Source organism: Corallococcus sp. AS-1-6, from assembly GCF_020037015.1.
Lineage (GTDB): Bacteria > Myxococcota > Myxococcia > Myxococcales > Myxococcaceae > Corallococcus.
In genome coordinates this window covers 402,062-629,792 of sequence record NZ_JAIQDE010000002.1, presented here as the reverse complement: position 1 = coordinate 629,792, position 227,731 = coordinate 402,062, and the positions used below count along the sequence as shown (strand labels likewise).

Here is a 227,731-nt window from a genome sequence, read left to right as displayed (position 1 = left end):
CGCCAGCAGCGCCGAGAGCGCGAACGACGGAAGCGTGAGGCTTCTCTCGGGAGCGGCGGCTAAACCGGAAGCGGATGCTCGAACGACAGAGACATCCATTCAATGGGTGCCTGTGTCGTGAATCTGGACTGCGATAATGGTCTGAAGCTTTCGTGCTCCAGTGCTGCCGGCAATTGCTCTTCGACAACGAGCAGCGTTACCTGTGACGGAGTGACGACACAATGCAATGGGGGCGGGAGTAGCTGCGCCCCCAAGATGACAGGCATACTCCAAACGATTCCTGCCTGCTATCCAGCGCATTGGCCGTATGGGCGTTATCTGGTCGCAGGAAGAGAGAGCGGAGTCACGTACACTTGGTCTGCCTACTCCGCTGACCTGATCTCGACGTATACGGACCCCTCTAACTGGGTAGCTGCGACGGGGGTAGGCTGGTTCACGCTGACGGTTACTGCTTCGCGGCCTGGATGTCCGGTCACAACGACAGTCTCGCAAGACTTCTGGGCCTATGATTACGAAACGGATGCAGGGATCTGTTACTGATTTGGGTCTTTCAAGAGGGGGCGTTCAGATAACCTATGGACGCCCCTAAGTACTTGTTTTTTTACTTGGGACACATATGAAGGATTGTGTAAGCCAAGGCAGGATGAATAAAGACCCTGTAGGTCACCCCGAGTCGGCGACGGTGCCATCCCGCTTGAGCGCCACGGAGTGAAATGCGCCGGCAGCAACGGCCGCCACACTGTCGAGTCCCGGGACACGATCGGGCGGACCTTCGCCCTCTTGGGTGCCATTCCCGAGGGGCCCATCGAAGTTTCGCCCCCAAGCCAGAACCGTTCCATCCTGCCGCAGTGCTAGAACATGGCTGTCGCCCACGGCTATCGTGGTCACGTTCTGGAGTTCTGATGCGTAGATACGTTTCGGCTGGACGTGAGAGGCGTCACCACCAAGTTGGTGACCGCCGTTGTATCCCCATCCCCAAACCGTTCCGGCCGGGGTCACGGCATAATTGATCTGCCACATGGAATACATCCGTGGGCCTGGGTAGAGCCCTTCGTCAATGGCGCCATTGCAGTTGTTGTCCTTGAGGTCTTTGGTTTCAGCGACTTCGGGCCGGATGGCTGCGTTCGTGTCATCGCAGTCCGTGGCGATGGCCACGTAGCCAGAGGGGGCCGCGCAACCAGACACGGCCTGCGTTACGTCGCCATATCCATCTCCATCCGCATCCCGGTACCAGGTCAGGATGGGCAGCCCTTCGTCCTTCGCGCCATCGCAATTGTCGTCACGGCCGTCACAGCGCAGTTCGCTCTGACCGGGATGGAAGGAACGGTCCGTGTCGTCACAGTCGCCGCCCTGGTCCGCCAGGCGTCCGGTGGGTTGTACGCACTCCGTCATGGCCACGCCGTAGCCATCGCCATCCTCATCGAGGAACCACGTCCGCATGCACGGGGCATCCGCCCAGCATCCACATCCCCAGCGTCAACGCGAGCCGCATCCTCACGGAGTCCCCACCGACGCAGTGGGCTCACCGCTCAGGAAGTACGTGGTGATGGCACCCACGGCCGCGGCCGCCGCCGTGCCGAACAGCACGTTCGCCACCACGGCCTGCCCCCGCGCATCGTCCAGATGCCCGCTCACGTCCGAGGACAGGTCCGCCTCGCGCGCGGAGCTCACGTTGCCGCGCGACTGGAGCCCGATGAAGGACCCCACGCCGCCCGCCACCACCCCCGTGCCCAAGAGCACCCACGACACCGTCGGCACCCGGCGCATCCCGCGCTCACGGGCATCCGCCTTCAAATCCACGCCCGGAGCCGGCGCCGCCGCGACCTGGGCCGGGCTCAACGCCTTCGGAGTCTCCACCACAGGCGCATCCGCCGGCTTCGCCGCCGCCGCGCGCTCCTGCCGCACCGCGCTCCGCACCGACTCGAAGTCCCCCTCCACCTTGGGTGACACCTTCGCCGGAAGCCGGGCCTCCGGCGCCAGCAGCAACCCCGCCCGGAACGACGCCAGCGCCTCCTCCCGCCGCCCCATGTCCGCCAACACCAGGCCCTCGTAGATGGCCGCCGCGCTGCGCTCCGCGTCCGTCCGCGCCAGCCGCCGCGCCCGGGTCACCGCAGCCAGGGCCTGCTCGGACTCCAGGTCCTCATAGAGCCGGGCGGCCTCCGCCATCGCCGCGTCGAAGTACGTGCCCGCCGGCCGGGACGCCGCCGTTCCCGTCCCCGCCGCCTGTCCGAAGGCCGGCCCCACCCCCGACAGGCAGGTCCCGAGCAGCCCGCCGAGCACCCGGAAGGAGGGACACCCATGAGGAGTTTTCATGGAAGACCCCTCTGGCCGGGCTCCTGTCCCCTCATGAACCGTTCAACCCCTCCAGACGACCGCCCACCCGTGGAGGGGGACCGGGCGGCCACGCGCCCGTGGACGCGACGCGGCGCCGCCGCTAGGGTGCGCGGCTTCATGGATCGCCCTCTTACCGTGTTGCCCACCGCCCTCGAGGCCCAGGTCAAGGCCCGGCCGCTCCCGCGCCACGTGGGCATCATCATGGACGGCAACGGCCGCTGGGCGGAGCTTCGCGGCCAGCCCCGGCTGGAGGGCCACCGCGAGGGCAGCGTGAGCGTCCGCGAGGTCACCCGCACCGCGCGCCGCCTGGGCGTCCAGGCCCTCACCCTCTACGCGTTCTCCTCCCAGAACTGGGCCCGCCCGGCGGAAGAGGTCGCCGGGTTGATGGACCTCCTGCGCGAGTACCTGGAGTCCGAGCGCGCCGAGATTTTGGACAACGGCATCCGCCTCAACGCCATCGGCGAGGTGGACAAGCTGCCCCGCTACGTCCGCGAGCCCCTGGAGCGCCTGAGGGCGGACTCCGCCCACAACACGGGCATGGTGCTCACCCTGGCGCTCTCCTACGGCGGCCGCGAGGAGCTGCTGCGCGCCGCCCGCGACCTGGCGCAGGCGGCGGCCCGCGGCGAGCTGGACCCCGCGCGCCTGGACGCCGACGACCTGGAGTCCCGGCTGTGGACCGCGGGGCTGCCGCCCGTGGACCTCATCGTCCGCACCAGCGGCGAGCAGCGCATCTCCAACTTCCTGCTCTGGCAACTGGCGTACGCCGAGCTGTGCTTCACCGACGCCCTGTGGCCTGACTTCCGCACCGAGGAGTTCCTGCGCTGCCTGTCGCAGTACCAGGGCCGCGAAAGGCGCTTCGGGCTGACGTCCGCCCAGGTCAACCGGGACGACACCCCCCAGCGGGCCAAGGCGTGAACGAGAAGAACAAGAACCTCCTCATCCGCGTTGTCACAGGCGTCACCCTCCTGCCGCTGGTGCTCCTGCTCCTGTTCCTGGGCGGGTATTACAGCGCCATCCTCCTGGGCGCCGCCGCGGCCGTGTGCGCCGGCGAGTACTACCTCATCACCCAGAAGCGCCTGGGCGCCGCCGCGTGGGTGGGCATGGCCTTCGCCTTCGTGATGCCGCTGTTGCCGCTGCGGGACGCCGCGCGCACCGGCGAGACGGCCTTCTGGCTGACGTCCGTCTTCTTCTTCTTCGCGTGGATCTACAACCTGTTCCGGGGCGTGCTCGCGGAGGCCCCCACCCGGGCCGCGCACCTCGTCACGGGCTTCCTCTACGGCTCCATCGGCCTCACCGCGCTGTCCGCGCTGCGGCTGTTGCCGGGGGAGGGGCTCGCGTGGGTCATCTGCGCGCTCACCATCACCTGGGCCAACGACACGCTGGCGTACTTCGCGGGCCGCTTCCTGGGGAAGCACAAGCTCTACCCCGCGGTGAGCCCGAACAAGACGTGGGAGGGCTTCTTCGGCGGCATGGTCGGCTCCGTGCTGGGCATGTTCATCGCCAAGCTCGGCTTCTTCCCCATCTTCACCGTCTGGGACTGTGTGGTGCTGGGCATCGCGGGGGGCCTGCTGGGCCCCGTGGGTGACCTGTGCGAGTCCATGCTCAAGCGCGCCTACGGCGTGAAGGACTCCGGAAAGCTCATTCCCGGACACGGCGGCGTGCTGGATCGCATCGACGCGCTCATCTTCAACGCGCCGCTGGTGTTCGTCTATGTGCAGTTCGTGAGGCACCTGCTGCCGTAAGTGCCTGATTTCGCGCCTGGCCGCCCGCCTTGCGGCTTGTGTTGTGCGTTGTCCGTGCCGGGGGGCGCGATTACTCTTCCGGCCATGCTCCAGAACCTCGGGTTCTTCATCCTCCTGCTGGGCGTGCTCGTGACGGTGCATGAGCTCGGCCACTTCCTCGTGGCCAAGGCCTGCGGGGTGAAGGTCCTCAAGTTCTCCATCGGGTTCGGGCCGAAGATCATCGGCTTCACCAAGGGTGAGACGGAGTACCAGGTGGCGCTGCTGCCCCTGGGCGGCTTCGTGAAGATGGCCGGGGACCTGCCGCACGAGGAGCTGCCGCCGGAAGAGGCCGCGCGCGGCTTCCTGGCGCAGCCGCCGTGGAAGCGCGGGCTCATCGTCCTGGCGGGCCCGGCCTTCAACCTGCTGTTCCCCATCTTCGTCTACTTCTTCGTCTTCCTGGGCCCCCAGGAGACGCTGTCCACGCGCGTGGGCATGGTGTCGCCGGACATGGCCGCCGCGGCCGCGGGCATCCGCCCTGGGGACCGCATCCTGACCGTGGAGGGCGAGCCGGTCCGCACCTTCGACGACATGCGGGACGCGTTCGTCGGCAAGTTCAACCGCCCCGTCCCCATCACCCTGGAGCGCGACGGGCAGCAGCGCGTGGTGGAGGTGACGCCGGAGAAGAGCTCGGAGGTGTCCCCGGTGGACACCGTCGAGCGCGGGATGATCGGCGTGAGCCCCTACCCGCAGCCGCCGGTGGTGGGCGTGCCGGCGACGTCCCCCGCGGCCGCCGCGGGCCTGAAGAGCTTCGACCGCGTGCTGTCCGTCAACGGCGTGCACGTGCAGGACGAGGCCGCCCTCTACCGCGAGGTGGCCAAGGTGCCGGAGGGCACCCCCATGGAGCTGAGCGTGGCGCGCCTGGCCCCCGTGGCCGTGGGCGCCGTCACCGGACGGCTGCCGGAGGTGGTGAAGGTGTCCCTGCCGCGCCAGCCCGGCGAGGGCGCGGCGGCGCTGGGCGCGGAGGCCGTGGACCTCTACGTGGCGAGCGTGGCGACGGGCAGCGTGGCGGAGGGCGCGGGCATCGTCCCGGGCGACCGCATCGTGGCCATCAACGGCACGCCGCTGAAGTCCTTCAACAAGCTGGCGACGGTGCTCAACGGCCTGCAGGCCCAGCCCTTCACGCTCACCTGGCGCGGTGCCCAGGGCGAGCGCACGGAGAAGCTGGCGCAGGCGCCGCTCAAGACGCGCGACGACTACGGCCAGACGAGCGCCCCGCTGGTGTTCGGCGTGCGGCCGTGGAGCTACAGCAGCGCGGACCTGCCGCCGGTGGAGAAGGTGACCATCGACCTGGGCCCGGCCGCCGCCTTCAAGGAGGCCGCGCTCATCGTCCCCAAGATTGTCGGGCAGATGGTGCAGGTGCTGGGCGGGCTGTTCGTGGGCAAGGTGTCGCCCAGCACGATTGGCGGCCCCATCATGATGTACCAACTGGCCGCCAAGAGCGCCGAGCAGGGCCTGGACAGCTTCCTCAACCTGATGGCCATCATCTCCATCAACCTGGGCGTGATGAACCTGCTGCCCATCCCGGTGCTGGACGGCTTCCACCTCCTGTCCGCGGCGTGGGAGGGCATCCGCCGCCGCCCCATCCCCGTGCGCGTGCGCGAGGTGGCGAACATGGTGGGCCTGGCGCTGCTCATCCTGCTCATGCTGCTGGCCGTGACCAACGACGTGACCCGCTGACGAGGTGATGATGCGAGGACGGACCGCGCTCCTGCTGCTGGGGATGGGATTGTGTGCTGGCTGCGCGTCGCGCGCGGCGAAGCCCCAGCCGCCAGAGGGCTCCTCCGGCGGTGAAGGCACGAAGGTGACGCGCCGGGAGAAGATGCCTCGCAACTACCTGGGCGAGGGGCTCGCGTCCTTCTACGGCCCCGGCCTCCACGGCCGGCCCACCGCCAGCGGGGAGAAGTTCAACCAGAACGCCCTCACCGCCGCGCACCGCACGGAGCGCTTCGGGTCGTGCGTGAAGGTGATGAACATGGAGAACGGCCGCCACGTGGAGGTGCGCGTCAACGACCGCGGCCCCTTCGTGGACGGCCGCATCATCGACCTGTCGAAGGCCGCGGCGAAGCAACTGGGCATGCTGGACAAGGGCCTGGCGCGCGTGCGGCTGTACCGGTGCGGCAGCGACCGCGTGTCGCACGTGCCGGTGGAGTTCTGGGCCGTTCCGGCCTGAGTGCCTTGAAACGAAAGAAGGGATGTCGCCTGTGCTGCTCGCGCTGGACACCTCCACGCTGACGCTGTCGCTCGCCCTGGTGGAACGCCAGGGGGCGGACGTGCGCGCCGTGGAGCACGTGGTGGTGCCTCCTCCGGACAAGCAGAGCGAGGTGCTGCCCGGCGTCGTCGGGGACCTGCTTTCGCGCCACGGCCTGAAGCTCAAGGACCTGGAGGGGCTGGCGGTGGGCCTGGGGCCCGGCTCGTTCACGGGCCTGAGGATCGGCCTGGCCACGGTGAAGGCGCTGGCGTACGCCACGGGCCTGAAGGTCGCCGGCGCGTCGTCGCTGGCGGCGGTGGCGCTGGAGGGGCCGGAGGGCGTGCCGCTGTTCTGCCTCGCCGTGGCGCGCAAGGACGACCTCTACCTGGGCGCCTACCGCCGCGTGGGGTCCACGGTGGAGGCGCTGGAGCCGGAGACGGCCATGTCGCCAGAAGAGGTGGCGCAGCGCATGGCCGCGGCACCGGAGGCCGTGGCGCTGGGCCCGGCGCTCGCGGACTACCGCCAGGCGCTGGAGCGGCACGGGGTCGCGCCGCACCGGCTGTTGTCCGGCCCGGCCTTCCCGTCCGCGGTGGAGGTGGGGCGGCTGGCGAGGCTGCCGGAGGCGTACTCCCAGGAGGCGCTCTTCGCCCTGGAGCCGCACTACGTCCGCGCGTCCGAACCGGAGCGCAACCCGAAGTTCCCGCCGCTGCCGGGCCCCGCGCCCACGGCGCGCCTGAAGGAAGACTGAAGCCTCCGCCTCCAGGGCGCTTCGTCGTGCTCGCGCGGGCGGAGGCGCTGACGTAAAGGAGCCCGTCATGAGAGAGAACCTTCGGATTGGCGTGGTGGGCGCCACGGGCGTGGTGGGCCGCGAGGTGCTGGCGAACCTGTACGCGCGCGACGTGCCGGTGGAGCAGGTGCAGGCCTTCGGCTCGGAGCGCTCCAAGGGCCTGGAGGTGGAGTACGGCGAGGACACGCTGGAGGTGGAGCGGGCCTCCGCGGACGCCTTCCGGGGCATCCACGTCGTGCTGCTGGCCACCCCCGCGGAGGCGTCCCGCACGCTGGCCCCGGCCGCGCAGTCCGCGGGCGCGTGGGTGGTGGACGCGAGCAGCGCCTTCCGGAGCGACGGCAACGTGCCGCTCATCCTCCCGGGCTTCAACACGGAGGCCCTGGGGCCGGGCTTCAGCTTCAAGGGCCGGGTGGTGAGCCTGCCGGGCATCGTCACCAGCGCCGCGGTGCACCTGGTGGAGCCGCTGCGCCGCGCGTTCGGCGTGGTGCGCGCGCAGGTGACGGCGCTGATGGGCGCCTCCAGCGCGGGCGTGCGCGGCATCTCCGAACTGGAGAAGCAGACCGCGGACCTGCTCTCCGGCCGCGAGCCGGAGCCGCAGGCCTTCCCGCACCGCGTGGGCTTCAACCTGGTGCCCCAGGTGGGCGGCTTCATGGTGAACAGCCCGTGGACGGAGGAGGAGGGCGGCTGGACGCTGGAGGCCGCGCGCCTCTTCGCCGCCCTGGGCGAGACGCCCGTCCTGGCCGGCACCGCCGTGCAGGTGCCCACCTTCCACGGCCACGGCCTCACCGTGAACGTGCAGCTCAAGAAGCCGGGCCCCGTGGAGCAGGTGCGCGCCGCCCTGAAGACGTCCCCGTCCCTCAAGGTGCTGGATGTCCCCGGCGAGCGCGTCTACCCCATGCCCATGCTGGTGATGAGCGACCCGGCCGTCCACGTGGGCCGGGTGCGCGCCTTCCCCCAGGCCCCGGAGTGGGTGACGCTCTTCGCGTCCGTGGACAACGCCGGCCGGGCCGCCGCCCACCTGGTGGACGCGGGCCTCAAGCTGGCGGAACGCCCCGCCTGACATTTTGGCAAAGCCCCCGGGGACCCCTTGCCTGTTTGGCGCGCGAACCCGGGGTTTTCCTTGGGAAACAGGCCGTCCGGACGGGGCTTGAGGGTGGCCCCGCCCTTGCTAGCTTCCGGCCCATCCATGCGCCTTCCATTCATTGGCCTCCTGCTCTTCGCGTCCACGGCCGTGGCCCAGGTGGGGCCAGCGGTGAGCTTCACGAGCGCGACCACCACCACGAGCAACAACACCGTCACGGTGCCCAAGAGTGAGTGTGGCAATGCGCGCCGGTTCACCTGGACGCGCACGGGCAACATCTGCGGCGGTTCGCTCTTCATCTACGCGACGACGGGGACCTGCGGCGGGGAGCCCACCGCCACGGACCTGAAGCTGGTGAGCCTCGGCTCGAGCGACTCCACGACCACCGGCACCGTGAACTTCAGCGTGCAGCAGTTGCTCGCGGCGCGCGGCGGGGGGACGGACGGGGGGAGCGCGGCGACGTGCGACTCTCAGACCTCCGAGATCTCCTTCAACCTGTGTGCGTCCGCGCGGCAGGTGGGCGGCTACCTGGGCACCGAGTGCCAGACGGCCTACGCCAACGTGGGCTCCCCGACCTTCGTGTTGAAGTACGACCCGCAGCCGCCCGCGACGCCCACCATCGCCGCCGTCATCCCCCGGGACTCGGCGCTGTCGGTGCAGGTGGACGGCGCGGAGGCGGACTCCACCGTCATCGTGGAGGTGGCGATGGTCGCGTCCGCGGACACCGACGCCGGCACGGACGGGGACGCGGGCACGGACGCCGACGCCGGCACGGACACCGACGCGGGCACGGACGACGGCGGGATGGGGCTGGTGGGGTCGCTGGCGCTGGAGGGGACCACGGGGCCGGTGACGCGCGTGGACAAGGCGGCCGGCGAGGGGAACGTCGTCATCACCGGCCTTACGAATGGCGTGACGTACCGGCTCCAGGCCATCATCCGGGACGCTGCGGGCAATGAGAGCCCCGCGTCCGCCTCGGTGGACGCGACGCCCGTGAAGAGCAATGGCTTGTTCGATGCGTATGTGGACGCTGGCGGTCAGGAGCGCGGCGGGTGTGCCGCGGCCGGCGGCGGCCTCGCGGGTGGCGCGGTGCTGGCCGCGCTGGGCATCTGGTTGTCGTCTCGGAGGAAGGTGTCATGAGCAGCACGGCTGTGGGCCTGGGAGTCGCGGCGCTTCTCTTGGCGGTACCGGCGGTGGCGCAGGAGGTGACCATCCCCACGCGCTCTCCGCGCACGGGCGCGGTCATCTTCCGCGGGGGCGGCTACAAGCCGCGCATCGACACGGAGAAGGCCCTCAACGGCGCGACGCCGTACAAGGACACCTTCGGTGACGCGTCGCTGCTGCTCATTGAAGGAGAGCTCCAGCGCTTCTTCTACCAGGGCATCGGCACGGCGGGCCTGGGCCTGGGCCTGGGGTACGCGGAGAAGTACGCGGACGCGAAGCTCGATGACGGCTCGGCGGCGGCGGACAAGGCGGCGCTGAAGGTGCTGCCCATCCAGCTCAACGCCTTCTACAAGTTCGACTACGCGGCCTTCCGCTGGGGCATCCCGCTGGTGCCGTACGCCAAGCTGGGGCTCATCTACTCCCCCTGGTGGATGACCAAGGGCAGCACCACGGAGGTGGTGGAGGGCAGCAAGGCCAGCGGCGGCAAGTGGGGCTGGGGCGGCACCGCCGGCGTGTCGTTCCTCCTGGACGTGCTGGAGCCGCGCTTCGCGCGCGACTTCGACTCGGACCTGGGGGTGAACCACTCGTACCTCTTCGCCGAGTACACCCATGCGGATGTGAACAACTTCGGCGGCAAGGGCCTGAACCTGGGCAGCCGGCGCTGGATGTTCGGTCTGGCGTTGGACTACTAACCGAAAGGCCCATGGCCTCCCGACCGCGCGCGAACCCGTCCCCGCTTCCGTTCCTCTTCCTCCTGGCCGCCGTGGGCCTGGGGGTCTCCGGTTGCCGGGGGCTGAGGCCGGACCTGGGGCCGGAGCGCACGCTGGAGGCGGGGGTTCCGGAGGCCTTCGGCTCCACCGCCCCGAAGGCGCCCTCCATCACCTGGGACTTCGGGGACGGCACGCCGCCCCAGACGGTGCCGGGCGTCAAGCACGCGTGGGCCACCGCCGGCCGCTACACCGTGCGGGCGCTGGACGGGGACAAGGAGCTGGCCCGGGTGGTGCTCACCGTGGTGCCGCGTCCGGTGCTCCGCGCGGTGCCCGAGGACGCGCAGACGGTGCTGTGGGTGCCCCGCGTGCGCGGCAACGTCGAAGGGCTGGTGGACTTCTACGGGCGGCTGGTGGGCCGGGGCAACGTGCGCCAGACGCTGGCGGACACGCCGCTCGTGCCGCTGCTGCTGCGCGGCCTGGGGCCCGGCCCCTCGGAGGTGGACCCCGAGGAGGGCTTCGGCTTCTTCCTCCTGCCGGACTTCGACGGCGTGGTGGCGCTGCTGGGCGTGACGGACCCGCGCGCGGCGCTCTCGGCCGTGGCGCGGGAGCTGCGCGGCGCCGGCCACCGGGTGCTGTCCCGCGAGGACGGCAGCGCGCGCGTGGAGCCGGTGGACGGCGGCAACGCCATGCTGCTCTTCGCGGACCGGGGCTACGTGTACCTCGCGGTGCCGGACTCGCCGGACGCGCCCGCGCCCGGGGAGACGGTGAAGGCGCTGGCGGTGGAGGAGTCCCCGGACGTGGAGCAGGTGCGCCGCAGGGTGGAGGCGCTGTCCGGGCCGGGCATCTCCGAGAACGCGCTCCTGGCGGAGCTGCGCGGCAAGGTGCGCGACGGCAGCGTGTTCCTCTTCTCCGCGCCGCCGGTGCCGGAGGCGGAGAAGGAGGACATGCCGGTGCGCGGCTTCTTCGCAGCGCTCGCGGTGCAGGCAGACCAGGCGGAGCTGGACGGCTTCCTGTCCTCGTCCCGGCCGCTGCTGGGCGGCGCGCGGGGCCCGGCGTCGCGGCTGCTGGGGCGCGCGGCGGAGGGGCCGGTGGCGGCGGCGCAGGTGTCCGTGCCTCCGGAGGAGCTGGCGCGGCTGGTGTTCGGCTCGCCGGAGTCGCCCCGGCGGCAGCGGACGCTGGAGCGCTGGCGCGCGCAGGGGCTGGACGCGGAGCCGCTCCTGAAGGCGCTGCGCGGGGACGTGGCGATGCTCGTCTACTTCGACGCGGCGGCCTTCTTCCGGAGCTTCATCCGGGACCGGCGCCCCGCGCCCAAGGGCACGGTGGTGATGGAGGCGGGGCTCGCGTCCGTGCAGCCGGTGCTGCGGCTCATCCAGAAGCAACTGGAGGACAACGGGCTCGTCTTCCAGAAGGAGGCGCAGGGCGGCACCACGCGCTTCCGCACGCGGCTGCTGGAGCAGCCGGTGTCGCTCACGCTCGACCCGGAGCGCGCCACGCTGGAGGCCGGCGAGGTGCTCACCGGCCGCGAGCTGGGGGACGTGGGCGCGACGCTGCGCACGCGCTTCGGCGCGGAGGCGTTCGGGCCGGGCCACCTGTCGCTGATGGTGGACATGGGGCGGCTTCGGGCGGACCTCGCCGGGGTGCGCTCGGTGCCGGGGGTCGGCTCGACGGAGCTCCTGGCGAGCCAGGTCTTCGTGACGGCGCTCCTGGAGAAGTTCACCCCCTTCGAGTACGGGTTCCTCGACTTCTCCCCGGTGGACGGCGGCGGGCGGCTCCAGGGCCGCGTCGTGCTGCGCGAGCGCTAGGGACACGCCAGCAGGAGGCAGGTCATGTCCGTCACGGTGCTGTACTTCGCCGCGGCCCGCGAGCGCGCGGGCCTGTCCCGCGAGTCGTTGGACGTGCCGCCCGGCGCGCGCGTCTCGGACGTGCTCTCGCTGCTGGCCGCGAAGCACCCGCCGCTGGCGCCGCTGCTGCCGCACCTGCGCGTGGCGGTGCAGCAGCAGTTCGTGGGGCTGGACTCACCGGTGGCGCCGGACGCGGAGCTGGCGTTGATTCCGCCCGTGGCCGGCGGGGCGCCGCGCCTCTTCTCCGTGGTGGGCCGGCCGCTCGCGCTCTCGGAGGTCGTGGACGCGGTGGCGTCCCAGGGGGCGGGCGGGCTGGTGACGTTCTCCGGCGCCGTGCGCGACCAGACGAAGGGCCGGCGCGTGCTGCGGCTGGAGTACGAAGCCTACGCGCCCATGGCGGAGGCGAAGCTGGCGGAGATTGGCGACGAGGTGGCGCGCACGTGGCCGGGGACGCGGCTGGCCATCGTGCACCGCGTGGGCACCCTGGTGCCGGGCGAGCTGGCCGTCGTCATCGCCGCGGCCTCCGCGCACCGCAAGGAGGCCTTCCTGGGCTGCGAGTACGCCATCGAGCGGCTCAAGCAGGACGTGCCCATCTGGAAGAAGGAGTTCTTCGAGGACGGCGAGGTCTGGGTGGGCCTGGGGCCCTGAAGCCCTGGGCCTAGCGCACGCCGAAGCTCGCCGGGACGGTGACGCGCGCGCCGCCGTCCTGCTGCTGGGTGGCGCGCTCGGCTTCCGTCATGGGCTTGAGCGGCTGGTCCAACCCCATGGCCTTGCGGCGCGCCTCCTCCTTGTCGTGGGCCGCCTGCAGCGCTCGCGCGTTGTTCGCGGCCATGCGCGCCGGATCCGGCCCCATGACGAGGAAGGCGACGGGGGCGCTCAGGAAGAGGATGGCCACCGTGATGATCCAGGCCACGTCCTTCACGAGGAAGCGGCCCGCGCGCTCCTTCACCACCGACGGCTGCACCAGCAGGTTCAGCTCGCCCTCCACGAGGCGCAGCGTCATGCCCTCGTGCAGCTCCACCGCCGTGCGGCCCGGCGCGCCCGTCAGCTCGTCGGGGCCCACCGGCTGGAAGGCGTCGCCCTTGAGGCGCTTCTCCACGCGGGCGGACGGCGGCACGTGGATGCGCCAGCCCTTCGGGGTGCGCTCGGCCAGGAGGAAGGGCTCCTCCGGCAGCGTGAAGCCGTAGAGGGGCAGGGGGGCCGTCTCGTCGGGCGCGGCGTGGACCTGGCCCAGCTCCGGGCCATAGCTCCAGGCCTCCGCCAGGGAGGTGCCCCAGTACAGCTCGCAGAAGAGTCCACCGTCCGCCACGGAGGCGGAGGGCGCGGAAGGCGTGGGCATGTCGGGCCGGAGCATAAGGCCTTCGCGGACGCCCGGCCCCTGCTTCGTGGGCCGGACGTCCCCTGGACGACGGGCGGCCTGCCCCTCAGGCGCCCGTCAGGTCCTTGAGCAGCGCCTCCAGCGTCTCGAAGTGCAGCGGCTTCACCAGGTGCGCGTCGAAGCCCGCGGCCTTGGAGCGCTGGCGGTCCGACTCCTGGCCGTACCCCGTCACCGCCACCAGCTTGAGGGCGCGGGGCTCCTCCTGCTGGCGCAGCAGCCGGGCCAGCTCGTAGCCGTCCATCACCGGCAGGCCGATGTCCAGGAGCGCGATTTCGGGGCGGAACGCCTTCGCCGCCTCCAGGCCGCTGGGGCCGTCGTAGGCCACGCGCGTCGTGCAGCCCAGGAACTCCAGCGACTCGGACAGCACGTCCGCCGCGTCGCGGTTGTCATCCACGATGAGCACGCGCGCGCTCATGGAGACGGGCTCCTGGGGGACGAGCGCGCCGGGCTGCGGCGTGGGCAGCGCGGCGGGGGCCTCCGCCTCCAGCGCGGGCAGGCGCACGGTGAAGGTGCTGCCGCGGCCCCGGCCCGCGCTGTGCGCGCTGATGGCGCCTTCGTGCAGCGTCACCAGGCTGCGCGCGATGGCGAGCCCCAGCCCCAGCCCGCCCTGGGAGCGGTCCAGCGCCTGGTGCTCCTGCACGAAGAGGTCGAACACGCGCGGCAGCATCTCCGGCGCGATGCCCACGCCGGTGTCGCGCACGCTGACGACGAGCTCCCGGCCCTCGCGCGTGCCCGTCACGGCCAAAAAGCCGCCGGGCTCCGTGTACTTGGCGGCGTTGGTGAGCAGGTTGGCGAACACCTGCGCCAGGCGCGTGGGGTCGCCGTTCAGGTCCATGCCTCGGTCGGGCAGGTCCACCTCCAGCGTGTGCTGGCGCTCGTCGATGACGGGGCTGGTCTGCTCGATGGCCTTGGCCACCACGTCGGTGAGCGTGACGCGCTCGCGCTTGAGGGTGACCTTGCCCCGGGTGACGCGGCTGACGTCCAGCAGGTCGTCCACCATGCGCACCAGGTGCGTCACCTGCCGCTCGATGAGCGTCCGCTCGCGCTCCGCGGCCGTCTCCCCCCGCAGGCGCATCAGTTGGAGCGCGGTGAGGATGGGGGCCAGCGGGTTGCGCAGCTCGTGGCCGAGCATCGCGAGGAACTCGTCCTTGGCGCGGTTGGCGGCCTCCGCCTCGCGCCGCGCGGTGGCCAGCTCCGTCACGTCGAAGACGACCACGATGATGGACTCCACCTGGCCCATCGCGTCGCTCATGGGCTGGTAGACGAAGTCGAAGAACACCTCGCGCGTGGACTGCTCCGGGCCGTCGTTGAAGACGACGCGCAGGGAGCGGCCGATGTGCGGCTCGCCCGTGGTGTAGACGCCGTCCAGCAGCTCGTAGATGCCCTGGTGCGCCAGCTCCGGCAGGGCTTCGCGGATGGCCTTGCCCGTCACGTCGCGGTGCGCGATGAGCTTGAGGTAGTTCTCGTTGGCGAACTCGTAGACGTGCTCCGGGCCCCGCAGGATGGCGATGCCCACGGGCGCGTGCTGGAAGATGCGCGCCAGCCGCTCGCCGTGCGCGGCCTCCAGCTTGCGCAGGCGGGAGCGGGTGAGCTGCGCGGTGACGCGCGCGAGCAGGTCCCTGGTGGAGAAGGGCTTCACCAGGTAGTCATCCGCGCCCGCCGCCAGGCCCTCTTCCTGGGCCTCCTCGCCCGCGCGGGCGGACAGCAGGATGACGGGCACCGTGCGGGTGCGCTCGTCGGCGCGCAGGGCCTGGAGCAGCGCGAAGCCGTCCATCCCCGGCATCATCACGTCGGACAGGATGAGGTCCGGGGGCCGGGCGAGCGCGGCCTGGAGCGCGGCCTGTCCGTCCGCCACCGCCTCCACCGTCCAGTGCGCGCCCAGCAGCCGGCCCACGTACTCGCGCATGTCCGCGTTGTCGTCCGCGAGCAGCACGCGCCCGCGCTCCTGCATCCCCAGCGAGGCCGGCTCGAGGGCCGGGGGCGTCCCGGCGTCCTCCTCCGGCGGGGGCGGCGCGTTCGTGAGCCACCCCAGGGCGTCGCGCACGTACGGGGCCGTGCCCGCGGGCAGCGAGCGCTGGCTCTTCGTGGACGTCACGTGCTCCGGCGGCAGGTGCGCGAAGCCCGTGGGGATGCGCACGGTGAAGGTGGTGCCGCGCTCCAGCTCGCTCTGGACGGTGAGCGTGCCGCCGTGCAGCCGCACCAGCTCGTGCACCAGCGCCAGGCCGATGCCGGAGCCTTCGTGGGAGCGCGCGCGGGCGCCGTGGACGCGGTGGAAGCGCTCGAAGAGGCGGGGCAGTTCGTGCGCGGGGATGCCGGTGCCGGTGTCGGTGACGCGCAGCTCGACGTGCCCGTCCCGCTGCGCCTGCGCCACGGTGATGGTGCCGGTGAAGGTGAACTTCAGCGCGTTGGAGACGAGGTTGAGGACGATCTTCTCCCACATCTCATGGTCCACCCAGGCCGGCTCTGGCAGGGACGGACAGTCCACGTCGAGCACCAGCCCCGCGCGCTCGATGGCGGAGCGGAAGGCGCTGGCGAGCCCGGCGGTGAGGGCGGCCAGGTCGGTGGGTTCGTAGGTGGCGCGCACGCGCCCGGCCTCGATGCGCGCGAAGTCCAGGAGCGTGTTGACCAGCTTGCGCAGGCGCTCGGCGTTGCGGTGCACCGTCTCCAGCGCGTCGCCCTGGAGCGCTCGCGCGGGGCTGGCGAGCGCGTCCTCGGTGGGGCCCAGCAGCAGCGTGAGCGGCGTGCGCAGCTCGTGGCTGATGTTGCTGAAGAAGGCCGTCTTCGCGCGGTCCAGCGCCGCGAGCTCCTCCGCGCGCTGGCGCTCCTCCTGGTAGGCGCGCGCGTTGGCGACCCCGGCGGCGACCTGCTCGGCGGTGGCCTGGAAGAAGGCGTGGTAGGGCGCGTCCAGCAGCCGCCGGGGGCTGACGCCGCCCACGAGGAAGCCATAGGGCCGCGTCTGTCCGGGCCGCGTGAGCGCGCGCACCACCGCGAGCGACGGCGGCGTGTTCCACCGGCCTGGGGGCAGGGCGCGCAGGCGCTGCCCCAGGTCCTTCACGACGATGGCCTCGCCGGTGCGCATGGCCTCGGCGAAGGGCCAGTCCGCGCCGGACCCGGCGGAGAGGGACTGCTGCGCGGGCAGCGCTTCCAGGACGCTGTCGGGCAACCGGCTGCCGCCCGCGAGCCGCGCGGTGTCGCCGCTCGCGTCGAGCAGGTAGAGCAGGCAGAACGGCAGGTCCAGGTCGTTGCCCGCGAGCACCTCCAGGCTGGTGCGGCAGGCCTGCTCGGGGGACTTCGCGTCGGCGGAGCGCGCCGCCAGGTCGCGCAGCATGCGCAGTTGCCGGTCGTGCTGCACCTCCTGCGTCGTCTCCCGCACGGTGACGAGCACGCCGCCCACGCCGCCCTGTTCGTCGGGGATGGGGCTGTACGAGAACGTGTGGAACGTCTCCTCGAGGAACCCGCGGCTGTTGATGAACAGCGCCAGGTTCTCGCTCCAGGTGGCGGGGCCGCCGTTGAGCACGCCCCGGGCCATGGGGCCGACGACGTCCCAGATTTCGGGCCAGACCTGCTCGCCCCGCGCGCCCATGGAGCCCGGGTGCTTGCGGCCCAGCACCGGGCGGTACGCGTCGTTGTAGAGCTGGATCATCTCCGGGCCCCACCACATGAGCATGGGGAAGCGGTTGTGGAGCACGACGCCCGCCATCGTCTTCAGGCTGACGGGCCAGTCGCGTGACGGGCCCAGCGGCGTGCGGGACCAGTCCATCGAGCGCACCAGCTCGCCCATCTCACCGCCGCCCGCGAACTGGCGCTCCTCGGGAGGGGGGACGGCGGGGGATGGGGACTGGGGCATGCGGAGCTCTGGAGGGGGCGCGAGGTGGATGGAGCCCAGGGCTTCTATTGGCCGACACGCGGCCATGCAATCAACGAGGTGGATTGCAACCGTGCGGCACCCGCCATCCAACAGGAGCTCCGCTCCCTGGAAGCAGGCCGGTGGAGCAGCCGGGCGGACGCCTCAGGGGGGCGAGGGCGTGACGACGGGCGCCGCAATCCCCGCGTCCGGTGCCGGAGCCACGGCGGCGGACACGGCCGTGCCCGCGTCCTGCGCCCGGGGGACGACCGCGGTCGCGGGCGTCCCGGCATCCACGGCACCGGAAGGCACGGCCGCCGGTTTCGCCGCCACCGGCGCGGGGCTGGGCACCGCGAGGACGCCCGCGTCCAGGACGGCGGGGGCCGGCGTGGCGACGGGGGCCTTCACGCCCGGGGACGGCGCCTCCGCCGACGGCAGCGCGCGGCGGATCTCCGCGCCCGCCGTGGCCACGATGCCAATGGACAGGAAGAGGAACCCGGCCGTCTGCGCCACCGTCTCCACGCGCGGCGGGATGCGCCGCCCGCTCACCGCCTCGATGGCGAGCAGCAGCACCCGGCCGCCATCCAGTCCCGGCACCGGCACCAGCGTCAGCATCGCCAGCGCCACGGAGGCCGCCACGAACGCGCGCACCAGCGCGTCCGCCCCGGACGCCGTGGACGACGCGACGTCGGACGACTCCTGGCGCATCAGCGCGCCCGGCCCGGCCTTGTTGCCCGCGGCCTGGGGCCCGCGCACCATCGCCACCACCGTGGACAGCGCCTCGGACGCCACGCGCCCGGTGTGCACCAGCGACTGGGTGAAGGCCTCTCCAGGGGCGTGCGTGCGGAACACGTACTGCTGGCTCACGCCGATGCGCCCCGCGCCGCGCTCGTCCGCCCGGGGCCGCACCGTCACCTTGCGCGGCTCGCCGTGGCGCTCCACCGAAAGCTCCAACGACCCCCCCACGCCGTCCGCCACCCGGGTGACGAAGTCCGACCAGCTCTCCAGCGGCTTGCCGTCCACGCCCACCAGCCGGTCTCCCGGCAGGAGCTGCGCCCGCGCCGCCTCCGAGCCCGGCAGCACCGTGCCCACCGTCAGCGGCACCACCACGTGCGTGCCCGACGAATACAGCGCGAACAGCAGCCCCATGGCGACCGCGTAGTTCGCCAGCGGCCCCGCGAGGATGATGGCCATCCGCTTGAGCGGCCCCAGCGTGCCGAACCCGGTCGTGTCCTCCTCCGCGGAGCGGTGCGGGTTCATCCCCTGCAAATTCGCGGACGCGCCCAGCGGCACCGCGCCCAGCACGAACTGCGTCCCGCCCAGCCGGAACGACAGGAGCGGTGGCCCGAAGCCCACGGTGAAGCGCGGCACCCGCACGCCCAACAGGCGCGCGGCCACCAGGTGCCCCAGCTCATGGACGATGAGCAGCGCGCCGAGCGCCAGGAGGACGAAGAGGTAGTGCATCCAGGGAGGCCCGTCCTGCCGCCTACAGCTTGCGGCGCTTCCCGGTGCGCTTGTACGTCAGGTAGTCGGACAGGATGGTGCCGTGGTCGAAGCACAGGTCCTGGGGCAGCGCGTCCACGGAGAACGTCTTCGCCTCCGCCGCGTCGTCCGCGCCCACCGGCTCGCCCGTCGCCTTCGCGATGAACACCGTCGAAATCGTGTGCAGGCGCGGGTCGCGCTTCGGATCCGAGTAGCTGAAGAACTGCTCCGTCAGCTCCACGTCCAGCCCCGTCTCCTCCTTGGCCTCGCGGATGGCCGCCTTGTCCAGGGGCTCGCCCTCGTCCACGAAGCCGCCCGGCAGCGCCCAGCCCACCGGCGGGTTCGCGCGGCGGATGAGCACGATGCGCTCTCCGGCCAGTTCGATGATGCAGTCCACGGTGGGTTTGGGGTTGCGGTATTCAGGCATGGCGTCGCACTCTACCCAAAGCCCCCAGGCGAGCGCCCGTTCCGGATGCCTCCCGTGGGCGATGGTGCGTGCCGTGTCTACCCTGCGACGCCTCAGCCTCACCGCCCTCGTGGTCTCCACCCTGGCGGGCTGCCTGCCCTACAGCCAGAACGAGGGCGTGTACGAGCTCATCCCCACGGAGACGCTGCGCGACGACTGCGACCTCCTGGAGAAGTTCCAGGGCAACCTCCAGTTGAACCTTCAAATCGCCGGGCGCGTGGTGCGCGCGGACTTCGGCGTGCAGAACATGCAGCTCCTGGGCTACGTGCTGGAGGACGGCGAGGCCTTCACCGCCGACGGCAGCGTGGCCAACGTCAGCACCACCGTCGACGGGACGAATGAGTGCCTGCTCGACCAGGTCCGGGTGCACCTGGACGCGACCACCCTGTGCGCCACGGAGTTCACCGGGCAACTGCGGCTGGCCTACGACGCCAACAACAACACCGGCTGCACCTGCGAGCTGTGGATCCGCTTCGACGGCGTTCAGGGGAACACCCGCTGTGAAGGGAACCCTTGAGATAGCGCGAGGGGCTTCCTACAACAGGAGGGCTGTTCCCACGCCCAAGCTGGAGGAACGCCCATGGCAGACCCTCACGCAATCGTCTCGGTGCTGACCGAGTCCCGCGTCTTCCCCCCGCCCGAGGACTTCTCCCGGCGGGCCCACATCCGCGGCATGCAGGACTATCAGCGGCTGTGGGACGAAGCCGCGAAGGATCCGGACAAGTACTGGGGCGACCGCGCCCGCGAGGAGCTCTACTGGAAGGAGCCCTTCCAGACGGTGCTGGACTGGAAGCCGCCCCACGCGCGCTGGTTCGTCGAGGGGAAGACCAACCTCGCCTACAACTGCCTGGACCGGCACCTGCCGGAGTTGAAGGACAAGCCCGCCATCCTCTTCGAGGGCGAGCCGGGCGACCGCCGCGCCATCACCTACGGGGATCTGTCCCAGCAGGTGAACCGGCTGGCCAACGGCCTCAAGTCGCTGGGCGTGAAGAAGGGCGACCGCGTGGGCATCTACCTGCCCATGGTGCCGGAGGCCGCCGTCGCGATGCTCGCGTGCGCGCGCGTGGGCGCGGTGCACTCGGTGGTGTTCGGCGGCTTCTCCGCGGAGGCGCTCCAGGACCGCATGAAGGACGCGGGCGCCAAGGTGCTGCTCACCGCGGACGGCGGCTGGCGCAAGGGCGCGGTGGTGCCGCTGATGAAGAACGTGGAGGCCGCGCTCCCCAACGCCCCCAGCATCGAGAAGGTCGTCGTCCTCACCCGCACCGGTGACGGCAAGCTGCCCGAAGGCCCCAGGTTCCTGGCCTGGGACGCGCTGGTGAAGGGCCAGTCCGACGTCTGCGAGCCGGAGTGGGTGGAGAGCGAGCACCCGCTGTTCATCCTCTACACGTCCGGCTCCACCGGGAAGCCCAAGGGCGTGCTGCACACCACGGCGGGCTACGCGGTGAACGCGTCGCTCACCACGCGCTGGGTGTTCGACCTGCGCGAGGACGACGTCTACTGGTGCACTGCGGACGTGGGCTGGGTGACGGGCCACACGTACGTCGTCTACGGCCCGCTGATGAACGGCGTCACCACCATCATCTACGAGGGGGCGCCCACGCAGCCGGGGCCGGACCGCTTCTGGGACATCATCGAGCGCTACAAGGCCACCATCCTCTACACCGCGCCCACCGCCATCCGCGCCTTCATGCGCCTGGGCGACGGGCCGGTGAAGCAGCACAATCTGTCCTCGCTGCGCCTGTTGGGCAGCGTGGGCGAGCCCATCAACCCCGAGGCGTGGATGTGGTACCGCGACGTCATCGGCGGGGGGCGGTGCCCCGTCGTGGACACGTGGTGGCAGACGGAGACGGGCTGCATCATGGTCTCACCGCTGCCTGGCGCCACGCCCACCAAGCCCGGCTCCGCCACCTTCCCGCTGCCCGGCATCCACGCCGAAATCCTCGACCGCGACGGCAACCGCGTGCCCAGGGGGCAGGGCGGGCTGCTCTTCGTGACGAAGCCCTGGCCGTCCATGCTGCGCACCGTGTACGGGGACCCGGACCGGTACGTGAACACGTACTTCAGCGAGCTGCCCGGCATGTACTTCACCGGCGACGGCGCGCGCACGGACGCGGACGGCTACGTGTGGCTGATGGGGCGCGTGGACGACGTGGTGAACGTGGCGGGCCACCGCCTGGGCACCGCGGAGGTGGAGAGCGCGCTGGTGGCGCACCCGAAGGTCTCCGAGGCCGCCGTGGTGGGCCGCCCGGACGACCTGAAGGGCACGGCGCTGGTGGCCTTCGTGACGCTCAAGCACGGCAACGCGCCCTCGGACGCGCTCAAGAAGGAGCTGGCCGTGCACGTGGGCAAGGAGATTGGCGCCATCGCGCGGCCGGATGAGATCCGCTTCGCGGAAGGGCTGCCCAAGACGCGCTCCGGGAAGATCATGCGCCGGCTCTTGCGCGACGTGGCCGCGGGCAAGCAGTCCTCGCAGGACACCACCACGCTGGAGGACCTCCACGTGCTGGCGGCGCTGCGCCAGAACGACGAGTAGCGCGCGCCCGCCAGCGCGAGCGGCCGCCTCCTCAAGCGTCCTTCGGGTCCTTCTGGGGGCGGCCGTACTTGTCCTTCACCTGCTCGCGGTCCGCCTTGCTCCACCAGATGCGGGAGCTCCACAGGGCGGGGCCCAGCACCACCGTGAGGACGAAGAACACCACCAGGCCCACCACGATCTCCGTCACGCCGTCCTCCAAGGGAAGCCCGGGGTTGGGAAGGCCCCGGGCGGGAAAAGCCAACCCTAGCGTCCCCCCGTGACGGGTGCCATCCAACGTCGGGGCCGGGAAGTAGCGCGGCGCTCGGCGGCCATCGGCTTCTCGCATGGCGTCGTGCGGCAGGGGGCCCGGATGCCCGGGTGCCGGGCAACCTGTATGGGCGGGCAGCGGGCGGCGGTCCTGCTAGATTGCGCCGCCATGAACCGATTCCCTTCGACCCTCTTCACCGCGCTGCCGCTGACGGCGGTGCTCGTCGCCCCCGTTGTCGCGGACGCCTGCACCAGCATGCTGGTGACGAAGGGCGCCACGACGGACGGCTCCACGTTCATCACCTACGCGGCGGACGCGCACGAGCTGTACGGCGAGCTGTACTACACGCCCGCCCGCCGCCACGCGGCCGGTGCCATGCGCGACGTCGTGGAGTGGGACACCGGCAAGTTCCTGGGCCGCATCAAGCAGCCGGCCGCCACCTATTCGGTGGTGGGCAACATGAACGAGCACCAGTTGTCCATCAGCGAGTCCACCTTCACGGGCCGCAAGGAGCTGGAGGGGCCCGCGGGCATCATCGACTACGGCTCGCTCATCTACATCGCGCTGGAGCGCGCGAAGACGGCGCGCGAGGCCATCCAGGTGATGACGGACCTGGTCGCCGAGTACGGCTACGCGTCCACCGGCGAGACGTTCTCCATCGCCGACCCGAAGGAGGCGTGGATCCTGGAGATGATCGGCAAGGGCGAGGGGCAGAAGGGCGCGGTGTGGGTGGCCCGCAAGCTGCCGGACGGCTACCTCTCCGCGCACGCCAACCAGTCGCGCATCCGCCAGTTCCCGCTCAACGACAGCGCCACCACGCTGTACTCGCCGGACGTCATCTCCTTCGCGCGCGCGAAGGGCTGGTACACGGGCGCGGACAAGGACTTCAGCTTCGCGGACACGTACCACCCGCTGGACTTCGGCGGGCAGCGCTTCAGCGAGTCGCGCGTGTGGAGCATCTTCCGCCGCGCGGCCCCGTCCCTGAAGCTGGGCGTGGAGTACGCGGACGGCGCGGACACCACCAAGCGGCTGCCCCTGTGGGTGAAGCCGGACAAGAAGGTGTCCGTGCAGGACGCCATGGCGCTCATGCGCGACCACTTCGAGGGCACCCCGCTGGACATGTCCAGGGACGTGGGCGCGGGGCCCTACGCGGTGCCCTACCGCTGGCGCCCCATGACGTGGGACGTGGACGGCAAGAGCTACGTGCACGAGCGCGCCATCTCCACGCAGCAGACGGGCTTCTCCTTCGTCGCGCAGATGCGCTCCACGCTGCCGGACGCCATCGGCGGGGTGCTCTGGTTCGGCGTGGATGACACCTTCACCACCGTCTACACGCCCATGTACGCGGGCATCCGGCAGGTGCCGAAGAACTTCGCGCAAGGCGTGGCCAGCCGCGGCGAGTTCTCCTGGGACTCGTCCTTCTGGGTCTTCAACTGGGTGTCGAACCAGGCCTACGGGCGCTGGAGCGACATGATCGTGGACGTGCAGAAGGCCCAGGGGGACCTGGAGGGCCAGTTCCTGGCGGACCAGGCCAACATCGAGAGCATCGCGCAGGTGCTCTACAAGCGGACGCCGGAGCAGGCCCGCCAGTACCTCACCGAGTACTCCCTGCAGCAGGGCGACAAGGTGCACGCGCGCTGGCGCAAGCTGGGGGAGCAGTTGCTCGTGAAGTACATCGACGGCAACGTGCGCGACAACACGGGCAAGGTGGGCCACCCGCGCTACCCGGACGCGTGGTACCGCCGCATCGCCGCGGACAACGGCAAGATGCTCCAGTCCCACGAGAAGCCGGAGCCGAAGCCCCAGGCCGCGCCCGTGGCCGCGCCGGCCCCCGCGCCCGCCGCCCCCGCGCAGCCAGCCCCGAAGCCCACGGTCGCTCCGGCGCCCTGAGGCCTCCCGCCTGAAAGCCCGTGCGCCGGTGTCCTCGCTGACGCGGGCACCCGGCGGCGCCCGGGCTGGGGCTTGAGCGAGAATTTCCCGGCAACCGGGTGCCCGTGGCGGGACCCGCACGCCGGGCCTGCACGTTCTCGCGTGTGTCGGTGGATGGCTTGTGGCAGTGAGGGCGCGGGCGGCAGGCGCGCCCGTGCCCGGAGGACGGTTCCCTTGAGTGACGCCCCCACCGCGACGGCCCTTCCGTTCCGGGATGACGAGCTGGCGGACTTCCTCGTGCGGACCAGCCGCACGTTCGCGCTCGCCATCCCGCTGCTCGACGAGCCGCTGCGCCGGGAGGTGGGCCTGGGCTACCTGCTGTTGCGCGTCGCCGACACCCTGGAGGACGCCGCCCCCTGGACGCGCGACGAGCGGCGGGAGGCGCTGGCCGCCTTCGAGGCCCTGCTCCAGGAGAAGCCGGGCGTGGACGCCGGGGCGCTGTCGCGCGAGTGGCTGGCGCGCCGCCCCAGCGAAAACGCGGGCTACCTGGACCTGCTCGCGCGCACGCCCACGCTGCTGGCCAGCCTGGACGCGGTGCGCCCGGAGGCCGGCGCCATCCTGCGCCACTTCGTGCTGAAGACGGTGCAGGGCATGGGGCAGGTGCTGGGCGGCGCGTCCGAAGGCGGGATGTTGAAGCTCGGGTCGCTCCAGTCCCTGCGTGACTATTGCTACATCGTGGCGGGACTGGTGGGCGAGCTGCTCACGGAGCTGTTCGTCCTGGAGCCGCGGCTCGCGCCGTACGCGCCGAACCTGCGCTCGCTGGCGCCGCTGTTCGGCGAGGGGCTCCAACTGGTCAACATCCTCAAGGACGCGCGCCAGGACCGGAAGGAGGGCCGCGTGTGGCTGCCGGACGGCGTGCAGCTCCAGGACGTGGAGCGGCTCGCGGGCGAGGACCTGATCGCCGCGGCGCGCTACGTGCGCTCGCTGTTCCTGGCGGGGGCGCCCCGGGACGTGCTCGCCTTCACCTCGCTGCCGCTGCTGCTGGCCCAGACCACGCTGGAGCTGCTCGTGCGGGACGGCGCGGGCTCCAAGGTGTCGCGCGCGGTCGTCACCGCCCAGATGGACACCCTCCAGGCCGCGCTCGAGCGGGGCACGCTCCCCGAGGCCGTGGAGGCCCTGGCCGGCCCCATGCCCGGCGGCGTCTGAAAACGTTGCCCGGCAAGCAACTCCAGGGCAACGGCGCGGGATAATTCCGGTGCAGGTGTTCCCCCTCTGGAGTCGTGTCTCCCATGAACTGCGCCCGCTCCGCACCGGCGGTCATCGTCTACTTCCCCGCGCGTTCGGAGCGCTCGCCCCTGCGGGTGCAGCGGCGGGCGGCCCCGGGGGAGCGGCGGGGTGGGGGGCTCCCGTTCGCCGCCACGCGTCAACGCGGCCTGTGGACGTTCCAGACGCCGGCGGGGCCGGAGCGGTGGCTGCCCGGCCGGGTGCGCGGGAAGGACCGGATGCAGGCGTTCCTGGTGGACGTGCTGGGCTTCGGCGCGCTCATCCAGGCGTATGACGTGACGGCGGACACGCGCAGCGACTCGCTCCCCGGGCACCCGGACTTCGCGAAGAACTTCGACCTGTTCCTGCACCACTACGCGGGCGCGCTGCTCAAGAAGGCGGCGCCGGAGGTGGCCTTCGGCCGCGCGCTGGGCCAGGTGGTGATGCTCAACGGCCAGCAGTGGGCCGGGCTGGGCTTCACGCTGACGGACGCCGGCCAGCGGCTGGTGGACGCGTGGCTGGCGGAGCAGGGCGTGGTGCTCAGCCCCCTGCCTTGAGCCACACCCGCAGCGGCCCCCCGGACTCGAAGCCCAGCGCCCGCCACGCGTCGAGCGCCTCGCCGTGCTCGTAGCCGACCATGGGCCGACCCGGGAAATGGACGCGGACGTGCGCGAGCAGCTCCGCGTCCAGCTCGGCGGGCGCGCCTTCGACGCGGAACGTGTTCGACAGTCCGACCGCTTTCGCGCCGAGGAAGGCGATGCCTCCGGCCAGCAAGCGCTTCCCATCTCCCGCGGCGAGGAAGACGACGCCCTCCTCCTGGAGCAGCGCGGGAGGGAACACGCGCGCTTCCGGGGAGCGGCCGCTCCATGCGGCCTCCCACGCCTCCAACTCCTCCGGTGTCCGCGCCTGGCGCCACGCCAGGCCCGAAGCCACTGCCGGCACGGGCGCGGTGGCCGCCAGGTGGATCCACCGGGCCTCGAACAGCAGGTCGAAGCCGTGCGCGGCGAGGTCGAGCGTCGCGAAGCTGTCCTTCACGCCCCAGCGGCCCGGCAGCTCCAGCCGGGACAGGGCCTGGAGGGTGGCCTCCTGTCCGTCCGCCGTCAGCGTGACGGCATTGGGATAGAGGGCCGGCACCGGCGCGGGGTTGAACCACAATCCGTCCTCGAACTGGCCTTGGCGGCCGTGGGCGCGGCACACGGCGTCGCACCACTCCGCGTTGTTCCGGACGGCGGGAAGAAGCCAGGGCGGGGCAGGGGACATGGCCCGCGAGCATAGGGCCGGTGGGGCCCGCCCGGCCCGCTATGCCCGCCTGCCTTCGGAGGGAGCGCCGGGAGACCCTGGGCGGACGGCGGGAGTCCGGATATGGGTAGGGCGATGACTGCCCTGGCCTACCCCATGCCGCTGTGTGTCGCGCCGATGATGGACTGGACGGACCGGCACTGCCGGTACTTCTTCCGGCTCATCTCCCGCCACACGCTGCTCTACACGGAGATGGTGACCACGGGGGCGGTGCTGCACGGCAAGCGCGACCGCCTGCTGGGCTTCACGCCCGCCGAGCACCCGGTGGCCCTCCAACTGGGCGGCTCGGAGCCCGCGGACCTGGCCGCCTCCGCGCGCATCGGCGAGGAGTGGGGCTACGACGAGATCAACCTCAACGTGGGCTGCCCCAGCGACCGCGTGCAGTCCGGCCGCTTCGGCGCGTGCCTGATGGCGGAGCCGGACCTCGTCGCGCGCGGTGTCGCCGCCATGCGTGAGGCGGTGCGCATCCCCGTGACGGTGAAGTCGCGCATCGCCATCGACGACATGGAGGAGTGGCCCACGCTGGAGGACTTCGTGCGGCGCGTCTCCGCGGCGGGCTGCACGCGCTTCATCGTGCACGCGCGCAAGGCGTGGCTGCAGGGCCTGTCCCCCAAGGAGAACCGGGACGTGCCGCCCCTGCGCTACGAGCTGGTGCACCGGCTCAAGGCCGAGTACCCGCACCTGGACATCACCCTCAACGGCGGCATCAAGACGCTGGACGCGGCGGCGGAGCACCTGGGCCGCGTGGACGGCGTGATGATGGGCCGCGCGCCCTACGAGTCCCCCTACCTCCTGGCGGACGCGGACCGGCGCTTCTTCGGAAGCACGCAGGCGCCCCTCACCCGGCACGAGGTGGTGGACGCGATGCTGCCGTACATCGAAGCGCAGATGAGCCAGGGGGCGCCGCTGGGCGCCATCACCCGGCACATGCTGGGCCTCTTCCAGGGCCTGCCCGGCGCGCGCGCCTGGCGCCGCCACCTGAGCGAGAACGCCCACAAGGACGGCGCGAGCCCGGAGCTGGTGCGCGCCGCCGCCGCGAAGGTGCCGCGCGACACGGGCCTCCAGGCCGTGGCCTGACGCGCACCCGCCGGGCCCGGGCCTTCAGCGCTTGGGCACGGTGGTGCAGCACCCGGAGCGCGCGCACCGCGCCCAGCCCTGGTCCTGGCAGAGCTGATCACTCGTGCACGCGGGGCCCTGGCCCGGCTGTCCGCAGGTGGAGGACGGGCCGCCCCCGCCTCCGCCGCCGTGGAAGGGCACCGCGGCCTGGATCTTCACCATGGGGCAGCGGGGCTGGGGGCCGGTGCCCACGCAGTTGTTGGAGGCGCCGCCGGTGACGTTCCTCGGGCACGTCATGGGCTCCGAGGGGCGCCGCTGCGCGTCCACGGAGAAGCAGACGCCGACCTCCGTGAGGTTGCAGTCCGCGTCGCAGGCGAAGGCGACGCTGTCGCTCTGCCCGAACGCGGCGCGCAGGTTCTCCAGCGCCACGCTCCCGCCGATGTTGTTGGCGAGCGCGGCCGGCGTCCCCTGGTCGCCCGGCAGGGACTGCAGCGCGTCGATGGTGCTCTGGAAGTAGGACCGGGCGTCCATCCCCGTGCAGCTCCCGTGCTTGGGCCACTCGTGGTTCGCGAGGAAGTAGTTGTCCGTGACGAAGCCCGGGCCGTAGGTGCCCATCGCCTGCGGGAGGGTGGCGGGGTCGGGGAAGCAGCGCGCGGGGGCGTCGCTGCCCTGGCATTCGCACATCCCGCCACAGAACGCGGGATAGGTGCAGTGGAGCTGCTGCGCCTCCTCGTCGTTGAACTGGGGCCACAGGCCGTGGATGGTGAGGTGCGTCGCGCCGAAGGTGCCCTCCAGGTGCTCGCACTCCTCCTTGTCCGGGTGCGTCCGGCAGAAGGTGGGGGCCCACGTCAGCGCGAGCAGGTACGTGCCGAAGCGCGGCGTGGCGCACGCGCCCCCCTCCTGCGCGCTGGCGTCGGCCTTGAAGCAGTTGCAGGCGGTGGCCTGGGGCCGGCCGAACTCGAACTCCAGGGCCTCCGGCTTCGCCAGGTGGAGCGGCCGCGCGGTGGCCGTGGGCGGGGTGGGCGGAGGCGCGGGAGGCGGCTCGTGGTGCGTGCGGCATCCCTGCGCGATGACCAGACATGCCCACAGGGCAAGGCGCGACATTGGGCGCATGACTTGATTCCCCCGGGACCGGATTGCGGCACGAAGGTACGGAGGTGGGGACGGGCGCTACACCCCGTGCTCCGGTCCACCGCCCGCGTCCGGGCCCGAACCCTTTCCTCCGGCGCGCGGCGCCCCCAGCTTTCCCGCGGGACCCATTCACCGCGAGGGATTGCACCATGGCACGCGCCATCATCAAGAAGGCCAGCGAGGCGGACGAGCGCCGGCCCTTCGTGTCGCACGGAGAGGCCTCCGTCCTGAACCTGGGAGCGCTCAGCATCGGCAGGGGCTACTTCGAGCCCGGCTGGCGATGGTCGGAGCACGTGAGGCCCATCGCGGGCACGGCGGACTGCGAGGTGGTCCACACCCTCAGCATCCTGTCCGGACGCATGCACGTCCGGATGAGGGACGGTCAGGAGCTGGACCTGGAGCCGGGCGACGTCGCCTTCATCCCCTCGGGCCATGACGCCTGGGTCGTGGGGGACGAGCCCTGCCGCGTCGTCGACTTCACCGGCGCGGAGGACTACGCCGTGGCGAGGCCCGGGAGGCAGGAGCCGCGGGAGCCGTCCGTGCTCCAGTGAGCGGCGCGTGAAGGGCGCGCCGCTTCAGCGGATGCCCAGCCGCTCCATCAGCGCGTCGACCATGCGGGAGACGCGGAACTGATCCAACCAGTCATCGACCTCGGAGAGCCCCGTGAGCGCGGAGAACCGCCGCAGCACGTCCGAGGCCTGGACGGCGGTGCGCAGGCCCAGCAGCTCGAAGAGGTGCGGGCGCCCGCGCCGGTACAGCGCCGCGTCCAGGCGCTTCCACGGCTCCACCCACGCCGGCTCCTCCAGGGGCCAGATGATGGCGCGGCTGGACTGGGACTGCGTCCGGTCGAGGATGGCGTTGACGGCGCGGCGGCCCGCCTCGCACGCCCCCTCCATGGAGGCCAGGTCCGTGTGCGTGCGGACGTAGTCCCCCGCGAAGCAGAGGTTGGGGATGGCGCTCGCGGCCTCCGGGCGCACGTCCCAGGAGCCGGGCGGATGTACCAGCAGGCCGGACGTGTTGCGCGGCGGCAGCCCGCCGCCGTAGTCCAGGTCCGCGTCCAGGTGGAAGGAGTGCAGCAGCGCGTCGGTCAGCACCTGCTCGTCCGGGTCCAGCCCGTTGAGCGCGGCCTTGAGCTGTCCCCAGACCTCCGTCTTGATCTCCTCGGGCGTGCAGTCCTTCGCGCGCTTCGGGACGAACGTGCCGGGCGTGTTCCAATCCGACACATCGACGGACAACAGCCCGCCCACCTGCCCATCCCCGAACACGCGCCGGAACAGCCCCAGCTCGCGCCAGAACTGCGGCTGCGAGATGGACGTCAGCGCCCACGGCGAGTCCGGATAGAAGGTGTGGCCGCGCACCAGCGGCACGTCCTCGTAGAGGAAGAACTGGATGCCCACCATCCACGACACCAGTTGCTCCACGTCCGCCGCGCGCAGCCGGGCCAGCGCGGGGTCCAACGCGGCCAGCTCCGGGGTAATCAACGCGTGCGCCGCCTCCAGCGGCACCGCGAGCACGTAGTGGTCGGCCGCGTGGGACTCGCCGTTGGCGAAGCGGACCCGGGAGATGCGGCCGCCCGCCACGTCGAGCCCGGTGCACGGGACGCCCGCGTGGAGATTCACGCCCAGGCCGCGCAGGTGGGAGATCCACGGGTCGAGCCACATCTGGCTCGTGGGGCCGCCCAGCGTCCGGTCGTTGTTCACCCCGCTCTGGGCGAAGTCGAGGATGAGCTGCATGGAGATGGCGCCAATCGTCCGCGCGGATCCGCGCTTGGGATCCATGGCCACCATCGTGCGCGGCACGGCCCGCAACTGCCGCTGGAGCTTCGGCGAGTACAGGTCCCCCTGCGCGAAGTCCCACCAGGACATCCGCTCGTACTGGCCGAAGCGGCGGGCTTCACTGGATGAGAGGAATTGGAGGATCTTCAGGCTGTAGAGGCTGACGTCGGCCTCGTCGAAGTCCAGCTTCTGGAAGAACAGCTCCAGCGCCTCCAGGACGTCGTAGGGCTTGTCCAGCTTGCGGCGGGAGAAGCGGTACCACGTGTCCTCGTCGATGAGCGCGATGGCGCTCTCCGTCGTCGCCTTGAGGCGCTCGTCCACGGTGGGCGTGGCCGCGCCGGGCACGGCGGGCGTGCGCCGCATCATGTCGATGACGTGGCGGTAGAAGCGCGGGTAGAAGCGGAAGCCGTGCTCGCCCGGCAGGTCCCGCCGCCCCTCGGTCCCCGTGCCCGCCACCGGCTGCGAGCGGGCCTTGCCGCCCCACGCCGTGCGCGTGTCGAAGACGTGGACCTCGAAGCCGCGCTCCACCAGCTCGTGCGCGGCCGTCAGTCCCGCCACGCCCCCTCCCACCACGATGACGCTGGGCATGCGGCTCCTCCGCCTGGGCTTCGTGTGCGAAGGGGAGCGTCGCGCATGCCCCAGCGAGTCCGCATCACCCCGCAGCACGAGTGCGATGTCTTGTACGAACGGATGAGACGCAATGTGTTGGATGTGGATGGGATTGAAACATGTAATTCAAGACAGGTGGGGCGCGGCTCCGGGCGATGTGGCCGACACACGACCTGGGACGTCTTGTCTCCTGGGAGGGCCTCGCTCTCCCGCTGATACAAACCCTGTGTGAAATCAACGCCGTGGTTGTTCATGTTGGATGGGTTTGATACTGTTGATTTCTAGAAACTTTCCTCGGCGTGGAGGTCGGCCCACCTTCATGGCAATGCCTTGCATCGCGAGGAAGGGGGGCGCCAGTCCGTGTTCTTGAGAATCCCTCCACCCATCCCCCTGCGTGCGCCGGTCTCCCTTCGCCTCCGGGGCGGGAGGTGACGACAGGCCCGGGGGACATCCCGTCGGAGACCGCCGCGGAGTGGCAGAAGGTGCTGGCCGTCTTCGCGGACGAGGCGGAGGGGTTGGTCTCCTCCATGGAAGAGAACCTCATCGCGCTGGAGGTGTCTCCGGCGGACGGGTTGCTCCCGGCCATCCTTCGCGGGGCCCACACGCTCAAGGGCGCGGCGGCGTCGCTCGGCTTCCAGGCCGTGACGGACTACACGCACGGCGTCGAGGACCTGCTCCAGGCCCTGCTCGACGGGCGCCTCACGCCGGATGAGACGCGGGTGTCGCTGCTGCTCGGCGCGGTGGATCACCTTCGCGAGCTGTGCCAGGCGTCGCTCGCGGGCGTGGACTCGCTGGGCGCGGTGCACCAGGCCCACCTGTCCCGCCTGCGCGAGGGCCTCGTCGCGGGGGCTCCCACGGCGGCGCTGCCGCTGCCCACCGCGCTGCCGCGCCTGCCGGAGGCGCGGAGCACGGCGCGGACCCGCGTGCGCATGGACATGGATCGCCTGGACCGCATCGTCACGCTCACCGCGGAGCTGTCCGTGGCGCGCGGGCGGATGGCGCAGTTCCTGGCGCGGGCGGAGGACTCCGGCGCGAGCTGGGAGGAGGCGCTCAACCAGCAGCGGGAGATGGATCCGCTCTTCGAAGCGCTCCAGGAAGAGGTGATGAAGGTGCGGATGGTCCCGGTGGGACCGCTGTTCCGCCAGCACCTGCGCACCGTGCGCGACCTGGCCCGCTCCCAGCAGAAGCTGGCCCAACTGGAGCTGGAGGGCGAGGACGCCACGCTGGACACCGCGGTGCTGGACGCGCTGCGCGACCCGCTGCTCCACCTCCTGCGCAACGCGCTGGACCACGGGCTCGAGACGCCGGACGAGCGGCGCGCCGCGGGCAAGGACCCCCGGGGCCGCCTGCGGCTCAAGGCCTGGCATGACGCCGGCAGCGTCGTGGTGGAGCTGTCCGACGACGGCCGGGGCATCCAGCGCGAGCGGGTGCGCGAGCGCGCGCGGCAGCGGGGGCTGGTGGCGGCGCCCGAGCGGCTGCGCGACGACGAGCTCCTGCGCCTCATCTTCGAGCCCGGCTTCTCCACGGCCACCGAGGTGACGGAGCTGTCCGGCCGCGGCGTGGGCATGGACGTGGTGCGCCGGGACATCGAGGCCCTGCGCGGCACCGTGTCCATCCAGAGCCAGGAGGGGCAGGGCACCACGTTGACGCTGCGGCTGCCGCTCACGCTCGCCGTCATCCAGGGCTTCGCCATGGGCGTGGGGGACCAGGTGTACGTGGTCCCCATCGAGGGCGTGCAGGAGTGCATGGAGGTCCCCGCCCACGAGCGCACGGAGGAGGCGTCCGGCGTGCTGTCCCTGCGCGGGCAGCCGCTGCCGTACCTGCGGCTGCGCCAGGTGTTCTCCCTGGGCGGGAGCACGCCGGCCCGGGAGAACGTGGTCGTCCTCAAGCACCCGGACGGCGTCATCGGGCTGGCGGTGGATGAGCTCCAGGGCGACGGCCAGCGGGTCATCCGGCCCCTGGGGCGCCTCTTCCAGGGCATCCCCGGCATCTCCGGCTCCACCATCCTGGGCGACGGCCGGGTGGGGCTGCTCCTGGACACGCCCGCGCTGGTGCGCAGGGCCATCCTCCACGCCTCCGAGGCCGCGCTCGGTCCTCCCGCTCCCCTGGAAACCCCTTCCTCCGCCGCCCCCCGGGCGCCGTAGTCATCCGTCGCAGCACCGGAGTCACCATGTTCAACAACCTGAGCATCACGGCGAAGCTGACGCTCGCCTTCAGCGCGATGGTCGCCATCATCATCGGCCTGGTGGTGGTGGTGTACACGACCATCCTCAAGGTCGCCGCGTCCGCCGAGGGCGACACCGAGAGCCACAAGGTGATGATCGCCGTGCGCACCCTGGAGGGTGACCTGGCCGACCTGGAGACGGGTCAGCGCGGCTTCATCATCACCGGCGACGACAAGTTCCTGGAGCCCTACAACCTGGCCCGGCTGAGCGTGTCGCAGAACCTGGACAGCATCCGCCAGCTCACCCAGAGCGACCACCGCCAGCAGGAGCGTCAGCAGGAGGTCCGCGACCTGATGCAGCAGTGGGTTTCCCAGCACCTGGAGCCCCTCATCAACCAGCGCCGCGAGGTCAGCGCGGGCCGCGGTGACATGGCGCAGCTCATCGCGGTGGAGCAGTCCGCGCGCGGCAAGCAGACGGCGGACCGCATCCGGATGCTGCTCACCAAGCTGGGTGACGACGAGGCGGCCCTGCTGCAGGAGCGCACGGCCCGCACCGCCGTCATGGCGGAGAACCTGTACGATCTGATCATCATGGGGGGCGTGCTGGGCGTGGTGCTCGCGGCCCTGCTGTCCTACTTCCTCACCCGCAGCATCGTGCAGCCCCTGACGGAGGCCGTGCAGGTGACGGCGCAGGTGACCGCCGGCGACCTCACGGCGAACGTCACCGCCCGGGGCACGGACGAGACGGGCCGGATGATGGGCAGCATGCGCGACATGATCCACCGGCTGTCGGGCGTCATCAGCGAGGTGCGCGGCGCCGCGGGCTCGCTGTCCTCCGCGTCCCTCCAGGTGGCGTCCGCCGCGCAGGGGCTGTCGCAGGGCACCAGCTCCCAGGCGGCCTCCGTGGAGGAGACCACCGCCAGCCTGGAGCAGCTCAACGTCAGCATCCGCCAGAACTCGGAGAACAGCCGGGAGATGGAGCAGACGGCCATCAAGGGCGCCCGGGACGCGGAGGAGAGCGGCCGCGCGGTGAAGGAGACCGTGGATGCGATGAACGCCATCGCGGAGCGCATCTCCATCGTGGAGGAGATCGCCTACCAGACGAACCTGCTCGCGCTGAACGCCGCCGTGGAGGCCGCGCGCGCGGGCGAGCACGGCCGGGGCTTCTCCGTGGTGGCCACGGAGGTGCGCAAGCTGGCGGAGCGCAGCCAGAAGGCCGCGAAGGAGATTGGCGGCCTGGCCACCTCCAGCGTGAAGGTGGCCGAGCGCAGCGGCCAACTGCTGACGGAGCTGGTGCCCGCCATCCGCCGCACGGCGGAGCTGGTGCAGCAGGTGGCCAACGCCTCGCGCGAGCAGTCCATCGGCGTGTCGCAGATGAACCGCGCCATGACGCAGGTGGATCAGGTCACCCAGCGCAACGCGTCCGCCGCGGAGGAGCTGTCCTCCACCGCGGAGGAGATGGCGACCCAGGCGGAGTCCCTGCTCCAGATGATGAACTTCTTCCGGCTGGTGGAGGGCTTCAGCTTCAACGGCCCCGCCGCGCCGCGCGCCCCGGCCCACCGGCTGCCGGTGTCGCCGCTCCGGGGGCTCCAGGCCGCGGCGCAGGGGCCGCTCGCCGCGTCCACGCCGAACGGGGCGCTGTCCCGGCTCCAGAACGGCGCGGAGGCGCCGGCTCCCCATGACTTCCAGCGGTTCTAGGGAGGCGCGCGCACCATGAGTGAGTCCACCGAACCGGGCGGCGGCAGGTCCAGCTACCTGAGCTTCATGCTCGCGGGCGAGGAGTACGCCGTGGGCCTCCTGCGCGTGCGGGAGATCATCGAACACCGCCCCGTCACGCGCGTGCCGGGGATGCCCGCTGCCGTGCAGGGCGTCATCAACCTGCGCGGCAGCGTGGTGCCCGTCGTGGACCTGGCGGTGAAGTTCGGGCTGCCGCCCCGGCCCATCACCCGCTGGTCCTGCTTCGTCATCGTGGAGGTGGCGCTGGACGGCCAGCAGACGGTGCTGGGCCTGCTCACGGACACCGTGCGCGAGGTGCTGGAGCTGGGCCCCGCGGACATCGAACCGCCCCCCGCCTTCGGCACGCGCGTGCGGCTGGAGTTCCTGCGGGGCATGGGCCGCCACAACGACGCGTTCATCCTGCTGCTGGACCTGGACCGGCTCCTGTCGCTGGAGGAGCTGCTGAAGCTGACGGCCGCCGCCGACGAGGCCGCGGCCCCGGCGGCCCCGGCCCCGGCGCCGGAAGCCCCGGGCAACGGGTGAGGGGATGAGCGGCGACGAGCCCTGGCCGTCCGCGCTGCCTCCGGCGCTGTCGCGCTCGGAGCTGGCGCTGTTCCAGCACCTGGTGGAGGCGGAGGCCGGCATCCACCTGTCCTCGGCCAAGAACGCGCTGGTGGCGAACCGGCTGGCGCGGCGGCTGCGGGAGCTGGGGCTGACGTCCTACGCCGCGTACCACGCGTACGTCACCGCGCGGGGGAACGAGGCGGAGAAGGTGCGGATGCTCGACAGCCTCTGCACCCACGAGACGTCCTTCTTCCGCGAGCCCCGCCACTTCGACCTGCTGCGCGAGCACGTCTTCCCGGAGTGGGCGGCCCAGGCGGCGCAGGGCCGGCGGCCCCGGAGCATCCGCGTCTGGAGCGCCGGGTGCTCCACGGGGGAGGAGCCCTACTCGCTGGCGATGGAGCTGCTGGAGGCGTTCCCCAAGGGCTCCGGGTGGAGCCTGGAGCTCGTCGCCACGGACCTGTCCACCTGGGCGGTGAAGCGCGCGGAGGAGGGCGTCTGGAGCCTGGAGCGGGCCCGGAGCATCCCGCAGTTGCTCTTGCGCAAGTACATGCTGAAGGGCGTGCGCACGCAGGAGGGGCTGATGACGGCGGGCCCGGAGCTGCGGGCCGTCATGCGCTTCGCCCGGGCCAACCTGCACGCGCCCGCCACCTGGCCGGTGGGGACGTTCGACATCATCTTCTGCCGCAACGTGCTCATCTACTTCGGCGCGGAGGCGCGGGCGCGCGTCATCCAGGGGCTGCTGTCCCGGCTGCCGGAGACGGGCTACTTCTTCCTGGGGCACGCGGAGAGCCTGATTGGCATCACCACGGCTGCGCGCTCCGTGAGCGCCAACGTGTACACGCCGCGCCCGGGACCGCCGCTGCCGTCGCGCGAGTAGCGCCGCTTTTCATTCCTGGAGCGCCGGAGCTTCGCCAGGGTGGGGCAGGGCCTCCGGCTCCGGCGCGGCGGAACCCTTCCAGCGCGTCAGGGCGGCAATCGCCACGCCCAGGACGACGACGCAGAAGAGGGACGCCTCCAGGCCATAGGCGCCGCCCGTGAGCCACTCCGGGCGGCCCTGGAAGACGGGCGTCCACCAGCCGCGCGCCTCCTTGCCGCTCACGCCGAAGCCCATCGTGCCCAGGAACCAGTTCCAGCCCATGTGCACGCCGACCGGCAACGCCAGGTGCCGCGTGCGCAGGTAGCACAGGCCCAGCATCCAACCCGCGAGGAAGGTCGTCACCATCGCCACGACGCGCGTGGGGACCTCCATGTCCGTGCTGAAGGGGTGGGCCAGACAGAAGAGGAGCGAGATGACGACCTGCGCCCAGCGCGTGCCCAGGCCCCGGATGGCGCGCTGGAAGAGGTAGCCGTGGAACAGCGCCTCCTCGAAGAGGCCCACGCCCAGCATCAGCCAGGCCAGCTTCACGACCGAGGCCACCTGGGCGTTCGCGGCGCGCTCCAGGTGGTAGCCCCCCGCCACCCAGCCGCACAGGGCCACGAGCCCCACCAGGACCACTCCGGCCACGGCCCCCACGCCCAGGTCACGTCCCGCGCGCCGGTCCAGCGACATGCCGAGCGACGTCAACGTCACGGGCTGCTTTTCGAGGTACAGGAAGTCGAGGCTCACGAGCAGCACGCCCAGGAAGCCGAAGAACGAGTGCGGCAGGAACGGCTTCACCCCGTCAGGCAGCAGCGTCCAGAGCCCCATCAGGATGCCCGCCAGGAGGGCGGACGTCACGAGGAAGCCGGCGCCCTTCCAGCCGTTGCGCAAGTGCCCTTCGCCATCCCGGAACACGGCCTTCATGATGATCGACCTCTCGGCGTGATTGCCTTCCCTGCCTACAACCAACGCGCGGCCCTGGGAAGGATTGCCCCGGTTCGACACGGCGTGGCACAACCCGGCCCATGAGCACGGGCCCGAAGACGATTTGCCGGGGCGACCTGTACTGGTGCGAGCCGGACGAGGCCCGGGGCTCCGTGCCGCCCATCGCCCACCCGTACCTCGTCATCCAGGACGACGTCTTCAACCGCTCCCGCGTCCACACCGTCATCGTCTGCGCGCTCACCTCCAACCTGAAGAAGGCGGGCGAGCCCGGCAACGTGCTGCTCGACGTGGGAGAGGGGAACCTGGCGAAGCAGAGCGTCGTGGTCGTGTCGCAGGTGTCCTCGGTGGAGAAGTCGCGGCTGGGCGAGCGCATCGGGGCGCTCTCCGACGCACGGGTCGAACAGGTCCTCGCGGGCCTGCGCTTCCAGCAGGCGTCCTTCTTCCGCGAGTGAGCTCCCGTCCTCACGGAGGCGGAACGGGATTGCCCCAGGCCGCGGCGGAGATGCGCCACTGGCCGCCGGTTCGCACCAGGAGGAGATGGTCGATGAAGCGCACGCCGCCCACGCGGACCTCCAGCTTCGCGGCGGCCACATTCCCCCGGACCTCCACCTTCAGGACGTTCCAGGGGCTCTCCCGGTCCTGGACGCCCGCCTCCGCGTTCGCCGCGTAGCGGGCCGCGGCCTCCGACAGCGTCCCCCACGCGAAGGGCACGCCTTCGACGTTCACGCGGTAGTAGAGGCAGTCCGGCGTATGTGATTGGTACAGCAGCGCGTGGCTGTAGCGCGCGTGCGCTTCGATCTTCGCGTCCAGCACCGCGCGGACCTCCTCCCGCGCGGAAGCAGACCCGGTGGCGCGCTCTCCTGGCGCGAGCCGCTGGAACACCTTGCCCACGATGCGCCAGCCCACCGGCGTCTCCACCACGAGCAGCAGGTCATCGTACGTGCGGTCCGGCCAGTGGGAGACCGCCTCCATCAGGGCGAAGGGGCCTTCCCGGTCGAGCACCGTCATCCCGCGCCGGGTCGCGGGCTGGGGCGCTTGCGCATCCGCGTCCAGCCGCTGCCACCACTCCAACTGCGTCCGCGTCCGCAACGCTCCCTCCGTCCCATCCACCCAGTGCATGACCACGTCCGGGTGGAACGCGGTCCGCAGCAGCCGGCTGGAGCCGGTGTCGGAGGCCTGGAAGTACGCCTGCACCGCCTCCTCGGGACTGGCGTGCAGGCGCGAAAACGGGCCGGGCGAGGGAAGGGGCGCGCTGTGGGCACAGGCCGTGAGCAACGCGAGCGTCACCAGCGAAAGGGTCTTCGGCATGCCCTGCAAGCTGCGCGTTCAAACGCCAGGACACCAATTGATAGTAGCGCGGCCCATCCATAGAAAGCCTCAATGGACTTCCCAGACCTCCCCTTCCTGCGCACGTTCGTGACCGTCTATGAATGCCGGGGCGTGACGGAGGCTTCCGCGCGCCTGCACCGCACCCAGCCCACGGTGAGCTACCAGTTGCGCCGGCTGGAGGAGACGCTCGGCGCGCCCCTGTTCGAGCGCCGGTCCGCGCGGCTCATGCCCACGCCCCTGGCGGACCGGCTCTCCCGGTTCCTGGGAGGCTTCGCCCGGGACGTGCAGGCGGTGTTGCAGGGGAGCGAGGAGGACCGCCCGCTGGAGATCGCCGCGGTGTCTGGCTTTGGCCGCTACGTGCTCTTCCCGCTGCTGCGGGAGTCGGAGGCGCTTCACCGGAGGCTGACGCTGCGCTACCCGCCAGCGGAGGAAGTGTTTCGGCAGGTGCTGGAGGGCCAGGTGGACGTGGGCTTCTCCTTCCGGAGCACGGTGCACCCCCGGCTCACGCTGACGCCCGTCCACGAGGAGCAGCTCGTGCTCGTCGCGGGGCGGGCCTGGGCGCGGCGCCTGCGCGTGCAGGAGCACTTCCAGGACGTGCCGCTGGTGACCTACGACGAGGGGGACTACGTGGTGGGCCGGTGGCTGGGCCACCACTTCGGCCGGCGCCATCCCCACTGGTACAGCACCGCGCACTTCGAGGAGCTGGAGGAGGTGCTGGAGTGGGTGGCGCGAGGACACGGCGTCGCCGTCGTCCCCAGCTTCTGCATCCCGAAGGGGCGCGGCCTGGGCGTGGTCCACTGGGGCCAGCCCGCGCTCACCAACACGGTGCACGCCGTGCAACGCGCCCAGGCCCCCGTGCGCCCGGCCGTCGCGGAGCTGCTGGAGCGGCTGCGCGACGGGCGGCAGGCGCTCCCCGAACTCAGACGGGCCGGGCGCCCGCCACGGAGTCCAGCTCCTTGAGCGCGTCCTCCGGCAACGTGAGCTCGGCCGCGGCCAGGTTCTCCTTCAGGTGCGCGACGGACGACGTGCCGGGGATGAGGAGGATGTTGGGCGAGCGGTGCAGCAGCCACGCCAGCGCGGTCTGCATGGGCGTCGCGTTCAGGCGGGCCGCGACGGCGGAGAGCGTGGACGACTGGAGCGGGCTGAAGCCTCCCAGCGGGAAGAACGGCACGTAGGCGATTCTGTCCTTCGCGAGCGAATCGATGAGCGCGTCATCCTCGCGGTGCGCCAGGTTGTAGTGGTTCTGCACGCAGACGATGTCCGCGATGCGCCGTCCCTCCGCGACCTGCGTGGGCGTGACGTTGCTCAGCCCGATGTGGCGCACCAGTCCCTTGCGCTGGAGCTCGGCGAGCGCGGTGAGGGGGGCTTCGATGGACCCTTCCGCGGGGCCATGCACGCTCAACATGATGCGCAGGTTGACCACCTCCAGCACGTCCAGGCCCAGGTTGCGCAGGTTGTCGTGCACCGCCTGGGTCAGCTCCTCCTTCGAGTAGGCCGGGAGCCAGGACGCGTCACTGCCGCGCCGGGCGCCAATCTTGGTGACGATGGCGAGTCCGTCGGGGTAGGGCGCGAGCGCCTCGCGGATGAGCTGGTTGGTGACATGCGGGCCATAGAAGTCGCTGGTGTCGATGTGGTCCACCCCGCGGGCCACGGCCTCGCGCAACACGGCCCGGGCGGCGTCCGGGTCCTTCGGCGGGCCGAAGACGCCGGGCCCCGCGAGCTGCATGGCGCCATAACCCAGGCGCTTCACGGGGCGGCCCCCGAGGGGGAAGGTGCTGGCTGAATCGATACCGGGCATGCTCCATCTCCTTTTTGGGATGGGGCATTCATAGCCACCGTGGACTCTCTGCATAACGGGGCACGACCCGTACAGGTCGTGCGGAGCGGCGAACAGTGAAGGTCGACCTGGGTGATTTGAACGCCTTCGTGGTGGTGGCGCGGGCCCGCAGCTTCCGCGAGGGGGCGCGCCTGAGCGGAAGCAGCGCGTCCTCGCTGAGCGACGCGGTCCGACGGCTGGAGGAGCGCCTGGGCGTCCGCCTGCTCAACCGCACCACGCGCAGCGTCGTCCCGACCGAGGCCGGGGAGGGCCTCCTGGAGCGCCTGTCGCCCGTGCTGACGGAGATGGAGGCCGCGCTCGACGTGGTGAATGGCTTCCGGGGCAGGCCCGCGGGCGCGCTGCGCCTCAACGTGCCCATCAGCGCGTCCCGGCTGGTGCTGCCGCGCATCGTCCCGCCGTTCCTCGCCGCCTACCCCGACATCCACCTGGAGGTCATCACCGAGGACAGCTTCGTGGACGTCATCGCGGCCGGGTGTGACGCGGGCATCCGCTACGACGAACGGCTGGAGCAGGACATGATCGCGGTGCCCATCGGGCCGCGCGTCCAGCGCCACGCCACGGCGGCGGCCCCGGCGTACCTGGAGCGGCATGGGAAGCCGGAGCACCCCCGGGACCTGCTGCGGCATGCATGCCTGCGCGGCCGCTTCGCGAGCGGCGCGATGACGCTCTGGGAGTTCGAGCGCGACGGCGAGGTGGTGACGGTCGAGCCCACGGGACCGCTCATCGTGCGCGCGGGAGGGGCCACGGACCTCGCCGTCGACGCCGCGATCGCGGGCACCGGCATCGTGCACCTCTTCGAGGACTGGCTGCGCCCGCACCTGGACAGCGGCGCCCTGGTGCCCGTGCTCGAACCCTGGTGGCAGTCCTTCCCGGGGCCGTTCCTCTACTACCCCGGGCGGCGCCACGTGCCCGCGCCGCTCCGGGCGTTCATCGACTTCATCAAGGCCCAGGAGCCGGGGCCTTGAGGCCGGGGGGCGTCAGGGCTCGGAGACGCTCACGGTGAAGCCCTTGGGCGCGCTGGAGTCATCCAGCACGTGCATGAAGGCCTGGGCGGTCCACTCCACGTCGACCGTGCCGGGGGCGGTGAGCGTGCCGGAGTCCGAGTTGGCCTGGACGTCGAAGACGACCTGCAGGGTCCACTCGCAGCCTTGAACGGTCGGGCAGTTCTCGCCGAGGTACGTCACGCTCTCCACCGTCACGGCGACGTTGGGCTCCAGGATGCCGCTCTGGCTCCTGGAGGTGAGCTCCCCTTCGAGGTAGCCGATCGCCAGCGACGGCGGCGGCGTCTGGATGGGGTCTCCCGGCGTCCACTTCGCCCTGGCCTGGATGTGCACCTCGCCTTCCACCGGATCCGACGACTTCTCCTGCGCGGAGGTCCGGACGACCAGCGTGCGCGTGACCTTGAAGGTCTCCGCCGTCAGGCGGAAGGGCGCGCCGGTGTGGACCTGGGACGCCACGTCGTCCGACTGGGCTCGCGAGGTGGCCACGACGCTGGCGCAGGCCAGCAGCAGCACCAGTCGTGAGGCCCAGGCGCGGGCCGCGGTGGGGATTCGCTCGAAGACGGAGGGACGGGCGCGACGCATGAGTTCCTCGGGCAGGCGTGAAGGCTCCGGGCGTACGGGGACGCCGGGCGGCGCGAGGCAGAGCAAGCTCAATGCCACGCACTCCCAGAGGGACGCGGGGCTTGAGCGTCATGCGTCCGCGTCACAATCACGACATGTGTGTCATATGACAGCGTGAGTCATACTCGGAGTGTGTGACAGATGTTGACGCCCAGTGTTTCTGTTTTTTAGGTTTGTTCCTGGAGGGCGGTTATTGCGCGCTGCATCTCGCGGCGGTCGCGGCCCCGAACTCCAGGAGTGAGCGACGTGAAGCCTCTTCGCCAGAATCCCACCCTCGTGGCGGCCCTGACGTCACTGCTGGCCGCGGGCTCCGCCTCGGCGGCGAGCCGTGTCGACCTGCACCAGGAGGAGCTGGGAGTGATCCGCCAGCGGCACGCGGCCACCTTCCTCACCGGTGGCGCGGACCGTGAGCCTGCCCGCCACGCGCAGGCGCTGGGGCTCGACGCGAACTCGGGCCTGAAGCTGCTGGGCAGCGTCAGCGACCACGGTGTCCGCAACCACCGTTACCAGCAGACCTTCCGGGGCCTGCCCATCTTCGGTGAGCACGTCATCGTCAACGAGGACGCCAACGGAGAGCTGCGCGCGCTGTTCGGGCGCAAGGTCACCGGCCTGGAGCGGGACATCCCGGCGGGGGCGCCCCGGCTGTCGTCCGCGGAGGCGCTGGACATCGCCAAGGGGGCCAGCCTGGGGAACCGCGTGCGCGCCATGTCCTTCGAGAACGAGCGCTCCGAGCTGATGATCTACGTCGATGACGACGGCCGGGCCCGCAAGGTCTACGTCGTCAGCTACTTCGCGGACCTCGTCGGCGGAGGGGCGCCCACGCGCCCGCTGGTCATCGTCGACGCGGAGGACGGCCGGGTGCTCAAGCAGTGGGAGAACCTGCAGCACGTGCTCATCGGCACGGGCCCTGGCGGCAACGTCAAGACGGGCCAGTACGAGTACGGCACGAACTACGGCTACATGGACGTGGCCCAGTCCGGCACCACGTGCACGATGAGCAACGCCAACGTGCAGACCGTCAACCTCAACGGCGGCACGAGCGGCTCCACCCCGTTCTCCTATACGTGTCCTCGCAACACGGTGAAGACCATCAACGGGGCGTATTCACCGCTCAATGACGCGCACTTCTTCGGCAGCGTCATCTTCAACATGTATCAGGCCTACGTGGGCAAGGCCCCGCTGACCTTCCAGCTCACGATGCGGGTGCACTACGGCACCAACTACGAGAACGCGTTCTGGAACGGCTCGGCGATGACGTTCGGCGACGGGTACACGACGTTCTATCCGCTGGTCAGCCTGGACGTCGGCGCGCACGAGGTGTCCCACGGCTTCACCGAGCAGAACTCCGGGCTGATTTATTCAGGCCAGTCCGGCGGCATCAACGAGGCCTACTCGGACATCGCTGGCGAGGCCGCCGAGTACTACATGCGCGGCACCAATGACTTCCTCGTCGGGGCGGAGATCTTCAAGAGCAGCGGGGCGCTGCGCTACATGGCCAACCCGCCGCAGGACGGCCGCTCCATCGGCCACGCCTCCAACTATTACAACGGCCTGGACGTGCACTACTCGTCCGGCGTCTACAACAAGGCCTTCTACCTGCTGGCCACGAAGCCGGGCTGGAACACGCCGAGGGCCTTCCAGGTCTTCGCCCGCGCCAATGACCTGTACTGGAGCCCGAGCACGGACTTCAACCAGGGCGCCTGCGGCGTGCAGACCGCGGCGCAGGACTATGGCTACAGCGTCTCCGACGTCGCGTCGGCCTTCGCCTCGGTGGGCGTGAGCTGCGGCGGCGCCATCGAGTTGTTCCGTCAGACGGACACCAGCGGCAAGCTCACCATCGCGGTGTTCGAGCGCTATGCGACGACCGCCGCGGGCATCAACACGAACTTCACGGTGACCGTCCCCAGCGACTTCGTGGTGATTGGCGGTGGCGGCGAGGGCAAGGAGGGCGGGGCCGGCAACATGCTGACCGCTTCGTATCCGGACACCGGGCTGACCTCCTGGCTCGTCTCCACCAAGGACCACCTCATCTCGGACCCGGTGCAGGTGCGCGCGTGGGCCATTGGCCTGAAGGTCGCGGGGCTGACCCCGGCGCAACTGCGCACCTACCTGGCCGTCAGCACGGCGACGAGCGGGATTGTGTCGCACCCTGACGTCACCGCGTCCCTGCCGGCGGGCTACGTGCTGGCGGGTGGCGGCATCCGGGTGAACTGGAGCGGCGCGGGCAACCTGGCCACCGCCTCGGCGCCCTCCACCACGACCTCCTGGCGCGTGCGCTCGAAGGACCACACCTCCGCGTCGCCCGCCTCGGCGACGGCGTATGCCATTGGCATCAACAGCACCATCCCGGGCGTTGGCACCATTGGCAACGTCATCAACTCGGGCACCTCGTCGGTGGTCGCGCACCCCAGCTACACCGTGGGCCTGAGCAGTGGTTATGCGCTCAGCGGCTGCGGTGCGTTCGTCAACTGGAGCGGCGCGGGCAACATGCTGTGGCGCATCCGGCCGGTGAACTCGGGCTGCTCGGCCGCGTCGAAGGACCATGAGGTCTCTTCCCCGGCGTCCATCTCCACGTACGCGCTCGGCCTGCGCGCGTTCTGACGCGGAGCGGTTCCGCCATGGTTCCCGGGCCGTGTCACGCGGCCCGGGGCCTGGCGGCTCCTCCGCACCGCCCGCGTGTGGTACGGAGCCCAGGGCATGCCGAGCGCAATCGAAGCCATCCACGCCTTGAAGGATCGACTGTCGCGCGAGCAGGGGCTTCCCCTCCGCGCCGTGAGCGTGACCCCGGTCCGCGAGGAGGAGCTGCGCCTGCTGGAAGCCGCGCTGGGCTCCCTGCTCCCCAAGGCCTATCTCCAATTCATCACCCAACACGGCCTGTTCGCCGCGACGGATTCATCCGGCCATGAGCGGGCACGGATGCTGAGCCCCGCCGAAGTGCTGGAGCAGCACGCGGGATATCAGGAGTTCCTGGAGGAGGACTCCTTTGGGGAAGAGGAGGACGAGCGGGAAGCCGCGCTGCGCGAGCTGGAGGTGCGCAGGCGGCTCATTCCCTTTCAGTACATCGCCGACTCGTTCGTCCATGACTTCTACAGCTTCGACACGGGCTGGCGCCGCGACGAGGGGGCGCTCATCCTCAAGGCCTGCCACGACGATTACGACCTCGCGCCGTGGTTGCTGGATGACGCCCCGGATACCTCCGGATGCACGTTCGACTTCGACGAGCACCTGAAACAGGTCCTTCGCGAGCTCCTATAGGCCTCAGCCGCGCAGGCGGTCCGCCAGGTCCTGCGCCAGGCCGCACATGGTGAGCGTGGGGTTCCACGAGCCTGAAGTGGGGAAGAGCGCGCCGCCCGTCACGTAGACGTTGTGGACGCCGTGCGGCCGGTAGTCCAGTCCCACCACCGACGTCGCCGGGTCCCTGCCCATCCACAGCGGCGAGGCCTCGTGCACGATGATGTTCAGGCGGATCTGCTTCCGGTCGGGCCGCTCCGACTGCCAACGGCCGCCGGTGCCGCTCGCGTCGTCGACCCAGTATTCGACCGGCGGTCCCTCGCAGCCCGCGCACCCGGCCATGACGTCGATGGCCTGGTACGTCGCCTCGTCGAGCACGTCCCACAGGTGGTGGTCCTGCACGCCGGGCTGGAGCTGGAGGGTGATGTTGGTGGCGGGGTCGGTGCCGCCGTTCATGCGGATCCAGTTGTCGGGGTTCTTCTCGCTCACCTCGCCCAGGGTGGCGCAGACGAACACGACGTAATCCTCGGAGCCCTTGAGCTGCGCCATCGACGCGACGGCCGCCGCGTCCGGGGCCTCGTGGGCGATGGTGCTCTCGTCGGCCTCCGGGTTCGCGGAGGCGAAGGCGCTGGTCTGCACGTGGTACTGCAAGCCATTGGGCGCCTTGCCGTCCAGGTAGGTGGCGCCAATCTCCAGCGCGGACAGGTCCTTGAACGCCGAGCGCTTCACGCGCGCCGTGATGTGAGACATGAAGTGGCCGGTGTAACGCTTGCCGATGTTCGGCAGGGCCTCCTTGAAGGAGTTCATCAGCAGCGTCGCGGGCGGGATGGTGCCCATCGCCAGCACGACCTTCGCCGAGCTCACCGCCAGCGGGCCGCGGCTCGTCTCCAGCGCGGTGACCGTCCCGTGGCCGTCATGCACCAGGCGGTCCACGACGCAGTGGTCGACGATGGTCAGGGGCTGCCCCTGGCCCTGGGCCGCCAGCGCCTTCTGTGATTGCTGCAAGTCCAGCAGCGTGCCGACGGTGGAGTACTTGTAGAACCTGCCCCCCTTCCAGGGGGGATTGCCCACGGCGATGGGCGCCGGGAACGCGCTCTCCGCGGAGGGCACGTAGCGCTTGAAGTTCTCCCGGAGGTTCACATCGATTTGATGCTGGAGGCTGCCGTAGACGCCGTCGTGGACCTTGTCCATCGTGGTGACGTGCAGGAACGCGCGGGCGCGGTCCCAGAAGCCCGGCTGGAGCGTGACGTCGATCAGCTCCTGCGGCCAGTCGCGCATCAGGTCGGGCGTCGGGGCGGGGCACCAGGCGCTCCAGTAGGTGGAGCGTCCGCCCAGCACGGGGATGTAGCCGGCCTGGAAGAACTCCAGCTCCGTGGTCGCCATCCGCGTCGTGCGCGTCCACGGGTAGGTGGTGGGCGGTGAGCCGGTCGCGGCCTGGAAGGCGAGCGGGAGCATCTGGTAGTGCGTGGGCAACCAGAAGCCGCCTCGCTCCAGCACGAGGATGCGCGCGTTCGGGTTGTGCTTCAGCGTCTGCTCGATGAAGGCCACGCCGGTGGGGCCGGTGCCAATCACGATGAAGTCATACGCCGAGCCCTGGATGGCGCTCCAGTCGTTCGGCGTGGCGAAGAACGCCTGTCCGGCGATCTGATCCGCGCTGGCCTCCTGCGGACCGGGGACGGGGTAGCCGAGCGAGATGCCCTTCGGGAGGTTGCGGGAGCCAGCGAAGAACTTCTTGTAATTGGCGGCCATGGGACCTCGACAAGCAATGGTGGCTGGAGGTGCTTGCCCCGGGATGTGCAGGGGCCATGCCGTGACAACCCGGGAGGAAGGACGCACGGACGAGACGGGGGCCCGCGTCGCTTCAGGAAGCGCTGGCGTCTTCCGGGAACGCAGGGCGGCGCCGGGCGCTTGTGGGACGGGGGGCCTTCAGCGACGCTCCCCGCGTCTCTTCTCCCCCCGAGGCTCCATGAAGGCCCTGCGAACCCCGAGCGTCCTCGCCGCGTTGCTGCTGCTGTCCCCTGGATGCACCGCGTCCCGGCCCTCGGCCCGAGCGGAAGCGCCGGCCACCGCGCCCGAGGCGTCCTCCGCGCAGGTGGCGCTGCGCGGCTTCGTGGACGCGTACTTCGAGGAGCACTTCCGCCGCTCGCCCATGTCCGCCACGTCCGCGGGCGTGCACACGTATGACGGCGAGCTGCGCGGCTTCCGGCCCGAGGAGCGGGCGTCGCACCTGGCGTTCCTGAAGGACCGGCTCGCGGCGCTGCCCCAGGCGGTGGACCGGGCGGCGCTGCCTCCGGGGGAGCGGGCGGACTACGACATCCTGGAGAAACACTTCCGCGCGCGCATCCTGGACCTGGAGACGGTGCGCTCGTGGGAGCGCAACCCGAACGCCTACCTGGGCTTCGCGTCCAACGCCGTGTACCAGCTCATCAACCGCGACTTCGCGCCGCTGGAGGAGCGGATGCGCTCCGCGGTGAAGCGCATGGCGGTGGTGCCGGAGGTCTTCGCGGCGGCCCCGGCCAACTTGAAGAACCCGCCGAAGTTGTGGACGGAGATCGCCCTGGAGCAGGTGAAGGGCACGCGCTCGCTCTATGCGCAGACGCTGCCGCAGGCCTTCGCGCCGGTGCGGGACGCGGCGCTCCAGGAGGACTTCAAGCAGGCGCAGACGCGGTGCCTGGAGGCCATCGATGGCTACATCCGCTTCCTGAAGGACGACCTGCTGGCCCGCTCGAACGGGGACTTCGCCATCGGCGAGGAGACGTACCGCCAGAAGCTCCAGTACGAGGAGGGCGTCACGGACAGCATCGACTCGCTGCTGGCCTGGGGGCGCGCGGAGATGAAGCGCACGCAGGACCAGTTCGCGGAGGTGGCCGCGCGGATCGCCCCGGGGAGGGCGCCCATGGACGTGTACCGGGAGCTGGGCAGGGAGCACCCGGCCGCCGCGGAGCTGGTGCCCACCACGACGGCGACGCTGGAGGACATCCGCCAGTTCCTCATCGACCGCCGCATCATCACCGTGCCCAGCGAGGTGCGCGCGAAGGTGGCGGAGACGCCGGTGTTCAGCCGCGCGCTGTCCTTCGCGAGCATGAGCACTCCCGGCCCGTTCGAGCTGAAGGCGACGGAGGCGTACTACTACGTGACGCCGCCGGACCCGGCCTGGAGCGCGGAGCAGGCCGAGCAGCACATGAGCTTCTACAACCGCTACGCGCTGCCCATCGTCTCCATCCACGAGGCGTACCCGGGGCACTACGTGCAGTTCCTCTGGACGAACCGCATCCAGTCCAAGGTGCGCCGGCTCTTGGGCTCCGGCTCCTTCAGCGAGGGCTGGGGCCTTTACACCGAGCAGATGATGCTGGACGAGGGCTACGGCGGCACGGGCCCGCAGGCGGACCGGCTGCGGCTGAACCAACTGGCGCTCTACCTCCAGCGGCTGGCGCGCTACGTGGCGGGCCTGTCCCTGCACACGCGCGGGATGACGTACGACCAGGCCGTGAGCCTCTTCGAGAAGGAGGCCTACATGACGCGGGTCAACGCGGAGCGCGAGGCCCGCCGTGGCACCTCCGACCCGACGTACCTGGTGTACGCGCTGGGCAAGAAGATGCTGATGGAGCTGCGCGAGGACGCGAAGGTGAAGTGGGGCAGGGACTTCACCCTCCAGCGCTTCCACGACGCCGTGGTCTCCCACGGCTACCCGCCCGTGCCCATCGTGCGGCAGTTGTTGCTCGGTGAGGACGCGGCGCCTTCCGCGTCCCGCTGAGCGCCGCCCGTGCCCGCTTCCGTGACGAAGCGGGCGCGGGGGGGAACGGCTACTTCTCCTGCGTGACCTTGTTGTCCGTGCCGGTGCGGCTGATCTTCGGCTTCGACTTGCCGAGGCCGCGCTTCCAGGTGACGGCGTTGGAGTTGCCCGTCACGGAGATGGCACCGGTGGCCTCCACCTTCACCTTGTTGTCGGTGCCGTTCACGGTGACGCTCTTGCACTCGCCGGTCAGCGTCACGGTGTTGTCCGTGCCGGTGATCTCCACCGTGCTGCCCGGCTTGCAGGCGTGGGTCGCCGTCTCTTCATTGCCGGTGATGTCGATGTTGCCCGAGGCATCCTGCGCGACGGCCGTCATCGGTCCGAAGGCACACGCCACCATCATGAACACCGCCGCGCCGAACTTGCTGCTCATCCGTTGTCCCCCTGGAGAGGTGCGGACCTGACGCCGCACGGCCGCATCTACGTGCGGGGAGCCGGAAGATTCAACCCACATGGCGCTCTTCGCGCACTCAGATGAGCCCTTCCTCCGCGGGAGGATCTCCGCGCGCCTCGTCCTCGCGGCGGAGCGTCCTCCGCGCGCCCGCCTCTGCCCCCTGGGGAGAGGTCAGCCAGAGGAGGCGCGTCCCCTCCGGGTACCACTTCATCTGTACCGAGGTCCGGATTTCATAAGGGCCGGCTTCCGAGCCGTGGGAGATGAGCAGGGGATCCGCGCCACTCTGGATGACCAACGACACATGCTTGCCCTGCCAGAGGCAGAGGTCCCCTGGCTGGACCTGCGACAACGGGATGTGACGCATGTGGGCTTCGAGCGTGCCGGTGTACCCCTCGCCGCTGTAGTGGTTGCCATTGGGGTCGGGGGCGCCCGCCCACTGGTAGCAAAGCGTCACGAAGCCCGAGCAGTCGATGTCGAGCGGCAGCTTGTGGCGCAGCCGGATGCCGTCGATTGGACGGCTCTGCGAGTAGTGGATCTGCTCCTGGTGGGCCACCCCCCACAGCCCCTCCGCGACGATCTTCTCGCGGAGCCCTTCTGGCGTCGGGGTGGAGGGCGTCTCCGTGTCATCCAGGGCCGCGCCCAAGGCCTTGAACGCTGCGCGCGTCTTCGGGCCATAGACGCCAATCGCATCCACGCCGTGCGCCTGCTGGAACTTCTTGAGCGAGCCTTCCGTCAGGGCCCCGAACATGCCGGGGCCCGTGTTCATCTGCGCCTGGGTCATGTCGCCCAGCTTCACCAGCGCGCCCTGGAGTTGTCTCACTCCCGTGCCACTCGAGCCGCGCTTCAGGTCCGCCGCGGGCAGCGTGTAGCCCTTCAGCGGGAGGCTCGCCACCTGTGCCCGGCTGTAGCCGGCGGCGGCCCTCCGCCTGCGGACCTTGCCTGTCCGTGGCCGGGATGTCTGTGTTTTGCTTCGCATGCGGCCTCCTGCCGGCAACATGCGAATCCGCTCGGGGAGGCGCCAGAAGCGGGGGCCTCCTTCCAAGGCGCGCCTTGCTCCCTAGCGCGCCCGCTGCAGATGGATCATCGCCTCATCCAGCAGCGCGGCCACGCCCCGGCGCACCACGTGCACCACCTTGCGGTGGTGCGAGGACGCCAGGTGCGTGTAGTGGGTGGACACCTTGTGGTGCAGCTCCGTGGCGCCCCACACCAGCACCAGGTCCGCCCACTCCAGGTCGCTCTTCGCGCGGTCCGCCGTGCGGCGCTCCGTGCCGTCCACCATGCGCAGGGAGATGTGGCCGCCCAGCTTCGCCTCCAGCTCCTCGCGCACCGCGGGCGAGCCGCCCACCACCACCACGCGCTGCACGCCGCGCTGGTGGCACATCTCCACGAACGCGACCTCCGCGCGCCGGTTGGCGGAGCCGCCGCACCGCGCGCAGTGGCTCCGGGGCTCGACACGCAAGGGCTCCCGGCCGCTCGCCGTCGCCACCTGGAGGCAGCCGGGATCCGCGCACACCTGGAAGAAGCGCTCGGCCAGCACCTCGGCCGCTCGCAGGAGCTTGGGCTCGCTCATCCGCGCCTTGCCCGGCCGCGTGAGCCCTGCCTCCTCCAGCACGCCCCTGGCTCGCACACGCGCGTCCATCAGCGTGACGCCCCGCTCCGCCAACCACCCGTCGATGTCCCTGTCCGCGCTCATCGCTTCGCCATCGGGGCAGGAGTAGCGGCGAACAGCTCCGATTGCATCGGGACGGGCCCGGAGGGCTGCGTCAGCCCGAGCGCCTCGCGCACCGGACCGAAGCTCCGGCGGTGGATGGGCAGCACGCCCAGGGCCTGGATGGCCTGCACATGCTGCGCGGTGGGGTAGCCCTTGTGGGCCGCCAGGCCGTAGCCGGGATAGCGCGCGTCCAGCTCGGCCATCAGCCGGTCGCGCGTCGTCTTCGCCAGCACGGACGCCGCCGCGATGCTCAGGGACAGCGAGTCCCCCTTGATGATGCCGCGCTGCGGAGCCGGGCACTGGGGAATCGTGCGCGCGTCCACCAGCACGTAGTCCGGCGTCAGCCCCAACCCCTCCACCGCGCGCCGCATGGCCAGCAGGCCCGCGTGGTAGATGTTGAGCTGATCAATCTCCTCCACCTCCGCCCGGCCCACCGCCCACGCCACCACGTCGCGCTTGAGCGCCTCCGCCAGCGCCTCGCGCTTGTCCGGGTCCAATATCTTCTTCGAGTCGTCCAGCCCCTTGAGCTTGTAGCCCCGGGGCAGGATGGCCGCCGCCGCGACGACGGGGCCCGCGAGCGGCGCCATGCCGGCCTCGTCCACGCCCGCCACCTTCAAGAGGCCCTGCTCCCACAGCTCCGTCTCGAACTTCAGCAGGTGCCGCAGCCGCTGCCCCTCCGCCCGGTTCTTCTCCTGACGTGAGCGCAGCTTGCGCGCGAGCGCCTGCGCACCCTGACGGGGGTCGGCCTCCAGCGCTTCCAGCAGCCCCTGGGGGAGGGGCTGCGCCTGGGTGACGAACCGCGCGGTCAGCTCGGTGACCGAGCATTCGAGCAGCGCCTGCACACTCTCTGCGGACATGGGGGACCTTCGGGATGGCCTACCCGGCGGGTAGCGCGGTTGCACGGCTTACTGGAGTGGGGGAACACCAGTGCCGCGACAACACGCCCGCTCGCACGCCGTCAGGCCAGACGGGCGTGCGGCGAGGCTGCGGGAGAGCCAGACCGACACGGACGCGTGCATGCGGATTTGACGCATGGCGTAAGTGGTATCGCGCACCGGTGGGTGTGCACAACCGCCCCACGGCCCGGGGCGGCGGATTTTTCGCGTCCGCCGGCCCTCACTGGCCGGTCTTCCGGCTCAATCCTGGAGCTGGAGCGTCACCGTGGCGGGAACGGGCGTGCAGTGGCATTCGTCACAGGTCCACTCCACGCGCTCCGCGCGCGTCACGTGCGAGCCCGCCGTGGCCACCACGCGGATGGGGCTGGGCGCGAGCGTTTCGTTGATGGCCGTGGTGACGCCCCGGTCGTCCGTCACGCCGGTGATGCTGACGTTGCTCTCCAGGTTGGTGGCCGTCACGGAGGCGCCCTGGATGTACGCGCCGTCGGACGACATCACCTCCACGCGCAGCGTCCTCGGCTCCGCGCAGGTGTCCTCGTGGCGGTTCGCGCTGGGGGCGTCATCACAGCCCGTCATCAGCACGCTCGCGAGGAGCCCCAACCAACCCCACCGCTTCCACTGCTTGCCCATCCCCACGCCCCCAACCCGTCCCATGCGAGGAATCTGATACCGGAGGACGGGTGCTGCAATGCGTGTGTCAGGCCGCGGGCGGCAGCCGCGCGTGGGCAAAACGTGCGGCATCTGTGTCCGGATAACGATGCACGATGTACCGGTAGAGCTCCTCCGCGCGCACCGTGTTTCCCAACTTCTCCCCCTGCACGCGCGCCAGCAGCACCAGCGCGCGGGGCGCGGTGGGCTCTTCCGGCGCCGTGTCCGCCGCGGCTTCCAACGCTTTGACCGACAGTGGGAAATCTCCTTCCACTGCCGCGGCCTGTCCAATGAACAGATGGTGTGACGGCAAGAGCTTCAGGCGGGGCAGAACGTGGAGCGCGCCGTACAGCGCCAGCGCCTTCGCCACGTCGCGCGCCTCCACGGCCGCGCCCAGCTCGGCCACCTGCGCTTCGACTCCGGCGGCGTCGGGCGCCGGGGCTTCGGGCTCCGCCTGGGACTCGCGCAGGGCCACGGGCCCGCGCTGGGGCGCGGTGTCGCCCAGCGTGGGCTCCAGGTGGTCGCGCGCGGGCAGGTAGCCCAGCGCATCGCCGTGCACGAAGAGGACGAGCCCCAGGACGTTCGCCGCCGCGAAGGGGACCAGGCACGTGAGCGCCTCCGCGATGAGGCGGGGCACGATGACGATGGGCAGGCCGAGCACCGCCTCCGCTACCTGGTGCAGCCCTCCCTGCAGCAGGGCCAGCAGGAGGAACACCGCCGTCACGACGCGGGCATCGCGCCCCACCGCGCGGATGCACGCGAGCGCGCGCAAGGGGTTGAGCGCGGCGAACACCGAGCGCGACATCGCGGCCACCAGGAGCGCCCACGGCAGCCACAAGAGCCCCAGGACCGCGAGCCCCCAGAAGAGCGGATCCGCCCAGAAGACGGGCGCGCTCAACGTGTCCACCGGATGGGTGACGCGCTTCAGGACCTCGTCCGGGGACGCGGACTCGAGCAGCCCCCACGCACGCACGAGCGCGGGCAGGAAGACGCCCCCGCTGACGCACAGGCCCATCAGCCCGGGCACGAGGTTGTCCCTGACGAGGTCGGTGAAGCCCGGGCCCTCCGGCTCCGCGTCTCCCCGGGCGGCGCTCCGCACGAGTGCGAAGAAGGCCGCCCAGAAGACGCCCAGCGCGAGCGTGAGCGGCAGCACCGCGATGACCACGATGCCGACCACGGCCATGCGCAACACGGTCAGCACGATGACGACGGCCGCCAGCGCCTGGAGCCCCGGGGCCGTGAACGGGAAGCGCAGGGCCCCCGGCAGGCGCGCCGCCAGCGAGCGGTGCGAGCGGTGGCGCAGGAGCACGTTCGCCGTGCCTTGGCACCGGACGCAGACGGTGTACTCCACCGTGCCCGCGCGCCGGGTCTCCACGCACGCGGGACACAGCAGGGCCTCGCAGTGTTCGCAGCGCCAGCCGGCGGCGGCGCCCGGATGTCCCGCGCAGGAGGGAGGGGCAGGGAGGGAAGGGGCCATGCGGCCCGCGAGCCTACGCCGGGCCGGGAGTCTCGTCCCAGGGGGAGCCCAGCCACGCCTGGAACGCGGCCTTCTGCGCGTCCGTGGGGCGCTCCACGCGCTGGAGCCACGCGGCGTCCGCGGGCTTCTGGCCCAGGACGACGGGCACCTCCAGCAGGCGGTCGCGGCGGAACAGCGTCACCCGCACGGTGTCGCCGGGGCGCTTGTCCTCGCAGCGGGCGATGAGCCCCGCGCCGTCCACGCGCCAGCCGTCCAGCGCCACCACCTCGTCCTCCGGGTACAGGCCCGCGTCCAGCGCGGGCGTGCCCTCCGGGACGGTGGACAGCGTCGAGGAGCCTCGAACGGTGACGCCCAGCCAGCCCCTGGGCTTGGGTTCGCCCTTGAGGCGCGGCGGCGTGCCCCCTTTGTCGTTGGGCGCCTCCCGCACGCGGAAGGACACCTCCAGCCCCACGTGCGCGAAGACGCCGTAGTCCAGGTCCTCCGTGGAGCGCACCGCCCGGTCGAAGAAGGGCGTCAGGTCCACGCCCGCGACCTCGCTGGCGGCCTGCTCCACGCCGTCCTCCGGGACGCCGGAGCCGTCGCCATGGCGCCGCCACAAGAGCCGCATGACGTCATCCAGGCACTTCGCGTCACCGGTGGCGCGGCGCACCTCCAGGTCCAGCAGCGCGCACACCACCTCGCCCTTCAGGTAGTAGGAGATGGCGCTGTTGGTGGAGTGCTCATCCGGGCGGTAGTGCTTCACCCAACTGACGAGCGACGCCTCCGTGAGCGTCTGCACGCGGCGGCCCGGCGTGGAGTGCAGCAGCGAGAAGGTCTCGCCCAGCCGGGCGAGGTAGCGCGTGGGGGACATCAGGCCCGCGCGGCGCACGAAGAGGTTGTCGTAGTAGGCGGTGCCGCCCTCGAAGGCCCACAGGAGCGTGGTGTAGTTCTCCTGCGAGTAGTCGAACGGAACCAGCGCGCGCGGCTTCACCCGCTTGATGTTCCACAGGTGGAAGTACTCGTGCGCCACCAGCGTGAGGAAGTCCTCCCAGCCCCGGTACGAGGCCAGGCCCGTGCGCGGGAAGAGCAGCGCGGTGGAGGCCTGGTGCTCCAGGCCCCCGCGGCCCTTGTCGGTGAGGTAGACGAGGAACAGGTAGCGCTTGAGCGGCAGGCCTTCGTACATGCGCGCCTGGGCCTCGCAGATGCGCTGCATGTCCGCGCACAGCCGCTCCGCGTCCGGCACGCTGTCGCCCCACACCACCACTTCGTGCGGCACGCCCGCGACGGTGAAGGTGAGCGGCGTGTGGGGGCCGACCTCGAAGGGGCTGTCCACGAGCGCGTCGTAGTCCGGCGCGTGGAAGGTGGCCCCTTCCGAGTCCAGCGCGCAGAACGTGCGCCAGCCCTGCGGCGCGTCCACGGTGACGTGGTGGGGCAGGGCGCGCGTGGCCTCCGTGTAGAGGAACACGGTGGCGCCGTTGAAGTAGGCGTGGCTGCCGTCCAGGTGGCTGGTGCGCACGGTCAGCTCGTTCGCGTAGACGCGGTAGCGCAGGGTGACGGCCTGCCCCCTCGCGTCCACGCGCCAGGTGCGCTTGTCCACGCGGCGCACCGGCAGGGGCTGGCCGTCCGGGCCCCGCGCGGTGACGTCCTGCACCTGGCGGGCGTACTCGCGCACCAGGTAGCTGCCCGGCGTCCACACCGGCATCACCGCGTCGAGCGCGTCAGGCCCGGCGGGGAAGGTCGCCTCCACCTCGAACAGGTGCGCATGCGGGCGGGGCATGGCGACGCGGTAGTGGACGGCGAGCGACATGGACGGAGGGCCTTTCTGCCTGGGGGACGGCGGGGTTACTTCGCCTTGACGAGCACGGCGCCGAAGAAGCCGTCGGTGCCGTGGGTGTGCGGGGCGAGCCGCAGGTAAGGGCCGGGGCCGAGCTTCCCGCCCAGCTCCGCGCCCAGCACCTCCGCCACGGGGCGCACGCTGAAGTCGGGGTGCTTGGCGAGGAAGTCCTCCACCACGTCCTCGTTCTCCTCGCGCAGCACGCTGCACGTGCCGTAGATGAGCCGGCCGCCGGGCTTCACCAGCATGGCGAAGCGCGCGAGCAGGGCCTTCTGCCGGCCCACGTGCATCTCCAGGTCCTCCGGCGTGAGGCGGTATCTCGCGTCCGGCTTGCGGCGGAAGGTGCCGGTGCCGCTGCACGGCGCGTCCACCAGCACGCGGTCCGCCTGGCCCTTGAGCGGCGTGAGCGCGGCGTCCGCCTCCGGGCCCTCGTGGGGGATGAGCTGCGTGCGCACGTTGTGCACGCCGGCGCGGCGCGCGCGCTTGCGCAGGTCCTCCATGCGGCCCTCGTCCACGTCCAGGGCGTGCAGGTCGCCGCGGTTCTTCATCTGCGCGGCCAACTGCAACGTCTTGCCGCCCGCGCCCGCGCACGCGTCCACCACGCGGGTGGGCGGCGCGTCCACGAGCATGCCCAGCAACTGGCTGCCCTCGTCCTGGATCTCGAACCCGCCGTCCTTGAAGTCCTGGAGGGAGAAGAGGTTGAGCCGCGTCTCCATGACGAGGCCGAGGGGGGACAGGGCGGTGGGCTTCGTGGACTCCACGTCCTCCGCGGCCAGGCGGTCCTGGAGCTGGGCGCGGTCGCCCTTGAGGGTGTTGGCGCGGACGATGAGCGGGGCGCGCTCGTTCATGGCCTCGGCGGCGCGCGCGGCGTCCTTGCCGAAGACGGCGCGGAAGCGGTCCGCGAGGAAGTCCGGCAGCGACGCGGCGATGGGGAAGCGCTTCGCTTCCGGCAGGGCGTCCAGCTCCGCGGCGGCGTCCGGCAGCCGGTCGAGCACGGACACGTCCGGGCCGGTGAGCCCGCTGGAGCGCGCGACGTAGGTGGGGTCCTCGCCGTGGAGGATGCGGGACGCGGCGAGCCGCATGACGTCCTGGCGCGTGCCGTCCAGCGCGTCGAACTTCCGGTGTGACTTCTCCAGGAGGAAGTCCACGGTGCGCTGGCGGCGCAGCAGGGCATAGACCCGCTCGGCCACGGCGCGGCGCTCGGTGGAGTACAGGGCCGTCTTGCGGCGCAGGACGAACTCCAGGGCGCGGTCGGACAGGCGGCCCTCGCGGCGCACGCCGCCGTAGGCCTCCAGACACGCCTGGAGGACCAGGTCCTCGCGAAGGGGGCGGTTGGGGTTGGGGCGCGCGCGTTCATGCTGGGCGCGGCTGAGCTTCGGTTTGTCGGCGCGTCCACCGGCGTCCTTGCGCTTCTTCGGCGCGCCAGGGCGGGACGTACGGGGCCCGCCAGACTTGGGGGCGCCACCGCGGGAAGGTCCAGGCTTACGAGTCGTGGCCATGTCGCAAGAGGCCTTTGCATCCCCGGGTGGCGTTGACAAGCAGGGAACGCAAAAGACGCCCCCGGAAGGCGCTGAAGGGGCCGGCCAGAGGCGCCCGGGAGCCGCTTCGGGGCCGGGCCTCCGAGGCCCCTCCGCCCCCACCCCGGAAGGGCAAAACCTGTCCGACAGTCGGACACGTTCGAGCGATCCGGCTGGGACAGCGGCCTCGGGCAAGGGGGGGCCGCGATGGCCCGGAACCTGTCCGACAGACGGACAAGTTCGAGCGACCTGGCTGGGGCCGTGACCCGAGGCGCGGGCCGGGGTCGCGGTGGTCCAGAACCTGTCCGACAGTCGGACAGGCTTCACGGGCGGAGCCGTAGCCCAGCCCCGGGCGGGGGCCGCGGTGGTCCAGAACCTGTCCGACAGTCGGACAAGCTTCAGGGGGCGGAGCCGTAGCCCAGCCCCGGGCGGGGGCCGTGGTTGGCCCAAACCTGTCCGACTGTCGGACAGGTTTTTGCGGTCCGCCTCCGGGGGGCTCAGCGGTCGCGGCGACGGCGGCGCACAAGCCCCGCGACGAGGGCCGCGGCGGCGGGAATCAGGGCGGCGGACGGGCCGGCGGCGCAGCCTCCGCCCCCGTTCGAGTCATTTCCATCCCCCGGCGTGACGCCCGGCGTCGTGGGCGTTGCCGGGATCTCGGGGCGAGGGTCGGGGTCGGACGGCGTGGTGCCGGGGTCCTCCCCGGACCCGGAGCCGGTGCCGGGGTCGGTCCCGGGCTCGGTCGTTCCGCTGGCCGTCACGGTGACGACGGTGGTGGTCGTCAGCGGGGCGGCGCCCTGGACGGTGGCCGTGGCCGTCACGGTGTAGGTGCCTGCCCTGGCGAAGACGTGCTGGGCCTGGGGGCCTTCGGCGGTGGCGCCGTCACCGAAGTCCCAGGTGATGGTTGCGCCGGATTGGGGGGCCGTCGCGGTGAACGAGGCTGTGTGGGGCGCGGCGCCGCTGCCGCTGTCGACGGCGACGTTCAGCGTGCCCTGGGGCTGCTCGGGCCGCGCGGGCAGCGTCTTGGAGAGGGTGAACGTGTCGAGGACGCCGCCGTCCGTCTTCACGAGCTTCGCGGTGAGGTTCCCCTCCACGACGTCCACGTCGAGGAAGCCGTGGGCCGCGTCATCGCGGATGACGCTCCAGGAGGGGCGAGACGTGGCGAACGTGCGCAGGGTGGCGCCGCCGCCGCCAACGACGAGGTACGGGATGCCCGCCTCGTTCTTGCCGGCCTCGGCGTCACCGAGCATGGGCTTGCTGCGCTCGTAGTCGTGGTCATGCCCGGTGAGGACCAGGTCCACGCCATACTTCTCGAACAGCGGACCGAACTGGCGGCGCATGGTGAGCTGCGAGCCGTGCTCACCGCTGGACCAGGACGGGTGGTGGAAGAAGACGACCTTCCACGGCTGTGTCGTGGCGGCCAGGTCCTTCTCCACGAACGCCTTCTGCGCGGCGAGCGTGCACTTGGAAGACGACGCCAGGCCCACCGCGCAGTTCGAGTCGATGGACACGAAGTGCACGTGTCCCCAGTCGAACGAGTAGTAGCGCTCCGAGCCCTCCGCGTTGTTGGTGGGCAGGTAGAGGTTGTCCAGGTAGGGCTGGGCCTCGTTGGTCACGTACTCGTGATTGCCGGGCGTGGCGAACATGGGCACCTGCGAGAGCAGGGCGGCCATGGGGGTGAAGAGGTTGTTCTGGAACTCGGTCTCGGTGCCGGACGCGTAGGCGTTGTCACCCAGGGCGACGAAGAGCTCCGGCTTGTTGGTGAGCATGGAGGCGGCGACCTTCTTCTGATCGCTGCCGCCGGTGCCGAAGTCGCCCACCGCCGCGAAGTGCACGCGCCGGGTGCCGGGCACGGGGGCGGTGCTGAACGTCTTCGCCGGGGTCGTCTCGCCGCAGCCATCCACTGAATACGTATAGGAGGTGGCGGGAGACAGGCCGGTGAGGACCACGGCGTGGATCTTCGCGGCGGCCGTGGACCTGGCGGTCTGGCTGGTGTTGCCGGCGCCGTAGCGCACCAGGGCGTTGGAGCAGTTCGCCGACAAGCGGAACGCCACGGTGGCGGTGTCAGGGCCCACCTTCTGAAGGTAGGGATCACGCGGCAGGGCGAGCGCGTCACACGAGGCAAAGCCCCCGACGGACAGGGCAGCCAGGGCAGCGAGCGAAAGAGACTTCGTCCGGTCCATGAATCCTCCGGCCCGAGACATTCGGGACCGGGGCGCAACCGTTCATCGTTCAACCCTCATCCGGAAATCAGCCGCGCAGGGGTAGGCAGGCGAACGAGCCCCTGGTGTGGCGGAACGACAGACGGACAGGCCTGCAACGCATGTTTCAGGGAAGGCGGCGCAGGGCGGCGCCTTGCGGCGTCCGGACGCTGCGTTACCCCTGAATACATGAACGAAGTCCACTCCCAGACCCGTGAGTACACCCTGCCCGCCGGGTGCCCCGTGTGCGAGTCGGACCTGCCGGTGCGGGTCACCGCGACCGGTCCGAACGCGGTCTGTCGGCACTGCGGCTGGATGGGCCGCCCGTTCATCACCGTGACGTACGACGGCCTGCGCGTGTCGTACGACGACACCGCGCGGGCCTGAGCGCCGCGCCCGCCTGTCCGGCTTGCGGAGAGGACAGCAGGTCTGCGTCAAACGCGTGGAGTGGGCCTTCACGCGGTCCGACGGCAGGTGTTCCTGTGCAAGGTGCTTCTGCACCTCTTGAGGCATTGCGCCGAGCGTGTAGGGAGGTGGGAGGTGATGTCCCGAGCAGGGGGGCTCCCAATGCGACCGGTGTCCTTCCCTGTAGCGATTCATTACGACGATGACGACGGGGTTGTGACGTTCGCCTTCGTCCCGGGGGGCGCGCGGCGAGTCCAGCTTTATTGAAGAGGACTCGCTGCGCACTGCGGGAAGCCGGGAGTTTACAGCTCCTGACAATGGCCAGGACAGAGGTGACGTAGGAGCAATTGGTTCTTCCACGCCAAGGTGCGCTCCACCACCCAGCGGTCGCGTCCCAGCCTCTCCTTGGACTCGACGCCCGGACGTGCGATGCGGGCGGCAATGCCGCGCAGGCGAAGCCCGCTCCGGTTCTTCCTGGAGGCGTAGGCCTAACGTGGGGATCAATTGAGCGGAAGGAAGGATAGGCAGTGGCGGAACCAAGCCGCGAGCTTTGCGAGCGGAGTGGTCGCGCGTAACTGCCTCACCGTCCGTGCCAGGTCCTCAATGGCCCGAGGTGCGAGCCGCCGCAGTTGGCGCTTCAGGTCTACCCACCACAACTCGATGGGATTGAAGTCTGGGCTGTAGGTGGGCAAGTACACGACGCAGGCGCCGACAGCTTCAATCGCCTGACGGACACCCGACGCCTTGTGCGCCCCGAGGTTGTCCATCAGCACCACGTCACCAAGACGGAGCCACGGGCAATTCCGCTGGCGGACGAAACGCACGAAGATTTGTGTGAGAAGCCCAGTCGATACATGGCCCTCTGCATCGAAGGCCGACTGGTCGCCACGCCGGTGCGGGCCGTCAACTCGGCCATCAGCTCGCGCACCGTCGCGTCCGGCTTCTGGGCCACCAGCCGCTTGAGCTCGCTGGCCACCTTGCCCCGGATGGGCGAGAGCCTGCCGCCTCACGAGGGCCGGACGACAAAGGCACTGGTGACTGTGTTGAGGCGCTGCAAGGAGCGGCGCGAGGGCTGATCGAAGCGTGGGAGATTGCTACTGGTGCCAAAACCCTGGTCGACAACTTCCCCGCTGTAACGCCAAATGCTCCCGCGTTGGCTCATGCCGGCGTTTCGCCAAGAGCCATGGGCGCGCTGGATGAGACAGAGAACTTGGCGAACTCATCGCGGCCGATGCTGATGGGTTCAGATGCTCCAGGGGTAGGTGGCAGTGGTGAACGTCCGTTGCTTGGGCGTGGAGACACTTATTGCGATTGCTCTGGTCCTGACGGAGAAGGCGTGATGAGTGAGTTGTTGGGTGATGGAATGCTTGGTTTGTATATTGAGAGGACATTGGATTTAGCCCCTCCGGAGGGAGGGGTGTTTAGTGAGGTGTTAGATGCTTCTGGGTGTGATGATATTGATGGTGCCTGGATGGGTGGTGGAAGGATCAGTGAAAAAATGATAATTTAATTGCGGCAATGGCTGAAGGATATGCCCCGGAGGTCGCAGCGAAGCTGAAGGTATTTGCGGGATGTGTGTCGGTAGGGAATTGTTCTGCTGAGTTTAGGTTGACTGGTATTTATTTGGTCACAATCATGGGGGGGCTCGGCAGTGATTGATGGGCGGATTGTTGAGGTGATTCGATTGGAGAGTCTTGGGAGGCCCCCGGTTTAGATTGCATTGAGTCTTGAACGGCTTACGGGTGAACGCTTATTGCAGGGTGTCATTGTGACCTGTTTTAAGAGGGCTTTCCCTCAAATCCCACTTCGGGCCTTGCTTGAGGCGGTCGCTTGGTGGCGGGAGAGTCGTGGCAGTTCTTCTGATGAGGAGTTCAATCGCCTTCTTGAGCCATGGATTCGTCGGTGAGCCGCCGCGGATGAGGCTGGAGATCTGATTGACGCTTGCCCGGTGTCGGCGCCCTGGGGGGGGAACGGGAGTCTGCGGATGAGGAGGGTTTCGAATCTTTGGGAGGAGTTTATGCGAGGGGTTGGAAGAGTCATTCCAGCGAGAGTAGATGAGGCGGGTGAGATCGTTGAGTCTGGGGCTTGAATAGAGAAAGCCCGCGTTAGCGCATCCTTCGCGCCAACCCGGGCCTCAATTCCATCCATTTGAATCAGCGGCCTACGGCTTCTTCACGTCGTAGGACACCAGTTCCTCCAGGCGTTCCCCGTCCTCGCGGACCTTGCCCACGCCGGGGACCAGCCAGTACAGGCGCTGCTTCTCTTCCTTCACCTCGCCGCTCTTGTTCAGCTTGTCGCGCTGGACCTTGATGGCGTTGGTGAACGTGCCCGCGGGCGTCGTCACCGTCACGTCCTTCTCCAGCACCTTCCAGACGTACTTCGGGTCCTTGCCCTCCGTTCCGCCCGCCGCGTAGGTGATCAGCTCGCGCACATTGTCCTGGTGCTCCCAGGGCACGGAGGCCGGGGTCGCCGCCAGGGACTTCATCATCGCCGGGGACCAGGTCGTTGCCTTCGTGGCCAGGCCGTCCGTGACGTCCTCCTCGCGCAGGCGCACCACCAGGCCGTTGGTCAGCTCCAGTTGCCAGGAGTTCTCTTCGTAGACCGTGCCGGACTTCGTGCGGTCCTGCCGGCTGTGCACCTTCACGGCCGTCATCGTCGTGCCCGGCACCGTCTCCGGGCCCTGCACCGTCACCACCTTGTCGAAGACGCCCTCCACGTCATCCGTGATGCGGTAGGTCCAGGTGGAGCCCGTGGTCAGCGGCCACAGCGTCGTCACCTCCGCCTGCTGATCCGGCTTCGTGCCTCCGCCCGTGCCCGGGTCCACCGCGTTGCCCGGCAGGTCCACCGTGCCGTCCGGGTTCGTCGTGGGCGTGCCCGGATCATTCCCCGTCGGCAGGCTGCCCCCGCCACCACCGCAGGCGGCGAAGGCTCCGCACGCCGCGAACAGCACCGCCAGCTTCCTGAACTTCATACCGTCTCCTCCCGCGCGCCCTTCGCGCTCACCGCCGTCCACCGCAGCCCCCGCAAGGGCGCCCCTTCCGTCCTTCCCAACGCCGCCGCCAGGCTTCCAGGCTCCGGCTCCTCCACTTCCAGCTCCACGCGCCGCGCGGAGAAATCCATCGCGCAGCTCTTCACCATCACGTTGCGCTCGCCCAGCGCCGCCCTCAGCGTGGCCTCCGCTCGCACCAGGTCGTCCGCCTGCGCGGACACCACCAGCCGCTGCTTCGCCTCCTTCGTCGCCACGGCCTTCTTCTCGAACAGGTCCAGCACGAAGAGCAGCACCGCCACGAACCCCGTGCCCACGAATGCCAGCACCAGGTTCCCGTGGCCGCAGGCCATGCCCAGGCCAATCACCAGGAACAGGATGGCCGCGTCCCGCGGGTCCTTCAGCCCCGAGCGGAACCGCACGAACCCGCCCAGGCCCACGAGCCCAAACGCCTTCGCCACGCTGTTGCCAATCACCGCGGTAATCACCGCCGCCGCCGCGCAGAGGAGGATCTGCGCCTGCACCATCTCCACCTTCGGCAGCGGCTTGCCCGTCAACATCCGCCAGGGCCGTGACGACAACAGCGCGCCAATCAGCGCCGACGCCACCAGCCGGGGGAGGATGGCCCCCATCGACAGCGCCTGCAGCTCCTGCTCCACGTCCTGGAACAGCGCTCCGAACGGACCCTCCATGGGCGTCATGCCTCCTGCCGCCCGGCATCCACGCTCAGCGTCTCCGCCAGCGCCCGCGCCGGCCGCTGCGCCTGCTCCAGCGCGCGGGCGTGCGCCACCACCGCGTACGCGTTGCGCAGCACCGGCAGCTTCCCGGCCTGCTCCTCCAGGATGCGCTCCAACAGCGCCCGCGTCTCCGCCACCAGCGGCAGCCCGCGCATCGACGACACCACCGTCGCCGGCCACCGGCGCGCCGCGGAGGCCCGCAGCCTCCACGCGGCCGGCGAGTCCATCCCGTCCACGGAGTCCAACGCCTCCTTCGTGGACTGCGCGCCCCGCTCACGCATCGCCCAGGCCCGCGGCGTGTCCACGCCCGTCAGCGAACGCAGCACCAGCTTCAGCGCTCCCTTCTCCAACTGCTCGCGCAGGCCCACCGCCACCGGCGTCTCCAGCCCCGTGGTGCTCTTGAGCACCGCCAGCCGGTCGTGCGGTATCAGCGCCTCGCGCAGCGCCTCCGCGCGCTCCGTGCTCAGGCCCCCCAGGCTGCGCGCCACCTCCGAGTACAGCTTGCGCTGCATGCCCGCCTCGCGGACCACCCAGGACTCCTCGCCGTCCACGCCGGCCAGGCCCAGCAGCACCGCCGCCAGGTGCCCATCCTTCAGGCCCCGCTCGCGCAGCGCCCACGCCTCCGGCGAGTCCTGGCGCTTGAGCCCCTCCAGCACCGCCGCCGGCGCCCGCGCGTACAGCCGCCGCCGCAGCGCGTGCGAGCGCGGGGACGTCACGAACCCCAGCCCCTCCGCCACGTCCACCGGCACGCTCGCCGACAGCACGTCGCGCAGCGTCCACGCCGTGTCGTCATCCAGCCCGCTCAGGCTGCGCGCCACCAGCCCCGGCAGCCGCTCCGCGTACGCCAGCCGGCGCTGGTGCGCGGGCAGGCCCGGGATGCCGTTGAGCAGCCACGCCGCCAACTGCGGCTCTCTCGCCTCCAGGCTGTCCACCGCCTGGAAGAAGCGCTCCTCCACGTCGTCCACGGACGCCGCGCCCGGCGCCGGCGGGGTGGGGGCGGGGACCAGCCGCTGCACCGGCTGCTCACGGCCCTCCAGCCGCGCCACGACGGCCTCCACCAGGCGCTGCTCCAGCACTCGCAGCGGCTGATCATTGTTCTCCAGGATGATCCACCGCGTCGGGTCCTTCCGGGCCTGCGCCAGGAACGCCTCGCGCACGCGCACCGCCAGCCCCGCGCCCACCAGGCCCTTGCGGCTGTCCGCGTCGTTCACCTTGCCGCTCTGCACCTTGCCCAGCCGCTTGCGCAGCCGCGCCAAGTCCGGGTCCACGTCCACCAGGATGACCAGGTCCGGCCACAGCCCCTGCGACGCCAGCTCGCAGGAGGGCAGGAGCTGCGCCTCCTTCAGGCCCCGCCCGCCGCCCGTCAGCGCGAGCTGCGAGTAGAGGTAGCGGTCGGTGATGCACACCTCGCCCCGCTTGAGCGCGGGCGCGATGACCTCTTCCAACTGCTGCGCGTCACGGGCCAGGTTCAGGAAGAACTCGGCGCGCGGGCACATCTCCAGCAGCTTCGCGTCGCGCGTCAGGTCGCGGATGCGCCGGGCGGTGGGGGACTGCAGCTCGCCCCCCTCGCGCGCGTGCGCGACCTTGTAGCCCAGCCGCTTCAGCCGGGACGCCAGCAGGTTGGACAGCGTCGTCTTGCCGCTGCCGTCAATGCCTTCGAAATCGATGAACACGGTGCCCTAACCCCCTACGACCCCAACGCCACCTGATGAGAAGGCATGCACCCGCGCCATGCCCTCCGCGAACTTGCTGTACGCCGTCGCGCCCCCCGGATTGAGGGCCGCCAGCCACTCGGGCAGCGCCGCCCCGAGGTGCTTCACCTCCACCACCACCCGCGAGTCCTCCCACACGGGCAGCCCCAGCCGCTCCACCGTCAGCGCCACCGGCGACAGCGCCAGCTCCGGCGACACGGCGTGGAAGCCGATGTCCCGGTCCACCGTCACGCGCCACTCCTGCGACACCTGGTACACGTGCCGCCGGTACGTCACCGCCAGCACCGGCGCCAGGCTGCCCCCCGCGATGAGCGGCAACAGGCTCACGCCGCCCTTGATGGCCCGGCCCAGCTCCGCGCGCGGCACCCAGACGCGGCGCTTGCGCGTGAGCCCGCCGTGCTCGCGCTTCACCTCCAGCACCACGCGCTCGCGGCCCGCCGCGCCCACGTCCGGCGAGTACTCCTTCGTCCTCACCTTGAGGCAGTCTTCCGGCGTGAGCATCGCGCGCCGCGCCAGCGGCTGGCCCGGCTTGTCGAAGTACACCGACACGATGCGCGTGGGCGGCGGCAGGTAGCCCCCCAGCTCCTGCGACAGCCTCGCGCAGACCGCCTTGGCGTCCGGGGCCTCCAGCACGCGCTTGAACTCACGCCGCAGCTTCGTCACTTCGCCTTCAGCGAACGAGATCATCCCAGGTGTCTCCTCAACGGAAGCGGGTGGCGAGCTGCACCGACAGCTCGAGCGCGGGCGCCACGTCCCCCGGCCGCAGCGCCCGCTCCGCCTGGAGCTGCGCCTTGAACGAATCCGCCAACAACACGTTGAAGCCCCCCGTCACCGAATGCCCTTCCGCCTGGATGCCACCCTGCAATTGCAGCGCCTCCGCCCCCACCACCGGCTGCACCGCCCACCCCTCGTGGCCCACCGGCACCGTCCAGGAGGCCAGCACCGACTGCGATTGGAATGGCCCCAACGCCAGCCGGCCCACCGCCGCCTCGCCCGTCACGGACAGCCCCCAGAGGGTCACCTCCGCGTCCGCCGCCGTCGCGTACTGCTTCGTCCCGTCAATCACCTGCGTCAGGTACGTGCTCGTGCCCAGCGTGAGGAACTTGAACGGGCGGATGCTCAGCCGCGCGGAGCCGTCCTCGCTCAGCCGCTTCCCGGTCGCGTCCTCGCCGCCCTCGAAGAGGCCCGCGGAGAACTTCAGGCCCCACGCCTCCTTGAGCCGCAGCTCGCCCATCACGCCCAGGCGCCGCCCGCCCAGCGCGTTCGTCTCCGTGAGGTAGTCCTCCACCAGGCCGCGCTCCTGGATGGGCAGCCGCCACGCCGACTCCTGCGAGCGCTGCAGGAACGGCGACTTGAAGCGGCCCGCGTACAGCCGCAGGCGCTTGTCGTCGTCCGCCAGCCGCACGAACGCGTCCTTCAGAATCGTCTTGGAGGCGAGATCCGCGCTCACCTCCGCTTCCAGGTTGGACAGCGACGCGGCCACGCCCACGCGCGCGGACTCGATGCCCAGGTCGCGCTCGTACTTCTGGCGCTCGTCCGCGGCGCCCCGCGCGAACACGCGGCCGAACACGCGGATCCGCTGCTGGGGCCCGCCCTTGTCGTCCACCTTGTCCGCTTCGTCCGGCGCCTCGCCCAGCGTGTCCGCCTTGGGGCCCGTGTCCTTCTTCTTCTTCTTGCCCGGCACCGCCGCGTCCGGCACCGGCGCGTTCGGCTCGGCCACCTGCTCCGGTGAACCCATGACGGGCCCCTGCGAGCCGCCCGGCATCGCCTGCGCCACCGCGCCTGCCAGCGCGTCACCTGCTGCGTCCCGCGGCTTGTCCGCGTCGTCGTCCCCGGAGACCTCGAGCGGCCGGTCCACTCCCTCCGCCGCGTCTTCATCCGGTTCCGGCGCCGCGCTCGCGACCGCCGGCAGGCCCAGGAGGACCGCGACGAGCAGTCCGCGCCGCCACCCCTTCTCCTCCAGCCCCGTCCCGCCCATGCCCGATGTCTCCCCGCCCCGGTAATGCCCCACGCCGTACGACCCGACGCCTGCTCCCCTGTGCAACCCCGGTGCCCAGGGGAGGGACGTGCGCTGGTGGACATCCGGAAGCGGCGAGAGGGGCGGATGCCCCGTGACGTGGACGTGACGAGACCCAACCTGGGAAGACTTTTTCCCTCCCGGGGACCCCCGGGGCTGTAACGCCGGACTGTAAGAAGGGCGGTGTTACCGATCAGCGGGCGGGTCCGCCGGCGGGGCGGATCCTTGTTCCGGCGTGGCTTCCGGAGGCGCCTGGGGCAGGGGAGGGATGGGGTGCTCCGGCGTCACGCCGCGCCGCGTGATGGCGTACAGCACCCGCACCAGCAGGAGCCCTCCGGCGAGGATCATCAGGACGCGCCAGACCATGGGTGGAACCGGGGGCTCGCTCACGGTGAAGCGCGCGTGGGCCGCCTTGGGGCGGGTGGTGAGGAAGCGCACGTCCACGTCCCACGCGCCGGCCTCGTCGGGGACGAACTCGGTGCTCCAGCCCACGGCGTCGCGCGTCAGCGTGCGCGTCACCTGTCCCGGCACGCCCTCCCGGGAGAAGGCGACCGTGACGGCGCCCTGGAAGGGAGGCCCCTGGAGGTTTCCCACCGACAAGGTCAGCCGCAGGGGCTCACCGGGGCGGGGGACGGCGGGGGTGAGGACGCCGTTCAACTGGTCCTCCGCGTCCCGCCAGGACAGGGAGAGCAGCTCTCCCTTGCGCTCGACCTTGATCTGATCCGACGCGGGGGCCGCGACGGCATGCAGGGCCAGCAGGCAGGTCATGACGACCCACCCCAGCAAGGTGTCCCTGCGGCTTTGCCTCATGGGCCGACGTCCCCTAAGATGCGCTCCCCTGTCACCCTTCACTGAGCCCGCTCCCCCCGGGGAGTCCCCGGGATGAACCCTCAAGCATTCGGGAAATACCAGCTCCTCAAGAAGCTCGCCACGGGCGGCATGGCCGAAGTCTGGCTTGCGCGTCAGTCCGGAATCGAGGGCTTCCAGAAGGAGCTCGTCGTCAAGCGCATCCTCCCGCACCTCGCGGAGGACCGCGAGTTCGTGGAGATGTTCAAGAACGAGGCGCTGATCGCCGCGCGCTTCAACCACCCGAACATCGCGCAGGTCTACGAATTCGGCGAGGCCAACGGCACCTATTACATCGCCATGGAGTTCATCCACGGCGAGGACCTGGGCCGGGTCATGCGCAAGGCCAGCGGGATGAACCAGTGGATCGCCCGTCCGCTGGCCATCCGCATCGTCGCGTCCGCGTGCGAGGGCCTCTACTACGCGCACAGCCGCACGGATGACCGCGGCCAGCCGCTCAACGTGGTGCACCGCGACATCAGCCCGCAGAACATCCTGATCAGCTTCGATGGTTCGGTGAAGCTGGTGGACTTCGGCATCGCGAAGGCGGCGGACCAGGCTTCGATGACGAAGTCCGGCGCCATCAAGGGCAAGTTCGCGTACATGGCGCCCGAGCAGGCCGCGGGCAAGCACCTGGACCGGCGCGCGGACATCTTCGCCATCGGCCTGGTGCTGTACGAGATGCTCACCGGGCACCGGCCGCTCAAGAAGGACTCGGAGCTGGCCACGCTGCAGGCGGCCATGGAGTGCGCCATCCCGTCCCCGTCCGAGGTGGCCGACGTGCCCCGGGACATGGACCACGTGGTGATGCGCGCCCTGGCCAAGAGCGCGGATGACCGCTACGACAACGCGCGCGAGTTCCAGACGGCGCTGGAGGAGCTGCTCGTCAACGAGCGCTGGCTCGTCACCTCCGGACAGATCTCGGAGCTGATGAAGACGCTCTTCGCGGAGCGCCTGGAGGAGGAGCTGCGGCAGGGCCAGTTCGTGCCCGTGGGCGAGGACTCCAACACCTCGCCGCCCCGGCCGCCCCCGGACATGAGCTGGGAGGCCCCGCCGGGCGAGTCGCAGTCGCGCGAGCGCTCGCGAGGCAACGCCACCCGCACGGGCACCGCGCCCCGCCGCGCCACGGGCATGTCGCCCGCGCTGGCGGAGGACCCGAACGAATACGACGCGCCGTCGCTCACCGGCGTGGAGCCGCAGCCCCGGCGCCGCTCCAGCGTGTCGGAGCCGGCGGTCCGGCGCGGCACGTCCACCAGCAACCCGAACGCGACGCAGATCGCCCGCACCAACTCGCGCTCGGACCTGCGCAGCCAGTCCGTGGACGACGTCCCGCCGCCCCGGCGCACGGCGTCTCGCGCGGTGCCGGTGTCGGAGCCGCCCATGCGCTCGCGCTCGGGCGTGCACCGCATGGACCTGGAGGACGACGAGCGCACGCGCCTGCCGCCCCCGGACGATGATCCGGAGACGGAGCCCGCGCCCGCGCCGCCGCCCCCGCGCCGCCGCACCAGCACCAGCCAGTCCGCCGTGGAGCCGCCGCGCCGCCGCACCTCCAGCCGCGTGGACGCCCCGCGCCCGCGCCCGGTGGCCCCGCCGGTGGACGACGAGGACTCCGGCGAGCGCCGTCCGTCCCGCTCCAGCGCCCCCGCGCTGCCGGAGCCGGTGAGGCCCCGGGGCGGCAGTGTGCGCGCCCTGGTGACGGTGGGCCTCGTGGTGGGCCTGCTCGCCATGGTCGTGCTCTTCCGCGAACCCATCATGCTGGCGCTCACGTCCAAGGCCGCGGACGCGCAGGGCGTGTGGCTCACGGTGAACACCAACCAGCCGGTGAAGGTGTCCGTGCGGCACACGGAGCGCTGCAACAGCCCGGAGCCGGTGACGTTCCTGGGCACCGCGCCGCTCACGCGCGTGCAGGGCGCGCACCTGCAGGACACGCTCATCCTGGAGAACGACGCCCAGGGCATCTACCTGGAGGACTCGGAGGAGCTCGCGTTCGGCCAGCCCGGCGAGCTGAAGACCTTCGAGCGCAGCTTCAAGGAGGGCACCCTCAAGCTGAAGATCACCCCCAAGGGGATGACGCCGGGCCTGACGGTGTACCGGAACAACCAGATGATGGGCAGCGCCGGCACCACGCTCAAGCTGATGGAGGGCAAGCAGCGCCTGGAGCTGCGCGGCAAGCAGCTCAAGGAGCCCGTCGCCTTCGAGGCCACCATCAAGGCCGACGAGACGACGGACCTGCCGTTGGACCTGGCCTCCGCGCTCTAGTAGCGCGGCAGGGCGGGGTCCACGGTGCGCGAGTACAAATCGATGCCGCCCTGGAGCGACACGGCCTCCAGGCCCCGGTCGATGAGGTACGCGGCGCCGTCCAGGCTGCGCACCCCGTGGTGGCAGTAGACGACCACGGGGCGGCCCCGGAAGGACTCCAGTTGCTCGTGGAAGTCCTCCAGCTCCGGCAGGGGCATCAGCACCGAGCCGGGCAGGGCCACCCACTCGTGCTCGTGCGGGAAGCGCACGTCCACCAGCACGGGGCGTGACTCGGGAGGGCCGGCCAGGCGCCGGGCCAACTCGGCGGGGGTGATTTCGGGGATGGGCATGGGGTTATCTTCTGTTGAGCCGGGAAGGGGCCCGTCAGGTCCCTTGGCTTTTCGGGCGCCAGGGCGTTATGAGGCGCCGTCTACGAGGAGATTGAAGCACATGGATACTTCTACCGCCGTCGCCGGCACCACGCCGGCCTCCCAGCCCGCCGCCTCCGCGCCCGTCGTCCTGACGGCCGCCGCCATCGCCCAGGTGAAGACGGTCATCCAGGCCCAGGGCTTCCAGGGCTACTTCTTCTCCATCCGCGTGGTGCCCTCCGGCTGCAGCGGCCTGGGGTACGACCTGAACCTCGTCAAGGAGACGAAGGCCGGCGACCAGACCTGGGAGCAGGACGGCGTCACCATCGCCACCGACGCGCTGAGCGCCCAGTACCTCGCGGGCACGCACATCGACTACGTCACCAGCATCACCGGCGCGGGCTTCAAGTTCGAGAACCCCAACGCCAAGTCGTCCTGCGGCTGCGGGACGTCCTTCACCACCTGAGCGGCTGTCCGTCGCTTCAGGGGTGAGGAAGGGCCGGGATGGGACGCCAGGCAGGCGTGCCCCCGGCCCTTCGTGCGTCCAGGCTCCGGAGCCTCAGGCGCCGGCCACGGGCTTCATCACCTTCATCCAGTTCTGCTCCCCCTGGCCGCGGTTGCGGCGCTGGGCGCGGCGGGCCTCGGCCTCCTGGAAGGCCTGGCGCTCCGCGTCCGACTCCAGGAGCAGCGGCGGCACCGGCACGCCCTTGCCGTCCTGGCCCTGCGCCACGAAGGTGAGCAGCGCGCTGGTGGTGAGGTGCCGCTCACCGGTGAGCGGGTTCTCCGCGTGCACGGTGACGCCCACCTCCAGCGAGGTGCGGAACGCCGCGAGCACGCGCGCGTGCAGGAGGGCAATCCAGCCCACGCGGATGGGGGCGTGGAAGTGCAGGTCGTCCATGGACGCCGTCACCACGACCTGACGGCAGTGGCGCTGGGCGGCCACGGCGCCGCAGATGTCGATCCACTGCATCACCTTCCCGCCGAACGCGGCGTTCAGGTTGTTGGCGTCCGGAGGGAGGATGAGCTGCGTCATCACCACTTCGGAGTCGCGCGGGCTCTTGGGGCTGAGGTCGTGCATGGCGCGACGGAGCGTCGCACGAGAGTTGGTACGGCGTCAGGCCAGGAATGCGGAGACGCGGTCCATGAACTCGTCGCGGCCCGCGCCCTTGCGGATGTCCGACTTGGAGACGTCCACCACCAGGCACTCCACGCCGTACTTCTCCTGGAGCACCTGGGGGAAGCCCGCGTAGTAGCCGTTGAGGCCCTTGAGGAAGGGCCGCCCGATGCCCTTCTCCTCCGCGCGGCCGCGCGTGCGGATGCGCTGGAGCAGCACCTCCTCCGACGGCACGTCGAAGCAGATGACCTTGTCCGGCCGGACGATGTGGCGCGACAGGCGCTGGAAGTACTCGTAGTACAGGTCCAGCTCCGCGTTCGTCATGTGCCCCAGGCCGTGCAGGTACTTGGCGAAGATTTCGGGGTCTTCATACAGCGTGCGGTCCTGCACGCAGCTCTTCCTGACGGAGTGGATGAGCTCGTGGTGCTCCACGCGCCGGATGAGGAACTCCAACTGCAGCGTGAACGACCACCGCGTCATGTCGCCGTAGTAGTCACGCAGGAAGCGGTTGTCGATGACGGGCTCGTCGAAGAGCTCGAAGCCGAAGCCCTGGCTGATGAGCTTCGCGGCCGTCGTCTTGCCCGCGCCGATGTTGCCCGCGAGCGCCACGAAGCGCTTGGCGCGCGGCACCTTCACCTTGAGCTTGAGGGCGTTGCGAGCGGGCTTCTTTGCGGCGTCGGCCGGAGGCGGCGCCTGGGTCGAGGGCGGCTCGGTGCGGGACGTCGCCGGACGCGCGCGGGCGGTGGAGCGGGGCATGGAGCCCGAAGGCTTAACCCGGCTTTCCAGAGGCGTCCATTCGCTGGCGGAGCAGGTCCGGCCGGTCGGTCATGATGCCGCCGATGCCCTCCGCGAGGAGCCGGTCCATCTCCGCCGGATCATCCACGGTCCACACGTTGATCCACTTGCCGCGCTCGGCCGCGGCCTTGAGCAGCACGTCGTCCACCAGCCGCACCTCGCCGAAGTACAGCGGCATGTCGAGCACGCGGTAGCGCGCGTCCTCCGGCGGCGTCTCGCCCGCCTTGAGCGCCAGCACGAACGCGGCCAGCGCGTCGCGCGGGTAGAAGTGGCAGGCGTCGGGGAGTTCTTCGTACAGCCGCTCCGCGATGGCGTCCTGCTCGCTGCCCAGGCACACGCGGCCCAGGGCCGCCTCCTCGGTCAGCAGGCGGGCGAGCACGGCCTCCGCGCCCGGCACGTCCGGCTTGAGCTCCACGTTGAGGCGCAGGGCGGGGAAGGCGCGCAGCACCTCGCGCAGCGTGGGCAGGCGCACGCCCTGGCCGCGGAAGGGGAAGGTGCGGCCCTCGTCCGGCGTGAAGCGGTAGCCCGCGTCCAGCTTGCGCAGCTCCGCCAGCGTCAGCGCCGCGAGCGGACCCTCTCCGTCGGTGCAGCGCTCCAGCGTGTCGTCGTGCGCGACGATGACCTCGCCGTCGCGCGACAGGTGCACGTCCAGTTCCAGCATGTCCGTGCGGTGCGTGTGGACGGCGCGCTGGAAGGCCTCCAGCGTGTTCTCCGGCGCGAGCAGCGCCCCGCCGCGATGCGCGATGTGGAGCGTGGGCTTCAGCCCATGGAGAAACATGTCGCGCGGCAGCATGATCCACCTATTCCTGAATTGACGACGATGTCACGGACAGGGCCTCGGTCCGTTCCTTGCCGGCCCTGGTGAGCCACCGGTATAAGGGCCTGAATCCTCAGCCCGACCGGCGTCGGACTTCAACCACCTCGGCGCCTCTCACCCCCCGGAGAATTACAAATGGAACTGCGCACGAAGCTGGGCGCTGCGGCCCTCCTGGCCGCAGCGGCGATGGCCACCGCGGCCGGCTGTGGCGGCCGTGACGACGAGAACCCCACGCCCACTCCCGACGCCGGCTGCACGGGCGTCTGCAGCACCGACGCGGGCTCTGACGCGGGCTCTGACGCGGGCACTGACGCGGGCACGGCGGGGCAGATCGCCGCGACGCGCAAGCTGCCGTTCAACACCAAGACGACGCTGCGCGACGTGGTCGTCACCGACGTCGACTACGAGAAGCTGGGCAACGACGGGAAGCAGTGGCGCTCGTTCTTCTGGGTGACGGATCCGGCCTTCCCGAAGGAAGGCCTCTACATCAGCAAGTTCTACGATGACGTGCCGGATACGTATCGCCCGCAGCCCGGCAACAAGATCGACATCGAGGGCTTCTTCGGCACCGAGCCGAACTTCCAGCCGTTCAGCGGCCGCCGTCACCACCTGGCGAACGACTACCGCAACGGCCTGAAGCTCACCATCACCGTGAAGTCCGACGCGGGCGTGGACGCCCGGCCGGCCGCCAACGAGGTGACGGTGGCGGACCTGCAGGCGTCGCTGGATGCGCCCCAGAACGCCGCGTCCTACCTGGGCACGCGCGTTCACCTGGCGGGTCCGCTCACGCTGACCAACCCGCAGCCCACCCAGTTCCAGCGCCTGGACAACGAGGACGCGGGCACCCTCTATTACGGCTTCGAGGTCACGGGCGGCATCCTCGTCTACCACGACAAGACCCGCTCCCGGACCTTCAGCGACGGCGGTACGTTCGAGGGCTGCGACTACCAGAAGGCGGCCCTGGATGGCGGCGCGGTGACGTTCCCCAACGGCATCAGCGGCGTCTGGGACACCTACACCTTCGCGCCCTGCACCAACGGCAGCTCCGACATCACCGGCTGCGGCAACAACCTCTCCGACAGCGGCGTGCCGGGCACCGACCAGCGCTACACCTACACCATCATCCCGCAGGGCTGCGCGGACCTGCCGGGCGAAGTGGCGGCTCCGGAGTAATCCGCCTTCCGCCTGACGCTTTTCCCCGTCCGCCTCCCAGGGCTTCGTGCCCTGGGAGGCGGTCGTGTTTCAGGGGCTGGAGCCCGAAAGTTCGCGTGCTCCGCCGGGCCTGCCTAGAGTCCGGCGCCGGGCGGGTCGGACGGCTCCCCCCGGGGCGGGAATGCAGGTAGGCTCCGGACACGCTTCAAAGTTCCACCCGCGGCCCACACCTTCCACGTCCTTGAGCTCGCCCCAGACGGCCACCCCGTTCGGCAAATACCTGCTCATCAAGCGCCTCGCGCTGGGCGGGATGGCGGAGCTGTTCCTGGCGCACAAGCCGCCGGACCCCACGCTGGTGGTCATCAAGCGGATCCTCCCGTACCTCTCCGAGGAGCCGGAGTTCGTCCAGATGTTCCTGGACGAGGCGCGCATCGCCGCCCAGCTCCACCACCCCAACATCGTGCAGGTGCACGAGCTGGGGAAGGAGGGGGACAACATCTTCATCTGCATGGAGTACGTGGAGGGCGTGGACCTGCGCCGCGTGCTCGCGGAGGAGTTCAAGTTCGGCGCCTCCATGCCGTACGGGGTCGCGGCGAAGATCTGCGCGGCCATCGCCGCGGGCCTGGACCACGCGCACTTCAGCCGGGGCGTGGATGGGCGCCCGCTGGAGCTGATCCACCGGGACGTCTCTCCGCAGAACGTGATGATTTCGTACGACGGGCGCGTGAAGCTCGTCGACTTCGGCATCGCCAAGGCCGGCGCGTTCATGGAGCGCAGCAAGCCGGGCGTCATCAAGGGGAAGTTCCTCTACCTCTCCCCCGAGCAGATCCTCCAGGAGCGGCTGGACCACCGGGCGGACATCTACGCGCTGGGGGTGATGCTCTACGAAATCACCACCGGCAAGCAGCCGTTCCACCGCGCCACCACGGAAGGCATCCTCTACGCCATCCGCTACGAGGAGCCGCCTCCGCCGCACCTGGTGCGCCCGGACTACCCGGAGGCGCTGTCGCGCATCGTGATGCGGTGTCTGGTGAAGGACCGCACCCAGCGCTACCAGCGGGCCTCCGACGTGCGTGACGACCTGGAGGCGTTCCTGGCGTCCGGCGTGCTCCGGCAGAGCCTTGACGTGGCGCAGTACATCGCGCGGCTGCTAGGGGAGAAGGAGGAGCGCACGGTGCTCCACATCCCCCCGGCGAAGCGCGCGGGCCGGCACGAAGCGACCCTGCCGCTGCCGCCCCTGCGCACGCCGCTGCCGCCTCCGGTGCCCGCCCTGCCGGAGGACACCGCCGCGCGCACGCTGCCCCTGGCCGACGCGGAGGACACCGCCGCGCGCACGCTGCCGCTCACGGAGGACACATCGTCGCGCACGTCTCCGCTGGACGAGGACACGGGCGCGCGCACCCTGCCGCTGGGCGGGACGGCGTCGTCGCCGCGGGGGCCCTCGGCGCTGACGCCCGTGGGGCTGGTGGCCCGGCCTCCCGCGCGCAGGCCCACGGCGGAGGCCGCGGCGCTGCGTGCCTGGGACGCGGAGGAAGGGGAGCCGGAGACGCAGATGGCGCGTCCGCGCGACCTGCCCTTGGGCGACGACGACGATGACGGCGAGTCCACCGCGGTCGGGACGATGCCCGGTGCTCCCTCGCCGCGCCGCCACCTGGAGCCTGTGTTCGAGGCGGAGGCCTGGGACGAGGAGGAGGCGGAGGAGGACGACGACGAGGGTGACTCCACAGTGCCGCTGCGCGCGCGCCGTCCCCGGCCCGTCGCGCCCACGCCCGCACCGGCGCGGCGCGGCCCTCCGGAGGTGACCGCGCGCTCCGGGCCTTCGGGCGAGCGGGGTGGGGGAGACCGTTCGCGGCGTCCGTCCTCTGGCGTGGCCATGCCTCGCGGGGCGGGCGCCGGGGATGATCCGTTCGCGCCCGCACCGCGTCGCACACCAGAGGGACGCGCTACGACGCCGCCACCGGGTCCGCGCCGGTCGGGCATGGCGTCCGCCAACGACGGCCGGTCTGATCCGCTGGCCTCCGGTCCCCGGCGCATGGGGGACGATGGCCGGTCTGATCCGCTGGCGTCGGGTCCCCGGCGCATGGGCGACGACGGCCGCTCCGAGCCCTTGTCCTCCAGTCCTCGCCGCATGGGCGACGACGGCCGCTCCGACCCGGTGGCCTCCGGTCCTCGGCGCATGGGGGACGATGGCCGCTCCGAGCCCTTGTCCTCCAGTCCTCGCCGCATGGGCGACGACGGCCGCTCCGACCCGGTGGCCTCCGGTCCTCGGCGCATGGGGGACGATGGCCGGTCTGATCCGCTGGCCTCCGGTCCCCGGCGCATGGGGGACGATGGCCGCGTGTCGCAGCCTCCGGGCCCGCGTCGGGGCGCCTCCGCTTCCAGCGACGCGAACCGTTCGGCCCCGTCCGGAACTCCGGGGGCTCGCAATGTCCGCCCGCCTCCGCGGCCGTCACCCGAGGACGACGAACGCTTCAACACCGACCCCGGACCCTCCGGGATAAGCCTCACGGACCCGACGCCCGTCACGACCGGGGACCCGGACGACGACGAGTCCACCGTCGGGTTCCAGGCGCCGCGAAGGCCGCCGCCCCGGCGGGCCGTGCGCGCCCCCGTCGACGAGGACGAGGCCTACGACGACGAGGGTCCCGACACGCTCGACGCCTCCCGTTCGCCCCGGCGCTCGCGCACCCTGGTGGTGGTCGCGGGTGTGGCGCTCGTGGCCGTGCTGGCCCTGGGGCTCGCGTGGATGATGGGCCTCTTCGGTCCGGAAGCGCAGGCTCCTCCCGCGCCCATGAAGGGGCCTCCGGTGGGAGGCCCGGCGCGGCCCGGTCCCCAGGGAACCGCCCCCGTGAAGGCGCCCTCGCCACCCGCTCCTGTTCCGGCCGAGTCCGCGCCGCCGAAGCCCGCTGAACCCACCCTCGCGGACTCCGCCGCGCGGCAGCCCGCGGAGCCCACCCTCGCGGACACCTCCGCGCGGCAGCCCGTAGCACCCGCCCTCGCGGACACCTCCGCGAGCCCGTTGGACGCGGGACTCACGCTGGCCGCCGCGGGCACCGATGCCGCGGCCCCTCCGCCCGTGGAGACGGCGACCCCGGCCGAGCCCCCACCCCCCGCCACCGTGGAGGTCCGCTTCGACGCCCCGGCGCGCACCGTGCTCGGCCGGCCGGGGGGCGGAAAGCTGCCCATCAACCAGGTGGTCGCCCTGGCTCCCGGCCCGCTTCGCGTCCAGTACACCTGCCCGGGAAAGCGTGCACCTCGGGGTATCGAGACCTACAACGTCCGACCTGTAACCGGGGAACTCCAGACGCTCCGGGTCCCATGCCGCAGGCGACGCTAATTGGCACGGCGACTTACGCGTATGCGGCATCCGCACCCCCCGGAGGACACGTAGGACCGGGTAAGCTTGAGTGCCCTTAAGTCGTTGGAATTCCTTGGCTTTCCACCAAGCGGGCGCGTTTACACATGTCAGAGGGGTCCGTAGACTCCGGCCCCTCTATGGCTCGCGCGAAGAAGCAGAAGAACATCAACCGACAGAGGACCTACCCCGCGGGGAGGGTGGCCCGGCAGCTCCCGGTCGCCCCAGAGCCCAACCGACTGGTGAAGGTGTGGCGGCGCGTGTTGGAGCGCCGGCTGCGCACGCGGCTGCGGGGGAAGGTGGCGGTGGAGATCCACGACAACACCCACACGATGCTGACGTTCCAACGCCAGCGGGCGCTGTGGCGGCTGAGGCTGCACCACATGTTCCTGGCGGCGCCGGACGAGGTGCTCCAGGCGCTCGCGAGCTTCGTGCGCAAGGGGGACCCGGACGCCAGCGCGCTCCTGGACCGCTACATCGAGCGCAACCGCATCTTCATCCGCCGGCTGTCCCCGGCGCAGATGCGCAAGCGGCTGCGGCTGTCCCCGGTGGGGCGCTACCACGACCTGGGCCGCATCTATGAGCGGCTCAACGAGCGCTACTTCCAGAGCCGCATCGACGCGGCCATCACCTACGGGCCGGCGCCCCGGGTGAAGGGGCCTCGCAAGAGCATCAAGATGGGCTCGTACTCGGCGGACTCGAAGGTCATCCGCATCCACCCGGCGTTGGATCAGCCGCTGGTGCCCCGGTACTTCGTGGAGTGGATCGTCTTCCACGAGATGCTGCACCACGTCTACCGCGCCCGCCGGGGCGAGGACGGCCGGCGCTGCATCCACCCACCGGAGCTGATGGAGCACGAGAAGCGCTTCCACGACTACCAGCGGGCGCTCGCCTGGGAGCGGGAGAACCTGGACCTGCTCCTGTGCGCCCGCACGGAGCAGGCCTGAGGTCCATGGGCCCGCTCCCGGGACGTCCGGGACGCGGGCCCTCTCAGGGCAGGATGAGGCCGCCGGGGCTGCGCCGCTCGCCCGTGGGGGTGACAGGAGGCGCTTCGGAGCCCGGGGCGCCCTGCGCCGCCTGGGCCTGGGCACCCGCCGCGGCCAGGACCACCACCTTGGCGAAGAGCGTCTCCGCGAAGAGCGAGAAGGGCGCGTCGAGCCCGTGGAAGAGGCGCCGCGCCTCTCCCCGGGCGATGTCCGCCTGCAGGGCCCTCCCGGTCGCGTCGAAGAAGGCCGCCATGCGCCACAGGCGGCGCGCGTAGCGCTGGCGCACCTCCGGGGTGAAGAAGGACTTCGCCGCGTCCAGCACCTTCTGCCGCACCTGCTCCTGGCGCTGGGGCCCGCTCAACGCCAGCGGGCTTCCGGCCAGCGCCTGCACCTGCTCCATCAGGCCACGCACCTCCGCGTCGGGCGGCATCCACTCGGCGATCTCCGGCGTCGCGTGGAGCTGGTCGCCCTCCAGGGCGCGGCGCACGTCGTCGGGCTCGGGGGCGGGGAGGGGCTCGGGCTCCTGGGGCTGGACGCCGTGGTGGCGCAGCGCGGCCTCCAGGTCCGGCGGGAAGGGCGTGCGGGTGCGCAGGTTGAGGGCCGCCGCCTCGGCGAGCAGCCGGGCCCCCTCCTCGCGGGAGACCTCCATGCCGAAGCCGTTCTTCAGCCCGTGCTTGAGGATGCGGCGGAGGTCCCCGCGGCTCTGCTCGGTGCGCGAGAGCTCCAGCACGCCCTGCTCATCCGACGCGATGACCTGGAGCAGCTCCACGCCGCCGCGCACCACGCGCGTGAGCAGCAGGCCGTACTGCCCCGCCGAGGACACCACGGTCACCAGCGTGGGCAGCGTCTCCGGGGCCGGAGCCGGGGGCGCCTCCCGGGGGGCCTCCGGCGGAGTGACGCCGCGCGAGCGCAGCCGGTAGAGCGCCTTCTTCGCGGCCTTGGCCAGCGGCTTCACCGACGAGGCGGACAGGGCCTCCGGCAGCGCCACCTGGCCCGCCAGCACGGCGGCCTCCAGCACCGCGCCCGCCAGGGCCTCGGGCAGGGCCTCCACGGCCGCGGGGGTCGCCGCGCCCACGTCGTCCGCGAGCCCCCGGGCCCGCGCGACGTCCGCCTCCGGGAAGGCGGGCAGGGGCGTGCCGGCGCGCAACGCATCCAGCAGGGGACGGGGCTCGGTGGAGGCAGGGCTCATGCACCGGGTTTCTACTTCACGCCCTACCGCCGCCGCACCAGCCAGCTCCCTCCGCTCTGTCCCACGATGACCAGTTCCGACTGGAGCCGCGCGCCGAAGACGCGCGACGGATGCGCCCCGCGCACCAGGAAGTGGTCGTACCAACGGCCCTGCGTCGCGTAGTCCATCTCCTGCGGCCGCCACTCGGAAGGGAAGGTGGGCGGCACCTCCCCCCGGTAGCGCAGCGGCGAGTGGGGCGTGGTGGCGAAGGTGAAGTTGGGCACCCCGCCGCGCTCGCGCGCCACCACCGCCGCGGCGTGGATGAAGACGGGGAAGCGCACCACGCTGGAGCGCGGGTCGAACACCAGCCCCATCACCTTCGGCCGGTTCGCGGCCAGCTCGGACAGCGCCTCCAGCTCCCGGGCCTCCTGGGAGAAGCGCTGGAAGCCGCGCCCCATCACGAACGCCAGCAGCAGCGCGCTCGCCGCCGCCGTCAGCCCCAGCGGCCGCCGCCAGTCCGCGCGCGCGGCCGGCACGCTCGCCACCAGCAGCGCCGCGGCCAGGTGCGCGTAGCGCGTGTTGAGGTAGTAGACGTACCCCCGGATGTCGAAGGGCAGCAGGAAGTACAGCGCCAGCGCCAGCACGCCCAGCCCCAGCAGCCGCCAGCGCGCCACCCGCCCCTCGCGGCGCGTCCCCGGCGCCACCAGGCCCAGCACCCAGCCCGCCACCGCCACCGCGCCCACCGCGTACAGCGGCCAGCGGTCCGAGCCGTCGTGGAACGTGTTGGCGAGCACCTGGAAGAACTCCGCGCGGTTCTGCTCGAAGCCCTTCCACGCCAGGTTCTGCGGCGAGAACGTGGGCCCCCACGCCTTCCACGGCGCGCCCGGCTGGATGTCCGGCGGGTTGCCGAACCGCAGCACCACCCACGACAGGAACAGCGCCACGCCGGGCACCACGCCCAGCAGCGCCGGCACGCGCGGCCGCAGCCGGGCGACAAGGCCCTTCGCCGCCGCGTCCTCCGGCACCGGCGTGGTGAGGAGCAGCCACGGCAGCCCGAACGCCAGGAACCCGAAGGCCTGCACGTGGAAGAGCAGCACCGCCACCAGGCACGCCGCCAGCCCCACGCCCCAGCGCGCGCGGCGCGGCGCGTCCGTCAGCGTCCGCACGAAGAGGCCGCAGCACACGAGCGTCAGCGGCAGGGCCGCCAGGTAGTTGATGAAGCCCCAGCCGAAGCTGTCTCCGTACGCGAGCGGCAGCGTGAGCAGCGCGGGCCATGACGGCCGGCCCAGGCCGCGCAGGAGGAAGGCCATGCCCAGCGGCATCCCCACCACGTACGCGGTGAGGAAGACGCGGTTGGCCAGCTCCAGCGGCAACAGCCAGTTGAGCGCGCTGACGAGGTAGTAATAGCCCAGGTACGGCGTCAGCTCGTGCCGCGCCGCGAACAGCGTGGGGTAGAGCGTCGTCGGGTCGTCCAGCCGGTGCAGCACCGAGATGAGGTACAGGTGCTGCGGCAGGTCCACCATGGGCAGCAGGCGCGACACCCAGAGCGGGAGCGCCCCCAGGACGAGCGCGGCGACAAAGGCGATGCGGGCGGTTCGGTTCGTCACGGGCAGGAGGGCGCGGACTGTACGCGTCCACCCCCGCGCCGGGCGAGCGCACCGTCCGCTCCGTTGAAGGGTAGGCAAAGGTGCGTGCCAATGCCTTGGCAGGGGGAATGCCCTGCGCTATAGGCCGGAGCGGCGGACGCCTCCCCCCAAGTCTTCCCCGGGCCTTCGCCAAGGAGAGCGGACATGGCACGCAGCGCGACGTTGATGACCGCGGGTTTGCTGCTGGGAGGCCTCTGGCTCCTGCCCGCCAGCGCCCACGCCTGCGAGGCCCACGCGAAGGCGGCCGCCTCCAAGGGCACCGCGCCCCGGACGCCGGCCCCGGAGGCCCGGAAGGACGACGCGCCGCGCCCGCTGGAGGAGCTGGATCAACTGCTGACGGCGAAGTGCTCCTGCGGCAGCAAGGCGGACTGCACCTGCAAGCGCGGCAAGTGCGAGTGCTCCAAGTGCTCGGGCCGTCATGCGCCGCGCCAGGTGACGGACGCGCTGCGCGGCCGCCCCGCCACGCAGGAGCTCCAGGAGGCGCGCAACGACGCCTCCGCCGGCATCTTCATCTGAAACGAAGAGGGGGCCCGTGGAAGGGCCCCCTTGGGAACGGCAGCGGGGTGGCTCAGGCCTCCGGGCTGGAGGCGCGTCCGCGCGCAGCGGGGGCTCCGCCCTCGGCCACGAGCACCGGCCAGCCACGCGCCATGGCCTCGCGGAAGAAGGCCGCCAGCTCGTGCCGGCTGCTGTTCACCGCGCCCTGGAACGGGTCGATGAGGGCCTCCTCGCCCAGGCTCTGCTGCGAGGACAACTGCACCGGGTGGCCGCAGCGCTCGCAGCGGATGGACACCTGACGCACCAGGGCCACCGGCACCGCGTAGCGGGCGCTGCACTCGCCGCACTTCCACACCAGCGCGCGCTCGCCGGCCTCCAGGCGGGCCATGTGCTCCAGCTCATCCGCCAGGCGCAGCAGCGCCGGCAGGTCCTGGGGCGGCTGGGCGAAGATGGCGCTCGCGCCAAAGCCCTTGCCCGGCGAGCCCAGGGCCGGGGGGCGGTCCCCCTGGAGCAGGGCGCGCAGGCGGTCGCGGGCCTTCAGGTCGCGGAACTCGGCGCCAGCGAGGGCGCGCTCCACCGCCTCGTGCACCGGCGGCAGGTCCGGCTCGAGGCGCTCGTCGTCCGGCAGGGTCTTGGGGAAGTCCACCAGCCGGTGGGCGGGAAGTGCGAGAAATCGGAAGGCCACGTCCCTTCCATGGCACTTGGGCCCGCCATCCGCAAGACGCGAGTTGCCAAACGTGGGACGCGGGCGACAGTCCCGAGTCCCGCGCCTTTCAGACCGACCACTCCAGCATGCGCTGCAGGGGGGCCAGCGCCGCGTGCTGCAGGTCCGCCGGCAGCACCAGCTCCGGCGTCCTGTCCTTCATGCAGCGGTAGAGCTTCTCCAGCGTGTTGAGGCGCATGTACGGGCACTCGTTGCACGCGCACCCGTTGTCCGGCGGCGCCGGGATGTACGTCTTGTCCGGCGCGGCCTTCTTCATCTGGTGGAGGATGCCGGCCTCCGTCACCACGATGAACTTCTTCTTCGGGCTCTTCACCACGTAATCCAGGATGGCCTTGGTGGAGCCGATGAAGTCCGCGTGCCGCAGCACCTGCTGCTCGCACTCCGGGTGGGCCACCACCTCCGCGTCCGGGTGCTCCACCTTCAGGCCCACCAGCTTCTTCTCGCTGAAGATTTCATGGACGATGCAGCTCCCCGGCCACAGCACCATGTCGCGGCCCGTCTGCTTCATCACGTGCCGGCCCAGGTGTTGATCCGGCGCGAAGAGGATGGGGCGGTCCTTCGGAATCTGGTTCACGATGCGTACGGCGTTGGAGGACGTGCAGATGACGTCGCTCATCGCCTTCACCGCGGCGGAGCTGTTCACGTACGACACCACGAAGGCGTCCGGGTGTTTGTCCTTGAACGCCTTGAAGGCCGCGGGCGGGCACCGGTCCGACAGGGAGCAGCCGGCCTTGAGGTCCGGGAGCAGCACCTGTCGGCTGGGATTCAGAATCTTGGCGGTCTCCGCCATGAAGTGCACACCGCAGAAAACGATGACGTCCGCCTCCGTCCGCGCCGCGGCCTGCGCGAGCGCCAGGCTGTCACCGACGAAGTCGGCCACGTCCTGCACCTCGCTCTCCTGGTAGTAGTGCGCCAGGATGACCGCGTTCATGGAGCGCTTCAGCTCCCGGATGCCGGCCTCGTAATCCACCGTCTCGCCCATGGGGGGCCTCCTCGTCGCCCGCGCATTCTGTAACGGCGTCCGCGGCGCGGGGCCAGCGCGCTCCTGGAGCCCCGCGCGCGCGTCCCTACCCACCAAGGGGTCCCGGGCGACCGCGCGTCTTTAACCTATTCCGAAAAGTCCTCTCACCCCCGCGTACATCACCTAATCCATAGGAGCAGGTAAAGTACGCGGTGGTTGTTCGCCGGCGGCTCACCGGGAAGGCGTTTCAGCGCGGGCCCGCTGGCATCAGAGAGAGCACCAGGCTCGGACACTCAAGACATGTGAATGGCGGGAACGGGGCGCGTGCGAGCCCCGCGTCGACGGGAATGGCGCCATGCACGGGCGCCGGTGTGGCTCTTGCGCGTCGGAGAGAATCCATGAGCGTGCCGACTCACGAAGTCCTCATCGTCCACCCCAACGAGATGCGTCGCAACGCGTTGAAGTCCGCGTTGAACGCGCACCGGGTCTCAGTGGTGGGCTCGCAGTTGGAAGCCGCGCGGCGCATGGAGTCGACCGCGCCCACGTTGATCATCGCGCCGCCGGACAACGCGCGGCGCTTCCTGCGCCACGTGGACCGCGCGGCGCCGGAGGCCGTCTGCGTATTCGTCTGCGCCCGGTCGGATCAGCTCGGGCTGGAGGAGCTGGTGGAGACGGCCGCGGAGGGGCACGTCTTCAGCACGGTGGACGACGCGCTGACGGACGGCGAGCTCCAGACGCGCCTGCGCGACATCCTCCAGTTGCGCGCGTCCACGCGCGTGTCGCTGGATGCCGGGATGCGCGTGGACTTCCGCCTGCGCGGCCAGGCCTTCAGCGCGGAGTGCCAGGACCTGGGCCACTTCGGCGCCGCGCTCCAGGTCCCCATGGACGCGTCCCTGGCGGCCTTCCTGCCGGGCACGCCCCTGGACTCGCTGACCATGCTGCGCGATGGCCGGCCGGTGCTGCACGTGGCCCGCGCCTACGTGCGCCACGCCACCCCCGTCCAGCAGGGGACGCACGCGTTCCTGCGCGTGGGCCTGTCCTGGCGGCTGGCCCAGGACGAGTCCACCACCGCCCCGCCGCGCACGCTGCGGGACGCGGTGGCGGTGCAGGCCGCGCTGCGCAAGGCGCTCCGGCGCGACCTGCCCGTGTGGCTGCACCCGATGGACAGCCAGACGGCGCACTTCCTCCTGGAGTCCGCCACGGTGGATGCCTCCGACGAGCGGGGCCTGTTGCGCGGGCAGGTGTCCTCGGCGCTGCCCTCCAGCGTGGGCGAGGTGGTCCACCTCTCCTTCGAGATGGGCGGCCAGCGCTACCGGGGCGTCACCAGCATGCTCCACGTGGGGCCGGACGGCGTCGCGCTGGGGATGCCCCGCTCGCTCGCGGTGGAGAACCGGCGGGGGCAGCAGCGCTTCCGCCCCAGCGCGCAGCATCGCTTCCTCGTGCGCTTCACCTCCCCGTTCAGCGGCCAGCGCATCACCCGCGCGGTGCTGGACCTGGGCGCGCGCGGGTTCGCCTTCCCCATCGACGCGTCGTGCGAGGTGCTGCCGGTGGGCTCGCTGCTGGACACGATGCTGCTGTTGCCGGACGGCTCGGAGGTGGCGTGTCGCGTGGAGGTGCGCTCGGTGGACGTCGTGCCCTTCGAGTCCCGGCATGAACAGCGCCTGAGGCCCTACCGCTGCGGCGTGCGCATCCTGGACATGCCGCGCGCGGTGCGCGACGCCATCGTGGACGCGTTCGTGTCCGCCAGGGCGCCCCAGGTCCGCGACGGCGCCGTGTTCCGCTTCCCGGACGTCTGGCGGATGATGGAGGAGGCCCACTACACCTTCCACCCGGACCACCCCTTCGGCGAGGAGTCCCGCGTCCTGCCCGTGCTGGAGCAGACGTACGAGCGGCTGAGCCGCGCGCGCGAGCTGGGGCGCTCGCTCGTCTTCACGGACGCGCGCCGACTGTTGGGGCACGTCAACGGCCTGCGCATGTACTCGGGCACGTGGCTGGTGCAGCACCTGGCCGTGATGCCGGGCTTCCGCCGCAGCGAGCAGATCTCCAGCGAGCTCACGTCGCTCGCGGTGGAGGTGGGCGAGGCGATGGAGGACGTGGAGTTCATCCGCTACATGTGGCGCACCGACAACCGGTGGCCGCACCGGCTGGGCACGTGGCTGGCGCGCGTGCTGGAAGGGCAGGGGCTGTGCCACCTGCGCCAGTTCCACTACCTGCGCGCGGACCTGTCCCAGATGCCCTCCGCGGACGCGGGGGCGCTGCCGGCCGTGCGCGAGGCGGGCCCGGAGGACCGCCAGTGGCTGGAGTCGTACCTGCGCCGCAAGGGGGAGATGGTGCGCCTGCTCAGCGAGGACTTGGGCGCGGACCGCGGCTCCGAGTCCGTCCTGGGTGAGCGCTTCCGGGCGGCGGGGCTGCACCGCGAGCGGCGCGTGTTCGTGGTGGATGGGGAAGAGGGCCCGCTCGCGCTGGCGCTCCAGGACGAGGCCTCGCCGGGCCTGAGCCTCATTGAAGTCACCAACGGCTTCAACCTGGTGGTGGCGGACCGGCAGCACCCTCGCGCGAAGGACGCGGTGGCGGCGCTGGCGCTGCGGTGCATGGCGCACGCGCGCGAGCGGGGCCGTACTTCCGCGCTGGGCCTGGTGGACGCGCAGGACGTGCCCGTGCTGGCCCCCTGGGGCTTCGTGGACCAGGGCCTCTTCTCCGAGTGGACCTTCCACCGCTCCATGGTGCGCCGCTGGTGCGAGGCCTGGCGCTCGCTCTTCGAGCGGCAGATGCCCATGCGGCGGCCCCGGCGCCGGGCGTCCACCCAGGCTCCCGAGGCTCCCGACGCTCAGACGTCCGTCACGAAAGAGGAGGCGCGCTGATGTACCTCATGGAATCCGCGGAGGAGTCCCGCCGCCTGCTGGAGCAGGAGCAGTCCCAGGACACGCGCGCCGTCCTGCTGCGCACGGGCCTTGCGCCGGGGACGCGCGCGCTGGACGCCGGCTGCGGCCCCGGCGGCATCGCCGAGTTGATGGCGGAGCTGGTGGGGGAGGGCGGCCACGTCACCGGCGTGGACCTGCACGAGGGGCGCGTCGCGGAGGCGCGGACACGCAACGCCCACCGGCCCAACGTGACGTTCCTCCAGGCGGACGTGCGCACCACGGGCCTGCCGCCGGACGCGTTCGACTACGCCTGGAGCCAGTACGTCTTCGAGTACCTGCCGGACCGGCACGTCGCGCTCGCGGAGCTCATCCGCGTGACGCGGCCCGGCGGGCGGGTGGTGGTGTCCGACATCGACGGGCTGGGCTTCCAGAACTGGCCCTTCCCGGAGCACCTGCGCGTGGGCACGGAGCGCATCGTGGAGGCCCTGGCGGCGCGCGGGTTCGACCTGTATGTGGGCCGCAAGCTGTATTCTGAGTTCCGCCGCGCGGGGCTCACGGACGTGCGGGTCCACCTGATGCCCTTCTACCTCTCCCCAGGCGCCGCGGAGGCGCGGCTCGTGCGCGACTGGAAGACGCGCTTCGAGGCGCTCGCGCCGGTGGGCGCGGCGGCCCTGGGCGGGATGGAGCCCTACCAGGCGCACTGCGCCGACTTCCTGGCCATGCTCGAGGACCCGGAGGGACTGAAGTACGCGGTGACGCTGGTCACCGAAGGAACGAAGCCGTGACCCAACGCCTGCCGGCGGTGAAGGTGCAGGACGTGTCCGCGGACAACGCCCCCGAGGTGAGCGTCCGCGCCACGTCCACGCTGCTGCTCTACTTCGAGCACCGCTTTGGCGCGGACCGCCTGGCCCGGGTGTGGCGCGAGCAGGGGTTCAGCCTGGGGCTGGACTACATGCGCCAGCCCACCAACTACATCTCGCTGCGCTTCCTGGAGCGCGTGGCGGCGGCGCTGCGCGAGGACTCCGGCGACTCGCGCTTCATGCGCGAGGCGGGCCTCTTCACCGCGTCGCCGCAGGCGCTGGGCTTCGTCTTCTACATGCTGCGCGCCTTCGGCTCGCCCAAGGCCTGCTACAAGCAGACCATCGACTTCTCCCCCAGCTACAACCGGGTGGGGGCGTTCACGGTGGACCTGCTGGAGCACAAGCGGCTCAAGCTGTCCTACCGCAGCAGCATCCCGGAGCAGAGCCGCAACATCTGCGAGCTGCGCATGGGCCAGTTCGCGTCCTTCCCCACCATCTGGGGCCTGGCGCCCGCGGAGGTGCGGGAGACGGAGTGCCAGGTGCTGGGCGGCCACGCGTGCCGCTACCACCTCACCTGGACGGACCCGCCCGCGCTCTGGGGCCACTACCTGGGCCTGCTGCTGGGCATGGTGAGCGGGCTGCTGGCCACGCACCTGGGCTGGGGGGACGCGCTCTTCTCCGTGGCGTCGCTGGGCACGGGCGGCTTCGCGCTGGGCGGCTGGCTGGACCGGCGGCGTGAAATCAAGCGCAAGGACGAGCTGCTCGCGGCGCAGGCCCAGGCGAACATGGGCTCGCTGCGGGAGCTGCAGCAGCGCTACGACGAGGTGTTCGGCAGCAACGTGCAGTTGGAGGACCGCGTCGCCGCGCGCACGCGCGAGCTGTCCGAGGCCAACGAGAAGCTGGAGGCGGCGCTCGTCAAGCAGCGCGAGCAGGACCGGCTGAAGACGGAGTTCTTCGACAACGTGAGCCATGAGCTGCGCACGCCGCTCACGCTCATCCTGCTGTCGCTGGACGCGCTCCAGAAGGAGCCGGAGTCGCTGCCCGCGGTGGTGCGGCAGCACCTGGTGACGCTGGACCGGAGCACGCAGCGGCTGTTGCGCCTCATCGACAACCTGCTCAACCTGGCGCAGTTGGAGGCGGGCAAGGTGCGGCTGCGCTACCAGCCGGTGGAGCTGCACGCGTTCCTGTCCTCGCAGTTGTTGCCCTTCCGCACGGTGGCGGAGAAGCAGGGGCTCACCCTCACGCTGGAGGGCGGGCCGGTGTCGCCGGTGCACGTGGACGCGGAGCGCATCGAGGGCGTGTTCCACAACCTGGTCTCCAACGCGCTCAAGTTCACCCCGGCCGGCGGCAGCATCGCGGTGCGGCTGCGCGAGGACGACACGGACGTGCACGTGGAGGTGGTGGACACCGGGCAGGGCATGGCGCCCGCGGACCTGGCCGTCATCTTCGACCGCTTCGCCCAGGCGGACACGACCGGCACGCGGCGCTTCGGGGGCAGCGGCATCGGCCTGGCGCTGGTGAAGGAGACGCTGGAGCTGCACTCGGGCGGCATCGAGGTGTCGAGCACGCCGGGGCAGGGCTCCAGCTTCCGCGTGCGGCTGCCCAAGGGCACCCAGCACCTGCGCGAGGACCTGCGCGAGCGCCGCGCCACGGACCTGCCCACGCGCCGCGAGCGCCGCAGCTCCGGCCGCTTCGCCACCGTGCTGGCCGCCACCGTCGCCGGGGCGCAGCGCCCCACGGAGCCGCAGGACCACACGCGCGCGGACGCGAAGGCCCCCCGCATCCTGGTGGTGGAGGACGACGCGGAGATCCGCGCCTTCATCGCGGACATCCTCGCGCCCAGCTACCGGGTGCTGGAGGCCACCAACGGCGAGGAGGGCGTGCGCCGCGCGCTGGAGGAGCGGCCGGACCTGGTGGTGTCCGACGTGATGATGCCGGTGCAGTCCGGCCTGAACCTCCTGGTGCAACTGCGCGCCCACGCGCAGACGGTGGACCTGCCCGTCATCCTGCTCACCGCGCGCCAGGAGGTGTCCGCCAAGGTGGAGGCCCTGGGCGCGGGCGCCAACGACTACCTGGGCAAGCCCTTCAGCCCGCGCGAGCTGCTGGCGCGCGTGGAGACGCAACTGCGCCTGCGCGAGGCGGCCGTGCGCGCGGCGGAGAACGAGCGGCTGGCGGCCATCGGCCTGCTCACCTCCGGCTTCGCGCACGAGGTGCGAAACCCCCTCAACGGGCTGATGAACGCGCTCGTCCCGCTCAAGGACTTCATGCAGGGCAAGCAGACGGGGGGGGACCCCGACCTGGGCCCCGCGATGCTGGAGGTGATGGAGGAGTGCGGCCAGCGCATCCGCCACCTGGCGGAGTCACTCCTGTCCTTCGTGCGCACGGCGGAGAAGCCGGTGGCGGTGCGGCTGGACACGGCGCTGGACTCCACGCTCAACGTGCTGGGCTGGCGCGTCCCCCCGGGCGTCGTGGTGGAGCGCGCCTACCAGTGCGCGGAGCCCATCTGGGGCGACCCGGGCACCCTCAACCAGGTGTGGCTCAACCTGCTGGACAACGCCCTGCGCGCGGTGGGCGACGCCGGCCGCGTGCTGGTGGAGACGGCCCAGCAGGGCGACGAGGCGCTCGTCACCATCGAGGACACCGGCGTGGGCATCCGCCCGGAGGACCTGGAGCGGCTCTTCCAGCCCTTCTTCTCCACCCGCGCCGCGGGGGAGGGCACGGGCCTGGGCCTGGCGCTCAGCCGGCGCATCGTCTTGCAGCACGGGGGCCGTATCCACATCACCAGCCAGATGGGCAAGGGCACGCGCGTGGAGGTCCGGCTGCCCCTGCGCCCCGCGCACGCGGAGCCCCTGGCCTCCACCCCCACCACGGGTGCGAGTCGCGGCCGCTGGTCGCGGCGCCTGGGCTGACGCGCCCGGACACGAACGCGGGGGGCTGAAGGGCCGCTCGCGCAGGGGGCGGGAATTCCCAAGGACGCGGGGTGTCCTCTGTCCTCGCCGGGGGCGGGACTCCTGTTACAGTCGCGCGACTTTTCGTTCCCCCCCACAAGAATCCGTTCGAGGAACTCACGGCATGCAAAGCACCGTCGCCGCGGGCGAGGCCCGCAAGGGGCATCCCCCGGGCCTCTATTTGTTGTTCGCCACCGAGATGTGGGAGCGCATGTCCTATTACGGCATGCGCGGCCTGCTGGTGCTCTTCCTCACCGACAAGGTGCGGGGCGGGTTTGGCTGGTCCACGGCGGATGCGCTGGGCCTCTACGGCACGTACACGGGCCTCGTGTACCTGACGCCCATCCTGGGCGGCTACATCGCGGACCGCTTCATCGGCCAGCGCAAGGCGGTGATGCTGGGCGGCGCGTTGATGGTGATAGGTCACCTGCTGCTGGCGCTCCCAGGCGTCTCCATCTTCTACGCGGGCCTGGGCTTCCTCATCATCGGCAACGGCTTCTTCAAGCCGAACATCTCCACCATGGTGGGCGGGCTGTACCCCGCGGGTGACGGCCGGCGCGACGGCGCCTTCACCATCTTCTACATGGGCATCAACCTGGGCGCGGTGCTGGGCAACTTCATCTGCGGCACGCTGGGTGAGCGCGTGGGCTGGCACTGGGGCTTCGGCTCCGCCGGCGTGGGCATGACGCTGGGCCTGCTCATCTTCATGGCGCTGTCGAATCGGATGCTCGGCAACGTGGGCCTGGCGCCCGCGCCGCGCCCCACCGAGGCGCAGACGACGACGCCGGACGGCAAGCACCACGCCTTCTCCCGCGAGGAGTGGGACCGCATCATCGTCATCTTCATCATCGCGCTGTTCGTGGTCGCGTTCTGGACGGGCTTCGAGCAGGCGGGCGGCCTGATGAACCTCTACACGGACCAGAAGGTGGACCGGACCATGTTCGGCTGGGAGGTGCCCACCACCTGGTTCCAGAACTTCAACTCCGTCTTCATCGTGACGCTGGCGCCCCTCTTCGCGGCGGTGTGGAGCTCGCTGGCGGCGAAGGGCAAGGACCTGAGCATCCCGGTGAAGATGTCCCTGGGGCTCATCTTCCTGTCCGTCGGCTTCGCCTTCATGCTGGGCGCCTCCAAGGAGAGCGCGGCGGACGGCAAGGCGGCGGCGTGGTGGGTCATCATGGCGTACCTCTTCCACACCATGGGCGAGCTGTGCCTGTCGCCGGTGGGCCTGTCCATGGTGAGCAAGGTGGCGCCCCAGCGCGTCGTCTCCGCGATGATGGGCGTGTGGTTCCTGGCGAACGCGGTGGCCAACAAGCTGTCCGGCGTGCTCGGTGGCTACTCGGAGAAGATGGGTGAGTTCAGCGTGTTCCTCACCATCGTCATCGGCGCGGGCCTGGCGGGCGTCATCCTGCTGTTCCTCGCCCCCATGCTGAAGCGGATGATGCACGGCACGGACGAGGTCACGCCCGCGGCGCCGCCCGCGCACCAGCAAGGCACCGTCCACCCGGCCACCTGAGCCGCGCAGGGCAGTCTTGCCGGGACACGAACGCCGGAGCGCCCCCAGGGTGCTCCGGCGTTTTCATTGGCGCCGGGCGGGCCCTGCACGCCCGCTCCCGCGTGGGTATCGATTCTGGAGCCCATGCGGATCCAGATTGGAAAGAGCCGCTCGGCGGACTGCATCGCCGCCGCGCGGGAGGCGAGCCAGGAGGCGCTGCGAGGCGCGGACGCCCCCACCTTCGCGCTCGTCCTGTGCACGGACCAGTACGACGCGGTGGCGCTGGCGTCCGCGGTCCGCGACCAGTTGGGGGCCATCCCCTGGGCCGGGTGCTGCGCGGCGGGCGTCTTCGCGGGGACGGAGCTGCTGCTCCAGGGGCTGGTCATCGCGCTCTTTCGCGGCGACGACTTCCGCGTCGGCGTGGGCATGGGCGGCCCCGTCAGCGTGAGCCCGCGCGCGGCCGGGCGCGCGGCGGTGGCCGAGGCCGTGGGCAGGCTGCCGCCCAAGCCCCCCGGATACCGGCGCACGCTGTTCGTCCTGCCGGACGCGCTGAGCGGCAACTCGACGGAGGTCGTGCGCGGGGCCCAACAGGAGGCGGGCGCGGGCATCCGCTGGGCGGGGGGCGGCGCGGGGAACAACCTCCGGTTCGTCAAGACCGCCCAGTTCATGCAGGGGCATGCCTACGAGGACCAGGTGGTCGTGATCGCCTTCGACGCCCGGGAGCCCTTCGGCGTGGGCATCCAGCACGGCTGGTCCCCGTATGGTCCGCCCTCGCAGGTGACGAAGGCCCGGGGCTCGACCGCCGTCGAGCTCGACTACGAGCGCGCCTTCGACGTCTACCGGCACACGGCCGAGAGCCGGGGGGACGCCCTGGATGCGCGGAGCTTCCCCCGCTTCGCGATGACGCACCCGCTGGGGATTCCCCAGGCCAATGGCGAGTTCGTGATCCGCGACCCGCTGTCCGTCGAACCCGACGGCTCGGTCCGCTTCATCGCCGAGGTCCCGGACGGCTCCCTGGTCCGCGTGATGGAGGGCAGGCGCAGGGACCTGCTCGACGCCGCGGGCAGCGCCGCCACCCTGGCGCGGGAGGCCACCTCCGGCACGTTGGGCGGCGCGGTGGTGTTCGATTGCGTCTCCCGCTACCTCGTCCTGGGGGAGGGCGTCCGGGAGGAGCTCTCCCGGTTCCAGGACGCGCTCGGAGAGGAGGTGCCGCTCGTGGGGTGTCTGACGCTGGGCGAGGTGGGGGCCATGGGCGGCGGGGTCCCCCAGTTCCACAACAAGACGGCGGTGGTGGTCGCCCTGCCCGGGTAGGGGAATGAGGTGGCGCATGGCGGACCCCGACGCGGACCACAAGCTCACCGAGGAGCGGCTCGCGCTCTTGAGCGTGCTCCAGGAGCTCACCGTCGCGGCGCTCGACCTGCTCAACCCCTACAAGCCCGCGGACGACTTCCTGGACCGCGTCGCGGAGCGGCTGGGCTGCGCGGTGGCCCTCTGGCTCCAGCCGGACGCGCGGGGGCAGGTGGGCCTGTTGGGCGCGAGCGGCCTGTCCTCGGCCTCCCGCCAGCTCCCGATTCCCGCGCTGCCCCCGCGCCCGGGGCCGCCGGGGCCGCCGCGGGTCGACCTGCCCTATCCGGAGCTGGCCTCGCCGGGGCTCGTGCGGTGGTCGGTGCCCATCGACGACGCCGGGGCCCCGTCCAGCATGCTGCTCCTGTACTTCGACCGCGAGCCGCACCTGCCGCGGCAATACCGGGGCATGGTGGAGCGGCTGGGCGGCGTGCTGCACACCGCGCTCGTCCACCGGCAGCTCTTCGCGCGCACCCTGGACAGCGAGCGCGCGCTCCAGCACGAGCGGGACTTCAGCTCGGCGGTCCTGGACACGGCGCGCGCGCTGGTCATCGTCCTGGATCCCCAGGGGCGCATCGTCCGCTTCAACCGGGCGTGCCAGGAGGTGACGGGCTACTCCTTCGAGGAGCTGCGCGGCGCGCGCTTCTGGACGCGCCTCCTGCCGCCGGACGAAGCGGCGCGGGTGGAGGCGCACTTCGCCGTGCTCGCGTCCGGGCGGGGGTTCGAGCAGTACGAGAACGACTGGGTGACCCGCGAGGGCGAGCGCCGGCTCATCGCCTGGTCCAGCAACGTGCTGCGAGGCGAGTCCGGGGCCATCGAGTACGTCATCAGCACCGGCATCGACATCACCGAGCACCGCCGGGCGGAGCAGGAGCGCGACCAGACCTTCCAGCGCGAGCAGCAGGCGCGGGCCCGCGCGGAGCAGCAGGAGGGGCGCTCCGCGCTGCTGGCGGAGGCGTCCGGGCTGCTCACCGGCTCGCTCGCCCCCGAGGACGCGCTGCGCAGCGTGGCCGAGCTGACCGTCGAGCGGTTCGCGGACTGGTGCGCGGTGGACCTGCTGGACGGGGGGCACTCCTTCCAGCGCATCGCCGAGGCCCGCTCCGACGTGCTGCGCGCCACCGCGCCCACGCGGATGTACTGCGCGCTGCCGGACCTGGAGGCCCCGCACGGTCCGGGCAGGGTGCTGCGCCTGGGCGAGCCGGAGTTCTGCCCGGAGGGGTGCGCCTCCATGTCCCTGGGGTGCGTCCGGGACGGGCAGGGCCTGTCCGAGGTGGTCGAGTTCCAGTCGTGGATCTCCGTGCCGCTGCTCGCGCGGGAGCACGCGCTCGGCGCGCTCACCCTGGCCCGCATGAAGGGCGGTGACCGGTACGGCCCGGCGGACTTCGCGCTCGCGCAGGAGCTGGCCCGCCGCGCGGCCATGGCCCTGGACAACGCGCGCCTCTACCAGCAGGCGCAACTGGCGGTGGGCCTCCGGGACGAGTTCCTCTCCATCGCCTCGCACGAGCTGAAGACCCCGGTCACGTCCCTCCAGCTTTCAGTGCAGGGGCTGATGCGCCTGGCCCGGGCGGGGGCGCTGCGCACCGCGCCGGTGGAGAGCGTGACCCACTCGCTGGAGGTCATCGAGCGTCAGGCGAAGCGGATGGCGAAGCTCGTGAACACCCTGCTGGACGTCTCCCGCATCCATGCGGGGCGGCTGGAGCTGGAGTTCGAGGAGGTGGACCTGGCCGCGCTGGTCCGGGACGTCGCGGCGCGCTTCGCCCCGGAGCTGGCCACGTCGGGGACCCGGCTCCAGCTCCACGCCGACACGGCGATGCCGGGCGTGTGGGACCGCTCGAGGTTGGATCAGATCGTCACCAACCTGCTCTCCAACGCCATCAAGTACGGCGAGGGGAGGCCCATCGAGGTCCGGGTGGCGGGGGACGCCGTGACGGCCCGCCTGGAGGTCCGGGACCAGGGCATCGGCATCCCGGCGGAGCGGCACACGCGCATCTTCCGTGCCTTCGAGCGCGCGGTGTCGTCCCGCCACTACGGGGGGCTGGGGCTGGGCCTCCACATCGTGAACCAGTTGGTGGAGCGGCTGGGCGGCTCGGTCCGCGTCGAAAGCGAGGCGGGGCAGGGCGCCACCTTCACGGTGGAGCTGCCCCGCCGGGGGCCCCATGCGGCTGCCCCGGCGGAGCCGAACGCGCGGCTGGGGCCTTAAGCCGGCTTGGGCTCCACCGCGGGGTTGCGGCCGTCCATGGGGGCCTGCGCGTCCGTCTGGTAGTAGTCGCGCACCACGTAGCGGCGGGCCACCAGCGCCATGCCCACGCCGGCCACGGCCGCCAGCGCCGCGTAGAAGAAGAACTGCGCGGAGCCCGTGAAGACGTTGAGCGCCGCGGCGATGGCCACCGCCACGTTCGCCAGCGTGTTCGTCACCAGCCACACGCTCTGGATGGTGCCCTTCATCTCCCGGGGCGCCTGCGTGTACGCGAACTCCAGGCCCGTGGTGGACACCAGGATTTCCGCCACCGTCAGCACGATGTACGGCAGGAGCTGCCACGCGATGTTCAGCGTCGTCCCGCCCTCCATGGCCACCTGGAAGAAGCCCGCGATGACGAACGACGCGGCGCCAATCACCAGGCCCAGCGGCATGCGCCTGAGCGGCGTCAGCTCCCAGCCCGCGCGCTGGAAGGCCGGGTACACCACGGCCGTGAGGAAGGGGATGAGCAGCATCACCAGCATGGGGTTGATGAACTGCATCTGGCTGGGCTGGAACACGATGCCGCCCACGTTGGGGTCCATGGACCGCGCCTGCACCACCCAGGTGGACGCCTTCTGATCAAACAGCATCCAGAAGAAGGGCACGAAGGGCAGCATCAGCGCGGACACGCGGAACACCGCCTTCACGCCCTCCACGGCCTCCGCCGGGTGCTCCGCCTTCGCCCTGTCCAGCCAGGTGCCGCCCGCCGCGTCCTTGCCCCGGAACGCGCTGCCCAGCACCTTGAAGAACGAGTGCGGGTTGGGGCCCGTGGGCGGCACCAGCACGTAGTGCTTGCGGCCCGCCCAGAAGATGACCGTCGCCAGGAACATCAGGATGCCCGGCACGCCGAAGGCCACCGCCGGCCCGTAGTTCTTCATCAGCAGCGGGACGAACAGCGACGCGAAGAACGAACCGAAGTTGATGGTCCAGTAGAAGATGGCGAAGACCTTCTTCACCAGGTGCTTGTTCTTCTCCGAGAACTGGTCGCCCACCATCGCGGACACGCACGGCTTGATGCCGCCGGAGCCAATCGCGATGAGCGTCAGGCCCGTGTAGAAGCCCGTGGCGTTGTCCTCGAAGAGGGCCAGGCACGCGTGCCCGCCGCAGTACACCAGGCTCAGCACGAAGATGGTGTGGAACTTCCCGAAGAAGCGGTCCGCCAGGTAGCCGCCGATGAGCGGGAAGAAGTACACCCCCGCCATGAACAGGTGCATCAGGCTCTTCGCCTGGGCCTCCCGCGCCCCTGTCTCCGGCACGTGCGTGCGCAGGAGGTAGTCGATGAAGAACACCGTGAGGATGTTCCGCATCCCGTAGAAGCTGAAGCGCTCGCAGGCCTCGTTCCCGATGATGTAGGGAATCTGGGGCGGGAAGCGCTGGGAGGTGGGGGCGGTCGAGGTCTCGGCCATGCCCCCACCCTACCGGGGCCCCTCAGGCCGCGTCCACGCGCTTGCCGATGCGGGCCCGGCGCGCCTTGCCCAGCACGTGCTTGAGGTAACGCCCGGTGTGGCTGGCCTCCACCCGGGCCACGTCCTCCGGCGTGCCGGTGGCCAGGATGTTGCCGCCGCCCGAGCCGCCCTCCGGCCCCAGGTCGATGAGCCAGTCCGCGCTCTTGATGACGTCCAGGTTGTGCTCGATGACGAGCACGCTGTTGCCCGCCTCCACCAGCCGGTTGAGCACGGAGAGCAGCTTGCGGATGTCCTCGAAGTGCAGGCCCGTGGTGGGCTCGTCCAGGATGTAGAGCGTGCGCCCGGTGGCCACCCGGGCCAGCTCGCGGGCGAGCTTGATGCGCTGCGCCTCGCCGCCGGACAGGGTGGGGGAGGGCTGGCCCAGCCGCAGGTAGCCCAGGCCCACGTCGGTGAGCGTGGTGAGCACGCGCATGATGTCCTTGTGCGCGCCGAAGTGGTCCACCGCCTCGCGCACGCTCAAATCCAGCGTCTCCGCGATGTTCTTGCCCTTGTAGCGCACGCGCAGCGTCGCTTCGTTGAAGCGCTTGCCGTTGCAGACCTCGCAGGGGACGTACACGTCCGCCAGGAAGTGCATCTCCACCAGCTTCACGCCGTCGCCTTCGCACGCCTCGCAGCGCCCGCCCTTGATGTTGAAGCTGAAGCGGCCCGGGCCGTACCCGAACGTGCGGGCCTCCGGCGTCATGGCGAACACCTCACGGATGGCGTCGAACACCTTGGTGTACGTGGCCGGGTTGCTGCGCGGCGTGCGGCCAATGGGCCGCTGGTCGATGTCGATGACCTTGTCCAGGTGCTCCAGGCCCTTGATGGACTTGTGCTTGCCCATGGGCTCGCGGCTCTCGTAGAGCGCGCGCGCCAGGGCCGGGTAGAGGATCTCGTTGATCAGCGTGGACTTGCCCGCGCCGGACACGCCCGTCACCGCGGTGAAGATGCCCAGCGGGATGTCCGCGTCCACGTTCTTCAGGTTGTTCTCCGTCGCGCCCACGATGGAGATCTGATGCTTGGGGTTCACCGGGCGGCGCGTCTCCGGGATTTCAATCTCCTGGCGGCCGGACAGGTACGCGCCGGTGAGGCTCTGCTCGTCCGCCATCACCTGCCGGGGCGTGCCCTGGGACACCACCTGCCCGCCCAGCTCGCCCGCGCCGGGGCCGAAGTCCACCAGGTAGTCCGCCTCCTCCATCGTCTCCTCGTCGTGCTCCACGACGATGACGGAGTTGCCCAGGTCGCGCAGCCGCTTGAGCGTGGCCAGCAGCTTGCCGTTGTCACGCTGGTGCAGGCCAATGGAGGGCTCATCCAGGATGTAGATGACGCCCGTCAACTCGCTGCCCATCTGCGACGCCAGCCGGATGCGCTGGCTCTCACCGCCGGACAGCGTGGACGCGGTGCGGTCCAGGGTGAGGTAGCCCAGGCCCACGTCCACCAGGAAGGACAGGCGGCTGCGGATCTCCTTGAGCAGCTCCTGGGCGATCTTCTCCTCCTGCGCGGAGAGGCCCATCTGCGTGAGGAACGTCCGCGCCTCCGTGATGGTCATCCGGCTCAGGTCCACCAGCGTGCGCTGGTGCACCTTCACCGCGCGGCTCTCCGGACGCAGGCGCTCGCCCTTGCAGGACGGGCAGGGCTTGTCGCTGAAGTACTTCTGCAGCTCCGCCTTGCGCGCCTCCGACGTCGTCGTCTTGAAGTTGCGCATGGTGCGGGCGAGCAGGCCCTCCCACTCCATGTCGTACTGGCCGTTGTCGCCCCACTGCACGGTGAAGGACTTGCCCTTCGCGCCGTTCATCAGGACGTCCTTCTCCCGCTTCGTCAGCTTCGCGTACGGCACGTCCAGGTCGATCTTGAACGCGGACGCCAGGCTCTCCACGAAGTCCGCCGTCCAGCCCTCGCCGCGGTTCATGCCGCTGGCCCACGGTTCAATCGCGCCGTCGCGGATGCTGCGCGTCGGGTCCGGCACCAGCAGGTCCGGGTCCATCTCCGGACGCGTGCCCAGGCCGTTGCAGTCCGTGCACATGCCCAGCGGGTTGTTGAAGGAGAACGACGCCGGCGTCAGGTCCCCGAAGGACAGGCCGCACGCGGGGCACGCGTTCAGTTCGCTCATCACGCGGTCGGACGCGAGCGTGCCCTTCTCGTCCGTGATGATGAGCGTGCCCTTGCCCTCGCGCAGCGCGGTCTCCACGGAGTCCGTCAGGCGCGTGCGCAGGTCCGGCTTCAACACCAGCCGGTCGATGATGAGCGCGATGTCGTGCTTGGACTTCTTGTCCAGATCGATGCGCTCCTCCAACTCGCGCACCTTGCCGTCCACGCGCGCGCGGGAGAAGCCGCGCTTCTGCGCCTCCGCCAGCAGGTCCTTGTGCTCGCCCTTGCGGTTCGTGACGATGGGCGCCAGCACCTGGAGCTTGGTGCCCGCGGGCAGCTTCATGATCTCATCCACGATCTGCTGCGCGCTCTGCTTGCCCACCTTGCGGCCGCAGTTGGGGCAGTGCTGCACGCCGATGGAGGCGTACAGCACGCGCAGGTAGTCGTGCACCTCCGTGACGGTGCCCACCGTGGAGCGGGGGTTGTTGCTGGCCGCCTTCTGCTCGATGGAGATGGTGGGCGACAGGCCCCGCAGCGTGTCGTAGCGGGGCTTCTCCATCTGCCCCAGGAACTGGCGCGCGTAGGAGGACAGGCTCTCCACGTAGCGGCGCTGGCCCTCCGCGTAGAGCGTGTCGAACGCGAGCGAGCTCTTGCCGGAGCCCGACACGCCGGTGAACACCACGAGCTTCTTCTTCGGGATGTCCAGGGAGACGGTCTTGAGGTTGTGCTCCCTGGCACCGCGGATGGAAATGACGTCGGGCTCGGACATGGGGGCGCGCTTTATCACTGAAAGGGTGTTCCGGTGCACGCAAAGGCGCAGCACCGGAGGGGTTCAGCGGAAACACGCGAAGCCGCCGCCCGCATCCCCACAGCCGGACGGGCACGCGGCCGTCCTGCGCGCGGCACTCCTCCCCTCTGGAAGTCGCACGGCCCCCGAGGGTGAGGGGTCGGTGTGGCATCGACCGTTTGTGAAGCTTTTGCAGTCGCTTCCACGAAACGTGGAATCCCCTGCTTTACCCGTTAAATGCCGTTCCCCAGCGTGAGCGCCCGTTTGCCGTGTTGGCGGTGTGACGGCGCCTCGTTGGGACGTTCAGGCACCAGGGTTGCACCTTTCTACGCCGACCGGATCCACGTGCAGTGCTGTGTGGGGGGACACCGGCGCCGTGTGTAGGAAAGGCGGGACTCTGTATGCGTGGACTCCGATGGCGGGTGTTGGCGTTGGTGGTGGCGGTGACGGCGTGTGAGCGGCCCACTTCACAGCAGGCACGCACGGGCTTCGCGGCGAGGCCGGAGCTCCTGGAGTTCGGCCCCGCGGCGGTGGGGCGCACCAAGTCCATGAAGCTGCGGCTGGCGAACCAGGGGCGCGCGTCGTACCGCGTGGAGGGCGCGCGCTCGTCGCTGCCCAACGTCAGCGTCCCCGCGTTCGAGCCCTTCACGCTGACGGCCGGCGCGGAGCACGAGCTCGAGGTGCGCTTCTCGCCCGACGTGGAGGGCGCGGTGCAGGGGCAACTGGAGCTCTTCACGGACGCGTCCGGCGGCGCGGCGACGCAGGTGCCCGTCAGCGGGCGCGGCGTGAAGGCGCTGGTGGAGGTGCCGGAGGCGGCGCTCGACTTCGGCAACGTGAACCTGGGGCTGGTGGAGATGCGCGAGGTGACGGTGCGCAACCCCTCCGACGTGGAGAGCCCGCTGGTGCTGTCGGTGGAGGGCGCGGACAAGGACGAGTTCTCCGCGGGCGCGGGGCTGCCGTCCACGCTGGCGCCGCACGAGACGCGCAAGGTGCCGGTGGCCTTCAGCCCCGTGCGGCTGGGCAACGCGGAGGCGGAGCTGCACGTCGCCGTGTGTGACGGCTGCGAGCCCGCGACGGTGCGGCTGACGGGCATGGGCGTGGCCGGCGCGCTGGAGGTGACGCCGCTGCGCGTGGACTTCGGCCGCGTGGCCGTGGGCGCCACCGCGGAGGAGCGCATCACCGTGCGCAACCTGGGCTCCGAGCCGCTCAGCTACAAGGGCGCGTCGCTGCTGGAGGACCCGTCCGGCGTGTTCAAGGTGGTGAGCGCGCCCGCGCTCCCCAACGACGTGCTGGCGCCGGGCGCGGTGGTGGAGCTGCGCGTGGCCTTCACGCCCACGGTCGCCGGCCGGGTGCGCGACGGCCGCGTGGAGGTGTCCGTGCGCAAGCCCCGGACGACCTCGCCGGGCCCCAAGGTGACGCTGACGGGCGAGGGTGGCGCGTCGTGCGTGGAGGTGACGCCCTCGCACCTGGACTTCGGGCCGGTGGCCTTCGGCATGACGGCCACGCGCGAGGTCACCGTGAACAACCACTGCCGCGAGGAGACCACCGTCACCGGGCTCCACCTCACCACGCAGGCGGGGGGCTACTTCACGCTCGCGCAGCCGCCGTCCAGCCAGCCGGTGGCGCCCGGGGGCACGCTCAAGGTGGGCATCACCTTCAGCCCCCGCGCGGGCGTGGGCAGCGCGAGCAGCGGGCAGTTGGCGGTCACCTCCACCCAGCGCACCTCCAGCGCCACGGACGGCGTGACGCTGTCGGGCGAGGGCAGGACCTTCGCGCCGTGCGAGTACGCGCTGCCCTCGGTGCTGGACTTCGGCCAGGTGCCGGTGGGCTCGGAGGTGGCGCTGGGGGTGACGTTGCGCAACACCGGCACCCAGGCGTGCTTCCTGGCGGGGCTCCAGCTCGCGTCCGGGTCGGACCCCGCCTTCCGCGCGGCGACGGTGGCCAACAGCGTGCTGGAGCCCGGCAAGAAGGCCACGCTCCTCGTGCGCTTCCGCCCGCCGGCGGAAGGGGAGTACCAGGGGCTCGCGGAGGGCTGGGTGAGCCACCCCACGCGCGGCCACCCGCTGGTGAACCTGGTGGGCCGGGGCGTGCAGGGGTGCTTCTCCGTGCAGCCCACCACGGTGGACTTCGGCATCAGCCGGCTGGCGTGCGGCCCGCGCACCCGCGACTTCATCGCCTACAACGACTGTCCGGGGGAGGTGAGGGTGACGGCCATGAAGCTGGAGCAGCCGGGCCAGGAGTTCGCCGTGTCCGGCGCGCTGCCGGCCGCCATTCCCGCGGGCGGGCGCGTGACGCTCACCGCGAAGTACGCGCCCGTGGAGGAGGGCGAGGACGCGGCGACGGTGCGCTTCACGCTGAAGGACGGCGCCGTCTACAGCGCGGGGCTCGTGGGGCGGGGCCTGGCGAAGACGGACCAGACGGACCGCTTCGTCCAGCAGTCGGAGTCGCGCGTGGACGTGCTCTTCGTCGTGGACAACTCGGGCTCCATGATGGAGGAGCAGCAGAGCCTGGGGGAGAACTTCGCGGCCTTCCTGTCCCAGGCCACCGCCGCGCAGGTGGACTACCGCATCGGCGTCACCACCACCGGCCTGGATCCGTCCCCGGGCGGCTGGTCCGAGTGCCCCGGCGGCGCGCTGGGCGGTGAGAACGGGCGCCTGTTCCCCGTGGACGGCTCCAGCCCGCGCATCATCACGCCGGAGACGCCCAACGCGGCCGGCGTCTTCGCCACCAACACGCACGTGGGCGTGTGCCACTGGAACGAGCAGGGCCTGGACGCGGCCTACCGCGCGCTGTCGGATCCGCTGCTCTACGACCTGGACGACCCGCGCACGCCCCAGGCCAACGACGGCAACGGCGGCTTCCTGCGCGAGGACGCGAAGCTGGCCATCATCGTCCTGTCGGACGAGGAGGACTTCAGCACCCAGCCGGTGTCCTTCTACGAAACCTACCTCCTGGCCCTGAAGGGGAACGACCCCACCAAGGTCAGCTTCAACGCCGTGGTGGGCCCGGACGACCTGAGCACCTGTACCACCTCCAGCAGCTCCGGCACCCGGTACATGGAGCTGGCCCGCAAGCTCAACGGCGTGGTGGACAGCATCTGCACGCCCAACTGGGCCGCGTCCCTGGAGAAGCTGTCGGAGAGCGCCTTCGGGCCCAACCGCGCCTTCCCCCTGTCGGAGCTGCCGGAGGACCCCGGCGCCATCGCCGTCCGGGTGGACGGGCTGCCCGTCACGGACGGCTGGTCCTATGACGCGCGAGCCAACGCCGTCGTCTTCGACCGGCTGCGCGCCCCGGCGCCGGGCTCCGTCGTGGAGGTCACCTATCCGCTGGGCTGCCCGTAGCCCAAGGCGGCCATTCGTCCGTCACTGGAAAGTGACCGGGGCGGATGACTCGACAGGGCGGGGCGGGAGGCCTTGAGTGAAGGACATGCCGCAGGACTCCCTCCTCGTCGCCGCGCTGGGTGACATCCATGGCCGCTTCCACCGGGTGGAGGCGTGGCTGGACGCGCTGGAGGCGGCGCGCGGCCGGCGGGTGGACCTGGTGCTGGCGGTGGGGGACGTGGAGGCCTTCCGCCACGCGGACGACCACCGGCGCAAGGCCGCCAAGCGCTCCATGCCCGCCGAGTTCGCCGAGTACGCGGACGGCATCCGCCGCGTGAAGCGGCCGCTGTACTTCATCGGCGGCAACAACGAGGACTTCGAGGCGCTGCACGACCTGCCGGACGGCGGGGAGCTGGCCCCGGACGTCCACTACCTGGGCCGCGCGGGCCTGCGCACCCTGGGCCCGTTGCGCGTGGCGTACCTGTCCGGCATCCACGCGCCGCGCTTCATCGACCAGCCGCTGAAGCGGCCCACGTCGCTGGATACGGCGAAGCAGGCGGGCTACTTCCGCGCGCCGGAGGTGGAGCGGGTGGCCGCGCTGCGGGACGTGGACCTGCTGCTCGTCCACGAGTGGCCCCGGGGCATCGTGCAGAAGGCCCGCGACGAGCGCCTGGCCCCCTCGCGCCCGCTGCCCTCGCCGTGGATCGGCAACCCGGTGACGCGCAGGCTGGTGGACACGGTGCACCCGAAGTGGGTGCTCTGCGGCCACTCGCACAAGCCCTTCGCGGTGGCGCTGGACTCGCACGGGCGCACGCTGTCGCGCGTGGCGTGCCTGGACCAGGCGGCCCATCCGGACACCGCCGTCTTCTGGCTGGAGTTCGAGGGGCGCGAGGCCCAGCGCGCCGGCTGGGGCGTCTCCGGCGCCGCCACGTGGCAGGCGGGACAGCGCTGGGGGCTGCACACGCTGCCGCCGCTGGAGGCGCCGGACGGGCCGGGCAGCGTGCCCGCGGACAACGGCGCTACAGCCTGACGACCTCCAGGCCCTTGCGCGGCAGCTCCACGCGGAACTCCGTGTAGGGCCCGGCGCCGGAGAGCACCTCCACGCCGCCCTGATGCGCGTGGATGATCTGCTGGACGATGAAGAGCCCCAGGCCCAGCCCCTCTCCCCGGCCCCGGCGCTGCTGGCCGCCCCGGAACGGGTCGAAGAGGAAGGGCAGGAGGTGGGCGGGGATGACGCCCACGTTGGTGACGGTGAAGCGCAGGGCGTCGTCGCGCGTGCCGTCCACGGTGATGCGCACCGGCTCCGCGGCGTCGCCGTGCTGGAGCGCGTTGCCGATGAGGTTGGAGGCCACCTGCGCCAGCCGGTCCGCGTCCCAGTCCCCCACGAGGTCGCCGTCCTGCCGCACCTCGATGCGGTGGCGGGGCCAGGCCGTCTGGTGCTCCTGCACCATGCGCTGCACCAACTGCCCGAAGTCCGTCTCCCCCCGGCGCAGCGGAATCCCGCCCGCCAGCCGCGCGCGCGCCAGGTCCAGCACGTCTTCAATCATCCGGCCCATGCGCTTGCCGGCGGCCATCATCCGCGTGGCCGTCCGCTTCACGGCCTCATCGTCCGAGCGGCGCTGGAGCAGGTCCGCCGCGGTGAGGATGGCGGAGAGGGGGTTTCTCAAGTCGTGGCCCAGCACCGCGGTGAACATCTCGTTGAGTCGCAGGGTCTCCGCGAGCGTGTCCAACTGCTGCGCCAACTGCTGCTTCTGGCGGTGCATCTGGAAGAAGACCTCCGCCTTGGCGCGCAGCGCGTGGGCCTCCAGCGGCTTGTCGAGGAAGTCCACCGCGCCGGCCTCGTAGCCCTTGAAGGTGCGCCAGGGGTCGCCCCCGCCCGTGGTGACGAAGATGATGGGCACGTCGCGGGTGCGCTCGGAGCCGCGCATCAGCTCCGCCAGCTCGAAGCCGTCCATCTCCGGCATCTGCACGTCCACGAGCGCGAGCGCGAACTCATGCAGGAGCAGCAACTCCAGCGCCTCCGCGCCGGAGCGGGCGCAGTGCACCTCCACGTCGTCACGCCGCAGCACGGCGGAGAGCGACAGGAGGTTCTCCTCCAGGTCATCGACGAGCAGGCACTTCACCCGGGAGGCCACGGGCAGGGGCTCCTTGCTGAGGACGGACAGGTCAGATAGCACCGCCATCTCCCCATGCCCGGATGACGGCGGGCATCTGTTCAAGAGGCAGCACGAAGACCACCGCTCCAGCCGCGAGCGCCGCCTGGGGCATGGTGGGCGAGCGAGCGGTGTCGGGCGCCTGCACCAGGGTGACGCCGCCCCGCCGTCTCACCGCCTGGAGTCCCAGCGCCCCGTCCGCGTTGGCGCCCGAAAGGATGACGCCGCCCAGGCGCGCGCCATAGACCGCGGCGGCGGATTCGAAGAGCACATCGATGGCGGGCCGGGAGAAGTGGACGGGGGCGTCCATGGACAGCGCGAGCAGGGGCCCCTTCGCGTCCCGGTCCACGAGCAGGTGGTGGTTCGGGGCCGCGAAGGAGACGGTCCCCGGCTGGATGGGCTGCTTGTCCCCCGCCTCGTGCACCGGCAGCGCGCACCGTGGGGTGAAGACCTCTGGCAGCAGGCTGGGGAGGCCGCGGGGCAGGTGCAGGACCACGAGGACCGCGGGCCGGAAGTCCGAGGGCAGCGCGGGCAGCAGGTGCTTCAGGGCACCCACCCCTCCCGCGGACGCGCCAATGACGATGGCGTCGACGCGGCCAGCGGGCGGAGCGGAGCGCGCGGTGGGCATGGCGGTTGCGTCCTTTCCTTGGCGCTTCTGGTAGAGCCGGACCTCGGGGACGACGGGGTGAACGAGGCCTCGTGCGAGGAGAGGCGCAGCGACTCGCGCGCACCCAGGCCCAGGAACCCCTTGTGACAGAGCGACTCCGCGAACAACCCCAGCGCGCGCTCCTGCAGCTCGCGGTTGAAGGAGCTGAGCACATTGCGGCACGACAGGAGCAGTACCGCCGCGAAGACGCTGTCGGTGGCCAGGCCGTGGCCCGAGAGGACGATGCGCCCCCTGAGCGAGCGGTCGAACACCGCGCCGCCGTACACGGCCGTGCAGGAGTCCGGCAGAGACGTGCGCGCGCCGGACAGCCGGTGGTTCTGGGTGAAGGAAGCGATGCGGCCCACCGCGTACACGCCGGCCTCCGCGCGCTGGGGTTGATGTCCGTGGCGTAGATGAGCGTGCGCTCCAGGAGCCCCTCCTCGCGCGGCAGGATGGCGAGCGACCAGGCCTCTTCCCCCGTGCTGCATCCGGCGACCCACACCTTGAGCGACGGGGAGGTGCGCAGCACCGGCACCACGTGCTCGCGCAGGTTGCGGAAGTAGGACGGGTTGCGAAACAGCTCGCTCACCTGCACGGTGAGGAAATCCAGCAGCGAGGGTTCGTGAAGCATCCGGTCCTGGAGCTGGGACAGGGGGGCGCGGTCGAAGCGCTCGGCGGCCTGGGCCAGCCGGCGATTGAGGGAGGACTCCGCGTAGCCGCGGAAGTCGTAGTGGTATTTCAGGTAGAGCGCTACGAGCAGCAGCCGCGGCTCGATGTCGAACTCCTTCGTCGCCACGTCGAGCATGCGCGGCCCCACCCCTTGGGCATCCAGACGCGCAGGAGCGACAGCAGCTTCTCCACGTCGAGCGGCTTGGCGATGGAGTCATTGGCGCCAGCCTGGAGGCACCTCTCCTGGTCGTCGCGCAGGGCCTTCGCGGTGAGCGCGATGATGGGCAGCTTGCGCCAGGCCTCGTGCTTGCGGATTTCGCGTGTGGCGGTGAGTCCGTCCATCTCCGGCCTCATGATGTCCATCAGCACCAGGTCCACGGAGAGCTGGGCAGGGCCAGGCTCTTCGTCAAGAGGGCCAGGGCCTCCTTGCCGTTGCGGGCGATCTCCACCTTCGCGCCCCGGGGCTCCAGCTCACGGGAGAGGGCGAAGATGTTCAGCACGTCGTCCTCCACCACGAGGATGCGGCGGCCCTCCAGCGTGGACTCGCGGTCACGCGCGGCCTGGAGCATGCGCGAGTGCTCCGGCGGCAGGCGCGACTCCACCTGGTGCAGGAACAACGTCACCTCGTCCAGAAGCCGCTCCGGGGAGCGCACGCCCTTGATGATGGAGCGTGAGAAGCGGCGCAGCGGATGCTCCTCGTCGAGGCTGAGCGCGTGGCCGGTGTAGACGATGACGGGAGGGAAGGAGACGGCCTCCTCGGCGGCCATGCGCTCCAGGAGGTCCTGGCCGCTCAAGTCCGGCAGGTGCAGGTCCATCCCCATGCAGTCGAAGGTGAACTCGCGCAGGCGCTGGAGCGCGTCGCGCGCGGTGGCGACGCACTCCACCTCCACGTCCTCCATCGCCGGCAGCTTCTGGAGGCTCTCGCGCCCGGGCCCGGCTTACGCAAACCTGTCCGACAGTCGGACCAGCTCGCACCGAGCGAAGCCCGATGGCACATGCCCCGAGGAGCGCAGCGACGAACGGCAACGTCGTGCATGCATGGGCACGAAGTTGGAGCCTCGAGCAGAAGCACCCGCCCGAGCCAGTCTTCCAAGAGCCTGTCCAACTGTCAGAGCGGTTCGCACCGCACGAAGTGGGGGACGCACGTCTCGCGGAGCGCAACGTCGTCCATGCAAGGGCACGACGTTGGGTCCAAGAGCAGCGGAGCCCGCATCGTCCCGGTGCCTCCAAGACATCTCCGACACTCGGACCCGTTCCCACCGCCCAGGGCGAGAGGCCGCGCTTGACTGGGAGGCGTATGACGTCGTGCGTGCGCGGGTACCAAGGTAGGCCATGAACCGAGGCGCCCGCGCGGGCCTGGTTGCCCCAAAACCTGTCCGACTGTCGGACCGCTTTCCACCGCAAGGCGAACGAGGCCGCGTTTGACTGGGAGGCGTGTGATGTCGTGCGTGTGCGGTACCAAGAGAGGGCCATGAACCGAGGAGCCCGACCGGGCCCGGTTGCCTCAAAACCTGTCCGACTGTCGGACAGGTTTTCGCCGCATGGACCCGAGGCTGCGCAGGACCGGCCGGGTCTCGAGTTCGCGTGCTCGCGAACACCAAGCTGGAGCGGGGATAGGGCCCCACCCGCCAGGGCCTCGTTGCTTCAAATCTGTCCGACAGTCGGACAGGTTCTCGCAGCATGGACCCGAGGCCGCACCAACCCAGAAGGTGAACGAGGTCGTGCGTGCGTCGACACCGCGGTGGGGGCACGGACAGAGGCGCCCGCGCGGACCCGGTTGCCTCAAAACCTGTCCGACTGTCGGACAGATTTTCGCCCCATGCCCCCCGGACCGCAGCCCAGCGGGCGATGAGGACGGTCTGCTTGTCCGACAGTCGGACAGGTTTGCGCCGCCCGCCGCCCGGGGGCGCGCTCCCCAGGCAAGCGACGTGGAGGGTGGGCCCCGCACGTCCATGTCAGACCCCTGTGGTGGGATGGCGATGCTGAAACGAGGAGGGGGATGGGGATGGAGAGGCGAGGACTCGTGGCGTATGTGGAAGCGCAAATCGAGCGCGATATCGCGCTGGGACGGCTGCACCCGAGCGGGCAGTTTGGCTCCGAAGCGAAGCTGGCGCGTCGCTATGAGGTGTGCCGGGGCACCATCCGCGAGGCGCTGCGTCGGCTGGCGGCGCGGGGGCTGGTGGTGCAGCGCCCCGGGCGAAAGACTCGCGCGGTGGCCCTGGATGAATCGCTGACGCTGGAGAACCTGGGGCTGGCGCTGCATGACGCGCGCTCCCCGCAGGCCCGGTGGCTGCTGGAGGGCTACTTCAGCCTCAAGCGGCAGGTGCTGGTGGAGCTGCTGGTCGACTGCTGTGCGAAGGCTTCGGACCGAGACCTGGACCGGCTGGGGAGCGCGTGCTTCCGGCTCCAGGACGCGGCGCGCTGGGAGTCGGGGACAACGTGCGCCCAGGCGGAGTTCGAGTTGCTTCGGGAGGCGGCACGCGTGGCGGAGCGGCCCGGGCATGTGCTCCTCGTCCAGTCCCTGCAACGGGCCTTCATGGGAGGCGCAGCCAAACTGCTGCCGCTCTTGGGCGGAGCCGCGCTGCGCGCGTGGGCCTCTCGTGCGATGGCAATCCTGCACGAGCGCGACGTGCGGGCGCTTCAGCACGAGCTTCCGGCGCTGATGAAGGCTTGTGATGAACTCGTGCTGAATGCCTTTGCTCCTGCTCCCCAGTCACCTACGTCCACCGAGGTGCCATCCGCTCAGGAGAACCTTTTCGGTGCGCCCGCACCGGTCAGCGGTCTACGCCCTGGCATCGAGGAACTTGGCGCCTGCGATTCCGCGTCACCCACTGCGGGGGCTGTTGCTCTGATGAATTGCCCCTGTGTCGAGGTGCGTGCATCCGGCACCGCCGCGCAAGACGAAGCGCTGGAGGCATGCGCATGCGCCGAGGTTCGTGGCGCCGACAGTTTCGCGTCAGCCTCTGCGCAAGATGGTTCGTTGGAGGCACGTCCGGGCGCGGAGAGTCATGGTATCCGCGTTCCCTCGCCTACCAACGCGTTGGATGAGACGCCGGAGGTATTCCCAAGCGTTGAGGCTCATGGCTCCTGCTGCGTCGCGCCCATCGCAGAGGAAACCGAGCCGCTTGGACTTGCACCTTGCTTCGATGTTCAGACCCTCGGTGTAGAGACGGACGGCGCGCAGTCGCGGTCTTCAGCCGCCCCGGTCACTGGCTCCGGTGGGGCAGGTGGAGAGTGCGCGGGGCAGGATGTGATGGGGGCGGCTTGGGGAAGTCTGTCAGACAGTCAGACAGGTTTTGGTGCTTCGCCTCAGGAGGGTGGCCTCCGCATCCCGAGGTTCCTCCCGCGGGTTCCCGCTGAATCCTCAGTGGAGCGTTTCGCAGCTTGGGCGAGGCGCTTCATGGGCCCCTGGGCTTCCCTGGCGCGCTGGACCGTGCGCTTGTGGTGTTGCTCTGCCCATCCCCCAGGCCCTCCGGCATGAGGCGCTCCAGTGGCGTTCTGACGTGGCGCGCTTGCTCCGGCGGTCGCACCTGTTCGGGCCTTGCTGCCGCTCAGGATGTGTTCGCGAACTCCTGGCGGTGCGTGGCTAGAAGGCGCCGGACAGGCCCACCATCTGGGTCCCGACCATCGGGTTGAGTGACACCGAGGACGCTCGAGCGGTGGTGGGCTTCGTGTCATCCACGCGGCCGTGCATCAGCAGGGGCACCGCGACACCGAACGCGGTGCCCATCACGGCGCCCGTGAGCACGTCGGAGAGGTAGTGCTTGTCCGCGCCCATGCGCAAGAGGCCCACGGAGGCGGCGAGCGGCAGGCCCACGCCCCAGATGACGGCCTGGTGCTTGTAACCGCGCATCGAGGCGACGGTGCCGGCGGACACGGCCAGGGAGAAGGCCAGGTTCGTGTGACCGCTGTAGAAGGACAGGTTGTTGTCGTTGGGGTGCGCGGTGAGGCCCCTTTCCTCCTCCGGGAGGACGTGGACGAATGGCCGCTCGCGGCCCACGGCGAACTTCACCGCCTGGTTCGCGACGGAGGCGAGGACGGCGCTCTGCACCATGATGGTGGCGTCCTGGGCGAAGAACTCCGCGGAGGCGCCGCTGCTGTGCCCCACGGCGTACTGGGTGCCCAGGATGGCCAGCGGCATGCCCGCGAACCCGATGATGTTGCTCCAGGTGTCCGCGCGCTTGCGGGACGCTTCCGTGCTGCCCGCGATGCCTCGGCCCCAGCGGTCCAGGCGGTTGAGCCGGTCGGTGCCGTCAGGAGCGCGGTCGCACCAGCGGCACTGCGCCGGGGCCAGGTCGTCCTTGAACACCGTCTCGCTGGAGATCCACAGCACCCCCGCGGCGCCGGTGATGATGCCGTCGCGGGTCCAGTTGAAGCGCAGCGCGCGCGGAGCATCGGAGGTGTCCTGCGCGGCGGCGGGGGACAGCGGCGCCAGCAGGAGCAGACAGAAGGTGGCGAGGGTCCGATAGGAAGGAAGCATGGGGCGGCGAAGCATAAGGGCGCTCCACCCTTTTCCCGCAATCCAGGTGTCGTGTGCTCAACGTCCCCGGCCCCGTCCTCTTCAAAGAGCCGAGCCAGGAAGTCGCCCGCCCGGGGCCGTCACCTCGGGCAGGGTTCGCCGGGCCTGGGACCCCATCCGCCACGGCGCGCCGCGTTCCAGGGAGTGCTCGCGGAGGAAGGGGCTCCGCGGACCGGCCTCAATCTCCGGGTGGACCATCGGCCCCACGAACAGGGTGATGCCGAAGCTCGCTCGGGCCGCATGGGGGATGGCCACGCTGCTGTTGCTGTTGACGACGAAGGTCTCCGGGATGCGTACCTCGAATGCGCTGCGGCGGCGTTCCGGAACCTGTCCGGCTGTCGGACAGGTTCAGCGCTCCGGGCGCCTCCAGCCGGAACCGGGGTGTCCCGGGTCGGGCAGAAAGGCTCGCCGCCTTGGACTTCCCGGGTTCCGAGGGCGGCAGGCGAGCGGACAACGGGCCAGGGTGTGGGAATGCGCAGAAAGGAGCATGAAAACGGCGCCCCTGGCCGTTCTAGAGTCCTCGCCCCGCATGTCCCGCCCTGGTCGCACACTCCACGTCTTCCCTGATGCCGCGCGCCGCCAGGCTGCCCTGCGGGCGGAGCGGCGTGCGCGGGGCATCGCCGTGGGGACCCAGTTGCTCACGTGGGACGACTTCGTCCACGCGCTGGGTGGGGCGCGCGAGCTCAACCGTCGACCCTGTCCCGCGATGACGGCTCGCGCCGTGGTGGCCGGCCTGGGCGCCTCGCTGGGTCCCACGCCGTTCGGTGACTACGTGCGCGAACCCGCCTTCGCCCGCGCCGCGGCGGACGTGCTGCTGGACCTGAAGGCGGGCCGGCTCTCCGCGCGCGAACTCCAGGACGCCGCGGAGGTGCTGCCCCCGGAGCGCCGCACCCGCGCGCGGGTCCTCGCCCGGCTCTATCACCTGTACGAACAGCGGCTGGCGGAGCTGGGGCTCGCGGACCGCGAGGACGTGCTCCGGGGCGCTCGCGAGGCGCTGGACCGGGGCGCGTGGCCCTCGGGCTGGGACGGGGTGACGGGGCTGGTGCTCCACGGCGTCTATGACGTGCGCCCGTCGAAGCTGGAGCTGCTCATGGGGCTCGCCTCGGCGTGCGAGGCCCGGCGCGTGTCGCTGCGCGTGGAGACGCCGGTGGGCGGCTCGCCGGTGGCGGACGCGGCGCTCGCGGCGCTGTTCCGCGCCTTCGAGAACCGGGGCGAGACCATGCCCCACGTGGACCTCTTCAAGGCGGACGTCACCTTCGAGGGCCGCCCCTTCACCGACCTGGGCCGGCACCTGTTCTCGCCCCGCGCCGCTCGCGACGTGCTGAAGGGCTCCGTGGACGGGCTGTCCGTGTGGAACGCGACGAACGCTCGCGAGGAGGCCCGCGTCGTGGCCCGCGACGTGCGCCGCCTCATCGACGCGGGCAGCGCGCCGGGCGACATCGCCATCGCGTACCGGGACCTGGGCCCGGAGGCGGGCTGGCTCGCGGAGGCCCTGGGTGAACTGGGCGTGCCGGTGCGCCTGCCGTGGGGTGAGCCGCTCGCGCTCGCGGGGCCGGTGCGGCTGGCGCTGGAGCTGCCGGTCCTGATGGAGGACGGCTTCCCGGCCGAGCGCGTGGCGGAGCTCGTCTCCAGCCGCTACGTGCCTTCGCTGTCGCGCGGTGGGCCGGATGCTCCCGCGACCCTCTTCGCGCTCGCCGCCGCGCGCGACGACCGCCTGGGCGCCACGCGAGGCAAGGGCGCCTACGACGTGCGCCTGGACGGGCTCGCGCGCCGGATGGCCGCGCAGGGCGGCAAACGCAAGGAGGACGCGGTCAAGGTGATGGCCGTGCGCGCGCTGCGCGACCGCGTGATGCGGCTCATCGACGAATGCCGCCACATCCCCCAGGAGGCCCCCGCCGCGGAGTCCATCGCCGCGTGGTGGAAGGTCGTGGAGCGGCTGGGCCTGCTGGACTCCGCGGGGCCCCTGGAGGCTCGCGAGGCAGGGACCCTGGGCGCGCGCATCGAGGACGCGAGGGCCCGGGACGACGCGGCGCTCGCGGCGTTCCGCCAGCGGATGGAGGCGCTGCTGCGCTCGCTGCGCGCCGTGGGCGGAGGCCCCCGCATCACCCGGCGCGTGCTGGGCCGGTGGCTGGCGGACGCGCTGCGCGACGTGCACCTGCCCGCGCGAGGCCCTTCCACGGGCGCGGTGGAGGTGCTGGACCTGGCGGAGGTGCCAGGCCGCACCTTCCGGCACCTCTTCGTCGCCGGGCTCACGGAGGGCCGGCTCCCCGGGAGGGAGCCGCCGTCGCCGCTGTTGGGAGACGCGGAGCGCGTGGCGCTCAACCAGCACCTGACCCGGGACGTGTTCCGCCTCACCGGCGGCGAGTTCGATGACCGCGCGCCCTGGCGCCTCACGGAGGACCGGCTGCTCTTCGCCAGCGCGCTCGCGGCGGCGGAGGGCTCGTTGAGCCTTTCGTTCGCGGTGAAGGCCGCGGGGGGACAGGAGCAGGTGCCCTCCGCGTTCCTGGAGGAGGTGCGCCGGCTCACCGCCCACAAGTGGTCCACGCGCACGCTGCCTCCGGTGCTCCCGCTGGACGAAGTGCTCACGCCGTCCGAGCTGCGGCGCACCGTGGCGCTGGAGGCGCTGGCGGGCCTGACGTTCCCCGCCTTGCGCGTCACGGAGCCGGACCCCGCGGGGCAGGTGCTCAAGGACCGCTTCGGCACGGACGACTGGTTCCGCAGCGCGCGGGAGCTGGCCCACATGGAGGCCGCGCGCCTGCGCTTCTTCGGCCGCGAGGACGAGCGGCCCGGCGAGTTCACCGGCGGCGTGCAGGGCCCCCAGTTGGAGCAGAAGCTGCGCGACACGTTCCACTTCGGCCTGGAGCGCCCGCTGTCCGCGAGCGCCCTGTCGAAGTTCGGCAACTGCGGCTTCCAGGGCTTCATCGCGTACGGCCTGAAGGTGGCCGAGCCCGTGGTGGCCCACGAGGAGTTCGATGCCCGGGGCCGAGGCACCTTCTGGCACCGCGTGATGGAGGAGGTCTTCCAGGCGCTCAAGGAGAAGAAGCTCCTGGGCCAGGCGCCGGAGGACATCCCCGAGGAGGTGCTGGAGAAGGCGGTCAAGAAGGCCAGCCGGCACTTCGCGGAGCTGCACCACGTGGGCCACCACGAGCTGTGGAAGCTCGCGGGGGAGAAGGCCCAGGCCATGGCCCGGCGCATCCTCGCGGATCCACGGCACGGCCTGCCGTTCGACCCGCTGGTGCCCGAAGGCTTCGAGCTGCGCTTCGGCCCCGCGGCCGACGACCAGCGCTGGAGCGACGTGAAGCTGATGGTGGCGGAGGACGCCATCGTCTTCGAGGGGCAGATCGACCGGCTGGACACGGCCGGCGCGGAGGTGGGCGTCATCGACTACAAGACGGGCCGCCTGGACAAGCGCACGCTCAAGGAGAACCTGCTGCGTTCGGACTTCCAGCTCCCGCTGTACCTCTACGCCGCGCGCGAAGCGGGCCACGTGGGCGCGAAGAACGCGGCGTGGTTCTCGCTGCGCACGGGCGACGCCATCCACCTGTCCTCCGTGCTGCCGCCCGCGGAGCTGGAGGACCTGCTGTCCACCGACCCGGAGGTGCGCCAGCGCGTGGCGGACGCCGCCGGCCTCAACCTGCCCAACGCGGTGGAGTCGCTGGTGCGTCAGCTCCGCAAGGGCGACTTCCCGGCGCGGCCCAATGACTGCGGCAAGTGCGGCTACCGCGCGGTGTGCCGCATCACCGAGCGCCGCATCTCGGAAGAGGGGAGCGGATGAGCGACACCGCGCCCCACATGCTCGCGCTGGAGAAGAACCTGGCCCTGATGGCGGGCGCCGGCGCGGGCAAGACGTACAGCCTGGTGACGATGACGCTGCACCTGTTCGCCGGAGCGCGGCAGGCGGAGCCGCTGCGTCCCTCCCGGCTGTGCATGCTCACGTTCACGGACAAGGCCGCCGCCGAAATGCGCAAGCGCGTCCGCGAGCGCCTGGACGCGCTGGCCCAGGGGGACGTCCCGCCTGACGCGGAGAAGGACCTGCGCGCGTCGCTCGCGAGGCTGGAGCGCCCGTTCCCCACGCAGGACCAGTGGCGCAAGGTGCGCGAGGAGCTGGGCGCCGCGACGGTGGGCACGTTCCACTCGCTCTGCGGTCAGCTCCTGCGCCGCGCGCCGCCCGCGGTGGGCATCGACCCTGCCTTCGAGGTGCTGGACGAGCTGGAGGCCGCGGGCCTGCTGGAGGACGTCACCGAGCGCGTCGTCCTGGACGCGCTGGAGGGCGGCGACGCGCGCGTGCGCGAGCTGTGCGCGGAGCTGGGCTTCTCCGGTTCGGGCTTCTCCGACGGGCTCGTGGCCGCGCTGATGGACGTCTACGGCACGCTGCGCGAGGAGGGCCTCAAGGCCGCCACGGCGCGCGTGGGCGACGGCGTGGCGGACAAGGCGCAGCTCGAGGCCCTCATCGAGGATTGCCGCCGCCTGTGCCTGGACGCCCGTGCCCAGGACACCAAGGGCGAGTGGAGCGCGCTCTTGAACGCGTGCGAGCCCGCGCTGAAGGGCATGACGCCGGATACGTTCATGCAGCCGGGCCACTTCCCGCTGCTGCGCTCCGTGCTGCTGTCGGAGCCGCGCAACCTGGTCAACCTGCGCAAGGGCGCGGGCGCGTGCCTGAAGGAGCTGCTCTGGAAGGTGAAGGGCAAGAGCGACGGCTCCGTGCGGCGGCTGGAGGATGCCTACGCCGCGTGGCGCACGGCGCCCTTCGAGGCGACCTTCCGCGACCTGTTGACCCGGGTGGAGGAGCGGCACGACGCGGAGCTGGCCCGGCGCAACGTGTTCGACTTCACCTCGCTGCTGGTGAAGGCGCGCGACCTCCTGCGCGACCATCCGGAGTTCCGTCAGCAGGTGCAGGAGCGGCTGGGCGCGCTGCTGGTGGACGAGTTCCAGGACACCAACCGGCTGCAACTGGAGCTGGTGCTGCTCCTGGCGGAGCAGCGCGAAGGCGGCCCGCGCGAGCTGGCGCCGGACGCGGACCTCGTGGCCTCGCTGCCCCTGGAGCCCGCGTTCCTGTGCGCGGTGGGTGACCGCAAGCAGTCCATCTACGAGTTCCGTGGCGCGGACGTGTCCGTGTTCAAGGTCCTCGCGGACAAGATTGAAGCCGAGGGCGGCATGCGCGGCTTCCTCCAGAACAACTACCGCTCGCTGCCCGGGGTCCTGTCCTTCTTCAACCGCGCGTTCGCCGGGCTGCTCGTGGCGAAGGAGGCCACGCCCCGCCCCTTCGAGGTCGTCTATGAACCCCAGACGGACGACCTGTCGCCCACGCGCCCGGACCTGGCCGAAGGGCCCGTGGTGGAGCGGCTCACCCTGCCGGAGGCCGACACCGCGCCGGAGCTGCGCGAGTCCGAGGCGGACGCGGTGGCCCGCAGGCTGCGCGTGATGCTCGCGCCGGGGGCGCCGCCCACGGTGATGGCGGAGGACAAGAAGGGCCTGCGTCCCGCGCGCGGCGGCGACGTGGCCATCCTCTTCCGGACCTTCACGCACCTGGAGGAGTACCGGCAGGCGTTGATCCGCCACGGCGTGCCGCACCGGGTGCTGCGAGGCCGCGGCTTCTACGGGGCCCAGGAGGTGCGCGACCTCGCCTCGTTGCTGGCGCTGCTCGCGGACGCGGACGACGCGCTGGCGTTCGCCGCGGTGCTGCGCTCGCCGCTGGTCGGCCTGTCGGACGCGTCGCTGTTCCGGCTCGCGGGGGACCTGCCGCTGTCGCTTGGCTCACCCCGGCTGGTGGATGAAGAGGTCCGCGCCGCCATGTCCGCGCGCGAGCAGTCGCGGCTGGGGCGCTTCCTGGAGCTCATCCCCGTGCTGCGGCGCGAGCGGGACCGGCTGGGTGTGCATGCCCTCTTGCAGGCCGCGCTGGACGCGACCGGGTATCGCGAGGCCCTGGCGGGCTCTCCCTACGCGGAGCAGGCGAGCGCGAACGTGGAGAAGCTCCTGTCGCTGGCGGCGCGCCGGGACGAGCGCGGTACGGGCGGCTGCGTGGCCTTCGCGCGCGAGCTGCGCCAACTGGCGGACTCCGACCCCAACGAGGCCCAGGCGGACCTGCTGGACGAGGGCGACCCTCGCGCCGTGCAACTGCTCACCATCCACCGCGCCAAGGGCCTGGAGTGGCCGGTGGTCATCGTCCCCGGGATGGGCGGACGCCGCCGCACCACGTCCGCCCGGGCCTACTTCGAGCGCTCCTTCGGCCTGGCCCTCCGGCCGTGGATGCCGGACTCGCTGGACACCTTCACCTCCGAGCGCTTCGAGGCCGTGCGCGCCGAGCTGAAGGCCCGCGAGGACGCCGAATACCTGCGCCTGCTCTACGTGGCCCTCACGCGCGCCAAGGACCTGCTCGTGCTGTCGGGTGGCGAGGAGAAGCGCGCGGGCACGGACACGTGGTGGCACCGCGTGGACCGCCGGCTGGACGCGGATCCGGACCTGCGCGCGCTCGCCAACGACGTGGACGTGGAGCAGTTGCCGCCGCCCGCGGATCCGGAGCCGCCCACGCAGGAGCAGCTCGAGCAGGCGCGGATCCGCCTGGAGTCCGCGCTGGAGCGGATGTCCGACGAAGCGTCCGAGGCCCGTGCCGCCGCCGTGTTCACCGACGCGCCCGCCGTCGCCTCCGTGCGCGCGGTCCAGGACTTCCTCACCTGCCCGCGCCGCTACCACCAGCTCCACCGGCTGGGCCTCGCCGCCGGATCCGAACCCTGGGAGGCCCCCGTGCGCGCCGCGCCCCTCTTCGTGGAGCCCGACGGCTGGCTGCCCGTGGAGCGTCCGGACCAGCTCGTCACGCGGCTGCTGCGCGAGGTGGACCTGTCGCTCGCGGGACCGGACGCGGAGGCCTCCGAGCGGCGCGCGCACCTGGAGAACCTGCTGCGCGGCGCGGGCCGGGAGCCGGACGAGGACGACCTGGGCGAGGTGCTCGCCACCGTGGAGCGCTTCCTGGACACGACGTTCGCCCGCCAGCTCGCGGCGGCGCCCGCGTCCACCATCCACCGGGGCCTGGACTTCGTGCTGGACCTGGATGACTCCGCCCGCGTGGAGGGCGCCGTGGATCTCCTCTGGGAGTCACCGGACGGCGAGGCCGTGGCGGTGCTCCTGCGCCCGGGCGCCCGCCACCCCCTGGGCCCGGCCGCGTGCGCCCATGAGCTGACGGCCCTGGCCCTGGCGTCCGCGCGGATGGTGCGCGACGGAGTGCTGGTGCGGGTGGGTGTGGCCTTCCTGGGAGACGCCTCTCCGGAGCCGGAATTCCTCCCGGCCGGACCCGCCGACGCCAAGGCGGTGCGCCGGCTGGCCGAGGGCGTCCGGGCGCTTGTCCAGGCTGAAATGTCGCGGGCATGGCCGGGGTGGGACAAGGCGGCCTGCCAGGCCCTTCACTGCGGCTTCGCGGAACACTGTCACCCGGCCCCTCCCGCGTGCTAAGCGGCGGGCACCATGCCGAACGTCGTCGTCATCGGAGCGCAGTGGGGAGATGAGGGGAAGGGCAAGGTCGTCGACCTTCTCACCGAGCACGCCCAGGTGGTCGTCCGTTTCCAGGGCGGCAACAACGCGGGCCACACGCTGGTGGTGGGCGGGCAGAAGACCGTCCTGCACCTGATTCCGTCCGGCATCCTTCACCCGGGCAAGACGTGTGTCATTGGCAACGGGGTGGTGGTGGATCCCGCCGTCCTCGTCCGGGAGATCGACGCGCTCAAGCCGCGCGGCTTCCTCAAGGATGACGCCCAACTGCTCATCTCCGACAACGCCCACGTCATCTTCCCGTGGCACAAGCTGCTGGACAGCTTCCGGGAGAAGGCGCGCGGCGGCAGCGCCATCGGCACCACGGGGCGGGGCATCGGCCCGGCGTACGAGGACAAGGTGGCCCGCCGGGGCATCCGCGTGCGCGACCTGCTCCACCCGGAGCGCCTGCGCCGCCGCATCGACGAGCGGCTGCCCGCCGCGCTGGAGGAGCTGAAGGACCTCTGCGCCCGGGCGGGCGTGGACGTGCCGACCCTGGAGACGCCGCAGATCCTGGCGGAGTTCTCCGCGCTGGGCGAGCGGCTGCGCCCCTACGTGCACGACGTGTCCCTCTTCCTCTCCGAGCAGGTCCGCCGCGGCGCCCGCATCCTCTTCGAGGGCGCGCAGGGCACGCTGCTGGACGTGGACCACGGCACCTATCCGTTCGTCACCAGCTCCAACTGCGTGGCGGGCAACGCCGCGGTGGGCTCGGGCCTGGGCCCCACGGCCATCGACAAGGTGATGGGCATCAGCAAGGCGTACACCACGCGCGTCGGCGGCGGCCCGTTCCCCACGGAGCTGAGCGACGAGCTGGGAGACCGGCTGCGCAAGGTGGGCGACGAGTTCGGCGCCACCACCGGCCGCCCGCGCCGCTGCGGCTGGCTGGACGGCGTGGTGCTGCGCTACGCGGTGCGCGTCAACGGCCTGTGGGGCCTGGCGCTCACCAAGCTGGACGTGCTCAGCGGCATCAAGACGCTCAGCATCTGCAACGCGTACGAGCTGGACGGCCAGCGCGTCACCGAGCTGCCCGGTGACTACGAGGACCTGGCGCGCGTGAAGCCCATCTACGAGACGCTGCCCGGCTGGGACGAGAAGCTCGCCGGCGTGCGCACCTTCGACGAGCTGCCGGAGGCCGCCAAGCGCTACGTGCGCCGCGTGGAGGAGGTCAGCGGCGTGCCCGTGGTGTGCGTCTCCGTGGGCGCCGACCGCGGCGAGACGGTGCTCCTGCAGAACCCCTTCCGCAGCTAGGAAGGACGCAGGCCGCAGTGGTCCTGGCCCGCCGGGGGCCAGGACGGGAGAGGGACATGGTTCGCACGCGCAGGTTCCAGCTCGGGGTCTCGGCGGTGGTGTGGCTTGGCACGTTGGCGGTGCCGGCCTGGGCTCGGGCACAGCCCCCGGCCCCCGAGGCGAAACCCGCTGCTCCGGCCGCGCGCGCCCTGGCCCCGGTGGAGCCCCAGCCCCAGCGCACGTCGCAGGCCGTGCTGGCGGCCACGCGGATCCGCGACGGGGACGCGCTGATGCGCGAGCGCCGCTACCGTGAGGCCGCCTTCGCCTTCCTCGACGCGGAGCACGCGGCGCCGGACCACGTGGAGGCGCGCTTCAAGCTGGGCAACGCGCTGGCGGTGCTCGGCTACTACGCGCGCGCCATCGAGGAGTGGGAGGCCGCCTCGCGCCTCACCCAGGACGCCGCCATCCGGCAGAGCGCGCAGGACAACATCACCCGCGCGCGCGTGAAGCAGGGCGAGCTCGGCGCGTCGCCGCAAGCCGTGGGGCAGCCGCCCGGTTCGGGCCCCGTGGCGGACACGACGCGGGCCCAGGCCCGCCGCGCCTACGAGCAGGGCGTCCAGCACATCAGCCAGCGCGCCTACGCGCCCGCGCTCCAGACGCTGACGCAGGCCCTGCAGCAGGAGCCGCTGCTGACGGTGGCGTACATCGCGCGGGGCAGCGCCAACATCGGGCTGCGGCGCTACGCGGAGGCCGCGGCGGACTACCAGTTCGCGCTGAAGCTGGAGCCGGAGGCGGCCTCGCCGCTGTACGGACTCGCGGAGGCGTACCGCGCGCTGGGCCGCAACCTGGAGGCCCGCGACCTCTACGAGCGCTACGCGCGCTCCACCGCCGCCGACGTGCGGCCCGAGCTGAAGGAGGAGTCCCGCCAGAAGGCCGAGCGCCTGCGCTGACCGCCTGCCCGGAGAGCAGGCGGGCATCGTCCGAGGGACTGTCCAGCCCACTATTTTATAGGGCATGGACGGACGCGATCGGACGGTGGAGGGGAAGCAGCCGCACCAGGTCTTTCGCCCGCGCAGGGTGCTCGCCGCCGTGATGGCGGCGGCAGGCCTGTTATGGCTGGGCATCTTCGCCTGGCTGTTCCACTTCGACGGCGTGCCGTTACAGACGTTCCTGTCCGCGGCCTTCTTCGTCGTCTTCTTCGCGGTGGCCGTCACCTACTATGGCCGCACCCGCATTGAAGTGGACGCCCGGGGCATCACCTGCCGGGGCATGGTGCGCACCCGGCGCTTCTCGTTCGCGGACATCCGCAAGCTGGACGTCCTCCCCGGGCCGGTGACGGTCTACGCCATCCGGGGCAGCCAGGGCTTCGTGCACTTCACCAGCTTCTTCCGTAACCACCGCTACCTGGCCCGGCTCCTGGTGGAGCGCGCGGGCCTCTCGCCCCTGCCTGCGTAGGACTCGCGCGCTTTTCAGCCTGTCGCCGCCACCAGGGCGGTGACGAGCAGCGCGCCCAGAGCCAGCGCGACGGCCCCGGCGATGATCCACCCCTCCAGGCGCCGTGGCCCTCCTTCGGGAGGCCGCGGCGCTGCTGCATGCGCGGGCTCCTCCACGATGGCCACTGGCCTGGGCGCGGGCCGCGCCTCCCCCGAAGCCTCATCGAACGCCGCCTGGAAGCGGAGCAGCGAGCGCCCCAGCTCCACGACGTCCCCGTCCGCGAGCGGCGCGGGGGCCTCCAGCCGCACGCCGTTGAGGAACACGCCGTTGGGCGTCCCCAGGTCCTCCAGCAGGAAGTCCGAATCCTCGCGGCGGATCCGCGCGTGCATCCGTGACACGGCCCGGTCGCGCAGCCGCAGGGCCGCGCCGTCGCCCCGGCCAATGTCCGTGCACGCCTCCGCGAGCGCGTGACAGCGGCCCACGTCCAGTCCGGTGAGGCAGGTGAGGGTGGCCGCGCGGGACGCCGGGACATCTGCGTCCGTCAACAGGCCCTTGAGCACGGCGACCGTGCCCACGCCGCGCCCGGGAGCGTCAGGCTCGGCGAGCACGCGCAGGCACATGCCGTCCGGCAGGCCCAGCACCTCGCCAGGCACCACCAGGCGCGACACGCCGGGCAGCACGCGCACCGCGTTCACGGTGAAGCTGCGCACCGCCTCCACCATCAGCCGTCCGGAGCCGATGCGCAGGGTCAACAGCCCCGGAGGCAGTCCCTCCAGGTGGACATGGTCGTCGGGGCCACCGCCCAGGAGGTGGCGGCCCTCGGTCAGCTCGAACGGGGTGGGGGTGCCCAGGTGCTCGAATTCGAAGCGCATGCGGACGTCCGGCAGCAAGCGTCACGCCTGCCACCGGACGTCGCTTTTTCGCGAGGTTGCCCCCAGGCCCCATCCAGCCCCGGCCCCCCATGTCCGGAGGCCGGGACGGCGGTGGCCCTTGCTCCTGGCTAGAAGGTGGCACCCAGGTTGATGGTGCCCACGTAGCGGCCGCCGCTGCTGAACGTCTCGTCGCCGCCCAGGTCCACGTCGGACGGCGGCACGGTGAGCGCGAACTCCTGGTCGAACAGGAAGTTGTAGTTCACGCGCGCGTCCGCGGTGAAGCTGCCGATGTGCAGGCGCAGCCCCGCGCCCACCGGCACGTTGCCCACCGTGTCGTCCTGGAAGCCCAGGGCGGCGGAGCGCACGTTGTAGCGGCTCAGGCCCAGGCCGCCCATGACGTACGGCTGGAGCGGCGTGGCCGTCAGGCCCAGCGTCACCGCCGCCTGCGCGCCGTTGCGCACGATGTCCGGCCCGCTGGTGTCCGTCGCCAGCACGCGGCTGTTGTTGAAGTTGCTGATGGCGCCCGTGTAGCCCAGCTCCAGGCCCAGCACGTTCGTCGGCTTGATGGCCACCGTCACGCCGTAGGCCAGGCCTGGATCAATCTGGTCGCGCAGTCCGCTGGTGTAGCCCTCCACACCGCCGCCCACGAGGAACGTCAGGCCGCGCATGTCCGCCGACCTGCGCAGCTCCGTCGAAGCCGCCTGCGCGGAGCCCGCCGCCAACACCGCCACCGCCGCCGCGCCAGCCAACAATCCCTTGCTCATATGGTCCCCTCCCTGTGTTGGACTGGAAGGTGGGGTGTACCTGGGTCCATGCCAAGCGGGCCTCGGGGGCCCGCAGGCTCGGCCGCCCTCCCTTGCGGACGGGTTGCCCAGACACAGGAAGCGCGCTGCCCCACCCGAGGAAGAACGCTTCCCAGGAGACGGGGAAGGGTAGACTCCGCGCCTTCGATGCGCCTCCGCTCCCTTGCCCTGGTCCCGTTGCTGTCCTCCGTCCTGTTCGTGGGTGGTGCCTGCCGCGATGAGCAGGCGGGCCCCGCCCACCGCACGCCCAAGCTGCCCGCGCCCACGACGTCGCGGACGCTCGACGCGGCCCCGGAGGGGCTCACCTTCCGCAGCGGCGCCACCTTCGCCGGAGGCGCCATCGTCTACCTGGGCGCGCGCGTGACGCCGGAGCAGCCCACGGCGGGGCAGCCGGTGCGCATCGCGCACTACTTCCAGGCCGTGCGCCCGCCACCCCAGGGCTTCCACTTCTTCACGCACGTGGTGGAGCCGGAGAGCGGCCAGATGCTGGCCAACGCGGATCACGAGTTCCAGGACGGCGCCGCGCCGCTGGAGACCTGGCCCGTGGGCCGGGTGCTGGAGGACGTGCACACCGTCTCCATGCCCGCCACGCCCGCCCGGATCGTTCTGGGCTTCTGGAAGGACGACGAGCGGCTCGCGGTGGATGATCCGCGCATGCAGTTGGGGAACAACCGCGTGCGCGGACCGCTCCTGGGCGGCGAGCCTCCCGCGCTGCCGGAGTACACCGTCACGCGTGTGAAGAAGGCGCCGGTGGTCGACGGCGCGCTGGACGACGAGGCCTGGAAGGGCGCGAAGCCGGTGACGCTCGTGGGCAGCTTCGACGGACGGCCCGCGCGGCTGCGCACCCAGGCGCGCCTCGTCTACGACGACGCGAACCTGTACGTGGCCTTCGACGTGGAGGACCCGGACCTCTGGGGCACGATGCGCAACCGCGACGACTCCATCTACGAACAGGAGGTCGTGGAGGTGTTCCTCGACGCCAACGCGGACGGGCGCACGTACAACGAGCTGCAGGTGTCCCCCCACAACGTCATCTTCGACGCGTACTTCCCCGCGCGGCGCCAGGGCATGGACCTGTCGTGGGACTCAGGCATGAAGACGGCGGTGAAGGTGCGCGGCACGCTGGACGACGCGTCCGACCGCGACGAGGGCTGGACGGTGGAGATGGCCATCCCGTTCAACCGGCTCGCGGAGGTGCCGCACGTTCCGCCCCAGCCGGGCGAGCGCTGGCGCTTCAACCTCTACCGGTTGGAGCACCACGGCCGCCGGCAGGTGGAAGGACAGGCCTTCTCCCCCCTCTTCATCGGGGACTTCCACGCGCTGCCGCGCTTCGGGTGGCTCGTCTTCCAGTAGTCCGGTGCGTCAGGCGTGGGGCGAGATGTCCCACGGCGCGTCCGCCACGGACCGCTCCGCCGGGTCGCCCAGGAAGCGCACGAAGCCCCGGGCCTCCAGCGTGTCGACGAGCTCCTCGGCCTCCAGCTCGGAGAACCGGTTGTCCCTCATGTCGAGCAGCAGGTCGCGCATGAGGGACTTGCCGCGCAGGTAGCCCACGGGCTCTCCCGGTCCCAGCCGGGCCTTGAGTTGGGCGGTGAGCTGCCGGAGATCCAGGTCGTCGGAGATCATCACCGCTCAAGCTGGGCCTGCTCCCCACTCCCGGCAACGGGGAGGGGCGCGGAATCCACGCGCGGCAGGAAGGACACCAGCCGGACGTCCTCGCCATCGCTCTCCAGGGTGATGGCCCCATCGCGGTCGGTGCGCCAGCACTCGGTGCCCAGGGCCCGGTAGCGCGCCTCCACCTCCGGATGGGGGAACCCGTAGCGGTTGCGCCGGCCCACGCAGAACACCGCGTGACGTGGCCGGGTGCGCTCCAGGAGCGGCGCGGTGGACGACGTGCGCGAGCCATGGTGCGGCACCTTCAACACCGTCATCGGGCCCAGTGACGCCTCGAGCGCGGCCTCGCCCTCCGCCTCCACGTCGCCCGCCAGCAGCACCGTGACGTCTCCATGGCGCACGCGCAGCACCACGCTCCGGTCGTTGGCGCCCTCCATCAGCTCCCGGTCCAAGGGCGGCCCCAGCACCTCCAGCGTCGCCTCTCCCAGGACGTACGCGGGGCGCCCCACCTCCACCTCCTCCACCGTGGCGCCCTTCGCTGCGGAGATGATCCGCCGGGACAGCGGCCCGTCCGCGCTCCCCGCGGAGAGCCACAGCCGTGCGGTGGGCACCTGGGCCAGCGTCGACACGAGCCCGAGCGCATGGTCCGGATGCGGATGGGAGAGCACCGCGAGGTCCAGCCGCGACACGCCCTCGGCCTTGAGGAAGGGCAGGACGAACCGCTCCCCGGTATCCGCGCCCTCCGGAACGCCGCCCGCATCCACCAGCGCGTGATGTCCCCGCGAGCGCAGCACCACCGCGTCCCCCTGGCCCACGGAGAGGAAGGTGATCCGCAGCGCGGGCTCCGGCGCGAGCACGGGCAGCAGCAGCGCGCCCAGCACGGCCCCCGGAACGAGCAGGCCCAGCCATCGCCAGCGGCCCGAACCCAGGGCCCAGGCGCCCAGCCCCAGCGCGTAGACCCCGCCAAGCCACGGCCCCAGGCCCGGCACCTCCACCGCCGCGAAGGGCACGGCCGCGAAGCCCCGCGTCAACACGAGCAGGAGCTCCGACGCCCAGGCCCCCGCCCACAGCACCGGCGTCGCCACGACTGGCGCCACCACGAAGAGGGCCGCGCCGCCCGCCGCGAGCCCGGTGAGCAGCCCGCAGAGGGGCAGGGCGACGATGTTGGACACGAGCCCCGCCAGGCTCACCCGGCCGAACGCCGCCGCCACCACGGGCAGCCCGATGAGCGTCGCCGCGCCGCTCGCGCACAGCGTCTGCGCCACGGTCTCACGCGCCTCGGCGGCCCACCGCTTCAGCCGCCGGGGCTCGGAGGGAGCCGGCCGCTCCAGGGGCAGGGCCTCGCGCAGCGCGGGCGACAGGAGCACCAGCCCCAGCACCGCGAGGAACGACAGCCGCAGGGACAGGTCCACGACACTGGAAGGCGCCCAGGCCACGAGCACCAGCGCCGCCAGCGACAGGCCATTCAGCCCATCCGCGCGCCGCCACAGCGACAGGCCCAGCAGCACCGCTGACGCCATCACCGCCGAGCGCACCGCGGGCGCCTGGTTCCCCGTGAAGAGCACGTAGGCCCAGACGAAGGGCACCGCCGCTGGAGCAGCCCACCGCCGCGCCTCCAGCGTCCGCCAGCGTCCGCCCAGCCGCACCAGCCCCCGCCTGAGCAGCGCGAGCGTCATCAGCGCGAGCGCCGCCACGTGAAGCCCGCTGACGCTGAGCACATGCGCGAGTCCTGCCCGCGAGAACGCGTCCTCCCAAGAGGCGTCCAGGTCCGCGCGCTGCCCGGCGGCCAGCGTGAGGAACAGCGCCGCCGCGTCCGCTGAGGGCGCCACCCCGTGCACCGCCGTCGTCAGCCGCCCGCGCACGTCCGCCAGCGCGAGTCTCCACGAGGGGGCAGGGGACAGCGCCAGCAGGCGCCCCGGAACGAACCCGCCCGTGAAGGCCACGCCCTGCCGCCGCCGCGCCGACGAGAAGTCCCGCTCGCCAGGATTCGAAGGAGGCGCATCCGGCACGAGCCGCGCTTCCAGGCGCACGCGCTGGCCGGGGTGCAATTCCAGACCTTCACCCCGCCCTGAAAGGCTGACGCGAAAGCGGGCGGCGGTCGGAGGCCCTGGAACGGGCCCCGCGCGGGCCACCGCGAGCCGCAGCCTCAAGGCTCCATCGAAGCGCTCCACGCGCTCCAGCTCGCCTTCCAGGACCGCGCCGCCGCCTTCCTTCAGGGCAGGCGGGATGTCGACCCGCGCCTCCAGGGCGGAGAGCCCCGCGCCCGTCAGGGCCAGCGCGCCGAGCACCGCCAGGTGCGCTCCAGGCAACGGGCCGAGCGCCAGGCCCAACCCTCCCAGACAAAGCGCGCAGAGGAGAAATACCCCGGCGAAGCTCTCTGTTCCGGTTGGCCAAAGGGCGCCGAGCAAGAGGCTCAGCGCTGGAAAGAACAACGGACGCGCACCCAGGTCGCGCCACGAATAACGAACCAACACCCACCCCCACCCACCGCCCCGTCCGTCTCGCGGCGCTCACACACCGAGCGACACCGCACACAAAACCGGACACCGTAGTGCGGCAGTCATCGGGTGGTCAAGGCGATTTCGTTGCCCGTGGATGTGGTTTGTGGTAGTAGTGGCTGGCGTGAAGGCCGGGGTCGAAGCTTTCTCCAAGGAGGCAGTTAGTGCAGACCAGCTTCAAGACTGGTGACAAGGCGGTTTATCCGGGCCAGGGCGTCGGTGAGGTGATGGGCATCGAGCACACCGAGGTCGCCGGGCAGCGCCAGTCGTTCTACGTGCTGCGCATCCTGGAGAACGGGATGCGGATCATGATCCCGATCAACAAGGTCGGGTCGGTCGGCCTCCGGGAGATCATCAGCGAGGAGGACGTCAAGCAGGTCTACTCCATCCTCCGCGAGAAGGACATCTCCGTCGACTCCACCACGTGGAACCGCCGGTACCGCGAGTACATGGAGAAGATCAAGACGGGCTCCGTCTTCGAGATCGCCGAGGTGCTCCGCGACTTGTACCTGCTCAAGGGTGACAAGGACCTGTCGTTCGGTGAGCGCAAGATGCTGGACACGGCGCGCTCGCTGCTGATCAAGGAACTGTCGCTGGCCAAGGACTGCTCCGAGGAAGAGGTCGAGTCCGACCTGAAGAAGATCTTCAACCTCGCCTGAGTCCCCGCGTGACGCGCGGCCGAGAGGCCGCCGTGTCCGCACCCCGCGCCCCGGGTTCCCTCGATGGAATCCGGGGCGTCGTGTTTCCGGAGCCCCACTCCTGTTGGGCCACCCGCCAGCGGAGCAGCGCACGAACCTGTCCGACAGTCGGACAAGTTCAGGGCGCCGTGGCGGAAGGCGCCCCCGCCACCCGAGCAGCGGAAACCCGTCCAACAGTCCGACAAGTTGTGCGCCTGCAGCCCGAGGGCCTCCGCCCCGGCCGAGCCAAGAAAACCTGTCCGACCGTCGGACAAGTTCAGGGCGCAGGGCGCTCCCGCCCACGCGCAGCGGAAACCTGTCCGACCGTCGGACAAGTTTGGACCCCTGCAGCCGGAGGGCCCCCACCTCAGCCGAGCCCAGAAAAGTTGTCCGACGGTCGGACAGGTTTGGACCCCAGATGCCGGAGGACCTCCGCCTCAGCCGAGCCCAGAAAAGTTGTCCGACGGTCGGACAGGTTTGGACCCCAGGTGCCGGAGGACCTCCGCCTCAGCCGGGCCGAGAAGAGTTGTCCGACAGTTGGACAGGTTTTGGACCACCAAGGCCAGGACCTCCGCCTCAGCCGGGCCCAGAAGAGTTGTCCGACGGTCGGACAAGTTTGGACTCATGAGGTCGGAGGGCCTCCGCCTCAGCCAAGCCCAAGAAAGCTGTCCGACTGTCAGACAGGTTTTGAAGCCTCAAGGCCAGGACCTCCGCCCCAGCCGAGCCCAGAAGCGTTGTCCGACTGTCGGACAAGTTTGGACGCCTGCGGCCGGATGGCCTCTGCCCCAGCCGAGCCCAGAAAAGTTGTCCGACTGTCGGTTTCGGAGAACCGCATCGGGGGAGGGCGCTGGCGCCCGAATTGCCAGTCGCAACGGCCCGCCTCCGTGGAGCCCGGCGGGACCGCTGAATCAGGGCGCCTGCGTTTCGAGCGCCGCGAGCTGTGAGCGGGCCTCGCTGTTGTCGGTGTCGTGCTGGAGCGCGGCGGTGAAAGCCGCTCGGGCGTCGGCGAAGCGCTGAGCCCGAACGGCGTCCTGGCCCGTGCGCACATACAGCCCGGCGAGTTGGCGGCGGAGTCCGACTCCCTGGCGGCTCCATCCCTGGGACAGCTCCTGGTCCGCCCGCACGGCGGCGCTGAGTGCGTCGATCGCCCGGGTGCGGTCCTGCTGCGCCAGGGCGGTCCGGGCCGCGGTCTCGGCGGTCTGGAAGCGGGTGAGCTGCTGCACCAGGGGCGTGAGGTTCGCGCGCTTCGCCTGGGCCAACGCTCCGGCGACGTCACCGGACTCATAGCGAGCGAGGATGTCCGCGCGCTGGCGCTCGTCCGGAGGCCCGGACGGCTCGGCCGAGGACAAGGCCTTCCGCCCGGAAGCGGCAATGACGAGACCCGCGCCCGAAGCGTCCGGGTGGGGTTCGCCCGTCTTAGCGATCCCCCTGCCCGAAGCGTCTGGATGGGGTTCACCCGCATTCGCGGTCCCCGCGCCCTTCGCGACCTCCCGTGCTCCTGGCTCCGCGTCCCTGGACGTCGCACCCGTGCTCGCGTGCGCGCCGAGAGCGATGTCCGAGGCACTTGGGGACGCCTGACTCGACTGACCCCGTCGAGCGGTGTCCAAGGTGCTCGGAGACGACTGACTCGATTGAACCCGTCGCGCGATGTCCGAGGCGCTCGGGGACACCTGATCCGACTGAACCCGTCGCGCGATGTCCGAAGCGCTGAGGACCTTCGCCGCGCCCGTCGTCCCGTCCACGGTCGCCGGCGCGCCCGGACGCAGGCCACGAGCGACATCCGCCGCGCTGAGCTTCGTCGCTCCGCCAGCGCCAGACGCGGCGTGCTCACGAACGTCAGGAGCCGCATCCGTCGCGCTGGGCGAGGCGGCCTTCGCGGGCGCCTCCTCTCCGACGATGGACGCCTCCTTCGCGGACGCCGCCGCCTCGGTCTCCCGGGCGTCGTTCGCGGGCGCCGCCGGAGTCCCAGGGGCCTTCGTGGGCGCGCCCTCCGCTGGAGTCCGCGCGGGAGCCCGCTCCCCCATCCGCATGGCCACCACGCTGATCAACGCCGCGACCGCGGAGCCCACGACCGCCGCGGCCACCGCCACGGCGACGCCATTCAGCGGTCGCTTCGCCGTGCGAGACAGCAGCGGCTCCAGCGACGTCCGGCTCGCCGTCGGCCCGGCCCCCGGACCGCGCAGCCGCAGGGTCGCGTTGCCCAGGCTCAGCTCATCCCCGGGCTTGATCTCCACCTCGCCCTTGATGCGCAGGCGGTTGACGAAGGTGCCGTTCTGGCTGCCCAGGTCGCGCACCATGAAGACATTGCCCCGCCGGGTCAGTTGCGCATGGCGCCGGCTGATGGACGCATGCTGGAGCCGCAGGTCCGACGTGGAGGACCGCCCCAGCGTGATGGAGCCCTGGCGCAGGGGCACGAGCTGCCCGGCGCCCGGCCCGCGCTCCACGTACACGAACGCGGGCGTCAGGCCCGGATCCGAATACTCCATCGCCCAGTCATACCGGGGCGTCAGCTCGCGGTCGGACCGGCTGCGCTCACCCGGCCCCCGCCGCTTCGCCTTCCGGGGACCCGCCGGATACTGGGGCACGCGCTGCGGGCGAGGATCATCCGCCTGCAGGGGCGCCACCTCGTCGTCGTCGAACGGGAGCTCCTCCGAGGGGTCGTCCGAAGACGCCTGCTGCCCGGGAGGGCGGGGAGGGCGCGGCGGACGCTTCGGATTCGGCGGAGCCATGCGGCGATTCTCCCTATCCGACGCTTCCAACGCCAAGTGCTGGCCTGTGTGGGACCCGGGATCCTAGAGTGTGTATCGCGTTGCGCAAGTGCCGCGCCCGCCCTGCTCCCAAAGGAGGACCTTCCACCGTGGCCCCCCCATCCATCCGGCTCTTCAACACGATGTCCATGCAGAAGGAGCCGCTGGAGCCGCTCGTGCCCGGCGAAGTGAAGGTCTACGTCTGTGGGCCCACGGTCTACAGCTACATCCATATCGGGAACGCGCGCACCTTCACGTCGTTCGACGTGGTGGTCCGCTACCTGCGCTACCGGGGCTTCAAGGTGACGTACGTGCGCAACTACACGGACGTCGACGACAAGATCATCAAGGCCGCGCACGAGACGGGCGAGGCGCCGGTGGACCTGGCCTCGCGCTTCGTGGAGGCCTTCCGCGACGACGCCCGCGCGCTGCACCTGCGCGAACCGGACGTGTCCCCGCGCGTGAGCGAGACCATCCCGGAGATCGTCGCTCTCATCCAGACGCTCGTGGACAAGGGCTACGCCTACGAGGCTAAGGGCGACGTGTACTTCGCCGTCGACAAGGACGACGACTACGCGAAGCTGTCCAAGCGCAACCTGGACGACCTGTGCCAGGGCGAGCGCGTGCAGCCCGGCGACCTCAAGCACCAGCCGCTGGACTTCGCGCTGTGGAAGGCGGCGAAGCCCGGTGAGCCGTCGTGGGACAGTCCCTGGGGCAAGGGCCGCCCGGGCTGGCACATCGAGTGCTCCGCGATGAGCGAGAAGTTCCTCGGCCGGACGTTCGACATCCACGGCGGGGCCCTGGACCTCATCTTCCCCCACCACGAGAACGAGATCGCCCAGAGCGAGTCCGCCACCGGCCAGACGATGGCGAAGTACTGGATGCACTGCGGCTTCCTGGACCTGGAAGGCGCGAAGATGTCCAAGTCGCTGGGCAACGTGGTGCGCCTGCGCGACGCGCTCGCCAAGGTGGACGCGGAGGCCCTGCGCTTCTTCTTCCTCTCCACGCACTACCGCCACCCGCTCAACTTCGGGGAGAAGGCGCTCCAGGACGCCGAAGGGCGCATGGAGTACTTCTACGAAACGCTGCGCAAGGTGGACGAGCGCGTGGCGGGCAAGGACTTCGGCAAGGGCCCGCTGCACGGCGACCCCGCGCGCTTCCTCACGGAGTTCGAGTCCGCCATGGACGACGACTTCAACACCGCGGGCGCGCTGGGAGCGCTGTCCGGGCTCTTCGGCTTCATGAACGAGCTCACCGACAAGCCGCCCGTGAAAGACAAGCCGTTGGTGGGCCGCACGCTCCAGGCCCTGCGCGAGCAGGTGCGTGAGACGTCCCGCGTCCTGGGCCTCTTCGAGGACGACCCGGGCGCGTGGCTGCTGCGCCGCCGCGACCGCGCGGTGCGTGAGCGCGGCATCGACGTGGCGGAGGTGGAGCGGCTGCTCTCCGAGCGGACCGCCGCGCGCGCTGCGAAGGACTTCGCCAGGGCGGACCAGGTGCGAGGCGCCCTCAAGGCCCTGGGCGTGGACATCATGGACACGCCTGCTGGCACCTCCTGGAAGGTGGCGGCGACAGCCTCCTGAAAACCCGCTGGGGGCGCCCGTGCGGCCATGCTACGCACCTGGACCCATGAGGCTCCTCCCAGCGCTGTTCATCTCGCTGTGCTCCCTGGGCCCGGTGCCCGTCCTGGCGGCGGGCGCGCCCACCGTCACGCCGCAGGAGAAGACGGCCGAACAGGCCATCACCGCGGACCTCCTGCGCGCGCACGTGCGCTTCCTCGCGAGCGACCTGCTGGAGGGCCGAGGCCCCGGCACGCGCGGCGACGCGCTGGCGCAGGAGTACATCGCCACGCAGTTCGAAGCCCTGGGCCTCAAGCCGGGCGCGGAGGACGGCGGCTACCTCCAGCGCTTCGACCTGATGGGCATCCACAGCCGCCCGGGCCCCATGTCCTTCCAGGCGAAGGCGGGCCGCGTGGAGCTTAAGCCGCGCGAGGACTTCATCGCCGTGTCCGGCGTGCAGGCCCCGGAGGCGACCCTGGACGCATCCGAGCTGGTGTTCGTGGGCTACGGCATCGTCGCGCCGGAGTACCAGTGGGATGACTTCAAGGGCGCGGACCTGAAGGGCAAGACGCTGGTCATCCTCAACAATGATCCGGAGGACGACCCGCGCCTCTTCGCCGGCAAGACGCGCCTCTGGTACGGCCGCTGGGATTACAAATACGAGCAGGCGGCGAAGACGGGCGCGGCGGGCGCCATCATCATCCACACCACGCCCAGCGCGGGCTATCCGTGGCAGGTGGTGCGCACGTCGTGGACCGGCGAGCAGTTCGAGCTGCCCGCGGGGGACGCGCCCCGCCTCCAGGTGAAGGCGTGGACCACCGAGGACGCCACGAAGCAGGTGATGAAGCTCGCGGGGCAGGACCTGGACGCGCTGCGCGCCGCCGCCCAGAAGCGCGACTTCCGCCCGGTGCCGCTGGGCGTGACGCTGTCCCTGCGCCTGTCCAACGAGGTGCGCCGCCGGCCCACCGCGAACGTTCTGGGCCTGCTGCCCGGAAGCGATCCCACGCTGGCGAAGCAGGTGGTGCTCTACAGCGCGCACCATGATCACCTGGGCAAGAAGGACGACGGCAAGCCCGGCGAGGACGTCATCTACAACGGCGCGCTGGACAACGCGGCCGGCGTGGCCTCGATGCTGTCCGTGGCCCGCGCCTTCACCGCGCTGCCCACGCCTCCGCGCCGCTCCATCCTCTTCGCCGCGGTGGCCGCGGAGGAGTACGGCCTGCTGGGCTCCGCGTACCTGGCGGCGCATCCGCCCGTGCCCCCGGGCCGCATCGCCGCGAACATCAACGTGGACGGCGGCAACGTGCTGGGCCGCACGCGCGACATCACCGTCATCGGCCTGGGCAAGTCCTCCCTGGACACCTACGTCACCGCGATGGCGAAGACGCAGGGGCGCACGGTGAAGGCGGATCAGCTCTCCGACCGCGGGTTCTTCTACCGCTCGGATCAATTCAACTTCGCGCGGCAGGGCATTCCCGCCGCCTACTTCGGCAGCGGCATGGACTTCATCGGCCGGCCGGAGGGCTGGGGCAAGCAGCAGCGCGGCCAGTGGGAGGCGAAGCACTACCACCAGCCCTCCGACGAGGTCCGCCCGGAGTGGGACCTGTCCGGCGCCGTGGAGGACACCCGGCTCTTCTTCCTCGTGGGCGCCCAGGTGGCGAAGGCCCCGGAGCTGCCCGCGTGGAACAAGGGCGACGAATTCGAGGCCGCTCGCCTGAAGTCCCTGGAGGCGCTGAAGGCCCCGGCCGCGAAGTAGGGGGGCGCCCCGTCCTTTGCCGGACGGACGTGCACGAAGGTTCAGTACACAGGCAGCGGGGATGTTAGATCTGTCCTCCATGCCGGACTTCGAAATCGTCAGTGAGCACAAGCCGCAGGGCGACCAGCCAAGGGCCATTGGGGAGCTGACCGAGGGCCTGCTTCGCGGCGACCGCTACCAGACCCTCCTGGGCGTCACCGGCTCGGGGAAGACGTTCACGATGGCGAACCTCATCGCCAACGTGAAACGGCCGGCGCTGGTCATCGCGCACAACAAGACGCTGGCCGCGCAGCTCTACGGCGAGTTCAAGGCGCTCTTCCCGAACAACGCCGTCGAGTACTTCGTCTCGTACTACGACTACTACCAGCCCGAGGCCTACGTCCCGTCGACGGACACCTTCATCGAGAAGGACTCGTCCATCAACGACAACATCGAGCGGATGCGCCACTCGGCGACGCACAGCCTGCGCACCCGCAACGACGTCATCATCGTGGCCAGCGTGTCCTGCATCTACGGCCTGGGCGCCGCGCGCAGCTACGTGGACCTGGCCATCCGCGCCGCCGTGGGCGAGGAGATGGGCCGCGACGGCTTCATGCGCAAGCTGGTGGAGGCCCAGTACGAGCGCAACGACCTGGACTTCCACCGCGGCACCTTCCGCGCCCGCGGCGACACCGTGGAGGTGTTCCCCGCCTACGAGGAAGAGCGCGCCGTGCGCGTCAGCTTCTTTGGCGACGAGGTGGAGCGCATCACCGAGTTCGACCCGCTGCGCGGCCAGACGCTGGGCCAGTTGGAGAAGATCGTCATCTTCCCCGCCAGCCACTATGTCGCTGGCGCGGACGCGCGCCAGAACGCCATGCGCACCATCCGCGAGGAGCTGGCCGAACAGCTCCAGAAGTTCAAGGCGGAGGGCAAGCTGCTGGAGGCGCAGCGGCTGGAGCAGCGCACCATGTTCGACCTGGAGATGATCGAACAGGTCGGCTACTGCAACGGCATCGAGAACTACTCGCGCCACTTCACCGGACGCGCGCCGGGAGAGCCGGCCCCGTGCCTCATCGACTACTTCCCGCGCGACCTGCTGGTCCTCATCGACGAGAGCCACCAGACGGTGTCCCAGATTGGCGCCATGTACCGCGGCGACCGCGCCCGCAAGGAGACGCTGGTCAACTTCGGCTTCCGCATGCCCAGCGCCCTGGACAACCGGCCGCTGAAGTTCACCGAGTTCGAGGAGATGGTCCCCCAGGCTGTCTTCGTCTCCGCGACCCCCGCCGAGTACGAGCTGCAGAAGTCCAAGGGCGTGGTGGTGGAGCAGATCATCCGCCCCACCGGCCTGACCGACCCGGAGGTGGAGACGCGCCCCGCGGGCAACCAGGTGGATGACCTGCTGGAAGAGGTCCGCGTGCGCGTGTCGCGCAACGAGCGCGTGCTCGTGACGACGCTCACCAAGCGCATGGCGGAGGACCTCACCGAGTACTACAGCGACGTGGGCGTGAAGGTCCGCTACCTGCACTCGGACATCGACGCCATCCAGCGCATGGCCATCATCCGCGACCTGCGCCGGGGTGAGTTCGACGTGCTCGTGGGCATCAACCTGCTGCGTGAGGGCCTGGACATCCCGGAGGTGTCGCTCGTGGCCATCCTGGACGCCGACAAGGAGGGCTTCCTGCGCAGCCACGTGTCGCTCATCCAGACCATTGGCCGCGCGGCGCGCAACGTGAACGGGCGCGTCATCATGTATTCGGATCAGATGACCGACTCCATGAAGCGCGCCATGGAGGAGACGGCGCGCCGCCGCGACATCCAGCGCGCATACAACCAGGAGCACGGCATCACGCCGCGCACGGTGAAGAGCAACATCTCCGACTTCACGGAGAACATCCCGGACTACGACGCGGGCGCGGGCGCGCTGCCCATGGCGGCGGAAGGGGAGAACGACCTCCTGGAGCCCAAGGAGATCAAGCGCCTCATCGGGGAGTTCACCGCCGACATGCTCAAGGCCGCGGACGAGATGCAGTTCGAGAAGGCCGCCGAGTTCCGCGACCGCGTCCAACTGCTCAAGGACATGGACCTGGGGCTCAAGCCCGCCTCGCGTTCGCTCCTGCGCGCGCCGGCCAAGGCCGTGGACCAGCCCGGCACCACGCCGAAGAAGGGGCGCGGGCGGGGGCGTCCGTCCCCGTCTGGCAGCGGTTCCTCTGGGGCGGCGAAGCCCGCGGCCCGGTCGCGTTCGCGCAAGAACTAGGGGCCTTCGCCATGGACATCCGGCTGCAGGAGAAGCTGGACGCGCTGCCCACCGAGCCCGGCGTGTACCTGATGAAGGACAAGCGCGGGACCATCATCTACGTGGGCAAGGCCATCAACCTGCGCAGCCGCGTGCGCAGCTACTTCAACCGCTCCGGAGACACCCGCGTCTTCGTGTCGCTCCTGGACACGATGCTGGGCGACCTGGAGACGGTGCTCGTCCACAACGAGAAGGAGGCGCTCCTTCTCGAGAACGAGCTGATCAAGAAGCACAAGCCGCGCTTCAACGTCCTGCTCAAGGACGACAAGCAGTTCATCTCCCTGCGCCTGGACCGCACCCAGCCGTTCCCCCGGCTGGAGGTGGTGCGCAAGTACGAGAAGGACGGCGCGCGCTACTTCGGCCCGTACTCCAGCGCGGGCGCCATCCGCGAAACGCTGCGCCTCATCAACCGCTTCTTCCGCCTGCGCACCTGCACGGACCACGTGCTCGCCAACCGCAAGCGGCCGTGCCTGCTGTACCAGATTGGACGGTGCCCGGCCCCGTGCGTCCACCCCGTGCCCCCGGAGGACTACCGCAAGAGCGTGGACGAGGTGGCCATGTTCCTGGAGGGCAAGGCGGGGCAGCTCATCGAAGGGCTGCGCGCGCGGATGAAGCGCGCGTCCATGGAGCTGAAGTTCGAGGAGGCCGCGCGGGTGCGCGACCAGTTGCTCGCCATCGAGCGCAGCCTGGAGCGCCAGAAGGTGGCCACCACGGACTTCAAGGACCAGGACGTGTTCGCCCTGTACCGCGAGGGCGACCGCATCCTGTTCTACGTGCTGCACGTGCGGCAGGGCCGGCTCAACGGCGGCCAGGCCTTCCCCTTCGGCAGCCAGGAGTTCCCGGACGACGAGCTGCTCGCCTCGTTCGTGAACCTCTACTACGACCAGGGCGGCTTCGTGCCGGAGGAGGTCCTCCTGCCCCTGGAGCCCGGCGACGGCACGGACGGCCTGGAGGCCCTGCTCACGGAGCGCAAGGGCGAGCGCGTGCGCGTCTTCGTCCCCAAGCGCGGGGAGAAGCATGAGCTGGTGAACATGGCGGTGAAGAACGCGGAGCAGGCGTTCGTGGAGCGAAAGCGCACCAAGGACGAAACGGACACGGTCCTGTCACGGCTCCAGTCCAAGCTGGGCCTGCGCAACTTCCCGCGCCGCATGGAGTGCTACGACATCTCCCACTTCCAGAGCTCCTCCATCGTGGCGTCCCAGGTGGCCGTGACGGACGGGGAGACGGACAAGTCGCGCTACCGCAAATACAAGATCAAGACGGTGGAGAAGCAGGACGACTTCGCCAGCATGTACGAGGTCATCACCCGCCGGCTCAAGCGCGGCCTGGAGGACCACGACCTGCCGGACCTGCTCGTCATCGACGGCGGCAAGGGCCAACTCGCCAGCGCGCACGCGGCCATGAAGGACCTGGGCGTGGAGGGCGTGGACGTGGTGGGCCTGGCCAAGAGCCGCGACCAGGACGTCTTCGACCGGGACGCGGAGAGCGCCAGGAGCCCGGAGCGCGTCTTCGTCCTGGGCCGCAAGGACCCCATCGTCCTGCCGCAGAACTCCGCGGAAATGTTCATGCTCACGCGCATGCGGGACGAAGCCCACCGCTTCGCCATCACCTTCCAGGGCAAATCCATGCGCAAGAGTTCCTTGCGCTCGGCGCTGGAGGACATTCCCGGCGTGGGCGAAGGCCGGCGGAAGATGTTGCTGCGCCACTTCGGTTCCCTCAAGCGGGTGGGGGAGGCCAGCATCGAGGAGCTGACCGAGGTCGTGGGCCCGGCGATGGCCGAGCGCGTCCACGCGGGCCTTCATGGCGACCCCGAGGACGACACCGAGGACCCCGTGCGCGAGGCGTCCCTGGATGACGCTTCCGAACCCGTGCATGAAAAAGCGGATGGAGGGTCGCCACCCGGTGCGGCATGATTAAGTTCCGCTTCGGACGCCGGGGGGACTGGCCGCTGGAACCCGCGACGTTCCTAGGGTTTTTCATTGCGACCATGCTCGGCGCTGATTTATAGCGGTTGAAGATCCGAGCACGTTTGAAGAGGACGAGGGACCGACATGAGGCTGTATCCGAAGGTGATCCCGATCATCTCGCGCGAGGCCATTCAGCAGCTCATGCAGGACGGGGACATCGAGGTGGAGCCGATGCGCGTGGCCGACGCCGAGATGGATCTCTCCGCCATCATGCGCGAGTACCTCGCCAACGAAGAGCGTGTGAACCAGGCGACGCGCGAGGCCCTGGAGCGTCGGGGATATGACTACTCCAAGTTCAACCAGGTGAAGCGCGAGATGGCGGACGTGCGCGGCTTCAAGATGGGGGACGAGGGCATCGAGTACGTCATCAACCAGATGATTGAGTTCCTCCTCATCAGCCGGAACGTCGAGGAGGTCTACTCCCCCGACAACGTGCTGCGTCAGAAGATGTTCCAGGGCATGAAGAAGCACCTGGACGTCGACGACGAGATCGACCGGGAGGCCCGCTCGCGGCTGAAGCACCTGCAGGAAGGCACGAGCGCCTTCGACATCGAGTACAACAAGACGGTCGAGCAGATCCGCCGCGCCCGCGGTCTGATTTAGTCCCGGGGCGTGCCACGGCCCGCTCCGCTGCCTACCTTCAACTTCAAGGGAGGCAGCGTCGATGGCGGGTCCAATCACGAGCATCTTGCTGTCCGGTGTCCTGGCGGCGGCGCCAGGGGGCGAAGGGGTCACGTTCGAGGGCCGGGAGGCCAGCGCGAGGACCGAGCAGCCGGACGGTTACTTCTTCCAGGGTTCGCTTCCATTCGGTGACCTGACCGAGCGCGGTACGGGGCAGGTATCGCTCTCCGTGCAGGACCGGGTCGGGGTGTCGAGCGCGACCTTCGGCGACAAGGCGCGGCTCTCCGCGAGCCTGCGCGTGGGTGGCGCCGAGTACCGCGTGGAGCTGACGCAGGCGGGCTTCCCGCCAGCCCAGGCGATGTCGCCAGCGCCCGCCGGGCCGCTCCCTCCACCGCCGCCGCACCTCATCGAGGGCGGGGTGCTGATGGGCACGCCCATCTACGGTGAGACAGGCATTGGCTGGCGTGCCACCACGCGCGCGCACGCGGCGATGGCCGTCTGGGGCATTGGCAGCGTGTGGCGCAACGGGGCGCTGTTGACGGACTCGGCGCTGGTGCACGCGGCGGCCTTGGACGCGGGCACGTACGCGGACGACGACACGAAGCGGCTGTTGCGCGAAGCGCGGCCCGGGGACGCGGAGGTGGTCGTGGTGGTGTGGAACCTGCCGCCGCAAGCGGAGCCGCGCGGGTTCATCCAGTTCCTCTTCGACAACGTCTCCATCGAGGTGGAGGGGACGCGGGTGCCGTCGGTGGAGGTGGTGCCCACGACGGGGGATCTGCCCTCGTCGCTCGCGGTATTGACGCCGGTGTCGCCCACGGCGTTCCCGGCGGCGGTGGCGCCCATGCCCGCGCCGCGCTTCTCGCAGGGCACGGGAGGCAGCGGCACGGCGGGGACAACGGGCGTCGCGACCACGGCGGGGCCGGCGACCGGCGCGGTGTCCCGGGGGGCGGGCGCGGCCGGGACGACGACGGTCATCCTGCCCTCGGCGCCCGCGCTGCCTTCAGCGGGGCCTGAGACATTCAGCGGTTCGTTCGCGCCCTCGGCGCCCACCAATCCGCCCCCGGTGGTGTCGGGCGTGTCGCCGGGCTCCACGGCCACGGTGGGGCAGGGGACGTTCGCCACGCCGCCGACGGTGGCGGGCGTGTCCGTGGGGGGCTTCACCGCGCCGCAGGTGTCCGCGCCGGACTTCAACACCTTCGTGGGGACCACCCAGGTGAGCCCGGGCATCCCCTCCACGGTGCCGCCGCTGTCGCAGTCCTCCGGCACGCCGGCCTCGCCCATCGTGGGCACGCCCGCGCCGCTCAACACCAGCACGCCCACGCCGTTGGTGGGCACGCCCGCGCCGCTCAATTCCTCGCCGGGCATCGCGTTGCCGGCCACCCCGGCCCCGGCCAACGCCGCGCCCGCCACGGCTCCCGTGGCCGCGCCAGGCGGTGCCGCGGGGCCCGCGCGCTGAAGGGGGCCCCGCGCCGCCGCTCCCTGCCCGTGATGGGCGCGGCGCCATGCGTCCTGGGCTCCTCCTGCCGGCCCGGCTTGGCGAGAACCTGTCCGACAGTCGGACAGGTCCGCGACGCGTACCTCTGGCGGGGTGGCCCTCCGCACCGGCGGGCGGGGGGAAGGCCAGACCTCAAGGGCTGCACCTGCCGGCCCGGCTTGGCGAGAACCTGTCCGACAGTCGGACAGGTTCGCGACCTGCGCCTCTGGCGGGGCGGCCCTTCGCCCCGGCGGCCACGGGGAAGGCCAGACCACATGGGCTGCACCTGCCGGCCCGGCATGGCGAGAACCTGTCCGACAGTCGGACAGGTTCGCGACCTGCGCCTCTGGCGGGGCGGCCCTTCGCACCGGCGGGCGGGGGTTGGGAAAATTGACCGGACGCTACGGGCCTGTAGCGTCCTAGGCATGGCCCCTCCCGTCGCAGCCCTCGCCACCCCCGCGATGTTGCGCCGTACCGACCCCGTCCGCGGGGCGGTGGAGCGTCTGGCCCGGACGCTGCCTGCGCGTGAGGACGCCACCGTCCTCCTGGACTTCGTAGAGGACGACCTCCGCGAAGGCCTGGATGCCCTGGGCGACGTGCAGGCGCACTTCTACGACCTGCTCCTGGCCCTCCACCGCGAGACGCTGACGCCGGTCGCCCTGATGAACGCGGGCGAGAACCTGCACGTGCTCCAGCGCCTGGAGGACCTGAACGAGGTGGTGACGCAACTGCGCCGCCGCCTGTCGCAGGCCGCCGGGATGATCCGCCACGGCTGAGGCCGGGCGCTCCCTCGCGCGGGAGGACGCGCACCGAGCGCGCCTCCCGGCGCGGAGTCTCAACCGCGCATCACCACTTGAGGTCTTCCTTGCCCTGCGCCTCCAGGGGCTTCTCACCGGGGCGCTTCACGCCGGACAGCGTCAGCCGCACCGCGCCCAGGTCGATGGCGCCCACGGCGGCCAGCGGGAGGCGGCGGTCGTCGTCGGTGATCCACACGTGCACGTCGCGCGTCTGCGACGGCCGGTCCAGGCGCACGGCGGTGCCGGCCAGGTGCCAGGCGTCGAACTCGCCCAGGGGCAGCGACACGTGCTCGCGCTCCACCACGGTGGCCGTCATGCGCCACATGCGGCGGATGCCGTACACGTCGAAGCACACCGGCAGGTCCTTCTTCAGGGGCAACTGGCGGATGAGGTAGATGGCGCCCGCGACGTCCAGGCCGTCCTTGTCGTAGGCGTAGTCGAAGTGGCCCTTGGGGCGGTCTCCAATCTGGTAGTCCACCTTGACGCTCTTGTCCTGCGCGCCGAAGTCCACGTTCACCTTGCGGCGCTGCTCGTTCTCCACGGCCTCCTCGCTGTAGCGCGAGGGGCGCAGCGTCTTGGGGTTCAGGTAGCTGGTCGCGCTGCCGCGCACCCGGCGCACCTTGGAGAAGAGCGTGTTCGTCTGCGCCTCCACCACCACCGGCAGCGAGCCGTTGGCGGGGCGCTGCACGCGCATGGTGAGCTTGCCCGCCTTCGCGCCCATGGCGTCCATGTCGAACTCGAGCAGCTCCCCGGGCTTGAAGGCCAGCGGCGTGCGCAGCACCGGCAGGCCCTGCTCACACGGCTTCACCGCGACGACGGGCTCGTCGGGGGCCGGGGTGGAGGACGCGTCGCCGGTGTTCTCGGGAGTCGCCGCGGGCTTCGCCGGGTCGGCGGGATCCGCCGGCGCCGGGAGCCTGGCGGGGCTCAGGAGGTTGAACGGGCGGGGCTGGGCCTCCTGGGCCTGACCCGGGATGGCGCCAAGGGCGCTGAAGGCGAGGCAGGCCGCGACGAGGGTGCGCATGGGTTTCATTCTGCTTCCTCCCAGGGGGGAGTGACTACGGGGTTCCCCCGGAAGTCCGACGTCCGGAGCGCTTCGCTTGTTCAGCCGATTGCCGCTTCACGATGCGCTCGGTCATTTCCTTGCGCACCGCTTCCCACTCCGCCGGGTCCCGGGAGATTTCGTACCCGGACTTCGCCAGCCGCTTCGCCGCCGTCTTCGCGAAGGCGCCGTCGCCCAGCGACGTGAGCAGGCGCAGGTATTCGTAGTCCTCCAGGCCGTCACGGATGTGTTTCAGCCGCAGGGACACCACGGGTTGGTGCTCCGTGCCGCCCAGCTTCGCGGGCGTGCCCGGGTAGAAGAGGGTGCCGTCGCCGTTGCCGCCGAACTCGAAGAGGTCCGCCCAGACATCCTTCTTCGTGTTGTAGGCGAACACGGTGTCGAAATAGAGCTCGCCGTCCACGCCGCTCTCGAAGGCCAGCGGGCCCATGGCGCGGTTGAGCGGGGCGGGGTGGTCCACCATGTACGAGGCCCAGTCGCTGTACGCCTTGTCCAGCGCCTTGTCCCCGGGCGGGCCGCCCGTGCAGCCATGGGACATACAGCTCTGGTACCACCACACCTTCGCGCGCGACGTCAGCCGCGCGCGCGCGGTCGCGGCGTTGGCCACGTTGTGGCACGTCTGGGGCCCCTCGCGCGGGTAGAAGCAGTTGATGATGGGCGTGAGGATGTCCACGGAGCCCAGCAGCGCCGGGTTCAACGCCGTGGTGACGAGCACCGGGATGTCCGCCCCCGCGTCGCGCACGCGCTGGGACTGCGCCTTCACCAGCGGGAAGTCCGCGGGCTTCGGTTCGTCCTTGGCGTAGAAGAAGAGCTGCGCCTTCCAGCCCTTGTCCGCGAAGTGCTTCTGGAAGGCGCGGTAGTACGCGGACTTCTCCGCGTCCGTGGAGGCCTTGCGGTTGTCACGCACGTCCGCCGTGGTGAAGCGCGCGCCGGAGGGCAGCACGCTCCCGTCCAGGAAGGGCGTCATCTCCGCGTCGTACGCGGTCCAGTCCAGCACCGCGCGGCCGTCCTGGAACTTCACCGGCGGCGGGTCCATGCCCATGCCGTGCGCGCTCACGCGGTGCTCCAGCAGCGCCTTGCCGTACTCGCGCAGGAGCGCCTTCGCCTCCGGCGACTCCGCCGGGAGGCCGTGCCCCTTCGCGATGCTGTACAGCGAGATGCCGAAGCTGTTGGGCAGGGACGACGTCGCGGGGATGCCGAAGGGCTGCACCTCCACGCTGAAGGGAACGGCCGGCAGCTCCTTCCCGTCCACCGCCGCGCTCAGGACCCCCGTATAGGTGCCCGGGGCCTGCTTCGCCGGGACGCAGACCTCCACGTAGACGACCGTCGGATGTCTGGGATTGGCGGGCGCCGACAGGGGCACCAGCGCGTCGGGCCACAGGCCCGGCCTGCCCTCGCCGTTGGAGGGCGTCTTCACGTCCAGGTAGGCCTCGCGCCATGCGTCCGCGGTGAGCGGCGCGCCCGGCCCCTTGAGGGCCAGGGGCTTCATCGTCACGCGCGTCACGCCCTGGGGGAGCACCAACTGCGTGCCCTCGCATTCACCCCGGGCCGCGCTGAGGCGGGCCTCCTTCGCGCCCTTCGGCGTCGCGTCCGGCCGCACCTTCACCAGCGGCGACACGACCTGCACGCCGCCCGGCGCGGCGGAAAGCGCCGCCGCCACTGCCCATGCCCAACCCACGCCCATGCCCCCTGCCTTCCCCTGGTTGGCGGACGACCTGCTCAGTCGCCCGAGTTGTCCGCCCGGGCCACCGCCACCACGCGGCCCGGCTTGTAGTCCGTCAGCTCCGCCACGACGGTGCCCAGCGCGAAGTCCGCTTCGATTCGCACCGGCACCTGATGCGCATCCGCGCTGAGGTACGCCACCATGTCGCGCTTGGATTCCAGCTTGCCGCCGAAGTCGGTGTGCACGCGCACGCGCCAGGCGTCCCGCGCCCCCGCGGGCGTCGTCACCGTCTCGCGGCCCTCCACCGTGGCGCTCATGGTGAACTGCTTGCTGCCGGTGAACACCGGGTACGCATAGGAGCGGCCCACCACCAGCTCCTGGCCGCGCAGCGCGAACGTCGCGCCCGCCACGTCCAGGGTGCCCTCGGGCAGCGTGTGCTCGGACTCGCGCGGCGGGTCGCTCTCCTTCTGCTTGATGACCTTCGCGCCCGCCCCGTCCGCCGACAACTGGATGCGCTGGCGGCGGCGCTTGCGGTTCTCCTCCGAGTGCAGGTCGCTGCCCGTCACCCGCCGGGCGCCCGCGTCCCAGTACGTCACGAAGCGGCTCTTGATGGGATAGACGCCCACCAGGTCGTCCGACTTCGCCGTGGACACGATGGGCCACACGCTCTGGCCCCACTGCGTCATGGGCGCGCCCACCGTCACCGTCGCCGTGCCGGCCGTCAGCCCCAGGTAGCGCACCCGGTACTGGGCCTGCTCACCCGGGCCGAACGCCGCGCCGGTGGGCTCCTGGGCATGCGCCAGCGTGGACCCCATGAGTCCCACCACCGCCGCCGTGAACCCCCACCTGGACAGACCGCGCATCGGGTGTGCTCCCTTGCTTGCAAGCTAGGTGGCCGGCCCGCCCTGGCCAGCCGTGCTGCGCAACCGCCCCCGCCACCGGACATTTCCAGGACGGACGGCCGTGGGACAGCATTCAAAGCCGTCCGGCCGCCCTCCAGACGCGCCAGGGAAAGACTGACAGGTGACGGAAATGGCGGTCCGCAGGGGTACACGCCCGCAAGGGCCGCTGACAAATGGCGGACAGTCCGGCGAGCCTGCCTGGATGCCCGGCAGGGCACCCCCGGACGCCATGCCCGGTGCTAGCGTCCGGGCCCATGGCCAACGACTTCCATTTCGACGACGACGACTTCGCCAAGGAATCGGGCGCCGGCGCCGGCAGCCGTATCTTCAAGGAGTTCGACTGCCCCGGCTGCAACGCCAACAACCCCGTGGACGACACGTTCACCGACGGGGACGAGGTGCGCTGCAACTACTGTGGCTGCGAGTTCAAGGCGCTCGTCAACCAGGAGGGGCGGCTGCGGTTCCGCGAGCTGTGAGCGGGCTTCAGGCGCGCTCGCCGAAGATGGCGGTGCCCACGCGCACGACGGTGGCGCCTTCCAGGATGGCCTGCTCGAAGTCGTGCGTGGTGCCCATGGACAGGGCCGTCAGCGCATGGGCCCGCGCCAGCTCTCGCAGCCGGGCGAAGCCCTCGCGCATCCGCGCCACGTCGTCCGTGGGCGGCGGCAGCGCCATCAGCCCCACCACCTGGAGGTTCGGCAGCTCGCGCACCTGGGACAGGAAGCCGCCCAGCGCGTCCGGGGCGAGGCCGTGCTTGGTGTCCTCGCCGCCCAGGTTGAGCTCCACGTAGCAGGGCAGGGCAGGGGTGCCCGCCCTGCGCTTGGACAGCTCCGTGGCGACGTCCAGCCGCTCCAGCGCGTGGAAGGCGTGCGCGACGCGGGCCACGTACTTCACCTTGTTCGTCTGCAGCGACCCGATGGCGTGCCAGCGCAGGCCGTCCAGGTCCTTGAGCTCCTCGGCCTTGTCCCGCAGCTCCTGGGCGTAGTTCTCCCCGAAGTCGCGCTGTCCCGCGGCGTACGCCTCGCGGATGAGCGCCGCCGGCTTGAGCTTGGACACGGCCACCAGCGTCACCGACGACTCCGGCCGCCCCGCGCTCGCGCAGGCCTTCGCCACGCGCTCGCGCACCCGCGCCAGGTTGTCCGCCACGCTGCTCATGGCCGAGCCTCCGTCCAGGGCAGCGGCATGCCCACGCGCCCCAGCAGCGCCAGCGTCTCTCCCAGGGGCAGGCCCACGACGTTGGAGTGGCTGCCCTCGATGCCCTGCACCAGGAAGCCGCCCTTGCCCTGGATGGCGTAGGCGCCCGCCTTGTCCAGGGGCTCGCCGGTGTCCGCGTACCAGGCGATCTCCTCCGGAGAGAGCGCGCGGAAGGTCACCTGCGTGCGCACCACCTGGGCCTCCCGGGCGCGGCCCGCCACCGCGATGCCGGTGAAGACCTCGTGGACCCGGCCGGACAGCCGGGCGATCATCCGCCGCGCCTCCTCCGCGTCCCGGGGCTTGCCGAGCAGCTCCGACCCCAGGGCCACGGTGGTGTCCGCGGCCAGCACCCACGCGTCCGGGTGTCGGGTGGCGACCGTGCGGGCCTTCTCCACAGCCAGCCGGAGCACGTAGTCCGGCGCAATTTCTCCGGCCACCGGCGTTTCATCGATATCCGCCGCCGCCACGGTGAAGCGAAGGCCCAACTGGGCCAATAAATCCTTGCGCCGGGGCGATGCGGAGGCGAGAACGAAGCGAGCGGTTGGATCCATGGGCGGGTGCGGAAGGTTTCGCGCTCGCGGGCCTTAGCAGACTTGCGCTCCAGAGGGCACCTCGATGAACCCCGCGGACCTCCTGTCGGCCATGAAGCGGACAGTGGAGCAACTGGCCGCCTACAACGAGATGGCCAAGGCGCTGACCTCCACGCTGGAGCTGCGCGAAGTGCTCGCGCTGGTGATGCAGAAGGTCAGCGCGCTGCTCAAGCCGCGCAACTGGTCGCTCATCCTCCAGGACGAGCGCAGCGGAAAGCTCTACTTCGAAATCGCCGTGGGCGAGGGCGCGGAGGCGCTCAAGGCCCTCCAGCTCAACCCGGGCGAGGGCATCGCCGGGGCGGTGTTCTCCTCCGGCGTCGCGCGGCTCGTCCACGACGTGGCCGGAGACTCCAGCTTCGCGCCCCGCTTCGACGAGGCCTCCGCCTTCCACACCCGCTCGCTGCTCGCCGTACCCCTGGTGGCGCGCGAGCGCGTGCTGGGCGTGATTGAGCTGGTCAACGGGCCCGCGGAGCCCGGCTTCACGCATGACGACCTCACCGCCCTGTCCGCCATCGCGGACTACGCGGCCATCGCCATCGAGAACGCGCGCAACTTCCGCCGCGTCCAGGAGCTCACCATCACGGACGAGCACACCGGCTGCTTCAACGCGCGGCACCTGCGCGCGCAGTTGGAGCAGGAGGTGAAGCGCTCGGCGCGCTTCCGCCACCCGCTGTCGCTCGTGTTCCTGGACCTGGACCACTTCAAGTCCATCAACGACCGGCACGGGCACCTGGTGGGCAGCGCCACGCTCAAGGAGGTGGGGGACCTGCTCATCAGCCTGGGCCGCCACAACCTGGACGCCGTCTTCCGCTACGGCGGCGACGAGTTCGCGGTGATGTTGATTGAGACGGACACGGAGGGGGCCCAGGTCATCGCCCAGCGCATCTGCGAGGCGTTCCGCGCCCAGCGCTTCCTGCGCGAGCAGGGGCTGGACGTGGCGCTCACCGCGAGCGTCGGGGTGGCCTCCTTCCCAAGGCATGCCACCACCGCCACCGACCTCATCCGCGCGGCGGACTTCGCCATGTACGCGGCCAAGGGCCGGGGCCGGGACCGCATCGCGGTCGCCGAGGCCCCGTCGACGGAGGGGACCCCGCAGGAGGTCCCCTACGCCCGCTCCGGCGGGTGACTACCCCGCGGAGCCCAGCACCGAGTCGATGGCCTCGGTGTTGGTGACGACGTTGCCGCTCTTCTTGAGCGACTTGAGGAAGGACTCCGTCAACTCAATCTGCTTGGCCTGACGGGCCTGGGTGCGCAGCTCGTCCTTGCGCTTGTCGAAGCCCGCGGTGTCCGGCTTCTCGCGCTCCACCACCTGCGCGACGATGTTCGCCTCGCCCACGGTGAAGACCTCGCCCAGCACCGCCGGGCCGTTGGCCTCGAAGGTGGCCTTCACCAGGCCCGGCGCCGGACCCAGGTGCGGCACGGAGTCACCCTGCGCGGTGAAGCTGTCCGTCTCCACGGCCTCCGGCTTCGTCTCCGCCTCGAAGCGCAGCAGCGCGGGCTGCTGACCGGCGGGCACCGGGAACTGCTCCTTCAGGGACTTGCCGGCCTTCGCCGCCGCCAGGGCCTTCTCGGCCTCCGCCTTCGCCAGCCCCTTGGCCTCTTCCTGCTTGAAGAGGGTGGTGGCGATCTCGCCCTTCACGTCCTCCAGCTTCCGGGCCTGGGCCTCCTTCTTCTCCTCCACCTTCACCAGGTGCACGCCCAGCGCGGACTCCACCGGCTGCGTCACTTCCCCGGCCTTGAGCGCGAACGCCGCGTCGGCCAGCGCCGGGTCCCACGTGGTGCGCTCCACCCAGCCCAGCTCGCCGCCCTTGGCCTTGGTGGCGTCGTCGTCGCTGCTCGCGCGGGCCAGCGTGGCGAAGTCCTTGCCGCCCTCCAGCTCCTTGCGCAGGCCCTCCGCCTTCGCCTTCGCCTGGGCCTTCTGCTCGGGCGTGGCGTCCGGGGCAACCTTCACCAGGATCTGACGGGCGCGGATCCGCTCCGGCACGTTGTAGACGAAGCTGTTCGCCGCGTAATAGTCGGCGATCTCCTTCTCGTGCGTCTTCTGGAACTCCGCGAGCTTCGCGGGCGTGGGCGCGGGGACCTTGTCCGCGTACATCGTGGGCAGGAAGCGGGCGAACACCAGCTTCGCCTGGTTGCCTTCCTTCTCGTAGCGGGCGCGGACCTCGTCGTCCGACACCACGGCGCCCGTGCGCACCACGTCCAGCATCTTCTGGGCGGCCATCTGGCGGCGCAGCTCCTGCTCGTACTCCTGCGGCGTGCGGCGGTAGAAGTCGCGCAGCACCTGCTGGTAGCGGGCGAAGTCGAACGCGCCCTCCTTGGTGTGGAAGTCGGTGTTCTCGTGGATGACCTTGCGCAGCTCCTCGTCCGAGGGGGTGATGCCGTGGCGCTCCGCCGACTGGGCGAGCAGCTCCGCGTTCACCAGCCGGTCGAGCACCTGCTTGTCCAGGCCGAACTGGCGGGCCACCGATTCCGGAATGGGGTTGCCCTGCGAGCGCAGGAAGTTCATCTGCCGCGACCAGGCCATGCTGAAGTCGCGAACAGGGATCTCCTTGCCGTTCACCGTGGCGACCGCGCCGGCGGTGGGCGCCTGGCTGCCCGTGTCCGCGAACCCGTTGCTGCCAGGGCCGAACTGGAGCGTGAACACCACGGCGATGCCGATGATGAACAGGAGGGAGAAGACCTTCCGGGGATTCAAACCGTCCATTGTCGTCACTTCACGGTCGGAAGCGCCCGCGAATCACCTTGCGGAAGGTCTCGCGGCGCCGTGTTGTTGGTAGCCCGGCCGGTGGGGATGCATGAGTGTCAACACCCCCTCATCCGGGCCTTGACTGCCTAGGACAACAGACCGGAAAATGCAAGCGATTCAGCCAGCTTAGCCCGCCCCTCTCCCCCTTCCACCCGCGTCCTTCGCCCACCCCGGGAAAGCCCCCGTCCGTGCTGTCTCTTCTCAAGCGGTACCGCCGCTTCCTCCTCGTGGCCGCCCTCCTCTTGTACCCGCTCGGCGCCTTCCTGCTGGGCGGGCGGCGCGGCCGCGACCCGAACTTCGTCGACCGGGGCGTCATCGCGCTCACGGCCCCCGTGCAGCAGGGGCTCACCGCTGGCATCGACGGCGCCGTGGCCGCCGTGCGCAACTACCTGGATCTGCGCGGCGTCCGTCAGGACAATGACGCGTTGCGGCTGGAGAACCTGCAGCTCCGGGCGACGGTGCAGGCCCTGGGCGAGGCGCGCTCGGAGAACGGGCGGCTGCGCAAGCTGCTGGCGTACGCGGAGGCCGTGCCCGGGCCGGAGATTCCGGCGCGGGTGGTGGGCGTCAACCCGGTGGCGAAGCTCCTGTCGGTGCGGATCAGCAGCGGGGAGAAGGACGGCGTGTTCCGGGGCATGTCGGTGGTGACGCCGGACGGCATCGTCGGGCAGGTCATCCGGTCCACGGGCGGCTACGCGGACGTGGCGCTGGTGACGGATCCGCAGAGCCGGGTGGCGGTGCGGGTGCAGCGCTCGCGGGCGCGCGGCACGGCGGCGGGCGCGGGCAACGGCCCCCTGACGCTGGAGAACATGCTGCGCACGGAGGACGTGGAGGACGGCGACCTCATCATCACCTCCGGCACGGACGGCATCTATCCGCCGGGGCTGGTGGTGGGGCGGGTGACGCAGTTGGAGAAGAAGGAGCACGGCATGTTCCAGGGCGCGGACATCACGCCCGCGGTGGACACCAGCCGGCTGGAGGAGGTCCTGGTGGTGGGCAGTCCATACAGTGAGATGACCGCCACCGGCGGGGCCTCCGCGGAGGGCGCGCAGAAATGAAGTTCCTGGTGACCGTCATCCTGGCGTTGGTGCTGCTCACGCTGGAGTCCGTGTTCGTCCAGCAGGCGGGGCTGGTGCTGGGCCGCGTGGACGTCACAGTGGTGCTGGTGGCCTTCCTGGCGCTGCGCGCGAGCCTCACGGAAGGGGCGTGCTCCGCCTTCGCGGTGGGCTACCTCCTGGACCTGATGAGCGGCCAGCCCACGGGCCTCTTCACCTTCCTGGCGGTGTTCACCTTCCTGGTGGGCCGGCTGGTGGCGTCCTTCGTGGATGTCCGGGGGCCCGTGGCCTTCGCGCTGTTCGCCATGGGCGCGGACCTGGGGCACGGCCTCCTGTCCACGTTCTTCACCTGGCTCACGGTGAAGGACGGCTCCACGGCGCCGCTGCTCTCCGGAATGCCGGTGCAGTTGGCGCTCACGGGCGTGGCGGCGCTGCTGCTCTTCCCGGTGTTCAAGCGGTTTGAAGTGGCGCAGGAGCGCCCGGCGGGGTTGCTCCGTTGACGCCTCCGACCATTGGCAACACCACCCCGGGCCGGGACCTGAAGCGCCGCTTCCTGTGGCTGGGCCTGGCCATGTCGCTGGGCCTGGTGGCGCTGGCCATCCAGCTCTACCGGCTCCAGCTCATCCGCCATGAGGAGTACGCCGCCAAGAGCGTGGCGAACTTCGTCAAGGAGGTGCGCCTGCGCGCCGACCGCGGCGTCATCAAGGACGCGCGCGGCACCATCCTGGTGGACAGCCGCCCGTCTTTCGACGCCTTCGTCACGCCCGCCTTCTGCACGGACTGCTTCGAGCAGGTGATTCCGCGCCTGGGCGAGCTGCTCCAGTGGGACCCCGAGCAGCGCAAGAAGATTGAAGACCTGGTGCGCGCCAGCCGCCGCAACGCGCCCTTCCAGCCGGTGCCGGTGCGCGTGGACCTGACGCGCGACGAGTACGACCGGCTCAACGCCCGGCGCGACATCCTGGATGGCGTGGAGGTGGTGCCCGTGCCGCACCGCAACTACCGCGCGGACACGGTGCTGTCGCACGTGCTGGGCTACATGAACGAAATCACCCAGGAGGAGCTGGAGCGCCTCAACGGGGACGGCGCGAAGTACGCGCTGGGGGACTACATCGGCCGGCGCGGCCTGGAGCGCTACTTCGAGTCCAAGCTGCGCGGGCAGGACGGCGTGCGCAAGGAAGTGGTGAACGCGCGCGGCCAGACGATTGAGGAGCTCAACGACAAGCTGGGGGAGAACGCCGTCATCCCTCCCACGGCCGGCAGCAACGTGGTGCTCTCCATCGACATGCGCCTGCAGGAGGAGGCGGAGCGCGCGTTCCCGGGCGTGACGGGCGCGGTGGTGGCCATCGACGTGAACACCGGCTTCATCAAGGCGCTGGTGTCCCGCCCCGGCTTCGACCCCAACCTCCTCACGGGCCGCGTGACGCCGTCGCAGATGGCCACGCTGGCAAGAGATCCGCTCCACCCGATGATCAACCGCGTGGCCGCCGAGCACTACAGCCCGGGCTCCACATTCAAGGTCGTGACGCAGTTGGCGGCGTTCAAGTCCGGCGCGTTCCGGCCGGAGACGGTGGTGCACTGCTCCGGCGGCTACCGGCTGGGCGCGCGCGTGTGGCGCTGCCACAAGGACAGCGGCCACGGGCCGCTGGACGGCCGGGGCGCCATGAAGGCGTCGTGCGACGCGTGGTTCTACAAGGTGGCGGACACCATCGGCCTGGACCCCATCGCGGAGATGGGCAAGTCGCTGGGCCTGGGCCGCCCCACCGGCATCGGCGTGGTGGCGGAGGTGCCGGGCATCATGCCGTCCAGCGCGTACCACGACAAAGCCTCGCCGGGCGGCTACACCAAGGGCATGGCGCTCAACAGCGCCATCGGGCAGGGCGACGACAACGTGACGCCCCTGCAACTGGCGCTGGTGTACGCGGCCGTGGCCAACGGCGGGAAGCTCTACAAGCCGCAGATGGTGCAGCGGCTGGAGAACCTGGACGGGCAGGTGATGGAGGAGTTCAAGCCGGAGGTGGTGTCCAAGGTGGACATCAACCCCGCGCACCTGAAGGCCATCGTGGAGGGCCTGGAGGCGGTGGCGCAGGAGCCCGGCGGCACGGCGTACCGCGCGAAGCTCAAGTCGGGCCTGCCCGCGGACTTCCTGGTGGCGGCCAAGACGGGCACCGCGCAGGTGGCGCGCATTGGCACCGTGCGCCTGAAGACGCACCAGATGAGCTACTTCGAGCGCGACCACGCGTGGTTCGCCGGCTTCGCGCCCGCGGACAAGCCGGAGCTGGCCGTGGTGGTGCTCAACGAGCACGGCGGCCACGGCGGCGTGGACGCGGCGCCCACGGCGCTGGCCGTGATGAAGAAGTACTTCGAGTTGAAGGCGCAGGACGCCACGTCACCGCCGCCCCGCGCCAACCAGCCCTACACGCCTTCCCTGCCGCCGGCGCCCAGCCTGGATGAAGCGGCGCTCACCCGCGCCGTGGTGCCCCCGCCGCGCGTGAACCTGCCGGGAGAGCCCATCCAGCCGCCCTCGGAAACCGGAGACGACAGTGCAACTGCGGATTGAGCGCCGGATGATGCCCCACGTGCCGTGGGGGCTCATCGTGTGCGTGCTGGGCGTGTGCGCGCTGGGCATCTGGAACCTGGCGTCCGCGTCCCGCCCCCCCATGGCGCCGGTGTGGACCAGCCAGGCGCTCTACCTGGGCGTGGGCCTGGGCGCCGTCCTGATGGTGTGCCTGGTGGACTACCGCTGGATTCAGCGGATGGCCTTCCCCATCTACGTGCTCAACATCCTGGCGCTCCTGGCGCTGCGGCTGGTGGGGCACACGGCGAAGGGCGCGGAGAGCTGGTTCGTCATTGGCCCGTTCCGCCTGCAGCCCGCGGAGTTCATGAAGATTGGCGTGGTGCTGATGCTGGCCAAGGTCTACCACGACGACTTCCAGCCCAATCAGCCGTCCTACGGGCTCGTCCGGTTGTGGAAGCCGGTGCTGGTGGTGATGGTGCCCTTCACGCTGGTGCTGGTGCAGCCGGACCTGGGCACCGCGCTGATGATCTTCCTGTCCTCCGGCACCGTCATCCTCTTCGGCAAGGTGCGCTGGTACCTGGCCGCCACCATCGTGGCGGGCGTGCTGGTGGGCGGCCTCATCATCTGGAACGACTACGTCCGGGAGATGCCCGAGCCGCGCACCACCGTCGTGCGCCACTACCTGAAGAAACACCAGAGCCAGCGCATCTCCGGGTGGTTGGACCCGGAAGCGGACCTGCGCGGCAGCGGCTATCACGCCGCCCAATCCAAGATCGCCGTGGGCTCCGGGGGCCTCACCGGCAAGGGCTGGCGTGAGGGAACCCAGACAGGCCTGCGTTTCCTGCCGGAACAGCACACGGATTTCATCTTCTCCGTGTGGGCCGAGGAGCACGGCTTCTTCTCCTGTCTCCTGTTGCTCGTGCTCTACGGCGGCATCTTCATTCTCGGGTTGGGCGTGGGATTCAACGCACGAGACCGTTTTGGAGCGTTCGTTGCCGTAGGGGTGGTGGCCACACTTTTCTGGCAGGTGTTCGAAAACATCGGCATGGTCATTGGCCTGTTGCCGGTGACGGGCATCACGCTGCCCCTCATGAGCTACGGCGGCTCCTCGATGCTGTCGGTGATGTTGTGCATCGGGCTGCTGGTGAACATCAGCATGCGCCGTCACATGTTCTGACGGCCGCGGAGGCTTCCGATGGTGGTGCAGAGGAAGGGTGTGACGACGGGGAAGGCCGGCACGGCGGTCCGCGGGCCGGAGGACACGCAGGCACCCCGGCCGTTCGTTCCGCCGGTGGGCGCTTCGCGCGGCGTGCCCGTCCCCGCGCCCGGTGCCGCGCCCCGCATTGAAATGAACCAGGGGGAGCCGGAGCACCGGCACTTCCCGCGCGCGCAGTTGGCCACGCACTTCGACCTCTGGGTGGAGGACGGCGCGGGCGGGCGGCGCTTCTCCGCCGGGCTCACGTCCGTGAACGTGAGCGTCAGCGGGGCCTTCCTCGCGAGCACCTTCTTCCTGCCCATGGGCACGGTGGTGCGCACGCGCTTCGCGCTGGAGGAGGGCGCCTCCCCCGTGGAGGCTCGCGCGGAAATCGTGCGGGAGGAGCGGGGCCCGGAGGACCAGGGCCGCAGCGGGTTCGCCCTGCGCTTCCTGGACTTCTCCGGTCAGACGGAGGTGGCGCTCGCCCGGCTCTTCCTGGGCATGCGCCTGAGAGCCTTCACGGAGGACTACCTCAAGTCCCAGCGCGCCCGCTCCCTGCCCAATGAGCTGGAGCGGGTCATCGACGTGATGGCGGCCTGGGAGCTGCTCAAGGCCACCACGCCCGGAGACCCCTGGCGCGGCGAGTAGGGCCCCGGCGTGTGAAGCTCAGGCCGGCTTGCCGGTGGCGATCTGCCTGCGGCGCTCGGCCTGGTAGTGCGCGGAACACAGACCCTTGGAGCGCTGCTCGCGCGTGCAACCGCTCACCGTGCAGCGGCGGTCCATGGGCACCGGCCCGCCCGCCACCGTCTTGGGGGGACGGCCGCGGCGGCGACCCGCCATCACCGCGCCATTGCCCGGCGACGCCGCGACGGCGCCCATGCCCGGCATTCCCGTGTTCAGCGCGCGCAGCATGCCGCGGCCGATGGCATCACCCAGGGCCTCCGCCCATGACGTCAGGGCAGGGGTCAACGGTGCTTGCGAGGTCAATTCTTTGCGAAGGCGTGCCATGAAAACTCCTGTAGAAACTCGCCAATCAAGACAGGCGTGTACTCGCGACTTGTGTCTGTTGTGGCGAACTCTGTCAACAAGACATGTTGGGGTCGTGTTTGACTCGTAATGCAATTTCAATGTCTGTTGAACAAAACACGACGGGAGGATCGTCCGGCTGTCCCAGGAGGGCGTTTGTCTCAAGGGCAGAGAAACGTCTGCGTCAGGGCGCGTCCGTCCCCCGGTACGTGAAAGCCCTTACCGTTGCGGTGAGTTGTCTTTCTACAGACATATCGAACCGTTGGCCGTGTCACGCCCGGGTGTCTGGTTGGGAGCGCGGCCACGGCGTCCCCTCTCACCGGGCGCCAGTCCTGGCGGTGAAGGCCAGGGGCGCCACGGGTGGGAGGGGACGGCGGGGACGGTGGGTGAAGCGGGCCCGTCCCCGGGAACACACGGGCTCAGAGATTCTTCCGGACCACTTCCTCGATGCGCGACTTGGGCACCGCGCCGACAATCTGGTCCACGACCTTGCCGCCCTTGAAGAGCAACAGGGTGGGGATGGAGCGGATGCCATACTTCTGGGGCGTGTCCTGGTTCGCGTCGATGTCCATCTTCGCGAACGTCACCTGGCCCTTGTACTGGGCGGACAGCGCCTCGACGGAGGGCGCGATCGCGCGGCAGGGGGCGCACCAGGTGGCCCAGAAGTCCACGAGCACGGGTTGTTGCGAATCCAGGACCTGCTTCTGGAAGTCCGAATCACCGATGTTGATCACGTCGCCAGCCATGTCGTCACCTCGTGTCTGCTGCTTGAATGGGGTACGTCCTGAGCTTCGCGCCCGGCGGGCGCCCAAGGGGGCGGGAATGCCGGGCCGCTCTGGTGGAACGGATGCCGCATCTGCCCGGGGGTTGCACCCCATTTCCGGGCCCGCCGGGGATGAGGGTGGTGTAGGCTGCCCGGCGTGACGAAGCTCTTCCTGTCCCAGGCCCAGCTCGAGGAGTGGGCACTGGCGGACAAAGCAGACCTGCGCGAAGGCCGCCTGGTGGTCGCCGCCGAGGGTGGGAGCGCCTGGCCGCTCACACCCGCCGTCCACGTGGTGCAGTTGGTGTCCGGGGAGGACACGCACCAACTGGTATCCCGGGTGAAGACCGAGGAGCAGCTCGGCCGCCTGGGGGCTGAACAGATGGCCGACTCCATCCTGGTCGGGGACTCCGCCTACGAGGTGGTTCCGGGTTATGTCGCGGAGGTGGGGGCACCCGCCCCCGAGCGCAAGCCCAATTCGGAGACCGACCTGCTGGCGGCCTTCATTCTCAACAAGATGTAAAAAGGGCCGGGGCAGGAGTGAATGCCTCCTCGGCCGGGGTTATGAGCCTGCCGCCATGAGCCATACGCTCGTCTCGCTCGCCTGCCACGCCTACGGCCTGGCCGCGCTCGTCTACCTCGCCTTCCTGGTCCGCCAGTCCCAGGTGCTCGCCGTCACCGGCCGGGTGCTGGTGGGGGCCGGGCTGCTGATGCATTGCGTTGCGCTCATGCAGATGCTGGGCGCGCAGGGGGGCCGGCTGGTGGGCCCCGCGCAGGGCATGTCCACCTTCGCCTTCCTGCTGCTGGCGCTGTTCCTGGCGCTGGACGTGCGCTACCGCAAGCCCGTCATCGGCGCGTTCCTCACGCCGCTGGCGGTGGCGGTGCTGCTCATCGGCATGCTGCTGCACGGCGGGTCCACGCCGCTGCCGGAGGCGGTGCGCCAGCCGCTGTTGCCGGTGCACGTCACCATCGCGCTGCTCGGCCTGACGGCCTTCGGCGTCGCGGCGGGGGTGGGGGTGATGTACCTGCTGATGGAGCGGGAGGTGAAGGCCAAGCACTTCGGGCTGCTCTTCTCCCGGCTGCCGTCCCTGGAGTTCCTGGACACGCTCAACCGGCGGCTCGTGGTGTGGGGCTTCATCGCGCTGTCGCTCACGCTGGCGACCGGCGCCCTGTTCACCACCACCCTGCGGGGGCTCACCTGGGCGCTGGAAGCCAAGCACGTGGCGACGTTCGTCGCCTGGGGCGTCTTCGCCGCGCTCGTCAACGCGCGCATCTTCGCCGGCTGGCGCGGCCGGCGGGTGGCGCTGCTCACCATGGCCGGCTTCTGCCTGGTGCTGGTCTCCTTCCTGTCGTCCTACGACCTGTCCGCCGCTGGCCCGGGGATGCCGTAGCCATGGAATTCATCTGTATTGGCGTGTCACACCGCACCGCGCCCCTGGGGGTCCGGGAGCGGCTGGCATTGCCGGAAGCCCGGCAGACGGAAGTGTTGCAGCGGCTGGCGCAGGCGCCCGTGGAGGCGCTCTGGGTGTCCACGTGCAACCGCGTGGAGGTGTACCTGGCGGCCCCCAGCGCGGACCTGGCGCGGGAGCGCGCGCGGGAGGCGCTGCACTCGCTGGGCGGCGCGGAGGCGCTGGAGCACCTGTACGAGCACCAGGGCGAGGCGGCGCTCGTGCACCTGTTCCGCGTGGCGTCCAGCCTGGACTCCATGGTGCTGGGCGAGGCGCAGATATTGGGGCAGGTGAAGGACGCGTTCGAGCGCGGCCAGGGCGCGGGCGCGGTGCGCGGGGAATTGACGCGCGCGTGCGCGGCGGCGTTCGGCTGCGCCAAGCGCGTGCGCACGGAGACGGCGGTGGGGCGCGCGGCGACGTCCATGGCGTCCGCGGCCGTGCAGCTCGCGAGCAAGGTGTTCGACGGGCTCAAGGACAAGACCGTCCTGGTGGTCGGCGCGGGAGAGATGGGGGAATTGGCGGCGCGGCACCTGAAGAACGCGGGCGCCGGGAAGCTCCTCGTGACCAACCGCACGCTCGCCCGCGCGGAGGCACTGGTGGCGGAGGTGGGCGGCGTGGCGAAGCCCTTCGAGGAGCTCTTCACGCTGCTCGCTGGCGCGGACGTGGTGGTGACGAGCACCGCGTCGCCGGTGCCCCTCTTCACGCGCGACAACGTGGGGGCGCTGGGCAAGGCGCGCAAGGGACGGCCGCTGTTCATGGTGGACCTGGCGGTGCCGCGAGACATCGACCCGGCGGTGGGGACGCTGGACTGGGTGCACGCGTACGACGTGGATGACATCCAGAAGTTCGTCGCGGACAACACCGCCGCGCGCGCGGAGGAAGCGCACAAGGCGGGCGGGCTGGTGGCGCAGGAGGTGGCGCGCTTCGCCCGGGAGCGCGCGCTGCGCGACGGGATGCCCGTGCTGGCGCGCCTGCGTCAGCGCGCGGAGGCCATCGCCCGCGCGGAGGTGGAGCGCACGCTGCTGGGCCTGGGCGACGGGCTCACCGACAAGCAGAAGAAGAGCATTGAAGCCATGGGGCGAGCCATCGTGAACAAACTGTTGCATGAGCCCACCGCGCGCCTGCGCGCCGTGGGTCCCCAGGGCGAGGGCAACCGGCTGGCCGGCGCCGCCGCGGAGCTGTTCGGCCTCACGGAGGCGGAGGCCGCCGCCATCACTCCGGAGGACCCCGCCGCGCCCCCGCAGGAGGCGCGCAACACCGTGGTGGCCAACGGGAGCCGGCGATGAAGACGGTGCGCATCGCGACGCGGGAGAGCCCGCTGGCGCTGTGGCAGGCGAACCACGTGGCCTCGCTCCTCACCCGGCACCACCCCGGTCTGGAGGTCACCCTGGTGAAGATGACCACGGAGGGGGACCGCTTCCTGTCCGCGCCGCTGTCCCAGGTGGGCGGCAAGGGCCTGTTCGTGAAGGAGATAGAGCAGGCCCTGCTGGATGGCCGCGCGGACGTGGCGGTGCACAGCCTCAAGGACATGACGTCGGTGTTCCCGGACGGGCTCATCCTGGCGGCGGTGCCGGTGCGCGAGGACCCGCGCGACGCGTTCTGCAGCCCGGGTGGGCACACGCTGGCGATGCTGCCCGCGGGCGCGAGGGTGGGCACGTCGTCGCTCAGGCGAAGCTGCATCCTGCGCGCGCGCCGGCCGGACCTGGAGATCGTCTCCCTGCGCGGCAACGTGCAGACGCGCCTGCAGAAGACGCGCGACCTGGAGCTTTCGGGCGCCATGCTCGCGGCGGCGGGGCTCAAGCGCCTGGGCCTGGACCACCACATCACGCAGGTGGTGCCGGTGGCGGAGAGCCTGCCGGCGGTGGGGCAGGGCGTGCTGGCCATCCAGTGCCGCGAGGCGGACGCGGACGTGCGCGCGCTGCTTTCTCCCCTGGAGGACATCCCCACGCGCAACGCCGTGCGGGCCGAGCGCGCCTTCCTGGCGAAGCTGGAGGGCGGCTGCACCGTGCCGCTGGCCGGCCACGCCACGGTGGAGGACGGCCAGGTGTACCTGCGCGGCCTGGTGGGCCGGCCGGACGGTTCGCTGGTGGTGCGGGGCGAGGTGAAGGGCCCCGTACCGGAAGCGGAGCGGCTGGGCGAGGCGCTCGCGGACGAGCTGCTGTCGCGCGGGGCGGGAGACATCCTGCGCGATTTCGGCCGCCGCGAAGGCGCGCCCCGCGCCTAGAGTGCCGGCCCGTGGACCGGCGACTGGATGGCATCCGAATCTTGGTGACGCGCCCCCGTGAGCGGGCCGAGGAGCTGTGCTTCCTCCTGGAGGACGAGGGCGCGGACGTCCTCAGCCTGCCGCTGCTGGAGCTGCATCCGCCGGAGGACCCGCGCCCGCTCGCGTCCGCCGCGGAGCACGTGCAGCGCTACCACTGGGTGGTGTTCGCCAGCCCCTCCGCCGTGGAGGCCTTCCTGGAGGCCCTGCGGCTCGCGGGGACGCTGGACCGGCTGTCCCGCGTGAAGCTGGCCGCCGTGGGGCCGCGCACCGCGAGGGCCGTGGAGGGCTACGGCCTGAAGGTGGAGGCCGAACCCAACGAGGGCACCGGCGCGGCGCTCTTCACCGCCCTGCGCGACGTGCTGGGGCCGGAGGACGACGTGCTCCTGCCCGCGGCGGAGGAGGGGCGGCGGGAGCTGGAGGACGGCTTGCGCGACCTGGGCGTGCGCGTCACCCGCGTGACGGCCTACCGCAGCGCTCCGGCCGTCGTCGAACCGGAGGCGCTGGCCCAGTTGGCCGCGGCCCCGCCCCAGGTGGTGCTCTTCGCCTCGCCGCGCACCGCGGAGGCCTTCGTGGAGGGGGTGGGCCGCGAGCCGCTGGCCCAGGCGAAGGTGGTGGCCATTGGCCCCACCACGGCGACCGCGCTGACGCAGTTGGGCATCCCCGTGGCCGCCGTCGCGGAGCGCCCCACGCCCGAAGCGCTGGTGGATGCCACCGTTCGCGCCGTTCACGGGTAGAGTGTCCGCCCGGTGACGTCCGGGCGCCCAGGCGGAGCGCCCCGTGCGGACGTGACGTGACGAGGTGCGGGTGATGATGCGTGGGACGCAGCGGAGTGTCTTCCTCCTTGGGCTGCTGGCGCTGGCCACGACGGCCCACGCCCAGGGGGGCTACCAGTTCCTGGAACACTGGGTGCTCAACAACAGCCAGGACCCGTTCCCGTACTACGTGGACGCGCGCACCAACCAGCCCGCGGGCAATGACATCTCGCTGGTGGAGGACGCGGTGAAGAAGGCCTTCCAGGCCTGGCAGGACGTGGACTGCGCGTGGCCCGCCTTCACCTACAAGGGCCGCTCCACCATCGTCCCCATCCCGGACGTGAACGACCGGCTGGACGGCTTCAGCGTCGCCGCCATCTGGGTCACCGACCCGAACAGCACCGAATACAAGGACGTGCTCAACGCCGGCGCCAACGTGGCCGCCGCGGTGCCGCTGAGCCACGGCGGCAACGTCTACCAGTGCGACATCTTCCTGGACGGCGTGAGCCACCGCTTCACCACGTTCTCCCCCACGCCCGCCGGCTACGTGGACATCCAGACGGCGGTGATGCGCGAGGTGGGCCACTGCCTGGGCCTGGGCAGCACGTACGAGTACCCGGACGCGGTGATGTACTTCTCGCTGAACGCGGGCACGCAGCGGCGCACCCTGTCGTCCTACGACCGCGGCGCGTTCTGCCAGCGCTACCCCCAGACGGGCGCGGTGGGCTCGCCGTGTGACACCACCGCGTGCTCCGCGGGCCTCACCTGCGTCACCACCCAGTCCACCACCAGCGGCAACTCGATGAAGATCTGCTCCAAGGCGTGCCCGTCCGGTTCGCCCGGGGCCTGCCCGGACCCCTACCAGTGCCGCGCGTCCACCCTCATCGCCGGCTCGCAGTACGCCTGTCTGCCGGAGGCGATTGGCACGGGCACCAAGGTGGGCAACCCCTGCGCCAGCGCCTCCACGTGCGGCGCGCCGGAGTCGCGCTGCCTCACGGCCGCGGACAAGACCACGGCCTTCCCGGCGTGGACGGACGGCTACTGCACGGAGTCCTGCGTGGCCAACGCGGACTGCCCCACCGGCTCCACCTGCACGTCCGTGGGCTCCGTGGGCAAGCGCTGTCTGAAGAACTGCCGCCCGGGCAAGGGCGACTGCCGCGAGGGCTATACCTGCAACACGCTGCCCGACAACGGCGGCGACGTGTGCGTCGCCGACTGCGCCACCAACAGCGACTGCGGCTCCAACTACGCCTGCCGCTCCTGCGACCACGCCTGCGTGCAGCAGCTCACGGGCACGCGCAGCGTCGGCGACCCGTGCCTCCAGGATTCGGAGTGCGGCTTCAACCAGCAGTGCCTGAAGCTCAACGGCAACCCGCAGGGCGTGTGCGCGGAGCCGTGCTCGGTGTCCACCTGCACGTGCAGCCCCGGCAACACCTGCCGCCCGGCGGGCACCGGCGAGGACCGCTTCTGCTTCCGCGACTGCGGCGCGGGCACCTGCTCCTCGCCGCTCCAGTGCGTGCCGTTCCAGGAGGGGACCGCCTGCATCGCCCCCTGCCGCAGCAACCAGGACTGCCCCAACGGCCTGTACTGCGGCAACGGCGGCCAGTGCTACGACCCGTACGCGCAGACGGACGGCGGCACCTGCACCCTGTGCAGTGACGGTGGCACGCCGCCGCCCCCGCCGGTGGACGGCGGCACGGATGACACGACCAACGACCCCGGCGGCTGCGGCTGCCAGAGCGCGCCCTCCTCCGCGGCATTCCTCGTGGGGCTCGGGGTGTTGTTCCTGGCCACCCGCAGAAGGAGGAAGGTGTGACCCAGGCGGCTCCCCCCGGAAGCAGCGGCCCCTCGCGCGCGGCCACGGACTTCACCCTGGGCTTCCTCCTGGAGGCCCTGGTCGCCCAGCGCCTGCTGACCCCGCAGCAGGCGCAGGAGGTGCAGGCGCGGGAGCCCGCCGCGCGCGCCCGCGTCCTCAAGGCCCAGGGGGGGACGGGCAAGGACTCGGCCCGGTATGACGTGTCGCCCGTGGAGGTGGTCGCGGCCTTCCAGATTCCGGCGCCGGGGGGGCGGGGCGTGCTGGACGAGGACCGCGTCACGGAGGCCGCCGCGCGCGCCGCGGGGCTGGCCTACCGGAAGTTGGATCCGCTGAAGATGGACATGGCGCTGGCCACCCGCACGGTGTCCCGGCCCTACGCGCAGAAGCACGTGCTGCTGCCCCTGGAGCGCACCGAGCAGGGGCGGCTGCGCGTGGCGGTGGCCAACCCCTTCGACCGCGAACTCTTCGAGTCCTTCCACCGGCTCACCGGCGAGCCGGTGGAGCCCGTGCTGTCCGCGAAGACGGACATCCTGCGCTCCATCGCGGACATCTACGGCTTCAAGAACACGCTGGCCAAGGCCGCGGACGACTTCGGCGGCGCGAACGCGCAGATCGCCAACTTCGAGCAACTGGTGTCGCTCAGCGGCACGCAGGAGCTGGAGGCGTCCGACCGGCCGGTGGTGCAGGCGGTGGACTACCTCCTGCGCTACGCCTTCGACAATCGCGCGTCGGACATCCACATCGAGCCCAAGCGGGCCACCGCCGTGGTGCGCCTGCGCATCGACGGCGTGCTGCACCCCGTCTACACGCTGCCCGCGCAGGTGCACCCGCCCATCGTGTCGCGCGTGAAGATGCTCTCGCGCATCGACATCTCGGAGAAGCGCCGCCCCCAGGACGGCCGCATCAAGACGGAGCGCGATGGCCGCGAGGTGGAGCTGCGCGTCTCCACGCTGCCCACCGCCTTCGGTGAGAAGGTGGTCATCCGCATCTTCGACCCGGAGACGCTGGTGCAGGACATCGCCCAGTTGGGCTTCGACCCGGACGAGAAGGGCCACTTCGAGTCGTGGATTGACCAGCCCCACGGCCTCATCCTGGTGACGGGCCCCACGGGCAGCGGCAAGACGACGACGCTCTACTCCGCGCTCAAGGCGGTGGCGGGGCCGGACGTCAACGTCACCACGATTGAAGACCCCATCGAAATGGTGTGGGACACCTTCAACCAGGTGCAGGTGCAGCCCAAGGTGGGCCTGGACTTCGCGGGGGCGCTGCGCCACATCCTGCGCCAGGACCCGGACGTCATCATGGTGGGAGAGATCCGCGACGCGGAGACGGCGGAGAACGCCATCCAGGCCGCGCTCACCGGCCACCTGGTGCTCTCCACGCTGCACACCAACGACGCGCTGGGCGCGGTGGCGCGCATGAAGGACCTGGGCGTGCCGGCCTTCCTCCTGGCGCAGAGCCTGCTGGGCGTCATGGCCCAGCGCCTTTTGCGCCGCGTCTGCGTGCACTGCGCGGAGGAGGCGGTGCTCACGCCGGACGAGCTGCTCGCCCTGGAGGTGCCCCTGCCGCTCCTGCCCGGCGGCGTGAAGCTGTCCAGGGGGGCGGGGTGCGTGCGCTGCCGGGGCACCGGCTTCTCCGGCCGCACCGGCGTCTTCGAAATCGTCTCCACCAACCGCGAGGTGCGCGAACTCATCGCCCGCGAGGCGCCCCACGAGCACCTGGTGCAGGCGGCGCGGCGCGGGGGCATGCGCACGCTGCGCGAGGCCGCCGTGCGCAAGCTGGCGCAGGGCCTCACCGCCTTCGACGAGGTGGTGCGGATGACGTCCGCCTTCTAGAAACACGAAGGGCCCGCCGTGATGCACGGCGGGCCCCGCGAAGCTGCCCGGAGAGGGCAGGGCGGCTTCTAGAAGCGCGCCTGCAGCAGCGTGTTGAAGCCCAGCGCGTGCGGCTTCTCGAAGTTCGGCTGCGCGATGCCCGTCACGTCGTCCTCGAACGTGGTCCGGTTGGTGTCGTACGTGTAGTAGACCTCACCCACGGCCGCGACCGTCTCCGACAGGTCCCACCGGAAGGTGGCCTTGGCGGACCAGATGAGCTCCGCCTCGCAGGCGCTGGTGCCGCCGCAGGTGCTGGGCAGGATGCTCAACTGGTTGGCGTCACGCACCACCACCGTGCGCGTGCCCGTGAGGGCGGGGGGCGGGTTGCTGCCGCCCACGAGCGGAACCGGGCTGCGGAAGGACGCCGGCTGCTGCGCGCCGATGATGAAGCCCGGCGTCAGGTGCAGGTCCGCGATGTTGTAGTCCACGCCCACCGCGCCGAAGACCTCGGGCTTCAGCACCGTACCCGTGGGGAAGTCCTGGAACGGGGGGAAGCCCGGCACGTCGAACTGGATGAAGGACAGGCTGCGCACCAGCGCCAGCGCGTTGAAGCGGAAGCGGTTCAGCTTCGCGCGGCCCTGGAAGGCGAGCGCCACGGCGCCCTGGGGCTTGGTGGCGCCGAACTTGTCCGGGTCCTGCAGCGTCTGCGTGAGGTAGCTGCCCTCCAGCGACAGGGAGTAGGACAGGCCGCCCGGGTACGTCTCCGGCGCGAAGAAGCGCTGGTAGATTTCCGGGTCGTTCTTGTAGAGCCGGAAGTCCACGCTCGTGCCCACCGGCACGCCCACGTGGTAGACGACCTGCGCGGACACGCCGGCCGAGTTGACGCCCGCCTCGATGGACTGGTTCGCCAGGCCCGGGACGATGCCCTTCTGGAAGTAGCCGCCGCCGGCCTCCACGCGCAGCGTCTCCAGGATGTCCCAGCCCGCGCCCGCCATCACGCCGTAGAGCGTCTCCTGCTCCAGGATGAGGTCGTTGAGCACCAGCGCCGTCTTGCCGCCCACGTACGCGTACCAGCGGTCGCGCGTCACCTGGAACTTGGCGCCCGGCACACCCGACGCGGTGGCGCGGTTGGTGAAGATGGAACTGCCGCCCCAGGAGATGCGGTACGCATAGCCCAGACGGAAGCGGTCCGCGGACACCGGGAAGCCGGTGAGCGACAGGCCTTCCTTCTCACCCCAGCCCGGCGGCTGGTAGTTCAGGCGCACGTAGCTGGAGTTGTCGAAGATGTCGACACCGCCGGACGGGCGCTCCAGCACCAGCAGCGTGAGGGCCGCCTCCGTGGTGAGGCCCTCGAAGAACGCCGGCATGCGCTTGTAGAGCACGACGTTCGACAGCGACTCGAAGCCGGAGAACCGGGTGTTGAAGTTGTCGTAGAACTGCGTGTTCTGGTTGCCCGCGCCAAAGCGCGCGTTGGGGCTGTTGGGAGTCGTCTCTCCCGCGCCCGCCAGCACGTTGTCGTCCGCGAAGACGAACGACAAACGGGTGTCCACGAAGTCCCCGGCCCAAGCGGGCGCGGAAAGGGTTGTCAGGCCCGCCAGGGCCAGCGTCTGCAACGTTTTCAATGTCCCTCCAGGAAGCGGTCCGGGGGAGACCGCTCCTCCCTGCGCCCCGGCTTTCGGCCGGGGCGCGCAATGCGACTCGTCAAAGGTGAATGGCGACTACGGGCACGGCTTGATGGGCTTCGGGCACTCCATCCCGGGCCCGGGGTAGCAGCACAGGTCGTCCTGGTCTCTCGGCAGGACGTTCCAGCGCGGACGCGCCGGACCCACGTGCTTCAGGTGACCCACGACGTCGAAGGTGGCCGCCCGCAGTTGCTTGCACTGGAGCGCCTTCGCCGCGTCGGCGTCGTTCTCGTTGCAGTCCGGGTTCAGGTCCGGCACCGCGTCCTTGATCTGCAGGCTGATGCGCGAGCGCGTGTCCGGCGCGACCTTGCAGGCGGCGTTGGCCGTGGCGGCGGCGTCGCGCACCAGCGCGACCGTCACCTCGGAGCCCTTCAGGGTGTACTCGTAGCGGGTGTCCGCCGGGATGAGCGTGTCCGTCTGGTCCGCCGTCACGTTCACCGCGCCGAAGCGCGCGCGCACCGGCTGGGTGCAGATGATGTTCATCCGGTAGCCCGCGGGCAGCGCCTTGTCCGGCCGCACGGACGTGGTGCCCACGTTGACGTTCATGATGCGGCCGGGGACGGACTCGTCCATGCCCAGGGACGCCGGGCCGGTGGCGTTCATCTCCACCACGAACTGACCGAAGTTCGTGTACGTCGTCTTCTCCGCGCAGATGGTGCCGGCGTACTCGCCAATGCCCAGCGTGCAGTCGATGACGCACTTGCGCTCCGGCAGGTCCGGATCATCCGGCGGCTCCTCGAAGCAGTTCTGCCAGGTGCGCGACGCGCTGCTGCCCACCGGGCAGAACATGGGCATGTCGTTGTTGCCGTTGGCGTCGCAGTTGCGGAAGACCTTGGGGAACTTCACCCGGCGCAGCTTCACCAGGGAGGACTCCAGGCTCTCCATCTTGTAGTTCTTGTAGCTGTAGCCGCACAGGATGTCGTCCAGGTACGGCGAGTTGCTGTAGCCGCACAGCCGGCCGTTGACCTCCACGGGCGGCACCTGGTCCAGGTACTTGTTCCACTGGTCCTGCGGCAGGAGGCGCACGTTCTCCCGCAGCGTCCACGCGGGGAAGCTCATCTGCGTGGTGTTGGTGAACTCCGCCACCGTGCCGGACAGCGTCCAGAGCAGGTCGCCGGAGTCCAGCCCCTCCGGGAAGGAGTAGTTGTAGATGTAGATGCTGTTGAAGCGGCCGGGGTTGTAGCCGTCCGGCTCCGCCGTCTGGACGTTGGCGCCCGCGACGCTCTTCTCCAGCACGCGGCAGGCCGTCATGTCCGTGACGTAGAAGCCGCTGGAGTCCGTGCCCGTCACCAGCAGCATCATCTGCTTGCCGTTGTTCGGGTCGGACGGGTCGCAGTTCTGCGTCAGCGGCTCGCCGGACTCCGGGTTGCGGCCCACGCGCATGAACTGCTTGGTGAAGACGCTCGTCTCCGAGCCGCCCTCCGGCAGGTTGATGGTGGCGAGCGACGGCTCCTCGAAGCGGATGCCCGGGGACAGGCCGGTCGCGAGGGTGCGCGTGGCCGGCTCCTGGGGCAGTTGGGACAGGTCGCCCACGACGCCGCCGTCCGCGTAGAGCAGCTCCAGGTCCTGGTCCTGCACCCAGACGTGCGTCTCGCCGTACAGGTGGGCCACGCGCACGCTGCCGGTGCCCTTGCCGTTGGTGAGCTGCGCCCAGCGGTGGCGGTACTCACCGGTCAGGTCGCCCGGGATGATCCGGAAGGACACCGGCCCGTTGAAGGACGTCATCTCCCCGCCCAGGCCGTCCAGCGCGGTGATGGACAGGCCGATGTCCACGTCCCCGCGGGGCAGGGTGTAGGGGCAGTCCGCCGTGCCGCGCATCTCCGGCGGCACCGCCGCCTGGTCGTTGCCGTACTTCGCCGCGCAGGCGTTCACCACCGGCAGCAGCGTCCCGGGCGAGCCCGCGGTGGTGATGCTGGTCACCTCCACGCGGAAGGAGGTGAGCCCGGTGGGCGCCTCGGACTCCTTCGTGTAGCAGCCGGCCGCCAGGGCCAGCGTGGACAGCAGGAAGAGCCGCTTCATCACTTCACCCTCCGCCCGATGCGGCCATCCTCGATGGCGCTCGCGATGGGCATGGCTGTGGGCTTCTCACAGAACGAACGCAGTTGGCTGGTCACGTTGCCGCAGGTGGGGTTGCCGCCCACCAGCAGGTCCCGGCAGGTGCAGCGGCCGGTGTAGGGGCCCTGGGGCAGCGCGCACTGCTCCACGGCGGCCTGCTTCGTCATGTCCGGCAGGCCGCAGCGGGCCATGGCCGCCGGCTGCTCCTTCGGGTCGTCCGTCACCTTGAGCAGGTCCCGGCACGAGCAACTGCCCACGGTCCTGTCGAGCCCCTGCTCGAAGTCCTTGGACACCTTGCAGGAGTTCAGCGTCTTCTCGTCCACCGTCCACTTGCCGCCGACCAGCGACCCGCAGCGCGTGCCGTTGCTGGACGTCTCGCGGCCGTTGAGCAGGTCGTCGCAGTTGCAGAAGCCCTGCATGTAGCCGATGAGCGAGTCGCGCAGGCTGATGCCCGTCTCGATGCGCGTGGTGTTGCGCTTGAGCACCGTGAAGCCGGAGCCGCCCTTGGCGATGTAGTCGTTCACCGCGACCTTGTAGGTGCCGTTGGTGTCCAGCGGCTTGCCGTTGATCTCGATGTCGATGCCCGTGTGCGCCCAGCAGCGCGAACCGGCGGTGTCCTCCAGGCAGGTCCAGGGCGCGTGGCCCTCGCGGTTCTCCTGGGGGCAGTCCGTGGCCACCGTGGCCGGCGTGCACGCGATGCGCAGGTCGTTGAGCTGCACCTGGGCGCAGTCCATGGTGAAGCGGGCGCCGGAGATCTGCGCCTGGCTCACGCACCCGCGCTCCGCGGAGCGCTCGGTGACGAAGTCGAACATCTCCTGCATCTCCACGCCGGACAGGTACATGATGTTGATGGTGTTCTCGAAGGGGAACACGTTGAACATCGCCTCCTGCGTCACCACGCCCGCGTAGAGGTTGTCGCGGATGCCCAGGGAGTTGGTGAGCGCCATCTCCGCCTCCACGCGGTTGCGCTTGCGCATGGAGTCCGCGGCGATGTTGCCCAGCGGGCTGTCACCGCCGTTGGAGTTGTTGCGGCGCTGCACGTCCAGCGGCGCGTAGGAGAAGATGGAGGTGAGCTGCAGCTTCACGTCCATGCCCAGCAGGTACGGGATGAGCAGGTCCGTCGTCTGCGCGTCCTCCTGCTTGCCGCACTCCACCATGGCCTCGCGCACGCCCGGCGCGTTGATGAACTCGCCCGGGTCCCAGAAGATGTTGTCGTCGAAGCGGTACTTGCGCATCGCCTCGTTGCACCAGAGGCCGTCCACCGGGAACGCGTGGTAGTCCTGGCTGACGACCTCGGCGCCGTTCTCCTCGCCCCGCTGGTTCGGCATCTTCACGACCAGCTCCAGGCGGCCCACGTACTTGGCGAACGCGCCCGAGTGCGACAGCACGACCTTGCGTCCGGCGGGGTCCGTCACCAACTGCGGCGGGTTGAGCACCACGTGCAGGTGGCCGCCCAGGACCACGTCCATGCCGCTGACGCCCGCGATGTGCACGCGCACCACCGACTTGTCGTTGCCTTCCGGCCCGAACCACTCCAGCACCTTCCACGCGTCGTGCGCGCGGTTGATGAAGGGCTTGGCGCGGCCGTACTCATAGTAGGCCTCGTAGCCCTGGATGAGATCCTGGTCCTCGGTGAGGCCCAGGTGGCTGACGATGACAATCAGGTCCGTCACCGGACGCAGCAGCTCCACGTAGGAGCGCGCGGCCTCGTTCTGCTCCAGCGGCGTCACCTGCAGGCTGTTGCCGCCCTCCACGATGGAGTTGAGCGACGAGATGTTCGCCATGCCGATGATGCCCACCCGCAGGCCCTTCACCGTCCGGATGGTGTAGGGGTTGGTCACCATGGAGGCGCCGTTGGTGCCGGTCGTCTTCGGGTCGTCCCAGTAGTAGTTGGCGGCCAGCAGCGGGAAGTTGGCGAAGTTGCGCGCCTTCTGGACGAAGTTGAGCGCGCCCGCGTCGAACTCGTGGTTGCCCACCACGGCGGCGTCCAGACGGGACTCGGAGAGGAAGCGGAACTCCGCCTCGCCCGTGTTCACGTTGAAGATGGGCGCGCCCTGGAAGCAGTCACCGGAGTCCAGGTGCAGGACGCGGTCGCCCTTGGCGCGCTCGCGCTTGAGGATGGACGCGATGCGCGTGGCACCGCCGAACGGACCGGCCTCCGGGATGAGTTCCAGGTCCTGGTCTGTCTTCAGCGGCGTGAAGTCGTACGGGACGAGCCGCGAGTGGATGTCAGAGGTATGGAGGAGGGTAAGCCGCACCTCCTGACCTTCAAGGTGGTAATCCTGGCCTTCCAGCACAGGCATGCACGAGGCGAGGGCCAGGGCGCAGGCGCAGAAGAGGCCGAGCAGTGCGCGACACATTCGTGGCGGATCCGTGATTCGTAGGGAGTGACGACTTGAGGACGGCGCAACCTACGGGATCAAGGGTGCACGGGCAAGCAACGCCACCGTGGCACCTCCACCTACCAGGACACCAGGAGAGCAGGCAGACATGCGTCCCAGCAGTTCCAATGTGACTGACATCGAGATCATCGAGGATTTCTCCGCCACGGCGCGTTGTGACGAAGGTTTCCTCCGGGTGCGCCGGCTGCGCTGCCGCAACCGGCGCGCGGATGGCTCGTCGTCTCCGGTGTACCGGGTGGACGTGGTGGACCGGCCCCGGTTGGACGCGGTGTCGGTGCTCATCTACCGCCGCGCCCCGGATGGAAACGTGGAAGTCCTGACGCGCATGAATTTGCGGCCCGCGGCGTACTTCCGCCGCGAGCAGACCGCGTCCATGACCGTGCCTGACACGGTGAGCCATCTGCGCGTGGAGGAGATCGTCGCGGGCCTGCTGGAGCCCGCGGACAAGGGCGAGGAGGGGCTTCGCCGCCGCGCGGCGGAGGAGGTCAAGGAGGAGGCGGGCTACACGGTGCGGCCGGAGGACATCCAGCTCCTGGGCGGCGCGTTCTTCCTCGCGCCGGGCATCCTGTCGGAGAAGGTCTTCCCGGCCGCGGTGGACGTCACCGGCGTGGCGCAGGGTGAGGTGGAGGGAGACGGCTCTCCCCTGGAGGAGGGCATCCACCTGCAGTGGCGGCCGCTCCTGGCGGTGCTGGACGCGTGCCGCCGGGGTGACATCGCGGACGCGAAGACGGAGGTCTCCCTCACGCGGCTGCTCGCCCGGCTTTCCTGAAAGCCGCTTGCTGTTTCCGGGCCGAGGACGGACGGGGTAGGGTGCCGCCCCGTTCCGCTTCCTTTAGCAGGCGAGGTTCGTCGCATGTCGTCGCTGCCCCCGTGGCTGGCCCAGCTCCTCCCCATCGTCATCCTGCTCGGGGCCATTGGCCTGGTGCTCTCCCGGCTGCCGAAGGTGGAGCTGGGGCACACCGATGCGTTCCGCCGCCGCCGCTTCTTCAACTGGTTCCCGCTGGGCCTGACGTACGCGTTCCTCTACATGGGGCGCTACAACGTCAACGTGGCGACCAGCGCCATGGGCGCGCAGACGTCCAACGCGGACTTCGCCACCATCTTCTTCTGGGGGACGCTGACGTACGGCGTGGCCTTCCTGCTCAACGGCCCGCTGACGGACAAGCTGGGCGGCCGCTTCACCATCCTCCTGTCCGCGGGCGGCAGCGCGGCGGCGAACATCGCCATGGGCGGCCTGGTGTACGCGGTGCTGAAGAACGGCTGGGCCCCGCCGGGCGGCGTGGTCGCGTGGCTCGCGTTCCTCTACAGCGTGAACATGTACTTCCAGAGCTTCGGCGCGGTCTCCATCGTCAAGGTGAACGCGTCGTGGTTCCACGTGCGCGAGCGCGGCCAGTTGGGCGGCGTGTTCGGCATCCTCATCTCGCTGGGCCTGTACTTCGCGTTCGACTGGTGCCGCTTCATCGCGGACGCGGCGCCGGTGTGGTGGGTGTTCTTCGTGCCCGCGGCGCTGCTCCTGGCCTTCCTGGTGCTGGACTTCTTCGTCATCCGCGACACGCCGTCCCAGACGGGCCACCCGGACTTCGACACGGCGGACGCGTCCAGCGGTGAGACGGGCCCCGCGCTCAGCGTGCCGCAGTTGTTCGGCAAGCTCCTGAGCAACCGCGTCATCCTCATCATCCTGGGCGTGGAGTTCTGCAGCGGCTTCCTGCGCAACGCGGTGATGCAGTGGTTCCCCAAGTACGCCAAGGCGGTGGGGGAGTCCGGCGGCTTCGTGGCCTCCAACTGGGGCATGCTGTCGTGCGTCGCCGGCATCCTGGGCGGCATGTTCGCGGGCGTCATCAGCGACCGCCTCTTCGACTCGCGCCGGGGCCCCGTGTCCGCGGTGCTCTACGCGGGCCTGCTGCTGGGCGCGGTCGGCGCGGTGTTCCTGCTGGGCACGGTGGGCGCCGGCTGGTCCGTGGTGTTCATGTCCCTGTGCGTCATCGGCGTGCACGGCATGCTGTCCGGCACGGCCACCATGGACTTCGGCGGCAAGAAGAACGCGGGCATCGTGGTGGGCATCATCGACGGCGCGGTGTACGCGGGCACGGCCATCCACGCGCTCGTCTACGGGCGGATCCTCCCCACCGGCGACGCCATGAAGGACCCCGCCAACTGGAAGCCGTGGCCCCTGGCCATGCTGCCGCTGGCCGTCGTGGGCCTGGTGCTGGCGTCGCGCGTGTGGAACGCGAAGCCCCAGCCCAGGGCGGCGCCCCTGCCGGTGGGCGACGTCGTCCCGGGCGCCCTGCCGGGCGCGTCCTCTTCCCGTACGGGCACCAACGGTTGAAGCTCCACGGGAGCGCGTCCGGGTGTGTCGCCCCGGACGCTTGCCCATCCTTCGGTGAGGGTGGCTCCCGTGTGACAGGCCTGTGACATAGACTGGCGTCCGTGTCCCAGGCCCCTGAAGCACTCCACAGCCGGTTCGACGTCCACGACCGCAAGCAGTTCGAGATCAAGCTCGAGTACCAGCCCACGGGCGCGGACGAGACGCGCTACCTGGTGGAGGCCTACCTCTTCCTGCCGTCGAGCCTGAACATCGACGCGGAGACGTACCCGCGCGCGGACTTCTACGCGGACATCCACAACTACGTGCGCTTCAAGACGCCGGTGATGGGGCTGGGAGAGCTCCTGTCGTCGGAGGGCTCGCCGCTGGTGAAGCTGGAGGCGTGGCAGCGCACGGGCGTGGCGCCGGAGGCGGACGTCGTCTACCAGGCGAAGCTCTTCTCGTGCGTGCTGCGGGGCGCGCTGCGCCGGTTCGCCACCACGGTGGAGACGCGCTGTGACGCGAAGGTCGGCGAGGCGGGGAGGGTGGACCTTGAGGCGGTGGTGCGGCAGGCGGGGGACTCCGTGCCCGTGGTGCTGGAGCGCTTCCGGGCGTGGCTGCGCGCCACCGGCGAGGCGAAGCTCCAGGAGAAGACGCGCGCGTCGCTGCGGCTGGTGGACGAGTACGTCAGCCTGCTGGTGGAGCAGTTCTTCCGCCGCGCGGTGGCGGACATGGACGCGCTGCCGCGCACCGGCCCGTGGCTGCCCCTGCGCAAGGGGCTGATGGAGGCGGTGCTGCGCGAGGAGTCCTACCGCAAGGAGCACCGGCTGCGCTCCGTGTTGAGCCCCACCGGGGACAACGAGGAGTACATGCAGCGGCTGGGCTTCCTGAAGAAGTTCTGCATGAACGTGCTCTTCCTGTCCTCGCGCAGGCGCCAGCGGCGGCAGGGCTGGGAGGAGGTGCTGTTCGCCATCGCGGCGGGCGTGGCCATGGCCTTCGCCACGTCGGTGGCGCTCTGGGCGCAGGTGCGCTTCACGCAGGTGAGCCTCAACTTCTTCCTGGTGGCCGTGGTCGGCTACATGATGAAGGACCGCATCAAGGAAGGGCTGCGGCGCATGTTCAGCCGCGTGGCCGCCACGCACCTCTACGACCGCACCACGGACCTGGTGGACCCCGTCACGGCGCGCGCCATCGGCACGTGCGAGGAGCGCGTGGACTACGGCGCGGCGGTGAAGGTGCCGCAGGCGGTGTCGTCGCTGCGGCTGCAGGACGACTTCCTCACCGTGTCCCAGGGCGAGCTGTCCGAGGCCGTCATCCGCTACCAGAAGCGCATCGTGCTGGACGCGCGCCTGCTGCCCCGCTCCGAGCGCGGCCTCACGGGCGTCACGGACATCCTCCGGCTGAACGTGGGGCGCTTCCTGCGCGACATGGACGAGCCGGAGTTCGCGCTGGAATACGTGGACCTGGGGGACTTCTCCGTGGGCCACATCCGCGGCGCGAAGCGCTACCCGGTGGACCTGGTCTTCCGCTTCACGGTGATGGAAGACGGCGTGCGTCATGAATCCGCGCAACTGGTCCGCCTGGTGTTGGACCGCAACGGCATCCAGCGCATGCAGAACTTCGCCCGCGCCCCCGGAGTCCTTGCGGAGGGCACGGAGCCCGCGGGGTCGGTGCCCATCCAACCGGCCGCGTGGCGCCAGGGCGCGTGATTTGATGGGCCGCCCCGCGCCGGGGGCATGTATCTTCCGGCGTCCATGGCTTTTGAAGATCTCAAGCAGCGCGTGAAGCCGGACTGGCGCGAGGCCCTCCGGAACATCCTGGACAAGGCCCGCTCGCTCGGCCCCCAGGCGGTCCTGGCTTTCGACCTGGACTCCACCCTCTTCGACAACCGCCCCCGCCAGGCGCGCATCCTGCGCGAGTACGGCGACGCGCGGTCCCTGCACCTGCTCTCCGTGTGCGAGCCGCGCCACTGGGACACCGGCTGGGACATGCGCGCCGCCATGCGCGCGTGCGGCCTGGAGGACGCGGAGGTGGAGCAGCGCTACGCGGACGCGCGCGCCTTCTGGCAGGAGCGCTTCTTCACCAGCGCCTACTGCGTCTCCGACGAGGCCATTGATGGCGCGGCGGACTTCACCCAGGCGGTGGCCGCCACGGGCGCGCAGGTCGTCTACCTGACGGGCCGCCACGAGGCGATGCGCGAGGGCACCGTGGCCTGCCTCGCGCGCTGCGGGATGGTGACGCCCCCCGGCGCGGACGGGCGCGTGCACCTCATCATGAAGCCCACGCTCGCGGAGAACGACGACGCCTTCAAGCGCGACGCGCACGCGCGCCTGGGCCGCATGGGCACCGTCGTGGCGGCGTTCGACAATGAACCCACACACGCCAATGACTACCGCCACCGCTTCCCGGAGGCGACGGTCATCCACCTGGCCACGGACCACTCGGGACGGGCCGTGGAATTGATGGATGGCATCGTGTCGGTGCCCCATTTCTCCATGGAGGACGTGACGCAGCGCGCCTGAAAGAAAGGCGTGATGGACGACGGTTTCTGAAAGGCTTTGGAAGTCCCATGGCCGCGCGCTAAGAGGCGCACGGCGTTCGCCGCCCTTCCCCCTCGGGTCTTCAGGGGCGGCCCAGACGGAGGCATGCCGCGGTGGCCAGCGCGTACTCGAAGGACCTGTTGTTGACGATGTACCGGAAGATGTACCTCCTGCGCCGCTTCGAGGAGCGGGCCGGCCAGCAGTACACGCTGGGGAAGATCGCCGGCTTCTGCCACCTCTACATCGGCCAGGAGGCCGTGGCGGTGGGCTGCAACGAGGCCATCCGCCCGGATGACTACATGCTGTCCGCCTACCGCGACCACGGCCAGCCGCTGGCGCGTGGCAGCGACGCCGGGATGGTCATGGCGGAGCTGTTCGGCCGGGGCTCCGGCTACAGCAAGGGCAAGGGCGGCTCGATGCACATCTTCGACATCGAGCACCACTTCTACGGCGGCTACGGCATCGTCGGCGGGCAGATTCCGCTCGCGGCGGGCATGGCCTTCGCCAGCCGCTACCGCAACGAAGACCGCGTCACGGTGTGCTTCTTCGGCGACGCGGCCGCCAACCAGGGCTCGTTCCACGAGACCTTCAACATGGCGCAGAAGTGGAAGCTGCCGGTCATCTACATCTGCGAGAACAACCGCTACGGCATGGGCACGGCCATCGCGCGCACGTCCGCGGTGCCGGAGATCCACAAGCGCGCCTCCGCGTACGGCATGCGCGGTGAGGCCGTGGACGGCATGGACGTCCTCAAGATGTACGAGGCCGTGAAGGACGCCGCCGAGTACTGCCGCGCGGGCAAGGGCCCCGTGCTGATGGAGGCGAACACGTACCGCTTCCGCGGCCACTCCATGGCGGACCCCGCGAACTACCGCACCAAGCAGGAGGTGGAGGACGAGCGCAAGAACGACCCCATCCCGAAGCTGCGCGAGTTCGCGATGAAGCAGGGCCTTGGCCTGTCCGAGGCGGACTTCGAGGCCATTGAAGAGGAAGAGAAGCGCGCGGTGGACGCGGCGGTGAAGTTCGCCGACGAGTCGCCCGAGCCCAGCGTGGACGAGCTGTGGCGCGACACCATCGTGGAGCCGGGCGAGGAGGACGTGCGCCCGCGCGAGCGCGTGCTGGGCGTGAAGGTCACCAACTGGCCGAAGTACCCGTCGGGCCAGGAGCTGAAGGTGACCTGGGACCTGGAGCCCCGCGCCGAGGCCGAGCAGGCGGACAAGAAGGCGGGCCTGAGCCGCTAGCGCTCACGTTCCCTCCAAGCCACTACCCTTTCGAGATTCGAGTTCGGAGCCGACGATGCCCGAGTTGATGTATCGCGAAGCGTTGAACCAGGCGCTCGCCGAGGAGATGGAGCGCGACGCCAATGTGTTCCTCATTGGCGAGGAAGTGGGCCGCTACAACGGCGCGTTCAAGGTGTCCCAGGGCCTGCTGGACAGGTTTGGCAGCGCGCGCATCATCGACGCGCCCATCAGCGAGCTGGGCTTCACGGGCCTCTCCGTGGGCGCGGCGGCGGTGGGCCTGCGTCCGGTGGTGGAGATGATGACCTGGAACTTCGCCATCCTGGCGATGGACCAGATCGTCAACAACGCGGCCAAGCTGCGCCACATGAGCGGCGGCCAGTTGCGCTGCCCCATCGTGTTCCGCGGCCCGGGCGGCGCGGGCGGCCGGCTCTCCAGCCAGCACAGCCAGGCGCTGGAGGCCAACTACGCGCACTTCCCCGGCCTGAAGGTGATTGCCCCGGCGACCCCGGCGGACGCCAAGGGCATGCTCAAGAGCGCCATCCGGGACGAGAACCCGGTGGTCATGTTCGAGGGCGAGCGCCTCTACGCCATCAAGGGCGAGGTGCCGGAAGGCGAGCACATCGTCCCGCTGGGCAAGGCGGACGTGAAGCGTGAGGGCACGGACGTCACGCTGATCACCTGGAGCCGGATGTACTACTTCTGCATGGAGGCCGCGGAGGCCCTGGCGAAGGAAGGCATCAGCGTGGAGGTGCTGGACCTGCGCACCCTGCGCCCCTTGGACGAGGAGGCCATCCTCGCGAGCGTGCGCAAGACGAACCGCGCGGTCATCTGCGAAGAGGGCTGGGCGCTGGCCGGTGTGGGCGCGTCCGTGGTGGACCTCATCCAGTCCCAGGCGTTCGACGACCTGGACGCGCCGGTCGTGCGCGTCACCGGGTTGGATGTGAACATGTCCTATGCGGCGAACCTGGAGAACGCGACCCAGCCGGACGCGCCCAAGATCATCGCCGCCATCAAGAAGGTCCTGTACCGCGAGGGAGCCTGAACGCGTATGGCGACGCCCATCCAGATGCCCAGCCTCTCCCCGACGATGAAGGAGGGGAAGATCGTCAAATGGCTGAAGAAGGTGGGAGACAAGATCTCCTCCGGAGACGCCATCGCCGAGGTTGAGACGGACAAGTCCAACCTCGAGGTGGAGGCCTTCGACGACGGCTACCTCATTGAAATCGCCGTGCCCGAGGGCGAGGTCGCCACGGTGGGTTCGCCCATCGGCTTCCTCGGTGCCAAGGGTGAGAAGGCCACCGGTGGTGGTGCGCCTTCGGCCCCCGCGCCCCAGAAGGCGGAGGCCCCCAAGGCCGCCGCTCCCGCCGCCGCCCCGAAGCCTCCCGAGCAGGCCTCGGCTCCCGCCGCCAGCGGCGCGGGCGAGGGGATTGCCATCCTGATGCCCAGCCTCTCTCCGACGATGACGGAGGGGAAGATCGTCAAGTGGCTGAAGAAGGAAGGGGACAAGGTCTCCTCCGGGGACGCCATCGCCGAGGTGGAGACGGACAAGTCCAACCTCGAGGTGGAGGCGTACGACGACGGCACGCTCGCGCGCATCACGGTGCAGGCGGGTGACATGGCCAAGGTCGGCGCGCCCATCGCGTTCCTCGCGCCCAAGGGTGCCAGGGCCGGGGCCTCCGCTCCGGCGGCCGCGCCCCAGGCTCCGGCCGCCCCGAAGGCTTCCGCTCCCGCCGCCGCGGCTCCGTCCGCGCCCGCCGGGGGACAGGTCGTCCCGCTGCGCCGCGAGCCCCAGGCTCCGGCCTCCGGCGCTGGCGGCCGGCTGCGCGCAAGCCCCCTGGCGAAGCGCATGGCCCAGGAGCGCGGGCTGGACATCAGCCAGGTGCGCGGCACCGGCCCGCTGGGCCGCGTGGTGAAGCGCGACGTGGAGCAGGCGCTGGGCCAGGGCCTGGCGAAGGCTCCCGCGCAGGCGCCGGCGGCGAAGAAGGCCGCGCAGCCGGAGGTTCGCGCCTTCGGCACGCGTCCGGAGCCGCAGGCGGTGCCCATGTCCTCCATGCGCAAGGTCATTGGCCAGCGCATGTCGGAGGTGAAGCCCGGCGTGCCGCACTTCTACCTGACGGTGGAGGTGGAGATGGACGCCGCGGTGAAGATCCGTGAGGAGGCCAAGGCGCTGGACCTCAAGGTGTCCGTCAACGACATCATCGTGAAGGCGGCGGCCATCGCGCTGCGCCGTTCACCGAAGATGAACGTGTCGCTCCAGGGCGACCAGGTGCTGCACTACGGCACCGTGGACGTGGGCATCGCGGTCGCCATCGAGGACGGGCTCATCACCCCCATCATCCGCGACGCGGACCTCAAGGGCCTGCAGGCCATCTCCGCCGAGTCCCGCGACATGGCGGAGCGCGCCCGCAAGCGCGCCCTGAAGCCGGCCGAGTACAACGGCGGCTCGCTCACGGTGAGCAACCTGGGCATGTACGGCATCGACCAGTTCATCGCCGTCATCAACCCGCCCCAGTCCGCCATCATCGCGGTGGGCGCCGTGGCGGAGAAGGCCGTGGTGCGTGACGGCCAACTGGCGGTGCGCAAGATGATGACGGTGACGCTGTCGGGTGACCACCGCGTCATCGACGGGGCCACCGGCGCGGAGTACCTCCGCGAGCTGAAGGGGCTGTTGGAGCACCCCTCGCGGCTGCTGTTCTAGCGGTCGAGCGGTCCGCCGGCTTCCGCCCCCGTGTGACACGCACGGGGGCGGGGCCTGGCATGGGGCTACTCCCGCGTCGGCTCGTCCTTCTCGACGTCCTTCTCCAGCTTGCGCTGGGCCTCGGTGACGTCCGCCTGTTCCGCGCGGCGCGTGCCCGTCTCCAGCTCCTCCTCGTGCTCCTGGCTGCGGCCCTGGATGCCGGGCCACGGCTCCGGGCGCGTGGCCTCCACGTGCTTCACCGGCTTCACGTCCTCGTTCTTCGTGTTCGCCATGGTGCGTTACTCCTCCCCGGAGTCGGGGGTGTGGGTAGGACTTCCGTGGCGGTACGGTGGGATGCCCGCGCTGGTGTGGCCACCCGGTGGGATGGAGGGGCAGAGCGCCTGCCTGCCTGACTCCCTTCGGACGGCGAAAAAAGGTCGGCAGGCGGCGGGGTTCGCTGCTTAACTTCTCACTCAATGAACGACGACATGACTCGTGAGCGCCTGGGACTTGGACTGCGGGAGGTGGAGCCTTCAGAGGCCCCGCTGACCCCGGTGGTGTCCCTGGCGCACTCGCTGCAGCAGGCGCTGCGCGGCGCGGTGTATCCGCTGACCGCGGAGCAGTTGATCTGGGTGGCGCGCGAGAACGAAGCGCCCTCCCACGTGGTGTCGCTCCTGGGCACACTGCCGCGGGGCCGTTTCCCGTCGGTGGACACCGTGGCCCTCGCGCTCGGGAACGCCTCCGTCTGAGGCGGAGTGCTGTGCGCGACGTTCGCTTTCGGCCTGGGTACAAGGTACCCCCAGGCGCGCGGCCGGACGTGCGCGTTATCCTCGGCGCGACCAGCCTGTCTTCCGGATGAGGAAGCCACGGTCTGGAGGAGCTCCATGAACGCCTCGGACCTGCCCGCCGTGCTGTACGTGGACGACGACGCCCTCAACCTGAGGGTGTTCGACGCCAACTTCGGGCAGCGGTTTCGCATCTTCCGGTGCTCGTCCCCCAACGAGGCCCTGGCGCTCCTGGAGCAGCGGCGCTCGGAGATTGGCGTGGTGCTGTCCGACCAGCGCATGCCGGGGATGACGGGCGTGGAGCTGCTGGAGCGGGCCCGCACCATCGCGCCGGACGCCAAGCGCATGCTGGTGACGGCGTACGCGGACATGCAGGCCGTCATCGACGCGGTGAACCGCGGACAGGTGACGCGCTACTTCGTCAAGCCGTGGGACCGCGCGGAGCTGCTCGCGGCGCTGGAGGACTCGCTCAAGATTGCCCGGCTGGAGCTGCGCATCCGCGAGGTGGAGGGCCGGATGATGAAGTCCGAGCGTCTGGCCACGCTGGGGCAGGTGACGGCGGGCATCGCGCACGAGCTGATGGGCCCGGTGGGCTACCTCACGCAGAACGTGTCCTCGCTCCAGCGGGACATGGAGCGGGTGGTGCAGTACGTGTCGAAGCACCTGGCCACGGATCCGGACGCGGAGGTGTCCTCCACCATCGAGGACCTGCCGTCCCTCATCAAGGACCTGTCCGAGGGTGCCACCCACCTGCGCGGCGTGGCGCTGGGCCTGCGCGCGCAGGCGCGTGGCGAGGACATGGAGGCCACCGCGGAGGTGGCGGAGGTCGTCTCCTTCGCGGTGAAGCTGGCGCGAGCGGAGGTGCGCGACCGGGCGCGGCTCACCAGCAACGGCGAGCCCATCCGCATCGTCTTCGGGCCGGTGAAGCTGTGCCAGGTGCTGCTCAACCTCATCGTCAACGCGGCGCAGGCCATGGAGGGCACGGACCGTCCGGGCCGCATCGACGTGCGGTGGGCGGCGCGGGAAGAGGACGTGGTGCTGACCGTGTCGGACAACGGCTGCGGCATCCCCATGGCGCTCCAGGAGAAGGTGTTCCAGCCGCTGTTCACCACGAAGCCCGTGGGCATCGGCACGGGGCTGGGCCTGTCCATCTGCCGGGAGCTGGTGACGCAGTTCGGCGGTCAGCTCCGCCTGGCGTCCACGCCGGGCGAGGGCACCGAAATCGAGCTCACCTTCAAGCGAGCCCCGCTCCCTTGAGCCCGAAGGCGTTGTGCAGCAGCCGCCACACCCGGTAGAGGGTGTCGCTCTCCTGCGCCCGCACGTCCCGCACCAGGAGTGCGCGCCGGGGCGCGGCCTCCGGGCCGTACTCCACCACGAGTGCGTATCCGCCCTTCGGAGGCTGGACGATGTGCACCGCGCGCACATCGTCGAAGGGGAAGACCTCCGTGCGGGCCGCGCCCGGCGCCCACGCGAGCGTCTCCAGCCGCAGCGACTCCGTCTTGAAGTGCAGCACGAAGCGCCGCCGCCGCAGCCGCGCCTCCGTCACCAGCGCGCCGCCCACCAGTCCCCCCGCCAGCAGGAGCAGCAGCGTCGCGGGGCCCGGCGTCGGGGCGGTGTCCAGCACGAGCAGCAGCAAGCCCACCCCCGTGCATACGGCGGCCCCGGCCACGAGGAGCGTGGGCAACAGCCGCAGCGTCCAGGGCGGCGGCAGGGACTCCCCCACCAGCCGCCCCCCGTCGTAGAAAAGCCGCACGTCGCCCAGCCGCGGGGGCACCCGGTTCTCCCGCAGCGCGTCTTCGAAGCTCACCGGGAGAGCATAGTGGGCGCGCCTGTTTCCCACCCTCGAAGTTGGACGAGAGCTGTGCGATCCTCCCAATTCATGGATCTCCCGTTCGAGACCGGTGAAGGTGAAGGGGAAGGGCGGGGGACGCTCGCCTCGAAGGTGCTGCTGGTGGATGACGAGCCGGTGGTGCTCGACATCTGCGTGCGCCTGTTGGCGCGCGAAGCGGACCTCATCGTCTCCCCCGTGGGCAGCGCGGAGGAGGCGCTCGTCCTCTTGAAGGACCAGCGCTTCGACGTGCTGGTGACGGACAAGAACCTGCCCGGCATGGGCGGGGTGGAGCTCATCGCCGAGGCGCGGCGGATGCAGCCCGCGCTGGAGGCGGTGATGATCACCGCCTACGCCAGCTCCGAGTCCGTCATCGCCGCGTTCGCCGCCGGTGCCAGCGACTACATCGTGAAGCCCTTCGATGACCTGCGCGTGCTGCGGGCCAAGGTGCGCGCCGCGCTGGAGCGCCGCTCGGAGCGCGTGCGCACGCGGGACGGCGCCCGGGAGATGGCCCGGCAGGCGGCGGCGTTGCTGGACGCGGGCCGGGACGCGCCGGAGCCCGCGCACGAGGCGCTGGAGACGGAGCTGCGCAACTACGAGCAGGCGGTGCGCCTGGGCCACGGCGGCAACGTCGCGGTGGTGGGCAGCGCCGAGGCCGTGAAGGTGCTGCGGGACGCGTCCTTTGAAGTGGTGGAGCTGCCGCCGTACTCGCCCCAGTTGGAGAGCGCGGACGTGGTGGTGGTGGAGACCGGCGACCCCCAGTGGCACACGCTGGCGGAGCGCCTCCAGGGCCGCTCCCCGGACGTGGTGCTCCTGGCCAGCGCGGACGCCGACCTGAGCGACCTCCTGGATGCCATCACCCTGCGCATGGACCTGGTGGGCTACGGCCAGTCCAACGCCGCGCGCGTCCTGCCGGAGAAGGTGCGGATGCTGCTGATGCGCCGGGGCATCCAGCGCGCCCAGCAGCGGCTCACCGCCGCGCTGGACGCCTTCCGTCAGAGCATCGCGGCCCCGAACTGAAGCGGAGGAGCGCCCGGGCCACCGGGCCGCCGAGGCCCGCGTCCAGCCACCTGGACGCGAGGGCAGGGCAACATGGCCCATGGCCCGCAAAGCGAAACGCCCACCTTCGTTTCCGAAGGTGGGCGTCTCATTTGTGACCCTGCCGGGATTCGAACCCGAGTTTGAGCCGTGAGAGGGCTCCGTCCTAACCACTAGACGACAGGGCCGGCTTGCTTCCCTACAACCGCTTCGTTTCTGCTGCTGCTTCCTACATTCTCCGTTTTGCTTCGTCAACCGGAGATTTTCAGCTGGGGAACTAGGATTCGAACCTAGATAAGCAGAGTCAGAGTCTGCTGTCCTGCCGTTAGACGATTCCCCAAGGCGCTGCGTGCTGCGGGCTGCGTTGTTGCGGGCGCTTCTACTACCGACTTCTGCTGCTGACTTCAACTACTTCGTTTTCCTGACCGGCTTGCCTTCGTTCTTCTTCGCCGGCTTCGCCGCCCCCTGCAGCGGGACGACGTAGATGCGAACCTCTTCGTTCGCTTCGTAAATATTCAGCCCCTCGAAGTTCTTCCCGGAGGGGTTGGAGATGTGCACGGCCTTGACGCCCGGCTGGTTGACGATCGACCGCCTCGGGTAGCTCGAGGTCGGGTAGACGTTCTTGTAGTAGTCGAGCGTCGCTTCGAAGTCTCGCGAAGCCCGGTACCTGTTCTCGCCCACCTTCTGGGCACCATCCGGAATCTGCGCGCCGTTCACCAGCTCGGCGCCGGAAGCCGTTGCCCAGAGGGCCAACAGCACCGCCCCGAGCGGGCGCGCCTTATAGAAATGCGGTCTCAGGCTGTCAAGCGGTCGCGTCATCGCCGGCCAAGATAGGGCCCGGCGATGCCCGCGTCCACCGGCAATCTCACGTCCCGCGAGCGAGCGCCGCGTCGATGCGCTTGAGGGCTTCCTCGCGCCCCACGAGCAGCAGCGTCTCCCCGATGCCGGGGCTGGTGGTGTTGCCGGTGATGGCCACGCGGATGGGCTGGGCCACCTTGCCCATGCCCACCTGGGCGGCCTCGCTCACCGTCTTCACCACTCCGTCCAGCGGCTCCACCGTCCAGGCGGGCAGGGCGGCCAGCTTCTCCCGGGCCTGGCGCAGGAGGTTGAGCGAGTCCCCGCCCAGGTGCTTGGCGGCGGCCTTCTCATCCAGGGTGACGCCGCTCTTGAAGTAGATGGACGCGGTGTTCGCCATCTCCTCCAGGGTGCGCGAGCGCTCGCGCAGCGCGAGCACCAGCGGCTCCAGGCGCGCGTCCCCCTTCGCCTGGAAGCCGCGGGCCTCCAGGAAGGGGACGAGCCGCTCCGCGACCACGGCCGGGGGCAGGAGCTTGAACCACTGCTGGTTGAGCCACTGGAGCTTCTCCGGGTTCCACACGCCGGAGGTGCTGCCCACGCCGTCGAAGTCGAACCACTCCACCATCTGCTCGCGGCTGATGACCTCGTCGTTGCCGTGGCTCCAGCCCAGGCGGATGACGAAGTTGAGCAGGGCCTCCGGCATGATGCCCGTGCGCTTGTGCAGCATCACGTCCGCTTCCGGGTGCTTGCGCTTGGAGAGCTTCTCCCGGTCCGGCCCCAGGATGAGCGGCAGGTGCGCGAAGTCCGGCGGCGTCCACCCCAGCGCCTGGTAGAGCATCAACTGCGGGAAGGTGGAGTTGATGTGCTCCTGGCCGCGCGACACCAGGGTGATGTCCATCAGGTGGTCGTCGATGACGCAGCCGTAGTTGTAGAGCGGGATGCCGTCCGCCCGCATCATCACCCAGTCATCCAGGTCCGAGTACGGCTTGGTGATGGTGCCCAGCACCTTGTCGTTGAACGACACGGTGCCCTCGCCGGAGGGCATGCGGAAGCGGATGACGGCGTCCTCCAGCTTCTTGCCGGGGGGCGGGGCCTTCAGGTCGTGGCAGGTGCCCTCGTACTTGTACGACCCCGGGCCCTTCGCCTTCTCCACGGCCTCGCGGCGCTGGGTAATCTCCTCGCGGGTGCAGTAGCACCGGAACGCCTTGCCCTGGGAGATGAGCAGCTCGGCGTGCCGCCGGTACGTGTCCAACCGCTGGGTCTGGAAGTAGGGACCGTACTTCGGGTCCTCCTTGCCGGGGCCCTCATCCCAGTCCAGGCCCAGCCAGTCGAGGCCGTCCAGGATGGCCTGGACGGACTCGGGCGTGGAGCGCTCCTGGTCCGTATCTTCCATGCGCAGGATGAAGGTCCCGCCGTAGCGCTTCGCGTAGAGGTAGTTGAAGAGCGCGGTACGGGCGCCTCCGATGTGGAGGTATCCAGTAGGTGACGGAGCGAAGCGGACGCGGGGTTTTGACGGAGCCATGAGCAGGCGCGCGATAGCAGGACGGGTGCACGAGGGTCAACGCAAGCCGCCCGCTTGGGGTTAGGCTGCGCGGCCAAGGAGACTATCCATGTCGATTCGACACGCGGTTCGCACGGTGGTGCTGGCCACCCTGCTCGGAGGGCTGCCGGTGGGGGCCACCACGATGCTGCGGACGGACCTGCCGCAGATGGCGCAGACGTCGGACGCGGTGGTGCAGGGGGTCGTCCGGCGCGTGCAGAGCCGGTGGAGCGGAGACAACCGCCGCATCGTCACCGACGTGGAGATCCAGGTGACGGAGGCCCTCAAGGGGCAGCCCGGCGGCACGGTGGTCGTCACCCAGCCGGGAGGCCGGATGGGCGACATCGGCCAGGTGGTGAGCGGGCTCGCGTCCTTCTCCGAGGGCGAGGAGGTCGTCGTCTTCCTGGAGAAGCGCGGCGCGGCCGCGTTCCAGTTGTCCGGCATGGCGCAGGGCAAGTACCAGGTCCAGCGCGCCGGCCCGGGCGCGATGGCGGTGCCGGCGTCCACCGGGGACGCGGTGCTGATTGATCCGAAGACGCGCCAGGAGACGGTGTCGAACGCGAAGCCGGTGACGCTGGAGGAGCTGAAGGCCTCCGTGCGCGCGGCGGTCCAGGCGCAGCAGGCGGCGCCCGCGAAGAAGGGGGCGAAGTGATGGGCGCGCTCGCGTCATGGGTGGTGCTGGCGGCGGTGATGGGACAGAGCTCCGCGCCGTACGTGCGCAGCCGGGTGACCCCCGGGGACGAGGCCACGCAGTGCCTGTACTGGACGCAGTCCAAGGTCACCTGGCAGCAGAGCACCGTGGGCAACCCGAAGGTGACGAACCACACGGAGTTCGACGCCATCACCCGCTCGTTCCAGAGCTGGCAGGACATCTTCGCCTCCTGCGGCAACCTGACGCTGGCGGAGGGCGCGCGCGTGAACTCCCGGACGGTGGGCTACAGCCGCTCCGGCGGCAACATCAACCTCATCCTCTTCCGGGGCCGCGCCTGTCGCGAGGTCGTGGACGCCAACGACGCGTGCTTCACCCAGGACACGTGCGCGAACACGTACGACTGCTGGGATGACAGCGACGGCACCATCGCCATCACGCTCACCACGTACGACGAGAACACGGGCGTCGTCTACGACTCGGACATCTCCTTCAACGCCGCGCGCTTCAACTTCACCACCGGCAACGGCGGCCCGTGCGGCATCGTCGCCACGCCGGACTGCGTGGACACGGACGTGCAGAACACGGCCACCCATGAGGTGGGCCACTTCGTGGGCCTGGACCACACGCTGGCGACGGGCTCCACGATGAACCCCAGCGCCCCGCCGGGTGAGACGTCCAAGCGCAACATCGACTCCGGTTCGCGCAGCTTCGTGTGCGCCGCGTACCCCAAGGGCAGCGCGAGCCAGCCCTGCCTGCCGGTGAACGGCAATGGCAACGGCAATGGGAACGGCGACGGGGACGGCGGCGACGACGGCTGCACCGCGGCGGCCGGCGGACTGGCGGTGCTGCCGCTGCTGGCCGCGGCCTCGCTGCTGGCCCGCCGCCGGCGGGGTGGACGGTGAGCTGTCGCCTGCTGCTCCTGGGAGTGCTGCTGTGCGCGGGAGCGGCGGGCGCGCAGCAGGACTTCAAGCGCACGCTCGTGCCGGGCCGCCCGCTGTGCCTGGTGTGGCCGGGGCGTGACTACGTCTACCACCTGGACGCGGCCGGCAGCACGCGCACGCCCGGGGACACGGAGTTCGCCGCCATGGAGGCGGCCTTCGACGCGTGGCGGGCGCTGTCCGCGACGTGCAGCGACTTCCGCTTCATCCGGGGCGAGGACTGGTCGCGCTCCGTCGAAATCGGCTACGACCAGGAGCACCCCTTCGACAACTACAACGTCGTCACCTTCCGCGAGCGCAACTGCCAGGACGTGGCCCCGCCGGACGACGCGTGCTGGGGGGAGGAGACGTGCGGCAACGTCTACCGGTGCTGGGCGCACGGGGGCGCCACCATCGGGCTCACCACGTCGTCGTTCAGCTTCAAGGACGGCGCCGTGGTGGACTCGGACATCGAGCTCAACGCGGCGGAGACGGACTACGGGCCCAGCTTCCTGTTCACCACCGTGAATGGCCCGCCGTGCTCGGGCACGCCGTCCACCGACTGCGTCGCCTACGACGTGCAGAACACCATGACGCACGAGATTGGCCACGTCATCGGGCTGGACCACGTCTTCTCCGCGGGCTCCACCATGGAGGCCACGGCCTCCCAGGGAGAGACCTCCAAGCGCGTCATCGACGCGGGCTCCGCGGCCGGCTTCTGCTCGGCCTATCCGCGCGGCCTGCCGCCCACGCAGTGCCGCATCCCGGAGGACCCGGGCTTGAAGCTGGTGGCGGACGGGAAGGGCACCGGCTGCGGCGCCTCCGCGGGTGGGCCGGGCGTGGCCGCCGTGCTGCTCTGGGGCGTGGCGCTGCTGCGCAGGGGCAGGCGGTCAGCGGCCCCCCGGGCCGGCCCCCCTGGCGCTGCCCCGGGCGGAGCGCGCGGTTAGACTCTGGACGTGGCCGTCGCCTTCTTCGACCTGGACAGGACGCTGCTCGCCGCGAACTCCGCGTCGCTCTGGGTGCGCCGCGAGCTGGCGCTGGGCCACATCTCCCGCTGGGAGGCCCTGCGCGCCAGCCTGCTGCTCACCCGTTACCACCTGGGCTTCGTGGCCATGCAGGACGTGCTCCTGCGCGCCACGGCGCTGCTCACGGGCTCCGACGCGAAGGCCCTGGAGGCGCGCTCCGCGGACTTCTACGCGGAGGCCGTGCGCGGGCAGTACCGGCCCGGGGCCCTGCTGGCGCTGGAGGCCCACCGCGAGGCCGGGGACCGGCTGGTGCTCCTGACGTCGTCCTCGGGCTACCTGTCCGACCTGGTGGCGCGCGAGCTGTGCCTGGACGGCGTGCTGTGCAACCGCTTCGAGGTGGACGCGGCGGGGCTGCACACCGGGCGCCCGCTGGGAGCCGTGTGCTTCGGCGAGGGCAAGCGCTTCTACGCGGAGGCCGCCGCGAAGGACGCGGGGGTGCCGCTGTCCGCGTGCGCCTTCTACACGGACTCGTACTCAGACCTGCCGGTGCTGGAGGTGGTGGGGCGCCCGGTGGTGGTGAACCCGGACCACCGGCTGCGCCGCGAGGCCCGGCGGCGGGGCTGGCCGGTGGTGGACTGGGGCGTGCCTCCGGGAGGCGCCACCCCGTCCGTCCCTCCGTCGCCGCCGCTGGTGCCCTCCACCGGCCCCTGATGAGGAGGCGGGCGCGGTGGAGGCGCGTCGCCTTCTTCAGCGGCGCGGGGACACGAGCCGCATGGTGAACGTGTAGTCCACGTTCGCCGGGCGGCCCTGGTACTGGATGGGCTTGTAGACGCGGGACTGGAGCGAGTCGAGCACCGCCTTGTCCATGTGCTGCACCATCTTCAGGATGCGGCAGTTCTCCACGAGCCCCTTGGTGGTGATGGTGCAGCGCACCGCCACGAGCCCCTCCGCCTTGATGGCGAGCGCCTCGCGCGTGTAGGCGATGTCCCGGCCCTCCTCCAGCAGCACCGGCCGCTCCATGGCGTCGTTGAAGGGGATGACGGCGTTCGGGTTGACGGGGGCGAGCGCACCGGTCGTCAGCGACGGCACCGCCAGGCTGCCCGCCGCGCTGACCGGCGCCGCGGCGGAGGCGCCCAGCGCGCCCAGCGCCTTGTCCGACGTCGTGGCGGGGACCGCCGCCGGGGTGGCCGGGGCCGTGGCCTGCATCATCACCGGCGCCGCGAGCCCACCCGGCGTCGCTGGGGCCACGTTCTCGAAGTCCTCAGGGGTGGAGGCGCTGGCCAGGTCCACGCGGCTCGGGCGCTCGCCGCCGCCCCGGCGCTTGGTCAGCTTCTGGGACAGCACCACCTCACCGGAGCCGCCGGTGATGATGGTCTCCGTCTGGTAGCCCTCCAGCGCGAAGGTCAGCTCCGCGGTGATGCTGCCCTCGCTGCCCAGGGGCAGCTCCATCACGAAGGGCGTCACGCCCTTCTCCTTGCCCTTGTAGTAGACGCGCGCGCCGGACGGCTGGCTCATCAGCCGGAAGCGCACCTTGCCCGGCGCGGGCGCCGCCGTGGGGGCCTCCGCCACCGGGGCCTGCGCGGTGGGGGCCGTGGCCGGGGCCGCCGGCTGCGCGGGCCTCTCCTCGGGGCCGCTGCCGCGCAGGAGGAACAGCGTGATGCCCACCAGGCCCGCCACCATCACGCCACCCAGCGCGCCCATCATCAGCGTGCGCTGGCGGGCGCGCTGCACGTCCGCCGGCACCTCCACGCTGATGTCCACCGCGAGCCCGCCGTCCGCGGGCTCCGCGTTGCCCACGTTGGCGAACAGCGGGGACGCGTAGGGGCCCGTCGTCGGCGGCGAGGGGTAGGGGCCCGTCGTCGAGGCGCCGCCCAGCCGGCGGAACACGCCGCTGTTGCCGCCCGCGGCCATGTGCGCCTCGCGCAGGCCCTCCAGCAGCTCGTCCATCGTCTGGAAGCGCCGCGCCGGATCCTTCTCCAGGCAGCGGCGCACCACCATTTCAATCTCCGGCGGCACCGCGAGGTCCGGGCGCACGGACTGGAACGTGGGGGGCGGTTCCTTGTAGTGGGCGAAGATGAGCTCGATGTGGTCGCGCGCGATGAAGGGCGGCCGGCCCATCAGCATCTGGAACAGCATGATGCCCAGCGAGTACACGTCGCTGCGGGCGTCCGCGATGTTGCGCGCCTGCTCCGGCGCCATGTACTGGGGCGAGCCCAGGAACGTGCCGTTCTGGGTGATTTCGGGGCTGACGGGCCCCTCCTGCTGCGGCGCCACGGACTTCACGAGGCCGAAGTCCAGGACCTTCACCAGGTCCTGATCCGCCTCGTTGAGGATCATGATGTTCGCGGGCTTCAGGTCGCGGTGGACGATGCCCAGCGCGTGCGCCTCGCGCAGCGAGCGGCACACCTGCTGCGCCACCGACACCGCGCGCGCCCAGGGCAGGGGGCCCGCCTGGCCCAGCACCTGCTGGAGCGTACGACCCTCCAGGTACTCCATCGCGATGTAGTAGATGCCGTCGTCCGTCTGCCCGTAGTCGATGACGGTGACGGTGTTCGGGTGCCGCAGCTTCGACGTCAGCGACGCCTCGCGCAGGAAGCGCTTCTGGAAGCCGGGGTCGCGGCTGCTCGGGAAGTTGGGGTTGAGCACCTTGAGCGCGACGACCCGCTCCAGGGGGGCTTGCAGGGCGCGGTACACCTTGCCCATGCCACCCACGCCCAGGGGCTCCAGAATGCTGAAGCGGCCGTTCAACGTCCGGCCGATGAGCGGATCCGTTCCCGGCGCCTCTGGGCTCGGGGAATCGCTCTTGATCATTCGTGTCCCCTAGAAGCTGCGTGCAACATGGTTTCTCCGGCAAAAGCAGCGCACCTGCATCCAAGCACAACTCGCCGGTGCGGCGCACGCCAAGGGGGTCCGGAATCCACCACGTCGGGGCAAGCGCGACCCCGGTCGCAGGGGGGGATGTGAGTCGCGACCTTCGGGTAAGCCCGCATTGCGTTGGGCAGGGCTCCCGGATTACGGTTTTTGTTCCTGCCCGCCATGCGGTGGGCCGAGTTCTCCAGATGGCCGAAACCCCCAGAGTCCCCGTTGCTCCTCAAGCGCGCCGGATCTCCGTGCAACAGCGCCTGAGCGCGCTGGAGGCGGAGCAGAACCAGTTGCGCCAGGAGCTCGTCTCCCTGCAGGGCGAGGTCCGCCTGCCAGGCCTCTACCTGACCGTGGAAGCAGGCGACACGACCGCGCTCGTGCCCGCGAAGCAGGTGCAGGAGGTGGTGCGCCTGGTGGCGTTGGATCCGCTGCCTGGCGCGCCGGCGCACGTGTCCGGTTCCTTCGTCTACCGCGGCAGTCCGGCGGTGGTGGTGGACGTGGCGCGCCTGCTGGGCGTCCGGCGCACGCCGGATCTGGACTCGCTGCTGGTGGTGGTGGACGCGGGCCGGATGGTGGCGCTGCTGGTGGACCGGGTGAAGGACCTGGTGGAGACGCCGGTGCTGGTGGACGGCTCTCCCAACGGCGAGGAGAAGCTGCCCTGGGACGGCACCGGGCTGATGGCCGGGCTGTGCCGCACGCCGGAGGGGCTGCGCCCGCTCTTGCGCACGAGCGCGCTCCTGAACGGTACGGAGGGCCTGTGAGCGAAGGGCTTCTCGACGACGCCACGCTCGCGAAGGTCGAGGAGGTGCTCCAGGGCGCCTGCGGCCTGACGCTCGCGAGCAGCCTGCGTCGCTCGTTGGAGCCCGCGCTGTCCCGCGCGGCGCTGACGCGCCACATGTCCGAGGCGGCCTTCCTGCGCCAGTTGCTCATCCGCGAGCCGACGGCGGTGGAGGCGTTCATCGAGCACGCCGTCATCGGCGAGACCTACTTCTTCCGCCACCCGGAGCACCTGCGCGCGCTGGCCTCGCGGGCCCGGCTGCACCAGGGGGGCCCATTCCACGTCTGGAGCGCGGGCTGCGCGAGCGGCGAGGAGCCCTACAGCATCGCCATGGCGCTGATGGCCGCGGGGCTGGGCAACGGCGGGCGCTTCCGCGTGCTGGCGACGGACGTGTCCGGCCGGGCCCTGCAGCGCGCGAAGGCCGGCGTGTACAGCCCGTGGTCGCTGCGGCGCATCGAGCCGGACCTGGAGAAGCGCTTCCTGGTTGCGCACCCGGGCGCGGCGGGCAATGACGCGCAGCACACCGTCACCCCGGAGGTCGCGCGCACGGTGGACTTCCGCCGCCACAACCTGGCCACGGACGCGGTGCCGTCCCTGGGCTTCCACGCCATCTTCTGCCGCAACGTCCTCATCTACTTCACGCCGCAGTTGGTGCGCGCGGTGCTGAGCCGGCTGGTCAGCGCGCTCGCGCCGGGCGGGCTGCTCTTCGTGTCGCCCGCGGAGGTGCCGCTCACCAACGAGATGGGGCTGGAGACGCTGGACGTGGACGGCACCCCCGTGCTGCGCCTGCCGCTGGAGCAGCCGTGGACGGCGGGCGAGTCCGCCACCGTGGCCGCTCCGCGTCGCGACGCCCAGGCGGCCCTCGCCGCCGCGCTCCGCCGGGAGACGCCGGTGCCGGGCAGCCTGCGGCTCTCGCCCCGCGCCACGCCCGCGACCCTGCAGGCCTTCTCGGCGCGGCCGTCCAGCCCGGCGCCGGTGGCGGAGGCTCCGCGGTCCCAGGCCCCGGCCTCCACGCCGGCGGCTCGCGCGGCCCAGGACGCGGGCCTGCTGACGCGGGCGCTGGAGGCGGCGCACGCGGGCCAGTTCGACGAGGCGGAGGCGCTGGCGCGCGAGGCGGCGCGGGCGCTGTCCCCGGAGGCGTACCTGCTCCTGGCGATGGTGGCCGAGTCGCGCAACGACCTGGACGCGGCGGTGGAGGCGGTGCGAAAGGCGTTGTACCTGGAGCCGCAGTTGGCGCTGGGACATGCGACGCTGGTGGCGCTCTACAGCCGCCTGGACCGGCGCGAGGACGCGGAGCGCGCGCGGCAGAACGCGCTGCGTGCGTTGGATGGATTGGATGACGAGCACCCGCTGCGAGGCGTGGAGACGACGATGACGGCGGGGGGCCTGCGGCAGGCGCTGGCTCCCCGTTCTTCGCAGATGGGCTGGCAGGGCGCGCGCTGAAGGCCCGGGGCGCGCCGGTACACGTGAGGTGGGGACAACGTGGAAGCGAAAGGTTTGAAGATGGCGTCGCCTCAAGGGGCGGATTCGACCAGGCTCAGCCTGCGGACGAAGATCCTCGGGGGCACGGGCATCTTCGGCATCGTGCTGGTCGGCATCCTGACCTTCGCGTTCTGGATGCAGATGAGCGACGGTCTGCTGGATGAGCTCACCAAGCGCTCGCGCGCGGTGGGCATCGGCATGGCGTTCAGCGTGGCCGCGTCCGCGGCGGCGAACGACGCGGCCATGCTCCAACTGGGCACCGACGCGGCCCTCAAGAGCGTGCCGGACATCGCGTACATCGTCATCCGCGACGCGAGCGGCAAGGTGCTGGCGCGCTCCGCGGACGAGCACTTCGCGACCGCCGCCGCCGTGGAGCCCGCGGACGGCGACGGGGTGGTGGACCGCCTCTTGACGGCCGGCACGCTGCCCGTGGTGGAGACGACGGCGCCCATCCTCTTCGGCCCGCCGGGCGGCGCGCTCAAGCGCGTGGGCACCGTGCAACTGGCGCTGGACCGCGAGGCGCTGGCGGAGTCGCTGTCCTCCAGCACCTGGCGCACCGCGGGCCTGGGCCTGCTGGTGCTGGTGCTGGGCCTGCTGGCCGCGGCCGGCATGGCCAGCCTCTTCATCGTGCCGCTGGAGCGGCTGGCCCGCGCGGCGGTGGGAATCGCCGCGGGGGACCTGCGCCAGCAGATCGACACCACCGGCACGGACGAGATTGGCGAGCTGGCGCGCAGCTTCGCCACCATGGCGGACGCGCTGGTGCACCTGCTGCACGACCTGCGCGGCGCGGCCACGGACCTGGAGCACGAGGCCGCGGGCGTGCTGGCCACGTCCACGCAGCAGTCCGCGATGGCGCACCAGCAGGCGTCCGCCATCAACGAGACCAGCACCACGGTGGCGGAGATCGCCCAGACCTCCAAGCAGGCCACGTCCTACGCGGACGCCGTGATTGCCCAGACGCAGAAGTCGGAGTCGCTCAGCGCCCAGGGCCAGAAGGTCGTCACGGAGAGCGTGGAGGGCATGGAGAAGCTGGGCGAACAGGTGAAGGCCATTGCCCTGGCCATCACCGACCTGAACGAGCGCACGCTGCAGATCAGCGACATCATCGGTCAGGTGAAGGACGTGGCGGAGCAGTCCAACCTGCTGGCCCTCAACGCCTCCATCGAGGCGGCGAAGGCGGGCGAGCACGGGCGCGGCTTCGCCGTGGTGGCCACGGAGATGCGCACGCTGGCGGAGCAGTCCCGGATGGCCGCCGACCAGGTGCGCGTGCTCCTGGGCGAGGTGCAGAAGGGCACCCGCGTGGCCGTCACCACGACGGACGAGGGCAGCCGGCGCGCCCAGGCGGCGATGGAGCTTGCGCGCGGCGCGGGCTCCACCATCCTGGGCCTGTCGGAGGTCATCCGCGAGTCGTCCGGGGCGGCGCGGCAGATCGCGGGCAACACGCGGCAGCAGACCATTGGCGTGGAGCAGATCGCCACGGCGATGGGCGAGCTGACGTCCGCCATGAGTGATTCGGTGGAGGGCACCCGGCGCATCGAGCAGGTGGCCGGCAACCTCTCCATCTTGTCGAAGCGCTTCTCTGAACTTGTAGGCAGGTACCAGCTATGAACAGCAACGTGACGGGCGGGGCACGCAAGGCGGCCAAGGTGCTCATCGTGGAGGACACGAAGACCATCACCAACCTCCTGCAGGTCTATCTGATGGGGTGGGGGCTGGACTTCCTGGACGCGCCCAACGGCGCGGTGGGACTGAAGCGGGCGCGTGAGCAGAAGCCGGACCTCATCATCTCCGACGTGCAGATGCCGGAGATGGACGGCTTCGCGCTGTGCGCGGCCATCCGGGGCGACCCGAAGCTGCACGACACGCCCTTCATGCTGCTCACGTCGCTGAAGGACGACGCGAGCCGCCAGAAGGGCAAGCTCGTCGGCGCGAGCGCGTTCCTCAACAAGCCGGTGTCCGTGGACGACCTGCGCTCCAAGGTGCGGGACATCCTCAAGCTGCCGGCCACGAAGTACTGAGCCGCCCGCCCATGTCCAACGAAGACCGCAAGCTCCAGCCCATCGACTTCGAAGAGCTGAAGGCCTCGCTCGACGCCGCCCAGATGCTGCTGGAGGGCGCCACGGTGGTGAGCGCCCACAAGCGGCGCGAGGTGTTGCACCAGCGCGCGGTGGCGCTGGCCAACTCGCGCCACGAGACGCGCCAGGAGGTCGTCACGGTGCTCGCCTTCCACGTGGGCGGCGAGCGTTACGCGGTGAAGATCGACTACGTGGACCACGTGCTGGAGTCGCGCGGGATGTGCTCGCTTCCCGGGGCGCCGCGCCACGTGCTGGGGGCGCTGCTGTCGCGCTCGCGCATCGTGCCGGTGCTGGACCTGCGGCAGTTGTTGGGGTTGGAGGGCGGGGGCATGTCCGACCTGAGCAAGGTCGTGGTGGTGGAAGTGGAGGACGAGGCGTTCGGGCTGGCGGCGGAGGTCGTGGACGGACGGCTGGAGTTGCCGCGCGCGGAGCTGTCCCAGCCGCCGCCGGGGCCGTTCCTGTTCCTGACGTCGGACCGGCTCACGGTGCTGGACCTCACACAGCTGGGCAACCCGGCGGCCGCACGGCGCGGCTAGAGGGGACTGGGTTTCATGGATCCGCAGTTGCTGCGCAGCATCTGGCCGGTGTTCGCCGCGGAGACGCGCGAGCAGATTCAGGCCATCGGGTCGAAGGTGCTGGGGCTGGAGCAGCCCGCCAGCGCCCGCGACGCGGACCTGCTGCCGTCGCTCAAGCGCGTGGTGCACAGCCTCAAGGGCTCCGCGGCGAGCCTGGGGCTGGACGACATCGAACGCATCGTCCACGCCATCGAGGACGGGCTGTCCCACGTCGACGTGGATCAGCCCATCTCCCGGGGCGCCGTGGAGGCGATGCTGCGAGGCCTCTCCGCCATCGAGAACGCCCTCAACCGGGGCGACGCGGGCGAGCAGCCCGTGGTGGAGGGCGTGGCCGCGCTGCTCAAGGCCCTGGGCCACGAGGAGCCGGCCGCCCCCGGCTCAGACGACGCCGCCATCAACGGCCCGCTGGGCGAGGACGGACTCAAGGCGCTGGTGGCGCTGGAGAACGCGCTGAGCACGCTGGTGTCCCCCAAGGTGGAGGACCGGGCGGGCGCGGTGCGCGCGGCGGTGGACCAGGCGCACGCCCTGCGCCAGAGCGCGGAGGCCGTCCAGGCGGACGCGGTGGCCTCGCTGGCGGAGGCCGCGGCGCTGGGCTTCACGCGCATGGAGGAGGGCGGGGACGCGGCGGGCCAGGCGGCGTCGGAGGTGGCGGGCGCGCTGGTGGACCTGCGCATGGCGCTGAGCGTGGCGGAGGACGCGGGCGCGATCCCGGAGCCCGAGCCCGCGAAGCCGGCCCCGGCCCCCGCGGCGAAGCCCGTGGCGCGCGCGAACACCCCGGCCCCGGAGGGGCGCGCCGGGACGGTGGACCGCGCGGTGCGCGTGTCGGTGAGGACGCTGGACTCGCTGGCGCTCCAGGTGGAGCACCTGGTGTCCGGGCGCGCGCAGCAGGGCCGGCGCACGGAGGGCTTCCGGTCGCTGACGGATCAGGCGCACGAGGTCCTGCTGCACCTGGAGCGCGCCGCGTCGCAGTTGGCCATGGCCGGCGGCGGGTCCGCGCTGGAGCCGCTGCGCACGGGCGTGGGCCTGATGCGCACGATGCAGAAGCGCCTCCTGGAGCACGCGAAGGAGGCGCACCGCGACGGTGAGCAGCAGTCGCTGGTGGCGCAGGTCATCCGCGACGACCTGCGCGATCTGCGCATGGTGCCGGCCTCGCAGGTGCTGGAGCCGCTGCGGCGCACGGTGCGCGAGACGGCCTCGCGGCTGGACAAGGAGGTGGCGCTGGAGCTGGGCGGCACCGACGTGCGGCTCGACCGGCGCATCGTGGACGCGCTGAAGGATCCGCTGGTGCACCTGGTGCGCAACGCCATCGACCACGGGCTGGAGATGCCCGCGGCGCGCAAGGCGGTGGGCAAGCCGGAGACGGGCCGGCTGGTGGTGCGGGTGGAGGCGCGGGGCACGCGCATCGGCGTCATCGTGGAGGATGACGGCGCGGGCCTGGACCCGGTGCGCGTGCGCGCGACGGCGGTGCGCCGGGGCCTGATGAACCAGGAGGCGGCGGACAAGCTGTCGGACGCGCAGGCCGCGCGGCTCATCTTCCAGCCGGGCTTCTCCACGCGCGACGAGGTGACGTCCACGTCGGGCCGCGGCGTGGGCCTGGACGTGGTGCTGGCCACCGCGCAGCGGCTGCAGGGCAGCGTGGACGTGGAGTACACGCCCGGCAAGGGCACGCGCTTCATCGTGGACCTGCCGCTGACGCTGGCCGCGGCGCTGGGCCTGCTGGTGCGCACCGGCACCACCGTCACCGCCATCCCCTCCGACACCGTGAAGCGCGTGCTGCGGCTGGACGCGGACGACGTGGGCACGGTGGCCGGACGCGTGGTGGCGCGGCTGGACGGCGAGCAGCTCACGTTCCTGTCGCTCGCGGAGGCCATCGGGCTGCCGCGCATGCCGCTCGCGCTGGAGTCCGGCCGGCGGCAGACGGCGGTGCTCCTGTCCCTGGGCGAGGAGCGCGTGCTGTACGCCATCGACGAGGTGGTGGGGCAGCAGGAGCTGGTGGTCCGCTCGCTGGGCAAGCACCTGCGGGACGTGACGCACCTGGCGGGCGCGGCGGTGCTGGACGACGGCCGCGTGGTGCCGGTGCTCAACGCGCCGGAGCTCCTGCGCGCGGCCAAGCCGGACACGCGCACCTCCTCGGGCGAATCCAAGCTGCCGCGCATCCTGGTCTGCGACGACTCGCTCACCACGCGCTTCGCCATGAAGTCGCTGCTGGAGATCGCCGGCTACCCGGTGGTGACGGCGTCGGACGGCGAGGAGGCGTGGCAGGTGCTGGAGCGCGTGCACTGCCACCTGGTGGTCAGCGACTGGCAGATGCCCCGGCTGGACGGCGTGGGACTGGCCCGGCGCATCAAGGGCCACCCCATGTTCCGGCGCACGCCCATCATCCTGGTGACGTCGCTGGACAGCAACGAGGACCGCGCGGCTGGCCTGGAGGCGGGCGCGGACGGCTACCTCGTCAAGCGCGAGGTGGAGCGCGGCAAGCTCCTGGAGCTCGTGCGCCAACTGCTGCCGGGCTGAAGCAGGGCAGGCTGGCCTGGAACGACGACGCCCCGTCCTTCGCCTGAGCGCGAGGGACAGGGCGTCTGTTCTTTCCGGCGTCACCGCGCTTCAGCGCGGGCGGACCCACGCCTTGGGCCAGTCGTCGAACTCGGTGACCTCCTGGTCGTCGACGAGCAGCGTGTACATGGACTCCTCGGGGAAGTCGCCGATGCGCAGGCGCAGCTCCTTGCCCTCCGCCTTGGTGCGCAGCGGGTGGAGCGGGTCCGACGTCTTCACCCACTCCAGCTTCTGCTTCATCAGTTGATCAGCAGTCATAGCTTTGCCTGTGGCTTGGCGTAGATGTTGTCCACGGCCTGGTTGGTGCGCTGCGAGCTGTTGATGATCTTGTCGTACGCCTGCGCCTCGCTCAAGCCGCTCTTCTTGGCTTCGCCGACGAGCTGGTCGAACGAGGGGCCGTCCAGCCGGCCGTACTTGAAGAAGTCACGCGCCTTGAGCAGCGCGGATTCGAACGTGCCCATGAACTGGCGCGCGTCCACGCGGGCCTGATGGCGGATGGCGTGCGCGGCCTTGGCGCGGTCCTCCAGGGACGCGCCCTGCGCCGCCAGCTTCGCGTCGTTCGCGGGGATGCCGGCGACCTGCTGCTTGTACCAGGCGCGGATCTCGCTGTTCGTCGTCGGCTTCTTCGCGCCCACCTCCGTGCTGTTCACCCTCGCCGCCCCCTCGGGGTTGCGCGGGCGGTTGGCCGTCGGCGGTGCCGAGTTCGACCGGGTGGGCTTCGCCGGCGTCGAAGCCGGCGACGTCGTCGTCTGGGGCTTCGAGTCCATGGAGTTGCTTCGACGCGGCTGCGGCGTGGACAGCGCCGAGTCGGACTGCGTGGAACGCACGCTCGAGCTTCGGTTGAGCTTCATGGGGGAGGCTTTCGGGGGCAGGAAGGAAAACCGCTTTCCCTTTTATCGCACTTGCGAGTAGGCGAGTTGCGACCTCCACCCACCTTTCGCGCCCTGGCCCGACGTCTCCCGCTTTCTCATCCCTCAGCGTTGGGCGGGTACGGGAAAGGCGTCATCTCCAGGCAGTACCAGGGTGAGCTCCAGCCGGGGCTCCTCGGCCACGGCCAGCGTGCCTCCCACGCGCTCCGCGAGCTGCTGGAGCATGGCCCGCGTCCGCGCCGTCAGGGCCGCGCCGGGGCAGGCCCGGACGCGCAGCAGCCAATGAGAGGCTTCCTGGGCGGGGCCCAGGTGGACGTCCACGGCCACGGCGCCAGCGGTGCCCCGGGCCAGGGTGCGGGCGAGCAGCTCCCAGTCCGCCCGGGCGCCCCTCACCGGAACGGTCTGCTCCGCGGGCAGCTTCAGCGTGGGGGCGGCGCGGCTTCGCGTGGGCGCGAAGGCTCGCGTCAGCACGGGGCGCAGGTCCTCCAGGCCGGGAACGGGGGGCGCCAGGCGCCGGTCGATGAGCTCCTTCTGATCCGCGGCGACCTTGGCGATGCGCTCCAGGTAGCGCTGTGCCTGCGGGCCCAGCGGTCCCCCGGTGCCCTTGAGCAACATGTCCACGTAGCCCTTCATCACCATGAGCGGCGTGCGCAGGTCGTGCGCCGCGCGAGAGCGCCGCTTGTCCTGCGCCGCCACGGTGCGCTCCAGGCGCCGCTTCGCTTCCAGCAGCCGGGCCTGCCGCGCGCCCTGGGCCACCTCACGCGCGTGCGCCGCGAGCAGCGCCGGAGCGAACGCGCTGAAGCGCGCCACCACGCTCCGCTGAGACGTCGTCAGCGGCGCGGGCCAGGTCTCCAGGATGGAGGGTCGCTTCGAGTCGTTCGCGCGACGGGCGGGCACGTTGCCCACCTTCATCACGCACACGCGTCCTTCATAGAGGGCCGCGCCGGTCGCGCCGGTCAGCCGCAGGGACGCCTTCAGGAGAGCCTCCAGGCCCGCGCGCGTTCCTCCGCGCAGCGCCTGCTCGGCCACCGCCGTCAGCGTCGTTTCCATCCTGGCATCGAGGTCGTCCTCGATGCGCCGCCCCATCCAAGCCCCAGCCCGCACGCGCCAAGGAATGGTCATGCCCGCCGTGAGGCGCAACGGCTCCATCAGGGAGCAATTCCGTTCCGCACCCGGCAGCAATCCTTTACCCACGGTGAGCAGGTCGGGCGGACATTTTTACCGACGCAGGGGCATCCCCCTCACGCCAAACCCTTGCTCTTGCTGGGAAAAGGTTTTGGCCAGCCGCTTGCTAACACCTGCCCACGTCAGGCTGGGCGGGAAGGGGCGGATGGGTACTCTCGATTACTACGCGACGATGGCTCGGATGGCGCCGGGGGCGCTCGCGAAGAGCGCGGTCCGCCGGGTCCAGAAGGTCGCTCGGCAGGCGCTGTACCGCCGCCGGGAGCAGGTGGACGAGGCGCAGTTGCTGGAGTCCTTCGGCGCCACCCGCGCCGAGGAGCTGGTGACGCTGGCGCTGGATCACCGCACGTCGCGGGCCTGGTGTGAGCTGTCGCAGCGCGAGTCCGCTCGCGCCGCCATCCAGAAGCTGCCGGGCGCGAAGGCGCGCACGCTGGAGCGCGCCGGGAAGGCGCTCCGTCAGGAGTGGGACGTCTTCGGCACGCAGGTGGCCTTCGGTGAGGGCAAGCCGGTGGACTGGTCCCTGGAGCCGGTGAGCGGCCGGCGCTATCCGGTGGACCCCGTGGAGCGCATGCCGCTGCACGTGACGGGCATGGATCCGAAGTACCCGTGGGTGATGGCGCGGCTGGACAGCGCGCTGGCGCTGGCCCAGGGCGCGTGGGTGGCGGACACCGGAGCGGAGCGCTCGCGCTTCGCCACGGCCTTCGTCGCGCAGACGCTGGACTTCCTGCAGGCGAACCCCGTGGGCATGGGCGTCCACTGGACGTGCCCCATGGAGATCGCCCTGCGCGCGGCCAACCTCGCGCAGGCGCTGGCGATGTTCGCGGACGCGCCGGAAGTGCGCCGTCCGGAGTTCCTGGTGCCCGTGCTGGGCGCGCTCGCGGAGCACTGCGCCTGGGTGGAGGTCCACCTGGAGGACACCAGCGCGGTGCCCAACAACCACCTGGTCTCCAACTACGTGGGGCTCGCGGTGGTGGGGCTGCTCTTCCCGGAGCTGCCCGGCGCGCCCCGGCAGGTGGCGCTCGCGGCCAACGGCCTGCGCGCGCAGATGGAGGCGCAGGTCCACCCCGAGGGCACGTCCTTCGAGGGCTCCATTCCCTACCACCGCCTGTCGGTGGAGCTGTTCACGCTGGCCTTCCTCGTCGCTCGCGGCGCGGGGCTGTCGCTGGGGCCCGCGTACGAGGCGCGTCTGCGATTGATGTTCGTCGCGGCCCGCGCGTGGTCCTCCGAGCACGGCCTGGCGCCGCAGATTGGTGACAACGACAGCGGCCGCGTGTTCCCGTTCCAGGAGCGCGAGGACGGGGACCACGGCTACCTCGCGGGGCTGGGCGCGGCGCTCTTCAACGACGCGGGGCTGGGCGGCGGCGTGTTCCCGGACGAGGCGGCGTGGCTCCTGGGCGACGCGGGCCTCGTGCGCTTCAACGCGCTGCCCGTGGCTGCCGCGCCCGCGTCTGTAAGCTTTTCGGAAGGTGGCTTCCACATCTTGCGCGGTGAGGGTGTCGTGCTCACCGTCTCGGCCGGAAAACAGGGGCAGCGGGGCGTCGGAGGACACAGCCACAACGACAAGCTTTCCTTCGAGCTTCACCTCGCCGGCCGCCCCGTCATCGTCGATTCGGGCACGGGTTCGTACACGCGGGATCCGGCCCTGCGCAACGCGATGCGGAGCACCGCGGCGCACAACACGCTTCAGGTGGATGGGGCGGAGCAGGCCCCGTTGGATCCGGCGCGGCTGTTCGCGCTGCCGGAGGATGCCCGGGCTCGCGTCGTGGCCTTCCAGCCCGGCGCGAAGCATGACCGGCTGGTGGTGCGCCATGACGGCTACCGCCACCTGCCGGCCCCGGTAGGGATTGAGAGGACCTTCTTCCTCGACCGGCACGTGCGCGCGCTGGCCGTGGGGGACCGGCTCGTCGGAACGGGCCGTCATGAGGTGGTCGGACGTTTGCACCTGCCGGATGCGCAGGCGCGGTGGTGCCAGCCCGCGGCGGAAGTGGTGGCGCGGGCGGGGCGCGTGCAGGAGGGCCCGGAGGCCTTCGCCGCACGGGCCCTGGAGATTGGTCCGGCGGATGCACCCGCGGGTTGGGTGCTCTTCGGGCAGGGGTTGGAGACCCTGCTCGTGCCGTCTCGCTACTCGCCCGCGTATGGGCGCGTGGTGCCGGCGGTGTCGGTGGAGTTCCGGAGGCAGATGACGCCTCCGGCTTGGTTGGGGTGGGTGTTCGTCTTCAGGTGATTGGTGTGGGTCGGGACGTGTGAGCCGGCGAGGCCGCACGTCAACTGCTGGGGAGTAACGACAATGCGCGTGATGGTTGGCAACCCGTTGCTGGGTCGGATTCAGAATCGGGAAGCGAAGGTGGGCGTGGTGGGTCTCGGGTACGTCGGTCTTCCGCTGGGCATGGCCTTCGCGGAAGCGGGCTTCCCGGTCACGGGGCTGGACGTCGACCAGCGCAAGATCGACAAGATCGCCAAGGGTGAGAGCTACATCAAGCACATCCCCAGCGCGCCGCTGGCGGAGCTCACCCACGCCGGCAAGCTCAAGGCGACCAACGACTTCGCCAAGGCCCGCGAGCTGGACTGCGTGGTCATCTGCGTGCCCACGCCGCTGACCGCGTCGCGTGAGCCGGACATGACCTTCATCATCCAGACGGGCGAGGCCCTGGCGCCGTACGTGCGCCCCGGCCAGCTCTTCATCCTGGAGTCCACCACCTACCCGGGCACGACCGAGGAAGTGCTGAAGCCGCTGCTGGAGAAGAACGGCCTCAAGGCGGGCGTGGACTTCTTCCTGGCCTTCAGCCCCGAGCGCGAGGACCCGGGCAACAAGGGCTTCAACACCAAGACGATCCCGAAGGTCGTGGGCGGCTACTCGCCCGCGTGCCTGGAGGTGGCGGTCGCCCTCTACGGCAGCGCGCTGAAGGAAGTGGTGCCGGTGTCCTCCACGCGCGTGGCGGAGCTGGCCAAGCTGCTGGAGAACATCTACCGCTGCGTGAACATCGCCATGGTCAACGAGATGAAGATGCTCTGCGACCGCATGAACGTGGACGTGTGGGAGGTCATCCAGGCCGCCAGCACCAAGCCCTTCGGCTTCCAGCCGTTCTACCCGGGCCCCGGCCTGGGCGGGCACTGCATCCCCATCGATCCGTTCTACCTGACGTGGAAGGCGCGCGAGTTCGAGTTCCACACCAAGTTCATCGAGCTGGCCGGTGAGGTGAACTGGCAGATGCCCTACTACGTGGTGCAGCGCACGATGGAGGCGCTCAACCAGAACAAGAAGGTGCTCAACGGCGCGAAGGTCCTCTGCATCGGCGCGGCGTACAAGAAGGACATCGACGATCACCGCGAGTCCCCGTCGCTGCGCGTGATGACGCTCCTCAAGGAGAAGGGCGCGGAGATCGCCTACCACGACCCGTTCGTGAAGGAGCTGCACAAGGGCCACGGCTTCAACATGGAGATGAAGTCCGTCCCGCTCGACCCGGAGACGCTCAACCAGTACGACGCGGTGATGATCCTCACGGACCACTCGCACATCGACTACAACGAGCTGGTCCAGCGCTCGAACATCGTCGTGGACACGCGCAACGCGACCAAGAACGTCACCCAGGGCCGCGAGAAGATCGTCAAGGCTTAAGGCCGCTGACGGAGCATGCGGGCAGGAGGGTCCTCGCTTCACGCGAAGAGCGTGAGGGGAGGGCCCTTGCCGCGTTTCTGGCTACAGTGCGGGGCCGTGCCTGGCTCCTTTCGTCCCCTGTTCCCGCTGTTCCTGGCCGCGTCCTTCCTGATGGGCGCGGCACCCGCTCCCGACCCTCGCGCCCCGCTGCTGGACGCGATGAGCGCGGAGCTCCAGCGCAACCAGCAGCAGCTCAAGGTGAGCGGCCATGAGGCGCCGTACTTCCTCAGCTACGGCGTGAAGGACTACGAGTCGCGGTTGATCATCGCGCGCTACGGGGCGCTGTTCCAGGACGACGACTACCGCGAGCGCAAGCTGGGCGTGGACGTGCGCGTGGGCAGCTACGAGTACGACAGCTCCGTGGCGGACTCGCTCGACTTCGGCTTCAGCACCAGCAAGGGCTCCAGCTTCACCGCGCGCAAGGACGGGCCGCAGGACGACTCGCCGCTGGCGCTGCGCACGGCGCTGTGGCTGGTCACGGACGAGAAGTACAAGGCCGCCCTCTTCCAGTACCTCAAGAAGAAGGGCGAGGACGTCTACACGGTGGAGGACCCCAAGCGCCCCGCGTCCTTCTCCCGGGAGACGCCGGCCACCTACGTGCAGCCGCCGGTGCCGTTCCCGTTCGACCGTCCGAAGTGGCGCAAGCTGGCGCGCGACGTGTCCGCGCGCTTCAACGCGCACCCGGAGCTGTTCGATTCAGAGGTGCGCATCACCGCGGACAAGGTCACCCGGCTGTTCGTGTCCTCGGAGGGCACGCGCCTCATCACGGAGGACACGCTGTACGCGTTCCACGTCTCCGCGGTGACGCGCGCGCCGGACGGGCAGTTGCTGGACGACTCGCGCAGCTTCTACCTGCCCACGGAGGCGGGGATGCCGAGCGAGGCGCGCGTGCACGAGGCCGCGCAGAAGGTCATCGACGAGCTGCTCGCGCTGCGGCAGGCGCCGGCCATCACCCCGTACGCGGGCCCGGCCATCCTGGCGCCGGAGGCCGCGGGCGTGCTCTTCCACGAGACGCTGGGCCACCGGCTGGAGGCGGACCGGCAGGACGGCGACACCGACGGCAAGACGTTCAAGGGACAGGAGGGCAAGCAGATCCTCCCGGCGTTCCTGTCGCTGCGGGATGATCCGTCCCGGCGCGAGGTGAACGGCGAGCCGCTCAACGGCTACTACCTCTATGACGAAGAGGGCGTGAAGGGGCAGCCGGTGAGCCTGGTGGAGCAGGGCGTGCTCAAGGGCTACCTGATGAGCCGTCACCCGGTGGAGGGCTTCCCGAAGTCCAACGGCCACGGGCGCGGCCAGGGCACGCTCCAGCCGGTGGCGCGCATGGCGAACCTGATGGTGGACAGCACGAAGCAGGTGAGCGACGCGGAGCTGAAGAAGCTGCTCATCGCGGAGGCGAAGCGGCAGGGCAAGCCGTACGGGCTCATCATCCGCGACATCACCGGGGGCAACACCAACACGTCCAGCTACGGCTACCAGGCCTTCAAGGGCGTGCCGCGCATGGTGTACCGCGTGGACGTGAAGACGGGTGAAGAGACGCTGGTGCGCGGCGTGGAGATCGTGGGCACGCCGCTGTCGTCCGTGAACCGCATCCTCGCCACGGGGCAGCGGTTGGGCGTGTTCAACGGCTTCTGCGGCGCGGAGAGCGGCAACGTGCCCGTGTCCACCGTGGCGCCCGCGGTGCTGCTCCAGGAGCTGGAGCTGCAGCGCGCCATGGAGGGCAAGGATCGGCCGCCGCTGCTTTCCAGCCCGGCCGCCCTCCAGAAGGGGACGGCCGGACCGGAGACGAAGTAGGGCTAGCCGACCTTCTTCAGCACCACGTAGCCGGCGGCGGGGATGTTCACCGGGGTGTTCCCGCCGTTCAGCGTGGCGCCGTAGTTGCCGAAGTTGCCGCCGCCGTACACCGCGGCGTCGCTGTTCAGCACTTCCTTCCACTGGCCCGGGGGCAGCGGCAGCGCGTAGCCCTCCAGGTTCTTCTTGTTGAGGCTGCCCACCACGAGGAACTCCTCGTTGCCGGACTTGCGCGTGAAGGCCATCACGCTGTCGTCGTTGTGGGTGTAGACGCGCTTCACCTCCGCCGCCGCGCTGAAGGCGTTGCTGCTGTTCCTGAGGCCGATGGCGTCCTTGTAGAAGCTGAAGGACTGCCGGCGGGTGATGTCCAGCATCGCGTCCTTGCGCTCGGAGGCGGGCAGCGCGGCCACCTCCGCGAACAGCTTCTTGTCGTCCGCGGAGAAGGCCTTGTACGCGCTGTCCTTCGCGCGCGCGTCCGGGGAGAGGCTGAAGAGGCGCTCGTAGGTGGCCCTGGTGGTGTCGTTGAACGTCACCTTGCCGAAGTCCACGCCCTGGCCCACGTCCTGCCAGCTCCAGTCGCTGTCCCAGGTGGACGGGTTGCCCCAGCGGAAGTCGTTCTGGGCGCCGAACTCGTCACCCTGGAAGAACATGGGGATGCCGGGGCCGGCCATGCCGATGCCGGCGGCGAAGCGGGCGGCGCCGCGCGACCAGTTGTCCGGGAAGTCGGTGGCCTCCGCGCCCTCCGCGGTGTTCATGGTGCGCTCGGCGTTCCCCACCTCGTCGTGGTTGCTGATGATGGACAGCGCGTGCTTCCAGCCGTCCAGGCCGCGCGGGTTCGTCATCAGGTTCACGAACGCGTCCACGTCCGTCTTCATCCCGCGCGAGGCCGCCTGGATGAGGCCCGGCTTGCTGTTGTCACGCACCAGCCGGTGCTGGAACTCCGTGTACCACTGGGCGTCGAAGCCGCCGCCCGTGCCGTCCGACTTCGCCGGGCGCGAGATGTCCGGCTCGTAGTCGAACTGCTCCGCCACGGTCCACGCGTTGGGGTTGAGGAAGTGCACCTGGCGGTTGATCTCCCGGAGCATGTCCCAGCCGTCCTTGCCGCCCGTGCCCTTGATGGGCTCCGTGAAGTCGAAGCGCAGGCCGTCGAACTTCAGCTCGGCGATCTGCTGCACGGCGTGGTCCACGAAGAGCTGCTTCACCTGCGGCGTGTTGTACGCGGGCACGGCGCCCCACGGGGTGTCGCGCTGCTCGAACTGGCCGGGCTCCTTGGACCAGTTGAAGTAGGGGTTGCTGGGGCCGCCCACGTTCCACAGGCCGTTGTGGTCGCCGAAGACGTGGTTGTAGACGACGTCCGACACCACGTTCAGGCCCTTGCCGTGGGCCGCGTCGATGAAGCGCTTGAGGGCCTCGTCGCCCTCCACCCACTGGCCGTTCTCGTCCTCGAAGCCGAAGGAGCTCTCCGTGGCCAGGCTGTTGACGCCCAGGTAGCCCCAGTTGCGCGCGCCCTCCACCTCGTTGGTGGGCAGCAGCTCCAGCGTGGTGACGCCCAGCTCCTTGAAGTAATCCAGCTTCTTGATCAGGTCCTCCATGGTGGAGCGGTTGGCGTTGCCCGCCTCGCCCAGGAAGCTGCCCGGGTGGAGCTGGTACACCACCCACTTGGACGGATCCTTCTCACGCGGGACGTCGTCGTTCTTGAACTGGAACGTCGTGGGGTCGGTGAGGATGGAGCCGCGGAAGTCCACGCCGCTGCCCTTGGTGATGAGGTTGCTCCAGGGGTCGTTCTCCGCCGACGCCCGGCGCTCCACGTCGGACAGCTTGCCGTCGTTGTTCACGTCGTCGCGCAGGTGCAGCTTGCCCTGCGCGTCCTTGTCGAACACCTGGAACTCGTAGCGCAGGCCGGCCAGCTTCTCCGGATCATTGACGAGCGCGGTCCACGCGCCGGCCTGGTTCGTCATCTTGATGCGGCCGTCGTCGGTGACGTTGCGCGACCAGAAGTCGTTGAACTTCCCGCCGTGCAGCTTGTCGATGAGGGTGTCGTCGAACCGGCCCAGGCGCTCCTGGAGCTGCTGCTTGTTGAGCGGGTTGCCGTCGCCGTCCTTGAGGACGAGGTACGCGCTGTCCGCGTCCTCCGCGCTGTCGATGTCGAAGCGCATCAGGCCGGTGGCGCCGGGGAAGTAGCGGTCCACCTCCTTGCCGCGCTTGGGGTCCAGGTAGAGCCGGTCCAGGCCGCGCTGCTCGCCCATCATCCGGCGCGCGTAGGGGTCCGGCCGGTCGCTCACGGCGCCCGTGGAGTCCACCACCTCGTAGACGTAGGCCTTGCCCTCCATCTGCGCCCACGCGCCCCTGGCCTGCGTGGTCCAGTTGCCGCCCTCGTCGCGCGTCATGGGGATGCGCTGCTCGCGGCCTTCCTTGTCCGTCACCTTCACCTGCACCGCCCGCGCGTCCGGCGCCCAGAACTTGAAGTTCACGTCCTGGCCGGAGCGCTGCGCGCCCATCGTGTGGTACGTCGTGGGCGAGTAGGACGCGGTGGACTTGGACAGGTCCAGCTTGAGGTTGCCCTCGCCCATCACCGCCCACTGGTCCTTGCCGGACGGGCCGTCCACGCTGACGCCCCACTCCCAGTTGTGCGCCAGGCCGTCGTCCGCCACCTTCACCGTGGCCTCGTACTTGCCGTTGCCCAAGGGCTTCATGGGGATGCCGCCCGAGGACCACTGCGCGCTGTAGCGGCCGTCCGCGTCCCAGCTTCCCTTGAGCTTCGGGTTGGTGAGCGCCGCGTGCGGGCCCGCGTCGTACGTGAAGGTGATGGTGCGCGGGGTGGGGTTCGCCACCGTCGCGCCGTTCTTCACCGCGGACGTGGGCGCGGCGCCCAGCAGCGCGCTCGCGTTGGCGGAGCGGGCCAGGTTGCCGGTGCCGGCCACCGGAGCGCGCGTGCCCGTGGCCGGAGCGGACTCGAAGCCGGACAGGTTGCGCTTCGCGGCGGCGGCCTTCGCGGCGGCGGCCTTCTGGCGCTCCGCCAGCGTGGCGGCGTTGGGGGAGGTGCTACCCGTGGCGGGCGTCGAGGTGAGTTTCGGGCGGTTGATTTTCGAATCAGTCACGGGGCAATCCTCCGGCGGCCCACGCATAGCGGGCATGCTCAACTTGTCGGACTTGGGGCCTCCGGAGTTGTGTCCGGTGGCGCGGAAGTGGGCGAATGTGGGGCAGGTGACGCTGGGAGCTGTGGATTCCCAGGAACTCCGCGGACTTCCGGGCGCGGAGGGGGCGGTGGTGGGGCCAGCCGGCCCCCCTTGAAGCCGCGCAGGTACACGTAGCGGCGGAAGTCCCGGAGGAAGGCGTCCACGGGCAGGCCGATGGCCTCCAGGAAGCCGCCGGTGAAGTCCTGGCCTCCGCGCATGGCGGCGAGGACGCGGCGGACGCGCCTCTCGCCGTAGCGCTCCATGAGGAAGGTGAAGGCGTGGTGGGCGGCGCCGTAGACGGTGGCGTTCTCCGTCTCGTAGAGCGACTCGGCGCGGGCGAGCGGATCCGCCTGGGGGTGGTCGTGGAGGAAGCGGGACAGGTCCTCCAGGCTGGGGACGCGGTAGCCCTGGCCGGCGGTGTACGAGGCCATGCCCTCGCTGAACCACAGGGGGATGCCCTTCTTCGTCCAGTCCGACACGGTGGCGGAGGCCTGCCACATGAGGCTGTGGGTGAGCTCGTGCAGGAGCAGCTCGTCCACCTGCTTCTGGGTGGCGCCGGCGCGCGTCCAGGTGCGGGGGCTCTGGACCTCCACCTGCTCGTAGCGGGCCCAGGCGCGCAGGAAGTCGTAGCCGGAGCGGCGGGCGGCGCGCTCCAGGGCGGCGTGGTTCGGGTGGATGACCAGGGTGACGGGCTCCTGGAAGGTGCCCCAGCGGGCCAGGCGGGGAAAGGCGTTCTCCACCGCGCGGCGGACCATGTCCGCGGCCTGGGCGTCCCTGGCGGAGTGCTCGAAGCGGAACTCACCGCCGGGCAGCGCCAGCGTGGCGCTGGGCTCGGCGGCCTTCTTCGGCGCGGCGGCGCACGCGGACAAGAGCAGCGTCGTCCCGAGCAAGGAGAGCAGGGCGGGCAGCAGGCTCCTTCGTCCGGTACCGCCCACCCGCATCCGCACGTCCCTCTAGTTGGCCCCGAGCCAGCGCAGCACCGCGCGGCCCACGTCCGCGACGGTGGAGAACGACGCTACCTCCGGAGCGGAGGGGCCGAAGTAGAGCATGGGCACGGCGTGCACGGTGTGTCCTCGAACCGACAGGTCCTCCACGTTGCCGTGGTCGCTGCACACCAGCACGCGCGCGTCGTCTGGCCGGGTGGCCGCCACGGCGCGCAGGAAGGCGTCGAAGGTGTCGAGCGCCAGGCGGGCGGCCGTGAAGTCCCGGGCGTGGCCGGCCTCGTCGGCGAGGTAGTGCTCGAAGAAGGTGAAGTCCGCCCGCCCCGCGATGCGCCAGAAGAGGGCCGCGGCCTCGGCGGGCGTGCGGTAGGGCACGTCCAGGCCGTGCGCGCGCGCGGCGGCGCCGGTGATGTCGTGGGTGAGGCCGTCGCCGGCCCGCGCGTCGTCCAGCGTGCGCAGCGGCTCGGCTCCCGCGGCGAAGGCGAGCTTCGCGGCGGAGGGGCGCACCTTGCGCGCGGCGCGCTCCGGCAGGGTGAACTCCGGCGGGGACGTGGACGGGCGCCGGGGCACGCCGAGCGCGTCCAGGTAGGGCGCGGGGTACGCGTTGGCGAAGGTGGCGGTGCGGCCCGCGGCCTTGAGGCGCCGCACGATGGAGCGCTCCGCGAGCAGGTCCCTCAGGGCGGTGTTGGGGTAGCCCAGCACGTGGCCGCCCACGAGGACGGGGGCGGGGTCCCCGGTGAGGATGGCCGTCTGGTTGGAGGCGGACTGGGGCCGGCCGGGCACGCCGAAGGTGGGGTCCACCGGAAGGCCCACGCCGCCATGCGGCAGGACGGGGACGGGGGCGTCCTGGAACCAGGACAGCAGGTGGTCCCGGTCCGCGAGCGGGTTCACGGCGGGGTCCTTCCGCCCGATGCCCACCCCGTCGATGAACAGGACCGCGACGCGCACGGCCCGGGACTGTATCCTCGAATCCGACACGCATGGCCATCCACGGCGACCTCTTCAGCTACCCGCTCCCCGAGTTCCTTCAATGGCTGGACAGCTCCCGCAAGACGGGGACGCTCCAGTTGTCGTGGGAGGCAGGCGAGCGCAAGTTGTTCCTCCTGTCCGGCCAGGTGGGCGCCACCGCGAGCGAAGGCCTGCGCGGCCGGGTGGCCCGCCTGCTGTCGCTGCCGAAGCTGGCCGCGGGCACGCGCGTGCTGGCGGCGTTCGACGAGCTGGCGCGCACGCCGGACGTGGACGCGGCCTTCGACGCGCACGGCGTGCAGGCGCGGTGGGTGCGCGACCTGGGCCGCGAGGAGCTGTTCGCGGCGATGACGGACCTGACCATCGCGGGGCAGGGCACGTTCCACTGGACGGAGGACGCGGACCGCACCGGCGAGGACTGGGTGCCGTCCGACATGAGCATCCGCGAGCTGCTCTTTGAGTCCCTGCGCTGGGTGGACGAGCAGGGGGACGTGGACAAGGCGCTGCCCATCGACGCGCTGAGCGTGAGGGCGCTGTCGCCGCCCAGCCCCAGCCAGCCGCTGATGCACCGGATCATCCTGGCGCTGACGACGACGCCGCAGAACCTGGGGCGGCTGCGGCTGTCCATGGGCGTGTCGCGCTCGTCGGTGACGCGCCGGGTGCACGAGCTGCTCCGCGCGAAGCTGGTGGAGGTGGACGGCGCGCCGCAGGTGGAAGCCGACCCCGTGGCGGAGATGCTGGAGAAGGGCGCGGTGCTGATGCGCGAGGGCCAGTACGACGCGGCCGGCATCGTCTGCGCGTCGCTGCTGGCCAGCGACCCCGCGGACCGGCGCGTGCGCGAGTTCGCGCGCCTGGTGCAGCGCGAGCACGTGGCCGCGCTCTACGCGGACCTGCCGCCGCTGGTGGTGCCGCGGCTGATCCAATCCCCGCAGGCGATGGTGATGCTCAAGCCGGAGGAGCGGCAGATCGCCGGGCTCATCAGCGGGACGTGGGACGTGTCCACGCTGGTGCTGGCCAGCCCCGCGCGGGAGCTGGAGACGCTCAAGACGCTGGCCAAGCTGCACCGCATGGGGCTCCTGGAGCTCACGCTCCCGCGCTGAAGCCGGAGCGCCGTGGGCACCGGCTTGGTGCCGGGCCCCGGCGAATCACCCGGCGGTGGGCAGCCCCACGGCGTTGAGCCGCACGAAGACCTGCATCAGGACGTAGAGCGCGAACGCCGCGTCGTCCACGCGCAACTGCGGCAGCGTGGACAGCCCCTGCAGGCGCAGCAGGTCCGAGCCGTCCACGTGCAGCAGGAAGGCCTGCTGGGCCAGGGAGCCTTCGCCCGCGAACGCCATGGCGCGGCGGACGGCGTCGGTGCAGGCGGTGACGCAGGTGGTGTAGTCCCCGGCGGTGAAGGCGGCCTCCGCGGCCCGGGCGTGGTCGAAGAGGTCCCCCGGCGCCAGCGCGCTCGTGGGGCCCAGCAGCTTGCTGCCCGTGACCGGCGCCACGGCCACGGCGGGCACCGCGGCGGGCTCCACGCGCGGCGGGGCGGGCGCCGTCAGCGTGCGGGGCACGGGCGTGGTGGCGACGGCGGTGGCGCCCGTCTTGGGCGCGGCGGACGGCGGCGCGGCCGGGGGCTGGCGCTGGTGCAGGTGCTGGGAGAGCTGCGCCTCCAGGCCCGCGGGGGCCGTGGCCGCCGGGGCGGTGCGGGGCGGCGGGACGATGCGCTTGGCGCGCAGGTCCTTGATGACCAGCCGGGTGATGGTCTTGAGCGCGTCCATCACGCCGCGGCCGTTGGCGGCGGCCGTCTCGAAGTCGGGGACGCCGCGCGGGTTGAGCTCCCGGCGCAGCTCCTCCACGGAGAGGATGTTGTCCAGGTCCCGCTTGTTCCACTGCATCACCAGCGGGAAGTTCTCCAGGCGGATGCCGTTCTCCAGGAGGTTCTCCTCCAGGTTCGCCAGGGACTCGCGGTTGGCGTCCATGGCCTCCGCCTGCGAGTCCGCCACGAACACCACGCCGTCCGCGCCCTGGAGCACCAGCTTGCGGGTGGCGTTGTAGAAGACCTGCCCGGGCACGGTGTAGAGGGCCAGGCGCACGGAGCAGTCGCCCACGCGCTCCACCTTCACCGGCAGGAAGTCGAAGAAGAGCGTCCGGTCGCCTTCGGTGGCGATGGACATCATCTCGCCGCGGTGGGCCGGGCGAACGGTCTCGTAGACCTTTCGCAGGGTCGTCGTCTTCCCCGACAGGCCGGGGCCGTAGAAGACGATCTTCGCGGCCACTTCGCGGGCCATCAGGTTCACGCTGCTCACGGTGTCAGCTTACCTAGAACGACTCGGCGCCCGGCGCCAGTTGCCGGGCGAACATTCGCGGGCGTCCCGGCCCGGTGCTCCGCCGCGAGCAGGGCGAAGAGGGCCGCCTCCTTCGCCTCCTCGGGGAAGCCCAGCACGTCCAGCCGCTCCAGCGGCACCGGGGCCAGCCGCGCCCGCAGGTCCGCCATCAGCACCGGATTCCGGGTTCCGCCGCCGGAGACATACACCGCCTCCAGCCGGGGAAAGCGGGGCCGCACCCAGGTGTCGAAGGCGCGCGCGGTGGCCTCCACGGTGAAGGCCCGCGCGGTGGCCATCAAGTCGTGGGGCCGCTCCGGGGCCGCCGCCCAGAGCCGCTCCACCAGCGGTTCGCCGAAGCCCTCGCGGCCCGCGCTGCGCGGTGGCGGACGCGCGAGGAACGGGTGCGCGAGCAGATCCTCCAACAGCGCGGGGATGACCTGGCCCTGGGAGGACAGGCTCCCGTCGCGGTCGCACGCGAGCTGGCCCTTCGTCACCCGGCGCGCCAGGCCATCCAGCACCATGTTCGCGGGCCCGGTGTCGAAGGCGAGCGTGTCGTCCACGTGGTGGCCCACGACGCTGATGTTGGCGATGCCGCCCAGGTTGAGGAACGCGCGCGTGACGTCCGGCCGTTCGCGGTTCCGGAAGACGGCCCAGTCGAGGTACGGCACGAGCGGCGCGCCCTGGCCGCCCACCGCCATGTCGCGGGTGCGGAAGTCGCTGACGACGGGCAGGCCGGTGCGCTCGGCGATGACGGCCGCCTCGCCAATCTGGAGCGTGGAGGCGATGGCGGACAGGTCCGGGGGCAGGTGGGCCATCGTCTGGCCGTGCGAGCCGACGACGTGGACGTCCTCGCGCTTCACGCCCGCGCGCGCGATGACGGCCAGCACGGCCTCGGCGAAGCGCTCACCCAGCTCGAAGTTGAGCGCGCAGAGGCTCCGGGCGTCCTGGGGGCCCAGCACCCGCGCGACCAGGTCCGGCGTGAAGGGCTGGGAGACATGCGCGAGCAGTTGGAGCCTCACGTCCGCGCCGGTGCCGTCCACCCGGCACAGCGCCGCGTCCGCCGCGTCCACGCTGGTGCCGGACAGCACGCCCACGCACAGCCGGGGCGGCAGGGAGGGGGAGGGGGGCGTGGCGGGGCGCATGCGCCAAGTCTAAAGGCCTGCTCCCACGCCCGCCGGACCCCGGCCCGGAGGGCACCCCCGTGTGTCTGGGAGTGACGCCCTCGCTGTCGGATTCCGGAGGAAGTCCGCTCAGCGAGACGAGCGCCGGCCCGAAGCCGCTCGTACCGCCGCCGGGCGTTCGAGCCCTCGCAAGCCCGCGTCCTTCATCCGCCGCCGCGCCTGGGCCGCTGTCAGCCCCGTGAAGTGCATGGCCAGCGCCAGCTTCACGTGGTCACCCGCGGCCTGGAGCAGCGCCTCCGCCCTCGCCGGGGGCAGGTCCGTCAGCTCCGCGACCATCCGCGCCGCCCGGGCGCGCAGCTTCGTGTTCGTGGGGCGCACGTCCACCATGCGCCCCCGGTACACGTGGCCCAGCGACACGAAGGCCGCGGTGGTGATGGCGTTGAGCACCAGCTTCGTCGCCGTGCCCGCCTTCAGCCGCGTGGAGCCCGCCACCACCTCCGGCCCCGTGCGCGCCAGCACCACCGTGTCCGCGCGCATGGCCGGCCCGGGCGGGTTGCAGCACACCAGCACCGTGCGCGCCCCGCGCTCGCGGGCCGCGTCCAGCGCGCCCCGGACATAGGGCGTGGAGGCCGACGCGGTGATGCCGCACACCACGTCCCGCGCCGTCGCCCGGAAGGCGCGCACCGCCCGGGCCCCCGCGGCGACGTCGTCCTCGGCGCCCTCCACGGCGCGCGTCAGGGCCCGCCGGCCGCCCGCCATGGCCGCCTGGACCCGCGTCGCCGGGACACCGAAGGTGGGGGGACACTCGCTCGCGTCGAGCACGCCGAGCCGACCGCTGGTTCCCGCGCCCACGTAGAGCAGCCGGCCGCCAGCACGAAACGCTTCCGCCACGGCCCGGGCCGCCGCCGCGATGGACGGCAACGCCTCACGGACCGCGCGGAGCGCGATCTGGTCTTCTTGATGCAACCGTCGGACGACCGCCTCGACAGGGAGGAGGTCCAGGTCATCCGCGCGGGGATGGAGCCGTTCGGTGGGCGGAAGCGCGGACTTTCGAGCGCGCGTCATGCCCACCGGAAGGCTCCCGGACTTCAGGCGGCCTTGGTCACCTTGCCCGCCTTGATGCAGCGGGTGCAGGCCAGGACGCGCTCGATGCTGCCGCTCACGTTCGCGCGCACCTTCTGCAGGTTCGGCAGGGTCCGCTTCTTGGTCTTGTTGTTCGCGTGGCTGACGTTGTTACCCACCAGCGGACGCTTCCCACAGAGGTCGCACTTCCACGCCATGACTGCTAACTCCTTGAAAACTGGGGCGTTCGACAGCAGCCCATAAAAGAGCGGCGGACCCTACCAGAAACAGGCCGGAAATCCAGCCGGATCCGACCCGGGGCCTATCCCTTGAGCGGATCCTTCTTCTTCAACATGTCCTGCACCAGGCGCGCGGCCCGCATCCCCGCGAGCAGCTCGCCCTCCAGGCCCAGGCCGGGCAGCACCTCGCGGCCCGCCAGGATCACGTTCTTCGCGGGCGTGCGCTGCTTCAACCCCGTGACGCCCAGGAAGGCTTCCGTCTCGAAGCTGTAGAGCGGGTGGGGCATGAGCCGGCTGCCGCGCACCCCCCCGGCGTCCAGGTAGGGGACCGAGCGCAGCGCGCGGTGCTGCTTCGTGAAGGGCATCAGCCGGTCCAGGTGCTCGTCGATGCGCTTCGCCAGCGCCTGGAGGTGCTCCTCGCCCTCCTCGCGCGCGGAGGCCGGGACGAAGGCGCCGGCGCACACCACGCGCACGCCCTCCACGTCCTTCTGGCCCGAGGCCGCGGCCGTGCGCGCCGGGTGCTGCTGCACGAGCAGCGGGCCCAGCTCCGGGTCCTGCGTGTCCACCAGCACCAGCTCGCCCATGCCCCGTGGGAGCGCCGCCTCCGGTACCACCCAGTTCACGCTGAAGAGCAGCGACTTGATGTTGGACTGGTCCAGGTGCTCCAGCAGGCCGCGGTGGTGCTTCTTGTCCGTCACCAGCCGGCGCAGCGCCCCGGAGTCCGTGGCCGTCACCAGGCACGACGCGCGGTAGAGCGTGTCCGAGCGCACCAGCTTCACGCCGGAGAACTTGCTGCCGTCGAACGCGAGCTCCTCGACGATGAAGCCCGCCGGGTTGTCGCGGCCCAGCACGTCGCCGCCCAGCTCCGTCAGCCGCCGGGTGAGCACGTCGCGCAGGGCGTCCATGCCGCCGGGGTAGGTGGACGGCGCGGTGAGCACCTGGGACAGGGCCCGCGTCTGCGCCAGGGGCGCGGCGGGCTTCTCCAGGTGGACGAGGAAGGGCAGCAGGCCGCGCACCAGCGTCAGCGCCGGATCATCGCCCGCGAGCCGGGGCGTGGCCTCCAGCGCCGGGTGCTCTTTGATCTGCCCCTTGAGCTTCCAGCCCTCGAAGAAGCCGTCGGGCGGCAGTTGGGGCCCGGCCTTGAAGAAGGCGTCGGTGGCCTCGTGCTGCGCGGCGCTGCCGGTGAGCGCGCCCTGGATGCCCTCGCCGGCCTCGCCGAACTCGCGCGTCAGCTCCGCGCGGCGGCGGGCGGCGTCCGCGGTCAGGTCCACCCGGTTCCGGGGCAGCACGAGCTGGAGCTCCGGCGCGTGGGGCCGCAGCGCGCGGCCGATGGCGGTGGACAGCCCCAGCTCGTTGAGGGCCTCGTCCACGGCGGGCATCGCCTTGAGGGGCGGCGCGACGAAGGGGGCGTAGGGCAGCACGAAGCCGTCGTGCTCGTAGCCGGGCCCCATGCCGTCGTGCTCCACCAGCAACACGCGGTGGTTGCGCTTCGCCAGGAGCGCGGCGGCGAGCGCGCCTCCGACCTGGCTGCCCAGCACGATGACGTCGTACACGTGCCGGGACGGGCCCGAGGGGAGCTTGAGTTTGGCGGCGGACGTCGACATGGCCGCCGAACACTACACAACGTCACCGCGTCTGGCGCCCTTTTGGCGCCCCCAGGGCTCACCCGGGGTGGGGCGTATCCGCCCCTCAGGCCCTGGACTTGAAGAGGCGCGCGAGCAGCTCCGGGGGCAGCGTGTCGAAGTCCGGGGCGGTGTAGTGGGCCCCCGCGTTCTTCAGCGCCTCCGCGGTCGTGGTGGTGGTGATGCCCACGGTGACCATGCCGGCGGCGCGCGCGGACAGCACGCCGTTGATGGCGTCCTCGAAGGCCAGACACGACTCGGGGGGCACCTGGAGCGCCTTCGCCGCCGCGAGGAAGATGTCCGGCGCGGGCTTGCCGCGGGTCACCTGTTCGGCGCCGACGACACAGTCGAAGAGCGGACGCACGGCGAGCCCGTCCAGCACCAGCTCGCGGTTGCCGTGCGGCGCGGCGGTGGCCACGGCCAGGGGCAGGCTCGCGTCGCGCAGGCGGTGGAGGAAGCCCTCCGCGCCCCGGTGCAGCGCCAGGTAGGGGCGGTAGATGGCGCGGTAGTGGGATTCCTTCTCCTCCGCGAGCGCGTTCAGCTCCGCGACGGAGAGGGTGCGGCCCAGCAGTTGCGGGAGGATCTCCTCGTTCTTCTTTCCCGCGAACTCGTTCTGGAAACGTTCCGCCGTCAGGTCTTCCAGGCCGAGTTTCCGGGCGAGCGACACCCAGGCGCGGTTGTGGAAGTCCATGTTGTCGACGAGCGTGCCATCCATGTCGAAGACGGCGGCGAGCAGGGGGGCGGCTGCGGAAGTCATGTTCTCCCCAATACCGATTTCCGCCGCCATGTCACCCCTGAATCTCCCGTGCGAGCCCCTTCCGGGCTGATATCCCCCACGCCATGAGCGAGGACGTGCTGCTGGAGACTCGGGGGGCCGTGGGCCTGGTCACCCTCAACCGACCGAAGGCGCTCAACGCGCTCTCCCTGGAGATGTGCCGCGCGCTGCATCCCCGGTTGGACGCCTGGGCCGTGGATCCGTCCGTGAAGGCGGTGGTGATCCGCGGGGCCGGAGGCCGGGCCTTCTGCGCGGGAGGGGACGTGCGCGCGGTGGCTGGTTCGGTCGCACGGTCGGACACGTCGCTGTCGCGCGAGTTCTTCCGGGCGGAGTACGCGCTCAACCATCGGATCCACCACTTCCCCAAGCCGTTCATCGCGTGGGTGGACGGCATCTGCATGGGCGGCGGGTTGGGGCTGTCCGTGCACGGGGCCTTCCGGATCGTGACGGAGAAGCTGGTGCTCGCGATGCCGGAGACGGCCATCGGCATCTTCCCGGACGTGGGCGGAGGGTGGTTCCTGCCGCGCTTCCCCGGCGAGGCGGGGACGTACCTGGGGCTCACCGGCGCGCGGTGTGACGCGGCGGATGCGCTGTGGCTGGGCTACGCGACGCATCGGGTGGAGTCGTCGCGGATGGAGGACGTGTTGCGTGCGCTGGAGGCCGCGGACTGGAGTGGACCGGGGCGTGATGTGGTGGCGCGCGTGCTCCAGGGCTTCCATCAGGAGCCCGGTGCTTCGGGGCTCGCCGCGCGGGCGGACGTCATCGACCGGTGCTTCCAGGGGGACCGTGTGGAGGACATCCTCACGGCGCTGGAGCGCGAGGGGACGGCGTGGGCGGAGGAGACTCGCGCGGCGCTGCTGCGCATGTCGCCCACGAGCCTGCGGGTGACGCTGCGGCAACTGCGCATCGGGCGCGGCCAGGACTACGACGCGACGGCGCGCATGGAGTACCGGTTGAGCCAGGCGCTGACCGCGCGGCCGGACTTCCAGGAGGGGATCCGCGCGGTGCTGGTGGACAAGGATCAGAAGCCGCGCTGGAACCCGGCCACGCTCGCGGAGGTGGGCGACGCGGAGGTGGAGGCGTGCTTCGCGGCTCGGCCGGGTGACGAGCTGGAGTTGCCCTCGCTGGGCTGATCAACGCTCGCCGCGACGGAGTCACCTCCGGCGCGAGGTGGCTACAGATCTTCGTCGCTCACGACGGTGCGCCCGTCCGCGCGCAGCAGCGCGGTGGTGATGCCTTCACCGGGGCGCAGCACGCCTGTCTCGTAGACGCGCTGGCTGCCGCACGAGGGGCTCTTCTCCTTCAGGAGCGCCACCGTGACGTCGAATCGCCGGGCGGCGTCCAGGGCCTGCCGGGCGCCGTCCTGGAACGCGGCGGTGCGGTCCTCGCGCGTCTCCCGTGTGAGGGCCCGCGCACGGCCGGCCCAGACGTCCACGCCCGTGCCACCGGCGAGGTCCACGGGAGGCCGTGGAATGCCCAGGCCCGCGGCGGCCTCCGGGCAGATGGGGATGACGGCCTTGCCCTCCAGCGCCGCGAGCACGCGCTCCGAACGCTGCGAGCGCCCGTCGTAGCGGCAGGCTTCGCCCAGCAGGCACGCGCTGACCATCACCGTGGGGGCCGCGCGCAGGGCCTCTCGTCGTGCCTCACGTGCGGACGCTTCGCCTTCCTCCGAGGGCGCGTGCTCGGCCTTGGTCACCTCGGGGCACCCGGGCTGCGCAGCGCCATTCCGTCTCCGGTCACCCGCGCGGCCACCTTCGTGCGCGTCCCGTCCAGCGTCACCGCGCCCGTCACCGCCAGCCTCACCGCCAGCGGATACAGCCGGTGCTCCTCCGCGAGGATGCGCGCGCTCAGGCTCGCTTCGTCGTCCTCCGGGAGCACAGGCACCGCCGCCTGCGCGATGATGGGGCCCGTGTCCGTGCCCGCGTCCACGTAGTGCACCGTGCACCCGGCCACCTTCACGCCGCGCTCCAGCGCCTGCTTCTGCGCATGCAGGCCCGGGAACGCCGGCAGCAGGGAAGGGTGGATGTTGAGCACGCGCCCCGGGAAGCGCTTCAGGAAGTCCGCGCTCACCAGCCGCATGAAGCCCGCCAGGCACACCCACTCCACGCCCGCGTCCGCCAGCACGCCGAGCACCGCCGCCTCGAAGTCCGCCTTCGACCCGAAGCCCTTGTGGTCCACCACCTCCGCGCGCACGCCCGCCTTCCGGGCGCGCTCCAGCGCGAACGCCGTGGGCACGTTGGACAGCACGCACGCCACCTCGGCCGGGTAGTCCGCCTGCCCGGCCGCGTCGAGCAGCGCCTGCAGGTTGCTCCCGCCGCCGCTGACGAGCACCCCCAGCCGCGCCCGCCGCGCGCTCATGGGTCGATGACCGCCGTGGCCTCGCCCTGGCCCGCTTCCACCCGGCCCACCTCGGACGCCTCCACGCCCCGGGCGCGCAGCACCTCCAGCGCCTTCGCCACGTCCTCCTTCGCCACCACGACGATGAGGCCCAGGCCCATGTTGAACGTGCTGAACATCTCGTCGCGCGCCACGCCGCCCGTCTTCGCGATGAGGTCGAAGATGGCCGGCTTCTTCCACGTGGACTCGCTCAGCACCGCGCGCGTCCCGTCCGGCAGGCACCGGGGCAGGTTGCCCGGGATGCCGCTGCCGGTGATGTGCGCCATGCCCTTCACCTTCACGGCCTGGCACAGCGCGAGCGCGTCCTTCACGTAGATGCGCGTGGGCTCCAGCAGCGCGTCACCCAGCGGCCGGTCCAGCCCCGGCGGCGTCATGTCCAGCGGCAGCTTCGCGTCGTCCAGCAGCACCTTGCGCGCCAGCGAGTAGCCGTTGCTGTGCAGCCCCGACGACGTCAGCCCGATGAGCGCGTCCCCCGGCTTCACCGTCTTGCCGTCGATGATGGCGGACCGCTCCACCACGCCCACGCAGAAGCCCGCGACGTCGTACTCGCCCCGCGCGTAGAAGCCCGGCATCTCCGCCGTCTCCCCGCCCAGGAGCGCGCACCCCGCCTGCTCGCAGCCCAGGGCAATGCCCTTGACCACCTCCGCCGCGGCGTCCACCTCCAGCTTCCCCGTGGCGAAGTAGTCCAGGAAGAAGAGCGGCTCCGCGCCACAGGTGAGGATGTCGTTCACCGACATGGCGACCAGGTCGATGCCCACCGTGTCGTGCCGCCCCGCCAGGAAGGCCACCTTCAGCTTGGTGCCCACCCCGTCGGTGCCCGCCACCAGCACCGGCGCCTGGTACTTGCCGGGCGGCAGTGCGAACAGGCCGCCGAACCCACCCACCCCGCCCAACACTTCAGGGCGCGTGGTGCGCGCGGCATGGGGCTTGATCTTCTCGACGAACGCGTCGCCGGCCTCGATGTCTACTCCGGACTGCTTGTAGGTCGTTCCCACGGGCCGGCCTTGTACCCCTCCCCGGCGCCCCTGTCTCGGGCCTCGGAAGGGACGTGTCGGGTTTGCGGCGGCGCGCTGCCCTCGGGCGCCCGCACGATATCGGTCTGGGATATTTGACCGGTGGGGTGGGGGCTGATTGACTCGCGGGCCAGATGGGCGCCGAGGAAACCCTCTTTCAACGTTTTGGCAAGGAGTTCCCCAAGGGCACCGAGCTCTTCCGCGAGGGAGAGATCGGCAAGGAGATGTTCGTCATCCAGTCCGGGAAGATCGCCATCTCCAAGCGCGTGCGCGACGTGGAGAAGGTGCTCGCCGTGCTGGGCCCGGGCGAATTCTTCGGGGAGATGGCCATCATCTCCAACAAGCCCCGGAACGCCTCCGCCGTCGTGCATGACGACGCGAAGCTGCTCGTCATCGACCCCAAGACCTTCGAGGCGATGATCCGCGGCAACGCGGAGATCGCCGTCCGGATGATCAAGAAGCTGGCCGAGCGCCTGTCGGAGGCGGACGCCCAGATCGAGAACCTGCTCCACGGCGACCCCGCCAGCCGCGTCGTGCATCAGATCCTCCAGGCCTGCCAGACGCGCGGCCGGCCGCTGGAGGAGGGCGTGGAGGTGGACTTCGCCATCCGGGAGATGCCCCGGCAGATCGGCGTGGGCGAGCCCGCGGTGCGCAGCATGCTGGAGCGCCTAGAGCGCGCGGGCCTCATCGAGCGCAGCGGTGACAGGGTGACCGTGTATGACACGGCCCGGCTGCATGACTTCCTCAACTACCTCGAGATGAAGTGGAAGTTCGGAGACCTCTAGCGTGAAGCTGCAAGTCCTCGGGTGCCACGGCGGCGAGCTTCCCACGTGCAGGAGCACCTGCTTCCTCGTGGACGACGTGCTCGCGCTCGACGCGGGCGCACTCACCGGCACGCTCTCGCTGGATCAGCTCTGCAAGGTCGACGACATCCTCGTCGGCCACAGCCACTTCGACCACGTGAAGGACCTGCCGCTGCTGGCCGACCTGGTCATCGGCCGCCGGGACAAGCCCGTCACCATCCATGCCTCCCGCGAGTGCGCCAAGGCGCTGCGCGAGAACATGTTCAACAACGCGCTGTGGCCGGACTTCACGCGCATCCCCACGCGCCACAAGCCCGTCCTGGCCATCAAGACCTTCCGCGCCGGCAGCACCTTCCAGGTGGGCCCCTACACCGTGAAGAGCGTGCCGGTGAGCCACCCCGTGGAGTCGTGCGCCTTCATCATCAGCGACGGGAAGTCCGCGCTGGCCATGAGCGGCGACACCGGCCCCACGGACAAGCTGTGGAAGGCGCTCAACGCCACGAAGAACCTGAAGGCGCTGCTTTTGGAGACCAGCTTCCCCAACAGCCTCCAGGCCCTGGCGGACATCTCCGGCCACCTGACGCCCGCCACCGTGGGCTCGGAGCTGCGCAAGTTCGAGCGCAACGGCGCCCAGGTGATGCTCTACCACCTGAAGCCCGCCTTCGTGACCCAGCTCAAGAAGGAGCTGGCCCCGCTGCCCGTGAACGTCCTGGAGCTGGGCGAGACGTTCCAGTTCTAGGGGACGTGCCGCGGCGCGGCGTACGCGGGTATTGACGGCCAAAGGCGGGCGGATTAACCCCCGGGCCTCATGGCCTGGTTCTCCAAGAAGCCCCGCATCGCCGTCGACGAAGAGAAAGCCGCCGAGCCCCAGCCCTCCCGCATGCAGGGCCTCTGGGCCAAGTGCGAGCAGTGCGACGAGATCATCTACCGCCAGGAGCTCGAGAAGAACTGGATGGTGTGCATGCACTGTGAGCACCACCACGCGTGGACGGCTCGCGCGCGGCTGGCGGCCACGCTGGATCCGGACTCCTTCGAGGAGTTCGACAAGGAGCTGGAGCCCCAGGACCCGCTCGGCTTCACCGACTCCAAGAAGTACAAGGACCGGCTCAAGTCCACGCGCAAGAACCTGGAGGAGAACGACGCGTTCATCTCCGGCGTGGGCCGCATCGAGGGCCACCCCGTCTCCGTGGGCTGCTTCGTCTTCGAGTTCATGGGCGGCTCCATGGGCTCCGTGGTGGGGGAGAAGGTCACGCGCGTGTTCGAGCGCGCCTTCGAGCTCAAGTGCCCCGCGGTGGTGTTCTCCGCCTCCGGCGGCGCGCGCATGCAGGAGGGCATCTTCTCCCTGATGCAGATGGCGAAGACGTCCGCGGCCATCGCCCGCTTCCGCACCAGCGGCAAGCCGTACGTCTCCGTGATGCTCAACCCCACCACGGGCGGCGTGGCCGCGTCCTTCTCCTGGCTGGGCGACATCATCCTCGCGGAGCCCAAGGCCCTCATCGGCTTCGCCGGCCCGCGCGTGATCGAGCAGACCATCCGCCAGAAGCTGCCGGAGGGCTTCCAGCGCTCGGAGTTCCTGCTGGACCACGGGATGATCGACGCCATCGTCCACCGCAAGGACCTGCGCGCGAAGCTGGGGCAGATCCTCGGCATGCTGGGGTAGGGCGGCGGACCCTCCACGCATGGACGCGCCCCGCGCCGCCCCCCGGACTCCGGAAGAGGCCCTGCGCTTCTTCCAGGCGCTCAACCCCTCCGGCATCAAGCTGGGCCTGGAGCGGGTGCGGGACGCGCTCGCCGCGCTCGGCCATCCCGAGCGCGACTACCCGGCGCTGCACGTCGCCGGCACCAACGGCAAGGGCAGCACCTGCGCCTTCGTGGCGCGGGCGCTGGAGGCCGCCGGGCACCGCGTGGGGCTCTACACGTCCCCGCACCTGGTGCGCGTGAACGAACGGATCCGCGTGTCCGGCGCGGACATCCCGGACGCCGTCTTCGGCCAGCGCATCCTGGAGGTCCTGGAGCGCTACCCCTCCGCGCTGTCGGACCCGATGACGTACTTCGAGTTCGGCACCGTGGTCGCGCTCTGGCACTTCTCCCGCGAGCGCGTGGACGTGGCCGTGCTGGAGACGGGCCTGGGCGGCCGGCTGGACGCCACCACCGCCGCGGACCCCGTCGTCACCTGCGTCACCCCCGTGTCCTTCGACCACATGGAGTACCTGGGCCACACGCTCCGCGAGATCGCCGGGGAGAAGGCCGGCATCTTCAAGCCGGGCGTCCCGGTGGTGCTGTCCCGGCAGGAGCCGGAGGCCCTGGACGCGCTCCTGCGCCGCGCGGAGGCGCTGGCCGTGCCCGTCCAGGTGGAGGGCCGCGACTTCGGCATCGTCCCCGGGGCCGATGGGACGCTCTCGTATCGGGGACCCGGCTGGTCGCTGGAGGGTCTCACGCTCGCGCTGCGCGGGCCGTATCAGCGTCAGAACGCGGCCGTGGCCCTGGCCTGCCTGGAGGCCCTCCGGGCCCGGGGCGTGGCGGTGACGCCGGAGGCCGCGCGCGAGGGCCTGGCCACCGCGCGCTGGCCGGGGCGCCTGGAGGAGGTGGCCCAGGGCCCGACGGTGGTGGTGGACGGGGCCCACAACCCGGCGGGCGTGGCGGTGCTGCTGGAGGCCCTGCGCGCCCTCTACGCCGGGCGGCCGTTGCACCTGGTGTTCGGGGTGGTGGCGGACAAGGACCGGGGGCCGATGATGCGGGCGCTGTTCCCGCTGGCGGCCTCCGTGCACCTCACGCCGCTGGACACGCCGCGCTCGCTTGCCCCGGAGCGATACATGGCGGAAGCCGGGGCTTTGTGTTCACGGGTCGTCGCGCACGCCTCCCTGGAGGACGCACTTGCCGGAGCGAGGGCCGATGCAGTGGGTCGTCCAGATGGCGTCGTGCTCGCTACAGGCTCACTGTTCCTGGTAGGCGCCGTGAAGCGATGGGTTGACCGAAGCCTTGGCGCGATGCGGTAGCAGCAGTAACTTTGCGACATGCGCCTGCCGGACTGGAGATCAGCGCTTCCGGGACCTCCGATGCCCACCGTCGATGAGGTCGATTTCCGGGCGTTGTACTCCAAGACCAACTACGTGGTGGAGACGGCGGACGGCTGGTCGCTCGTCATCACGCGCTACCGGCCGGTGAAACAGGCGTTCGCGCAGCCGCTGTTCGGTGAGCCGCTGCTCCTGGTGCACGGCTTCTCCCAGAACCGGCACACGTGGACGAGCGGCCAGTTCGTCAAGAACCTGCTCTTCTTCGGCGTGGACATCCACATCCTGGAGCTGCGCGGGCACGGCAAGAGCTCCATCGCCTTCCAGAAGGAGCGCGCGGAGCGCTTCAAGCGCCCGCTGCCGCAGGACCTGGACTACGGCTGGGACCTGGACAGCTACTTCCTCTATGACCTGCCGGCGGCCGTCTCCGGCGTCAAGCGCATCACCCGGCGCGAGCGCGTCTTCTACTGCGGCCACTCCATGGGCGGCATGCTGGGCTACGGCTACGCCGGCATCCACGACGACTTCGAGGGGCTCATCACCATCGGGTCGCCCGCGGACCTGGGGCGCGGCTTCATGCTCCTGCGCATGCTGGCGCACGGCTCGCCGCTGCTCGCGGGCGCGGTGGACATGACGCTGGGCGGGCTGAACCTGAACCGCCGCGCGTCCTCGGTGGGCCGCTCGCTGCTGGCGAAGGGGGCGGGCGCCTTCAGCCCCGCGCTCCAGAAGCGCCTGGAGCCGGACGCGCCCAAGCCGCTCGTGTTCAACGCGGTGCCGGTGGACGTGGTGCTCAAGTGGGTGGAGCGCCAGTTGGCGCACGCGGATGAGTCCGCGCTGTATCAGCGCTTCACGCGCAAGCTGAACCGGCTCATCAACACGGAGCGTGTCAGCCGCGATGACATCCGGTGGCTCCTGCGCGAGGGCGGCGAGCGCGAGCCCCGCAAGGTGATTGAACAGTTCGCCCGGTGGATCCGCCGCGGCGAGATGGTCTGCTACCGCACGGACTACGACTTCAAGCGCGGCTTCGGGAAGATTGAGATCCCCATGGCCATCATCTTCGGGGACATGGATCCGCTGGCGTCCGTGGAGTCCACGCGCAGCGTGTACCGCGCCGCGAAGAGCGAGTACCTGCTGTGGCGCCCGGTGAAGGGCAACAGCCACGTCGAGCTCACCATGGGGCACGACATCCGGCAGATCTGCTACGACATCAAGAACCTCATCGAATACACCCGCACGCACCGCACGCGCTCGCCGTCCATGCCGCGCTTGCGTTGAAGCGCGGACGTTCCGGCCGGACTGAAAAGTTGGTGCCTCCCGGGTGCGTGATAATTTCGCGCGCGTCTGTCTTCTGACGCATGTCACGGGAGTGGTCGATGAAGGGCTTGGCGGTGTCACTGCTCGGGTTGTGGCTGGTGCCCCTGGTGGCGCTGGCTCAGCAGCCGGTGGACTTCAACACCATCACGTCCGTCACCGTGAGCGGCGGAACGGTGGAGATCACCGGCAGCAAGAAGGCGGACTTCAACAGCTTCACCATGACGGACCCGCCCCGGCTCGTCATCGACGTGTCCGGCGCCGTCTTCAAGGACGTGCCCGAGGAGCTGCCGGTGGGCAATGGCACCGTGACGGGCATCCGCACGCAGGCCTATGGCACGGAGTCCTCGTCCATCGCGCGCATCCTCATCGGCTATGAGCGCGAGGTGGAGACGGACATCCAGGCCTCCGGTAACAAGCTGGTGGTGAAGGTCCTGGGCGGCGGGGGCAACGCGGCCGTCGCGCAGCTCACCCCCGCGGAAGGGCAGGGCGCCCCCGCGCAGGGGACCGCCGCGGCCAACACCCAGGCCGGCTCCAACGCGCAGGACGCGGCCCGCGCCGCCGCGTCGGACCGGGAGGCGCAGGAGAAGGCCGTGAAGGCCGCCGCGGACGCCGCCCGGGCGGAGCGCGAGGCCCAGGAGAAGGCCGCCGCCGAGGCCGCCGCCCGCGCCAAGGCGGACGCGGACGCGGAGCGCAAGCGCCAGGAGGAGGCCCAGGCCGCCGCGAAGCGCCAGGATGAAGAGCGCCGCGCGTCGGAGCAGGCCGCCGCCGCGGAGCGCAAGCGTCAGGAGGAGGAGGCCCAGGCCGCCGCGAAGCGCGCCGAGGACGAACGCCGCGCCAGCGCGCAGGCCGCCGCCGACCAGAAGCGCCAGCGGGAAGAGGACGCGAAGGCCGCCGCCGACGAGAAGCGCGCCGCCGCCCAGGCCGCCGCGGAGGAGAAGCGCGCCGCCGCCCAGGCCGCCGCCGAGGAGCGCCAGGCCTCCGCGAAGACGGCCGCGGAGCAGAAGCGCGCCGCCGCGCAGGCCGCCGCCGAGGCGAAGCGCCAGAAGGATGAGGAGCGCCAGGCCGCCGCGCAGGCCCGCCGCGAGGAGCAGCAGTCGGCCCGCGAGGCCGCCGCCGAGGCGAAGCGCCAGCGCGCGGCGGAGGCCCGTGAGCGCCGCGAGCAGGCCGTGGCGGCCCGTGAGTCGCGCGCCCGCCCCAGCCAGGGCAGCGCCGCGTCCACGTCTCGCGAGAGCGGCGGGGGCGCGGTGTCGTTGCGGCGCAAGACGATGACGCAGATTGGCTTCCAGCAGCAGCCGGACAGCTCGCGCGTCTTCGTGCGCACCAACGAGCCGGTGCGCTACACGGTGAACGGCTCCGGCAACCAGGTGGTGCTGGAGCTGGAGAACACGCGCGTGGTGGAGTCCAACAACACGCTGCCCCTGGACACGCACTTCTTCCCGTCGGCCGTGTCTCGGGTGGAGGCGTTCTCCAACGCGGGCCAGTCGGTGCGCGTCGTCATCCAGCTCAAGCAGGGGGTTCGTTATGAGACACGCCAGGAAGGCGGCCTCATCACCCTCGACTTCCCGCGTCCGGGCCGGTAGGACGGGTCGGGCGCCGTTGCCGGCACGGCGCCCACCGCCCACGCCTCCCGCATGACCTTCCTTGCCCCGGTCGTCCTGACGCTCTGGGTGTCGGCCCAGATTCCGCTGGCCACGCAGGTGGAGCTGCCCACCGGCGAGGTCGTGGAGCTCGCG

190 protein-coding genes, 2 tRNA genes and 2 pseudogenes (1 of these 194 only partly in view) are annotated in these 227,731 nt (G+C 70.9%); 107 read left to right on the top strand and 87 right to left on the bottom strand.

Annotated elements, in window-relative coordinates; translation table 11 throughout:
* Window positions 1-663 precede the first annotated feature (663 nt).
* Window positions 664-1,440 carry a MopE-related protein gene (locus K8612_RS05450; RefSeq protein WP_223761465.1) on the bottom strand — a complete coding sequence of 259 codons (777 nt, stop codon included), beginning with the start codon at window positions 1,438-1,440 and terminating at the stop codon, window positions 664-666.
* A gap of 54 nt (window positions 1,441-1,494) precedes the next feature.
* Entirely contained in the window at window positions 1,495-2,313 is an 819-nt protein-coding gene (locus K8612_RS05445; RefSeq protein WP_223761464.1) for a tetratricopeptide repeat protein, read from the bottom strand.
* A 138-nt stretch (window positions 2,314-2,451) separates the two neighbouring features.
* Here K8612_RS05445 and uppS point away from each other — a divergent pair, with 138 nt between their 5' ends.
* The 10 genes from uppS (at window position 2,452) to K8612_RS05395 (ending at window position 12,534) form a co-directional block, all read left to right on the top strand.
* On the top strand, window positions 2,452-3,249 hold the full coding sequence (uppS, locus tag K8612_RS05440) for a polyprenyl diphosphate synthase (protein WP_223742678.1): 798 nt from the start codon (window positions 2,452-2,454) through the stop codon (window positions 3,247-3,249).
* The gene (locus K8612_RS05435; protein ID WP_223761463.1) at window positions 3,246-4,076 is read left to right on the top strand and encodes a phosphatidate cytidylyltransferase; all 831 of its coding nucleotides are present in this window, start codon (window positions 3,246-3,248) and stop codon (window positions 4,074-4,076) included. Before uppS ends, K8612_RS05435 begins: the two co-directional genes overlap by 4 nt.
* 84 nt (window positions 4,077-4,160) lie before the next feature.
* On the top strand, window positions 4,161-5,792 hold the full coding sequence (gene rseP, locus K8612_RS05430; protein WP_223742676.1) for an RIP metalloprotease RseP: 1,632 nt from the start codon (window positions 4,161-4,163) through the stop codon (window positions 5,790-5,792).
* A gap of 10 nt (window positions 5,793-5,802) precedes the next feature.
* Window positions 5,803-6,285 (top strand): septal ring lytic transglycosylase RlpA family protein, encoded by a 483-nt coding sequence (locus tag K8612_RS05425; RefSeq protein WP_223742732.1) that lies wholly within the window; start codon window positions 5,803-5,805, stop codon window positions 6,283-6,285.
* Between the two features lie 22 nt (window positions 6,286-6,307).
* Window positions 6,308-7,051, top strand: coding sequence for a tRNA (adenosine(37)-N6)-threonylcarbamoyltransferase complex dimerization subunit type 1 TsaB (gene tsaB, locus K8612_RS05420; protein WP_223761462.1), 744 nt, complete (start codon window positions 6,308-6,310; stop codon window positions 7,049-7,051).
* A gap of 67 nt (window positions 7,052-7,118) precedes the next feature.
* Window positions 7,119-8,150 carry an aspartate-semialdehyde dehydrogenase gene (locus tag K8612_RS05415; RefSeq protein WP_223761461.1) on the top strand — a complete coding sequence of 344 codons (1,032 nt, stop codon included), beginning with the start codon at window positions 7,119-7,121 and terminating at the stop codon, window positions 8,148-8,150.
* Between the two features lie 126 nt (window positions 8,151-8,276).
* Window positions 8,277-9,311, top strand: a complete 1,035-nt coding sequence (locus K8612_RS05410; protein WP_223761460.1) for an MXAN_2561 family MXYO-CTERM-anchored protein — start codon at window positions 8,277-8,279, stop codon at window positions 9,309-9,311.
* Window positions 9,308-10,027, top strand: coding sequence for an MXAN_2562 family outer membrane beta-barrel protein (locus K8612_RS05405; protein WP_223761459.1), 720 nt, complete (start codon window positions 9,308-9,310; stop codon window positions 10,025-10,027). Before K8612_RS05410 ends, K8612_RS05405 begins: the two co-directional genes overlap by 4 nt.
* A gap of 11 nt (window positions 10,028-10,038) precedes the next feature.
* Complete coding sequence (locus K8612_RS05400) at window positions 10,039-11,847, top strand: PKD domain-containing protein (protein ID WP_223761458.1); 1,809 nt, start codon at window positions 10,039-10,041, stop codon at window positions 11,845-11,847.
* Between the two features lie 24 nt (window positions 11,848-11,871).
* A complete protein-coding gene (locus K8612_RS05395; protein WP_223761457.1) occupies window positions 11,872-12,534 on the top strand; it encodes a molybdenum cofactor biosynthesis protein MoaE in 663 nt (220 codons plus the stop codon).
* 10 nt (window positions 12,535-12,544) lie between these two features.
* On the opposite strand, the gene K8612_RS05390 is transcribed toward K8612_RS05395, so the two are convergent.
* The 4 genes from K8612_RS05390 to K8612_RS05375 form a co-directional block, all read right to left on the bottom strand.
* Window positions 12,545-13,225, bottom strand: a complete 681-nt coding sequence (locus tag K8612_RS05390) for a hypothetical protein (protein ID WP_223761456.1) — start codon at window positions 13,223-13,225, stop codon at window positions 12,545-12,547.
* Window positions 13,226-13,310: 85 nt separating this feature from the next.
* Window positions 13,311-17,111 (bottom strand): ATP-binding protein, encoded by a 3,801-nt coding sequence (locus K8612_RS05385; protein WP_223761455.1) that lies wholly within the window; start codon window positions 17,109-17,111, stop codon window positions 13,311-13,313.
* A gap of 162 nt (window positions 17,112-17,273) precedes the next feature.
* The gene (locus K8612_RS05380) at window positions 17,274-18,572 is read right to left on the bottom strand and encodes an RIP metalloprotease (protein WP_223761454.1); all 1,299 of its coding nucleotides are present in this window, start codon (window positions 18,570-18,572) and stop codon (window positions 17,274-17,276) included.
* 22 nt (window positions 18,573-18,594) lie between these two features.
* A complete protein-coding gene (locus K8612_RS05375) occupies window positions 18,595-19,017 on the bottom strand; it encodes an NUDIX hydrolase (protein ID WP_223742666.1) in 423 nt (140 codons plus the stop codon).
* Window positions 19,018-19,090: 73 nt separating this feature from the next.
* Here K8612_RS05375 and K8612_RS05370 point away from each other — a divergent pair, with 73 nt between their 5' ends.
* Together K8612_RS05370 and acs are read left to right on the top strand one after the other, a co-directional pair.
* Window positions 19,091-19,573: a hypothetical protein gene (locus tag K8612_RS05370; RefSeq protein ID WP_223742665.1), complete on the top strand. Its 483-nt coding sequence runs from the start codon at window positions 19,091-19,093 to the stop codon at window positions 19,571-19,573.
* Between the two features lie 63 nt (window positions 19,574-19,636).
* Window positions 19,637-21,589: an acetate--CoA ligase gene (acs, locus tag K8612_RS05365; protein WP_223761453.1), complete on the top strand. Its 1,953-nt coding sequence runs from the start codon at window positions 19,637-19,639 to the stop codon at window positions 21,587-21,589.
* Between the two features lie 31 nt (window positions 21,590-21,620).
* On the opposite strand, the gene K8612_RS05360 is transcribed toward acs, so the two are convergent.
* The gene (locus K8612_RS05360) at window positions 21,621-21,776 is read right to left on the bottom strand and encodes a hypothetical protein (RefSeq protein WP_158616174.1); all 156 of its coding nucleotides are present in this window, start codon (window positions 21,774-21,776) and stop codon (window positions 21,621-21,623) included.
* Window positions 21,777-22,004: 228 nt separating this feature from the next.
* Between K8612_RS05360 and K8612_RS05355 the strand changes: the two genes are divergently transcribed.
* The 3 genes from K8612_RS05355 to K8612_RS05345 all read left to right on the top strand — a co-directional run bounded on the left by K8612_RS05355 (window position 22,005) and on the right by K8612_RS05345 (window position 25,525).
* Window positions 22,005-23,726 (top strand): dipeptidase, encoded by a 1,722-nt coding sequence (locus K8612_RS05355; RefSeq protein ID WP_223742663.1) that lies wholly within the window; start codon window positions 22,005-22,007, stop codon window positions 23,724-23,726.
* Window positions 23,727-23,939: 213 nt separating this feature from the next.
* Window positions 23,940-24,911 (top strand): squalene/phytoene synthase family protein, encoded by a 972-nt coding sequence (locus K8612_RS05350; protein WP_223742662.1) that lies wholly within the window; start codon window positions 23,940-23,942, stop codon window positions 24,909-24,911.
* A gap of 83 nt (window positions 24,912-24,994) precedes the next feature.
* Entirely contained in the window at window positions 24,995-25,525 is a 531-nt protein-coding gene (locus K8612_RS05345) for a hypothetical protein (protein ID WP_223761452.1), read from the top strand.
* Here the strand turns inward: K8612_RS05345 and K8612_RS05340 are convergent.
* On the bottom strand, window positions 25,509-26,228 hold the full coding sequence (locus K8612_RS05340) for a hypothetical protein (RefSeq protein ID WP_223761451.1): 720 nt from the start codon (window positions 26,226-26,228) through the stop codon (window positions 25,509-25,511). The genes K8612_RS05345 and K8612_RS05340 overlap by 17 nt on opposite strands.
* Before the next feature lie 114 nt (window positions 26,229-26,342).
* Here K8612_RS05340 and dusA point away from each other — a divergent pair, with 114 nt between their 5' ends.
* Window positions 26,343-27,344, top strand: coding sequence for a tRNA dihydrouridine(20/20a) synthase DusA (gene dusA, locus K8612_RS05335; protein ID WP_223761450.1), 1,002 nt, complete (start codon window positions 26,343-26,345; stop codon window positions 27,342-27,344).
* A gap of 24 nt (window positions 27,345-27,368) precedes the next feature.
* Here the strand turns inward: dusA and K8612_RS05330 are convergent, their stop codons facing one another.
* A complete protein-coding gene (locus K8612_RS05330; RefSeq protein ID WP_223742658.1) occupies window positions 27,369-28,436 on the bottom strand; it encodes a hypothetical protein in 1,068 nt (355 codons plus the stop codon).
* Window positions 28,437-28,603: 167 nt separating this feature from the next.
* Between K8612_RS05330 and K8612_RS05325 the strand changes: the two genes are divergently transcribed.
* Window positions 28,604-29,005 carry a cupin domain-containing protein gene (locus K8612_RS05325; RefSeq protein ID WP_223742657.1) on the top strand — a complete coding sequence of 134 codons (402 nt, stop codon included), beginning with the start codon at window positions 28,604-28,606 and terminating at the stop codon, window positions 29,003-29,005.
* Window positions 29,006-29,029: 24 nt separating this feature from the next.
* Here the strand turns inward: K8612_RS05325 and K8612_RS05320 are convergent, their stop codons facing one another.
* Window positions 29,030-30,817 (bottom strand): FAD-dependent oxidoreductase, encoded by a 1,788-nt coding sequence (locus K8612_RS05320; protein ID WP_223761449.1) that lies wholly within the window; start codon window positions 30,815-30,817, stop codon window positions 29,030-29,032.
* 449 nt (window positions 30,818-31,266) lie between these two features.
* Here K8612_RS05320 and K8612_RS05315 point away from each other — a divergent pair, with 449 nt between their 5' ends.
* The 4 genes from K8612_RS05315 to K8612_RS05300 are packed head-to-tail and all read left to right on the top strand — an operon-like array spanning window position 31,267 to window position 36,159.
* Window positions 31,267-32,982: a chemotaxis protein CheA gene (locus K8612_RS05315; RefSeq protein WP_223761448.1), complete on the top strand. Its 1,716-nt coding sequence runs from the start codon at window positions 31,267-31,269 to the stop codon at window positions 32,980-32,982.
* Window positions 32,983-33,008: 26 nt separating this feature from the next.
* Window positions 33,009-34,700: a methyl-accepting chemotaxis protein gene (locus K8612_RS05310; protein ID WP_223761447.1), complete on the top strand. Its 1,692-nt coding sequence runs from the start codon at window positions 33,009-33,011 to the stop codon at window positions 34,698-34,700.
* Between the two features lie 15 nt (window positions 34,701-34,715).
* On the top strand, window positions 34,716-35,261 hold the full coding sequence (locus K8612_RS05305; protein ID WP_223761446.1) for a chemotaxis protein CheW: 546 nt from the start codon (window positions 34,716-34,718) through the stop codon (window positions 35,259-35,261).
* 4 nt (window positions 35,262-35,265) lie between these two features.
* On the top strand, window positions 35,266-36,159 hold the full coding sequence (locus K8612_RS05300; RefSeq protein ID WP_223761445.1) for a CheR family methyltransferase: 894 nt from the start codon (window positions 35,266-35,268) through the stop codon (window positions 36,157-36,159).
* A 9-nt stretch (window positions 36,160-36,168) separates the two neighbouring features.
* Here the strand turns inward: K8612_RS05300 and K8612_RS05295 are convergent, their stop codons facing one another.
* Complete coding sequence (locus K8612_RS05295; protein ID WP_223761444.1) at window positions 36,169-37,065, bottom strand: CPBP family intramembrane glutamic endopeptidase; 897 nt, start codon at window positions 37,063-37,065, stop codon at window positions 36,169-36,171.
* Between the two features lie 101 nt (window positions 37,066-37,166).
* On the opposite strand from K8612_RS05295, the gene K8612_RS05290 reads away from it, so the two are divergent.
* Window positions 37,167-37,538: a type II toxin-antitoxin system PemK/MazF family toxin gene (locus tag K8612_RS05290; RefSeq protein ID WP_223761443.1), complete on the top strand. Its 372-nt coding sequence runs from the start codon at window positions 37,167-37,169 to the stop codon at window positions 37,536-37,538.
* Window positions 37,539-37,548: 10 nt separating this feature from the next.
* Here the strand turns inward: K8612_RS05290 and K8612_RS05285 are convergent, their stop codons facing one another.
* On the bottom strand, window positions 37,549-38,394 hold the full coding sequence (locus tag K8612_RS05285) for a nuclear transport factor 2 family protein (protein ID WP_223761442.1): 846 nt from the start codon (window positions 38,392-38,394) through the stop codon (window positions 37,549-37,551).
* Window positions 38,395-38,466: 72 nt separating this feature from the next.
* Between K8612_RS05285 and K8612_RS05280 the strand changes: the two genes are divergently transcribed.
* Window positions 38,467-39,375, top strand: a complete 909-nt coding sequence (locus tag K8612_RS05280) for a LysR family transcriptional regulator (RefSeq protein WP_223761441.1) — start codon at window positions 38,467-38,469, stop codon at window positions 39,373-39,375.
* On the opposite strand, the gene K8612_RS05275 is transcribed toward K8612_RS05280, so the two are convergent.
* Entirely contained in the window at window positions 39,335-40,213 is an 879-nt protein-coding gene (locus tag K8612_RS05275) for an aldo/keto reductase family oxidoreductase (RefSeq protein ID WP_223761440.1), read from the bottom strand. The genes K8612_RS05280 and K8612_RS05275 overlap by 41 nt on opposite strands.
* Before the next feature lie 95 nt (window positions 40,214-40,308).
* Between K8612_RS05275 and K8612_RS05270 the strand changes: the two genes are divergently transcribed.
* Window positions 40,309-41,217 carry a LysR family transcriptional regulator gene (locus K8612_RS05270; protein WP_223761439.1) on the top strand — a complete coding sequence of 303 codons (909 nt, stop codon included), beginning with the start codon at window positions 40,309-40,311 and terminating at the stop codon, window positions 41,215-41,217.
* Between the two features lie 12 nt (window positions 41,218-41,229).
* Here the strand turns inward: K8612_RS05270 and K8612_RS05265 are convergent, their stop codons facing one another.
* Window positions 41,230-41,835, bottom strand: a complete 606-nt coding sequence (locus K8612_RS05265; RefSeq protein ID WP_223761438.1) for a hypothetical protein — start codon at window positions 41,833-41,835, stop codon at window positions 41,230-41,232.
* Window positions 41,836-42,120: 285 nt separating this feature from the next.
* Between K8612_RS05265 and K8612_RS39145 the strand changes: the two genes are divergently transcribed.
* Both K8612_RS39145 and K8612_RS05255 read left to right on the top strand, forming a co-directional pair.
* A complete protein-coding gene (locus K8612_RS39145) occupies window positions 42,121-44,475 on the top strand; it encodes a M4 family metallopeptidase (RefSeq protein WP_373692082.1) in 2,355 nt (784 codons plus the stop codon).
* A gap of 96 nt (window positions 44,476-44,571) precedes the next feature.
* Complete coding sequence (locus K8612_RS05255; protein ID WP_223761437.1) at window positions 44,572-45,129, top strand: SMI1/KNR4 family protein; 558 nt, start codon at window positions 44,572-44,574, stop codon at window positions 45,127-45,129.
* Window positions 45,130-45,132: 3 nt separating this feature from the next.
* Here the strand turns inward: K8612_RS05255 and K8612_RS05250 are convergent, their stop codons facing one another.
* Window positions 45,133-46,854, bottom strand: coding sequence for a GMC oxidoreductase (locus K8612_RS05250; RefSeq protein WP_223761436.1), 1,722 nt, complete (start codon window positions 46,852-46,854; stop codon window positions 45,133-45,135).
* A gap of 217 nt (window positions 46,855-47,071) precedes the next feature.
* Here K8612_RS05250 and K8612_RS05245 point away from each other — a divergent pair, with 217 nt between their 5' ends.
* On the top strand, window positions 47,072-48,859 hold the full coding sequence (locus K8612_RS05245) for a DUF885 domain-containing protein (RefSeq protein ID WP_223761435.1): 1,788 nt from the start codon (window positions 47,072-47,074) through the stop codon (window positions 48,857-48,859).
* A gap of 49 nt (window positions 48,860-48,908) precedes the next feature.
* Here K8612_RS05245 and K8612_RS05240 read toward each other — a convergent pair whose 3' ends face one another.
* The 9 genes from K8612_RS05240 to K8612_RS05200 form a co-directional block, all read right to left on the bottom strand.
* A complete protein-coding gene (locus K8612_RS05240) occupies window positions 48,909-49,271 on the bottom strand; it encodes a DUF3060 domain-containing protein (RefSeq protein WP_223761434.1) in 363 nt (120 codons plus the stop codon).
* Window positions 49,272-49,368: 97 nt separating this feature from the next.
* The gene (locus K8612_RS05235; RefSeq protein WP_223761433.1) at window positions 49,369-50,268 is read right to left on the bottom strand and encodes a peptidoglycan-binding protein; all 900 of its coding nucleotides are present in this window, start codon (window positions 50,266-50,268) and stop codon (window positions 49,369-49,371) included.
* An 81-nt stretch (window positions 50,269-50,349) separates the two neighbouring features.
* Window positions 50,350-50,985 (bottom strand): hypothetical protein, encoded by a 636-nt coding sequence (locus K8612_RS05230; protein WP_223742640.1) that lies wholly within the window; start codon window positions 50,983-50,985, stop codon window positions 50,350-50,352.
* Window positions 50,982-51,860: a ribonuclease HII gene (locus tag K8612_RS05225; protein WP_223742639.1), complete on the bottom strand. Its 879-nt coding sequence runs from the start codon at window positions 51,858-51,860 to the stop codon at window positions 50,982-50,984. Before K8612_RS05225 ends, K8612_RS05230 begins: the two co-directional genes overlap by 4 nt.
* A 279-nt stretch (window positions 51,861-52,139) precedes the next feature.
* Window positions 52,140-52,529: a carboxypeptidase-like regulatory domain-containing protein gene (locus K8612_RS05220; RefSeq protein ID WP_223761432.1), complete on the bottom strand. Its 390-nt coding sequence runs from the start codon at window positions 52,527-52,529 to the stop codon at window positions 52,140-52,142.
* Between the two features lie 67 nt (window positions 52,530-52,596).
* On the bottom strand, window positions 52,597-54,024 hold the full coding sequence (locus K8612_RS05215; RefSeq protein WP_223761431.1) for a tol-pal system YbgF family protein: 1,428 nt from the start codon (window positions 54,022-54,024) through the stop codon (window positions 52,597-52,599).
* A 13-nt stretch (window positions 54,025-54,037) separates the two neighbouring features.
* Window positions 54,038-55,810: a M61 family metallopeptidase gene (locus K8612_RS05210; protein WP_223742636.1), complete on the bottom strand. Its 1,773-nt coding sequence runs from the start codon at window positions 55,808-55,810 to the stop codon at window positions 54,038-54,040.
* A gap of 35 nt (window positions 55,811-55,845) precedes the next feature.
* Window positions 55,846-57,336 carry an RsmB/NOP family class I SAM-dependent RNA methyltransferase gene (locus tag K8612_RS05205; protein WP_223742635.1) on the bottom strand — a complete coding sequence of 497 codons (1,491 nt, stop codon included), beginning with the start codon at window positions 57,334-57,336 and terminating at the stop codon, window positions 55,846-55,848.
* Between the two features lie 515 nt (window positions 57,337-57,851).
* Window positions 57,852-59,534 carry a metallophosphoesterase gene (locus K8612_RS05200; protein ID WP_223761430.1) on the bottom strand — a complete coding sequence of 561 codons (1,683 nt, stop codon included), beginning with the start codon at window positions 59,532-59,534 and terminating at the stop codon, window positions 57,852-57,854.
* Between the two features lie 207 nt (window positions 59,535-59,741).
* On the opposite strand from K8612_RS05200, the gene K8612_RS05195 reads away from it, so the two are divergent.
* On the top strand, window positions 59,742-59,939 hold the full coding sequence (locus tag K8612_RS05195) for a hypothetical protein (protein WP_223761429.1): 198 nt from the start codon (window positions 59,742-59,744) through the stop codon (window positions 59,937-59,939).
* 374 nt (window positions 59,940-60,313) lie between these two features.
* Here K8612_RS05195 and K8612_RS39495 read toward each other — a convergent pair.
* Window positions 60,314-60,424, bottom strand: a pseudogene (locus K8612_RS39495) (IS5/IS1182 family transposase); the annotation flags it as partial.
* Window positions 60,425-60,457: 33 nt separating this feature from the next.
* Window positions 60,458-60,781 carry a transposase gene (locus K8612_RS39490; protein ID WP_373692081.1) on the bottom strand — a complete coding sequence of 108 codons (324 nt, stop codon included), beginning with the start codon at window positions 60,779-60,781 and terminating at the stop codon, window positions 60,458-60,460.
* Between the two features lie 30 nt (window positions 60,782-60,811).
* Between K8612_RS39490 and K8612_RS05185 the strand changes: the two genes are divergently transcribed.
* Both K8612_RS05185 and K8612_RS05180 read left to right on the top strand, forming a co-directional pair.
* Complete coding sequence (locus tag K8612_RS05185) at window positions 60,812-61,033, top strand: hypothetical protein (protein ID WP_223761428.1); 222 nt, start codon at window positions 60,812-60,814, stop codon at window positions 61,031-61,033.
* A 107-nt stretch (window positions 61,034-61,140) separates the two neighbouring features.
* Window positions 61,141-61,467, top strand: a complete 327-nt coding sequence (locus tag K8612_RS05180; protein ID WP_223761427.1) for a hypothetical protein — start codon at window positions 61,141-61,143, stop codon at window positions 61,465-61,467.
* 651 nt (window positions 61,468-62,118) lie between these two features.
* On the opposite strand, the gene K8612_RS05175 is transcribed toward K8612_RS05180, so the two are convergent.
* The 6 genes from K8612_RS05175 to K8612_RS05150 all read right to left on the bottom strand — a co-directional run bounded on the left by K8612_RS05175 (window position 62,119) and on the right by K8612_RS05150 (window position 68,177).
* Window positions 62,119-62,928: a hypothetical protein gene (locus K8612_RS05175; protein ID WP_223761426.1), complete on the bottom strand. Its 810-nt coding sequence runs from the start codon at window positions 62,926-62,928 to the stop codon at window positions 62,119-62,121.
* Window positions 62,925-63,635, bottom strand: a complete 711-nt coding sequence (locus K8612_RS05170) for a DUF4956 domain-containing protein (protein WP_223742629.1) — start codon at window positions 63,633-63,635, stop codon at window positions 62,925-62,927. The genes K8612_RS05175 and K8612_RS05170 overlap by 4 nt, the downstream gene beginning before the upstream one ends.
* A gap of 5 nt (window positions 63,636-63,640) precedes the next feature.
* On the bottom strand, window positions 63,641-65,353 hold the full coding sequence (gene tmk, locus K8612_RS05165) for a dTMP kinase (RefSeq protein ID WP_223761425.1): 1,713 nt from the start codon (window positions 65,351-65,353) through the stop codon (window positions 63,641-63,643).
* 6 nt (window positions 65,354-65,359) lie between these two features.
* Window positions 65,360-66,079, bottom strand: a complete 720-nt coding sequence (locus tag K8612_RS05160) for a VTC domain-containing protein (protein ID WP_223761424.1) — start codon at window positions 66,077-66,079, stop codon at window positions 65,360-65,362.
* Window positions 66,080-66,092: 13 nt separating this feature from the next.
* On the bottom strand, window positions 66,093-67,370 hold the full coding sequence (locus tag K8612_RS05155; RefSeq protein WP_223742626.1) for a hypothetical protein: 1,278 nt from the start codon (window positions 67,368-67,370) through the stop codon (window positions 66,093-66,095).
* A gap of 225 nt (window positions 67,371-67,595) precedes the next feature.
* The gene (locus tag K8612_RS05150) at window positions 67,596-68,177 is read right to left on the bottom strand and encodes a hypothetical protein (RefSeq protein ID WP_223742625.1); all 582 of its coding nucleotides are present in this window, start codon (window positions 68,175-68,177) and stop codon (window positions 67,596-67,598) included.
* 114 nt (window positions 68,178-68,291) lie between these two features.
* Between K8612_RS05150 and K8612_RS05145 the strand changes: the two genes are divergently transcribed.
* Window positions 68,292-70,514, top strand: a complete 2,223-nt coding sequence (locus tag K8612_RS05145) for a serine/threonine-protein kinase (RefSeq protein WP_223761423.1) — start codon at window positions 68,292-68,294, stop codon at window positions 70,512-70,514.
* On the opposite strand, the gene K8612_RS05140 is transcribed toward K8612_RS05145, so the two are convergent.
* Window positions 70,511-70,843: a rhodanese-like domain-containing protein gene (locus K8612_RS05140; protein WP_120566412.1), complete on the bottom strand. Its 333-nt coding sequence runs from the start codon at window positions 70,841-70,843 to the stop codon at window positions 70,511-70,513. The genes K8612_RS05145 and K8612_RS05140 overlap by 4 nt on opposite strands.
* A 100-nt stretch (window positions 70,844-70,943) precedes the next feature.
* Here K8612_RS05140 and K8612_RS05135 point away from each other — a divergent pair, with 100 nt between their 5' ends.
* A complete protein-coding gene (locus K8612_RS05135) occupies window positions 70,944-71,327 on the top strand; it encodes an iron-sulfur cluster assembly accessory protein (RefSeq protein WP_223761422.1) in 384 nt (127 codons plus the stop codon).
* A 93-nt stretch (window positions 71,328-71,420) separates the two neighbouring features.
* Here K8612_RS05135 and K8612_RS05130 read toward each other — a convergent pair whose 3' ends face one another.
* The 3 genes from K8612_RS05130 to K8612_RS05120 are packed head-to-tail and all read right to left on the bottom strand — an operon-like array spanning window position 71,421 to window position 73,563.
* A complete protein-coding gene (locus K8612_RS05130; RefSeq protein WP_223742622.1) occupies window positions 71,421-71,939 on the bottom strand; it encodes an acyl-CoA thioesterase in 519 nt (172 codons plus the stop codon).
* 36 nt (window positions 71,940-71,975) lie between these two features.
* Window positions 71,976-72,731: a deoxynucleoside kinase gene (locus K8612_RS05125; RefSeq protein ID WP_223742621.1), complete on the bottom strand. Its 756-nt coding sequence runs from the start codon at window positions 72,729-72,731 to the stop codon at window positions 71,976-71,978.
* A 13-nt stretch (window positions 72,732-72,744) separates the two neighbouring features.
* Entirely contained in the window at window positions 72,745-73,563 is an 819-nt protein-coding gene (locus K8612_RS05120; RefSeq protein ID WP_223761421.1) for a glycerophosphodiester phosphodiesterase, read from the bottom strand.
* A 159-nt stretch (window positions 73,564-73,722) separates the two neighbouring features.
* Between K8612_RS05120 and K8612_RS05115 the strand changes: the two genes are divergently transcribed.
* The 3 genes from K8612_RS05115 (at window position 73,723) to K8612_RS05105 (ending at window position 79,041) form a co-directional block, all read left to right on the top strand.
* The gene (locus K8612_RS05115; RefSeq protein ID WP_223761420.1) at window positions 73,723-74,760 is read left to right on the top strand and encodes a hypothetical protein; all 1,038 of its coding nucleotides are present in this window, start codon (window positions 73,723-73,725) and stop codon (window positions 74,758-74,760) included.
* A gap of 220 nt (window positions 74,761-74,980) precedes the next feature.
* Window positions 74,981-78,076: a serine/threonine-protein kinase gene (locus K8612_RS05110; protein WP_223761419.1), complete on the top strand. Its 3,096-nt coding sequence runs from the start codon at window positions 74,981-74,983 to the stop codon at window positions 78,074-78,076.
* A 158-nt stretch (window positions 78,077-78,234) separates the two neighbouring features.
* Window positions 78,235-79,041, top strand: a complete 807-nt coding sequence (locus tag K8612_RS05105; RefSeq protein ID WP_223761418.1) for a hypothetical protein — start codon at window positions 78,235-78,237, stop codon at window positions 79,039-79,041.
* Between the two features lie 43 nt (window positions 79,042-79,084).
* Here the strand turns inward: K8612_RS05105 and K8612_RS05100 are convergent, their stop codons facing one another.
* Together K8612_RS05100 and K8612_RS05095 are read right to left on the bottom strand one after the other, a co-directional pair.
* Window positions 79,085-80,269 carry a hypothetical protein gene (locus tag K8612_RS05100; RefSeq protein WP_223761417.1) on the bottom strand — a complete coding sequence of 395 codons (1,185 nt, stop codon included), beginning with the start codon at window positions 80,267-80,269 and terminating at the stop codon, window positions 79,085-79,087.
* Between the two features lie 23 nt (window positions 80,270-80,292).
* Window positions 80,293-81,855, bottom strand: coding sequence for a hypothetical protein (locus K8612_RS05095; RefSeq protein ID WP_223742615.1), 1,563 nt, complete (start codon window positions 81,853-81,855; stop codon window positions 80,293-80,295).
* 183 nt (window positions 81,856-82,038) lie between these two features.
* Here K8612_RS05095 and K8612_RS05090 point away from each other — a divergent pair, with 183 nt between their 5' ends.
* Window positions 82,039-82,410 (top strand): metallothionein, encoded by a 372-nt coding sequence (locus tag K8612_RS05090; protein ID WP_223761416.1) that lies wholly within the window; start codon window positions 82,039-82,041, stop codon window positions 82,408-82,410.
* 52 nt (window positions 82,411-82,462) lie between these two features.
* Here the strand turns inward: K8612_RS05090 and K8612_RS05085 are convergent, their stop codons facing one another.
* Together K8612_RS05085 and nadA are read right to left on the bottom strand one after the other, a co-directional pair.
* The gene (locus K8612_RS05085) at window positions 82,463-83,074 is read right to left on the bottom strand and encodes a zinc-ribbon domain-containing protein (RefSeq protein ID WP_223761415.1); all 612 of its coding nucleotides are present in this window, start codon (window positions 83,072-83,074) and stop codon (window positions 82,463-82,465) included.
* Window positions 83,075-83,162: 88 nt separating this feature from the next.
* Window positions 83,163-84,095: a quinolinate synthase NadA gene (nadA, locus tag K8612_RS05080; RefSeq protein WP_223761414.1), complete on the bottom strand. Its 933-nt coding sequence runs from the start codon at window positions 84,093-84,095 to the stop codon at window positions 83,163-83,165.
* A 377-nt stretch (window positions 84,096-84,472) separates the two neighbouring features.
* On the opposite strand from nadA, the gene K8612_RS05075 reads away from it, so the two are divergent.
* The 6 genes from K8612_RS05075 (at window position 84,473) to K8612_RS05050 (ending at window position 95,719) form a co-directional block, all read left to right on the top strand.
* The gene (locus K8612_RS05075; protein ID WP_223761413.1) at window positions 84,473-86,935 is read left to right on the top strand and encodes a PilZ domain-containing protein; all 2,463 of its coding nucleotides are present in this window, start codon (window positions 84,473-84,475) and stop codon (window positions 86,933-86,935) included.
* Window positions 86,935-87,720, top strand: a complete 786-nt coding sequence (locus K8612_RS05070; protein WP_223742610.1) for a methyltransferase domain-containing protein — start codon at window positions 86,935-86,937, stop codon at window positions 87,718-87,720. Before K8612_RS05075 ends, K8612_RS05070 begins: the two co-directional genes overlap by 1 nt.
* The gene (locus K8612_RS05065) at window positions 87,717-90,644 is read left to right on the top strand and encodes an ATP-binding protein (RefSeq protein ID WP_223761412.1); all 2,928 of its coding nucleotides are present in this window, start codon (window positions 87,717-87,719) and stop codon (window positions 90,642-90,644) included. The genes K8612_RS05070 and K8612_RS05065 overlap by 4 nt, the downstream gene beginning before the upstream one ends.
* A 163-nt stretch (window positions 90,645-90,807) precedes the next feature.
* Window positions 90,808-92,196 (top strand): peptide MFS transporter, encoded by a 1,389-nt coding sequence (locus K8612_RS05060; protein WP_223761411.1) that lies wholly within the window; start codon window positions 90,808-90,810, stop codon window positions 92,194-92,196.
* A gap of 123 nt (window positions 92,197-92,319) precedes the next feature.
* Entirely contained in the window at window positions 92,320-93,486 is a 1,167-nt protein-coding gene (locus tag K8612_RS05055) for an FIST signal transduction protein (protein WP_223742607.1), read from the top strand.
* A 16-nt stretch (window positions 93,487-93,502) separates the two neighbouring features.
* Complete coding sequence (locus tag K8612_RS05050) at window positions 93,503-95,719, top strand: GAF domain-containing sensor histidine kinase (RefSeq protein WP_223761410.1); 2,217 nt, start codon at window positions 93,503-93,505, stop codon at window positions 95,717-95,719.
* Here the strand turns inward: K8612_RS05050 and K8612_RS05045 are convergent.
* Both K8612_RS05045 and uvrA read right to left on the bottom strand, forming a co-directional pair.
* Window positions 95,716-97,164: a POT family MFS transporter gene (locus K8612_RS05045; protein ID WP_223761409.1), complete on the bottom strand. Its 1,449-nt coding sequence runs from the start codon at window positions 97,162-97,164 to the stop codon at window positions 95,716-95,718. The genes K8612_RS05050 and K8612_RS05045 overlap by 4 nt on opposite strands.
* A gap of 22 nt (window positions 97,165-97,186) precedes the next feature.
* Window positions 97,187-100,060 carry an excinuclease ABC subunit UvrA gene (gene uvrA / locus K8612_RS05040; protein WP_223761408.1) on the bottom strand — a complete coding sequence of 958 codons (2,874 nt, stop codon included), beginning with the start codon at window positions 100,058-100,060 and terminating at the stop codon, window positions 97,187-97,189.
* Window positions 100,061-100,479: 419 nt separating this feature from the next.
* Between uvrA and K8612_RS05035 the strand changes: the two genes are divergently transcribed.
* Both K8612_RS05035 and K8612_RS05030 read left to right on the top strand, forming a co-directional pair.
* Entirely contained in the window at window positions 100,480-103,419 is a 2,940-nt protein-coding gene (locus K8612_RS05035; RefSeq protein WP_223761407.1) for a choice-of-anchor D domain-containing protein, read from the top strand.
* Between the two features lie 85 nt (window positions 103,420-103,504).
* Window positions 103,505-104,428 carry a metallophosphoesterase gene (locus K8612_RS05030; RefSeq protein WP_223742602.1) on the top strand — a complete coding sequence of 308 codons (924 nt, stop codon included), beginning with the start codon at window positions 103,505-103,507 and terminating at the stop codon, window positions 104,426-104,428.
* Here K8612_RS05030 and K8612_RS05025 read toward each other — a convergent pair.
* Genes K8612_RS05025 through K8612_RS05015 form a run of 3 tightly spaced genes read right to left on the bottom strand, consistent with a single transcriptional unit; the run spans window position 104,418 to window position 106,469 of the window.
* Window positions 104,418-105,581, bottom strand: a complete 1,164-nt coding sequence (locus K8612_RS05025; RefSeq protein WP_223761406.1) for a hybrid sensor histidine kinase/response regulator — start codon at window positions 105,579-105,581, stop codon at window positions 104,418-104,420. The genes K8612_RS05030 and K8612_RS05025 overlap by 11 nt on opposite strands.
* Window positions 105,565-106,179 carry a chemotaxis protein CheB gene (locus tag K8612_RS05020; RefSeq protein ID WP_223761405.1) on the bottom strand — a complete coding sequence of 205 codons (615 nt, stop codon included), beginning with the start codon at window positions 106,177-106,179 and terminating at the stop codon, window positions 105,565-105,567. Before K8612_RS05020 ends, K8612_RS05025 begins: the two co-directional genes overlap by 17 nt.
* The gene (locus tag K8612_RS05015) at window positions 106,095-106,469 is read right to left on the bottom strand and encodes a CheR family methyltransferase (protein WP_223742730.1); all 375 of its coding nucleotides are present in this window, start codon (window positions 106,467-106,469) and stop codon (window positions 106,095-106,097) included. The genes K8612_RS05020 and K8612_RS05015 overlap by 85 nt, the downstream gene beginning before the upstream one ends.
* Between K8612_RS05015 and K8612_RS05010 the strand changes: the two genes are divergently transcribed.
* On the top strand, window positions 106,441-106,596 hold the full coding sequence (locus tag K8612_RS05010; protein ID WP_223761480.1) for a hypothetical protein: 156 nt from the start codon (window positions 106,441-106,443) through the stop codon (window positions 106,594-106,596). The two genes, K8612_RS05015 and K8612_RS05010, sit on opposite strands and share 29 nt — an antisense overlap.
* Window positions 106,597-106,642: 46 nt before the next feature.
* Here the strand turns inward: K8612_RS05010 and K8612_RS05005 are convergent.
* From K8612_RS05005 to K8612_RS04995, 3 genes and pseudogenes are all read right to left on the bottom strand, one after another.
* A pseudogene (locus K8612_RS05005) lies at window positions 106,643-106,828 on the bottom strand (CheR family methyltransferase); the annotation flags it as partial.
* Window positions 106,829-106,947: 119 nt separating this feature from the next.
* Window positions 106,948-107,229 (bottom strand): response regulator, encoded by a 282-nt coding sequence (locus tag K8612_RS05000; protein ID WP_255671358.1) that lies wholly within the window; start codon window positions 107,227-107,229, stop codon window positions 106,948-106,950.
* Window positions 107,229-107,765, bottom strand: coding sequence for a response regulator (locus tag K8612_RS04995; RefSeq protein WP_255671357.1), 537 nt, complete (start codon window positions 107,763-107,765; stop codon window positions 107,229-107,231). Before K8612_RS04995 ends, K8612_RS05000 begins: the two co-directional genes overlap by 1 nt.
* A gap of 1,124 nt (window positions 107,766-108,889) precedes the next feature.
* Here K8612_RS04995 and K8612_RS04990 point away from each other — a divergent pair.
* Window positions 108,890-110,347: a GntR family transcriptional regulator gene (locus tag K8612_RS04990; RefSeq protein ID WP_223761404.1), complete on the top strand. Its 1,458-nt coding sequence runs from the start codon at window positions 108,890-108,892 to the stop codon at window positions 110,345-110,347.
* Between the two features lie 105 nt (window positions 110,348-110,452).
* Here the strand turns inward: K8612_RS04990 and K8612_RS04985 are convergent, their stop codons facing one another.
* Entirely contained in the window at window positions 110,453-111,346 is an 894-nt protein-coding gene (locus K8612_RS04985; protein WP_223761403.1) for a phosphatase PAP2 family protein, read from the bottom strand.
* 568 nt (window positions 111,347-111,914) lie between these two features.
* Here K8612_RS04985 and K8612_RS04980 point away from each other — a divergent pair.
* The 5 genes from K8612_RS04980 to K8612_RS04960 all read left to right on the top strand — a co-directional run bounded on the left by K8612_RS04980 (window position 111,915) and on the right by K8612_RS04960 (window position 121,585).
* A complete protein-coding gene (locus K8612_RS04980; RefSeq protein ID WP_223761402.1) occupies window positions 111,915-115,160 on the top strand; it encodes a PD-(D/E)XK nuclease family protein in 3,246 nt (1,081 codons plus the stop codon).
* Complete coding sequence (locus K8612_RS04975; protein WP_223761401.1) at window positions 115,157-118,828, top strand: UvrD-helicase domain-containing protein; 3,672 nt, start codon at window positions 115,157-115,159, stop codon at window positions 118,826-118,828. Before K8612_RS04980 ends, K8612_RS04975 begins: the two co-directional genes overlap by 4 nt.
* 12 nt (window positions 118,829-118,840) lie before the next feature.
* The gene (locus tag K8612_RS04970; protein WP_223745015.1) at window positions 118,841-120,151 is read left to right on the top strand and encodes an adenylosuccinate synthase; all 1,311 of its coding nucleotides are present in this window, start codon (window positions 118,841-118,843) and stop codon (window positions 120,149-120,151) included.
* A 56-nt stretch (window positions 120,152-120,207) separates the two neighbouring features.
* A complete protein-coding gene (locus tag K8612_RS04965) occupies window positions 120,208-121,080 on the top strand; it encodes a tetratricopeptide repeat protein (protein WP_223745016.1) in 873 nt (290 codons plus the stop codon).
* Window positions 121,081-121,144: 64 nt separating this feature from the next.
* The gene (locus tag K8612_RS04960) at window positions 121,145-121,585 is read left to right on the top strand and encodes a PH domain-containing protein (RefSeq protein ID WP_223761400.1); all 441 of its coding nucleotides are present in this window, start codon (window positions 121,145-121,147) and stop codon (window positions 121,583-121,585) included.
* Between the two features lie 14 nt (window positions 121,586-121,599).
* On the opposite strand, the gene K8612_RS04955 is transcribed toward K8612_RS04960, so the two are convergent.
* Entirely contained in the window at window positions 121,600-122,436 is an 837-nt protein-coding gene (locus K8612_RS04955; protein ID WP_223761399.1) for an FHA domain-containing protein, read from the bottom strand.
* A gap of 128 nt (window positions 122,437-122,564) precedes the next feature.
* Window positions 122,565-123,200, bottom strand: coding sequence for an outer membrane beta-barrel protein (locus K8612_RS04950; protein ID WP_223761398.1), 636 nt, complete (start codon window positions 123,198-123,200; stop codon window positions 122,565-122,567).
* A gap of 186 nt (window positions 123,201-123,386) precedes the next feature.
* Between K8612_RS04950 and K8612_RS04945 the strand changes: the two genes are divergently transcribed.
* The gene (locus K8612_RS04945; RefSeq protein ID WP_223745020.1) at window positions 123,387-124,592 is read left to right on the top strand and encodes a carbohydrate-binding family 9-like protein; all 1,206 of its coding nucleotides are present in this window, start codon (window positions 123,387-123,389) and stop codon (window positions 124,590-124,592) included.
* 9 nt (window positions 124,593-124,601) lie between these two features.
* Here K8612_RS04945 and K8612_RS04940 read toward each other — a convergent pair whose 3' ends face one another.
* The gene (locus K8612_RS04940; RefSeq protein WP_223745021.1) at window positions 124,602-124,862 is read right to left on the bottom strand and encodes a hypothetical protein; all 261 of its coding nucleotides are present in this window, start codon (window positions 124,860-124,862) and stop codon (window positions 124,602-124,604) included.
* Complete coding sequence (locus tag K8612_RS04935) at window positions 124,862-127,321, bottom strand: DNA internalization-related competence protein ComEC/Rec2 (RefSeq protein WP_223761397.1); 2,460 nt, start codon at window positions 127,319-127,321, stop codon at window positions 124,862-124,864. The genes K8612_RS04940 and K8612_RS04935 overlap by 1 nt, the downstream gene beginning before the upstream one ends.
* Window positions 127,322-127,512: 191 nt before the next feature.
* On the opposite strand from K8612_RS04935, the gene K8612_RS04930 reads away from it, so the two are divergent.
* Window positions 127,513-128,007: a CarD family transcriptional regulator gene (locus tag K8612_RS04930; RefSeq protein WP_014398206.1), complete on the top strand. Its 495-nt coding sequence runs from the start codon at window positions 127,513-127,515 to the stop codon at window positions 128,005-128,007.
* 926 nt (window positions 128,008-128,933) lie between these two features.
* Here K8612_RS04930 and K8612_RS04925 read toward each other — a convergent pair.
* The gene (locus K8612_RS04925; RefSeq protein ID WP_223761396.1) at window positions 128,934-130,754 is read right to left on the bottom strand and encodes an FHA domain-containing protein; all 1,821 of its coding nucleotides are present in this window, start codon (window positions 130,752-130,754) and stop codon (window positions 128,934-128,936) included.
* Between the two features lie 128 nt (window positions 130,755-130,882).
* Between K8612_RS04925 and cysS the strand changes: the two genes are divergently transcribed.
* From cysS to K8612_RS04890, 7 genes are all read left to right on the top strand, one after another.
* A complete protein-coding gene (cysS, locus tag K8612_RS04920; RefSeq protein ID WP_373692080.1) occupies window positions 130,883-132,352 on the top strand; it encodes a cysteine--tRNA ligase in 1,470 nt (489 codons plus the stop codon).
* A 46-nt stretch (window positions 132,353-132,398) separates the two neighbouring features.
* Complete coding sequence (locus K8612_RS04915; RefSeq protein WP_223761395.1) at window positions 132,399-134,084, top strand: M28 family metallopeptidase; 1,686 nt, start codon at window positions 132,399-132,401, stop codon at window positions 134,082-134,084.
* A 79-nt stretch (window positions 134,085-134,163) separates the two neighbouring features.
* Complete coding sequence (gene uvrB, locus K8612_RS04910) at window positions 134,164-136,320, top strand: excinuclease ABC subunit UvrB (RefSeq protein ID WP_223761394.1); 2,157 nt, start codon at window positions 134,164-134,166, stop codon at window positions 136,318-136,320.
* Between the two features lie 11 nt (window positions 136,321-136,331).
* Window positions 136,332-138,272, top strand: coding sequence for an excinuclease ABC subunit UvrC (gene uvrC, locus K8612_RS04905; protein ID WP_223761393.1), 1,941 nt, complete (start codon window positions 136,332-136,334; stop codon window positions 138,270-138,272).
* Between the two features lie 138 nt (window positions 138,273-138,410).
* Complete coding sequence (locus K8612_RS04900; protein WP_014398200.1) at window positions 138,411-138,929, top strand: DUF507 family protein; 519 nt, start codon at window positions 138,411-138,413, stop codon at window positions 138,927-138,929.
* 61 nt (window positions 138,930-138,990) lie between these two features.
* Window positions 138,991-140,403, top strand: coding sequence for a hypothetical protein (locus K8612_RS04895; protein ID WP_223761479.1), 1,413 nt, complete (start codon window positions 138,991-138,993; stop codon window positions 140,401-140,403).
* A 443-nt stretch (window positions 140,404-140,846) separates the two neighbouring features.
* A complete protein-coding gene (locus K8612_RS04890) occupies window positions 140,847-141,197 on the top strand; it encodes a hypothetical protein (RefSeq protein WP_223744118.1) in 351 nt (116 codons plus the stop codon).
* Between the two features lie 70 nt (window positions 141,198-141,267).
* Here K8612_RS04890 and K8612_RS04885 read toward each other — a convergent pair whose 3' ends face one another.
* Genes K8612_RS04885 through K8612_RS04875 form a run of 3 tightly spaced genes read right to left on the bottom strand, consistent with a single transcriptional unit; the run spans window position 141,268 to window position 144,801 of the window.
* Complete coding sequence (locus tag K8612_RS04885; RefSeq protein WP_223744117.1) at window positions 141,268-142,248, bottom strand: DUF3108 domain-containing protein; 981 nt, start codon at window positions 142,246-142,248, stop codon at window positions 141,268-141,270.
* A gap of 25 nt (window positions 142,249-142,273) precedes the next feature.
* Complete coding sequence (locus tag K8612_RS04880; protein WP_223761392.1) at window positions 142,274-143,959, bottom strand: DUF4091 domain-containing protein; 1,686 nt, start codon at window positions 143,957-143,959, stop codon at window positions 142,274-142,276.
* A gap of 35 nt (window positions 143,960-143,994) precedes the next feature.
* Entirely contained in the window at window positions 143,995-144,801 is an 807-nt protein-coding gene (locus K8612_RS04875) for a DUF3108 domain-containing protein (protein WP_223744115.1), read from the bottom strand.
* A gap of 293 nt (window positions 144,802-145,094) precedes the next feature.
* On the opposite strand from K8612_RS04875, the gene K8612_RS04870 reads away from it, so the two are divergent.
* Entirely contained in the window at window positions 145,095-145,316 is a 222-nt protein-coding gene (locus tag K8612_RS04870) for a hypothetical protein (protein ID WP_223744114.1), read from the top strand.
* A gap of 7 nt (window positions 145,317-145,323) precedes the next feature.
* Here the strand turns inward: K8612_RS04870 and K8612_RS04865 are convergent, their stop codons facing one another.
* Window positions 145,324-145,992: a YggS family pyridoxal phosphate-dependent enzyme gene (locus K8612_RS04865; protein WP_223744113.1), complete on the bottom strand. Its 669-nt coding sequence runs from the start codon at window positions 145,990-145,992 to the stop codon at window positions 145,324-145,326.
* A complete protein-coding gene (locus K8612_RS04860; protein ID WP_223761391.1) occupies window positions 145,989-146,582 on the bottom strand; it encodes a nucleoside triphosphate pyrophosphatase in 594 nt (197 codons plus the stop codon). Before K8612_RS04860 ends, K8612_RS04865 begins: the two co-directional genes overlap by 4 nt.
* A 64-nt stretch (window positions 146,583-146,646) precedes the next feature.
* Between K8612_RS04860 and K8612_RS04855 the strand changes: the two genes are divergently transcribed.
* Window positions 146,647-147,747, top strand: coding sequence for a sensor domain-containing diguanylate cyclase (locus K8612_RS04855; protein ID WP_223761390.1), 1,101 nt, complete (start codon window positions 146,647-146,649; stop codon window positions 147,745-147,747).
* Here the strand turns inward: K8612_RS04855 and K8612_RS04850 are convergent, their stop codons facing one another.
* Window positions 147,748-149,325: a SurA N-terminal domain-containing protein gene (locus tag K8612_RS04850; RefSeq protein WP_223761389.1), complete on the bottom strand. Its 1,578-nt coding sequence runs from the start codon at window positions 149,323-149,325 to the stop codon at window positions 147,748-147,750.
* Between the two features lie 230 nt (window positions 149,326-149,555).
* On the opposite strand from K8612_RS04850, the gene mreC reads away from it, so the two are divergent.
* The 5 genes from mreC to K8612_RS04825 are packed head-to-tail and all read left to right on the top strand — an operon-like array spanning window position 149,556 to window position 154,777.
* Window positions 149,556-150,422 carry a rod shape-determining protein MreC gene (gene mreC, locus K8612_RS04845; RefSeq protein ID WP_223744109.1) on the top strand — a complete coding sequence of 289 codons (867 nt, stop codon included), beginning with the start codon at window positions 149,556-149,558 and terminating at the stop codon, window positions 150,420-150,422.
* Window positions 150,419-150,919 (top strand): hypothetical protein, encoded by a 501-nt coding sequence (locus K8612_RS04840; RefSeq protein ID WP_223744108.1) that lies wholly within the window; start codon window positions 150,419-150,421, stop codon window positions 150,917-150,919. Before mreC ends, K8612_RS04840 begins: the two co-directional genes overlap by 4 nt.
* Window positions 150,916-152,976: a penicillin-binding protein 2 gene (gene mrdA, locus K8612_RS04835; protein ID WP_223761388.1), complete on the top strand. Its 2,061-nt coding sequence runs from the start codon at window positions 150,916-150,918 to the stop codon at window positions 152,974-152,976. The genes K8612_RS04840 and mrdA overlap by 4 nt, the downstream gene beginning before the upstream one ends.
* Before the next feature lie 7 nt (window positions 152,977-152,983).
* Window positions 152,984-154,111, top strand: coding sequence for a rod shape-determining protein RodA (gene rodA, locus K8612_RS04830; RefSeq protein ID WP_223744122.1), 1,128 nt, complete (start codon window positions 152,984-152,986; stop codon window positions 154,109-154,111).
* Window positions 154,112-154,135: 24 nt separating this feature from the next.
* Window positions 154,136-154,777, top strand: a complete 642-nt coding sequence (locus K8612_RS04825) for a PilZ domain-containing protein (RefSeq protein WP_370640006.1) — start codon at window positions 154,136-154,138, stop codon at window positions 154,775-154,777.
* 18 nt (window positions 154,778-154,795) lie between these two features.
* Here the strand turns inward: K8612_RS04825 and K8612_RS04820 are convergent, their stop codons facing one another.
* Together K8612_RS04820 and trxA are read right to left on the bottom strand one after the other, a co-directional pair.
* Window positions 154,796-155,137: a hypothetical protein gene (locus tag K8612_RS04820; protein ID WP_120566465.1), complete on the bottom strand. Its 342-nt coding sequence runs from the start codon at window positions 155,135-155,137 to the stop codon at window positions 154,796-154,798.
* Between the two features lie 437 nt (window positions 155,138-155,574).
* Window positions 155,575-155,901: a thioredoxin gene (gene trxA / locus K8612_RS04815; RefSeq protein WP_223744105.1), complete on the bottom strand. Its 327-nt coding sequence runs from the start codon at window positions 155,899-155,901 to the stop codon at window positions 155,575-155,577.
* 174 nt (window positions 155,902-156,075) lie between these two features.
* On the opposite strand from trxA, the gene K8612_RS04810 reads away from it, so the two are divergent.
* The 7 genes from K8612_RS04810 (at window position 156,076) to K8612_RS04780 (ending at window position 164,029) form a co-directional block, all read left to right on the top strand.
* Window positions 156,076-156,438, top strand: a complete 363-nt coding sequence (locus K8612_RS04810; protein WP_223744104.1) for a hypothetical protein — start codon at window positions 156,076-156,078, stop codon at window positions 156,436-156,438.
* 55 nt (window positions 156,439-156,493) lie between these two features.
* A complete protein-coding gene (locus K8612_RS04805; RefSeq protein ID WP_223744103.1) occupies window positions 156,494-157,306 on the top strand; it encodes an inner membrane protein YpjD in 813 nt (270 codons plus the stop codon).
* A gap of 2 nt (window positions 157,307-157,308) precedes the next feature.
* On the top strand, window positions 157,309-158,649 hold the full coding sequence (hemA, locus tag K8612_RS04800; protein WP_223744102.1) for a glutamyl-tRNA reductase: 1,341 nt from the start codon (window positions 157,309-157,311) through the stop codon (window positions 158,647-158,649).
* A complete protein-coding gene (hemC, locus tag K8612_RS04795) occupies window positions 158,646-159,587 on the top strand; it encodes a hydroxymethylbilane synthase (protein ID WP_223744101.1) in 942 nt (313 codons plus the stop codon). Before hemA ends, hemC begins: the two co-directional genes overlap by 4 nt.
* Before the next feature lie 11 nt (window positions 159,588-159,598).
* Window positions 159,599-160,360: a uroporphyrinogen-III synthase gene (locus K8612_RS04790; protein WP_223744100.1), complete on the top strand. Its 762-nt coding sequence runs from the start codon at window positions 159,599-159,601 to the stop codon at window positions 160,358-160,360.
* A gap of 73 nt (window positions 160,361-160,433) precedes the next feature.
* Complete coding sequence (locus tag K8612_RS04785; protein ID WP_223761387.1) at window positions 160,434-162,194, top strand: MYXO-CTERM sorting domain-containing protein; 1,761 nt, start codon at window positions 160,434-160,436, stop codon at window positions 162,192-162,194.
* On the top strand, window positions 162,191-164,029 hold the full coding sequence (locus K8612_RS04780) for a GspE/PulE family protein (RefSeq protein ID WP_223744098.1): 1,839 nt from the start codon (window positions 162,191-162,193) through the stop codon (window positions 164,027-164,029). The genes K8612_RS04785 and K8612_RS04780 overlap by 4 nt, the downstream gene beginning before the upstream one ends.
* Window positions 164,030-164,097: 68 nt before the next feature.
* Here the strand turns inward: K8612_RS04780 and K8612_RS04775 are convergent, their stop codons facing one another.
* From K8612_RS04775 to K8612_RS04765, 3 genes are all read right to left on the bottom strand, one after another.
* Complete coding sequence (locus K8612_RS04775) at window positions 164,098-165,630, bottom strand: hypothetical protein (protein ID WP_223744097.1); 1,533 nt, start codon at window positions 165,628-165,630, stop codon at window positions 164,098-164,100.
* A gap of 96 nt (window positions 165,631-165,726) precedes the next feature.
* A complete protein-coding gene (locus K8612_RS04770; RefSeq protein WP_223744096.1) occupies window positions 165,727-167,709 on the bottom strand; it encodes a hypothetical protein in 1,983 nt (660 codons plus the stop codon).
* Entirely contained in the window at window positions 167,709-170,105 is a 2,397-nt protein-coding gene (locus tag K8612_RS04765) for a bifunctional UDP-sugar hydrolase/5'-nucleotidase (RefSeq protein WP_370640005.1), read from the bottom strand. Before K8612_RS04765 ends, K8612_RS04770 begins: the two co-directional genes overlap by 1 nt.
* A 130-nt stretch (window positions 170,106-170,235) precedes the next feature.
* Here K8612_RS04765 and K8612_RS04760 point away from each other — a divergent pair, with 130 nt between their 5' ends.
* The 7 genes from K8612_RS04760 to K8612_RS04730 all read left to right on the top strand — a co-directional run bounded on the left by K8612_RS04760 (window position 170,236) and on the right by K8612_RS04730 (window position 178,928).
* On the top strand, window positions 170,236-170,916 hold the full coding sequence (locus K8612_RS04760; protein WP_120617963.1) for an NUDIX hydrolase: 681 nt from the start codon (window positions 170,236-170,238) through the stop codon (window positions 170,914-170,916).
* A gap of 84 nt (window positions 170,917-171,000) precedes the next feature.
* Window positions 171,001-172,473, top strand: coding sequence for an MFS transporter (locus K8612_RS04755; RefSeq protein WP_223744094.1), 1,473 nt, complete (start codon window positions 171,001-171,003; stop codon window positions 172,471-172,473).
* 101 nt (window positions 172,474-172,574) lie between these two features.
* On the top strand, window positions 172,575-174,158 hold the full coding sequence (locus K8612_RS04750; protein WP_223744093.1) for a hypothetical protein: 1,584 nt from the start codon (window positions 172,575-172,577) through the stop codon (window positions 174,156-174,158).
* Window positions 174,159-174,203: 45 nt separating this feature from the next.
* A complete protein-coding gene (locus K8612_RS04745; RefSeq protein WP_223744092.1) occupies window positions 174,204-174,971 on the top strand; it encodes a hypothetical protein in 768 nt (255 codons plus the stop codon).
* Window positions 174,972-175,102: 131 nt separating this feature from the next.
* A complete protein-coding gene (gene pdhA / locus K8612_RS04740; RefSeq protein ID WP_223761386.1) occupies window positions 175,103-176,230 on the top strand; it encodes a pyruvate dehydrogenase (acetyl-transferring) E1 component subunit alpha in 1,128 nt (375 codons plus the stop codon).
* Between the two features lie 55 nt (window positions 176,231-176,285).
* The gene (locus tag K8612_RS04735; protein ID WP_223744090.1) at window positions 176,286-177,272 is read left to right on the top strand and encodes a pyruvate dehydrogenase complex E1 component subunit beta; all 987 of its coding nucleotides are present in this window, start codon (window positions 176,286-176,288) and stop codon (window positions 177,270-177,272) included.
* 6 nt (window positions 177,273-177,278) lie between these two features.
* Entirely contained in the window at window positions 177,279-178,928 is a 1,650-nt protein-coding gene (locus K8612_RS04730) for a pyruvate dehydrogenase complex dihydrolipoamide acetyltransferase (protein ID WP_223761385.1), read from the top strand.
* A gap of 65 nt (window positions 178,929-178,993) precedes the next feature.
* Here K8612_RS04730 and K8612_RS04725 read toward each other — a convergent pair whose 3' ends face one another.
* Window positions 178,994-179,200: a hypothetical protein gene (locus K8612_RS04725; RefSeq protein ID WP_223744088.1), complete on the bottom strand. Its 207-nt coding sequence runs from the start codon at window positions 179,198-179,200 to the stop codon at window positions 178,994-178,996.
* Between the two features lie 195 nt (window positions 179,201-179,395).
* On the opposite strand from K8612_RS04725, the gene K8612_RS04720 reads away from it, so the two are divergent.
* Entirely contained in the window at window positions 179,396-179,656 is a 261-nt protein-coding gene (locus K8612_RS04720; RefSeq protein WP_223761384.1) for a DUF2795 domain-containing protein, read from the top strand.
* Between the two features lie 135 nt (window positions 179,657-179,791).
* Entirely contained in the window at window positions 179,792-180,949 is a 1,158-nt protein-coding gene (locus K8612_RS04715; RefSeq protein WP_223744086.1) for a sensor histidine kinase, read from the top strand.
* On the opposite strand, the gene K8612_RS04710 is transcribed toward K8612_RS04715, so the two are convergent.
* The gene (locus K8612_RS04710) at window positions 180,927-181,499 is read right to left on the bottom strand and encodes a hypothetical protein (protein ID WP_223761383.1); all 573 of its coding nucleotides are present in this window, start codon (window positions 181,497-181,499) and stop codon (window positions 180,927-180,929) included. The genes K8612_RS04715 and K8612_RS04710 overlap by 23 nt on opposite strands.
* Window positions 181,500-181,571: 72 nt before the next feature.
* Here K8612_RS04710 and K8612_RS04705 point away from each other — a divergent pair, with 72 nt between their 5' ends.
* Window positions 181,572-182,540 carry a response regulator gene (locus K8612_RS04705; RefSeq protein ID WP_223744084.1) on the top strand — a complete coding sequence of 323 codons (969 nt, stop codon included), beginning with the start codon at window positions 181,572-181,574 and terminating at the stop codon, window positions 182,538-182,540.
* A 134-nt stretch (window positions 182,541-182,674) separates the two neighbouring features.
* On the opposite strand, the gene K8612_RS04700 is transcribed toward K8612_RS04705, so the two are convergent.
* The 4 genes from K8612_RS04700 to gltX form a co-directional block, all read right to left on the bottom strand.
* Window positions 182,675-182,746: transfer RNA gene (locus tag K8612_RS04700), tRNA-Glu, on the bottom strand.
* Between the two features lie 81 nt (window positions 182,747-182,827).
* A tRNA-Gln gene (locus K8612_RS04695) sits at window positions 182,828-182,898 on the bottom strand.
* Window positions 182,899-182,966: 68 nt separating this feature from the next.
* Entirely contained in the window at window positions 182,967-183,377 is a 411-nt protein-coding gene (locus tag K8612_RS04690) for a hypothetical protein (protein WP_014398160.1), read from the bottom strand.
* 46 nt (window positions 183,378-183,423) lie between these two features.
* Window positions 183,424-184,875 (bottom strand): glutamate--tRNA ligase, encoded by a 1,452-nt coding sequence (gltX, locus tag K8612_RS04685; protein WP_223744082.1) that lies wholly within the window; start codon window positions 184,873-184,875, stop codon window positions 183,424-183,426.
* A gap of 88 nt (window positions 184,876-184,963) precedes the next feature.
* Between gltX and K8612_RS04680 the strand changes: the two genes are divergently transcribed.
* The 4 genes from K8612_RS04680 to K8612_RS04665 are packed head-to-tail and all read left to right on the top strand — an operon-like array spanning window position 184,964 to window position 188,138.
* On the top strand, window positions 184,964-185,545 hold the full coding sequence (locus K8612_RS04680) for a hypothetical protein (protein ID WP_223744081.1): 582 nt from the start codon (window positions 184,964-184,966) through the stop codon (window positions 185,543-185,545).
* Window positions 185,545-186,447 (top strand): myxosortase-dependent metalloprotease, MXAN_2677/MXAN_2678 family, encoded by a 903-nt coding sequence (locus K8612_RS04675; RefSeq protein WP_223744121.1) that lies wholly within the window; start codon window positions 185,545-185,547, stop codon window positions 186,445-186,447. Before K8612_RS04680 ends, K8612_RS04675 begins: the two co-directional genes overlap by 1 nt.
* Window positions 186,444-187,409: a myxosortase-dependent metalloprotease, MXAN_2677/MXAN_2678 family gene (locus K8612_RS04670; RefSeq protein ID WP_223761382.1), complete on the top strand. Its 966-nt coding sequence runs from the start codon at window positions 186,444-186,446 to the stop codon at window positions 187,407-187,409. The genes K8612_RS04675 and K8612_RS04670 overlap by 4 nt, the downstream gene beginning before the upstream one ends.
* A 9-nt stretch (window positions 187,410-187,418) precedes the next feature.
* Window positions 187,419-188,138 (top strand): HAD-IB family hydrolase, encoded by a 720-nt coding sequence (locus K8612_RS04665; protein WP_223744079.1) that lies wholly within the window; start codon window positions 187,419-187,421, stop codon window positions 188,136-188,138.
* A gap of 36 nt (window positions 188,139-188,174) precedes the next feature.
* Here K8612_RS04665 and K8612_RS04660 read toward each other — a convergent pair whose 3' ends face one another.
* A complete protein-coding gene (locus tag K8612_RS04660; RefSeq protein WP_223761381.1) occupies window positions 188,175-190,238 on the bottom strand; it encodes a protein kinase in 2,064 nt (687 codons plus the stop codon).
* A gap of 248 nt (window positions 190,239-190,486) precedes the next feature.
* Here K8612_RS04660 and K8612_RS04655 point away from each other — a divergent pair, with 248 nt between their 5' ends.
* From K8612_RS04655 to K8612_RS04630, 6 genes are read left to right on the top strand one after another with little or no spacing between them, the layout of a single operon-like run.
* Window positions 190,487-191,050 (top strand): chemotaxis protein CheW, encoded by a 564-nt coding sequence (locus K8612_RS04655; RefSeq protein ID WP_223744077.1) that lies wholly within the window; start codon window positions 190,487-190,489, stop codon window positions 191,048-191,050.
* A complete protein-coding gene (locus tag K8612_RS04650) occupies window positions 191,047-192,510 on the top strand; it encodes a CheR family methyltransferase (RefSeq protein WP_223761380.1) in 1,464 nt (487 codons plus the stop codon). The genes K8612_RS04655 and K8612_RS04650 overlap by 4 nt, the downstream gene beginning before the upstream one ends.
* A gap of 39 nt (window positions 192,511-192,549) precedes the next feature.
* The gene (locus tag K8612_RS04645; RefSeq protein WP_373692079.1) at window positions 192,550-194,157 is read left to right on the top strand and encodes a methyl-accepting chemotaxis protein; all 1,608 of its coding nucleotides are present in this window, start codon (window positions 192,550-192,552) and stop codon (window positions 194,155-194,157) included.
* On the top strand, window positions 194,154-194,567 hold the full coding sequence (locus K8612_RS04640; RefSeq protein ID WP_014398150.1) for a two-component system response regulator: 414 nt from the start codon (window positions 194,154-194,156) through the stop codon (window positions 194,565-194,567). Before K8612_RS04645 ends, K8612_RS04640 begins: the two co-directional genes overlap by 4 nt.
* A gap of 11 nt (window positions 194,568-194,578) precedes the next feature.
* Complete coding sequence (locus K8612_RS04635; RefSeq protein ID WP_223744074.1) at window positions 194,579-195,160, top strand: chemotaxis protein CheW; 582 nt, start codon at window positions 194,579-194,581, stop codon at window positions 195,158-195,160.
* A gap of 15 nt (window positions 195,161-195,175) precedes the next feature.
* Complete coding sequence (locus tag K8612_RS04630) at window positions 195,176-197,713, top strand: response regulator (RefSeq protein WP_223744073.1); 2,538 nt, start codon at window positions 195,176-195,178, stop codon at window positions 197,711-197,713.
* A gap of 90 nt (window positions 197,714-197,803) precedes the next feature.
* On the opposite strand, the gene K8612_RS04625 is transcribed toward K8612_RS04630, so the two are convergent.
* Both K8612_RS04625 and K8612_RS04620 read right to left on the bottom strand, forming a co-directional pair.
* Window positions 197,804-197,992 (bottom strand): hypothetical protein, encoded by a 189-nt coding sequence (locus K8612_RS04625; RefSeq protein WP_199724589.1) that lies wholly within the window; start codon window positions 197,990-197,992, stop codon window positions 197,804-197,806.
* A gap of 14 nt (window positions 197,993-198,006) precedes the next feature.
* The gene (locus K8612_RS04620; protein ID WP_223744072.1) at window positions 198,007-198,402 is read right to left on the bottom strand and encodes a hypothetical protein; all 396 of its coding nucleotides are present in this window, start codon (window positions 198,400-198,402) and stop codon (window positions 198,007-198,009) included.
* Here K8612_RS04620 and K8612_RS04615 point away from each other — a divergent pair.
* The gene (locus tag K8612_RS04615; RefSeq protein ID WP_223744071.1) at window positions 198,392-198,664 is read left to right on the top strand and encodes a hypothetical protein; all 273 of its coding nucleotides are present in this window, start codon (window positions 198,392-198,394) and stop codon (window positions 198,662-198,664) included. The genes K8612_RS04620 and K8612_RS04615 overlap by 11 nt on opposite strands.
* Window positions 198,665-198,726: 62 nt before the next feature.
* Here the strand turns inward: K8612_RS04615 and K8612_RS04610 are convergent, their stop codons facing one another.
* Complete coding sequence (locus K8612_RS04610; protein WP_223744070.1) at window positions 198,727-199,671, bottom strand: histidine kinase dimerization/phospho-acceptor domain-containing protein; 945 nt, start codon at window positions 199,669-199,671, stop codon at window positions 198,727-198,729.
* A 280-nt stretch (window positions 199,672-199,951) separates the two neighbouring features.
* Here K8612_RS04610 and K8612_RS04605 point away from each other — a divergent pair, with 280 nt between their 5' ends.
* The 3 genes from K8612_RS04605 (at window position 199,952) to K8612_RS04595 (ending at window position 205,252) form a co-directional block, all read left to right on the top strand.
* The gene (locus tag K8612_RS04605; RefSeq protein WP_223761379.1) at window positions 199,952-202,027 is read left to right on the top strand and encodes an alginate lyase family protein; all 2,076 of its coding nucleotides are present in this window, start codon (window positions 199,952-199,954) and stop codon (window positions 202,025-202,027) included.
* Window positions 202,028-202,099: 72 nt separating this feature from the next.
* The gene (locus K8612_RS04600) at window positions 202,100-203,419 is read left to right on the top strand and encodes a nucleotide sugar dehydrogenase (protein ID WP_304504025.1); all 1,320 of its coding nucleotides are present in this window, start codon (window positions 202,100-202,102) and stop codon (window positions 203,417-203,419) included.
* 15 nt (window positions 203,420-203,434) lie between these two features.
* The gene (locus K8612_RS04595; RefSeq protein ID WP_373692078.1) at window positions 203,435-205,252 is read left to right on the top strand and encodes a TldD/PmbA family protein; all 1,818 of its coding nucleotides are present in this window, start codon (window positions 203,435-203,437) and stop codon (window positions 205,250-205,252) included.
* Between the two features lie 2 nt (window positions 205,253-205,254).
* On the opposite strand, the gene K8612_RS04590 is transcribed toward K8612_RS04595, so the two are convergent.
* The 3 genes from K8612_RS04590 to K8612_RS04580 are packed head-to-tail and all read right to left on the bottom strand — an operon-like array spanning window position 205,255 to window position 210,314.
* Window positions 205,255-208,347, bottom strand: a complete 3,093-nt coding sequence (locus tag K8612_RS04590) for an alpha amylase C-terminal domain-containing protein (protein ID WP_223761472.1) — start codon at window positions 208,345-208,347, stop codon at window positions 205,255-205,257.
* A gap of 38 nt (window positions 208,348-208,385) precedes the next feature.
* The gene (locus K8612_RS04585) at window positions 208,386-209,366 is read right to left on the bottom strand and encodes a hypothetical protein (RefSeq protein ID WP_223761478.1); all 981 of its coding nucleotides are present in this window, start codon (window positions 209,364-209,366) and stop codon (window positions 208,386-208,388) included.
* Window positions 209,367-209,378: 12 nt separating this feature from the next.
* Window positions 209,379-210,314 (bottom strand): metalloenzyme, encoded by a 936-nt coding sequence (locus K8612_RS04580; protein ID WP_223761378.1) that lies wholly within the window; start codon window positions 210,312-210,314, stop codon window positions 209,379-209,381.
* Window positions 210,315-210,346: 32 nt separating this feature from the next.
* Between K8612_RS04580 and K8612_RS04575 the strand changes: the two genes are divergently transcribed.
* Window positions 210,347-211,432 carry a DUF4388 domain-containing protein gene (locus K8612_RS04575; protein ID WP_223744065.1) on the top strand — a complete coding sequence of 362 codons (1,086 nt, stop codon included), beginning with the start codon at window positions 210,347-210,349 and terminating at the stop codon, window positions 211,430-211,432.
* Window positions 211,433-211,477: 45 nt separating this feature from the next.
* Here the strand turns inward: K8612_RS04575 and K8612_RS04570 are convergent, their stop codons facing one another.
* The 6 genes from K8612_RS04570 to K8612_RS04545 form a co-directional block, all read right to left on the bottom strand.
* Window positions 211,478-212,623, bottom strand: a complete 1,146-nt coding sequence (locus tag K8612_RS04570) for an ADP-ribosylation factor-like protein (protein ID WP_223744064.1) — start codon at window positions 212,621-212,623, stop codon at window positions 211,478-211,480.
* Complete coding sequence (locus tag K8612_RS04565; protein ID WP_223761377.1) at window positions 212,620-213,783, bottom strand: anhydro-N-acetylmuramic acid kinase; 1,164 nt, start codon at window positions 213,781-213,783, stop codon at window positions 212,620-212,622. The genes K8612_RS04570 and K8612_RS04565 overlap by 4 nt, the downstream gene beginning before the upstream one ends.
* A 108-nt stretch (window positions 213,784-213,891) precedes the next feature.
* Window positions 213,892-214,827: an N-acetylmuramic acid 6-phosphate etherase gene (murQ, locus tag K8612_RS04560; RefSeq protein WP_223761376.1), complete on the bottom strand. Its 936-nt coding sequence runs from the start codon at window positions 214,825-214,827 to the stop codon at window positions 213,892-213,894.
* A gap of 23 nt (window positions 214,828-214,850) precedes the next feature.
* The gene (rpmB, locus tag K8612_RS04555) at window positions 214,851-215,042 is read right to left on the bottom strand and encodes a 50S ribosomal protein L28 (protein ID WP_014398134.1); all 192 of its coding nucleotides are present in this window, start codon (window positions 215,040-215,042) and stop codon (window positions 214,851-214,853) included.
* A 104-nt stretch (window positions 215,043-215,146) separates the two neighbouring features.
* The gene (locus tag K8612_RS04550) at window positions 215,147-216,667 is read right to left on the bottom strand and encodes an NAD(P)-binding protein (protein ID WP_223761375.1); all 1,521 of its coding nucleotides are present in this window, start codon (window positions 216,665-216,667) and stop codon (window positions 215,147-215,149) included.
* Window positions 216,668-216,752: 85 nt separating this feature from the next.
* Window positions 216,753-217,442: an HAD family phosphatase gene (locus tag K8612_RS04545; RefSeq protein ID WP_223744060.1), complete on the bottom strand. Its 690-nt coding sequence runs from the start codon at window positions 217,440-217,442 to the stop codon at window positions 216,753-216,755.
* Between the two features lie 83 nt (window positions 217,443-217,525).
* Between K8612_RS04545 and K8612_RS04540 the strand changes: the two genes are divergently transcribed.
* The gene (locus K8612_RS04540) at window positions 217,526-218,593 is read left to right on the top strand and encodes an enoyl-CoA hydratase/isomerase family protein (RefSeq protein WP_223761374.1); all 1,068 of its coding nucleotides are present in this window, start codon (window positions 217,526-217,528) and stop codon (window positions 218,591-218,593) included.
* A gap of 41 nt (window positions 218,594-218,634) precedes the next feature.
* On the opposite strand, the gene K8612_RS04535 is transcribed toward K8612_RS04540, so the two are convergent.
* From K8612_RS04535 to purM, 3 genes are all read right to left on the bottom strand, one after another.
* Entirely contained in the window at window positions 218,635-219,066 is a 432-nt protein-coding gene (locus K8612_RS04535; RefSeq protein ID WP_255671385.1) for a DUF523 domain-containing protein, read from the bottom strand.
* 86 nt (window positions 219,067-219,152) lie between these two features.
* Complete coding sequence (gene purN, locus K8612_RS04530; protein WP_223761372.1) at window positions 219,153-219,818, bottom strand: phosphoribosylglycinamide formyltransferase; 666 nt, start codon at window positions 219,816-219,818, stop codon at window positions 219,153-219,155.
* Window positions 219,815-220,852, bottom strand: coding sequence for a phosphoribosylformylglycinamidine cyclo-ligase (purM, locus tag K8612_RS04525; protein ID WP_206792430.1), 1,038 nt, complete (start codon window positions 220,850-220,852; stop codon window positions 219,815-219,817). The genes purN and purM overlap by 4 nt, the downstream gene beginning before the upstream one ends.
* Before the next feature lie 152 nt (window positions 220,853-221,004).
* On the opposite strand from purM, the gene K8612_RS04520 reads away from it, so the two are divergent.
* The 7 genes from K8612_RS04520 to K8612_RS04490 form a co-directional block, all read left to right on the top strand.
* Window positions 221,005-221,655, top strand: a complete 651-nt coding sequence (locus tag K8612_RS04520; protein ID WP_014398127.1) for a Crp/Fnr family transcriptional regulator — start codon at window positions 221,005-221,007, stop codon at window positions 221,653-221,655.
* Between the two features lies 1 nt (window position 221,656).
* A complete protein-coding gene (locus tag K8612_RS04515; RefSeq protein WP_120621281.1) occupies window positions 221,657-222,412 on the top strand; it encodes an MBL fold metallo-hydrolase in 756 nt (251 codons plus the stop codon).
* A 69-nt stretch (window positions 222,413-222,481) separates the two neighbouring features.
* Window positions 222,482-223,333, top strand: coding sequence for an acetyl-CoA carboxylase, carboxyltransferase subunit beta (accD, locus tag K8612_RS04510; RefSeq protein ID WP_223744056.1), 852 nt, complete (start codon window positions 222,482-222,484; stop codon window positions 223,331-223,333).
* A gap of 19 nt (window positions 223,334-223,352) precedes the next feature.
* Complete coding sequence (locus K8612_RS04505) at window positions 223,353-224,669, top strand: folylpolyglutamate synthase/dihydrofolate synthase family protein (RefSeq protein ID WP_223761371.1); 1,317 nt, start codon at window positions 223,353-223,355, stop codon at window positions 224,667-224,669.
* Between the two features lie 18 nt (window positions 224,670-224,687).
* Complete coding sequence (locus K8612_RS04500; RefSeq protein WP_306799604.1) at window positions 224,688-225,959, top strand: alpha/beta fold hydrolase; 1,272 nt, start codon at window positions 224,688-224,690, stop codon at window positions 225,957-225,959.
* Between the two features lie 98 nt (window positions 225,960-226,057).
* Entirely contained in the window at window positions 226,058-227,578 is a 1,521-nt protein-coding gene (locus tag K8612_RS04495) for an AMIN domain-containing protein (protein ID WP_223761369.1), read from the top strand.
* 51 nt (window positions 227,579-227,629) lie between these two features.
* A protein-coding gene (locus tag K8612_RS04490; RefSeq protein ID WP_223761368.1) for an LPS-assembly protein LptD crosses the window boundary here: on the top strand, window positions 227,630-227,731 show its beginning. Its footprint extends 2,586 nt past the window's final position; 102 of the gene's 2,688 nt are visible here — the first part of the coding sequence; the start codon lies at window positions 227,630-227,632; its stop codon lies beyond the right edge, outside the window.

What these genes read in the sequence shown, in the direction of transcription:
- K8612_RS05450 (WP_223761465.1), bottom strand. Translation starts at nt 1,440, where the DNA reads ATGCGGACGTGGTTCCTCGATGAGGATGGCGATGGCTACGGCGTGGCC.
- K8612_RS05445 (WP_223761464.1), bottom strand. Translation starts at nt 2,313, where the DNA reads ATGAAAACTCCTCATGGGTGTCCCTCCTTCCGGGTGCTCGGCGGGCTG.
- uppS (WP_223742678.1), top strand. Translation starts at nt 2,452, where the DNA reads ATGGATCGCCCTCTTACCGTGTTGCCCACCGCCCTCGAGGCCCAGGTC.
- rseP (WP_223742676.1), top strand. Translation starts at nt 4,161, where the DNA reads ATGCTCCAGAACCTCGGGTTCTTCATCCTCCTGCTGGGCGTGCTCGTG.
- K8612_RS05425 (WP_223742732.1), top strand. Translation starts at nt 5,803, where the DNA reads ATGCGAGGACGGACCGCGCTCCTGCTGCTGGGGATGGGATTGTGTGCT.
- tsaB (WP_223761462.1), top strand. Translation starts at nt 6,308, where the DNA reads ATGTCGCCTGTGCTGCTCGCGCTGGACACCTCCACGCTGACGCTGTCG.
- K8612_RS05415 (WP_223761461.1), top strand. Translation starts at nt 7,119, where the DNA reads ATGAGAGAGAACCTTCGGATTGGCGTGGTGGGCGCCACGGGCGTGGTG.
- K8612_RS05410 (WP_223761460.1), top strand. Translation starts at nt 8,277, where the DNA reads ATGCGCCTTCCATTCATTGGCCTCCTGCTCTTCGCGTCCACGGCCGTG.
- K8612_RS05405 (WP_223761459.1), top strand. Translation starts at nt 9,308, where the DNA reads ATGAGCAGCACGGCTGTGGGCCTGGGAGTCGCGGCGCTTCTCTTGGCG.
- K8612_RS05400 (WP_223761458.1), top strand. Translation starts at nt 10,039, where the DNA reads ATGGCCTCCCGACCGCGCGCGAACCCGTCCCCGCTTCCGTTCCTCTTC.
- K8612_RS05395 (WP_223761457.1), top strand. Translation starts at nt 11,872, where the DNA reads ATGTCCGTCACGGTGCTGTACTTCGCCGCGGCCCGCGAGCGCGCGGGC.
- K8612_RS05390 (WP_223761456.1), bottom strand. Translation starts at nt 13,225, where the DNA reads ATGCCCACGCCTTCCGCGCCCTCCGCCTCCGTGGCGGACGGTGGACTC.
- K8612_RS05385 (WP_223761455.1), bottom strand. Translation starts at nt 17,111, where the DNA reads ATGCCCCAGTCCCCATCCCCCGCCGTCCCCCCTCCCGAGGAGCGCCAG.
- K8612_RS05380 (WP_223761454.1), bottom strand. Translation starts at nt 18,572, where the DNA reads ATGCACTACCTCTTCGTCCTCCTGGCGCTCGGCGCGCTGCTCATCGTC.
- K8612_RS05375 (WP_223742666.1), bottom strand. Translation starts at nt 19,017, where the DNA reads ATGCCTGAATACCGCAACCCCAAACCCACCGTGGACTGCATCATCGAA.
- acs (WP_223761453.1), top strand. Translation starts at nt 19,637, where the DNA reads ATGGCAGACCCTCACGCAATCGTCTCGGTGCTGACCGAGTCCCGCGTC.
- K8612_RS05355 (WP_223742663.1), top strand. Translation starts at nt 22,005, where the DNA reads ATGAACCGATTCCCTTCGACCCTCTTCACCGCGCTGCCGCTGACGGCG.
- K8612_RS05345 (WP_223761452.1), top strand. Translation starts at nt 24,995, where the DNA reads ATGAACTGCGCCCGCTCCGCACCGGCGGTCATCGTCTACTTCCCCGCG.
- K8612_RS05340 (WP_223761451.1), bottom strand. Translation starts at nt 26,228, where the DNA reads ATGTCCCCTGCCCCGCCCTGGCTTCTTCCCGCCGTCCGGAACAACGCG.
- dusA (WP_223761450.1), top strand. Translation starts at nt 26,343, where the DNA reads ATGACTGCCCTGGCCTACCCCATGCCGCTGTGTGTCGCGCCGATGATG.
- K8612_RS05330 (WP_223742658.1), bottom strand. Translation starts at nt 28,436, where the DNA reads ATGCGCCCAATGTCGCGCCTTGCCCTGTGGGCATGTCTGGTCATCGCG.
- K8612_RS05325 (WP_223742657.1), top strand. Translation starts at nt 28,604, where the DNA reads ATGGCACGCGCCATCATCAAGAAGGCCAGCGAGGCGGACGAGCGCCGG.
- K8612_RS05320 (WP_223761449.1), bottom strand. Translation starts at nt 30,817, where the DNA reads ATGCCCAGCGTCATCGTGGTGGGAGGGGGCGTGGCGGGACTGACGGCC.
- K8612_RS05310 (WP_223761447.1), top strand. Translation starts at nt 33,009, where the DNA reads ATGTTCAACAACCTGAGCATCACGGCGAAGCTGACGCTCGCCTTCAGC.
- K8612_RS05305 (WP_223761446.1), top strand. Translation starts at nt 34,716, where the DNA reads ATGAGTGAGTCCACCGAACCGGGCGGCGGCAGGTCCAGCTACCTGAGC.
- K8612_RS05300 (WP_223761445.1), top strand. Translation starts at nt 35,266, where the DNA reads ATGAGCGGCGACGAGCCCTGGCCGTCCGCGCTGCCTCCGGCGCTGTCG.
- K8612_RS05295 (WP_223761444.1), bottom strand. Translation starts at nt 37,065, where the DNA reads ATGAAGGCCGTGTTCCGGGATGGCGAAGGGCACTTGCGCAACGGCTGG.
- K8612_RS05290 (WP_223761443.1), top strand. Translation starts at nt 37,167, where the DNA reads ATGAGCACGGGCCCGAAGACGATTTGCCGGGGCGACCTGTACTGGTGC.
- K8612_RS05285 (WP_223761442.1), bottom strand. Translation starts at nt 38,394, where the DNA reads ATGCCGAAGACCCTTTCGCTGGTGACGCTCGCGTTGCTCACGGCCTGT.
- K8612_RS05280 (WP_223761441.1), top strand. Translation starts at nt 38,467, where the DNA reads ATGGACTTCCCAGACCTCCCCTTCCTGCGCACGTTCGTGACCGTCTAT.
- K8612_RS05275 (WP_223761440.1), bottom strand. Translation starts at nt 40,213, where the DNA reads ATGCCCGGTATCGATTCAGCCAGCACCTTCCCCCTCGGGGGCCGCCCC.
- K8612_RS05265 (WP_223761438.1), bottom strand. Translation starts at nt 41,835, where the DNA reads ATGCGTCGCGCCCGTCCCTCCGTCTTCGAGCGAATCCCCACCGCGGCC.
- K8612_RS05255 (WP_223761437.1), top strand. Translation starts at nt 44,572, where the DNA reads ATGCCGAGCGCAATCGAAGCCATCCACGCCTTGAAGGATCGACTGTCG.
- K8612_RS05250 (WP_223761436.1), bottom strand. Translation starts at nt 46,854, where the DNA reads ATGGCCGCCAATTACAAGAAGTTCTTCGCTGGCTCCCGCAACCTCCCG.
- K8612_RS05245 (WP_223761435.1), top strand. Translation starts at nt 47,072, where the DNA reads ATGAAGGCCCTGCGAACCCCGAGCGTCCTCGCCGCGTTGCTGCTGCTG.
- K8612_RS05240 (WP_223761434.1), bottom strand. Translation starts at nt 49,271, where the DNA reads ATGAGCAGCAAGTTCGGCGCGGCGGTGTTCATGATGGTGGCGTGTGCC.
- K8612_RS05235 (WP_223761433.1), bottom strand. Translation starts at nt 50,268, where the DNA reads ATGCGAAGCAAAACACAGACATCCCGGCCACGGACAGGCAAGGTCCGC.
- K8612_RS05230 (WP_223742640.1), bottom strand. Translation starts at nt 50,985, where the DNA reads ATGAGCGCGGACAGGGACATCGACGGGTGGTTGGCGGAGCGGGGCGTC.
- K8612_RS05225 (WP_223742639.1), bottom strand. Translation starts at nt 51,860, where the DNA reads ATGTCCGCAGAGAGTGTGCAGGCGCTGCTCGAATGCTCGGTCACCGAG.
- K8612_RS05220 (WP_223761432.1), bottom strand. Translation starts at nt 52,529, where the DNA reads ATGGGCAAGCAGTGGAAGCGGTGGGGTTGGTTGGGGCTCCTCGCGAGC.
- K8612_RS05215 (WP_223761431.1), bottom strand. Translation starts at nt 54,024, where the DNA reads ATGGCCCCTTCCCTCCCTGCCCCTCCCTCCTGCGCGGGACATCCGGGC.
- K8612_RS05210 (WP_223742636.1), bottom strand. Translation starts at nt 55,810, where the DNA reads ATGTCGCTCGCCGTCCACTACCGCGTCGCCATGCCCCGCCCGCATGCG.
- K8612_RS05205 (WP_223742635.1), bottom strand. Translation starts at nt 57,336, where the DNA reads ATGGCCACGACTCGTAAGCCTGGACCTTCCCGCGGTGGCGCCCCCAAG.
- K8612_RS05200 (WP_223761430.1), bottom strand. Translation starts at nt 59,534, where the DNA reads ATGGACCGGACGAAGTCTCTTTCGCTCGCTGCCCTGGCTGCCCTGTCC.
- K8612_RS05195 (WP_223761429.1), top strand. Translation starts at nt 59,742, where the DNA reads ATGAACGAAGTCCACTCCCAGACCCGTGAGTACACCCTGCCCGCCGGG.
- K8612_RS05185 (WP_223761428.1), top strand. Translation starts at nt 60,812, where the DNA reads ATGGCCCTCTGCATCGAAGGCCGACTGGTCGCCACGCCGGTGCGGGCC.
- K8612_RS05180 (WP_223761427.1), top strand. Translation starts at nt 61,141, where the DNA reads ATGGGCGCGCTGGATGAGACAGAGAACTTGGCGAACTCATCGCGGCCG.
- K8612_RS05175 (WP_223761426.1), bottom strand. Translation starts at nt 62,928, where the DNA reads ATGAAGTTCAGGAAGCTGGCGGTGCTGTTCGCGGCGTGCGGAGCCTTC.
- K8612_RS05170 (WP_223742629.1), bottom strand. Translation starts at nt 63,635, where the DNA reads ATGGAGGGTCCGTTCGGAGCGCTGTTCCAGGACGTGGAGCAGGAGCTG.
- K8612_RS05160 (WP_223761424.1), bottom strand. Translation starts at nt 66,079, where the DNA reads ATGATCTCGTTCGCTGAAGGCGAAGTGACGAAGCTGCGGCGTGAGTTC.
- K8612_RS05155 (WP_223742626.1), bottom strand. Translation starts at nt 67,370, where the DNA reads ATGGGCGGGACGGGGCTGGAGGAGAAGGGGTGGCGGCGCGGACTGCTC.
- K8612_RS05150 (WP_223742625.1), bottom strand. Translation starts at nt 68,177, where the DNA reads ATGACCTGCCTGCTGGCCCTGCATGCCGTCGCGGCCCCCGCGTCGGAT.
- K8612_RS05145 (WP_223761423.1), top strand. Translation starts at nt 68,292, where the DNA reads ATGAACCCTCAAGCATTCGGGAAATACCAGCTCCTCAAGAAGCTCGCC.
- K8612_RS05140 (WP_120566412.1), bottom strand. Translation starts at nt 70,843, where the DNA reads ATGCCCATCCCCGAAATCACCCCCGCCGAGTTGGCCCGGCGCCTGGCC.
- K8612_RS05135 (WP_223761422.1), top strand. Translation starts at nt 70,944, where the DNA reads ATGGATACTTCTACCGCCGTCGCCGGCACCACGCCGGCCTCCCAGCCC.
- K8612_RS05130 (WP_223742622.1), bottom strand. Translation starts at nt 71,939, where the DNA reads ATGCACGACCTCAGCCCCAAGAGCCCGCGCGACTCCGAAGTGGTGATG.
- K8612_RS05125 (WP_223742621.1), bottom strand. Translation starts at nt 72,731, where the DNA reads ATGCCCCGCTCCACCGCCCGCGCGCGTCCGGCGACGTCCCGCACCGAG.
- K8612_RS05120 (WP_223761421.1), bottom strand. Translation starts at nt 73,563, where the DNA reads ATGCTGCCGCGCGACATGTTTCTCCATGGGCTGAAGCCCACGCTCCAC.
- K8612_RS05115 (WP_223761420.1), top strand. Translation starts at nt 73,723, where the DNA reads ATGGAACTGCGCACGAAGCTGGGCGCTGCGGCCCTCCTGGCCGCAGCG.
- K8612_RS05105 (WP_223761418.1), top strand. Translation starts at nt 78,235, where the DNA reads ATGGCTCGCGCGAAGAAGCAGAAGAACATCAACCGACAGAGGACCTAC.
- K8612_RS05100 (WP_223761417.1), bottom strand. Translation starts at nt 80,269, where the DNA reads ATGAGCCCTGCCTCCACCGAGCCCCGTCCCCTGCTGGATGCGTTGCGC.
- K8612_RS05090 (WP_223761416.1), top strand. Translation starts at nt 82,039, where the DNA reads ATGGCACGCAGCGCGACGTTGATGACCGCGGGTTTGCTGCTGGGAGGC.
- nadA (WP_223761414.1), bottom strand. Translation starts at nt 84,095, where the DNA reads ATGGGCGAGACGGTGGATTACGAGGCCGGCATCCGGGAGCTGAAGCGC.
- K8612_RS05075 (WP_223761413.1), top strand. Translation starts at nt 84,473, where the DNA reads ATGAGCGTGCCGACTCACGAAGTCCTCATCGTCCACCCCAACGAGATG.
- K8612_RS05070 (WP_223742610.1), top strand. Translation starts at nt 86,935, where the DNA reads ATGTACCTCATGGAATCCGCGGAGGAGTCCCGCCGCCTGCTGGAGCAG.
- K8612_RS05060 (WP_223761411.1), top strand. Translation starts at nt 90,808, where the DNA reads ATGCAAAGCACCGTCGCCGCGGGCGAGGCCCGCAAGGGGCATCCCCCG.
- K8612_RS05055 (WP_223742607.1), top strand. Translation starts at nt 92,320, where the DNA reads ATGCGGATCCAGATTGGAAAGAGCCGCTCGGCGGACTGCATCGCCGCC.
- K8612_RS05050 (WP_223761410.1), top strand. Translation starts at nt 93,503, where the DNA reads ATGGCGGACCCCGACGCGGACCACAAGCTCACCGAGGAGCGGCTCGCG.
- K8612_RS05045 (WP_223761409.1), bottom strand. Translation starts at nt 97,164, where the DNA reads ATGGCCGAGACCTCGACCGCCCCCACCTCCCAGCGCTTCCCGCCCCAG.
- uvrA (WP_223761408.1), bottom strand. Translation starts at nt 100,060, where the DNA reads ATGTCCGAGCCCGACGTCATTTCCATCCGCGGTGCCAGGGAGCACAAC.
- K8612_RS05035 (WP_223761407.1), top strand. Translation starts at nt 100,480, where the DNA reads ATGCGTGGACTCCGATGGCGGGTGTTGGCGTTGGTGGTGGCGGTGACG.
- K8612_RS05030 (WP_223742602.1), top strand. Translation starts at nt 103,505, where the DNA reads ATGCCGCAGGACTCCCTCCTCGTCGCCGCGCTGGGTGACATCCATGGC.
- K8612_RS05025 (WP_223761406.1), bottom strand. Translation starts at nt 105,581, where the DNA reads ATGGCGGTGCTATCTGACCTGTCCGTCCTCAGCAAGGAGCCCCTGCCC.
- K8612_RS05020 (WP_223761405.1), bottom strand. Translation starts at nt 106,179, where the DNA reads ATGCCCACCGCGCGCTCCGCTCCGCCCGCTGGCCGCGTCGACGCCATC.
- K8612_RS05010 (WP_223761480.1), top strand. Translation starts at nt 106,441, where the DNA reads ATGCGCCCCCTGAGCGAGCGGTCGAACACCGCGCCGCCGTACACGGCC.
- K8612_RS05000 (WP_255671358.1), bottom strand. Translation starts at nt 107,229, where the DNA reads ATGGACATCATGAGGCCGGAGATGGACGGACTCACCGCCACACGCGAA.
- K8612_RS04995 (WP_255671357.1), bottom strand. Translation starts at nt 107,765, where the DNA reads ATGGAGGACGTGGAGGTGGAGTGCGTCGCCACCGCGCGCGACGCGCTC.
- K8612_RS04985 (WP_223761403.1), bottom strand. Translation starts at nt 111,346, where the DNA reads ATGCTTCCTTCCTATCGGACCCTCGCCACCTTCTGTCTGCTCCTGCTG.
- K8612_RS04980 (WP_223761402.1), top strand. Translation starts at nt 111,915, where the DNA reads ATGTCCCGCCCTGGTCGCACACTCCACGTCTTCCCTGATGCCGCGCGC.
- K8612_RS04975 (WP_223761401.1), top strand. Translation starts at nt 115,157, where the DNA reads ATGAGCGACACCGCGCCCCACATGCTCGCGCTGGAGAAGAACCTGGCC.
- K8612_RS04970 (WP_223745015.1), top strand. Translation starts at nt 118,841, where the DNA reads ATGCCGAACGTCGTCGTCATCGGAGCGCAGTGGGGAGATGAGGGGAAG.
- K8612_RS04965 (WP_223745016.1), top strand. Translation starts at nt 120,208, where the DNA reads ATGGTTCGCACGCGCAGGTTCCAGCTCGGGGTCTCGGCGGTGGTGTGG.
- K8612_RS04960 (WP_223761400.1), top strand. Translation starts at nt 121,145, where the DNA reads ATGGACGGACGCGATCGGACGGTGGAGGGGAAGCAGCCGCACCAGGTC.
- K8612_RS04955 (WP_223761399.1), bottom strand. Translation starts at nt 122,436, where the DNA reads ATGCGCTTCGAATTCGAGCACCTGGGCACCCCCACCCCGTTCGAGCTG.
- K8612_RS04950 (WP_223761398.1), bottom strand. Translation starts at nt 123,200, where the DNA reads ATGAGCAAGGGATTGTTGGCTGGCGCGGCGGCGGTGGCGGTGTTGGCG.
- K8612_RS04945 (WP_223745020.1), top strand. Translation starts at nt 123,387, where the DNA reads ATGCGCCTCCGCTCCCTTGCCCTGGTCCCGTTGCTGTCCTCCGTCCTG.
- K8612_RS04940 (WP_223745021.1), bottom strand. Translation starts at nt 124,862, where the DNA reads ATGATCTCCGACGACCTGGATCTCCGGCAGCTCACCGCCCAACTCAAG.
- K8612_RS04925 (WP_223761396.1), bottom strand. Translation starts at nt 130,754, where the DNA reads ATGGCTCCGCCGAATCCGAAGCGTCCGCCGCGCCCTCCCCGCCCTCCC.
- K8612_RS04915 (WP_223761395.1), top strand. Translation starts at nt 132,399, where the DNA reads ATGAGGCTCCTCCCAGCGCTGTTCATCTCGCTGTGCTCCCTGGGCCCG.
- uvrB (WP_223761394.1), top strand. Translation starts at nt 134,164, where the DNA reads ATGCCGGACTTCGAAATCGTCAGTGAGCACAAGCCGCAGGGCGACCAG.
- uvrC (WP_223761393.1), top strand. Translation starts at nt 136,332, where the DNA reads ATGGACATCCGGCTGCAGGAGAAGCTGGACGCGCTGCCCACCGAGCCC.
- K8612_RS04900 (WP_014398200.1), top strand. Translation starts at nt 138,411, where the DNA reads ATGAGGCTGTATCCGAAGGTGATCCCGATCATCTCGCGCGAGGCCATT.
- K8612_RS04895 (WP_223761479.1), top strand. Translation starts at nt 138,991, where the DNA reads ATGGCGGGTCCAATCACGAGCATCTTGCTGTCCGGTGTCCTGGCGGCG.
- K8612_RS04890 (WP_223744118.1), top strand. Translation starts at nt 140,847, where the DNA reads ATGGCCCCTCCCGTCGCAGCCCTCGCCACCCCCGCGATGTTGCGCCGT.
- K8612_RS04885 (WP_223744117.1), bottom strand. Translation starts at nt 142,248, where the DNA reads ATGAAACCCATGCGCACCCTCGTCGCGGCCTGCCTCGCCTTCAGCGCC.
- K8612_RS04880 (WP_223761392.1), bottom strand. Translation starts at nt 143,959, where the DNA reads ATGGGCGTGGGTTGGGCATGGGCAGTGGCGGCGGCGCTTTCCGCCGCG.
- K8612_RS04875 (WP_223744115.1), bottom strand. Translation starts at nt 144,801, where the DNA reads ATGCGCGGTCTGTCCAGGTGGGGGTTCACGGCGGCGGTGGTGGGACTC.
- K8612_RS04870 (WP_223744114.1), top strand. Translation starts at nt 145,095, where the DNA reads ATGGCCAACGACTTCCATTTCGACGACGACGACTTCGCCAAGGAATCG.
- K8612_RS04865 (WP_223744113.1), bottom strand. Translation starts at nt 145,992, where the DNA reads ATGAGCAGCGTGGCGGACAACCTGGCGCGGGTGCGCGAGCGCGTGGCG.
- K8612_RS04860 (WP_223761391.1), bottom strand. Translation starts at nt 146,582, where the DNA reads ATGGATCCAACCGCTCGCTTCGTTCTCGCCTCCGCATCGCCCCGGCGC.
- K8612_RS04855 (WP_223761390.1), top strand. Translation starts at nt 146,647, where the DNA reads ATGAACCCCGCGGACCTCCTGTCGGCCATGAAGCGGACAGTGGAGCAA.
- K8612_RS04850 (WP_223761389.1), bottom strand. Translation starts at nt 149,325, where the DNA reads ATGGACGGTTTGAATCCCCGGAAGGTCTTCTCCCTCCTGTTCATCATC.
- K8612_RS04840 (WP_223744108.1), top strand. Translation starts at nt 150,419, where the DNA reads ATGAAGTTCCTGGTGACCGTCATCCTGGCGTTGGTGCTGCTCACGCTG.
- rodA (WP_223744122.1), top strand. Translation starts at nt 152,984, where the DNA reads ATGATGCCCCACGTGCCGTGGGGGCTCATCGTGTGCGTGCTGGGCGTG.
- K8612_RS04820 (WP_120566465.1), bottom strand. Translation starts at nt 155,137, where the DNA reads ATGGCACGCCTTCGCAAAGAATTGACCTCGCAAGCACCGTTGACCCCT.
- trxA (WP_223744105.1), bottom strand. Translation starts at nt 155,901, where the DNA reads ATGGCTGGCGACGTGATCAACATCGGTGATTCGGACTTCCAGAAGCAG.
- K8612_RS04805 (WP_223744103.1), top strand. Translation starts at nt 156,494, where the DNA reads ATGAGCCATACGCTCGTCTCGCTCGCCTGCCACGCCTACGGCCTGGCC.
- hemA (WP_223744102.1), top strand. Translation starts at nt 157,309, where the DNA reads ATGGAATTCATCTGTATTGGCGTGTCACACCGCACCGCGCCCCTGGGG.
- hemC (WP_223744101.1), top strand. Translation starts at nt 158,646, where the DNA reads ATGAAGACGGTGCGCATCGCGACGCGGGAGAGCCCGCTGGCGCTGTGG.
- K8612_RS04785 (WP_223761387.1), top strand. Translation starts at nt 160,434, where the DNA reads ATGATGCGTGGGACGCAGCGGAGTGTCTTCCTCCTTGGGCTGCTGGCG.
- K8612_RS04770 (WP_223744096.1), bottom strand. Translation starts at nt 167,709, where the DNA reads ATGAAGCGGCTCTTCCTGCTGTCCACGCTGGCCCTGGCGGCCGGCTGC.
- K8612_RS04765 (WP_370640005.1), bottom strand. Translation starts at nt 170,105, where the DNA reads ATGTGTCGCGCACTGCTCGGCCTCTTCTGCGCCTGCGCCCTGGCCCTC.
- K8612_RS04760 (WP_120617963.1), top strand. Translation starts at nt 170,236, where the DNA reads ATGCGTCCCAGCAGTTCCAATGTGACTGACATCGAGATCATCGAGGAT.
- K8612_RS04755 (WP_223744094.1), top strand. Translation starts at nt 171,001, where the DNA reads ATGTCGTCGCTGCCCCCGTGGCTGGCCCAGCTCCTCCCCATCGTCATC.
- K8612_RS04745 (WP_223744092.1), top strand. Translation starts at nt 174,204, where the DNA reads ATGGCTTTTGAAGATCTCAAGCAGCGCGTGAAGCCGGACTGGCGCGAG.
- K8612_RS04735 (WP_223744090.1), top strand. Translation starts at nt 176,286, where the DNA reads ATGCCCGAGTTGATGTATCGCGAAGCGTTGAACCAGGCGCTCGCCGAG.
- K8612_RS04730 (WP_223761385.1), top strand. Translation starts at nt 177,279, where the DNA reads ATGGCGACGCCCATCCAGATGCCCAGCCTCTCCCCGACGATGAAGGAG.
- K8612_RS04725 (WP_223744088.1), bottom strand. Translation starts at nt 179,200, where the DNA reads ATGGCGAACACGAAGAACGAGGACGTGAAGCCGGTGAAGCACGTGGAG.
- K8612_RS04720 (WP_223761384.1), top strand. Translation starts at nt 179,396, where the DNA reads ATGACTCGTGAGCGCCTGGGACTTGGACTGCGGGAGGTGGAGCCTTCA.
- K8612_RS04715 (WP_223744086.1), top strand. Translation starts at nt 179,792, where the DNA reads ATGAACGCCTCGGACCTGCCCGCCGTGCTGTACGTGGACGACGACGCC.
- K8612_RS04705 (WP_223744084.1), top strand. Translation starts at nt 181,572, where the DNA reads ATGGATCTCCCGTTCGAGACCGGTGAAGGTGAAGGGGAAGGGCGGGGG.
- K8612_RS04690 (WP_014398160.1), bottom strand. Translation starts at nt 183,377, where the DNA reads ATGACGCGACCGCTTGACAGCCTGAGACCGCATTTCTATAAGGCGCGC.
- gltX (WP_223744082.1), bottom strand. Translation starts at nt 184,875, where the DNA reads ATGGCTCCGTCAAAACCCCGCGTCCGCTTCGCTCCGTCACCTACTGGA.
- K8612_RS04680 (WP_223744081.1), top strand. Translation starts at nt 184,964, where the DNA reads ATGTCGATTCGACACGCGGTTCGCACGGTGGTGCTGGCCACCCTGCTC.
- K8612_RS04675 (WP_223744121.1), top strand. Translation starts at nt 185,545, where the DNA reads ATGGGCGCGCTCGCGTCATGGGTGGTGCTGGCGGCGGTGATGGGACAG.
- K8612_RS04660 (WP_223761381.1), bottom strand. Translation starts at nt 190,238, where the DNA reads ATGATCAAGAGCGATTCCCCGAGCCCAGAGGCGCCGGGAACGGATCCG.
- K8612_RS04655 (WP_223744077.1), top strand. Translation starts at nt 190,487, where the DNA reads ATGGCCGAAACCCCCAGAGTCCCCGTTGCTCCTCAAGCGCGCCGGATC.
- K8612_RS04640 (WP_014398150.1), top strand. Translation starts at nt 194,154, where the DNA reads ATGAACAGCAACGTGACGGGCGGGGCACGCAAGGCGGCCAAGGTGCTC.
- K8612_RS04635 (WP_223744074.1), top strand. Translation starts at nt 194,579, where the DNA reads ATGTCCAACGAAGACCGCAAGCTCCAGCCCATCGACTTCGAAGAGCTG.
- K8612_RS04630 (WP_223744073.1), top strand. Translation starts at nt 195,176, where the DNA reads ATGGATCCGCAGTTGCTGCGCAGCATCTGGCCGGTGTTCGCCGCGGAG.
- K8612_RS04625 (WP_199724589.1), bottom strand. Translation starts at nt 197,992, where the DNA reads ATGAAGCAGAAGCTGGAGTGGGTGAAGACGTCGGACCCGCTCCACCCG.
- K8612_RS04610 (WP_223744070.1), bottom strand. Translation starts at nt 199,671, where the DNA reads ATGGAAACGACGCTGACGGCGGTGGCCGAGCAGGCGCTGCGCGGAGGA.
- K8612_RS04605 (WP_223761379.1), top strand. Translation starts at nt 199,952, where the DNA reads ATGGGTACTCTCGATTACTACGCGACGATGGCTCGGATGGCGCCGGGG.
- K8612_RS04600 (WP_304504025.1), top strand. Translation starts at nt 202,100, where the DNA reads ATGGTTGGCAACCCGTTGCTGGGTCGGATTCAGAATCGGGAAGCGAAG.
- K8612_RS04595 (WP_373692078.1), top strand. Translation starts at nt 203,435, where the DNA reads ATGCGGGCAGGAGGGTCCTCGCTTCACGCGAAGAGCGTGAGGGGAGGG.
- K8612_RS04585 (WP_223761478.1), bottom strand. Translation starts at nt 209,366, where the DNA reads ATGCGGGTGGGCGGTACCGGACGAAGGAGCCTGCTGCCCGCCCTGCTC.
- K8612_RS04575 (WP_223744065.1), top strand. Translation starts at nt 210,347, where the DNA reads ATGGCCATCCACGGCGACCTCTTCAGCTACCCGCTCCCCGAGTTCCTT.
- K8612_RS04565 (WP_223761377.1), bottom strand. Translation starts at nt 213,783, where the DNA reads ATGCGCCCCGCCACGCCCCCCTCCCCCTCCCTGCCGCCCCGGCTGTGC.
- murQ (WP_223761376.1), bottom strand. Translation starts at nt 214,827, where the DNA reads ATGACGCGCGCTCGAAAGTCCGCGCTTCCGCCCACCGAACGGCTCCAT.
- rpmB (WP_014398134.1), bottom strand. Translation starts at nt 215,042, where the DNA reads ATGGCGTGGAAGTGCGACCTCTGTGGGAAGCGTCCGCTGGTGGGTAAC.
- K8612_RS04550 (WP_223761375.1), bottom strand. Translation starts at nt 216,667, where the DNA reads ATGTCGACGTCCGCCGCCAAACTCAAGCTCCCCTCGGGCCCGTCCCGG.
- K8612_RS04545 (WP_223744060.1), bottom strand. Translation starts at nt 217,442, where the DNA reads ATGACTTCCGCAGCCGCCCCCCTGCTCGCCGCCGTCTTCGACATGGAT.
- K8612_RS04540 (WP_223761374.1), top strand. Translation starts at nt 217,526, where the DNA reads ATGAGCGAGGACGTGCTGCTGGAGACTCGGGGGGCCGTGGGCCTGGTC.
- K8612_RS04535 (WP_255671385.1), bottom strand. Translation starts at nt 219,066, where the DNA reads ATGGTCAGCGCGTGCCTGCTGGGCGAAGCCTGCCGCTACGACGGGCGC.
- purN (WP_223761372.1), bottom strand. Translation starts at nt 219,818, where the DNA reads ATGAGCGCGCGGCGGGCGCGGCTGGGGGTGCTCGTCAGCGGCGGCGGG.
- K8612_RS04520 (WP_014398127.1), top strand. Translation starts at nt 221,005, where the DNA reads ATGGGCGCCGAGGAAACCCTCTTTCAACGTTTTGGCAAGGAGTTCCCC.
- accD (WP_223744056.1), top strand. Translation starts at nt 222,482, where the DNA reads ATGGCCTGGTTCTCCAAGAAGCCCCGCATCGCCGTCGACGAAGAGAAA.
- K8612_RS04505 (WP_223761371.1), top strand. Translation starts at nt 223,353, where the DNA reads ATGGACGCGCCCCGCGCCGCCCCCCGGACTCCGGAAGAGGCCCTGCGC.
- K8612_RS04500 (WP_306799604.1), top strand. Translation starts at nt 224,688, where the DNA reads ATGCGCCTGCCGGACTGGAGATCAGCGCTTCCGGGACCTCCGATGCCC.
- K8612_RS04495 (WP_223761369.1), top strand. Translation starts at nt 226,058, where the DNA reads ATGAAGGGCTTGGCGGTGTCACTGCTCGGGTTGTGGCTGGTGCCCCTG.